At 43.8% G+C, this 230,686-nt stretch carries 207 protein-coding genes and 7 tRNA genes (2 of these 214 cut by a window edge); 76 read left to right on the forward strand and 138 right to left on the reverse strand.

Annotation, left to right across the window (positions count from 1 at the left end):
• Together IX91_RS19530 and IX91_RS19535 are read right to left on the reverse strand one after the other, a co-directional pair.
• Positions 1 to 86, reverse strand: the beginning of a protein-coding gene (locus IX91_RS19530) for an ABC transporter permease (RefSeq protein ID WP_004748065.1). It extends 2,356 nt beyond the left edge of the window; 86 of the gene's 2,442 nt are visible here — the first part of the coding sequence; the start codon lies at positions 84 to 86; its stop codon lies beyond the left edge, outside the window.
• 2 nt (positions 87 to 88) lie between these two features.
• Positions 89 to 760: an ABC transporter ATP-binding protein gene (locus IX91_RS19535; RefSeq protein ID WP_004748064.1), complete on the reverse strand. Its 672-nt coding sequence runs from the start codon at positions 758 to 760 to the stop codon at positions 89 to 91.
• Here IX91_RS19535 and tesA point away from each other — a divergent pair.
• The 8 genes from tesA to IX91_RS19575 all read left to right on the forward strand — a co-directional run bounded on the left by tesA (position 759) and on the right by IX91_RS19575 (position 9,642).
• Positions 759 to 1,358: a multifunctional acyl-CoA thioesterase I/protease I/lysophospholipase L1 gene (gene tesA / locus IX91_RS19540; RefSeq protein WP_004749657.1), complete on the forward strand. Its 600-nt coding sequence runs from the start codon at positions 759 to 761 to the stop codon at positions 1,356 to 1,358. The genes IX91_RS19535 and tesA overlap by 2 nt on opposite strands.
• A 77-nt stretch (positions 1,359 to 1,435) precedes the next feature.
• A complete protein-coding gene (gene fabV, locus IX91_RS19545; protein ID WP_004743702.1) occupies positions 1,436 to 2,626 on the forward strand; it encodes an enoyl-ACP reductase FabV in 1,191 nt (396 codons plus the stop codon).
• Between the two features lie 216 nt (positions 2,627 to 2,842).
• Positions 2,843 to 4,765, forward strand: coding sequence for a bifunctional diguanylate cyclase/phosphodiesterase (locus IX91_RS19550; RefSeq protein WP_004743703.1), 1,923 nt, complete (start codon positions 2,843 to 2,845; stop codon positions 4,763 to 4,765).
• Between the two features lie 78 nt (positions 4,766 to 4,843).
• Positions 4,844 to 6,499, forward strand: coding sequence for an ABC-ATPase domain-containing protein (locus tag IX91_RS19555; RefSeq protein ID WP_004743704.1), 1,656 nt, complete (start codon positions 4,844 to 4,846; stop codon positions 6,497 to 6,499).
• A gap of 65 nt (positions 6,500 to 6,564) precedes the next feature.
• Positions 6,565 to 7,086: a GNAT family N-acetyltransferase gene (locus IX91_RS19560; protein ID WP_004743705.1), complete on the forward strand. Its 522-nt coding sequence runs from the start codon at positions 6,565 to 6,567 to the stop codon at positions 7,084 to 7,086.
• A 152-nt stretch (positions 7,087 to 7,238) separates the two neighbouring features.
• Positions 7,239 to 8,000 (forward strand): ABC transporter permease, encoded by a 762-nt coding sequence (locus tag IX91_RS19565; RefSeq protein ID WP_004743706.1) that lies wholly within the window; start codon positions 7,239 to 7,241, stop codon positions 7,998 to 8,000.
• Positions 7,984 to 8,685: an ABC transporter ATP-binding protein gene (locus tag IX91_RS19570; RefSeq protein ID WP_004743707.1), complete on the forward strand. Its 702-nt coding sequence runs from the start codon at positions 7,984 to 7,986 to the stop codon at positions 8,683 to 8,685. The genes IX91_RS19565 and IX91_RS19570 overlap by 17 nt, the downstream gene beginning before the upstream one ends.
• 9 nt (positions 8,686 to 8,694) lie before the next feature.
• The gene (locus IX91_RS19575) at positions 8,695 to 9,642 is read left to right on the forward strand and encodes an ABC transporter substrate-binding protein (RefSeq protein ID WP_004743708.1); all 948 of its coding nucleotides are present in this window, start codon (positions 8,695 to 8,697) and stop codon (positions 9,640 to 9,642) included.
• A gap of 58 nt (positions 9,643 to 9,700) precedes the next feature.
• Here the strand turns inward: IX91_RS19575 and IX91_RS19580 are convergent, their stop codons facing one another.
• Positions 9,701 to 10,318: a DNA-J related domain-containing protein gene (locus IX91_RS19580; protein WP_004743709.1), complete on the reverse strand. Its 618-nt coding sequence runs from the start codon at positions 10,316 to 10,318 to the stop codon at positions 9,701 to 9,703.
• 131 nt (positions 10,319 to 10,449) lie between these two features.
• Positions 10,450 to 11,289, reverse strand: coding sequence for an isopenicillin N synthase family dioxygenase (locus IX91_RS19585; RefSeq protein ID WP_004743710.1), 840 nt, complete (start codon positions 11,287 to 11,289; stop codon positions 10,450 to 10,452).
• A gap of 231 nt (positions 11,290 to 11,520) precedes the next feature.
• Between IX91_RS19585 and IX91_RS19590 the strand changes: the two genes are divergently transcribed.
• Positions 11,521 to 12,132 carry a DUF2238 domain-containing protein gene (locus IX91_RS19590; RefSeq protein ID WP_004743711.1) on the forward strand — a complete coding sequence of 204 codons (612 nt, stop codon included), beginning with the start codon at positions 11,521 to 11,523 and terminating at the stop codon, positions 12,130 to 12,132.
• Here IX91_RS19590 and cutA read toward each other — a convergent pair.
• The gene (cutA, locus tag IX91_RS19595) at positions 12,096 to 12,416 is read right to left on the reverse strand and encodes a divalent-cation tolerance protein CutA (protein WP_004743712.1); all 321 of its coding nucleotides are present in this window, start codon (positions 12,414 to 12,416) and stop codon (positions 12,096 to 12,098) included. The genes IX91_RS19590 and cutA overlap by 37 nt on opposite strands.
• Before the next feature lie 9 nt (positions 12,417 to 12,425).
• On the reverse strand, positions 12,426 to 14,486 hold the full coding sequence (gene helD / locus IX91_RS19600; protein WP_004743714.1) for a DNA helicase IV: 2,061 nt from the start codon (positions 14,484 to 14,486) through the stop codon (positions 12,426 to 12,428).
• A gap of 244 nt (positions 14,487 to 14,730) precedes the next feature.
• Here helD and yccS point away from each other — a divergent pair, with 244 nt between their 5' ends.
• From yccS to IX91_RS19615, 4 genes are all read left to right on the forward strand, one after another.
• The gene (yccS, locus tag IX91_RS19605) at positions 14,731 to 16,899 is read left to right on the forward strand and encodes a YccS family putative transporter (protein WP_004743715.1); all 2,169 of its coding nucleotides are present in this window, start codon (positions 14,731 to 14,733) and stop codon (positions 16,897 to 16,899) included.
• A gap of 202 nt (positions 16,900 to 17,101) precedes the next feature.
• Entirely contained in the window at positions 17,102 to 17,263 is a 162-nt protein-coding gene (locus IX91_RS26700; protein WP_004743716.1) for a hypothetical protein, read from the forward strand.
• 53 nt (positions 17,264 to 17,316) lie between these two features.
• Positions 17,317 to 17,598, forward strand: a complete 282-nt coding sequence (locus IX91_RS19610; protein WP_004743717.1) for a hypothetical protein — start codon at positions 17,317 to 17,319, stop codon at positions 17,596 to 17,598.
• A gap of 88 nt (positions 17,599 to 17,686) precedes the next feature.
• On the forward strand, positions 17,687 to 18,946 hold the full coding sequence (locus tag IX91_RS19615; protein WP_004743718.1) for a hydroxymethylglutaryl-CoA reductase: 1,260 nt from the start codon (positions 17,687 to 17,689) through the stop codon (positions 18,944 to 18,946).
• Positions 18,947 to 18,993: 47 nt separating this feature from the next.
• Here IX91_RS19615 and luxQ read toward each other — a convergent pair whose 3' ends face one another.
• From luxQ to IX91_RS19645, 6 genes are all read right to left on the reverse strand, one after another.
• On the reverse strand, positions 18,994 to 21,540 hold the full coding sequence (gene luxQ, locus IX91_RS19620) for a quorum-sensing autoinducer 2 sensor kinase/phosphatase LuxQ (RefSeq protein ID WP_004743719.1): 2,547 nt from the start codon (positions 21,538 to 21,540) through the stop codon (positions 18,994 to 18,996).
• Positions 21,540 to 22,637, reverse strand: a complete 1,098-nt coding sequence (locus IX91_RS19625; RefSeq protein ID WP_004743720.1) for an autoinducer 2-binding periplasmic protein LuxP — start codon at positions 22,635 to 22,637, stop codon at positions 21,540 to 21,542. Before IX91_RS19625 ends, luxQ begins: the two co-directional genes overlap by 1 nt.
• 147 nt (positions 22,638 to 22,784) lie before the next feature.
• The gene (locus tag IX91_RS19630) at positions 22,785 to 23,942 is read right to left on the reverse strand and encodes a conjugal transfer protein TraF (protein WP_004743721.1); all 1,158 of its coding nucleotides are present in this window, start codon (positions 23,940 to 23,942) and stop codon (positions 22,785 to 22,787) included.
• Between the two features lie 85 nt (positions 23,943 to 24,027).
• On the reverse strand, positions 24,028 to 24,330 hold the full coding sequence (locus tag IX91_RS19635) for a GIY-YIG nuclease family protein (protein WP_004743722.1): 303 nt from the start codon (positions 24,328 to 24,330) through the stop codon (positions 24,028 to 24,030).
• Positions 24,330 to 24,983, reverse strand: coding sequence for a YceH family protein (locus IX91_RS19640; RefSeq protein WP_004743724.1), 654 nt, complete (start codon positions 24,981 to 24,983; stop codon positions 24,330 to 24,332). The genes IX91_RS19635 and IX91_RS19640 overlap by 1 nt, the downstream gene beginning before the upstream one ends.
• A gap of 34 nt (positions 24,984 to 25,017) precedes the next feature.
• Positions 25,018 to 25,212 (reverse strand): hypothetical protein, encoded by a 195-nt coding sequence (locus IX91_RS19645; protein ID WP_004743725.1) that lies wholly within the window; start codon positions 25,210 to 25,212, stop codon positions 25,018 to 25,020.
• A gap of 184 nt (positions 25,213 to 25,396) precedes the next feature.
• Here IX91_RS19645 and IX91_RS19650 point away from each other — a divergent pair, with 184 nt between their 5' ends.
• Entirely contained in the window at positions 25,397 to 25,714 is a 318-nt protein-coding gene (locus IX91_RS19650) for a DUF496 family protein (protein WP_004743727.1), read from the forward strand.
• 301 nt (positions 25,715 to 26,015) lie between these two features.
• Complete coding sequence (locus IX91_RS19655; protein ID WP_004749658.1) at positions 26,016 to 26,261, forward strand: YgjV family protein; 246 nt, start codon at positions 26,016 to 26,018, stop codon at positions 26,259 to 26,261.
• 67 nt (positions 26,262 to 26,328) lie between these two features.
• On the opposite strand, the gene IX91_RS19660 is transcribed toward IX91_RS19655, so the two are convergent.
• Positions 26,329 to 27,480, reverse strand: coding sequence for an HD-GYP domain-containing protein (locus IX91_RS19660; protein ID WP_004743730.1), 1,152 nt, complete (start codon positions 27,478 to 27,480; stop codon positions 26,329 to 26,331).
• 266 nt (positions 27,481 to 27,746) lie between these two features.
• Complete coding sequence (locus tag IX91_RS19665; RefSeq protein ID WP_004743731.1) at positions 27,747 to 28,364, reverse strand: OmpA family protein; 618 nt, start codon at positions 28,362 to 28,364, stop codon at positions 27,747 to 27,749.
• A gap of 277 nt (positions 28,365 to 28,641) precedes the next feature.
• Here IX91_RS19665 and IX91_RS19670 point away from each other — a divergent pair, with 277 nt between their 5' ends.
• On the forward strand, positions 28,642 to 29,262 hold the full coding sequence (locus IX91_RS19670) for a thiol:disulfide interchange protein DsbA/DsbL (RefSeq protein WP_004743733.1): 621 nt from the start codon (positions 28,642 to 28,644) through the stop codon (positions 29,260 to 29,262).
• Between the two features lie 17 nt (positions 29,263 to 29,279).
• Positions 29,280 to 29,753 carry an FKBP-type peptidyl-prolyl cis-trans isomerase gene (locus IX91_RS19675; RefSeq protein ID WP_004743735.1) on the forward strand — a complete coding sequence of 158 codons (474 nt, stop codon included), beginning with the start codon at positions 29,280 to 29,282 and terminating at the stop codon, positions 29,751 to 29,753.
• Positions 29,754 to 29,837: 84 nt separating this feature from the next.
• Here IX91_RS19675 and IX91_RS19680 read toward each other — a convergent pair whose 3' ends face one another.
• The 5 genes from IX91_RS19680 to nrdD all read right to left on the reverse strand — a co-directional run bounded on the left by IX91_RS19680 (position 29,838) and on the right by nrdD (position 35,445).
• Positions 29,838 to 30,230, reverse strand: a complete 393-nt coding sequence (locus IX91_RS19680; RefSeq protein WP_004743737.1) for an NUDIX hydrolase — start codon at positions 30,228 to 30,230, stop codon at positions 29,838 to 29,840.
• A 212-nt stretch (positions 30,231 to 30,442) separates the two neighbouring features.
• On the reverse strand, positions 30,443 to 31,099 hold the full coding sequence (locus IX91_RS19685) for an ATP-dependent zinc protease family protein (protein ID WP_038197756.1): 657 nt from the start codon (positions 31,097 to 31,099) through the stop codon (positions 30,443 to 30,445).
• A 62-nt stretch (positions 31,100 to 31,161) separates the two neighbouring features.
• A complete protein-coding gene (locus tag IX91_RS19690; RefSeq protein ID WP_004743741.1) occupies positions 31,162 to 32,343 on the reverse strand; it encodes an amino acid aminotransferase in 1,182 nt (393 codons plus the stop codon).
• Positions 32,344 to 32,517: 174 nt separating this feature from the next.
• Positions 32,518 to 32,985, reverse strand: coding sequence for an anaerobic ribonucleoside-triphosphate reductase-activating protein (gene nrdG / locus IX91_RS19695; RefSeq protein ID WP_004743742.1), 468 nt, complete (start codon positions 32,983 to 32,985; stop codon positions 32,518 to 32,520).
• Positions 32,986 to 33,324: 339 nt separating this feature from the next.
• Positions 33,325 to 35,445, reverse strand: a complete 2,121-nt coding sequence (gene nrdD, locus IX91_RS19700) for an anaerobic ribonucleoside-triphosphate reductase (RefSeq protein ID WP_004743744.1) — start codon at positions 35,443 to 35,445, stop codon at positions 33,325 to 33,327.
• A gap of 293 nt (positions 35,446 to 35,738) precedes the next feature.
• On the opposite strand from nrdD, the gene IX91_RS19705 reads away from it, so the two are divergent.
• Positions 35,739 to 36,650, forward strand: coding sequence for an endonuclease/exonuclease/phosphatase family protein (locus IX91_RS19705; protein WP_004743747.1), 912 nt, complete (start codon positions 35,739 to 35,741; stop codon positions 36,648 to 36,650).
• Here the strand turns inward: IX91_RS19705 and IX91_RS19710 are convergent.
• The 5 genes from IX91_RS19710 to IX91_RS19730 are packed head-to-tail and all read right to left on the reverse strand — an operon-like array spanning position 36,647 to position 42,258.
• A complete protein-coding gene (locus IX91_RS19710) occupies positions 36,647 to 37,693 on the reverse strand; it encodes an efflux RND transporter periplasmic adaptor subunit (RefSeq protein WP_004743749.1) in 1,047 nt (348 codons plus the stop codon). The genes IX91_RS19705 and IX91_RS19710 overlap by 4 nt on opposite strands.
• The gene (locus IX91_RS19715) at positions 37,686 to 41,027 is read right to left on the reverse strand and encodes an efflux RND transporter permease subunit (protein ID WP_004749512.1); all 3,342 of its coding nucleotides are present in this window, start codon (positions 41,025 to 41,027) and stop codon (positions 37,686 to 37,688) included. Before IX91_RS19715 ends, IX91_RS19710 begins: the two co-directional genes overlap by 8 nt.
• Before the next feature lie 17 nt (positions 41,028 to 41,044).
• Positions 41,045 to 41,503, reverse strand: coding sequence for a DUF6691 family protein (locus IX91_RS19720; protein WP_004743752.1), 459 nt, complete (start codon positions 41,501 to 41,503; stop codon positions 41,045 to 41,047).
• Positions 41,504 to 41,510: 7 nt separating this feature from the next.
• Positions 41,511 to 41,927, reverse strand: coding sequence for a YeeE/YedE family protein (locus tag IX91_RS19725; protein WP_004743754.1), 417 nt, complete (start codon positions 41,925 to 41,927; stop codon positions 41,511 to 41,513).
• 19 nt (positions 41,928 to 41,946) lie between these two features.
• Entirely contained in the window at positions 41,947 to 42,258 is a 312-nt protein-coding gene (locus IX91_RS19730) for an ArsR/SmtB family transcription factor (protein ID WP_004743757.1), read from the reverse strand.
• 164 nt (positions 42,259 to 42,422) lie between these two features.
• Here IX91_RS19730 and IX91_RS19735 point away from each other — a divergent pair, with 164 nt between their 5' ends.
• The 3 genes from IX91_RS19735 (at position 42,423) to IX91_RS19745 (ending at position 44,693) form a co-directional block, all read left to right on the forward strand.
• Positions 42,423 to 42,608 (forward strand): YgaP family membrane protein, encoded by a 186-nt coding sequence (locus IX91_RS19735; protein ID WP_004743759.1) that lies wholly within the window; start codon positions 42,423 to 42,425, stop codon positions 42,606 to 42,608.
• 11 nt (positions 42,609 to 42,619) lie between these two features.
• Positions 42,620 to 44,323 carry an FAD-dependent oxidoreductase gene (locus IX91_RS19740; RefSeq protein WP_004743761.1) on the forward strand — a complete coding sequence of 568 codons (1,704 nt, stop codon included), beginning with the start codon at positions 42,620 to 42,622 and terminating at the stop codon, positions 44,321 to 44,323.
• Positions 44,324 to 44,510: 187 nt separating this feature from the next.
• Positions 44,511 to 44,693, forward strand: a complete 183-nt coding sequence (locus IX91_RS19745) for a hypothetical protein (RefSeq protein WP_004743762.1) — start codon at positions 44,511 to 44,513, stop codon at positions 44,691 to 44,693.
• A 120-nt stretch (positions 44,694 to 44,813) separates the two neighbouring features.
• Here the strand turns inward: IX91_RS19745 and IX91_RS19750 are convergent, their stop codons facing one another.
• A complete protein-coding gene (locus IX91_RS19750; RefSeq protein ID WP_004743765.1) occupies positions 44,814 to 45,293 on the reverse strand; it encodes an aminoacyl-tRNA deacylase in 480 nt (159 codons plus the stop codon).
• A 458-nt stretch (positions 45,294 to 45,751) separates the two neighbouring features.
• Here IX91_RS19750 and IX91_RS19755 point away from each other — a divergent pair, with 458 nt between their 5' ends.
• The gene (locus IX91_RS19755; RefSeq protein ID WP_004743767.1) at positions 45,752 to 45,997 is read left to right on the forward strand and encodes a hypothetical protein; all 246 of its coding nucleotides are present in this window, start codon (positions 45,752 to 45,754) and stop codon (positions 45,995 to 45,997) included.
• Between the two features lie 121 nt (positions 45,998 to 46,118).
• A complete protein-coding gene (locus IX91_RS19760) occupies positions 46,119 to 48,875 on the forward strand; it encodes an immune inhibitor A domain-containing protein (RefSeq protein ID WP_004743769.1) in 2,757 nt (918 codons plus the stop codon).
• 75 nt (positions 48,876 to 48,950) lie between these two features.
• On the opposite strand, the gene IX91_RS19765 is transcribed toward IX91_RS19760, so the two are convergent.
• Complete coding sequence (locus IX91_RS19765) at positions 48,951 to 50,390, reverse strand: aerolysin family beta-barrel pore-forming toxin (RefSeq protein ID WP_236642915.1); 1,440 nt, start codon at positions 50,388 to 50,390, stop codon at positions 48,951 to 48,953.
• Positions 50,391 to 50,811: 421 nt separating this feature from the next.
• Between IX91_RS19765 and IX91_RS19770 the strand changes: the two genes are divergently transcribed.
• Entirely contained in the window at positions 50,812 to 52,053 is a 1,242-nt protein-coding gene (locus IX91_RS19770) for an SGNH/GDSL hydrolase family protein (RefSeq protein WP_004743772.1), read from the forward strand.
• Positions 52,054 to 52,101: 48 nt separating this feature from the next.
• Here the strand turns inward: IX91_RS19770 and IX91_RS19775 are convergent, their stop codons facing one another.
• The 9 genes from IX91_RS19775 to IX91_RS19815 form a co-directional block, all read right to left on the reverse strand.
• Positions 52,102 to 53,271 (reverse strand): MFS transporter, encoded by a 1,170-nt coding sequence (locus tag IX91_RS19775; RefSeq protein WP_004743773.1) that lies wholly within the window; start codon positions 53,269 to 53,271, stop codon positions 52,102 to 52,104.
• Positions 53,268 to 53,960, reverse strand: a complete 693-nt coding sequence (locus IX91_RS19780) for an aspartate/glutamate racemase family protein (RefSeq protein WP_004743775.1) — start codon at positions 53,958 to 53,960, stop codon at positions 53,268 to 53,270. The genes IX91_RS19775 and IX91_RS19780 overlap by 4 nt, the downstream gene beginning before the upstream one ends.
• Before the next feature lie 162 nt (positions 53,961 to 54,122).
• Positions 54,123 to 55,901: a class I poly(R)-hydroxyalkanoic acid synthase gene (phaC, locus tag IX91_RS19785; protein WP_004743777.1), complete on the reverse strand. Its 1,779-nt coding sequence runs from the start codon at positions 55,899 to 55,901 to the stop codon at positions 54,123 to 54,125.
• Positions 55,902 to 55,956: 55 nt separating this feature from the next.
• Complete coding sequence (locus IX91_RS19790) at positions 55,957 to 56,304, reverse strand: phasin family protein (protein ID WP_004743779.1); 348 nt, start codon at positions 56,302 to 56,304, stop codon at positions 55,957 to 55,959.
• Positions 56,305 to 56,339: 35 nt separating this feature from the next.
• On the reverse strand, positions 56,340 to 57,548 hold the full coding sequence (locus IX91_RS19795; RefSeq protein ID WP_004743780.1) for an acetyl-CoA C-acetyltransferase: 1,209 nt from the start codon (positions 57,546 to 57,548) through the stop codon (positions 56,340 to 56,342).
• Positions 57,549 to 57,560: 12 nt separating this feature from the next.
• Positions 57,561 to 58,301: an SDR family oxidoreductase gene (locus IX91_RS19800; RefSeq protein WP_004743782.1), complete on the reverse strand. Its 741-nt coding sequence runs from the start codon at positions 58,299 to 58,301 to the stop codon at positions 57,561 to 57,563.
• Positions 58,302 to 58,960: 659 nt separating this feature from the next.
• Entirely contained in the window at positions 58,961 to 62,023 is a 3,063-nt protein-coding gene (locus IX91_RS19805; protein ID WP_004743783.1) for an efflux RND transporter permease subunit, read from the reverse strand.
• Complete coding sequence (locus tag IX91_RS19810; RefSeq protein ID WP_004743786.1) at positions 62,020 to 63,075, reverse strand: efflux RND transporter periplasmic adaptor subunit; 1,056 nt, start codon at positions 63,073 to 63,075, stop codon at positions 62,020 to 62,022. The genes IX91_RS19805 and IX91_RS19810 overlap by 4 nt, the downstream gene beginning before the upstream one ends.
• A gap of 1 nt (position 63,076) precedes the next feature.
• On the reverse strand, positions 63,077 to 64,153 hold the full coding sequence (locus IX91_RS19815) for an efflux RND transporter periplasmic adaptor subunit (protein ID WP_004743787.1): 1,077 nt from the start codon (positions 64,151 to 64,153) through the stop codon (positions 63,077 to 63,079).
• Between the two features lie 181 nt (positions 64,154 to 64,334).
• Here IX91_RS19815 and IX91_RS19820 point away from each other — a divergent pair, with 181 nt between their 5' ends.
• The gene (locus IX91_RS19820) at positions 64,335 to 65,066 is read left to right on the forward strand and encodes a TetR/AcrR family transcriptional regulator (protein WP_004743789.1); all 732 of its coding nucleotides are present in this window, start codon (positions 64,335 to 64,337) and stop codon (positions 65,064 to 65,066) included.
• 190 nt (positions 65,067 to 65,256) lie between these two features.
• Positions 65,257 to 65,511: a hypothetical protein gene (locus tag IX91_RS19825; RefSeq protein WP_236642917.1), complete on the forward strand. Its 255-nt coding sequence runs from the start codon at positions 65,257 to 65,259 to the stop codon at positions 65,509 to 65,511.
• A gap of 41 nt (positions 65,512 to 65,552) precedes the next feature.
• Here the strand turns inward: IX91_RS19825 and IX91_RS19830 are convergent, their stop codons facing one another.
• The 15 genes from IX91_RS19830 to IX91_RS19895 form a co-directional block, all read right to left on the reverse strand.
• A complete protein-coding gene (locus tag IX91_RS19830) occupies positions 65,553 to 65,897 on the reverse strand; it encodes a TIR domain-containing protein (RefSeq protein WP_004743793.1) in 345 nt (114 codons plus the stop codon).
• 71 nt (positions 65,898 to 65,968) lie between these two features.
• Positions 65,969 to 66,448, reverse strand: a complete 480-nt coding sequence (locus IX91_RS19835) for a GNAT family N-acetyltransferase (RefSeq protein ID WP_004743796.1) — start codon at positions 66,446 to 66,448, stop codon at positions 65,969 to 65,971.
• 155 nt (positions 66,449 to 66,603) lie between these two features.
• Positions 66,604 to 66,753 (reverse strand): hypothetical protein, encoded by a 150-nt coding sequence (locus IX91_RS26705; protein WP_004743797.1) that lies wholly within the window; start codon positions 66,751 to 66,753, stop codon positions 66,604 to 66,606.
• A 120-nt stretch (positions 66,754 to 66,873) separates the two neighbouring features.
• Positions 66,874 to 67,095, reverse strand: a complete 222-nt coding sequence (locus IX91_RS19840) for a VF530 family protein (RefSeq protein WP_004743799.1) — start codon at positions 67,093 to 67,095, stop codon at positions 66,874 to 66,876.
• Between the two features lie 120 nt (positions 67,096 to 67,215).
• On the reverse strand, positions 67,216 to 67,563 hold the full coding sequence (locus tag IX91_RS19845; RefSeq protein WP_004743801.1) for an SH3 domain-containing protein: 348 nt from the start codon (positions 67,561 to 67,563) through the stop codon (positions 67,216 to 67,218).
• A gap of 53 nt (positions 67,564 to 67,616) precedes the next feature.
• The gene (locus tag IX91_RS19850; RefSeq protein ID WP_004743802.1) at positions 67,617 to 68,027 is read right to left on the reverse strand and encodes a GNAT family N-acetyltransferase; all 411 of its coding nucleotides are present in this window, start codon (positions 68,025 to 68,027) and stop codon (positions 67,617 to 67,619) included.
• A gap of 87 nt (positions 68,028 to 68,114) precedes the next feature.
• Positions 68,115 to 68,582 (reverse strand): GNAT family N-acetyltransferase, encoded by a 468-nt coding sequence (locus tag IX91_RS19855; protein ID WP_004743803.1) that lies wholly within the window; start codon positions 68,580 to 68,582, stop codon positions 68,115 to 68,117.
• Positions 68,583 to 68,594: 12 nt separating this feature from the next.
• A complete protein-coding gene (locus IX91_RS19860) occupies positions 68,595 to 68,933 on the reverse strand; it encodes a hypothetical protein (protein WP_004743806.1) in 339 nt (112 codons plus the stop codon).
• A gap of 11 nt (positions 68,934 to 68,944) precedes the next feature.
• On the reverse strand, positions 68,945 to 69,592 hold the full coding sequence (locus tag IX91_RS19865; protein ID WP_004743808.1) for a glutathione S-transferase family protein: 648 nt from the start codon (positions 69,590 to 69,592) through the stop codon (positions 68,945 to 68,947).
• A gap of 33 nt (positions 69,593 to 69,625) precedes the next feature.
• Positions 69,626 to 70,252: a LysE family translocator gene (locus IX91_RS19870; RefSeq protein WP_004743810.1), complete on the reverse strand. Its 627-nt coding sequence runs from the start codon at positions 70,250 to 70,252 to the stop codon at positions 69,626 to 69,628.
• A gap of 27 nt (positions 70,253 to 70,279) precedes the next feature.
• The gene (locus IX91_RS19875) at positions 70,280 to 70,687 is read right to left on the reverse strand and encodes a GFA family protein (RefSeq protein ID WP_004743812.1); all 408 of its coding nucleotides are present in this window, start codon (positions 70,685 to 70,687) and stop codon (positions 70,280 to 70,282) included.
• A 202-nt stretch (positions 70,688 to 70,889) separates the two neighbouring features.
• Positions 70,890 to 71,399 (reverse strand): RDD family protein, encoded by a 510-nt coding sequence (locus IX91_RS19880; protein ID WP_004743814.1) that lies wholly within the window; start codon positions 71,397 to 71,399, stop codon positions 70,890 to 70,892.
• Between the two features lie 254 nt (positions 71,400 to 71,653).
• Positions 71,654 to 72,100 carry a GNAT family N-acetyltransferase gene (locus IX91_RS19885; protein WP_004743816.1) on the reverse strand — a complete coding sequence of 149 codons (447 nt, stop codon included), beginning with the start codon at positions 72,098 to 72,100 and terminating at the stop codon, positions 71,654 to 71,656.
• A gap of 93 nt (positions 72,101 to 72,193) precedes the next feature.
• Complete coding sequence (locus IX91_RS19890; RefSeq protein WP_004743817.1) at positions 72,194 to 72,592, reverse strand: NUDIX hydrolase; 399 nt, start codon at positions 72,590 to 72,592, stop codon at positions 72,194 to 72,196.
• A 146-nt stretch (positions 72,593 to 72,738) separates the two neighbouring features.
• Positions 72,739 to 73,044, reverse strand: coding sequence for an NIPSNAP family protein (locus IX91_RS19895; protein ID WP_004743819.1), 306 nt, complete (start codon positions 73,042 to 73,044; stop codon positions 72,739 to 72,741).
• Between the two features lie 307 nt (positions 73,045 to 73,351).
• Here IX91_RS19895 and IX91_RS19900 point away from each other — a divergent pair, with 307 nt between their 5' ends.
• Positions 73,352 to 73,744: a hypothetical protein gene (locus IX91_RS19900; RefSeq protein WP_004743820.1), complete on the forward strand. Its 393-nt coding sequence runs from the start codon at positions 73,352 to 73,354 to the stop codon at positions 73,742 to 73,744.
• Between the two features lie 113 nt (positions 73,745 to 73,857).
• Here the strand turns inward: IX91_RS19900 and IX91_RS19905 are convergent, their stop codons facing one another.
• The 6 genes from IX91_RS19905 to IX91_RS19930 form a co-directional block, all read right to left on the reverse strand.
• Positions 73,858 to 74,391, reverse strand: coding sequence for a GNAT family N-acetyltransferase (locus tag IX91_RS19905; protein ID WP_038197672.1), 534 nt, complete (start codon positions 74,389 to 74,391; stop codon positions 73,858 to 73,860).
• Positions 74,392 to 74,612: 221 nt separating this feature from the next.
• Positions 74,613 to 75,017: a DUF1801 domain-containing protein gene (locus IX91_RS19910; protein ID WP_004743822.1), complete on the reverse strand. Its 405-nt coding sequence runs from the start codon at positions 75,015 to 75,017 to the stop codon at positions 74,613 to 74,615.
• A 148-nt stretch (positions 75,018 to 75,165) separates the two neighbouring features.
• A complete protein-coding gene (locus IX91_RS19915) occupies positions 75,166 to 75,705 on the reverse strand; it encodes an isochorismatase family protein (protein ID WP_004743823.1) in 540 nt (179 codons plus the stop codon).
• Between the two features lie 142 nt (positions 75,706 to 75,847).
• Positions 75,848 to 76,363 (reverse strand): GNAT family N-acetyltransferase, encoded by a 516-nt coding sequence (locus IX91_RS19920; protein ID WP_004743824.1) that lies wholly within the window; start codon positions 76,361 to 76,363, stop codon positions 75,848 to 75,850.
• A 146-nt stretch (positions 76,364 to 76,509) separates the two neighbouring features.
• Positions 76,510 to 77,310 carry a class I SAM-dependent methyltransferase gene (locus IX91_RS19925; RefSeq protein WP_004743825.1) on the reverse strand — a complete coding sequence of 267 codons (801 nt, stop codon included), beginning with the start codon at positions 77,308 to 77,310 and terminating at the stop codon, positions 76,510 to 76,512.
• 144 nt (positions 77,311 to 77,454) lie between these two features.
• Positions 77,455 to 77,949, reverse strand: a complete 495-nt coding sequence (locus tag IX91_RS19930) for a hypothetical protein (protein ID WP_004749517.1) — start codon at positions 77,947 to 77,949, stop codon at positions 77,455 to 77,457.
• A 348-nt stretch (positions 77,950 to 78,297) separates the two neighbouring features.
• Here IX91_RS19930 and IX91_RS19935 point away from each other — a divergent pair, with 348 nt between their 5' ends.
• Entirely contained in the window at positions 78,298 to 79,254 is a 957-nt protein-coding gene (locus IX91_RS19935; RefSeq protein ID WP_004743827.1) for an IS110 family RNA-guided transposase, read from the forward strand.
• Positions 79,255 to 79,276: 22 nt separating this feature from the next.
• Here IX91_RS19935 and IX91_RS19940 read toward each other — a convergent pair whose 3' ends face one another.
• From IX91_RS19940 to IX91_RS19985, 10 genes are all read right to left on the reverse strand, one after another.
• A complete protein-coding gene (locus IX91_RS19940; RefSeq protein ID WP_004737548.1) occupies positions 79,277 to 79,747 on the reverse strand; it encodes a GNAT family N-acetyltransferase in 471 nt (156 codons plus the stop codon).
• Between the two features lie 132 nt (positions 79,748 to 79,879).
• Positions 79,880 to 80,233 (reverse strand): hypothetical protein, encoded by a 354-nt coding sequence (locus tag IX91_RS19945; RefSeq protein WP_004743039.1) that lies wholly within the window; start codon positions 80,231 to 80,233, stop codon positions 79,880 to 79,882.
• 52 nt (positions 80,234 to 80,285) lie between these two features.
• On the reverse strand, positions 80,286 to 81,113 hold the full coding sequence (locus tag IX91_RS26425; protein WP_144441811.1) for an IS3 family transposase: 828 nt from the start codon (positions 81,111 to 81,113) through the stop codon (positions 80,286 to 80,288).
• Positions 81,114 to 81,118: 5 nt separating this feature from the next.
• On the reverse strand, positions 81,119 to 81,442 hold the full coding sequence (locus IX91_RS19955) for a transposase (RefSeq protein ID WP_071881324.1): 324 nt from the start codon (positions 81,440 to 81,442) through the stop codon (positions 81,119 to 81,121).
• Positions 81,443 to 81,859: 417 nt separating this feature from the next.
• Positions 81,860 to 81,994, reverse strand: a complete 135-nt coding sequence (locus IX91_RS26945) for a hypothetical protein (protein ID WP_004743042.1) — start codon at positions 81,992 to 81,994, stop codon at positions 81,860 to 81,862.
• Positions 81,995 to 82,798: 804 nt separating this feature from the next.
• A complete protein-coding gene (locus IX91_RS19960) occupies positions 82,799 to 83,143 on the reverse strand; it encodes a DUF6559 family protein (RefSeq protein WP_004743047.1) in 345 nt (114 codons plus the stop codon).
• A 671-nt stretch (positions 83,144 to 83,814) separates the two neighbouring features.
• Positions 83,815 to 84,699, reverse strand: a complete 885-nt coding sequence (locus IX91_RS19965; protein ID WP_004743048.1) for a bacteriophage abortive infection AbiH family protein — start codon at positions 84,697 to 84,699, stop codon at positions 83,815 to 83,817.
• A gap of 763 nt (positions 84,700 to 85,462) precedes the next feature.
• The gene (locus tag IX91_RS19975; RefSeq protein ID WP_004743050.1) at positions 85,463 to 86,458 is read right to left on the reverse strand and encodes a hypothetical protein; all 996 of its coding nucleotides are present in this window, start codon (positions 86,456 to 86,458) and stop codon (positions 85,463 to 85,465) included.
• Between the two features lie 145 nt (positions 86,459 to 86,603).
• Positions 86,604 to 87,185 (reverse strand): DUF6988 family protein, encoded by a 582-nt coding sequence (locus IX91_RS19980; protein ID WP_004743051.1) that lies wholly within the window; start codon positions 87,183 to 87,185, stop codon positions 86,604 to 86,606.
• A 135-nt stretch (positions 87,186 to 87,320) separates the two neighbouring features.
• On the reverse strand, positions 87,321 to 87,935 hold the full coding sequence (locus IX91_RS19985) for a hypothetical protein (protein WP_004743052.1): 615 nt from the start codon (positions 87,933 to 87,935) through the stop codon (positions 87,321 to 87,323).
• 705 nt (positions 87,936 to 88,640) lie between these two features.
• Between IX91_RS19985 and IX91_RS26950 the strand changes: the two genes are divergently transcribed.
• Positions 88,641 to 88,766, forward strand: coding sequence for a hypothetical protein (locus tag IX91_RS26950; RefSeq protein WP_269083060.1), 126 nt, complete (start codon positions 88,641 to 88,643; stop codon positions 88,764 to 88,766).
• A gap of 313 nt (positions 88,767 to 89,079) precedes the next feature.
• Entirely contained in the window at positions 89,080 to 89,214 is a 135-nt protein-coding gene (locus tag IX91_RS26955) for a hypothetical protein (protein WP_269083061.1), read from the forward strand.
• Positions 89,215 to 90,066: 852 nt separating this feature from the next.
• Here the strand turns inward: IX91_RS26955 and IX91_RS20000 are convergent.
• Positions 90,067 to 90,624 carry a nucleotidyltransferase family protein gene (locus IX91_RS20000; protein ID WP_004742840.1) on the reverse strand — a complete coding sequence of 186 codons (558 nt, stop codon included), beginning with the start codon at positions 90,622 to 90,624 and terminating at the stop codon, positions 90,067 to 90,069.
• A gap of 125 nt (positions 90,625 to 90,749) precedes the next feature.
• A complete protein-coding gene (locus IX91_RS20005; RefSeq protein WP_004742841.1) occupies positions 90,750 to 91,058 on the reverse strand; it encodes a hypothetical protein in 309 nt (102 codons plus the stop codon).
• 232 nt (positions 91,059 to 91,290) lie between these two features.
• On the opposite strand from IX91_RS20005, the gene IX91_RS20010 reads away from it, so the two are divergent.
• Positions 91,291 to 92,262 carry an integron integrase gene (locus tag IX91_RS20010; RefSeq protein ID WP_004742842.1) on the forward strand — a complete coding sequence of 324 codons (972 nt, stop codon included), beginning with the start codon at positions 91,291 to 91,293 and terminating at the stop codon, positions 92,260 to 92,262.
• A gap of 203 nt (positions 92,263 to 92,465) precedes the next feature.
• On the opposite strand, the gene IX91_RS20015 is transcribed toward IX91_RS20010, so the two are convergent.
• Positions 92,466 to 93,659: an acetate/propionate family kinase gene (locus IX91_RS20015; protein WP_004742843.1), complete on the reverse strand. Its 1,194-nt coding sequence runs from the start codon at positions 93,657 to 93,659 to the stop codon at positions 92,466 to 92,468.
• A gap of 307 nt (positions 93,660 to 93,966) precedes the next feature.
• Here IX91_RS20015 and IX91_RS20020 point away from each other — a divergent pair, with 307 nt between their 5' ends.
• Complete coding sequence (locus tag IX91_RS20020; protein WP_004742844.1) at positions 93,967 to 95,553, forward strand: putative bifunctional diguanylate cyclase/phosphodiesterase; 1,587 nt, start codon at positions 93,967 to 93,969, stop codon at positions 95,551 to 95,553.
• A gap of 67 nt (positions 95,554 to 95,620) precedes the next feature.
• Here IX91_RS20020 and IX91_RS20025 read toward each other — a convergent pair whose 3' ends face one another.
• Positions 95,621 to 97,624: a TonB-dependent siderophore receptor gene (locus tag IX91_RS20025; protein WP_004742845.1), complete on the reverse strand. Its 2,004-nt coding sequence runs from the start codon at positions 97,622 to 97,624 to the stop codon at positions 95,621 to 95,623.
• Between the two features lie 116 nt (positions 97,625 to 97,740).
• On the opposite strand from IX91_RS20025, the gene IX91_RS20030 reads away from it, so the two are divergent.
• The 3 genes from IX91_RS20030 (at position 97,741) to cueR (ending at position 100,601) form a co-directional block, all read left to right on the forward strand.
• Positions 97,741 to 98,784: a helix-turn-helix transcriptional regulator gene (locus tag IX91_RS20030; protein WP_004742846.1), complete on the forward strand. Its 1,044-nt coding sequence runs from the start codon at positions 97,741 to 97,743 to the stop codon at positions 98,782 to 98,784.
• Between the two features lie 195 nt (positions 98,785 to 98,979).
• Positions 98,980 to 100,044: a porin gene (locus IX91_RS20035; RefSeq protein WP_038197324.1), complete on the forward strand. Its 1,065-nt coding sequence runs from the start codon at positions 98,980 to 98,982 to the stop codon at positions 100,042 to 100,044.
• 158 nt (positions 100,045 to 100,202) lie between these two features.
• Entirely contained in the window at positions 100,203 to 100,601 is a 399-nt protein-coding gene (gene cueR / locus IX91_RS20040) for a Cu(I)-responsive transcriptional regulator (protein WP_004742848.1), read from the forward strand.
• A gap of 55 nt (positions 100,602 to 100,656) precedes the next feature.
• On the opposite strand, the gene vctC is transcribed toward cueR, so the two are convergent.
• The 5 genes from vctC to IX91_RS20065 form a co-directional block, all read right to left on the reverse strand.
• On the reverse strand, positions 100,657 to 101,412 hold the full coding sequence (gene vctC, locus IX91_RS20045; protein WP_004742849.1) for an iron chelate ABC transporter ATP-binding protein VctC: 756 nt from the start codon (positions 101,410 to 101,412) through the stop codon (positions 100,657 to 100,659).
• Between the two features lie 7 nt (positions 101,413 to 101,419).
• Positions 101,420 to 102,370 (reverse strand): iron chelate uptake ABC transporter permease subunit VctG, encoded by a 951-nt coding sequence (gene vctG / locus IX91_RS20050; protein ID WP_004742850.1) that lies wholly within the window; start codon positions 102,368 to 102,370, stop codon positions 101,420 to 101,422.
• Positions 102,363 to 103,298, reverse strand: a complete 936-nt coding sequence (gene vctD / locus IX91_RS20055) for an iron chelate uptake ABC transporter permease subunit VctD (protein WP_004749134.1) — start codon at positions 103,296 to 103,298, stop codon at positions 102,363 to 102,365. The genes vctG and vctD overlap by 8 nt, the downstream gene beginning before the upstream one ends.
• A 74-nt stretch (positions 103,299 to 103,372) precedes the next feature.
• Positions 103,373 to 104,290, reverse strand: coding sequence for a siderophore ABC transporter substrate-binding protein (locus IX91_RS20060; RefSeq protein WP_004743481.1), 918 nt, complete (start codon positions 104,288 to 104,290; stop codon positions 103,373 to 103,375).
• Between the two features lie 167 nt (positions 104,291 to 104,457).
• Entirely contained in the window at positions 104,458 to 104,880 is a 423-nt protein-coding gene (locus IX91_RS20065) for an RNA-binding S4 domain-containing protein (RefSeq protein ID WP_004743480.1), read from the reverse strand.
• A gap of 156 nt (positions 104,881 to 105,036) precedes the next feature.
• Here IX91_RS20065 and IX91_RS20070 point away from each other — a divergent pair, with 156 nt between their 5' ends.
• Positions 105,037 to 105,789 carry a substrate-binding periplasmic protein gene (locus IX91_RS20070; RefSeq protein ID WP_004743479.1) on the forward strand — a complete coding sequence of 251 codons (753 nt, stop codon included), beginning with the start codon at positions 105,037 to 105,039 and terminating at the stop codon, positions 105,787 to 105,789.
• A 147-nt stretch (positions 105,790 to 105,936) separates the two neighbouring features.
• Positions 105,937 to 106,572, forward strand: coding sequence for a response regulator transcription factor (locus tag IX91_RS20075; RefSeq protein WP_004743478.1), 636 nt, complete (start codon positions 105,937 to 105,939; stop codon positions 106,570 to 106,572).
• Here the strand turns inward: IX91_RS20075 and IX91_RS20080 are convergent.
• Positions 106,553 to 107,443: a LysR family transcriptional regulator gene (locus IX91_RS20080; RefSeq protein WP_004743477.1), complete on the reverse strand. Its 891-nt coding sequence runs from the start codon at positions 107,441 to 107,443 to the stop codon at positions 106,553 to 106,555. The two genes, IX91_RS20075 and IX91_RS20080, sit on opposite strands and share 20 nt — an antisense overlap.
• A 385-nt stretch (positions 107,444 to 107,828) precedes the next feature.
• On the opposite strand from IX91_RS20080, the gene IX91_RS20085 reads away from it, so the two are divergent.
• Both IX91_RS20085 and IX91_RS20090 read left to right on the forward strand, forming a co-directional pair.
• A complete protein-coding gene (locus IX91_RS20085; protein ID WP_004743476.1) occupies positions 107,829 to 109,604 on the forward strand; it encodes an EAL domain-containing protein in 1,776 nt (591 codons plus the stop codon).
• Positions 109,605 to 109,853: 249 nt separating this feature from the next.
• Positions 109,854 to 111,008: an insulinase family protein gene (locus IX91_RS20090; RefSeq protein ID WP_004749133.1), complete on the forward strand. Its 1,155-nt coding sequence runs from the start codon at positions 109,854 to 109,856 to the stop codon at positions 111,006 to 111,008.
• A 77-nt stretch (positions 111,009 to 111,085) separates the two neighbouring features.
• Here the strand turns inward: IX91_RS20090 and yejF are convergent, their stop codons facing one another.
• From yejF to IX91_RS20115, 5 genes are all read right to left on the reverse strand, one after another.
• Positions 111,086 to 112,678: a microcin C ABC transporter ATP-binding protein YejF gene (gene yejF / locus IX91_RS20095; protein WP_004743355.1), complete on the reverse strand. Its 1,593-nt coding sequence runs from the start codon at positions 112,676 to 112,678 to the stop codon at positions 111,086 to 111,088.
• Positions 112,679 to 112,680: 2 nt separating this feature from the next.
• Positions 112,681 to 113,721, reverse strand: a complete 1,041-nt coding sequence (locus tag IX91_RS20100; protein ID WP_004743356.1) for an ABC transporter permease — start codon at positions 113,719 to 113,721, stop codon at positions 112,681 to 112,683.
• A complete protein-coding gene (locus tag IX91_RS20105) occupies positions 113,721 to 114,809 on the reverse strand; it encodes a microcin C ABC transporter permease YejB (protein WP_004743357.1) in 1,089 nt (362 codons plus the stop codon). Before IX91_RS20105 ends, IX91_RS20100 begins: the two co-directional genes overlap by 1 nt.
• A gap of 11 nt (positions 114,810 to 114,820) precedes the next feature.
• Complete coding sequence (locus IX91_RS20110; RefSeq protein ID WP_004743358.1) at positions 114,821 to 116,641, reverse strand: extracellular solute-binding protein; 1,821 nt, start codon at positions 116,639 to 116,641, stop codon at positions 114,821 to 114,823.
• 161 nt (positions 116,642 to 116,802) lie between these two features.
• The gene (locus IX91_RS20115) at positions 116,803 to 118,365 is read right to left on the reverse strand and encodes a methyl-accepting chemotaxis protein (RefSeq protein ID WP_004749132.1); all 1,563 of its coding nucleotides are present in this window, start codon (positions 118,363 to 118,365) and stop codon (positions 116,803 to 116,805) included.
• 488 nt (positions 118,366 to 118,853) lie between these two features.
• On the opposite strand from IX91_RS20115, the gene IX91_RS20120 reads away from it, so the two are divergent.
• Complete coding sequence (locus IX91_RS20120; protein ID WP_004743655.1) at positions 118,854 to 120,374, forward strand: sensor domain-containing diguanylate cyclase; 1,521 nt, start codon at positions 118,854 to 118,856, stop codon at positions 120,372 to 120,374.
• Between the two features lie 145 nt (positions 120,375 to 120,519).
• Here the strand turns inward: IX91_RS20120 and IX91_RS26510 are convergent, their stop codons facing one another.
• On the reverse strand, positions 120,520 to 120,696 hold the full coding sequence (locus tag IX91_RS26510) for a hypothetical protein (RefSeq protein WP_004743654.1): 177 nt from the start codon (positions 120,694 to 120,696) through the stop codon (positions 120,520 to 120,522).
• A gap of 313 nt (positions 120,697 to 121,009) precedes the next feature.
• On the opposite strand from IX91_RS26510, the gene IX91_RS20125 reads away from it, so the two are divergent.
• A complete protein-coding gene (locus IX91_RS20125; RefSeq protein WP_004743653.1) occupies positions 121,010 to 122,230 on the forward strand; it encodes a tyrosine-type recombinase/integrase in 1,221 nt (406 codons plus the stop codon).
• Between the two features lie 52 nt (positions 122,231 to 122,282).
• Here the strand turns inward: IX91_RS20125 and IX91_RS20130 are convergent, their stop codons facing one another.
• From IX91_RS20130 to IX91_RS20170, 9 genes are all read right to left on the reverse strand, one after another.
• Positions 122,283 to 125,501: a type I restriction endonuclease subunit R gene (locus IX91_RS20130; protein ID WP_004749131.1), complete on the reverse strand. Its 3,219-nt coding sequence runs from the start codon at positions 125,499 to 125,501 to the stop codon at positions 122,283 to 122,285.
• A gap of 3 nt (positions 125,502 to 125,504) precedes the next feature.
• Complete coding sequence (locus IX91_RS20135; RefSeq protein WP_236642919.1) at positions 125,505 to 126,431, reverse strand: FRG domain-containing protein; 927 nt, start codon at positions 126,429 to 126,431, stop codon at positions 125,505 to 125,507.
• A complete protein-coding gene (locus tag IX91_RS20140) occupies positions 126,424 to 127,686 on the reverse strand; it encodes a restriction endonuclease subunit S (RefSeq protein WP_004743148.1) in 1,263 nt (420 codons plus the stop codon). The genes IX91_RS20135 and IX91_RS20140 overlap by 8 nt, the downstream gene beginning before the upstream one ends.
• Positions 127,686 to 129,728, reverse strand: coding sequence for a type I restriction-modification system subunit M (locus IX91_RS20145; protein WP_004743147.1), 2,043 nt, complete (start codon positions 129,726 to 129,728; stop codon positions 127,686 to 127,688). The genes IX91_RS20140 and IX91_RS20145 overlap by 1 nt, the downstream gene beginning before the upstream one ends.
• A 107-nt stretch (positions 129,729 to 129,835) precedes the next feature.
• Entirely contained in the window at positions 129,836 to 130,408 is a 573-nt protein-coding gene (locus IX91_RS20150; protein ID WP_004743146.1) for a recombinase family protein, read from the reverse strand.
• A 167-nt stretch (positions 130,409 to 130,575) separates the two neighbouring features.
• Complete coding sequence (locus tag IX91_RS20155; RefSeq protein WP_004743145.1) at positions 130,576 to 131,676, reverse strand: tyrosine-type recombinase/integrase; 1,101 nt, start codon at positions 131,674 to 131,676, stop codon at positions 130,576 to 130,578.
• Between the two features lie 13 nt (positions 131,677 to 131,689).
• Positions 131,690 to 132,157, reverse strand: a complete 468-nt coding sequence (locus tag IX91_RS25970) for a helix-turn-helix domain-containing protein (RefSeq protein WP_004743144.1) — start codon at positions 132,155 to 132,157, stop codon at positions 131,690 to 131,692.
• A 3-nt stretch (positions 132,158 to 132,160) separates the two neighbouring features.
• Positions 132,161 to 132,358, reverse strand: coding sequence for an AlpA family transcriptional regulator (locus IX91_RS20165; RefSeq protein ID WP_004743143.1), 198 nt, complete (start codon positions 132,356 to 132,358; stop codon positions 132,161 to 132,163).
• A 100-nt stretch (positions 132,359 to 132,458) separates the two neighbouring features.
• Positions 132,459 to 133,490 carry a hypothetical protein gene (locus tag IX91_RS20170; protein ID WP_004743142.1) on the reverse strand — a complete coding sequence of 344 codons (1,032 nt, stop codon included), beginning with the start codon at positions 133,488 to 133,490 and terminating at the stop codon, positions 132,459 to 132,461.
• A gap of 348 nt (positions 133,491 to 133,838) precedes the next feature.
• On the opposite strand from IX91_RS20170, the gene ylqF reads away from it, so the two are divergent.
• The 5 genes from ylqF (at position 133,839) to cqsA (ending at position 140,146) form a co-directional block, all read left to right on the forward strand.
• Positions 133,839 to 134,783 carry a ribosome biogenesis GTPase YlqF gene (gene ylqF / locus IX91_RS20175; protein WP_004743141.1) on the forward strand — a complete coding sequence of 315 codons (945 nt, stop codon included), beginning with the start codon at positions 133,839 to 133,841 and terminating at the stop codon, positions 134,781 to 134,783.
• Positions 134,784 to 134,865: 82 nt separating this feature from the next.
• Complete coding sequence (locus IX91_RS20180) at positions 134,866 to 135,846, forward strand: CobW family GTP-binding protein (protein WP_004743140.1); 981 nt, start codon at positions 134,866 to 134,868, stop codon at positions 135,844 to 135,846.
• Positions 135,847 to 136,265: 419 nt separating this feature from the next.
• On the forward strand, positions 136,266 to 137,666 hold the full coding sequence (gene clcA, locus IX91_RS20185) for a H(+)/Cl(-) exchange transporter ClcA (protein WP_004743139.1): 1,401 nt from the start codon (positions 136,266 to 136,268) through the stop codon (positions 137,664 to 137,666).
• A gap of 117 nt (positions 137,667 to 137,783) precedes the next feature.
• Complete coding sequence (locus tag IX91_RS20190; RefSeq protein WP_004743138.1) at positions 137,784 to 138,755, forward strand: TDT family transporter; 972 nt, start codon at positions 137,784 to 137,786, stop codon at positions 138,753 to 138,755.
• A gap of 209 nt (positions 138,756 to 138,964) precedes the next feature.
• On the forward strand, positions 138,965 to 140,146 hold the full coding sequence (cqsA, locus tag IX91_RS20195) for an alpha-hydroxyketone-type quorum-sensing autoinducer synthase (RefSeq protein WP_004743137.1): 1,182 nt from the start codon (positions 138,965 to 138,967) through the stop codon (positions 140,144 to 140,146).
• A gap of 55 nt (positions 140,147 to 140,201) precedes the next feature.
• On the opposite strand, the gene IX91_RS20200 is transcribed toward cqsA, so the two are convergent.
• The 4 genes from IX91_RS20200 to IX91_RS20215 all read right to left on the reverse strand — a co-directional run bounded on the left by IX91_RS20200 (position 140,202) and on the right by IX91_RS20215 (position 147,826).
• On the reverse strand, positions 140,202 to 142,256 hold the full coding sequence (locus tag IX91_RS20200; RefSeq protein WP_004743136.1) for a hybrid sensor histidine kinase/response regulator: 2,055 nt from the start codon (positions 142,254 to 142,256) through the stop codon (positions 140,202 to 140,204).
• A 196-nt stretch (positions 142,257 to 142,452) separates the two neighbouring features.
• A complete protein-coding gene (locus IX91_RS20205; protein ID WP_004743135.1) occupies positions 142,453 to 145,500 on the reverse strand; it encodes an AAA family ATPase in 3,048 nt (1,015 codons plus the stop codon).
• Between the two features lie 8 nt (positions 145,501 to 145,508).
• Positions 145,509 to 146,639, reverse strand: a complete 1,131-nt coding sequence (locus tag IX91_RS20210; protein ID WP_004743134.1) for an exonuclease SbcCD subunit D — start codon at positions 146,637 to 146,639, stop codon at positions 145,509 to 145,511.
• 104 nt (positions 146,640 to 146,743) lie between these two features.
• Positions 146,744 to 147,826, reverse strand: a complete 1,083-nt coding sequence (locus IX91_RS20215) for a ketoacyl-ACP synthase III (protein WP_004743133.1) — start codon at positions 147,824 to 147,826, stop codon at positions 146,744 to 146,746.
• A 103-nt stretch (positions 147,827 to 147,929) separates the two neighbouring features.
• Here IX91_RS20215 and trxC point away from each other — a divergent pair, with 103 nt between their 5' ends.
• Positions 147,930 to 148,364: a thioredoxin TrxC gene (gene trxC / locus IX91_RS20220; RefSeq protein ID WP_004743131.1), complete on the forward strand. Its 435-nt coding sequence runs from the start codon at positions 147,930 to 147,932 to the stop codon at positions 148,362 to 148,364.
• 197 nt (positions 148,365 to 148,561) lie between these two features.
• Positions 148,562 to 149,722: an MFS transporter gene (locus IX91_RS20225; RefSeq protein WP_004743130.1), complete on the forward strand. Its 1,161-nt coding sequence runs from the start codon at positions 148,562 to 148,564 to the stop codon at positions 149,720 to 149,722.
• Positions 149,723 to 149,746: 24 nt separating this feature from the next.
• Here IX91_RS20225 and IX91_RS20230 read toward each other — a convergent pair whose 3' ends face one another.
• Both IX91_RS20230 and IX91_RS20235 read right to left on the reverse strand, forming a co-directional pair.
• Positions 149,747 to 150,142 carry a nitrous oxide-stimulated promoter family protein gene (locus tag IX91_RS20230; protein ID WP_004743129.1) on the reverse strand — a complete coding sequence of 132 codons (396 nt, stop codon included), beginning with the start codon at positions 150,140 to 150,142 and terminating at the stop codon, positions 149,747 to 149,749.
• Positions 150,143 to 150,144: 2 nt separating this feature from the next.
• Positions 150,145 to 150,663, reverse strand: a complete 519-nt coding sequence (locus tag IX91_RS20235; RefSeq protein WP_004743128.1) for a GNAT family N-acetyltransferase — start codon at positions 150,661 to 150,663, stop codon at positions 150,145 to 150,147.
• A gap of 110 nt (positions 150,664 to 150,773) precedes the next feature.
• On the opposite strand from IX91_RS20235, the gene IX91_RS20240 reads away from it, so the two are divergent.
• Entirely contained in the window at positions 150,774 to 151,211 is a 438-nt protein-coding gene (locus tag IX91_RS20240; protein ID WP_004743127.1) for a DUF4174 domain-containing protein, read from the forward strand.
• 177 nt (positions 151,212 to 151,388) lie between these two features.
• Positions 151,389 to 152,051, forward strand: a complete 663-nt coding sequence (locus tag IX91_RS20245) for an outer membrane beta-barrel protein (RefSeq protein ID WP_004743126.1) — start codon at positions 151,389 to 151,391, stop codon at positions 152,049 to 152,051.
• A 116-nt stretch (positions 152,052 to 152,167) separates the two neighbouring features.
• Here IX91_RS20245 and IX91_RS20250 read toward each other — a convergent pair.
• The 11 genes from IX91_RS20250 to IX91_RS20300 all read right to left on the reverse strand — a co-directional run bounded on the left by IX91_RS20250 (position 152,168) and on the right by IX91_RS20300 (position 164,045).
• Positions 152,168 to 152,241: transfer RNA gene (locus IX91_RS20250), tRNA-Cys, on the reverse strand.
• A 46-nt stretch (positions 152,242 to 152,287) separates the two neighbouring features.
• Positions 152,288 to 152,374: transfer RNA gene (locus IX91_RS20255), tRNA-Leu, on the reverse strand.
• Between the two features lie 182 nt (positions 152,375 to 152,556).
• Positions 152,557 to 152,886 (reverse strand): nitrite reductase small subunit NirD, encoded by a 330-nt coding sequence (nirD, locus tag IX91_RS20260; protein ID WP_004743125.1) that lies wholly within the window; start codon positions 152,884 to 152,886, stop codon positions 152,557 to 152,559.
• Entirely contained in the window at positions 152,886 to 155,369 is a 2,484-nt protein-coding gene (gene nirB / locus IX91_RS20265) for a nitrite reductase large subunit NirB (RefSeq protein ID WP_004743124.1), read from the reverse strand. The genes nirD and nirB overlap by 1 nt, the downstream gene beginning before the upstream one ends.
• A gap of 12 nt (positions 155,370 to 155,381) precedes the next feature.
• Positions 155,382 to 156,254, reverse strand: coding sequence for an ABC transporter ATP-binding protein (locus IX91_RS20270; protein WP_004743123.1), 873 nt, complete (start codon positions 156,252 to 156,254; stop codon positions 155,382 to 155,384).
• A 12-nt stretch (positions 156,255 to 156,266) separates the two neighbouring features.
• Positions 156,267 to 157,235, reverse strand: coding sequence for an ABC transporter permease (locus IX91_RS20275; protein WP_004743122.1), 969 nt, complete (start codon positions 157,233 to 157,235; stop codon positions 156,267 to 156,269).
• A gap of 63 nt (positions 157,236 to 157,298) precedes the next feature.
• Positions 157,299 to 158,672, reverse strand: coding sequence for a CmpA/NrtA family ABC transporter substrate-binding protein (locus IX91_RS20280; protein WP_004743121.1), 1,374 nt, complete (start codon positions 158,670 to 158,672; stop codon positions 157,299 to 157,301).
• A gap of 267 nt (positions 158,673 to 158,939) precedes the next feature.
• Positions 158,940 to 159,521 carry an ANTAR domain-containing response regulator gene (locus IX91_RS20285; RefSeq protein WP_004743119.1) on the reverse strand — a complete coding sequence of 194 codons (582 nt, stop codon included), beginning with the start codon at positions 159,519 to 159,521 and terminating at the stop codon, positions 158,940 to 158,942.
• Between the two features lie 64 nt (positions 159,522 to 159,585).
• Positions 159,586 to 160,539, reverse strand: coding sequence for a glycosyl transferase family protein (locus IX91_RS20290; RefSeq protein WP_004743118.1), 954 nt, complete (start codon positions 160,537 to 160,539; stop codon positions 159,586 to 159,588).
• On the reverse strand, positions 160,536 to 161,420 hold the full coding sequence (gene cobA / locus IX91_RS20295) for a uroporphyrinogen-III C-methyltransferase (RefSeq protein ID WP_004743117.1): 885 nt from the start codon (positions 161,418 to 161,420) through the stop codon (positions 160,536 to 160,538). Before cobA ends, IX91_RS20290 begins: the two co-directional genes overlap by 4 nt.
• Before the next feature lie 9 nt (positions 161,421 to 161,429).
• Positions 161,430 to 164,045 carry a nitrate reductase gene (locus IX91_RS20300; protein ID WP_038197368.1) on the reverse strand — a complete coding sequence of 872 codons (2,616 nt, stop codon included), beginning with the start codon at positions 164,043 to 164,045 and terminating at the stop codon, positions 161,430 to 161,432.
• A 761-nt stretch (positions 164,046 to 164,806) separates the two neighbouring features.
• Here IX91_RS20300 and IX91_RS20305 point away from each other — a divergent pair.
• Positions 164,807 to 166,042 (forward strand): alpha-xenorhabdolysin family binary toxin subunit A, encoded by a 1,236-nt coding sequence (locus tag IX91_RS20305; protein ID WP_004743116.1) that lies wholly within the window; start codon positions 164,807 to 164,809, stop codon positions 166,040 to 166,042.
• Between the two features lie 118 nt (positions 166,043 to 166,160).
• Positions 166,161 to 168,560, forward strand: a complete 2,400-nt coding sequence (locus tag IX91_RS20310) for a hypothetical protein (protein ID WP_004743115.1) — start codon at positions 166,161 to 166,163, stop codon at positions 168,558 to 168,560.
• A 70-nt stretch (positions 168,561 to 168,630) separates the two neighbouring features.
• Here the strand turns inward: IX91_RS20310 and IX91_RS20315 are convergent.
• From IX91_RS20315 to IX91_RS20385, 15 genes are all read right to left on the reverse strand, one after another.
• A tRNA-Cys gene (locus tag IX91_RS20315) sits at positions 168,631 to 168,704 on the reverse strand.
• 46 nt (positions 168,705 to 168,750) lie between these two features.
• Positions 168,751 to 168,837, reverse strand: a tRNA-Leu gene (locus tag IX91_RS20320).
• A 227-nt stretch (positions 168,838 to 169,064) separates the two neighbouring features.
• Positions 169,065 to 170,771, reverse strand: coding sequence for a D-lactate dehydrogenase (dld, locus tag IX91_RS20325; RefSeq protein ID WP_004743114.1), 1,707 nt, complete (start codon positions 170,769 to 170,771; stop codon positions 169,065 to 169,067).
• Positions 170,772 to 171,230: 459 nt separating this feature from the next.
• Positions 171,231 to 172,133: a LysR family transcriptional regulator gene (locus IX91_RS20330; protein WP_004743113.1), complete on the reverse strand. Its 903-nt coding sequence runs from the start codon at positions 172,131 to 172,133 to the stop codon at positions 171,231 to 171,233.
• Between the two features lie 213 nt (positions 172,134 to 172,346).
• Positions 172,347 to 172,420, reverse strand: a tRNA-Cys gene (locus IX91_RS20335).
• Between the two features lie 178 nt (positions 172,421 to 172,598).
• A complete protein-coding gene (locus IX91_RS20340) occupies positions 172,599 to 172,955 on the reverse strand; it encodes an MmcQ/YjbR family DNA-binding protein (protein WP_004743112.1) in 357 nt (118 codons plus the stop codon).
• Between the two features lie 45 nt (positions 172,956 to 173,000).
• The gene (locus tag IX91_RS20345; RefSeq protein ID WP_004743111.1) at positions 173,001 to 173,345 is read right to left on the reverse strand and encodes a HopJ type III effector protein; all 345 of its coding nucleotides are present in this window, start codon (positions 173,343 to 173,345) and stop codon (positions 173,001 to 173,003) included.
• Between the two features lie 98 nt (positions 173,346 to 173,443).
• Positions 173,444 to 175,756, reverse strand: a complete 2,313-nt coding sequence (locus IX91_RS20350) for a methyl-accepting chemotaxis protein (protein ID WP_004743110.1) — start codon at positions 175,754 to 175,756, stop codon at positions 173,444 to 173,446.
• A 246-nt stretch (positions 175,757 to 176,002) separates the two neighbouring features.
• A complete protein-coding gene (locus IX91_RS20355) occupies positions 176,003 to 176,761 on the reverse strand; it encodes an SDR family oxidoreductase (protein ID WP_004743109.1) in 759 nt (252 codons plus the stop codon).
• Between the two features lie 12 nt (positions 176,762 to 176,773).
• Positions 176,774 to 177,679: a 3-hydroxyisobutyrate dehydrogenase gene (gene mmsB, locus IX91_RS20360; protein ID WP_004743108.1), complete on the reverse strand. Its 906-nt coding sequence runs from the start codon at positions 177,677 to 177,679 to the stop codon at positions 176,774 to 176,776.
• Positions 177,680 to 177,708: 29 nt separating this feature from the next.
• Complete coding sequence (locus IX91_RS20365; protein WP_004743107.1) at positions 177,709 to 178,839, reverse strand: enoyl-CoA hydratase/isomerase family protein; 1,131 nt, start codon at positions 178,837 to 178,839, stop codon at positions 177,709 to 177,711.
• 17 nt (positions 178,840 to 178,856) lie between these two features.
• The gene (locus IX91_RS20370) at positions 178,857 to 179,645 is read right to left on the reverse strand and encodes an enoyl-CoA hydratase (protein ID WP_004743106.1); all 789 of its coding nucleotides are present in this window, start codon (positions 179,643 to 179,645) and stop codon (positions 178,857 to 178,859) included.
• Positions 179,646 to 179,656: 11 nt separating this feature from the next.
• Positions 179,657 to 180,811: an acyl-CoA dehydrogenase family protein gene (locus IX91_RS20375; RefSeq protein ID WP_004743105.1), complete on the reverse strand. Its 1,155-nt coding sequence runs from the start codon at positions 180,809 to 180,811 to the stop codon at positions 179,657 to 179,659.
• Positions 180,812 to 180,821: 10 nt separating this feature from the next.
• Entirely contained in the window at positions 180,822 to 182,315 is a 1,494-nt protein-coding gene (locus IX91_RS20380) for a CoA-acylating methylmalonate-semialdehyde dehydrogenase (protein WP_004743104.1), read from the reverse strand.
• A gap of 27 nt (positions 182,316 to 182,342) precedes the next feature.
• Positions 182,343 to 183,554, reverse strand: a complete 1,212-nt coding sequence (locus tag IX91_RS20385) for a thiolase family protein (RefSeq protein ID WP_004743103.1) — start codon at positions 183,552 to 183,554, stop codon at positions 182,343 to 182,345.
• A gap of 247 nt (positions 183,555 to 183,801) precedes the next feature.
• Here IX91_RS20385 and IX91_RS20390 point away from each other — a divergent pair, with 247 nt between their 5' ends.
• The 7 genes from IX91_RS20390 (at position 183,802) to IX91_RS20420 (ending at position 190,945) form a co-directional block, all read left to right on the forward strand.
• Complete coding sequence (locus IX91_RS20390; RefSeq protein ID WP_004743102.1) at positions 183,802 to 184,179, forward strand: MerR family transcriptional regulator; 378 nt, start codon at positions 183,802 to 183,804, stop codon at positions 184,177 to 184,179.
• Positions 184,180 to 184,302: 123 nt separating this feature from the next.
• Complete coding sequence (locus IX91_RS20395) at positions 184,303 to 185,472, forward strand: isovaleryl-CoA dehydrogenase (protein ID WP_004743101.1); 1,170 nt, start codon at positions 184,303 to 184,305, stop codon at positions 185,470 to 185,472.
• 10 nt (positions 185,473 to 185,482) lie between these two features.
• A complete protein-coding gene (locus IX91_RS20400; RefSeq protein WP_004743100.1) occupies positions 185,483 to 187,090 on the forward strand; it encodes a carboxyl transferase domain-containing protein in 1,608 nt (535 codons plus the stop codon).
• 4 nt (positions 187,091 to 187,094) lie between these two features.
• Complete coding sequence (locus IX91_RS20405) at positions 187,095 to 187,907, forward strand: enoyl-CoA hydratase-related protein (RefSeq protein ID WP_004743099.1); 813 nt, start codon at positions 187,095 to 187,097, stop codon at positions 187,905 to 187,907.
• A gap of 4 nt (positions 187,908 to 187,911) precedes the next feature.
• Positions 187,912 to 188,829 (forward strand): hydroxymethylglutaryl-CoA lyase, encoded by a 918-nt coding sequence (locus IX91_RS20410; protein ID WP_004743098.1) that lies wholly within the window; start codon positions 187,912 to 187,914, stop codon positions 188,827 to 188,829.
• A gap of 170 nt (positions 188,830 to 188,999) precedes the next feature.
• Complete coding sequence (locus IX91_RS20415) at positions 189,000 to 189,983, forward strand: response regulator (RefSeq protein ID WP_038197720.1); 984 nt, start codon at positions 189,000 to 189,002, stop codon at positions 189,981 to 189,983.
• Entirely contained in the window at positions 189,980 to 190,945 is a 966-nt protein-coding gene (locus tag IX91_RS20420) for a sensor domain-containing diguanylate cyclase (protein ID WP_004743096.1), read from the forward strand. Before IX91_RS20415 ends, IX91_RS20420 begins: the two co-directional genes overlap by 4 nt.
• Before the next feature lie 84 nt (positions 190,946 to 191,029).
• On the opposite strand, the gene IX91_RS20425 is transcribed toward IX91_RS20420, so the two are convergent.
• The 8 genes from IX91_RS20425 to IX91_RS20460 form a co-directional block, all read right to left on the reverse strand.
• The gene (locus IX91_RS20425; RefSeq protein ID WP_004743095.1) at positions 191,030 to 191,338 is read right to left on the reverse strand and encodes a hypothetical protein; all 309 of its coding nucleotides are present in this window, start codon (positions 191,336 to 191,338) and stop codon (positions 191,030 to 191,032) included.
• A gap of 17 nt (positions 191,339 to 191,355) precedes the next feature.
• A complete protein-coding gene (locus IX91_RS20430) occupies positions 191,356 to 192,036 on the reverse strand; it encodes a hypothetical protein (RefSeq protein WP_004743094.1) in 681 nt (226 codons plus the stop codon).
• Between the two features lie 369 nt (positions 192,037 to 192,405).
• A tRNA-Gly gene (locus IX91_RS20435) sits at positions 192,406 to 192,480 on the reverse strand.
• 27 nt (positions 192,481 to 192,507) lie between these two features.
• A tRNA-Gly gene (locus tag IX91_RS20440) sits at positions 192,508 to 192,582 on the reverse strand.
• Positions 192,583 to 192,712: 130 nt separating this feature from the next.
• Positions 192,713 to 194,068, reverse strand: a complete 1,356-nt coding sequence (locus tag IX91_RS20445) for a transporter substrate-binding domain-containing diguanylate cyclase (protein WP_004743093.1) — start codon at positions 194,066 to 194,068, stop codon at positions 192,713 to 192,715.
• A 140-nt stretch (positions 194,069 to 194,208) separates the two neighbouring features.
• Positions 194,209 to 196,209, reverse strand: a complete 2,001-nt coding sequence (locus IX91_RS20450; protein ID WP_004743092.1) for a HAMP domain-containing methyl-accepting chemotaxis protein — start codon at positions 196,207 to 196,209, stop codon at positions 194,209 to 194,211.
• A gap of 172 nt (positions 196,210 to 196,381) precedes the next feature.
• Positions 196,382 to 196,921, reverse strand: a complete 540-nt coding sequence (locus tag IX91_RS20455) for a DUF3332 domain-containing protein (protein ID WP_004743091.1) — start codon at positions 196,919 to 196,921, stop codon at positions 196,382 to 196,384.
• 284 nt (positions 196,922 to 197,205) lie between these two features.
• On the reverse strand, positions 197,206 to 197,457 hold the full coding sequence (locus IX91_RS20460) for a hypothetical protein (RefSeq protein WP_004743090.1): 252 nt from the start codon (positions 197,455 to 197,457) through the stop codon (positions 197,206 to 197,208).
• A gap of 557 nt (positions 197,458 to 198,014) precedes the next feature.
• Between IX91_RS20460 and IX91_RS20465 the strand changes: the two genes are divergently transcribed.
• From IX91_RS20465 to IX91_RS20480, 4 genes are all read left to right on the forward strand, one after another.
• Complete coding sequence (locus IX91_RS20465; protein ID WP_004743089.1) at positions 198,015 to 199,562, forward strand: alanine/glycine:cation symporter family protein; 1,548 nt, start codon at positions 198,015 to 198,017, stop codon at positions 199,560 to 199,562.
• Positions 199,563 to 200,050: 488 nt separating this feature from the next.
• Positions 200,051 to 201,157: a pyruvate dehydrogenase (acetyl-transferring) E1 component subunit alpha gene (gene pdhA, locus IX91_RS20470; RefSeq protein WP_004743088.1), complete on the forward strand. Its 1,107-nt coding sequence runs from the start codon at positions 200,051 to 200,053 to the stop codon at positions 201,155 to 201,157.
• Entirely contained in the window at positions 201,150 to 202,133 is a 984-nt protein-coding gene (locus IX91_RS20475) for an alpha-ketoacid dehydrogenase subunit beta (protein ID WP_004743087.1), read from the forward strand. Before pdhA ends, IX91_RS20475 begins: the two co-directional genes overlap by 8 nt.
• Positions 202,130 to 203,275 (forward strand): dihydrolipoamide acetyltransferase family protein, encoded by a 1,146-nt coding sequence (locus IX91_RS20480; RefSeq protein ID WP_004743086.1) that lies wholly within the window; start codon positions 202,130 to 202,132, stop codon positions 203,273 to 203,275. The genes IX91_RS20475 and IX91_RS20480 overlap by 4 nt, the downstream gene beginning before the upstream one ends.
• An 80-nt stretch (positions 203,276 to 203,355) precedes the next feature.
• Here IX91_RS20480 and IX91_RS20485 read toward each other — a convergent pair whose 3' ends face one another.
• On the reverse strand, positions 203,356 to 204,312 hold the full coding sequence (locus IX91_RS20485) for an electron transfer flavoprotein subunit alpha/FixB family protein (RefSeq protein ID WP_004743085.1): 957 nt from the start codon (positions 204,310 to 204,312) through the stop codon (positions 203,356 to 203,358).
• 9 nt (positions 204,313 to 204,321) lie between these two features.
• Positions 204,322 to 205,074: an electron transfer flavoprotein subunit beta/FixA family protein gene (locus IX91_RS20490; RefSeq protein WP_004743084.1), complete on the reverse strand. Its 753-nt coding sequence runs from the start codon at positions 205,072 to 205,074 to the stop codon at positions 204,322 to 204,324.
• A gap of 111 nt (positions 205,075 to 205,185) precedes the next feature.
• Between IX91_RS20490 and IX91_RS20495 the strand changes: the two genes are divergently transcribed.
• Positions 205,186 to 206,844 (forward strand): electron transfer flavoprotein-ubiquinone oxidoreductase, encoded by a 1,659-nt coding sequence (locus IX91_RS20495; protein WP_004743083.1) that lies wholly within the window; start codon positions 205,186 to 205,188, stop codon positions 206,842 to 206,844.
• Here the strand turns inward: IX91_RS20495 and IX91_RS20500 are convergent.
• Positions 206,837 to 209,401 (reverse strand): DUF294 nucleotidyltransferase-like domain-containing protein, encoded by a 2,565-nt coding sequence (locus IX91_RS20500; RefSeq protein WP_004743082.1) that lies wholly within the window; start codon positions 209,399 to 209,401, stop codon positions 206,837 to 206,839. The genes IX91_RS20495 and IX91_RS20500 overlap by 8 nt on opposite strands.
• Before the next feature lie 365 nt (positions 209,402 to 209,766).
• Here IX91_RS20500 and IX91_RS20505 point away from each other — a divergent pair, with 365 nt between their 5' ends.
• The 4 genes from IX91_RS20505 to IX91_RS20520 all read left to right on the forward strand — a co-directional run bounded on the left by IX91_RS20505 (position 209,767) and on the right by IX91_RS20520 (position 216,342).
• On the forward strand, positions 209,767 to 211,227 hold the full coding sequence (locus IX91_RS20505) for a DUF3360 family protein (protein ID WP_004743081.1): 1,461 nt from the start codon (positions 209,767 to 209,769) through the stop codon (positions 211,225 to 211,227).
• Between the two features lie 270 nt (positions 211,228 to 211,497).
• Positions 211,498 to 213,102 (forward strand): BCCT family transporter, encoded by a 1,605-nt coding sequence (locus IX91_RS20510; RefSeq protein WP_004749639.1) that lies wholly within the window; start codon positions 211,498 to 211,500, stop codon positions 213,100 to 213,102.
• A 297-nt stretch (positions 213,103 to 213,399) separates the two neighbouring features.
• A complete protein-coding gene (locus tag IX91_RS20515) occupies positions 213,400 to 214,632 on the forward strand; it encodes an L-lactate MFS transporter (RefSeq protein ID WP_004745674.1) in 1,233 nt (410 codons plus the stop codon).
• A gap of 63 nt (positions 214,633 to 214,695) precedes the next feature.
• Positions 214,696 to 216,342: a VRR-NUC domain-containing protein gene (locus tag IX91_RS20520; RefSeq protein WP_038197717.1), complete on the forward strand. Its 1,647-nt coding sequence runs from the start codon at positions 214,696 to 214,698 to the stop codon at positions 216,340 to 216,342.
• Here the strand turns inward: IX91_RS20520 and amt are convergent.
• Positions 216,309 to 218,201, reverse strand: coding sequence for an ammonium transporter (gene amt, locus IX91_RS20525; protein ID WP_004745672.1), 1,893 nt, complete (start codon positions 218,199 to 218,201; stop codon positions 216,309 to 216,311). The two genes, IX91_RS20520 and amt, sit on opposite strands and share 34 nt — an antisense overlap.
• A 195-nt stretch (positions 218,202 to 218,396) precedes the next feature.
• Positions 218,397 to 218,855 (reverse strand): hypothetical protein, encoded by a 459-nt coding sequence (locus tag IX91_RS20530; RefSeq protein ID WP_004745671.1) that lies wholly within the window; start codon positions 218,853 to 218,855, stop codon positions 218,397 to 218,399.
• 261 nt (positions 218,856 to 219,116) lie between these two features.
• On the opposite strand from IX91_RS20530, the gene IX91_RS20535 reads away from it, so the two are divergent.
• The 5 genes from IX91_RS20535 to IX91_RS20555 all read left to right on the forward strand — a co-directional run bounded on the left by IX91_RS20535 (position 219,117) and on the right by IX91_RS20555 (position 226,374).
• Positions 219,117 to 221,474, forward strand: a complete 2,358-nt coding sequence (locus IX91_RS20535; protein ID WP_004745670.1) for a fatty acid cis/trans isomerase — start codon at positions 219,117 to 219,119, stop codon at positions 221,472 to 221,474.
• Positions 221,475 to 221,513: 39 nt separating this feature from the next.
• A complete protein-coding gene (locus IX91_RS20540) occupies positions 221,514 to 221,702 on the forward strand; it encodes a hypothetical protein (RefSeq protein ID WP_004745669.1) in 189 nt (62 codons plus the stop codon).
• A gap of 165 nt (positions 221,703 to 221,867) precedes the next feature.
• Positions 221,868 to 223,616, forward strand: coding sequence for a formate--tetrahydrofolate ligase (locus IX91_RS20545; protein WP_004745668.1), 1,749 nt, complete (start codon positions 221,868 to 221,870; stop codon positions 223,614 to 223,616).
• A 141-nt stretch (positions 223,617 to 223,757) separates the two neighbouring features.
• Positions 223,758 to 225,647, forward strand: a complete 1,890-nt coding sequence (locus tag IX91_RS20550; protein ID WP_004745667.1) for a DUF294 nucleotidyltransferase-like domain-containing protein — start codon at positions 223,758 to 223,760, stop codon at positions 225,645 to 225,647.
• Positions 225,648 to 225,654: 7 nt separating this feature from the next.
• On the forward strand, positions 225,655 to 226,374 hold the full coding sequence (locus IX91_RS20555) for a 3'-5' exonuclease (protein WP_004745666.1): 720 nt from the start codon (positions 225,655 to 225,657) through the stop codon (positions 226,372 to 226,374).
• A 63-nt stretch (positions 226,375 to 226,437) separates the two neighbouring features.
• On the opposite strand, the gene IX91_RS20560 is transcribed toward IX91_RS20555, so the two are convergent.
• The gene (locus IX91_RS20560) at positions 226,438 to 228,009 is read right to left on the reverse strand and encodes a BCCT family transporter (RefSeq protein ID WP_004745665.1); all 1,572 of its coding nucleotides are present in this window, start codon (positions 228,007 to 228,009) and stop codon (positions 226,438 to 226,440) included.
• A 378-nt stretch (positions 228,010 to 228,387) separates the two neighbouring features.
• On the opposite strand from IX91_RS20560, the gene IX91_RS20565 reads away from it, so the two are divergent.
• Entirely contained in the window at positions 228,388 to 228,864 is a 477-nt protein-coding gene (locus tag IX91_RS20565; protein WP_004745664.1) for a MarR family winged helix-turn-helix transcriptional regulator, read from the forward strand.
• An 88-nt stretch (positions 228,865 to 228,952) separates the two neighbouring features.
• Entirely contained in the window at positions 228,953 to 230,011 is a 1,059-nt protein-coding gene (locus IX91_RS20570; protein ID WP_004745663.1) for a GGDEF domain-containing protein, read from the forward strand.
• Here the strand turns inward: IX91_RS20570 and IX91_RS20575 are convergent.
• Positions 229,998 to 230,459, reverse strand: a complete 462-nt coding sequence (locus tag IX91_RS20575; RefSeq protein ID WP_004745662.1) for an Lrp/AsnC family transcriptional regulator — start codon at positions 230,457 to 230,459, stop codon at positions 229,998 to 230,000. The two genes, IX91_RS20570 and IX91_RS20575, sit on opposite strands and share 14 nt — an antisense overlap.
• A gap of 145 nt (positions 230,460 to 230,604) precedes the next feature.
• On the opposite strand from IX91_RS20575, the gene IX91_RS20580 reads away from it, so the two are divergent.
• Positions 230,605 to 230,686 carry the 5' portion of a DMT family transporter gene (locus IX91_RS20580; RefSeq protein WP_174329864.1) on the forward strand. 854 nt of this gene lie beyond the right edge of the window, so 82 of the gene's 936 nt are visible here — the first part of the coding sequence; the start codon lies at positions 230,605 to 230,607; its stop codon lies beyond the right edge, outside the window.

Here is a 230,686-nt window from a genome sequence, read left to right on the forward strand (position 1 = left end):
ACAGGCCAAAGTTGCCCTTGCCTAATCTCACTTGTACTCCATTTTACCAACCGCCTGTTCAAAGAAGCCGAAGCTGAATTAGACATGGTTAATCCTCCAACTTACCAGCTTTCATTTTAAAGGTTCGGTCACATCGCTCAGCCAATTTTGAGTCATGCGTAACCAAAACGAGTGTCGTGCCATGCTCTTTGTTCAATGAAAACAACAGCTCCACCACGGTTGATGCGGTTTGTTGATCTAAGTTACCCGTTGGCTCATCAGCAAAGAGAATTTTTGGTTGAATCATAAAGGCCCGAGCTAAAGCGACACGTTGCTGCTCACCACCCGATAGTTGGGAGGGTGAATGGTGAATGCGACCCCCTAGCCCAACAGACTCTAACAAACTAATGGCTCGCTTCTTGTCTTCAGGCTCTCCTTTTAATAGACAAGGTAAAGTGACATTGTCTAATGCAGATAGGCTAGGAATAAGTAGAAAGCTTTGAAAAACAAAACCAACAGACTCACTACGGATAGCCGCACGCTCTTCATCGCTAAGACTGTGAAGAGGTTTACCTAGCAGGTCGACTTCCCCTTGTGTCGGTGTATCTAATCCGGCGAGTAGAGTCATCAATGTCGATTTCCCAGCGCCAGATGTTCCGACGATAGCCACACTCTCCCCTTCTTTGATGTCTAGATTTACATCATCAAGGATTGTTAATTGTTCTTGTTTGGTAGAGACTACTTTAGACAATGATTGTGCTTTGATTACGGATGTTTGCATGTTTCGACTACTTTCCCTTGTTCTTCTACTTTTGTCTGTAAATCCTGCTTACAGCAAAACCCTTATGATTTTAGGTGACAGCTTAAGCGCTGGTTATCAAATGCCTATCGAACAGGCTTGGCCTTCTCTTCTTACGGATGATCTCGCTAAAAGCGGTCAACAAGTCTCGGTCATCAACGCCAGCATCTCTGGTGATACGACAGGCAATGGTCTGGCACGACTTCCTCAATTGCTCCAACAACATAACCCAGAATACGTCCTCATTGAGCTAGGTGCTAACGATGGGTTACGAGGTTTTCCAACTGGAATCGTGCAAAAGAACCTGTCAGACATGATTACTATGATTCGAGATTCAGACGCAACGCCACTACTTATGCAGATTCACATTCTGCCAAACTATGGAAAACGCTACACTGAAGCATTCGCCTCTGTCTACCCGAAAGTGTCACAAAACCTTGATGTCCCTCTGCTGCCCTTTTTCCTTGAAGGCGTCATCATAAAACCAGAATGGATGATGTCCGACGGTTTGCATCCAAAGCCTGAAGCTCAACCTTGGATTTCTAATTTTGTTGCAGATGAGTTAATAAATCACTTCTAATTGCTTTAGCTCAATAAACTTTACAAAGCTTTACGCTAGCTTGGATAAGTTGCCAATCGTTGGCTAAAGGAGACTGTATGATCATTGAGCCCATCATCGATGGTGTTGTCGCACGAAGTGCCCATCCACTCGGCTGCGAACAATCTGTATCTAATCAAATTGCGTATGTAAAGTCTGCCAATCCCATTAAGCAAGGACCTAAGAGAGTGCTCATTATCGGCGGCTCTTCAGGTCTAGGTCTGTCGGCAAGAATCGCTCTGACTTTTGGTGGGGCTAACGCGGACACCATTAGCGTCTCATTGGAAAAATCACCGACTGAACAAAGAACAGGATCTGCCGGTTTCTATAACAACTACTACTTTAAAAAGGCTGGTGAGCAAGAAAATAGAATCGCCATCAACATTCACGGCGATGCTTTCTCGAAGCAGCTCAAAGAAGAGGTAATTGAAGCGATAGAGACCTATTTCGAAGGTGAAGTTGACCTCGTTATTTACAGTCTAGCCAGTGGTGTCAGGCCAAATCCAAACACCGGCGAACTATGGCGTTCTGCCATAAAACCGATTGGAGAGCCTGTCACCGGAGCCACTCTAATGTTAGAGACTGATGAATGGCATCAAACCACATTACCACCAGCAACAACGCAGGAAGAAGAATCAACACTTAAAGTGATGGGGGGTGAGGATTGGGAAGATTGGATCAACGCCTTAATCAACTCAGAGTCAATCGCTCATGGTTGTAAAACCATTGCTTTTTCATATGTAGGGCCAGAGTGCACTCACCCTATCTATCTCGATGGCACGCTTGGAAGAGCTAAAATCGATTTGCACCAAACTAGCCATTCGTTGAACCTCAAACTAGCGAACTATGGCGGTGGCGCTTATGCCACAGTATGTAAAGCTTTAGTGACCAAAGCGAGTGTATTTATTCCTGCACTTAGCCCTTATATCATTGCTCTTTACAAAGTTATGAAAGAGCAAGGAACTCATGAAGGCTGCATTGAGCAAATGCAACGCCTGTTTGCGACCAAGCTTTATCATGCTGAGCAGCCCCCAGTGGATTGTGAACGCTTGATCCGGATGGATGACTGGGAACTCAATCGAACGACTCAACAACGCGTCAGTGAAATTCTTGAACAACTTAATGAATCTAACTTTAAACAGCTTGGTGACTACGCAGGGTTTAAGCAAGAGTTTCTTAATCTGAACGGATTTGGTTACGAAAATATTAACTATTTAACTGATATAGCAATTGATAATTACATCAAATAAACCTATTGTTTAAAAACACCATCTCATTTTTGAGACACGGATATAGACAGAGCCTTAAACCATCGTTTAGGGCTTTTTTTTACCGGATCCATGATGCATGCTAACTCTCAAGTTTGCGTCAATTACTTAATCTTTGTTTCAATGACTGTTTCTACGACTATTATTAAAGAGAGCACGGAATGCTCGGATTGGTACACTAGCCCACAGGGATCAAATATGTCTAAGTTGAATACAGGGACGATTACTATTCCTGAAGACATGAGTGACAATTGGCAAACAATCGTCAATCTACTCGCAGAGATAGTTAACGTTCCTGCAGCATTGATTATGAGAATACATAAAGAGCATATTGAAGTATTCTCTGCCAACAATAACCGTACGCACCCTTACCATATCAGTGATAGTGAAACTCTAGGACAGGGTTTGTACTGTGAAACTGTCGTGAATGAAAATAGACAGCTTGTTGTGCCAAACGCTAGTGCGGATGAAAAATGGTGCAATAACCCAGATATGAAATTTGGACTGCTCGCTTATTGCGGCTTACCTGTACGTTGGCCAAATGGTGATATGTTTGGCACAATTTGCGTCCTCGACGATCGAGAAAACCCTTTTGGTGATACCTACCAACAACTGCTGATTTCATTTCGAGACTCTGTAGAGGCTCAGCTTAAAACCCTTTATCAAAATCACTATTTGCAGCAGCTTAACCTAGAGCTTGAATCAAGAGTCAGTACTCGTACTCAAGATCTGGTTGATCTCAATTATTCTCTCAACTTAGAAATCGATAAACGCCGCGCTGCTGAGCGTAAAATCCGTTATCAACAACTGCATGATCTCGGGACAGGTTTTTTAAACCGAAACGCTTTGGAATCAGAAACACAGCAACTTCTCGATATCTTGCCTTTAGAAGCCCATCTAGATGACCATTTTAAAATTGGCCTTTTACACATAGGCTTTACAAATGGAAGAAGAATTCAAGCCAAGTACGGTTATGGCGCTTGGGAAGATGTCCTTAAGGAATTTCGTCAACGTCTCACTCAACACACGCAGTTAAACGTCGTCACAGCCCGACCATCATCAACAGATTTAGCATTTGTTTTCAAAACGCACCAATACGAAAATGATATCAGCACCTTGTGCCGCGAATTAGTTGACGTTAGCCAGACTGAATTTGTAGTCGAAGGCGAACATCTGCACCTCCATAGCTATATTGGTGTCGCGAGTTCAGATGACACCCAGTCAGCAAAATCGTTACTTAAGTACGCAGCAGAAGCGATGCAGTCATGTAAAGACTCAGGGCATAAGTTCAGCTTCTATTCTCAAGACATTTCAGATACGCAAAAAAACATCAGCCAACTAGAGAGCTACTTACTCCAAGCTGTGCGTAATGAAGACTTATTGCTCTATTTCCAACCCAAAGTATCTCCACTTACCCATCGTTGGATTGGTGCAGAAGCCCTACTCCGTTGGCGTCATCCTATACTTGGCGATATTTCTAATGAAACACTGATCCACCTGGCCGAACAGAACGGATTAATTTTCGAGGTCGGAAGCTTTGTCCTTCGCTCTGCAATACAGAAAGCGGCTGAATGGGCCACACATGTCAACGATTTTGTTATCAGTGTCAATGTTTCAGCAGTGCAACTTCAGAGCCCACAATTTGTCAATCAGGTGCAAGACTTGTTAGTTGCTTACCAATTACCTGCGCGCTACTTAGAGCTAGAGGTGACAGAAAGCGGCTTGATAGCAGACGAGATTGTTGCGCGTAACACGCTGATTTCTCTAAGCGAACTTGGCGTGACATTGTCACTTGACGACTTTGGTACAGGCTATGCTTCGTTTAACTATCTGAAGAAGTTTCCATTTGATGCCATCAAGGTCGACAAAAGTTTCGTTCATCAGTTATCTCATAGTGATGATGACAAGGAAATTGTCCGCTCTATTATTTCAATTGCCAAAAAGCTTAACCTTAAAGTCACGGTTGAAGGCATCGAAAACAGCGAACATGAATCCTTTATACTGGCTGAAGGTTGTGACATCGGTCAGGGCTTCCTCTACGGTAAACCCATGCCATTTGATGAGTTTGAGATGCATCTGTTAAACCAGAACAACTTATCTCCTAAGTACTCATATTCTTAGTTAATCCACAATTGCTTTACTCCGAGACGAGCGATTTCTATAATCCTCGTCTTTCTTGTTCCCACAATAGAGATCAATATGGATCAACTCTCCGCTACACTCAAAAAAATAGAAAAGCAAAACTACCACGCCTACCAACAACTTAAAGGCGAGTACGATTTTGGCGACTATACATTCCATATTGATTATGTTCAGGGAGACCCATACGCCTCTGCTTCGCGCGTTCGTGCCATTCGTCCTTGGTCAGTCACAGGATTAGCTTGGCTGCGCGAAACTTCCCCTTCTTATCAAATTGCAGCTCGTGATTTTATTGCGCGAAGCTTTGCTCAGTTTGCCAAGCAAGAAGCGAGCGTCAGCATTGCACTGACGGGCCAAACTGTGTTGGATAACACTGCTGTGCTATTCACCGAACAAGGAATAGAGTTACGATTTAGAACCAATTTACCTGCTGAAGGTCGTTCAGTTCTGGGTAAGAAAGCAGACAACATACTTACCTTCCATCTGCCTAAATTTATTCGCAAAGCGACACTGGAGCGCGAACTCGATCAGCAAGCGCTGATCAAGCACTGCCAAGTGATTGAAGATCAGACGGCGCTACGTAACCAGTTAGAAAGCAAAGGGCTGCTTGCGTTTGTCGGTAACGGTTCAGTCTTACCTCGAATTTCAGGAAACTGCGACTTGCCGATGAAAGAGGCCGTTGAGTTTGTTGCGCCTCAAGCGCTTGAAGTGACTTTAACCACCCCGAATAGTGGAGAAGTTAAAGGTTTAGGTATTCCTAAAGGAATCACGTTAATCGTCGGCGGTGGCTTTCACGGTAAATCGACCTTGCTCAACGCCATTGAGCGTTCAATTTACGATCACATCCCGGGTGATGGTCGTGAGCGTATCGTAACAAATACGCTTGCTATGAAGATAAAAGCCGAAGATGGCCGCTGCGTTCATTCGCTTAACCTATCGAATTACATCAACCATCTACCAATGGGTAAGGATACTTCAGATTTTTCTACCCAAGACGCTTCGGGTTCTACATCACAAGCCGCTTGGCTACAGGAGTCCATTGAGTCCGGCGCTAAGGCCATTTTGATTGATGAAGATACTTCAGCAACGAACTTTATGATTCGAGATGAACGCATGCAGGCGCTAGTGAGTAAAGGTGATGAACCAATCACGCCTTTGGTAGACCGAATTGCGCAGCTTAGTGAACAACTCGATATTTCAACTATCGTCGTTATGGGCGGCTCTGGCGACTACTTGGATGTTGCTGACACAGTCATTCAAATGCATGACTACCAAGCAATTGATGTGACGGAAAAAGCCAAACAAGTCGTCCAATTACACCCGACACAAAGACAGAATGAAAGTGAGTCGAACCTAGAGTCATTCCGCCCACGAGGGTTTAACTGTGCAGCGCTACAGAAAATTTTGAGCGAAGGTAAATTTAGAATCGCCGCCAAAGGGCGTGATTCATTGAGGTTTGGTAAAGAGTACACCGACCTAAGCGCCTTGGAGCAATTAGAAACCACTAATGAACTTAATGCACTTGGTTGGGTTTGGTTCCAGTTTGCTCAGCAACCAGGTTGGTCTAAACTTCCGGCAAAGGATATTGAGCGCTACTTAAGTGACGATTGGTACACTACCATGCCAAATCAAGGTGACTTAGCCAAACCGCGAGTACTTGATGTTTTAGCAGCCCTTAATCGAATGCGTAAGTCTCAGTTTCGACCTTCCAAATGAGGTTAAAACGGTAAACTGATGTATAAAGCGCCTATTGATTGGGCGCTTTTTCTTTTCTACCGACTATGAACTTCACTATTACCACTTCAAATCTCATTCTTCGCGACTTCACTCCATCAGACGTGAAACATTACGTCTATCAGTGCCAAGATCCTAAATACCAACGCTATTACAATGAAGAAGATTGCTCGATAGAAAAAAGTACCCTGCTCGCCAATATGTTTATTGAACAAGCTTTAGAGTCACCACGAACCCAGTACCACCTAGCAATTCAGTGTAAGTTCTCGGGACACTACTTAGGTCTTGCAGCGTTACGCCTAGAGCCAAAGAATCAAGCCTCAATCGGCTGCGGCTTGGCGAGAAACCGGCAAGGAAAAGGCGTTGCTGAAGAAGCGATGCTCGCCTTGGTTAACTATGGGTTTAATCAACTCGATGTAAAACGTGTCTACGCAGAGACACTCTCTAGCAACAAAGCGGCGATTAGGCTTTGTAAACGTGTTGGTATGTCGATTGATTGTGAGCGTACTAATGACCGATTCTTCAAAGATAAATGGTGGACCACGACCGTTTTACATATGACACGTTAACCTTTATTCCCGTCCATGTTTAGACTCACCTTTGGTCTCAATCAGCCACCCCAAAAACTCCAATATCCAATTTACGTCCATCTATGATTTGACATCAAACTTAGGTTTCATTATTGTGCGCAGCATCTAAGAATAGTTATCATTTTTAATCAATGGACTTAAGTTCTCAATCTTCTTTGACTTATTGGTTAAAGTCTTTAGTTGTCCCTACCCTTATCGTAACTGGATGGTACTTAGCCACTACCTATGGTGATATCAGTAGTTACATCTTGCCTTCACCTATTACGGTCGTAACCGCATTCACAGATATGTTGATGAGCGGTGAACTAACCGAACACATATGTGCCAGTCTTCAACGAGTTGGGATTGGGTTCGGCACAACGGCAGTATTAGCGATTGCATTCGCCATGCTATTTGTTCGCTTTCAAGGTCTATACGATTACTTCGAATTTCTATTTGAATGTCTGCGCGCAATCCCTGCTTTAGCGTTTAGTCCCTTATTTATCGTCTGGATGGGAATTGGTGAAGCGCCAAAATTGATGATCATCTTGTTTACCTCTTTCTTCCCTGTATTTCTCAACGCGTATGGAGGCTTACAAAATGTCGATAAGAAATACCTAGAGCTAGGCCGAAGCCTTGAGCTTAGCCAAAGTGAAATCGTTAGACACATTCGCTTGCCTGCGGCACTGCCACAAATCATTACTGGGCTTAGATTAGGGTTTGGATACAGTTGGCGTGCCTTGATGGGCGCAGAACTCATTGCCGCTGCGTCAGGTTTGGGATTTCTCATTGTTGATGCCGAAGAACTGGCGCGAACCGATAAAGCGATGGCAGGTATCATCGTTATTGGCGTCCTTGGCTTTTGCTTAGATTTCATCTTTAAGAAGGTTACCGCACATGCTATCCGTCACTAATCTATCCAAGTCATTTGATGATCCGCAACAAGGGAAATCTTATGTCCTTAAAGGCGTCAATCTAAGCGTCGAAGCGGGTGAATTTGTCGCCGTCTTAGGTAAAAGTGGTTGTGGAAAAAGTACGCTGATTAAATGCTTATCAGGTATGCATGAGGCCTGTAGTGGGCGAATTCAAGCTGCAGAAAACTTGGTTTCAGGCTACGTATTCCAAGAACCTCGCTTGTTACCTTGGTATACCGTCAAACAAAACCTGCAATTAGCGTTTAACAAGCAGCTACGAAACTCTGACGAGGCACTCAAGGCTATTGAAAGCGCGTTAACGTTAACGGGCATACTCGACAAAATTGACGCCTTCCCGAATCAACTTAGCGGTGGGATGGCTCAACGCGTCGCCATTGCCCGTTCTTTGTGTCGGAAGCCTAATCTTCTGTATATGGATGAACCATTCAGCGCGTTGGATGCATTGACCCGTCAGAACATGCAAACCGAACTAAAACGTATCCATCAGAAAACACAATGTAGCGTTGTCTTTATTACTCACGATGTTCGAGAAGCAGTCACACTCGCCGACCGTATTTTGGTGATTGAAAATGGCGTTTTTAAATTTGAATACAACGTCAAACAATCAAGTTTAAGTCGTGAGCATCTAACACAAACAATCATCCAGCAATCATTCAACCATTAGGAGAACTCAGTGAAAAAACTAATTGCAGTTTGTGCTGCAGCAGCGTCATTAGTATGTAATAGCGCTTTCGCAGAAACAAAAAAAGTCGTTAACGTAACTTACGTACCTACCCCGTTTAACTTGCAGCTTATGGTTATGCGCGACCAAGGGATCTTAGACCAAGAGTTAGCAAAACATGGTGCAACTGTTGGGTGGCACAAAATCAGTTCAGGGGTTCATCAAGCGAAAGCCATGGCTTCGGGCTCTGTCGACATCGCATCTGTGATGAATACAAACTCTTTCCTGATGGCAAACCGAGAAGGAAACAGCCTGAAGGTGATTGGTACTGTCGCAAGACCAAGCAAAATCTTTTCTCTGGTAGTCTCGCCTAAGTTTGAAGGGGATATCAAAGATCTTGCCGGTAAAAAGGTCGCTGGTGTTAAAGGAACAGTAGTACAACAGATGCTAGTCGCACAGCTTGCTGCCAATGACATGACTCAGTCGGACGTAAAATTCATCAATATGGCAACGCCGAAAGCATTTAACGCTTTAATGGCAGGTAGCATCGACGCTGGACTTCTTACTTCAAGCTATATTCTTAAAGCTCAAGATGGTGGTGCTCGTGTGCTCGCCACAGCGGATGGTTACATCAACCCAATTCTAATCAGTGCTACAACGGATAAGTTCGCCTCTGAAAACCCTCAGCTAGTTGAAGCCTACCTTGAAGCTCAACGCAAAGCGATGAATTACATTAAAACTAATCATCAGCAAGCAATCGCAATTGGTGCGACAGAGCACGGCATATCTAACGAACAGGCAGAAAAACTGACGGATTGGTCTGCTCTTGCCAGTCACTTTGGTCAGGATGATATGCAAGCCCTGAAAAATGATACCCAGTTTTTAGTAGAGAACGGCCTAATGCGTGATGGGCTAGATGTGGAAAGCTTAGTAGCGCCAACGTCGGCAACCTACCTATAATTTGTTTATAAAACTAAAAAGGTCGTGTTAATCACGACCTTTCCTATATGAATTCTACCTAGTGACGCAATATATGCCAAGCCTCACACAAAACTCTAAATCTATCGCTATCACCATTGTCTCGATCAGGGTGCCATTTTAATGCGAGTTTACGCCATGTTTTGCGTATCTCAGTTTGGCTCGCATCTTGCGGCAACTCAAACAAGCTAAGCGCCTTGGCGCGGTCCATCTCTTTGCCATTGGTACTTCCGACAAACTCGCGGTAACGAGTCCAGAACTCATTGAGAAGACGTTTTACTTCACCCTCTTCTGCTTCATAGTTCTTCCAATGGATGTAGTAGTCCCTAAGAGGGTCGTGGTGATCAACTTCATGTCCAGGCACTTGATGAGATGGCATTAAAATAATGTCCATCGCCTCTACCTGTAACCACTTATCGGGATAAAGTGTTTCTTGTAGCTGGTACAAAGCGTTCATGATGAGAAAGTTGCGCTTGAATAGATCTTTTTCTGGTGAGTCGTCAAGCAGTGGGATAAAACCGAGTTCTCCGAGATGAGAAGCTAGTGTATGTACTTTCCATCCGCTCGGCTTTTTCCGAAGTACTTCAAGAATTGGCCAAAGCAAAGGGTTTTCCATGTATTGCTGAAACTGCGCAGTGAGCTCTTGTCGTTCTTGCATAAACTACCTTATCTCCTTCACTTTCAATAAAAGACATAAAGCCTTCTTTGTCGAGTTTCTAGCTTGATAAATGTCGCCTGCGCCATAAAAAAAGAGCCGCATTCGCGACTCTTTCATTATTGAGCTTTTTATTAAATAACACCTAGCTCACGCAGGCGTTCCATCAGGTAACTGTCTGCAGTGTGACGCTCTGAAAGCACCACTTCAGGTTTTGGGTGCAAGAACAATGGCAACGAGATACGAGACTGTTCTTGACGCGCGCCAGTTGGGTTAATCACTCGGTGCGTCGTTGACGGGAAGTAACCGCCCGACGCTTCTTGCAACATATCACCGATATTGATGATCAGGTTACCAAAGTCACATGGTACATCTAACCAATCGCCTTCTTTACTTAGAACTTGCAGGCCAGGTTCGTTTGCAGCTGGTAGAACAGTAAGTAAATTAATATCTTCGTGCGCTGCGGCGCGGATAGCACCTGGTTCTTCATCACCTGTCATTGGTGGGTAGTGAAGAATACGTAGTAAGGTTTTGTTGCTACCATTGATCATTTCTGACAATGCAACAGAGAACTTCTCTTGTACTTCTACAGGCGCATGCGCCTCTACCCAACCTAATAGCTCTTCAGCAAATGCGTTAGCACGGTTGTAGTAATCCATGATTTGCTCTTTAAGCTCTTCAGGCATTTGCCCCCAAGGGTAAACGTGGAAGTACTCTTTGATATCTTTTACTGTGTGGCCCTTCGCCACTTCAGAAACACTCGGTGGGAAGTAGCCGTCTTGCGTTTCAACATTAAAATGAAATTCATTTTTGCGCTCAGACATAAAGAACTGGTACCAATTCTCGTAAATTGACTCAACGAGCTCTTTTGGAATTGGGTGGTTCTTTAACACACCGAAGCCTGTTTCACGTAGAGACGTAACAAACAGTTCGGCAGCATTTTCCGCTTGATAATCGACAGTTTCCAGTTTCATGACTTTTACTTTCTAATAGTTATGTATGTGAGCAAACGATTGTAGTTGTGACAATTTAGTAAAGCAAACGATAAGCTATGAGTGACATTCATTTGAGTATAGAGTGTGCAAAAAGACTAAGTTTCAACATATTTTGTGACTACGAACAGATTTTAGTCGCCAAATAAAAATAATTGAACAGTGTTTTATTAAGTGTCATTATAGGTCTATTCTAGCCAAAGGAGAGATTCTATGAATCGAAGTTATTCAAAGACACTGATTGGACTTTCAATTGCCTATAGCTTCGTCTTTGTATTTTCAGCTATTGAGCCAATGTCACGTGCGGTTTGGTTAGCGGAGATCATTCCAGCAGCCTTAATTTTCGTCACCATATGGGTAGTCTCGCGCCGTTATACATTTTCAAACACCGCTTATGTATTGATGTTTGTTTGGCTATGCTTACACACCGTTGGTGCAAAATATACTTTTGCCGAGGTCCCTTTCGACTGGTTTAATCAACTTATTGGTTCTGAGCGCAACAACTTCGATCGCGTAGCGCACTTCTCGATAGGGCTTTATGCCTACCCGATTGCAGAATACCTTGTTAGAAGCAAAAAGCTTGGATTTGGCATAGCAACAAGCTACTCGCTGTTTGCTATTATGGCCTTAGCAGCAGGATATGAGATCATCGAATGGTGGTATGCCGCCCTTGCCGGTGGTGACGAGGGCATCGCATTCTTAGGTTCACAAGGTGATATTTGGGATGCTCAAAAAGACATGTTGATGGATACGCTAGGCGCAATCAGTTCTCTGATATTACTGACTGTTCAGCATCGAGTATTTTCTTCTATCCATGCTAAATAAGGGTTAAACCCTTCAACGAACGGAACTTGAACAATTTGAGGTACTTCGTAATCATGCGCAGATACGATAACTTGCTCAAGTTCCGCATAACACGCTTTTTTCGTTTTCATGATCAACAAGGTTTCTTTGTCACTACATAAAGAACCATTCCAAACATAATGGCTTTCAATTGGCATAGTTTGGATACAGGCAGCAAGTTGTTTGCCAAGCACCGCACTAATAATACCCTGACTGTTTTCCTGACGGTTTGTTGTCGTCAAAACAATACAAAACTGGCCGCTCATTGCCTTCCCTTATTTTTGGTTGATGATTGGGTAGTCGTCGTTGATTAGCTCTTTTATAAAGCTTGACCCACTTCCTGTATAAGTGATCCATACCTTTCGCTTTGCTCGCGTCATAGCAACATAGAAAAGGCGTCTTTCTTCAGCATATGGGAACTGATCGTCAGCTTGAGTTAATGCCCCATCAATATGCAGAGCTTTCACTCTGGCCGGAAACTGACCTTCATCGACATTGAGTACAATTACGAAGTCCGCTTCTTTGCCTTTACTGGCATGACAAGTCATAAATTGAATGTTAAGCAAGCCGAAACGTTTTTGCCAATCGGATAATAGTTCAGGCTTGTGGTAGTGATTTCGACCTAGCAAAAGTACACTCTGGGTCGCTTTGGCGTTTCGATTGAGCTGATCAAGCACCTTTTCAACGTTGGCGATAGGCATCAGTGTCACTGCTTTCGATTTTTGCTCTTTATGACTGTTCAACTGCTTTTCTAATTGAGCAGGGTTTTGTTGCACAAATCGATTAGCTACTTCGCCAATCTGGTTATTGAATCGGTAAGTCGTATCTAAGTGATGAACGGTCGAGTGAGGGAATCGCTCTGCAAACCCTGTCGTAAGATCCACGTCTGAGCCTGCAAACTGGTAGATCGATTGCCAATCATCACCTACCGCAAATAAAACGCAGCCTTGTTCTTGTTGACAGAGCGCTTCAATCAAGGCGAGACGTTGTGGTGAGATGTCCTGATATTCGTCGACCATAATGTAACGCCAAGGTGCCTTAAACTTGCCTTTTGTAACGTATTGCGTCGCTCGGGTAATCATCAGATTAAAGTCGATATGACCTTGCTCTTTAAGCTGTTGCTGCCAAGCTTGGAAACAAGGCCAAACTAAGGCGAGTTCACTGTTCAGGCGCGTATATTCAGGATGCTCAACGAGCCTCTGCTGAATTTCTTTTTTGCTTGCTCCTGTGGCTGACAACTGCATGAGTTGCTTTTCCAGCCATGCGATCAGTTTAGGGTTTTCGACATGGCTACCTAACTCATCGTCACCTGCCAAATAAGCAATAGGCCATTTAGATAGATGTTTTTGCCAACGCTTAAAGTTAGTTGGGGTCATCCAATGCTTTTTCAGCCAGTCAATACACCAGTTTTGTCGCTGATTATCATCCAGTGCTAAAGGCGAAATAGTCACGCCCTGCGACTCAACTTGGTTAAGTATCTGTAAGCCCAATTGATGGAATGTATTAACTTTTATTCCTTCTGCACTCAAACCGATTTTGTCATTCAAGCGTTGATTCATCTCTTCAGCGGCATCTCGACCAAAGGCCAACATCAGAATCTCTTCCGAACGGGCTAAGTGACTTTGAAGAAGATAGGCAACACGCGCAGTCAGCACACTTGTCTTGCCAGAACCCGCCCCAGCCAAAACAAGATTGTTATCGTCATTAAGTAAGACGGCTCTTTTCTGCGAGTAATTTAATGGGGACGATTCTATCTGAGAGAAAAGTACCTGCCAGTTCTCAAGCTCTGTCTCCATCCACTGCTCGTTTCGTGTGCTTAATTCCGCATCAGAGCGAGTAATCCAAGGTTCAATACATGCCATTCGACTCGGCATGCGCAGCATCGCGTCGTCTAGCGTAATCTCCATTTTCTGGAGATCATTTGTTAATTGGTCTTGCCACTTTTCAACCGTCGAGTGGGTCAAAAATGAAGGTTGGATCTGAAAGCGTTGTACACTCTCCTCCCACTGAGGCAAGTATTTGATCAGCTGCTGACATTGATTCTTATGCCAGTGTTGATAGGCAGCAACCGCGTATCTGGCAAACTCACGACATTTACTTAAAGGAAGCCCTTGCACTAACCAAGCTCTCTGCTGCCCGTCATGCTGATGAGCAAAAAACATCAAACCACCCCAAATGAGACCATTCTTAACTTGTACTCGCCCACTCCAAACATTGAACGGGATATGCTCTTCGCTTGATTCCGAACTGAGTATGAGTGAATCTGAGGTAATCTCGATGTGGTGGTATTCGTGTTGAACAAAAAACTGTGCAGTCTTGTTAGCGGTTAGCTGCATTCTTTTTAGCCTATAATCTGTCTTATCAGCATCATAACTTAATTACCTATCCTTTTTTATAAGTTTCCGGCAAATTTTCTCGTTAAGGTCTTTGTTTTAAACAGTAATTTGATCAATTTAATGGGGTCAACCCGTTTGTTGTTCAAAAGTTCTGCAAACTCTCTGGTATCTTTATTTAGATCAGGTCGTTACCATATAAAGCATGCTAATTTAGCTCCACTTGCGAATACAAAGTTATCTGATAGTGAATTTATATAGTCAGCTCCGCCACTACTGGGCAAACAAAACGTTTAACTATAGCCTTCTTATTCTCGTTACCCTTTTAGGCGTGGTGATACCAACATGGTACTTACAACTCAATACGCTTATCGTTCCTTTAATTCTGGGGATTATTGCTGCTGCACTTGCAGAGAGTGACGACAGTTTCACCGGAAGACTAAAGTCCCAGTCGTTAACATTGATCTGTTTTGCCATTGCTGCTCTTTCTATCGAGATGCTGTTTGCCAAACCTTGGCTATTCGCAATCGGATTGTTTATTTCGACGTTCGGTTTCATCATGTTGGGTGCTATCGGCCCGAGATATGCCAGTATCGCTTTTGGTTCTCTTCTCATCGCTATCTATACCATGCTAGGCGCACATGAAAGTACCAATGTCTGGTTTCAACCTCTTATGCTTCTTACCGGTGCAGCTTGGTACTATTTCGTTTCGATGGTATGGCATGCACTGTGGCCTATGCAGCCTGTTCAGCAGAGTTTGGCAAACGTGTTTTTGCAGCTAGCCAACTATCTCGATTCAAAGAGTCAGCTGTTCTATCCCGTCTCAAACCTTAAGCCCCAACCTCATCGAATTGAAGAAGCAAGACTCAATGCCGCGACGGTTAATGCCCTTAACTCTTGCAAGGCGACGTTTTTAACTCGCTCTAAGCGAGGGCATGTAGACGGAGCCAGCGACCGATTTTTAAATACTTATTTTCTTGCTCAAGATATTCATGAGCGAATCAGTTCGACTCACTATCGCTATCAAGAGCTTGCAGAGCATTTTGAACGCTTTGATGTTCTGTTTCGGTTTAAACACTTACTACAAAACCAAGCAACGTCGTGCCGCGAGATTGCTGAGGCGATAAGACTCGGTAAAGAGTATCAGCATAACGATGACTCTGTTCTTGCGCTTGATGAGCTGCAAAACTCACTGACCTATCTTCAAGATCAACATAACCCTAAATGGCGTTCACTACTTGCGCAGCTCGGTTACCTGTTTAATAACTTAGCGACAGTTGAAAAGCAGCTAAGTAATGTCAATAACCCAGATACCAACAAACTTGAAGAAGACGTTTTAGACGATACAGAGGCACACACCTTGAAGGTGATGTGGCAGCGAGTAAAATCTAACTTCACTAAAGACTCTATGCTGTTTAGGCATGCTGTGAGAATGTCAATTGCACTGACCCTTGGTTATGGCATTATCCAGTTGTTTGGTATTGAGCGCGGTTACTGGATTCTGCTCACAACACTGTTTGTTTGTCAGCCCAACTACAGTGCCACAAGGCAAAAACTGGTTGCGCGGGTACTCGGCACGTTCGCAGGTATTGTTATCGGTGTACCGCTATTAACCCTCTTCCCCTCGCAAGAAAGCCAATTATTGCTTGTCGTCGTTTCGGGGGTCGCCTTCTTCGCATTTAGGCTCGCAAACTATGGCTATGCGACCGGCTTTATCACCGTATTAGTGCTGTTCTGTTTTAACCAGTTAGGGCAAGGCTTTGATGTTATTCTGCCGCGTATCGCTGATACCTTAGTTGGTTGTATTCTCGCGGTTGCTGCAGTGACGTTTATTCTCCCTGATTGGCAGTCAAAACGCCTGCACAAAGTGATGGCCGACGCTATCGGGGCTAATCAACACTACCTTGGTCAAATTATTGGCCAATATCGAGTGGGTAAAAAAGACAGTTTGAGTTACCGAGTGTCGAGACGAAACGCTCATAACCAAGATGCGAACTTAACAACAGCAATTAGTAATATGCTTGCCGAGCCTGGTCGTTATGTTTCCGCCATTGATGAAAGCTACCGTTTCTTGACATTGAACCACGCCCTGCTGAGCTATATCTCCGCATTAGGTGCGCACAGAACACGTATCGCTGACGAGGAGACTCATAAGTTGATCCTTGATGCTCATCGCGTAATCCACCAGCACTTAAACGTGTTGTTTACTCAATTAAACGAGCACTGCGATACATGTGATACCGCAGACATTGACGATCCAGTGCTAGAGCAGCGCCTCGCTGAGTGGCGTGAAGAGGATGACAGTTCTGTACGTATGGTTTTGCAACAATTGCATCTGGTTTATCGGATGCTACCAGAACTGCACTCCCTAGCCAGCAAGTTTGCAGTGCGTGTTGCGCATAAGTTGGCTGAATAATAGCCAAACTTGATATTTTAATTACACAAGTTTCCGTAGCTGCTTACTTACTCTTAACATGCCCTGACATTGTTCGGACAAAAAACCGACAGTGTCAAAATAAACTTATCTGTAAGGTTATTCGTACGAGAGTAAGGCGATGAAAGGAGACATCTCTTACCTGTATAAATCTGATACGTCAACGATTAGCAGGTGCAACAACATGACTCCACAACAGTTTGAAGCAATGAGAGCTCAGCTCAAATCACTCACCCCTCAGCAACTGAGAATGCTAAGAGGTGAAATCAACAATAAACTCGATTCTGACGATAGAGTTGTCGTGAATGATGAAGAGTTAAAAATGATATCGAGCCTATTTTCATAGCACAACTTGCTCAAAATGCAATCACGCCTTAAGCTTAAATTAAGGAGGTGCTTATGCCTGTTTCTTCTGTTCAATCTGGTTATCAAATCATTGATATGTCATCTAAGATGGCCGAAGACGCTGCGCATGAAATACAACGTAATCAGCAACTCCAACCCATGCCTAAAGACAATACCTACGACTTCAACCAGGTAGAGTTTAAAGTTACCCCTCCACCATCAAATATTGATTCTCTGACCAAACTGAATAGTGCTGAGCAGTACAGTAAAATTGGTACGAACGTCATTCAAAGAGATCAGGAAATGATTGGGACACTGCTAGATATTCATGTTTAGCGACGAAATTGTAGCAATCCGTTAAGCAACCATTGTGTTCCCTACTCCATACGCTAGAATGCACGCAAATTTATCGCTTTAAGTCGCAATGCCGAAACTAAATCTTTCTCGCCAAGATAAAACTCTTTTCACTCAACCCGAATCTGACGGACCTACATTAGAACAAAAACTCAGTCCGCACTTTGAACGCTCTTCGTTGAGGCTAACACCAAGCCCTTATATATCTGAGAAGGCTATTGCCAAACGCTGGTCTAAACTAGACCATTTAACGCAACAAGAGCTGCTACTCGACGAGCAGACCCTAGCTCATGCCGAGTTATACAATAAGAACATCGAACACTTTATTGGCACTGTGAAGCTGCCAGTCGGTGTCGCTGGGCCTTTGCGAGTTAATGGCCTTCACGCTAATGATGATTATCTTGTTCCACTTGCGACAACCGAAGCAGCGCTAGTGGCTTCATACAATCGAGGTGCCCAATTGATTACTCAGGCGGGTGGTGCAAGCGCGATGTTAATCAATGAAGGAGTAACACGAACTCCCGTGTTTGTGTTTGACTCGTTAGTCGATGCAGGTCAGTTTGTGGCTTGGGTTGTGACTCAGTACGAGCATTTTAAACATCTTGCCGAGTCGACGACATCACACGGGAAGTTGCACGATATTAACGTCAATATCGAAGGTAACCATGTCTACCTGGTGTTTGAGTACCATACCGGTGACGCTTCAGGTCAAAATATGGTTACGATTGCAACCAATGAAGTTTACCACTATATATTGGACCACTCACCGATTGAGCCAAGAGAAGCGTTCCTCGATGGCAACCTGTCTGGTGATAAAAAACCAAACTCTCATACCTTGCGCCACGTTCGCGGAAAGAAGGTGACGGCAGAGATTCACCTAGACAAAGCTCTGGTTGAGAAATACCTTCACACTACCCCAGAAAAAATGACACGTTTTGGCCAAGTCACCACAACAGGCTCAGCCCTTAGTGGCGGCATTGGTGTCAATGCACACTACGCAAATGCCTTGGCGGCTTTCTATATTGCCTGCGGTCAAGACGCAGCTTGTGTCGCAGAGTCCGCAGTGGGTATCACTCGTATGGAAGTAAATCAGGATGGCGGTCTGTACGCTTCCGTTACCTTACCTAACTTAATGGTTGGCACAGTTGGTGGAGGGACAGGATTACCAACACAGAAAGCTTGTTTAGACATTATGGGGTTACACGGTAACGGAAAGGCAAAAGCGTTAGCAGAAGTCGCTGCAGTTTTATGCTTAGCTGGTGAACTCTCTATCGTAGGCGCATTTTGCGCAGATCACTTCTCTCGTGCTCATCAGAAACTAGCTCGTTAGACACTAACATTTTTGGGCGCTCCTTTGTAAGCAGCGCCCTGTGAATGTTATTCCACCAACGAGTAATGATGCTCTTTAAAGTAGATAAAGGCTTTGTTCAATGCTGCTTCTTTGATTGGTTTAACAATCACGTAGTTTGCCCCAGCCCGTAAAAACTCTTTTTTCGTTTCTTGCATACCATCTGCGGTACAAGCATAAATTGGCACGCTAAGACCTAAGTCATTACGAATAATTTCAGTCGCTTCAATACCGCCTAAATTAGGCAGTTGGTTATCCATTAATACCAAAGCGATAGATGTATCTGTCTTAAGCAGATCAATAGCATTAATGCCATCTTCTACCCAAGTCACTTTCATCCCATACTTTTCACAGAAAGCTTTAGCAATGAAGGCATTGGTGTGATTGTCTTCAACCAAAAGTACGTGAAGAGTTTCACTAAACAAAGTCGCGGGATCAGCCTCAAGCCCTCCTCCACTCACCACTTTTTCAGTACCAATTTGCAGAGGCACACTGACAGTGAATCGGGTCCCTTTGCCAACGACACTATCGACGCTTACTTCACCTTCCATCAGATTCACAAGGCTGTGGACGATCGCCAAACCTAAACCGCTCCCTCCATATTCACGTGTGGTAGTCGCTTCAGCTTGTACAAAAGGTTCAAAAATATCCTTTAGGCGTTTTTGTTCAATGCCAATACCGGAGTCCTGAATATCAATAGTGAATATGCAGCCGCCATTTTTACGTTCCCGATTCAGAACGATTCTTACGCTGCCCTCATGGGTAAACTTAACGGCATTGCTGACAAGGTTAAAGATAATTTGATTTAAGCGCACTTGATCACTGTAGACCCATAAATCATCTTCGATATTGCTCTCAACAACAAAATCCACTTCTTTGCTATCACAGAGTGGCTTAAATATCTTGTCTACGGTACTGGTTAGCTCAATGAGCCTGAAGGCACTCTTCTCAATGTGGAACTTACCTTGCTCTATTTTGGAGAAATCTAGAATATCATTGAGCACCGCTAATAAATGTTCGCCGCTGTTACACAGAATATCCATGTGTTCGACATCTTGTTCACTCTCCATTTTGCCTTTTAGCAACTGAGATACGCCGAGTATCCCATTTAGCGGCGTTCTTAATTCATGGCTCATGCGAGCAAGAAAGTCCGCGCGAGCTCGTGCTGATTCTTCCGCCTGCTCTCGTGCGGCTTCACTTTGACGTTCAGCCTCGATAAAGCTGGTAATGTCTTGTCCCTGAGCCATGATATGAGTGATGCGATTGTCGCTAGAGATAGGCGATAAGTTCCAGCGAAATGTCTTATTCGCGATGGTGGTGTTAATGCCTGTTAGTGTCGCCCCTTGTGCGCACATTCGGATATGTGGTTTTAAGCTGTCAATGAGTTGTTGCTGCGCTTGTCCGCGACGAAATGACCTCTCAGCTGCAGGATTAAATCGATTCAGCTCTCCATTAGCATCCCACAAGGTAATCGGCGACAAGGAAAAATTAAACAGTTCGGTAAATTGTTTCTCTTGTTCATGCAGTCGCTTAAAGGAGCGTTCAAACGAGTTTCCGATTTGATCAAATTCTTCAATACTCGAACCGACAAACTTACTGACTTTCTGCTCCTGAATGGTCGCATCGGTATAATGCATCAAACTTTGTAGTTCATTCGATACTCTTTTACCTAACCAAACTCGCGTGTAGACCGCAATGCAAATGACCAGCATTGCGGTAATTGTGATCCAAATATAATGACTGCGAACAAACGTCATCACATGTTCATTGCTTTGTACCGTGTAAACTGAAAGAAAAGTCGGAACATTGTTAACCGTTAAATCCGTTCTAGAGACCATATAACGGCCTGCATTGAGTGACTTAGAAGCTTGTTCTAACCACTCAATGTGTTTAGTGCTCTGTTTTTTTGTATTTGTTGCTATGACCTCAGAACCCACAGCCAACAAAATCTCGTCGGCATTGCCACTTTTCGCAATCGCGTTAACCAAAGAAAAGTTGTTGTTTAGTACAATCCCAATGTAAAGATGACCAACAACCTCACCAGAGTTGATATCAACTATCGCCGTACGACGCATCCCGAGGTAACGTACACCAAGAGATGATGGCGTCTGTGAAATATGCCAATCGGGGCCAGTCATCATCTCCTTACTTAAATGATTAATCTGACTCATAGATATGCCATAAAACTGATAGTTGCCGTCATCCCAAATCAACTCATTTCCGCTTATTATGTAGCGAAAATCTGGCGCGACATCAGGTGAGAGCTGGTCAATGCTGTTGAAAAAACGGTCTAGAGAATGGATATCTTCTTCTTGGGTGCCCTCTACCAGTAGTTTGTTGCGACTGTAGCTATCTTGCGTAATCTCTAACGATTTGATTCTAAGGTTAAAAATCTCTTGAACAAGGCTTTTCGTCTGTTGCTTAGTTCGAGCAACTTCTTGCTCAACAACATCACGATTGACCTGATAGTTCTGAAGGACTATCACCACGATCAACACACCAATACAAAGGAAAATTGAATTGGTTAGTATAGTCGCGAGTTGGCGCTTTCTGCCTTGTTCTTTATTTAATCGCATTACTGATCAGAATACCTAAATGCACGTTGCTTAAGCTTCTCGATACGCGCGGTGCTATCTTTGTTGGTCACTAGCTCAAAATCGCCCGAGTACACGTGAGGAACGCTACGACCCTCTAAATCCCATTTGATTGCTTCGGCCATCGCAATACCCGTATCATCATTCATACGCATAGCGGTGACATTTAGAGCGCCTTCACCTATCGCTTTTAGTTCGGCAGTACCACCTCCCCAGCCATTCAGTAAGATATCTTTCCTTCCCAGTTCCGCAAGTGCATCTGCCGCTCCAAGCGCCACGTCTGTCGAACAAGCATAGATAAATTGGATATCCGGATCTCTGTTCAGAGCAATCTTAGCCGTTTCATAACCTGAAGCTCGTGTCGCCTTAGTATAGAAAGAGGAAGAAAGTTTATAGGAGTCATGATGGCTCATTTCCTCTATGAAGGTATCGCCTCGAGCATCACTAACATAGCCCTCAGAGAAATAGAGAACGGAATAGCGGCTATCTTTAGGGACACTGTTTTTGTAGTACCCTTCTATCACCCGCGTCCCTTTAATGTGATCAAATCCGACATACATAAAAGGTTGCTGTTCATCCCAAGCCCTCACCGGCGTCGTGATGTTTTGCAAAATCAACTTGGTGTCTGTCGAACTCAATACATGCTCGATGAACTTACGATGTCGCGTGGTATCGAGAGTGAAAATAAGGTAATCCGCCTTGTTTTGAACGGCCTCTAATAGCGACAAACTTTGCTGCCTTACATCGACACTAGGGCGTGTAAATACCTGATTAATTTCATAGTTCACCCCAAGCTTCTCTAAACGCATCTCGAACGCCTTGATATTGCGACTCCAATAATCTGAGACTTGCTGTCCGGGATAGACCACCGATATAGAGATAGGTGAAGATTGTTGCGTTGTAAGCGGGGTTGGGTACTTTCTAACCGTTTGACTCAGCTGTTCGGTCAGTTCTTTTTGTTTTGGGTGTGCTTCTAGATATTCGTCATACTGCCAATATCCATTCAGAACTTGAGTGGTGTGAGCCGAAGCTGAAAATGAGCACAATACCAGTAAAGGCAATATTGCTTTTTTAGACATTTGGTTCTCTCTTTATCTAGCCAAACAGAACATATATTTATTATATTAGTCTTTTATATAACAAAGACTAATTAGTAAGCCAAGATTGCTTTTGTAATATGCAACTTATTAATTTTTCTCGGCTTTTCTAATTATGCCTAATCCTAATTAGAACGTAAAAGATAAATTCCCAGATAAGCCAAATTGGTTGTCTCCCGCATAACTACCTGCCAGATCAACACTGACCAAATCTCCCGGGCTTATCCCTACTCCTAAGGTAAAAGAGTTGTCTAAGGTATCTTCGATATCCATTTCATAGCCAGCTCTCAACTGCGCCCAGCCGAATGCATTACCTTCAACACCTAGACGTAGAAATTGCGTGTCATCGGCAAGTTCGGTGAAACGTTTTTGCTTAGTTAAATCCCAGTCGATGGTTGTTGTAAAATACTCCATGGTATAAGCACCCGATACCGTCACCTGAGGGTTCAATTTATAGGTGCTAACCCCTGCAATATTCAATGTATCGATTTCCTTGGAAAACAGATCTTTAACAGCAAAACCCAAGCGGTAATCATCAACGAACCAAATAGCCCCTAAGTCGAGGTTAAAAGTATTCTTTTTGGTTTCACTTTTATCATAATCACTGACATCAAAGTCCTCGACCGAGATATTTTGCTTGTAAGTTTTCAACTGTTGATACTTGGGGCTGACGCCAATCGACACATCTTGACCTTGAATAGTAAAACGTTTCGCAAATGCAATACCAAACTCGGTATAACCGAAGGCGATCATATCCACATTCGACGCTTCATAGCGCGTCTTAACGCTGGCTGGGGCATCACCACCATTCGGAGCGATTTTCGGTGCTGCAATAACTTCAGCATAGCCTCGTGAGAAGACGTTTGCAGATACCACGTTAATTGGGAAAGCGACAGCTAGTGCAGCACCACCCGTCACGGCTAAAGGTTTGTTGTCAGAGAGTTGAGTGAGATAACCATTAAGCTGAGCAGCTTGCGCGGGGTCCGTACTGCCGCCACTTTCAAATGCTTTAATGGTATCTTGTAAGCTATCGATGGTATCGATGTTTTCGTCTGTATCTCTCAGGTTTGCTCCTATTGCAGGAACAAGTAGCCCAAAATCGTCTTCATCGCGATGAACAGAAACTAGCGCGGGGTTGTAAAAAGGTGCCAGAACATAATCCGCACTTGTTACCCCCGTATTACCCATCCCGTTACCGCGGCCATCAGGCACCACGGTTGCTGCATGGGTTCCACCCACTACGACTAAGGAACTAACCACCACTGATATTTTAATTAATTGATTCATATCCGTATCAACCTTTTTTATTACTCATAATCAAGATTAATACAAAATCAGAAGTTTGTAGGATTATTAATCAATTAGTCCCATATCAATCGACAACAAAATTTTGCTGAGTGGCGATAAGTTGCTCTTTTTTGTATTTTGGTAGGCGTTTGATCTGATATTCGAGTTTAGAGGCAGTGCTGCGGTCTGCTCCGGCGGGCTTAAACCACTCGAGTTTTAACGGGCCTTTACCTTTAAGCGCTTTAGCCCCGACGCCCTGCTGATGCTGTTGAAAGCGGCGTTGTACATCTGTCGTAATGCCACAGTAGAGCGCATTGTTGCGCATTCGAATCAAGTATACGTACCAATTCGAACACGCATCGAGCTCATTTGGCTCTTGTTCTGGCATTATTCAGTGAGCTGCTCAACAAGTGAACGTAATTCAGACAATTCTGCTTTAAGACTAGCCACTTCCTGCTCCAACTCATCAAGTCGACTGTTGTTATTACCCGCAGGTGCTGGTGCAGTGCTCGCTAACGCTTCAATATCAACTTCACCGCTGAACAGATGCATGTAGCGAGATTCACGCTTACCCGCCTCACGAGGCAACTTAACCACTAGCGCCCCTTCTTCTCTCGACGCCATCTTCTCTAGCACAGACTCTAGCTCTTTGACATCAGAGAATTCTGCTAATCGATTTGTTCGCGTACGAAGCTCGCCTGGAGTTTGTGCTCCGCGCAGAAGTAGGCAACACACGATGCCTTTTTCTTGTTTGCTTAGCTTAAGATCACCAAACTCTGTGTTGCAGAAACGGTGCTGGAATTTATTGGCTCGACTATTAAAGCCACTTTCATCACTAACAAGTCTACGAGCAATTAACGCATCGACAGCATCTTGCACTTCCGCGTCACTGAGCGACAATACCGGCTCGCGGTTACTTTTTTGATTACATGCCGTCGTTAAGCTATTAAGTGTCAGGGGATAGTAGTCAGGCGTAGTGACTTCTTTCTCGATAAGACAGCCAATGACACGTGCCTCTACTGGGGATAGCTCGATATTCATGTTATTTCCTTATTCTTTCTTTTCAAACACTGCACTAGTGCTCGGCGAGGATGGGAACCTTTTTAATATTTCCGTTCTCATCGATCATCACTATTTTGCTTCGATTCAGCTCTACTTCGGTCACTTCTTGTCGAGTACGCTCTTTTTTATAAGCATTAACTAGCTTGCTTGCTCGTGGAGTTTGCTCTTCAGACTCACACTTCGGGATAACGATCTGCGACATTCGCATTTTGGATTACACATAAGCTTCTAATGCTTGAATCATATCTCGAAGTTTCATTACTCTCAATTAGATGCAAACAGATTGGCGATAAAACCGTCAACGTACTGTAATGATTGATCTTAGGACTGTTCTCATGCGGTTTGTTGTGATTTAATCCTTGTTAGTTATTCGAAAATTAGGAAAGGGACCTATGAGTGGTGTATTTGAAATCGTGTCTCAAGCACGTCGTAAGAATAAGCTAAAGCGTGAGCTTATTGATAATGAAAAGAAAGTACGTGACAACCGTAAGCGTGTTGACCTACTAGAAAACCTGCTTGATTACATTAAAGCGGACATGAGCAACGAAGAAATCGTTGGCATCATCAAAAACATGAAAGCCGATTACGAAGATCGTGTCGATGACCACATCATCAAGAGCGCAGAAATTTCTAAAGAACGTCGCGACATTAGCCGCCGTATTCGCGAGCTAACTGAAGAAGACAAAGTGATTCAAGGTAAGAAGAAGTAAATTCTATTACTGCTCATAATCAAAGCCTACACTACTGTGTGGGCTTTATTTTTTCCGAATAATAGTTCGGCTGTTAACCAACATAATTGGTTATTATATTTCTGTAGGTAACGTAAAACGTTTGCGTAATCGCTAACCTTCTCCGTTCCTATTTTTGGGGCTTTCATCACACATTTAGCCCTGTTATATTTCACACCAGTTAATCATTTAGACCATTCGAGGCACGGAGCTTCCTCACTTATCTCAAGAAGAGAAGAATTGGTACCGACCGACGTCGGCAAAAATTATAGAGGGTCAAATTATGGATATGGTTGAAATTTTAGGTTACGCAGCGTCAATCATGGTTGCGATTTCACTAACAATGAAAGACATCGTTAGACTACGAGTATTGAACTTCATTGGTTGTGCACTATTCACTGCGTACGGTTTGATGATTGATGCGTGGCCTGTGGTTGTCACTAACGGCTTTATTGCATGCGTTAACGTTTACTTTCTTGCAAAAATGCAAAGCGAAAAAAAAAGCGAGCAAGTTAAAAGCGCCGCTTAATTAGCCACCGCAATTTTAAAACGCCCCAAATTAGCGTGCTAGTTTGGGGCGTTTTTATTACGTCGATTTAAGAAAGTAGAGACCGACTCGTTTCTGCCTCATCCAAGTATCTCAATCTTATTTGTGTAAAATCTTCAATGTTGTCTGTCAGTGCATCGACAAGGACAGGATCAAACAGCCTGCCCTTGTTAGCTTGAATGTAGATCAGTACATCATCCAGTTCCCAAGCTGGTTTGTATGCTCGACGACTGAGCAGCGCATCGAAGACATCCGCAAGAGTGACGATTCGCGCTTCCAAAGGGATAGCATCGCTTTCAAGTGCATCTGGTAGACCCGCCCCGTTATAGTTCTCGTGATGATGCCGAACGATATTCTTGATAAAACTAATTTCCGCATTAGAAATGGTTTCTTGCTCACAATGAGCCACAACGTCATCGATTATCTCTTCACCAAATAGGGTGTGATTATTCATGATCGCTCTTTCTTCGGCAGTATAGATCTTGTCACTGTATAAGATCTCATCTGGAATCATATACTTACCAATATCGTGAAATGGGGAGTATAGCCGTATTCGATGGATAAATTGATGCGTTATCTCCTCCATAGTCTTAGAGAGAATTCTTGCCAGTAATTCACTATACATGCCCATCCTAATTAGATGCTCTTTCGTTTCAGGATCGCGCGCATGGCCAATTTTTAAAGCGAGTTTTAGGCTCGACTGAAAGTGTCGTTGACTCTCAAAAAGCTGAACAAAGAGACTCGAAGTCACTTGAGATAGGAATGTAAAATCACGTGCAATATCTTGGTGTGAGAAAAAAGCATCTTCACTAGCATTAATGAAAATGAATCCGATCGTTTTGCCCTTAAACGATATTGGAAATGTATAACTGCTGCGATGGCCCAATCGAATCAGCTCTTGAATGCGCTCAGTTTGAAGCATCGAAGAGAGTTGATCGATAACCCGAACCGTAGCTTTTAAAGCCACACTGGTTAACGAAGAGCCTTCGGTCAGTCTATGCTCGGTAAAGTCGTAGCTCCCACTCTCTGAAAAACGATCTTTGACGTAGTAATTGGACACTTTGCTCTCTCCAATTAGAGCGATAGAGAACCGAGATAGCGAAGAATAAGCCTCTGTAGCGTGTACATAGATCGAGTCGAGCTTTGATGTAATCGTTGTGTTTTCACTGGCAATTTGGCTGATTAAAGAGAAATTAACCATGTAACTTCACATCCTTAGTATTCTAATTTTTTTGGAAACAATATCTCATAGTTGAGATAAACGTTATCAAATAGTTAACATTACGATAACCAGTAAAATCAGAAACTTAGAATTTCATCATAAAATTTGTGGTTTTTATATACTCACTTTCATTTTACATTCGCTGCTTTGACCAGCATTGCCTTATCAAGATCGCATTGCCCTTTAAAAACGAAAACGCCACGATGATTAAGTCGTGGCGTTTGCGGCATTTAAATGGGCTCGGTTTAGTTATTCGCGACAATAAACAGCACTTCTACTCGGCGATTACAGGCTTTACCTGTTTTGGTTTTATTGGTGCACGCAGGGACATATTCACCATATCCGCGTGTAAAGATTGAGTCCATCGCGACATTGTTACTCACCAGTTGCTGTTTAACGGCTGTTGCTCGCTTAATCGAGAGTTTGTCGTTGAACGTTGGCGCTCCAGTACTATCTGCGTGACCATCGATAACGATATCTATTCCTGGCTGTGTCGATAGATAACTACCCATCATATTCAACCAGTATTTAGAGTCAGGAGAAACATGCGAAGAGCCAGTGTTGAACTTGATGGTATCTTTCAGTTTGACCATCACATGGTTACCAGGAAGCAATTCATAATCAACACCGTTGCTAACAAGGAAGTTCTGAAGATCGCTATAGCTTTGTGTACGTTGCTGCCCCATCGGCCCTTTGACACCAGAAGAAGCTAATACTGGCGCAGCTCCCCACTCTGGATAACGCACTTCGAAGTCTGACGTTGGCGCTGTATCCAGAAGGTCTCCTCCTAGCATAGTCATATCGTCTGGCAAACTGCCACACCCAGAGAGCGCTAGAATTAAAGGAAAGATTAAGTACTTCATTGATTCACCGTGAGTTCCATGCCGATACATAATCTATATCGGCAATCTCGCCGTTACTTTAGCCACTGCGATAACTTTTTTTCCTTTTATGGTCATTATAGTGAAATTCGTACACGCAATAATCAAAGTTCACGATTAGAAATAGTTTTAGCCCTCAAAGCACTGCACTTATGTTTCTCTTCCGGATAGGAACAAGTAGAATCAACAAACAAATCATTCAAGAGTCAACGCATTGAAGCACCAATCACGTTGTCTCGCGACTATTAGAGAAAATTATATGAAAAAAATTGCGTCGCTTTTAATGATCGCCGCGTCAGCATTGATCCTTGGTTGCTCTGAAAACTCTCAACCTGTCGAAGGCAAACAGTACGAGCAACTCCCTGCCAACCTCTCAACTTTCCGACTTCCACAAGTCACTGAAGTGTTCTCTTTGAACTGCGGCCACTGCCGTCATATGGAAAACGAAATACCTGAGATTGAAAAGCTCACTGGGCAAAGCATCGGCAAAGTTCATGTGACTTTCAATGAGAGCGCTCAAATTGGCGCGATGATTTACTACGCTGCCGAAATGCAACTAGGTAAAAAGCCTGACCACGACATGATGACAGAGATGTTTGCTGCCACTCAAATGGGCGATGGTGCAACACTTTCAGAAAAGAAAGCGGCGCTAGACCTCGTTTTCCACAGTCGTGATCTAGTTAGCCCTTATGACTTCAACGAAGTGCAACAAAAGCAACTGTTCGCAGCGATGCAAATCGCGGATGATATTACAACCAAAGGTCAGATCAATGCGGTACCAACCTTTATCGTCAATGGTAAATATCAGATTATTACCAGTGGTCATCAAGATGCTGCGGGCATTGCTGAAACCATCAACTTCTTACTTACTCAACCTTAATTCAACGGATAGGATTTATGTCTAAATTTGTCTTCCCGATTATCATTTTCGTACTTGCGGGATTCTTCATTTATCGTACATACACAAACCACAAAGCTAGCGAGACAAACTTTGCGGCAGGCCAAGCTTTCTTGCTTGAAAATGAAAAGAAAGAAGGCGTTGTCATGACTGAAAGTGGTCTTCAGTATGAAGTGCTACATAAAGGCGAAGGCAGCGAGCGCCCTACCGCATCGAGCACAGTGAAAGTTCACTACCATGGAACATTATTGGACGGAACCGTATTTGATAGCTCAGTAGAGCGTGGTGAACCGATTAGCTTTAAGCTAAGCCAAGTGATCAAAGGCTGGCAAGAAGGTCTCACTTATATGTCTGTAGGTGATAAGTTCCGTCTTTACATCCCTAGCACACTGGCTTATGGCAAGAACGGTACTGGGCCAATCCCACCAGCGGCTACCCTTATCTTTGATGTTGAGCTATTGGAAATCAAATAACTCAAATATCAAAGTCTTAAACCTTTAAAATAAAAAAGCCAATCAAGGTTCGACTTGATTGGCTTTGTTCTTTTTAGTCAAAGACTAAACTCGTTGTTCTTCCAGTAAGTGGCGCTTAATAAAATCAACATCTGCCTTATAAAAGTCATCCAGCGGAATCTCATCTGGTGACATCCAATGGAATTTTTGTTGTCGCTCTGTATCTATCGCCAGAGGCTCTTGTTGTTCATTGGCATTGAATATCGCGTAATAGATGCGACCACCAAAATCGTTAATCGCACTAAACGTAGCAGAGTGCTTTACGCTTTTCATTTGGGTCACTTCGTATAGCTCTCGTACGGCTGCATCGGTACCTGATTCATTATCATTAACCGCTCCACCAGGAAACTCGAAAACCATACCTTTTGTTGCTCGATAGCGCTCTTGAACCAGTACCTTGCCATTTTTACGTACGATAGCCATCGACAGGTGTTTCATATCTGACTCCTTTCTAATTATATTCTCGTAACATCCTCAACGAGTGATTAGTAGGGGGAATCGCTGTGGATGTTTAATGTCCGACTACTTTCGCGAAAATAGTAACTCAATAGCATAGAATTCACAGACGCAAACGATAAAAACATGATCTAGCAATAAAAAAACCAGCACATTATTCGTGTGCTGGCTTTATAACTGGTGATTTAGCTAGGCTATTTATATTTGTCTTGAATGTATTTCTGGCTAACATCGACAACGGCAACATCTTTGAAAAAGCTGCGCCCAAGTAGCAATGGGAACGTAAGATGCGTTCTATCCGCTAGAGTAAAATCTGTCTTGTCTTTCAAATCACCTAGTTGAACCCAAGCTTCTACAACAGCACGCTTATGTGAATCTTCGGAACTAGACTGTCGGACTTTAACCCAGCGTTTAACAGGGAGTGCAACTTCCTTGCTCTTAACGCCATCGTGTTCAATTTTAAACTTAACCCAGTCTTTACCATCACGTTCAAATGGAACAATATCTACAGCGCTAATAGAAGATGTGGTAGCACCGGTATCTACACGCGCTTTGAAGCTTTCTTCTAAGCCAGGTACATAAACCCACTCTTCAGCACCTAACAAAAGCTTTCCGTCTTGGGTTTTCTTAGGTTGCTCTTTGACGACTGGAGGTTTTGGTTTCTCTTCAGGCTTAACTGGTTTTTCAACCTCTTCTTTTGGCTCTTCAACCTTAGGTTTTTCGACCTCTTCCTTAGGTTGTTCGACTTGAGGTTTCTGTTCTGGCTCGACGGGCTGTTGTCCTGTGGTTGAACACGCCATCAAACCGCCACTTAAAAGAAATGGAATCAGTGTTTTCCACGTTTTATTCATTTGTTCACCTAACTCGACAAAACAGAAGTGCTCAAAATGGGGCTTAACGAGCCCCATTACACTTAAGAAACTTTAATTATCGCTTCGGCTACGTAAGGAATGTCCTTTTCAGTCAGGCCAGCGATATTGATTCGACCATCGCCTACCCCATAAATGCCATATTCTTCACGGAGTTGCGTCATCTGGTCTTGGCTAAAGCCTAGCACAGTAAACATACCTTTGTGACTTTCTATAAAGTCGAATTGTGAAGTATTGTGTTTATTTCTCAATTCATTACATAAAGTCTGGCGCAAGTTGACTAAACGTTGCTGCATTTCACTTAATTCTTGTTTCCACACACCTGTCAGTTGGTCACTTTGCAAAATGGTCTTAACCAACGCTGCACCGTGATCAGGTGGCATAGTGTAAGTTGCGCGAGCAAGCGTCAGTAACTTGCCTTTTGCGTTGTTCACTTCGCCTTGTGATTTACCAACAACTATTGCAGCGCCAGTGCGCTCGCGGTACAGACCAAAGTTTTTGGAACAAGACGTAGTGATCAGCATTTCTTCGACGTTGTCCGCCATAAAGCGTAGACCTTTGGCGTCTTCTTCAAGTCCGTCGCCAAAGCCTTGGTACGCGATATCAACAAACGGAATGAAACCATTTTTCTGAGAGAGCTCAGTGATCGCTTGCCAAGCAGCAAAATCGATATCAGCACCTGTCGGGTTATGACAACAACCGTGGAGCAAGACAACATCTTCTGGCCCTGCTTGAGCAAGATCTGACATCATTTTGTCGACATCGACTTGCTTAGTTTCAGGGCTAAAGTAGCTGTAATGTTTTACTTTTAAGCCAGCGGCTTCCATAACCGGACGGTGGTTGACATAACTCGGATTAGAGATCCAGACCGTGGTATTAGGCTGAGCCACTTTCATTAAGTCACCCAGCATGCGCAACGCGCCACTCGCACCCGGTGTTTGAATTGCAGCCACGCGATCCATGGCTGAAGTACCGTCAAGCAGCAGATTAACCATCGATTGGTTAAACTCTTCACAGCCTGCTAGGCCAACATATGATTTGGTTTTTTGCTCAGCGACAACGATATCTTGAGCTTGAGAAATTGCTCTCATCACTGGTGTTTCGCCAGCGCTGTTTTTGTATACCCCAATGCCAAGATCCACTTTTTCAGCACGTGGGTCATTGCGGTATGCAACAGATAAAGAAAGAATAGGATCCAATGTAGGAGTCGGTAAATGAGAGAACATGAAAGTCACAACCCTTTGAAATTCAAGTAACGAACTTCAACTTACCATCTAATCGATAGATCTAGAAATAAAATTTCATCCTGTCAGAGCAAAACAGGATAAAAAACCAAGTAGATTAACAATTATTTAACTTTTACGTTTCCCACAGAGAGATCTACTGGTTGATTTTCAATATTACAGCTTGAAGCTATGGATGATTTGGTTCGAGCTCCCCCGCCACTCTAAGTTTAAGTCTCGTTTGTCTGGCTCGTATTTACCATCAATCAGCGTATCAATGTACTGAGTAATTTCCCTTTGCTCGTCAGTTAGATCTGCAAGTGTATATCCCGTCCAGACCCAAATATCTTTATCTGGACATTCTTGTCGGACGCGTTTAACCAATTTTAAGATGTGCGGTACGTTTGCAGGATGAAGCGGATCGCCACCTGATAGGGACAAACCTCTGCGCTTGATTCTCGTATCGTTGAGATCCGCGATGATTTGGTCTTCCGCCTCTTGAGTAAACAACACACCAGAATCTAATCGTTGCGTCGATTGGTTGTAACACCCTCGGCACTGGTGAATACAACCCGACACAAACAGTGTGCATCGTGTGCCCGGTCCGTTAACAACGTCGATTGGATAATACTGGTGGTAGTTCATGATATCGCTCTTAAAATAAAATGAGCCCTAACGTCTAGGGTCTGTTGACCTTTTGCGGTTAAATTTTGTTCGAGATAAAAGCGTTTTAATCGCGGCGAGAGGTTTGCCGCCTAGTCATTCTAAGCAAAACACCTCTCAACAAAGAGTAAAACGCTTTTAGCCGAACCCTTCGGGCAGCGTTTGTGGCTCCTTTCTGCTGCATTATCGGCTTATCAGGTAGAGCAACTACAATTCAAAGCCTCTGCCTTGCATAAAGAACCCACAAACTGCTGCAAAAATCAGCTCAAAAGGTCAACAGACCCTTGGGCTCGATTAAAGGTCATTTCTTGCGAAAAAGGGTTATAGGTGCTTCACGCGTCGTTTCACTTCTTCTTGCTTGCCGAAGTTGAACGGTCTTGCATCTGGACTGCCTAGGTAGCCACAAACGCGTCGAGTAACTGAAACTTTGGTCGAATCGTGATTACCACAGCTTGGGCAGGTGAACCCTTTGCTCGTACAATCAAACTCGCCGTTATAACCACACTCATAACACTCGTCGATCGGTGTATTGGTGCCGTAGTAAGGAACGCGGCTGTAGCTGTAATCCCAAACATTTTCGAGCGCTTCAATGTTACGCTGCATATTTGGAAACTCGCCGTAACAAATAAAGCCACCACTTGAGATGTACGGATACGGCATTTCAAAATCGATCTTATCGTATGGGTTAACCTTCTTCTCAACATCAAGATGGAAGCTGTTTGTGTAGTAACCCTTGTCTGTTACCCCTTTGATAACACCAAACTCTTTAGTATCAATTCGGCAGAATCGGCTACACAAGTTTTCACTTGGCGTTCCGTATAGGCTATAGCCATAACCTGATTCCTCAGCCCATTGATTCACTTTATCTTTAAGATACTTAACCACATCGATCGCTTTCTGACGTAATGCAGAATCATCGTAAACATGCGTCTCATCGCCAAATAGAGCATTAATGGTTTCATGGATTCCAATGTAACCAAGCGAGATTGATGCACGACCATTCTTAAAGATGTTCGCGATTGGCTCATCCGCTTTTAAACGAACGCCACAAGCACCTTCCATATAGAGAATTGGCGCAACACGTGCTTTAACGTTTTCAAGGCGAGAGATGCGCGTCTCTAGTGCGCGGCGAGCGAGGTCTAAACGCTCATCAAGCAACTTGTAAAACTGTTTTTCGTCGCGGTTTGCTGCAATTGCAATCCTTGGTAGATTTAAACTCACGACACCTAGATTGTTACGACCTTCGTGGACAAGCTCACCATTTTCTTCGTATGTGCCCAAGAAACTACGACAACCCATCGGCGTTTTAAATGACCCGGTGATTTCAACCACTTTGTCGTAATTAAGAATATCTGGGTACATGCGCTTAGAAGCACATTCAAGCGCAAGTTGCTTAATGTCGTAATTCGGATCTTCTGACTTATGGTTCAAGCCATCCTTGATGCCAAATACCAGTTTTGGGAACACCGCTGTTTTGCGGTTTTTACCTAGACCGGCAATACGGTTCTTCAGGATCGATTGTTGAATAAGTCGTGAAGCCCAGCTTGTACCAAGACCAAAACCAAAAGTGACAAATGGGGTTTGACCATTTGCTGTGTGAAGTGTGTTTACTTCGTATTCTAGAGACTGAAATGCGTCATAACACTCTTTCTCAGTGCGAGCCGTTGCAAAGGCTTCAGGGTTAGGAATATCCCACTCTTTAGCAATCTCTAGGTGTTTGTGATAGCTCGTCATCACGTATGGCTCAAGGACTTCATCAATACGGTTGATCGTCGTACCACCGTAAATATGACTCGCAACTTGGGCAATAATCTGCGCCGTTACTGCTGTCGCTGTCGAGATTGATTTTGGCGTATCAATCTCAGCATTACCCATTTTAAAACCGTGAGTAAGCATGCCTTTAAGATCAATCAGCATACAGTTAAACATTGGGAAGAACGGCGCGTAGTCTAAATCGTGGTAGTGAATATCACCCATTTCATGAGCTTGAACGATATCACGTGGTAAAATGTGGGTCTTCGCGTAGTGCTTCGCAACAATGCCTGCCAATAAATCGCGCTGAGTAGGAATAACCTTTCCGTCTTTGTTGGCGTTTTCGTTGATTAAGTCAACATTGCTTTCTTCAATTAAGCCTTCAATCTCGCGAGTCAACGCACTTTGCTTCTCGCGCGCAATATCACGGTCATGTCGGTATTCAATATAAGCGCGAGCAAGAGACTTGTATGGCCCTTGCATTAACTCATTTTCTACTCGGGTTTGGATGTCATTGATGTGTACTTCATCGTGATCTTTTAGCTGAAGCTCCACCGCAAGTGCTACATTCAGTGCATAAATTGCGATTTCTTTATCAACGTGCTCTGCTGCTGATTCCACTGCAGCTTGAATACGATCCCTGCTAAACGGAGCTCTTGAGCCATCACGCTTGATTACGATTGGTTTCACCTTTTCTCCTTACCCCAGCATACTCACAGACTTATCCACAAACACACTATATAGGGCGATTTATTTTTCGACTGACACTATATGTTGTGGCGTATTTAACGAGATGACACAGGAGAAAGTATTGATTTTGATCAATAAAATTAGACCCTCGCTCAAGATCAAATCGATCTTAGTGGCACTGATCTCAGTTGCAAAGAAAATGATGAAAATTAGAAAAATGCAACAAGTCCTACTTGCATTTTTGCGATGTCTTGTAGCATAAAGGCTGCAATATATTTCATTGAGTTAAGCCTATGCTACCCCCTAAAAAGTGGTCACTTTTTGTTTCTCTGTTATGTTTGCTCTCTTTTTACTCCAGTGCCAACAACTCCATTTATACGACTTGGAATATTGAGTGGTTGAGCGACACACCTTCTGAGCAGTTTTCTTCATCACAGCGAAACGAAGATGACTACCTCGCTTTGAGCCGTCATTTTGATTCTATTGCCCCTAAAGTCCTTGCCTTTCAAGAGGTCAACGACCCTGTCGCGTTAGAGCGCGTTATCGGCTCTGACTATCAATTGTTTTTTTCGCAAAGAAGCTTACCGAGTAATAGAAAGCATCAGTTTGACGAGATTAATCAATACACCGGATTTGCGGTACAGAAAGGAATAAACGTTTCTAATCGCGAAGATTTCCGTCTCGATAGCAGTAGCAACAGTAAACTAAGATTTGCGACTTATATTGTGCTAAACCCAAACAGTGCTCATTCAGTCCATGCTTTGTCTGTCCATTTGAAAGCACGTTGCTCTGGTGCCTACCGCAATAGTCGCGATTGTAAAACGCTAAAAGAACAAGGCAAAAACCTAAATCTTTGGATTAGAGAGCGAGAATCGAATGGTGAGTCTTACGTTATATTGGGCGATTTTAACCATAACCTCAGTTACCAAGGAGACTGGCTATGGAAAGAAATGACCCAAGGCACCTCTGCTCGCCTCGCATCAAAACAGACCAAGGCTGAGTGCAAAGTTAAATCGCGTAACAACCCAAAAAGGACTCACCAATTCAGGTCATTGATTGATCATATCGTTGTTAGCGAAGCACTCACGACAACAAAGCCTGAGCAAAACGTCTTTCCAGTGTCAGACGTCCTCGATTATACACTGAGCGATCACTGCCCATTGAGCGTGCAAGTACATGAGGAGCTGTTTATCTCTCGTGGTTAAATATCGCTCGGATTGAGTACCACAATATCGCCCGCCTTAAGGCCTTTGCGTACACGGAAATCTTCACCTAGTTGAACTAACCGTGTATGCACCTTACCACCTTGAACGACTTTGACATAATCCAGTTGCCCTACCTGATAGATGGCCTCTAACGGCACACGTACGACTTGCTGTGTGCCTAACTCGACTGTCACTCGCGCAAAGTTACCTGGGTATACTCTTTTCTCGGTTTCAAACTCTAATTTAATGAGATAGCTACGAGAGCCAGCGTCTGATGACGGTGTAATTTCACTCACTGTAGAATCTATGATGATGCCATTAGTGGGTAAATCTAATGCCAGTGTTTTACCCAGTTCGATATGAGGTAAGACAGATTCTGCAATATCTGCCTCTACGACAAGAGATTGCGGGTTATACATAGATAACAAGGCTGAGCCCGGTGTCGCAGTATCCCCTTGATGCGCCGATTTCTGAGTAATGATGCCATCAAAAGGAGCAGTAATAACGCTATAGCCAAAAGTGGTTTCTGCCTCGGTGACAGCCGCTTTAGCTTGCATTAACGCTGCTTGAGAGGTTTGCAGACGATTCTCTGCTTGGTCATATTGAGACTGAGGCACAAGCTTTCTGTTCAGAAGTTCCTTAACGCGTTGATACTCTTTTCTCGCATTGTTTAACGTTGATTGGGCAGAGACAAGCGCTTGCTCTGTCTGTTCTACCTTAGCATCGAGATCCCCGCTTTCTAGGCGTATCAGGATATCGCCCTGCTTTACCTGATCACCAACGCTCACAATAACTTCAGCGACGGTGGCAGTTAACCTTGAGGCAATAGTCGCTTTTTGTTCAGCGACAACACGTCCTGAAAACTCTCTTTTTATCGTTTCTTCACTTGCGACAAGCTTAGCGGTATCAAAGCTTGGAGCGCTCATCATACGAACTTGGCGCTCTACAGGCAGTTTTGGCGTAAACACTCCCGCCATATACAAAAACAGAACAGCTAAACCGCTAAACAGTAATCCACCAAGCAGCCATGTTTTCTTATTCATTGTCGTCTCTCCTGCTTTCTCGGTGTTTTGATTCTTTGTTATTCATCGGCATACCATGCCCTTCAACTCGCTCATACGCGAGGTTATAAACGACTGGAATCACAATTAAAGTGAAGATGGTTGAGGCTGCGATACCGAATATGATCGCCCACGCTAAGCCGTTAAAGATTGGGTCTAGCGTGATAATGACATTTCCCAGCAGCGTTGTTCCTGCAGTGAGCAGTATCGGCCTCATTCTTACGGCACCAGACTGGATTAATGCCTTGTGTAGTGGCTCCCCATTGGCAAGAGATTGCTGTATAAACTCAATCAAAACCAGTGAGTTGCGCACCACAATACCCGCTAGAGCAATCATACCAATCATGGCGGTCGCAGTGAACAGCGCAGGGTTTGGATAACCGTTAATCTCTTGACTCATACTGTTGAGCAGCCAAAATCCGGGCATGATGCCAATAACGGTTAAGGGAATTGCCAACATGATGATCCCAGCAACCGCAGGTAGGCTTGTTTGAACCAGCATAACAATAAACACGCCAAATAGTGCCGCACCATAGGCAATACCTAAGTCTCGAAACACATCGACGGTGATTTTCCACTCGCCTTCTCCGCTCCAGACTACGTCGATATCTTCGTTAACCTGCCAAGGCTTACCTGAACCGTTGTTTAGGTAACTACGTTCGTTCCATTCAACCCAGTTTTTTTCAATCGGTCTATTTTGGTCAGCTATGACATCGGCAATGATTTCACCGGGCACTCGACCCGCTGTTTCTGCGTACACATAAACGACAGGTTTCAGGTTCTTATGATAAATCGGCGTATGGACAACACGTTTTTCAAACCGCCCTATCTCACCTAACTGTACTAATGGTTGCGGCGCATCAACCAGCGAGCCATTGCTGAGTGTCTTCACAACACCTGCTTGCCCCCTAACATAAAGGCGTAACAGACTATCAAGATCGTCCCTTTGGTCCCGAGGCAAACGAATTTCTACCGCCAGTGGGTTTACTTCTCTATTAGAGCCCAACTGACCAATCACATAACCGTTATTTGCCGCCGCTATTGTCTCGTTGACTTCTTGTATCGACACACCAGACAAGGCGGCTTTTTCTTGGTCAACGATAAATTGCCAAGCTTCTAGCTGATCATCAATGCTAGTATCAACTTCTGTAACAAAAGGCTCTATAGAAAGGCGCTCAGCAACGCGCTGTGCCTCCAGCATTAGCTCTTGGTAAGAGGTATGATCTTCACCATAGACTTCCGCGGTAATTGTTGCGATAACCGGAGGCCCCGGGGGAACTTCGACAAGCTGAATTGATGCATCAAAACGATGAGCAATCTGTTCTAAATCACTGCGAAGTCGAGTCACTATTTCATGTGACTGCATAGAACGTTGGTCTTTTTGTGCCAAAACAATCCGTAGCTCGCCCTGATACGGTTGGTTACGCATAAAGTAATGCCTCACCATACCGTTAAAGTCCATTGGTGAAGCAATACCCGCAAAGCCAGATACCGACTCTACTTCAGGTACAGTCACCAAATAGTCAGAAAAAACACGCAGCGTATTAGAGGTATCAACAAAGCTTGAGGATTCAGGCATGTTTAACACCAACTGAAATTCATTTTTGTTGTCGTAGGGTAAAAGCTTCAGTGGTACAAGTCGCATTGCAGGTAAAAGTGCCGCAGCAATAAACAAGCCCGCAACAATAGTCAGAAATAGCCAAGCTTTTTTACGGCTTTTAAGCAGTGGTGTCAGCAAACGTGCATAACCCTGATAAAGCGTTGATGACTCGAAATCATACTGACCTGACGAAGCGGCTCCTTTGAGGATCTTCTTAGCAAGCCAAGGTGTGACGAAAAACGCCACTAACGTACTTACCACAACGCTCACAGGTACATTAAAAGCCAATGGTGCCATATAAGGCCCCATCATCCCTGTAATGAAGAACATTGGCGCAAATACGATGACGATAGCAACCGTCGACATTATCAGCGCGCTGCGTATTTCTCCCATCGCAAGCACAATTGCCTTTGCGCGAGGCAGATTTTTGCGCTTCAAATATCGTTCGATATTGTCGATACTGGCTATGGGGTCATCCACAATCAAACCCAAAGCCAGAATCAGCGCAAACAAGGTAACTCGATTGATCGTGTAACCAAACAGTAAGTCGAGCCCTAATGCCGCGCCGTAACTCAATGGAATCGCAATACCGACGACTAGCGCACTTCGCCAGTTTAAAAACAGGCCGACAAACACAACGACCGTCAGCACTGAAATGGCTAAACTTGAGACCAGATTGGAAACCTTGTCATCCGCGGTTTTACCGTAGTCTCGAATGATGTCGACTTTGACCGAGGACGGGAACTGATTTTGTTGCAACTCATAGAGCTTCTCGACCGTTTGACTCGCGACATCTACCGCATTCGCCCCTTTTTGCTTGGCGACTGAAATGAACACCGCCGGATGTTCCACTTTGTGTTTTGCGTTGATGTACCAAGTGTCATTGGAAGGCTCCGCTGCACGCTCAATTACCTTTGCGACATCGCGAAAAAACACTGGTTTGTTATTGACGACAGCGACAACCAGATCACCGACCTCCTGAGCACTAGTAAGCAATCGGCCCGACTCTATGAGATACCGATTGCCGTCAACCTGAATCGAGCCTGCTTGCTGTTTATTGTGGCTAACGTCAAATGCAAAGTTTAAATCCCTTAAGGTGATCCCAAAACTTTCCATCGCAACTGAGTCTAACTCGACACTAACGAGCTTAGATTCCCCACCGATCACTTGAACGCCATTTGTTGATGGTATTGATTTGATGCCCAGTGTTGCTTGATCAGCAATGCGCTTGAGATCGTGCCTATCTACCTGTTTAGGGTCGGTGGAATAAAGCGCCGCAACTACGATAGGCACATCATCTATTTCGACGGGCTTTACGAGCCAGCGGGTGACGGTAGGAGGAACATGATCTTGATTGGAGTAAAGTTTGTTATACAGCTTAACAAGCGCATCTTCACGCGGTTCGCCGACAAAGAATCGAACAATAACCTGTGCGGCGCCATCTGATGAAGAAGAGTAAACGTACTCAACGCCATCAATTTGGCTGAGCAATTTTTCGAGTGGCTCAGTCACCTGTCTTTCAACTTGTTGTGCACTTAAACCTGGCGCTTCAATCAGCACATCCGCCATTGGCACTACAATTTGAGGATCTTCTTCTTTAGGAGTCAGCCATAGAGACACCGCACCAACTGCTAATAGAAAAACAATGATAATGGGCGGAAAGAAGCTGTTCATTATCGAATGAACGACACCATCCTTGGTCGAACTTCTATTCATTCTGTTCTCCTAACGCACTAATTCGCTTTAATCGGTGAGACGGACTTTTGAGTTGATGAATCCAACGCCTTAATGAATAGCGAACCTAGAAGCATCGAGCTGAAAAATAACAATATATCACTATTACCAAGCGCCAAACTTGTCACCGCAGGTCCAGGGCATATACCGGCTATCCCCCAACCTAATCCGAATACGGCTGCGCCAATAACCAGTCTGACGTCAAGGTCAGTTTGAGTTGGGATTGAAAGAAGCGAACCATCCATCGCCTTTGAGGTTTTCTTGATGTGTAACCAGTAAAAAGGCATAAACACCAACAACGCCCCACCCATGACAAAAGCAAGACTCGCGTCCCATTCACCCATTACATCAAGGAAGCCGACCACTTTCTGTGGTTGGATCATACCTGACACCGTCATTCCTACACCAAACAATAGTCCGCTAAATAACGGAGCTAAACGTAAAATAGTCGATTTCATCAGTCACTTACCCAAGTATATGAAGTCGCACGTAAACCGTGACAGCGGCTACACACATAAAGATAGAAGTGGCGACAAGTGAACGTTTCGACAATCGTCCTATGCCACATATCCCGTGTCCACTTGTACAACCATTGGCAAGGCGAGTCCCCGCTCCAACAAGCAGACCGGCTAATACAATCCCCATCATTGGGGTATTGCTTGTATCCGGCGCATCAATCCCAGTGAACAAAACAGTAATCACTCCACCAGCAATCAAACCAATAGCGAAAAGCAATCGCCACCAATAATCGCCCTCTTTTGGGCTAATAAAGCCATTGATTACGCCACTAATCCCAGCGATTTTGCCGTTTATCAGCAGCAGTAATACAGCCGAAATACCAAGCAACATTCCCCCAACTAGGGAATCCCAAGGAATATTCATTTCTTCAATCACCTTAAAACTACTTACCACAAAATACGGAATGTAACGTTTGAATTAGGGTCTCGACTCGTAGATCAGACAATGAGTAGAAAACCTGCTGAGACTCTTTACGCGCTTTGATTAAATTGTGTTTTCTCAACACAGTTAGATGCTGGGAAAACGCAGACTGGCTAAGAGAAGAGCTCGACTGTAGCTCCCCAACTCCCACCTCTCCCTGAGTCAATTGACACAACACCATCAATCTTTCCGGATGAGCCATCACTTTGAGTAATTCGGAGGCTTCTACTGCATTGCTCTGCATCTCTTTTAAATCAGAAAATTCAACGTTCATACAATCACTCCAAATACCTAAACTATATTAGATGATACTTATAAACTTATTTTAGTCAATGCTAATTTAGTTTTTTAATGTTTAGACAAATTAACATTAGACAATGCTAATTTATAACTCTATAGTAAATCCCAACAATGCATGAATGAAACGGATATTTTGTTATGACACTAGAAAATGCTATTCGAGTTCTTGCCGGTGGAATGGTCATTTTATCAGTCGGCCTGACAATGACAGTCAGTTCAAACTTTGTTTGGTTGACACTTTTCGTCGGAGCAAATTTGATTCAGAGTGCGTTCACAGGATTCTGCCCTGCGGTAGTTGTACTAAAGAAGCTTGGGTTTAAGTAACAGAGGTTGATATGACTAAGATTTTAATTGTTGGTGGTGTAGCTGGTGGGGCTTCCGCTGCTGCTCGTGCACGCCGTTTAAGTGAAGACGCCGAAATTATCATGTTTGAACGAGGTCCATTCGTTTCGTTCGCAAATTGTGGCCTTCCTTACCATATTGGGGGAGACATCCAAGAGCGAAGCAAATTACTTCTGCAAACTCCCGAAAGCTTCTTAGCGCGCTTTAATGTCGACGTGCGTGTAATGAATGAAGTGGTCTCTATTGAGCGCAGCAGTAAAACAGTTACGGTACGAAATCTAGTCGATAACAGCGAGTATACAGAAAGCTACGACTTTTTATTGCTTAGCCCGGGCGCTGGCCCTTTGGTTCCGCCAATTCCGGGTATCGATAACCCACTCACTCATTCGCTGCGGAACATTCCCGATATGGATCGCATCATTCATACCATCCAAATGAACAAGCCAGAACATGCCACCGTGGTTGGCGGAGGCTTTATTGGCCTTGAAATGATGGAAGCTTTCCATCAGCTAGGGATCAAAACCACCTTGATTGAAATGGCTGATCAAGTGATGACGCCTGTCGATCGCGAAATGGCAGGCTTTGCCCATGCTGAAATAAAGCAAAAAGGCATCGACTTGAAACTAGGGGTTGCCCTTGAAGCGGTTGAGTACGTCGCGAACGAACATATCGCCTCACTTGAGTCAGGGGAAGATTCGGCACATCAGCACATCGAAGGCGAGCTAAACCTAACACTGAACGATGGTGAAACGTTAACCACAGATATTTTGATCATGGCAATTGGTGTACGTCCAGAAACCAAGCTAGCTCAAGAAGCAGGACTTCAAATTGGTGAGCTAGGTGGTATCTACACCAATGAGATGATGCAAACCAGCGATCCAAGTATTTACGCGGTTGGTGACGCCGTCGAAGAAAAAGACTTTGTCACTGGCTCACAAACGCTCGTACCGCTTGCAGGCCCAGCTAACCGCCAAGGTCGTATGGCCGCAGACAATATGCTAGGACGCCAAGAGACCTATCAAGGTACACAAGGCACTGCTATCTGTAAGATCTTTGATCTCGCAGTAGCATCTACGGGTAAAAACGAGAAGCAACTTAAACATGAAGGCATTGACTACGAAAAAGTCTACGTTCACACAGCAAGCCATGCGAGCTACTACCCTGGCGCTGAAATTGTCTCATTCAAGATGTTGTTCGACCCTAAAACGGGTAAGATCTTTGGTGCGCAAGCGGTAGGTAAAGATGGCGTTGATAAACGTATTGATGTAATGGCGGTTGCACAGCGTGCAGGTATGACAGTAGATCAGCTTCAACACCTTGAACTCACCTATGCGCCACCTTACGGCAGTGCTAAAGATGTCATTAACCAAGCTGCATTTGTCGCCACAAACATCATCCAAGGTGACTCTAGCCCGATACATTTTGATCAAATAGATTCGCTTAGCGAAAACCAAGTCTTACTTGATGTTCGCAATCCCGGTGAACTAGAGAATGTTGGATTTATCGAAGGAGCAATCAACATTCCTGTCGATCAACTACGTCAACGTATGGCTGAGTTACCAAAAGACAAAGAAATAGTCATTTATTGCCAAGTTGGGTTACGTGGTAACGTTGCTTACCGCCAATTGGTGAATAATGGGTACAAAGCGCGAAATCTCATTGGCGGTTACCGCACCTACAGATTTGCTCAAGCCTAACCATCGCTTGCAGACATCTAATTGAATCAAATTTGGGGAGCTTCGCTCCCCTTTTGTTTTTGCTGCAGGCGAGATCACTACTACCTTGGTCTAGTCATGGATTTAAATTGATCCAGATCATTTTACCCTGATTTTAGTAAGGTTATGTTGTTATTGTGTTAACGGAGAATTAACAAGGAAGTATCAAATGGAATTAAAAAAAGACCCTCGCTGCTACACTGACGTTTGCATTAACGGCAAATGGTTTCATCACGACCACTGTACGACAAGTGCTTACATGCTGAAAGGTGGCGCTTCATGCGCGGTTGAGTTAGAAAGAATGCCTGAAACCGAAAACGAATTAATTGAACTTATTTCTGCGCAATTCTAACTCAATAAATTACGTATTGTTTCGCATACAATAATCAGTCAAAAAGTTTTAGCCAGCTTAAAAGAAGCCACCTTTGAAAGGTGGCTTCGTCACAACTTAACCAATATAAAAGAATAACTTCTAATGAAAGATCTCACTACTAAACCTCATCATTCTACTTTCACCCATTAATCTTTGGAAAGACTCTTGGTCAAGCTTAATCAAGGTTTCGTGATCTCCAGCCTCAAGGTAGACATAGTTTTGCCGCGTTAACACTTCATCGAACGTCATCGACATATGATATGCGCTCCCAACTGGAGGCACCGCACCGTTCTCGCAGTCTTCAAACATCTCGTAAAGTTGCTTCTCTTTGACAAGATGAAAACTCGCGTTCAACTCCTCATTAAGCCTTGAAAGGCTAATCTTATTTTTGGCAGGTAACACAGCCATCATATGATGACCATCATGATCCTCTAATACGATGCCCTTAGCTAAAGAAACTAAAGGAATCCCGGCCGCCACACCACTTTGCAGTGAACTTTGACTGTGACTATGTTGGACAGTTTGGAATGGTATATTGTGTTCATTCAAGTAGTGGTCTAATCGGTTCGCTATGCTCATACTAGCCTCCGTACATCAGTTCCCTTTATCAGTATAGACGCTCAGACTTTGGCTCTCCACGAAGGTAGTTTTCGCCATAACATCCATATATATGACAGATACAAATCAATGCGTTGAGTTACAGTACGAATGCAACTTCAAACTTTTAAGTATTTGTGTTTCAAAATTTAGACAAAATAACTAAGTAAAGTCTAATTCACTAATTTAATGCACACTAATACTCACGCCCTAGATATATGGCCCGAATCTGTTCTGTAAATATGTAACTTACATATTTACCAATTATTTATTCCTTCTAATAGAATATATATACGATTAATTTGTTAATAGAACCCCTATTTTATATTCACTTTTTATGTTGATAAATAGACATAGACCCACTAATGAGATCCCACACAGTTACATTTGGGTTAAATTAATTATATTTTGTTACAAAACACAGCGTTATAAATAATAATATGAAATCAGTCAGTGGGTTATTAATTCTAGTTTGTTCATCCGCAATATCAGGCGGCATTGATGACGAGCGACTGCTAGAATCACTTATCAAACAAGGTATTATTTGTGAAGACCAAAGCGAAGTAGAAAAGCAAGAGTCATTGCAAATATATCTCTCTCAGAAATTTTCTAAAACCTCAAAGCAATCCCATAAAGAAGATCCTTCTGACGAAAAAAGTACCGACTGTATTTCAGCAAAAGAATAACGATACTCCCGTTAGCTAATATCTCACACCAAACTTTAGGTGCTCGATTATTGGTGCTAACAGCGTCGTTGTGTCTGCTATTTGGCAGATTGTTGGCAATAAAAATTAATAAGGAAATATAATGAAAATGATGAGGAAGTCACTGTTGGCATCAGCAGTGTTCACTCTATTTAGCACAAGTGGTAACGCTCAGACTCCGATCGATCTGGGTGTCATTAATGAAGACAAAGTCATTGAAATGCTTGTTGCCCAAGGGAAACTTAATCCCGATGCTTCTATCGAAGAGCGTCAAATAGCGCTAGATAAGTTTATCGATGGAAAACTAAACCGAGGATTTAAGGGCGATGCGCAATTTGGCAAGAAAGCGTTGGAACAACGTGCCAAAATCCTTAAGTCAATTGAGTTTGATAAAGGCTTGCGAAGAGCTCACGTCTTTTCGTTCGATGCTAACAACAAAAGAACGGACAAAGTTTTAGCCGTATTGGTGGACTTTCCGGATTTACCTTGGGATGAAAATAGGCTCACGAAAGAGCATACAGAAATGCTCTATGACCGATACGAGCCAAGCCACTATCAAGAGCTTCTGTTCTCTGATAGCGGCTATACTGGGCCAAATGGTGAGAATTTCATTTCGATGCGCCAGTATTACGAACAAGAATCTGGTGATAGCTACAGTGTTTCTGGTCAAGCCGCTGGTTGGTATCGAGCCAAAAATAATGCCTCGTTTTATGGAGGTAACTCCCCTACTACAGACAATGACCAAAATGCACAGGAGTTGGTTCGTGAAGCACTTAACCAACTTGCGAATGACCCAACCATTAACCTAGCGGACTATGACATTGAAGATCGCTATGACTACGACGGTGATGGCAACTTCCGCGAACCCGATGGTGTAATCGATCATTTGATGGTTTTCCATGCTTCAGTGGGTGAAGAAGCTGGTGGTGGTGTACTCGGAGCCGATGCTATATGGTCTCACCGATACAATCTAGGTAAGTATCACGTCTTGTCTGGTACTTCTAGCACCGTACCTGGTCGATTCAACGGACAATACGCTGCATTTGACTATACGATTCAGCCTATCGACGCTGCTGCTGGTGTTTGTGCACATGAGTACGGGCACGACTTGGGATTACCAGATGAGTACGACACTCAATACACTGGTAAAGGAGAGCCTGTTTCGTACTGGTCTATTATGTCTTCAGGCAGTTGGGCAGGTAAAATTGGCGGCACACAACCAACCGCATTCAGCTCTTGGGCTAAACAGTTCCTTCAGGCTTCTATTGGCGGTCGTTGGGTGGCTAATGATGTGGTTACTCTAAGTGATCTCGATGGTAAGCCACTTGAGATCAAGCTGCATCAAACAATTGACAACGACAAACCCAACATGGTTCGCGTTGACCTGCCTCTTAAACGTACTGCAGGACTTGCCCCTTTTGAAGGTAAATTCGGCTTCCATAGCGGTAAAGGTGACGATCTGAAAAACAGCATGGAACGAAAAGTAACGTTGCCGGCTGCCTCCAAAATCACGCTAACTTTTAAAGCTTGGTATCAGATTGAAAAAGACTACGACTTCGCCCGTGTGCTTATAAACGGCCAACCGATAGCAGGCAATATCACAACAAATGAAGATCCTAACAGCACAGGTTTAGTTCCTGCTATCGCTGGCGACTCGAAAGGCTGGGTTGACGCTGAATTCGATCTCACACAATGGGCCGGACAACAAGTTAACCTTGGTTTCGACTACGTGACGGATGGTGGTTTAGCGATGGAAGGTCTTCATGTAGACAGCATTGCTTTAGATGTTGATGGTACACTTTCTTCTCTCGACAACGCAGAATCACAATCTACTTTCGCCCTTAATGGATACCGTTTAAATGATGGCTTCAATGAAGCCCCACACTACTATCTACTCCAGTGGCGTAGCCATGCAGACGTGGATGAAGGGCTCAAGAACATCAAACGTTTCGGCCAGATGATGTCTTTCGAGCCAGGTCTGATCGTTTGGTACGTTGATGAGTCGATGACAGACAATGCAGTTGGTAAACACCCGGGTGAAGGCTGGCTTGGCGTTGTCGATGCTGACCAAAATGCGATGGTTTGGGATAAGTCAGGTACAGCAGCGCAGACCCGCTATCAAGTTCGCGACGCAGCATTCTCTCTTCAAGACCAAGCCACTATGCGACTTGTAAATGCTGATGGGGATGTACTGGAAGATGTCAGCCTAATTGCCAGCAGTTCATTTTCGGATGACCAAGATTATTCCAATCCAGGGGCACCTGATTCAGGTCGTTTGCTAACTGAATTTGGTGTAACCATTGAAGTTATCGAGCAAGATCCTTCAAACAAATACGGTGTGATTAAACTTTCAAAAGTTCAGCAACCCAATCTACCCCCTGTTTCTAGCTTTGAGCTTACAGTAAACGGTCTTGATATTGCTGCAATGAACTCTAGTGTTGACTCGGATGGTGAGATATCTGCTTACCTATGGGAGTTTGGTAACGGTGAAACCAGCACGGACGCTTCCCCTAAATGGAAGTATTCAGACTCTGGCTCTTACACTGTATCGCTTACTGTTACTGACAACCAAGGTGCCAGCCACACAAGTAGCCAAACAGTAGAAGTTGTTGCTCCAAATATGTTACCTGTTGCCAACGCGAAGTACATTCACCTTGGACGTTGGGTAACTATGTGGTCAACAAGCCACGACCCTGATGGCCGTATCGTTGACACTGAGTGGGTTCTTCCAAACGGTAAAGTCAAACGTGGACGTATTTTTACTAAGATATTCCCGAGCTATGGAAAACATGAAGTGAAAATGACCGTTATGGATGACAGCGGAAGCAAAACCACAAAAACCATTGTCGTCGATCTTTAATAACCGACCTGTTTCTCCCTATTCCCATACTTCCATGTGAAGTTTTGCGCGGCTCTCAAGAGCCGCGCTTTTTTCTTAGAGTTTCGGTACTGGCACAACTTCTACACTGAAGTTTTTAATACCATATTGCTCCAACTCTTCATCTGTTAACGAATACTCTGCAGAACGCTTCGTTCTACTTCCTAAAGGAATCGTCTTGCCAAATCTCACATCAGAACCAAAAGATGCATCAGCAAAAAATTCACCGGTAATTTTCGTCTGTATTGGTCTGAGAACCTGGCCTAGTAAACTTTTCACATTGTCAGCACCATATTCTCTAAGCAACCAAGGCCAATCCCATTCGTTCGACGTTGCCGGAATATTGCGATGCTCATATTGGTACTTGAGACTTTTGTCATTACCTCCATTGCGGCCAATAACCCAATTTGCAGTATAGGTAGGTCGATCATCAGGATGGTGACTCAGAGCATTTCCAGACCAACGCATAAAACCCGTTAATGCCAGTTCATAGCTTAACTCAGCGTTAAACGTGTACGGGTAACTGATTGAAGAGCGGAAAACCTCCATAAAGACTTCTTGCTTAGTATTTGGCGCAACGTTAACAACAATCGTATTGGAGATCCCTTTAGACTCCGAGTCTCCGTTGGTCGTTGCCCAGCTTTGGTTGGCTCCAATCTCTATCGACAACTCAGTTTCACCTACAAGAGGCCACTTAAACTTGTTCTTGGTTGAGACTTTTTGACTTAAGCCATAAGTGTCTGTTTTGGACCAATTTGTCGATTTCTCGTATTTAAAGGTCACTCGATATTGTTGTTCTAGGTCAGACTCATTGGTCACAACCTCTGAGCGACGACCAATCAGTTCTTTATCTGATTGAGTAATTTGGCCAGCATTGAACGTTTCCGGATCAATGTGATATTCAAAACCAGATATATCCATTTTTAAACGTTCGTTACATCGGTAGCCTTCACAAGATCCTGAATTGTCCGCATCAATATCATAGTTTCCTAACCCATCGGTAGACGTGATCATATCGTCGCCGACATATTTGCTGCCTGTACCACCAGCCCAGCCAAAACCAAGATAATGAGCCAGCAATGCTAGCGGTTGATAAAACTCTTTCTTATTGACTAGATACCATTCAGTATGAGCTTCATCATTTTCAGGCAATACAAGCGCTGCGTAGTCCGGGATACTGTGGTCTGGTGGCGTGTTGTAGGTACACCATGTTGTACCCGCTAACCTGTCTTGCTTGATGGTTCCATTGTACCCTGACCCCATCAAGACATAGCCATCGGCAATATTTGTGATTTGCCATGGCCCCATTTGACCTACTAAATCAGATTTAATTGGCATGATTTCTTCAGAGGTAATTGGCCTAAAACCAACCTCACAGCTTTGACCTTGAAGTTTAATATCTAAAATATCTACCGCTGCATATACATTAGATTGCACCATGCTAAAAGCAATTGAACTAGCGACTAACGATGTTTTAAAAACCTTATTCTTATTCACGTTATTCTTCCTGTTAATAAATAGAATACAATGCGAAATGCTCTTGTTTTCGCACATATTTTTTACTTCCTTTAACAGTTATCAATAAAGCCACAATTATTATTAACGGACAAAACCTCACATTGACATATTAAATTTATTCAGAGCCATTGTTGTTTAATTTTCAATCTGTTAATTTTAAATTAGCGATTAATTACATTAGCTTTTGTTAAATTAATCACACCTTAAATTGCATTTTCTAAATTAGCAGAATAAATAATCGAAAAAACAAATTTAGTAATTTCTTAATAAGAAAATAATTTGATCTTAGTTCACCTTTATAAACATTCATAAAACCAATTCTTTGACTCAACACATTCTCATGTGAGATACAGGTCAGAGGAGTTAATACTCTACTAATCAACAATTACGAGAACGTTTTATGAAGAATGCACTTTTATTGGCTAGTTCGTTAATTGCAGTTCCAGCCATCTCCGCTGAACAACCAACCACACCTGAGGCCGTAACAGCGGCTTACGCCGCGTCTGTTCAAAACGATGAAACATACACCTACGTTAGATGCTGGTATCGCCCTGCTCAAACTCATGACGATCCAGCAACATCATGGGAATGGGCTCTAGATGAAAATGGAGACTACCTAAAAGTAAACGGGTATTGGTGGTCATCAGTGTCATTTAAGAACATGTTCTACACCAACACCCCTCAGTCAGAAATTAGGCAACGCTGTCAAGAAACACTTAATGTTAGCCATGATACGGCAGACATGCTCTATTACGCTTCGGACAATCGCTTTTCTTACAACCATTCTATATGGACAAATGACACAACACTGAACAGTAAGATAAATCGCTTAGTTGCATTTGGTGATAGCCTTTCTGACACTGGAAATCTATTTAATGGCTCGCAGTGGGTATTCCCTAACGCTAACTCTTGGTTCTTAGGTCACTTCTCAAATGGATTTGTATGGACAGAGTATTTAGCTGAGGCCAAAGATGTTCCACTCTACAATTGGTCTGTCGGTGGCGCTGCGGGTACAAATCAATACGTTGCATTAACAGGGATTTATGATCAGGTCACTTCCTATCTTACATATATGAAGATAGCCAAAAACTATGATCCTAAAAACACATTATTTACCCTTGAGTTTGGCTTAAATGACTTCATGAATTACGACCGCGAAGTCTCTGACGTCAAAGCGGATCTAAGTAGTGCCCTAATCAGACTGCGCGATGCAGGGGCGCAACACCTAATCCTACTGACACTACCAGATGCGACCAAGGCTCCGCAGTTCAAGTACTCAACTCAACAAGAGATAGAAAAAGTTCGTGCAAAAATTGTGGCGTTTAATGCTTTTATCAGAGAACAAGCAGATTTATACAAAAATAAAGGTATGAATGTGGTGCTCTACGATGCAAACACCCTGTTCAACGCAATGACCAGTAAACCTGAAGAGCATGGATTTGCCAATGCCAAGGATGCTTGTTTAAACATCAATAGAAGTTCGGCACTTGATTATTTATACAGCCATAGCTTCACTAACGATTGTGCTCATCACGGTTCAGATAAATACGTTTTTTGGGGCGTAACTCACCCAACAACTGCGGCGCACAAATACATCGCTGACAACATAATTCAAGAAGAACTAAACAAGTTTCCATTCTAATATAAAGGCAGAGGTTTTATCCTCTGCCTTTCTTTTAACCTTATTTCCTTACGCAACTGCCTTGTTAGCCTTATAGGTGTTAAGACCAAAGATAGCTATCACGGCGAGAACGAAAGGAAGTACATAAACGTTCATCGTTTGCCAACCTACAGTTGACTCTAACCATCCAGACATAAGAGCTGTAACCGTTACACAGCTAAATACAAAGAACTCGTTGAAGGCTTGCGCTTTCGATTTGTTTTGGGGCTTGTATGACTGGCTGAACAATCCGGTTGCAGCAATGAACATAAAGTTCCACCCCACCCCCAAAAGAATCAGGGCCAAGCTAAAGTGCCAAATTGATTGCCCATGTATATTGATGGCAATACATAAGACAAACAGTAAGCCTCCCGCAAGAATCATTGCTCTCGCGCCAAATCGTTCTATCAGGTTTCCGGTGAAAAAAGCAGGGACAAACATACCAAGCACATGCCACTCAATCACCCCAGCCGCTTTGTTAAAATCAAAACCACAACCTATCATGGCAAGAGGTGTTGCCGTCATCAAAATGTTCATCACCGCATACGCAACCATTGCCGCAAACACTGAAATCATGAAGTTTGGTGCTTTCATAATCTCGCTAAGCGGTTCAGAAACAATCTGCTCATGCTGCTCAATCGGCGCGGGAAAACGAATGGTTTGCAGTAAACACAGCGCAATAATATTAAGGACGATTAAGGACATGAATGCACCAACGTAGAGTCCATCAGAAGACCACTGCTGCGAATAGACTGCTAGATTTGGTCCTAGCATCGCGGCTAACACGCCACCTGCCATCGAAATAGAAATCGCCCTGTGTCTTGCACTCTCATCACAGACTTCGATTGCCGCAAAACGATACAAAGTCCCGAAGCCGATACCAATCCCCAACAACAATGTTCCAACACAAAACATTGAAAAGTTTTGTTGCGACAATGCGTAAGTCGCTATCGAAGCACCTGTAATGCCGACCAGATTACCTATACTAAACCCCTTTTTCCTACCTAGTTTCCCCATGATGAGAGAGGCGGGAATAGTCGCACTCATTAGACCTAGAAACTGCAAGGCAACGGGTAAGGTAATTAGGCTCAAACTAGGCGCTAACGTTTTGCCAACCAGCCCAATAACCGATATCAGCAGAATGTTTCCGGTCATCAGCAGAGCTTGACATAATGACAACAGCCAAACGTTCCGGTTCATTTCAGCGCCTCTTCGACTGCTGCATCAACGTGAATTGCAACAGTATCAAACAAAGGAACCTGAGTATCACTTTGCTCTACAAGCAATCCAATCTCAGTGCAGCCTAAGATCACCCCTTCTGCTCCCGATGCGGCTAGGTCATCAATAATAGTGAGGTAATCATCTTTAGATCGCCTGTTGATCTTTCCTAAGCAAAGCTCGTTATAAATGATGTCGTGAACGAGCTTCCTCTGTACGCCATTAGGAACAACGACCTCGATGCCAAACTTATCAGTCAGTCTTTGCTTGTAAAAAGCCTGCTCCATCGTAAATGCAGTGCCAAGGAGACCTATTTTAGTGATACCGCGCTGCTGTAACTCAACGCCTGTCGCATCGGCGATATGAAGCAAAGGGATTGAAATAGATTCTTCAACTTGTCCAGCCACTTTATGCATGGTATTAGTCGCGATGAGAATGAAGTCAGCCCCCGCCTTTTCAATAGATTGCGCGGCTTGGCAAAGAATGGTTGCGTTGGCTTGCCAGTCTCCGCTTCGTTGTAACGCTTCTACCTCGGCAAAATCGACACTGTTTAAAATTATCTTCGCTGAATGCAGCCCACCTTTAGCACTTTTAACACCTTCGTTTAATTGCTGGTAGTAAATCGCGGTTGACTCCCAACTCATACCGCCAATTATGCCAATTGTTTTCATTCCTTTCCCCTCGACTGACTTAATACCAATCACACCAATTATCTGAACATCTAATTTATGCGATTGGTATAATTAATTTAATTAAACAGATATCTAAAAGCATTACAAACAAAAAAGCCCCTAGCTTTCGTTAGCTAGAGGCTTTCGCTTATTAGAAACAATCTAGTTTGTTTCTTTGATTGGCAAGACCTGCTTGACGTAATTGCCAGGCGCTGGCCCCAATACTGGGAACTGTTCACTACCTACCTTGAACGGTTCAACTTGCTCATCAGGATTAAAGCCAAGCAACCATTGATCCCAATGTGTCCACCACGAGCCTTCAGTATGGTCCGCGTTTGCTAACCATTCATCGGCATTGTCATCCAAAGAATCATTGGTCCAGAAACCATACTTGCCTTTTGCAGGATGATTGACGATCCCTGCGATATGACCAGATTCACCAAGCACGAATGTCTTATTGCCACCGACGTTTAGCGCACCACGATAGGTTCCTTGCCATAGTGCAATATGGTCTTCCTTGGTTGAGATAAAGTAGCTCGGCACTTTGATCTTATTCAGGTCGATCCATACCCCGCCAATTTTCACGCCCTTGTCTTCTACCAACTTATTGTTTAAGTAGAGTTCACGTAACATGAAGTTGTGGGTGTCTGCCGCTACGTTAGTACTGTCACTGTTCCAATACAGCAAATCGAAATCGACTGGACTGTTACCTTTTAGATAGTTATCAACGTAGTAGTTCCAATAGAGGCTATTTTCACGCAGAAGACTGAAGGTCACACTCAGAGAGCGACCATCCATGTAACCTTTCGCACTGTTCTGAGCTTCAATTGCATTAATGATCGTGTCATTGATATACGCACCAACTTCTCCAGGCTGAGAGAAATCTAATAACGTAGTGAAGAAAGACGCACTCTTAATGCGCTTTTTCATTCTCTTTGCCGCGTAGTAGGCAATCGTAGACGCCAGCACAGTACCACCAATGCAGTAACCCGCTGCGTTGATTTGATCTTGCCCAGTGATGTCTTCAATCGCCGATACGGCTTTTGCGACGCCATCAGTGACATAGTCACCAAATTCAACGTTACGCTGCTCTTTACCTGGATTTCGCCATGACATCATAAATACAGCATGTCCTTGCTCAAGGAGCCAGCGAACCATTGAGTTTTTCTCACGTAAATCAAGAATATAGTATTTGTTGATAAACGGAGGCACGATCAATAGCGGTGTTGCGTTGACTTTTTCCGTCATTGGGCGGTATTGAATCAACTCAAACAGCTCATTTTGGAAGACAACGTCACCTTGCGTATTGGCAATATCTTCTCCGATTCTAAATGCGTTGTTGTTTGTCATTCGAATCTTGAGGATATCAGCACTCGACTCTACGTCTTCTTTCAGTTGCTCTAATCCAGCGAGTAGGTTTTCGCCATTTTGCTCTAACGTTAGCTTAAGGAGCTCTGGGTTAGTGGCGATATAGTTACTTGGAGACATAGCATTGATAGCTTGGCGCGAGAAAAAGCTGATTCGTTCTTTGCTTTTCTCATCCAGACCCTCGATGCTTTCTATCGTCTCTAGGTAAGTTTTACTAAATAGAAGATAAGACTGCTTGATGAAGTTGAAGAAGATGTCGTTTTGCCACTCTTCGTGTGCAAAGCGTTTATCACCTTTTTCAGCTTTAACAATTTCTTCTGTATTGGCAGTTAGAGCAACGTTTTGCCAAATTTGTAATTGCTGCTGCCACCAGTCTGCTTGAATTTTTAACAATGCAGCAGGTTGATTTGCGGCACTTTCGAAGAGCTTGGTTGTATCTTCTAAGTTAACCTCTTGCATTGCTTTATTGAGGGGAGAGTTCGCGGCTGCCCTGCTGAGTTCTAGATCTTCCCACCATTTTTGATTGGTTTCTTGGAGCTTAACAAGGTAGTCCGAAAAGAAGTGTTGTAACATATTGCTACTCCTAAGATCGGAAAAATGCCGCCTTTCGGCGGCAGAGAAGTCAGTGTTATGCTGGAGTCACTGTCTTAAGATTTTCCGATGTCATTTGCTCAACATCATCTTTGAACTCTTTGGCGATAGATTGCAGCTTGTTGCTGTCGTCCATCATCTGTTGAGATAGCTTAGTCAGCACATTAAGCTGCTGGCTATTGAATGCAGTTAGTGACGTGACGTCTTTCACTTCACTTGCCGCTTTCATTTGCGTTAGACCCATTTCGCTGTAAGTGCGGATAGCATTTAGTTGAAGCTCAGTAAGCACTTCGACGTTCTTCGTCACAAGCTTGTTGAACTTCACGTATGGTTCTAGGCCTTTTTCAGTTTGATCTGTAAATGTTTTGAAGAAATCTGTGTACATAAGTATCACTCCTAAGTTAAGTCCATTTAAATGGTTTAGTTAATTGATTTGATTACAACTGCAGTGCCCATACCGCCACCTACACACAGTGAAGCGACACCATATTGACCTTGCCCGCGATTAAGTTCATGGATTAATGAAACAAGAATGCGGTTACCCGATGCGCCAAGTGGATGCCCTAAGGCAATCGCTCCCCCATTTGGGTTGGCTTTATCGAGGATGGATGAAACAGATACCTGATGTTTTTCTGCTAGCAGATGAATTACACCTAGCGCTTGGGCGGCAAAGGCCTCATTCAACTCATAGACATCAATATCGTCGGTTTTAAGTTCAGCTTTTGCCAATGCTTTAGTGACTGCTTCGACAGGACCAAGCCCCATAACTTCGGGCGCTAAACCAGACTGAGCGTAGCTGACGATTTCAGCAAGTGGAGTTAATCCATACTGTTTAACCGCTGACTCACTCGCAACGATAACTGCACTCGCGCCGTCGTTAATACCTGAGGCGTTACCCGCTGTAACTGTACCTTCACGGTCAAAAGCTGGTCGAAGTTTTGCTAATCCGCTTAATGTTGCTTCAGGTTTTGGATACTCGTCAGTATCAAAAACAATCGTTTCACGACGTTTTTTCACATCAACTGAAACAATCTCATCTTTGAACTTACCTGCTTCAATTGCAGAAACCGCTTTCAACTGACTCGCTTGGGCATATTCATCTTGCTGCTCGCGGGAGAGGCCGACTTCTTTCGCGACATTTTCTGCCGTCACACCCATATGATATTGGTTGTAAACGTCAGTTAAGCCGTCATTAATCAGTAAGTCTGTCAGGTTCAGATTGCCCATTTTATGGCCATCACGAATACCAGAAGGAACAGTGAAAGGAATCTGAGACATCACTTCGACACCTGCTGCAACGACGACTTGAGCATCACCAGAGCGGATATGGCTTACTGCATCCATAACGGTTTTCATGCCGCTACCACACACCATATTCAGTGAATACGCAGGCACTTCGTTTGGTATACCAGCGTAAATTGCCGCTTGACGGCCAACACCCATACCTTGACCAGCCCCAACCACATTGCCCACAATAACTTCATCGATAGAGTCAACATTCACGCCACTTTCAGTGACGGCAGCTTTGATCGCGATTGAAGCCAAATTACCTGCTGAAATATCTTTCAGTGTGCCGCCAAAAGCGCCGATAGGAGTACGCTTAGCACCTACAATAAATACTTTTTCCATGATTCATCCTCCTTAATGCATGTGTAAGCCGCCATTTACAGAGAGTGTTTCCCCTGTAATGTAGGCGCCAGCTTCACTTGCTAAGAAAGAAACGGATTTAGCCACTTCCTCTGGAGTCGCTAAGCGACGCATCGGAATCTGAGCTTTAATTGATTCAAGGACTTCTGGTTTCATCTCTTCTACCATTGGCGTACCTGTGTAGCCAGGAGCAACGACATTGACTGTCACACCTGAACGAGCACCTTCCGCTGCTAATGCTTTGGAAAAGCCGATCATGCCCGCTTTGGCAGCCGAGTAGTTTGTTTGTCCGAACTGACCTTTGATACCGTTAACCGAAGAGATATTGATAACTCGACCATTGCCCTTCTCACACATGGCAGAGAACAGCGGCTGAGTAACATTGAACACACTGTTCAAGTTCGTTTCGATAACGTCTTTCCAAGCGGTAGCCGTCATCTTTTTAAACGTGCCATCTCGCGTGATTCCAGCATTGTTGATGACAACATCAACGGTACCTTCTTCCACAAGCAGACTCGCTAAACGCTCTGCACATTGCTCGGTATCAGTAACATCAAGTTCAAACAGACGCACTTGGTCTTCATTGAAACCTTTTTCGTTAAACCATTCTTGAGCACATTGCTTTTTACCCGTGAAATGAGTAGCGATGACACGGTAGCCATCATTTACCAATTGAGTAGTAATAGCAGAACCAATTCCGCCTTTAGATCCAGTGATCAAAGCGATTTTTTTCATTAAGAGACTCCATTCTTAACAGCAATAAATAACCAAACGGTTTTCTTTTATTGGTGCTTGCCATTAAGCACCAACCAACGTCATTAATAAATTATTGTAAGACTTTTCTTGCGTCTTTTAATTATCAAAACTAATGCCTATTTATTACAGTTCAAATACTTTTCGAAATTATGTGCATAAAGTTGAACAATGTCTCATATAGAATGTAATGTTATTTAATTGTTAACTCCACTTAAGCTTATGTTTTCAAAGGATTTGTTGTTATAAACATGTAAATCATTAAACTCTATCATATTGTTTAATAAAGATTTTATTTGAATTACACTCATTTCATTAGTCTTCATCACTCATTGAACAACTGCTATTCGCACTCATTATCAATCCGGATTTTATGACTATTTTGTTACTAACGGACATTGACTTTAGGCTGATTAAAACGCAATTTAATTTAATAGAACTATCAGCCAATCTATTTAAACCTCTGAATAAAATGACATTAAATACATATTTTCTAATTATACTTTAGTATGAATAAAACAAGTTTTTAATAATAACCATTATTGATAGATGAAATAATAAAGACATCCAAAACTAACGAACAAAAAAGCCCGGATAAAAATCCGGGCTGGCTTAAAGCGAATCGTTATTCAGTCCATGAATTATCCGGCAGTGGATGGTTTGATTCGATAAAAGATGGCGAACAGAACAGGTACAACGATCAGTGTTAATACTGTTGCAAAGCCTAAACCGGCCATGATAGTTATCGCCATGGAGCCAAAAAATGCATCAAACACTAGAGGTATCATCCCTAGAATGGTCGTTAATGCCGCCATACTTACGGGACGTACACGTGATATCGCACTATCAAACACGGCTTGATATGGATCTTTACCAGAGCTTAGTTCAATGTTGATTTGGTCAAGCAGCACGATGCCATTTTTCAGGATCATGCCACTTAGGCTCAGTAGACCTAAGAAGGCAGTGAAGCTAAACGGCATATCTGTCGCAAGTAAACCAATAGACACACCTATGATTGATAGCGGAACGGTGAACCAAATAACCAACGGCTTTCTAAACGAGTTAAATAGCAGCATGGTAATAATGAACATCAATAAGTAGCCCATCGGCAATGAACCGAACAGCGCCTCTTGAGCGTCTTTTGACGACTCATATTCACCACCCCAGCTAATTGAGTAGCCTTCTGGAAGCGCCAATGCTTCTACTTGAGGACGCACTCGACTAAACAAACTTGCTGGTGTTTCATGACCCAAGACATCGTGGTCAGCCAATACTGTCAACGTACGTTTTCTGTCTCGACGTTGAATAAGTGGCTCTTGCCAATCAAGCGCAACCCCATCAATAACTTGCTCTACTGGGATATAGCTTTGTAGAGTCGGGCTCCATATCTTGACGTTTGCTAATGACTCAAAGTCCACACGCTCTTGCTCAGGTAAGCGAGCGATGATTGGTAGCATGTGTGTACCGTCACGAAGCAAACCAATCGGTGTGCCTCCAAAGGCCATTTGCAGCGTATTGGATAAGTCCTCTTTAGAGATACCTAAACGACGTGCTTTTGATTCATTAAACTGAGGTACCAGTTCTTTCGTACGTTCACGCCAGTCGTGTCGAACATTTCGTGCACCAGGATCTTGCAAAAGCACATCTTCGACTTGTAGCGCGATGTCTCGTAGCACTTGAGGATCTGGACCTGTAATCCTAGCTTCAATCTTAGAAGCCGGTGAAGGACCGAATTCCATTAACTTAAACTGGAAAGTCGGTTGATTGAATGTCACTGAAAGTTTTTTATCTAACTCTTCCAATAGCTCAAACATGGTTTCACGATCATGCGTACGAACTTGTAGCTGAGTATACGCCTCGTAACTCTTCTCCGGTTGGTAAGTTAACGCAAAACGTTGTAAACCTTGACCTGTTGTTGTAGATACAAACTCAACATTTTCTTGCTCGCGAATGTACTTCTCAACTTTCTTGGTTTCTTCAATCGTCTCGCGAATATCCGTCCCTTCAGGCATCCACATGTCGACATAGAACATCGGTGTGTTTGAGGGTGGGAAGAACTGTTGCTTGACCATACCGAAGCCTGCCACCGCGACCACTAGCAAACCCACCATACTTACAACGGTTAACCAACGGAAACGAAGTGCAAATTTCAAGCTTGCACCAAAAACGGTAAACAAGATGCCTTTGTAAGGATCGACCTCTTCTGCTGAGTCTCCCTTCTCCTCTTCTTTAAGCAGTAGATCAGCTAAGAATGGTGTCAAAGTAAGTGCCGTAATCCAGCTTAAAAACAGTGAATAGCATAGTACCCAGAATAGTGAGCCCATGAATTCGCCCGTTGCATCTTCTGAAAGGCCAATAGGTGCGAACGCAGTGATAGCAATGACGGTTGCACCAAGCAATGGCCACTGCGTTTGTTTAACAATATCTACCGCAGCCTGAACCTTCGTTTTACCGCGTTTCAGACCAACTAAGATACCCTCTACAACAACAATCGCATTATCAACTAGCATACCTAATGCGATGATGAGTGCGCCCAATGAAATACGATGAAGCTCGACATCATTTTGTTTCATTAGGATAAACGTGCCCATTACAGTGAGCAGTAGAACCGCACCAATGATGATGCCGCTACGTAACCCCATCGCAAATAATAAGACAATGATAACGATCGCAACCGCTTGACCTAAGCTAACAATGAAGTCATCAACTGACTTTTCCACTTCAGCAGACTGATTGTAAAAGTAGTTAATCTCAACACCCGCAGGACGGATGTTTTCTAATGCTTCTAGCTCTGTTTCTAAGGCTTTACCTACCTCGACTACGTTGACGCCCGCACCAAAGGAGATCGCAAGGTTAATGGCAGGCTTACCGTTAAATGTCACAACGTTTGAAGGCTTTTCTTGAATCCCACGACTAATCGTTGCAACGTCTTTAAGGCGAATCAAATTGCCGGTATCACGACCGTGAATGATGAGCTCTTCTAGCTCCTGCTCTGAACTCATTGTTCCGTTTGGTCGAATCGTTAATGTCTGACCATTAACCATCACTTCACCCGCTGATTGAACACTATTCTGCTGGCTCAAGAGACCGACAACGGTATTCATATCCAGATTAAGCGCTGCCAAACGTTCCAGTGAGACTTCAACAAAAAGCTGCTCTTGCTGATCTCCGGCTATGGCGACTTTACCAACCCCATCGACAAGTTCTAGCTCTCGGCTTAGATAGTCAGCGTAACGCTTAAGCTCAATGAAGTCATAGCCATCTCCCGTCAGCATGATCATGATGCCGTACACATCGCCAAAATCATCAATGATCTGTACCGAATTTACGCCACTAGGAAGATTCGGCCTTAGATCGTTGATTTTACGGCGCATTTCATCCCATATCTGAGGTAGCTCGTCCGGGCCGTATTCCATCTCCATACTTACCATGATTTGAGACATGCCGTTAGAAGATGTAGATGTAATCTTATCGATGTAAGGAAGCTTGCGGATCTCTTTCTCTAATGGATAGGTTAGCTCTTCCTCCACTTCCTGTGACGTTGCCCCAGGGTAAGTCGAAATAATCATCGCATCTTTGATCGTAAATGCAGGGTCTTCGAGTCTCCCTAGATCCATGAAAGATGTATAACCGCCAATTGCCAGTATGATTAGGAACAACCAGCTAATAACTTTATTTTTTATCGAGTACTCAGCAATGCTCACAGCTCAGCTCCCTTGATTTTCATACCGTCACGTAATTTTCTTAAATTCGATTTAATCAGTACGTCGCCTTTTTCGATGCCAGTCCCTACCAAGGCGCCACTACCTGTAATTTGGTCAACCGTCACTGGATAACGATGTGCTTCACCTTGTTCAAGCTTCCAAACATAGAAGTCTTGGCTTTGTCTGCCAGCATCAATTGCAGTCATTGGTACTTGATATGCTTTATAGGTGTTCAAACCCGCTTTGACTAAATCAACCGACACCTTGGCACTAGTGCCAGGTAAAATGGGTTGCTCCGTTTGTGCCATTCGCAACCACAATTCATAGGTTTGGCTTTGAGGATGAAGCTCACTGGTGTGTTCATAATACGCAATTGGATAACTGCCACTGTGTCCAGCAAAAGATGCCATTGGCTTATAGTCCTGTGCGTTAGTTGCTGGGTTTAGCATTGCCAACACCGAGTCAGACACTTCTATCTTTACGTATACTTTGTTGTTTTGATAGATAGCGATAACTTGCTCGCCAGGAGAAACGTTCTCAAACTTCTTCTTATCGACAGAAGAGACCACGCCGTCAAATGGCGCACGCAAACGCATGTATTTCATTGCCGCTTTTGCTGAACCTAGATTCGCTTCCGCGAGTTGGAAGTTAGCTGTTAGCTCATCAAGTTCAGCGCGCGAGATCATCTTGTTTGTACGCAGTTCTTGACCTCGTTTTACCTGCTTCAGAGCAAGTTCATACTTTGCTTGAGCGTCGTTTAATTTTTGCTTCGTTTTCGCATCATCAAGCATTGCTATCGTCTGGCCTTTAGTGACATTGTCACCTTCTTTAACCAAAATAGACGCAATTTCCCCATCTAAGCGAAACGCGAGCGGGGTTAACTCAGCAGGCATCACCTGCCCATTGAAATTGCGATATTGGCTTTCTGATGCGGCAGCTACGCTAAATGTGTCGACCATTAAGGGATTTGCTTCACGGTGTGTCGAGTCGGGTGTACAAGCCGATAGCAAGCCGACCGAGATTGCCGCTAGCGCAAAAGTTTTGATACGCATGTTAAATACCACCTTCTTTCGTCCATGCTTTCACTTGCTGACCCGGTGAAAGGTTTTCGACACCAGCTTGAACGATCAGATCACCACTCGTTACGCCGCCAATAATGTTTCCATTGCTATCTAGTTCAACATCAACCAAAGATAGCGTTTGAGTACTAGCATCGAAACGATATAGCTGTCCTTGTTCTTGCTGCTTTGACACCCAAGCTGCTTGTGCAATCTTGAATGCGTCCGACGCGTGGTTGTTAAGAAGTTTCACCTGCCCTGTCATTCCCGGCAATAGATTGAGCTGCTCAGGGCGCTTAAACGTCAAACTCGCTTTATAGCTATTTGTATCAGGATCTGGTTGAGTCGAAATCTCTTTAAATTGGGCTGGCATCGAAATTTGCTTGTGACTATCCATCACAACTTGGAATTTCGAGTCGGCGATATGATCTAAGCCGTATGTCTCTGCATAGCTTACTGGCACCGTCAGCACAACATCTAGAACGCTATTGTCGATAAGGTTAAGAACAGGCTGATTTGCACCGACAACTTGGTGCTCTTTACTAAAGGTAATGGAAACAACACCATCAAAAGGCGCAACAATTTGTGTGTAATCGAGATCCGTTTTTGCTTGCTCTAATGCTGCCTGCGCTGCCTTAAATTGAGTTTCATTTTGGTCAAACGTATCGACACTAATGAGCTTTTTGTCATGCAGTTGAGCTGCGCGCTCAAAGGCAGTTTTGGCTAAGTTGTATTCTGCAAGGCGGGCGTCAAATGCCAGTTGATAGTCCGTAGGATCAAGTTTTGCCAACACTTGTCCCTTTTTCACTACCGTTCCCATACGTACTTCTACGCTTTCTATCTCACCAGCTACTTGGAAAGACAAGGCTGCGCGATCAGTCGCGTCTATCGTCGCGATAAACGAGTCGTAGTGGTTGAGTGATAAGTCAGGCACTTCCACCAGCTTTACGGGCTTCACCACTGGTTCGCTGATTTCTGATTTCGCTTTATTGCACCCGGCAACCGCCAGTGCAATGGCTCCGACAGCCAAGAGCTTTGTTACTTGTTTTATTCTTTCTGATGATGTGTTCATGATTGAGCATCTTTATTTATTACACACCTGTGCAGTATATAAAGATTATGCCCAAGATCAATGTTTATTTTCCATGCGTGCAATATAATAATTAAACGATCTATACTGTTTATCGGTTCTTTGATGAAATGAAACGAGATTTCTGGTAGAAAGAAAGCGTTCCACGAGGTTGACGAGAATTATGACTGAAAGAAAGCAAGGCCGAAGAAGTGCTCAAGATGCGGAAAAAACTAAATGCGAGATAATGCGTGTCGCAACTGAGCTGTTCTGTGAGTTAGGTTATGAGCGGGTATCACTAAGAAACATCAGCGAGAAAGCAGGTGTTTCTCATAGTTTGATCCGCCACCACTTCGGCAGCAAAGAGCAAATCTGGTACGCGATTAGTGATGGCTTACACCTATACATGGAAAAGTACATCAGAACGATCATTCAACATATGCCCGCAGATGTCAGTTCAAACGTTAAGCTATACAACTTTTCTGTTCGCCTTTTGGCACATATGCTCGAATTCAAGCAGCCGATGCAGCTTATCGCCGATGCAGTCAGACAAGAAGACGCGCTCTTCGACTACTTCATTGATAATTCAGGGGAAATTGAACAACTTGTTTTTCAGTTAGCTGAACAATACAACGATCAGCATCCAGAAGCTCAAATCAAGATATGGGAAATTAAGTGGCAAATGATCATGTATGCACATGGTGCTGCCAGCTTAACGCCATTTATGAAAGAAACTTGGGCCGATGAAACTGATTCTTTAGAGGTTTGCTTATTGAAACATTGGGAGATGTACAACACCATGATGGCTTGTCGCTTCCAAGTACCTGATGAATATATCTTGCGCCCGACCAAAGTATCTGAACTGGTGTATGAAATCGAATGTGACTTGAAAGGCATGTCTGAAGAACTTTCGTAGCTTTTTGTTATACAAACTAGCGCACATCAGCACCAAACCAATGGCTAAGCAACTAACAATATCTGTGTCTAATCAACCTGTTTTATATTGAATTGTTTGATTGGAAATTGATCCTAATCAATTCCAATCGAACTCGCTTGTCGTATGTTCTGTACAAAAATTCACTTAAGTGAAACTAATAATGATGAGCATGCAAAACAATACTTCAATTACATTGGACGTGATCCACACGGCGATAAATAAAGTTGAAATCGCTAGCAAAATCGATCTAAACACTTTAAAAGATTTTATCAGCGAAAATACCACGAGTGCGGTGACTTCTTTCACCGAAATGAGCCAATGCGATAGCTTGGATGATAAGTTCAAACTGGTGACGACTAGCTTCCCTCAGTTTATCGATCATTCCCAGCATCTTATCGAAACTTCAATTCTTCTTAGTTCATAAGCTAATAGGAACTCGATAGCCTGGCGTCAAACCTCGACAACCTATCCTCTCGACTTAAGCTCTTGAAGCATCATTTCCGGAGTGAGGATTTTGGTGAGTAGATGAGATACATCGGGATCAGATATCGGCTCTAGTGCATACACAGGCTTTCCTAGCCCTAAGGCGTAGCCAATATCTAGAGCCACACTTTTTCCTACATAGCCTTCAAAATTAAGGATGTAGGTCATATCTGACTGCTTGATTCGTTCTAAACATCCATCAATGCCGCCCGACTGTTGCGGCTCTGATATTAGTACTTCAACACCCTCTCGCATTAGCTGAGAACGAATGGCCTGCATTCGGGCCATATTTTTGAAGCTTCCCGCGACGTAAACTGTTTTACTCATTCTAATTCCTGAATGTAAGTGGATATGCTCTAACTAGACACTTCACAAAGAATCGTTACACACTGGCTTGGTTATAGCAGTTTCTCCATACCGAGAAGTGTCCAGGGTTTACCTTCAAAGAGTCTCACATCAGACTGTTCCGAAATAACATGAAACCCTAACGATACGTAACTATTTCTAGCGGCATGGTTTTGCTCAAACACAACTAAACTTAACTTAGATGCATTATATTTTTCTTGAGCTAACTCAATAAGTTGAGTCAACATAGTCTTAGACATACCTTGCCCCCTAAAGCCGAAGCAAATATAGACTCGACATATTCTAAAATGAGATTCTGAAACTCGAAATAGCTCCACATAACCCGCATTTACCTCATTAACCTCGAAGACAAAAGGAAGCACTTCAGAAGACAGGCAATGCTCGGAGATTTGTTCAAGAGTTAAAGGGAACTCAAACTTGGGTCCACCCCACAAGTAATTCAGCTCACTTGAGTCTATCCACTCAATCAATAACGGATAATCTTGCTGTGTAAAAGGCCTTAATTTCCCCATATTGCAACGTGCTCCCAAGATTCAATAGAAATACCAAATATAACGCGTCAATCATTGAGTATTTATATCGATATCATCGACTCAGCGCAAAGGTTTTGGTTCTTGGCTAAATCAAGGGCTTTACTAGTTGGCGCTTCCGTTTCATAGGTTTTTGGTCAGCCAATTTGCAGAAAGATAACTGAGACCAAAATTCCGACAATAAAGCTTGGTGTGTGAAAGCGTTGATCTCTTGTTTGGTAATACGCTTTGGCTAAGTCTTCTTGATAAGATTTAATGGCGAGTTGTTTAATATAATTGTTCTGCATGTTCGCTCTCCTTGTTGATACAGTACTAGAGAGCTTAAAACCTCAAGCTTAGTTGAGGTCAAGGTGAGATTTCATTATTTGATAAAAAGACAAACGCATATTAATACGCTTGTCTTGTCGCTATTTACAAAATGTTTCGATATATAGCGCTTCTACTTTGTCTCGCGCCCATTGCGTTCGACGTAAGAACTTCAGAGAAGATTTGATAGACGGGTTACTGTAGAAACAGTTAATTTGAATTCGCTCGTCCAAACCTTCCCATCCGTAGTGTTCTTGCAATCGTACAAGGATCTTTTCTAATGTTAATCCATGCAATGGGTTGTTTGGTTGTTCTTGGCTCATCTTGGGTTTTCCTAAGACATTAAGTCAGTGCGCAAGTTTAGCAGATCAAATCCTGAAAGTTTTTGTTTTGTTGTACGAGCGTTTCGAGTCCTCTCGAATAGAGAGAGTTTTGCAAATGCGCTAAATCGATACAAGATGATTTAATGGAGCCCAAGCTTCTTGTTCACTAGAATCTAACTTTCGACACCATATCCAACCATTGAGCTCATAAATCTTCACCACTTGCTCGCCAAGTTTTAGGCTGTGCTCAACGGCAGTATAGTCCTCTAAGACTGTTACTGCTCCCGCGTCAATGTCCAATATCTGCTTCGGGACCCAACCTTGTTTGTTATTACCTCGGCAAAGTACCCAATTTGCCCAATCTCCCTTAGGGTCAGACTCTTCAACGAAGTCTAATACTTCCCCCGTGACTACTTGAATGGGAGAATCCGGCGCATCTTGATATTCTTTTACAACCTTGTATTCCATGACGTTTCCTTTTTCCGTAGGGAGTCTCTCCCCCACAACCTATGCATTGCTCTTTAGTTACATGGCTTAAATTTTTTCGTCATCCCTTGGCAAGACGGCGACACGAGCCTATATCCAAGTTTTTCATAAAACGCAGGTTCATCTGCAATCATTGAGATGTATGATCCCTCTAGCGCTACTGAAGAGAGATACATATCAATATATTCCATCACTCGTTTTCCTAAGCCCATCCCTTGATAGTTGGGATCAACTGCGACATCGACTACCTCAAAATTACATGCGCCATCACCGACAACTCGGCCCATCGCAATTAAAGAACCCTCTTTTCGAATTGATATTGCATATAGACTGTTTGGCAATGCTATTTGCGCGGCTTTTAGCGATTTAGCAGACAAGCCTGCAGCCACGCGCAGTTCGCAAAATTCTGCTGCACTAGGTGTTACTTCTTCGTACTTAAATGTCATTAGGAACCTCTCTTTCACTACTGATCTATACTACACAAAACAACTGTATATATAAACAGTAAAAATTATTAAGAGAGACTAAAATGACTAAATAGCCCAGCGGAAGAATGGACGTTTACCTTCCATTCGTTCTATTTCTGCACCAAGCCTTGCGTAGAATTTATGTGCTTTGGTGTTGTATGGGCTCGCAGTCCATGAGATGTGAGACGCCAAGGCCTTTTCACCCTCAATTTTAAGAGAATGCATCAGAGCAGCGCCATATCCCTTTGAGCGAGAGTTTCCGACTATGAGCAAGTCATCAAGCCAAATTGACGGTTCACCGCTAAAAGACGAATAACGATAGTGAAATAGTGCAAAACCCAACACTTCTTCATCAACTTCTAATAGCAAAGCATAAGCAAAGGGATGCTCACAAAATAACGTACGCTGAATCTTCTCAATGGTCGTTGAGATTTGCCCGTCAAACCCTTTCATGCTGCGGTCAAACTCAGCCTTAAGCGCAATGAGCTCAAGCAGTTTACCCGCATCTCCTTTTAATGCTTTCCTTACTTTCACATTACTCTCCCACTACAACACAATGCACATCAACAAACTGAATGCACCAGATAGAAACAGCAACATGCTAATGCCAACATCAAAATTTGACTGACTGTCATTAGCTTTAGGTTCATCGGCTATTGACGCTGCCATTCTAGTCGCTGTATTAGGACTATGTCTTAAATAAGGCTCTTTACCCGGCTTCGCAATGAGAAAGAGGCCACTCAGGCTCCATTGGATCAGCAGAGCATAGAAAAAGTAATCGCTGATAAAGTTCAGTTCGGGTACCGAAAACAGCAGCTCACTGACATGCAGTGCAAAAGAGACTAACCCATTAACCACGAGCACAAAGATTAAGATTCTTAGCACGTTCTCTCCTTCTATCGATATGATTCAAATGGCGTAAGGTCTATTTCTTCAATTCTGCAAACATACCTGATGGTGGGGTTCGAGCACAAACGCTTTAAATATGCGGCTAGATAGTCAAAACTAAGTGGAGACTTTTCAATTGGCAAAGACCACTCCGCTAACATGAATAAGAAATAGTCACACGCAGTTAGCCTATCGCCCAACAAGTACTCATTCTTTGCGAGCTGATCATTGATAATTGAAAGCGCGTCGGCAATTCTTTCGTCTTGAGCTTTAACAAGGTTTGGAATAGTCGATTCATCATTAGTATGACGATGCGGGTAATAACGAACCATAAGTTCAGCTTGCAGCGTATTGTTAAGAAATGCGAGCCACTGGAAAAACAGTGGTCGACTAGGATCGCCAATTGATGGCATGAGGCTTGAGTCCGGGTAAAGCTCGCAGATATGAATACAGATAGCAGGACTTTCGAATATCGCTTGATCATTCACAACCAATGTCGGGATTCGCCCTGCAGGATTGAGTCGAAGATAATCCGCTGATTTTTGCGAGTTTGATTTTTTGTCGACTAACAATAGCTCATAGTCTGCATTTAAGTGATGAAGCAAAAAATGAGGCGCTAAACTCGCATTGTTTGGATAATAGTAGAGCTTGAACAAAATAGACTCCTTGTCTCAGAATTAGCGCATTAACTAGCGTTCATTGAGGGCGACTTTACTCGCCAGCCCGATAAGCAGAACGCCCGAGACTCCTTCAAGTGCACGAGAATATCGCTGAGAATTCGGGCGACTAAACACCCAACTACCCACTGATGCGTATAAAAGGTTACACAGTGTCGCTAATACGCTAAACAATAAACCGAGCACTAACAATTGTAGCGACACTGAGCTGCTAGATGTTTCGATAAACTGAGGCAAAAATGAGAGGAAAAACAGCGCTACCTTCGGATTGAGAACACTAACGATCACCCCTTGTGAGAAAACATTTTTATCTTTTTCAATGTCAGTATTATTAATGATTTTACTTTCACCACGCCACATAGAGCGTATTGACTGGATACCTAAATACACTAAGTAAGCCGCACCCAGCCATTTTACCGCACTAAAGGCAACCGCAGAGCTAAGAATAATTGCAGACAAGCCTAAACACGCTGCCAATGTGTGAATAAAGTAACCAACACCGAGTCCCAGTGCCGCCTTCAACCCATTTATCAACTTGCCCTTCATTGTATTCGATACAATGTAAATAACGTCAGGCCCGGGGATCATATTGATCGCAAGGCAAGCGACGACAAATAATAGTAGCGAATTTAAATCCATTTACTGTCCTCCATTCGTTTGTGATGCTTACTTAGGGAAACCTAACATTTGTTCTGCTTGTAAACCGGCTTTATGCCAGTTTGTCTGCTCAGAACAAAATATCTGCGCATCTAACTCTTTTGATGGTTCTTCATTTAATGATCCAGCAGGAACAATTAAAAACTTCCCACTTTGGCTCAGATACGGCAAACCGGAACCACACTCGATGCAAAACACTTTCGAAAATGATCGAGTGGGATGGTCAAAACGTTTTATTTTGTCTTCCCCTTTCGTCCACTGGATATTCGAAGGAGAAGTAAATAAATTCGAAGCGTGAGCCGAACCGGTAAGCTTTCTACACTGTTCACAGTGACAAAAATAAAACTTACCAAAGTCATCCTTCACTTTAAAAGCAACACTTTCACAGCAGCAACCGCCGGTAATTTCTTTGTGCATACCACACCTCCATGTTTGGCTTTCACTCAATCGCTTATGTCGTCAGACTATTTTAAATACCATGTTATTCACTAAGTTGATTAGAAACAACCACTACTGACGCGAAGCCAAATTTCTATAGGTTGGCCATTGGTTAAAGCAATTGCAACGCCGTTACTTGATTGATCTACATTTTAATCTCGCATAATTGGTAATCTACTTGTTAGGTTAACCTGACAACGACAGAACCTGCTATGTAATCATGTATAGCTCGTCTTTTCTCGTTAAATAGCATAGAAATAGTCTCTAAAAGAACCCAACCCAACATCACTAGGCCGATAAACATAAACAATAGGCCTTGTTCCAAACTCTCATAAGTCTGCCCGTAAAACGCGATTTGAGCGTAAGCGTATATCGTAACTGGAAACAAGATAATTGGGACAATATCACGTAGGCACGATTGCTTAATGGTTAAATTACGGCTTTCAGATACATCTAGCACTTTCACCTTGGCCACCATTTTACCTATGGTTTGGCCATATTTTGCATGCATAAGGACATAGTATGTAATGCCTAAAATCGAACTACCAACTCCCCATACGAAAATGCCTCCTGAGCCAACCACTCCAGAGAGCACATAGTCATCAATCCATTGCAATGGTAAGAAAACTAGCCCATCAATAAAAATAGCGAATAAACGCCGCCAAAAGTTTGAATATTTACTGGTATACACAATTACTCCTTAAAGATCAGCCTGTTGTTTGAGGCTAGAATGTACACCAGTTAAAAAAGACCTAAGTATAGTAAAGAGTGATTTGCGAAGCAGAATATAAATACAAATGCATACTACTGTAAACTCATTGCGAGCGAGACAATCAAACTCCGCGTTTAGGCGCGCAGCAGTATCAATCTAATTTAAATGCTTCACCGCTGATTCTAATATGAAGTAGAAGTACTACTGATAGGAACCGAGTCTTGAACACATTACTATGTGCGAATTAGCGACATAGGGACAAAGCGAATTCCATTCACCTCACCTTCACCCCCACTAACTGTAAAACCATTATGGCGGTAGAAACCCATCGCATTTATCGAAGAGCGCAGCGATATCTCGTTAGATTCGGTTGAAGCCAGTAAATGATTGAGCATATCTCGACCCAAACCAGAGCCTTGCGCTTGCTTGGATACAAAAAGGTGGGTCACGTAGTTTCCATCACGCAAAGCCGCGAAACCGAGCAACTTGCCATCATATACAGCTTTAATCGCTAAGAAGTTTTCACCACCAAACACGGTATGTAAATCTGGAATGACTCGTTCGATAAACTGTTTTTTACCTTGTTCGCTAAACAAAGGAAGAATGTCTATAGCCGACACTTCTGAAACAAGGCTTAACACCCTATCTAAATCATCACTTGATGCTTTCCGAATATGCACAATCCCTCCAATCACTTAAACTAACTAACGTAAACACTGTACCAGACCAAAAGTATAACTACCGAGTGTTAACCGTCTATCTTAAGTAGATGCTCAGAACTTAAGGTGAGGAGCTAGCCTCGTAAGTTCATTTAAGGCTATTTCGTCAGCAGCGATTTCAACTACTGCTGATTCTAAACTACACCACTCAATGCCTTCGGCCTCATAAGGCCGAATTTCACCATCCCAGCCACTGATAATAAAGTAGTGGATTAACTGCAACTCTTCCGTTGGGTGATAGAGCGAGCACAAATACTGATAGGTAGTTGGCTTAACATTCAATTCTTCCTTAACTTCACGCAGCAAAGCTTGAACTGAAGTTTCCCCTCTTTCTATATGTCCTCCGGGAATAGTGATTAACCCAGGATCGGTTTTCTTGTGCTCACTTCGTTTCTCCAAGAGTACTTTTGAACCATTAAGCATAATGAAAGAGACACATTCATGGGCTTTCAATTTGGATATTCCCTTTAAGTTCTATGTCACAGTAAGTGGGCTGCTACGTGACAGTTCAACAAAACCAATACACCTTAAACACTAAAACAGACTCAAAATGCCAAGCATAGCGAATTTACTTCAAACAGTTTGCAATACGTAGTTTGTTAGCTCAGTACTGGTCTAAAAAAGCTACGTTCATAACTGACAATACAGTCAACCCTCTCTGCAAACTCAAATGCCTTAATGCATTCCGGGTCTTCTAAAGACTTATTTCGGTATTCTTCATAAGTGGACAAACTTTGGAACGTAAATAGAGCTAGAGCAATATTGTTCGCACCTTCAGATGGCAGAAAGTAGCCATTATGTTGGCCTCCGAACCTTTCAACCAATGGGATCCACATTTTCGCGTATTCTTCGAACTCTTTAACCTTTTTAGGGTCAATTACATACTTTACATAGCAAGTAATCATAAACACCAACTCCTTCTTATTATGTGATTTGTTGCTCTCTGCGCATGCCACGTTAAACGTTTATTAGATTTAATCCAATAGTCCCATAAGAATTATCACATAGCCATTGTGAAAAGCATGAATTAAGAAGGCGACCTTTGCGCCTTCAAATGTCGAGATCCTCTGCCACACTTGAAAGCCAATACACCTAAAACACTAAAACCGCTTCATCGCAAAAATACAGAGCAGTACGAAACTGCTCTAAACGCTTTGTGATGCTGGTGCGCTAAAGGTACAATCGCACGCTAGCCAATACGGACACGCAATAATGCTATTTAATAACGATATCGACGAAATGATCAGCTATTTAGAACGTTTCTGTAAAAAGCCGCATATAAAAGCACTTGATGACGTTTCTGATGAGCAGATTAACTTGCTGCTCGACTTCTTAGCACTGGCCCACAAGTTGAAATGCGATGTTTACGCGACAAGAAACCTAAGCTGTTCACACTTTATCGGTCTTGGCACCTTCGCTTTAACACAAGATCGAGCTCCTCAAGGAAACCTGTTTCTGAAAGTTGAGCAAAACCAGATCTACCTGACATTCGAACTCGATAACTGCAATGAAGATAACCTGTTAACACCAATTCGAGTGATTGACGCCCTAACCTATCTTGCTGAAAACACGGGCCACGCACTGCTACCTGAAGATTATTGTTAGAGCGCCCTGCTAAACAGCTAGCTATGAATATCTCGACACTTAACTAACACCGTAAACTGCGTCCAATCGAACAACCATAAGTGCCGAGCATTAGAAGTCCGATTTATTGCAAATCACAATAATCCTATTTTCGAATATACGGCTGTGCTACTTAACTGGCCTGACGGCAGCCTTCGATCATTGCGCAATGTGCCCTCAAAAGTATACCCACATCGCTCTGCAACTGCTCGACTCTTTACATTTTCCTCTGCGGCCTTAATTTCCAATCTATTAGCTTTGAGTTCTAAAAATGCGTAATTTTCGAGTACTTTAACCGCTTCCACGATAAAACCATGCCCTACACACGAGCTACGTAACCAATATCCAATTTCAAAATAAGGAACGTCTTTGTCTCGAATGATTAGACCAATTGCACCTACGAAGTTGTTGGTATTTTTATCTAAGATTGAATAACGCAGTTCACCTTCAAAGTTTTCAAAGTTACTAATCGCTTGCTTTGTATTCTCTATTGATTCAGATTCAGTCAAAGCATATTTAACCCAAGGTAAATACTCTCCGAGTTCATTTTGACTTTCTACTATTGCTTCTAGCATTAAAGGCTGTAGCTCCATTGAAGGGGGAACTAACCTTAATCTCTCTGTTTCCATATATACCTACATCCGATAAGAGCTTAAACACCGTATTAAGTTGCACAACATTAACACGTAATATAACCATGCTAACGACGCCTTGTGTGCAACAAACGCTTGCTATACTTGAGCGAAGCGGAATCAAAGCTCCCACATGCCGCTTTAAACACTAAACGCACCACATAGTAAAGCGCCATGCGTTGTGAATTACTGCCAAACAGTTTGTTGTGTGAATTTTTCTACGCGCCTAAAAGAGGAAAATGTTTTCGCTGCTGATAAGTTAAAGCTAACTCTAAACAGGACTTGATTGCTGTTTCTGGTATCGGCTTCGACAAGGATAGAATTATCGCTCTGTTTCCCTGAAATACCAGTTCTTCGCCATACAATTCCCTGAATGTATCGACGAGCTTTGTTTGGCAATTAAAGAACAGGTAATAATTGTTAGGAGATTTGAGTTTCCAGTCCATTCTTAGCGGACTGCCTGTTTTTACACTGTAGCTTGGCTCACCCCATTTAAGAGTTTCATCGACTTCACCAAGATCCAACTCAGATGCAATTTGAAAGACTAAATTTCGTAGCTCCGTTAACCTAACACGAGCATTCTCTGGGTATTCATCAAAGCGCTCTTTGACTGCATTGTTCATTGGAGCCTCCTAATCGCATATCGCTAAATGAAGTAGTGAGCGATGCTACCACTTACCCAAAGAATAGTGCCTTAAACACTAAAGCCGATTCAAACCAAAAGTGCGAGCGTTATAAATCACTCTTAATTGCTTTGCTAGAAGGCGAATTCTAACGAACTAGGCTTAACACCTGCTTAAATTCAGCACTCCTACAGTCTTTTACCAGCTCGTAGAGACACATTTCTAACCCCGAAATTTCTACGCCACTTTCCTTTAGACGCTCAATACCAAGTTGAGCATTTGATAACGTTCGAGAGGAAACACAATCATTAACCAGTTCCACATTGAAACCTAATTCAACCAATCCTTTTGCCGTCTGGTACACACAAATATGCGCCTCAATGCCACACACCAACCAAGTATCTACACCCATTTCTTTGATCGTAGCCAGAAAGTCGGGGGACTCACAAGCATTGAAGGTAAACTTTGTTATTGGGCTAACGTCACCAAGGTGAACTCTTAATTCCTCTACTGTCTTACCCAACTTCTCAGGGTTCTGCTCAAGCAAAACTATCGGCAAACCCAGAGCCCTAGCCCCGACAATCAACTTCGAGCAGTTAGAAATGAGCGTTTCACTATCATAGACTAAGCGTGCAAGCTTACCCTGCACATCAACGACGATAAGCCCTGTTTTATCTCGTGACAACATTTTACCATCCTTAGTTTAATGGGGCCTTATAACGCTGCGTTAAGGAGTGATTAACGCAATACCACAGCCGCCGTGTACCACCTTAAACACTAAATACAACGCATAGTGAAAATGCCACGCGTTGTGACTCCCTCTTTAAAGGTTATGGTTGCGACTGGGGAATCGTATATTCATAGAAAGCCACACCACTGCCACTAGCTGGTTGCTCTATGAAACCTAGCTTCTTGAGTAACTTCGCTGAAGCAACATTAGATTGGTCAACACCGCCTATAAGTTTCAACCAAGACTCGGATTTCTCAACTTCATGGATGAAGCCCTGAAGTAATTCACTAGCTAATCCTCGCCCCCAATATTCTTCACCAAGCAAGTAACCGATATGAGCATACTCGTCCTTTTCTACATAAGCGAACAAGAAACCTACTAGTTCGTGCCCCTCTGTTTCTACTTTAAGTAAGCGGCTCTCCAATAACATTCTCTCAAGCCATATTCTGGCTTCTTCATAAGAACCAATCCCGTGGAAATATGGGGGAAGATTTTCTACAACTACTGGTGTTAAGATTTTAGGAATTCGCTCTAGCAAATATGAGTGCTTAGACAAATCAAGCTCTCCAGTAATTTCAACTACTTTCAACCTCTGGCTTTCAAATGACAATGCCATGCAACCTCCCCATTTCGTTAAAAGCCATAACGCCCTGCTAATTGACTAGCAAACGCTAAACACTGCACTTAACTTTACTACCGTAAACACTATGTCTAATTAGAAGCAAGATAACCGAGCGTTGATAGCCCGTCTTTAGCAGTTTCTTAACTGCACTTTTTCGCAATAACTAAACCATGATTACTACTACCAAGCAATGATGGTTCTCCACAAGTAGAAAGGTGATACTTCAACCAAGCTTGATACTGCTGCTCGCTAAGTTGGTTGACCTCTTGACCAATGAAACGAACATAACCATCTGTTGCAATGTGATTTTCGACACTAAAACCCGAGTGAGCTGCTAGAGATTCAATTTCGGTCGGCTTAGCAAAGTAACCAGTTCTAAAAAATGTGTCTACCTCAGGTGAAGTAACTAAGCCACTTTCGTTTAACTCACCTAACACAGTTGGCGAAACTAAATCGTTAGACATTTTTGCTAGCAAACCTGCAACAAAGAAACGGCTGATATAAGCTATCGCAACAATCCCATTTGGTTTTAAAACTCGATTAGCTTCTTTGAGCACTGCTTCTCGGTCTGACTTTGATTGTATGTGATAAAGCGGTCCCAAAATTAATACGATATCTTGACTGTCACTCTCTATAAAGCTGACGTCTGTTGCATTTGCTTCATGGACAGATAAGCTCAAAGACTGACGTTTTGCATTACTATTAAGTTGTTCCACTAATTCAGGAACTAACTCAACCGCTGTCACATTAATGCCTTGTTGAGCATAATGGAGGGAATAACGTCCAGTAGCAGCACCAAACTCAGTTAAATTAATTGCTGGATCGATATAAGGCTCCAACACACTCAATGTTGTATCAAACTCAATACGTGTAATATTTTGTGAAAGAAGACGCTTCTCCTCATCAAACTTTGCGTAGTACTCCATATATTCTTCTTGCACGACTTCCTCCTGTGCAGCTAACGCCAAATTAAGGGGTGAACAACGCCTCCACCCAAACCTAACGCATTGTGCCATAAACACTAAATTTGAAGTAGAAGCAAAAGTGCCAAGCGTTGTGAATCCCTCTTAAATTGATTGTTATAGCTATTCTAACGACCGCATGTATTCAATTAGCCGCGATAATAAAAAGAGCACTAATAGTACTCCCATGATAGAGGAGATATTACTTTTCCAATCACACGGCGGTGAGTAATGTCTGTCGTAAATCAAGTCTCCCTGATGCATTATTTTTGTAACAGTATACTTATCGTCGAACAACTCTGATTCAATGTAATAAACCTCAACATCCCGAAAAGCCAACTTAGCACCTTGGTAAGGGTTAAATAAGTGTTCAACGTCTTTATAATATCGACCAGCTATGTACCTTTTACTGCCATCGGTGCCCACCATCAACTCATAATAAGGATCTACATTCCTTGAACCTGAGTGAAATTTCAGTTGCAATATGCTGCCTGTTATTGTCTGCTCATTCTCTACTGTATCTCCTTGAACCAATAAAAGAACAGAAGTCAGAACTAGTAATACAAGTAAGGCTACAAGAACGGTAGCAGCGATATATTCTTTAATCTTTTTTACCAATGAGCCCCTCCTTGAGATAGCTAGAACGCCGCATTAACTGGTGAGCAACGCACGACCGCTGCACCTAACCATACCACCGTAAACACTGAACCCAACCAAACCAAAAATGCCGTGCGTTGGGAATCCGTCTTAAATGCCTTGTATGGATAATAAGCTCTCCAATCGGGTAAAGTGAGACCCAGACTTTAGCTGCAACTAAAGTTCTTCTATCTGATAGTTCGATTAAATGATGGCTCCTCTATCGAGAGACCGATAACAAGTTCGAACGTCAGATAGAACTCCAAGCACCACACTCGAATAGTCTTCTGGGTCTCGAGCCCGCATTTGCAAGCAAGAGTTAAGCTTATTATGAATACAAACACACTTCAAAACATTAATGTCGGCGTTGATACTGGCAAATCACAATTAGATATTTATATCCGTCCGCTCGACATTTACTTCACCGTTCCTAACAATGACAAAGGCATTAAAGAAGCCGTCAGAGCTATCGCTAAACACCAACCTCAACGTGTCGTGATTGAAGCTACTGGACGATTAGAAATGCCCTTCATCCTTGCTTGTGACCAAGCAAAGCTACCCTATGTCATCGCAAACCCTTTGAGAATAAAAAGGTTCGCTGGTGCTATTGGACAAAGAGCTAAGAACGACCGTTTAGACGCCGCGCTCATTGCCCACTATGCTGAAAAAGTTCAGCCTGACTTAACCGAGCTAAAAGCCGAAAATATCCGATTAATGAGTGACTTAGTATCAAGGCGAAATCAGTTACTCTCCATACAGACCATGGAAAGAAACCGACTACAAATATTGCCAAAGAACATCGCCTCAACTATTACGCCCATCTTAACCGCTCTTAAAAATCAAATTGAAAAAGTAGAAGCCAAAATCTCAAAGCTCATCGATATCTCACCTGAATATCAGACTAAGAATGAGATACTTCAAAGCATGCCTGGAGTCGGTAAAATACTGGCCGCATCCATCATCAGTAACGTCCCCGAACGTGGTTACATCACCAATAAACAAGCCTCTAGCTTGATTGGTGTAGCCCCCATCGTTAGAGAAAGTGGTCGTTACAAAGGAAAGCGCATAATACAAGGAGGTCGGACTCAAGTTAGAACCGTTATGTATATGGCAATGATGTCTGCCATCCAATGTAACCCTGTTTTTAAGACTACATATGAACGATTACTTGCGGCAGGAAAACCCAAAAAAGTAGCCATAGTTGCCTGCATGAGAAAGATGGTTGTGATCTTAAACTCGATGCTCAGAGACGGTGTAATGTGGGATAACAATAGCGCCAAAAATTAACTATTGACGCCATAGTCTCTTGTTAGCAATCAAATTCTAACACCATTGGAATATCAACCATCCCTTGCCGATTTCTGACGCCTTCTGTGCGTTTAAAACCAAAACGCACATATACGCTTTCCGCATTGACCGCGGAGTTAACTGTAAATAGACCACTATTACCGTTTTCCAATGCCTTTTCTTTAACAGTTTCCCATAATTGACGGGAAAGCCCATTACCTTGAAAATCATCATCTACGAATAGATGGTACAGATGCGAGTTGTCTCGTACTCCAGCCACACCAACGACTTCATTATTCTCAGTTACTGCAACAACATAGTCATAGTTTGTAGACAGATATTTTTCGATGTTTTTCTCTGACATTGAATCGAGCAAAATACTGTGCACAGTCACATCACAAGTTGGGCAAACATATTTGTTTGTTAAGGGTAAGAGCAACTCACTGATTGCCCTCGCATCACTAATTTCTGCATTTCTGATATTGATGCTCATTATTTCTCCTGATTGCTAACGCCCTGCTAAGTGGCTGACAACATACCACAAAACGAAAATAAGCCACCGTACACACAGAGCAAACTTTGGAGTAAATTCGCCGAGCGTTGTCAGTCCGTCTTAAGCAGCTTGTTAGTTTTCCGGTTCAGCAAACTTCAAAATATCCTTGTAATTATTTACAACAATATCGATAGAATTATCGTCGTGATAAACTCGATAAAGCTTCCCATTTTCACCATCATTCACATTGATAAAGTATGGATCACCAGAGCCACACAAACAGCAAGCGACAGCTATGTACCCAGATTTAACGACGTTAATACCCGGATAATAATTGCTAGTTTCATCGTCAATCTCCGAGCGAGCAAAGACCTTAAAATCAGCACCTAACCCAGACAAATCAAAATCATCTGGGATCTCAAATGACTTATTGCTCAAATTGTTCTTGGATATAAAATCTAACCAATAATCAGGAATATTTATCACTGCAAACTCCAAAAGAAAATGGTGTACCCCACAAAAAGTAGACAGTACATAACTACATACTCTCGTACTCAACTGGGCTGACATGCCCCAACGCTGAGTGTCTTCTTTTGCGATTGTAAAATACCTCGATGTATTCGAAGATGCCCATTCGGGCTTCTTCGACAGTTTGGTAATCTTCCGCGTATATCAGTTCGACTTTCAGTCGACTGTAGAACGACTCCATCACCGCATTATCCCAACAGTTGCCCTGCCGACTCATGCTCGGTACACCTCCATGCTTGCGCATGAAGTCTTGATATTTATATGCTCTGTATTGTACACCACGGTCCGAGTGGATAATGACGCCCTTAGGCGGCTTACGTGACTCAAACGCCATTTTTAGCGCATTGGTGATGAGCTCAACGGTCATCGTTGTCCCTAGAGACCAACCCACAATACGTCTCGAATGCAAGTCCATCACTGTCGCCAAGAACAGCCAACGGCTCTTCACCCAGATATACGTGATGTCCGTAACCCATTTCTGATTTGGTGTCGCGGACTCAAAGTCTCGACGCAGTAAATTGTCAGCAACATTCGTCATCGCCGCCACATCCTTGCTGTATTTAAACCCTTTACCATTACGTGCCCTGATACCTTTTTCCTTCATGATATCAGCCACATAATTCACGCAGCAGGCATGGCCTGCTTCGTTTAGCTCTTCGGCTATTCGCACTGAACCGTAACGTGCCCTATATTGGGCAAAGGTACACATGACGAGCTGTTCAAAGCGCTCTCGCCGCTTTGAACGCTTACTCGGCGTATGATGACGCCACTTATAGTAACCGCCTCGACTCACCTCTAACGTACGGCACATTAAGCTAATGGAATACTCCATCGACATAGCTTTCAATGAACTCGTACTTCACTTTTGCTGCTTCGCGAAGTACGCCGAGACCTTTTTAGGAATTCCATTTCATCTTTGAGTCGCTTGTTCTCGCGCCTTAGCGCTCGAAGCTCTTCGGACTCTTTCTTCGAATAATCGACACCATCTAAGGTGTTAAACTGTTTATCAGATAGGCGTGTGAACTGGCGCTTCCAGTTTCGGATCTGCTGGGTACTGATGCCCAGCTCCTTGGCAACGGAGACGGCTGTTCGGCCAGGAAGACTGGCCAAGCGAACGGCTTCTTTGCGGAACTCTTCGGTGTACGCTGGATTACGATGTTTAGCCATAAATCACCTCTCAATTAGACCCTAGGTCTAACTTAGTAAAGTGTCTACTAAACATGGGGTACTCGGAAATATAACGCCCTGCTAAGGGGTGAGCAACGCAATACCGAAGCCGCTGCATACCACCTTAATCACTAAAATCAACGCATAGTGAAAATGCCACGCGTTGCGAATCCCTCTTGAGCAGTTTGTTAGTTTGCAAACCCAAAGCGTTGATTTTACGTTATTTTAAACTTTGCAAACACTACATTTTATGTGTTTTGATGCATTTAAGTCAGGCGTAGTCTCAAAGCGGCTACTCAATGAAACCACGTGGAACAAACAACGCCGAAGAAAACGAACTCACAACACCAAAAAGCACTTTTGGAAAACCAATCTCACAATGCGGACTTTCAACAAAGTCACTGAAACCACATGAATTTACCACACCAGAGAAAACGCCATTTCAGCGAGTAAATCTGCTTTTGTACCAACAAACACAACGAGCAGAGTTTCAGCAAAAGAGTTCAACTCAGTTAATCCATAAGCCACCGCACCAAAGAACAAATCAACCATTGAAACGATGCCAATTTTGGATTTTCACCACGCTAGTTAACACTGAAATTGAACGCCGATACGACAATTTAGACTTTAAGCTTTTACCACTTGATCGTGCGATATAGTTGCGTTTTTCCTCTTGCAAACTAACGCCCTGTTAAGGTGTGAGCAACGCAATACCGATGCTGCTGCATACCACCTTAAACACTAAAACCAACGCATACCAAAAATGCCAAGCGTTGCGAATCACTCTTAAACAGTTTGTTATGTGCGTGCTTAAGTTGAACACCTTTGCTCACAGAACAGATAATCGATATAAGAGGCGACCGCAACTGCACAAAAATAGAGTTCAAGTGCGAAATAAAAAAGTACACTTTTGGAGACTTTCTTCTTTAAAGTACTTTAACCATAAGAAGTGTGACAATGATGTATACGATGGCAACTAACTTTCTATCCCTACATGTAACTTGAGCCTAACTGTGACTACCCAACCGAAGACATTTAGTAACCCGAACAATCAAGATGTTGGAAACGCAAAAAAGATATACAAGGCTGCACCAAATACCGAGCCAGCCATGAACAAACCCAACTTTATTGCAGTACTTTTATTCGATTCCTTTTTGGACATAGTAATTCCTTTTACCTAATTTAAAATGACTTTCATGTACAACTATACGCCATCAACACCAAAGCACATAACGCCTTGTTAAGGTGTGAGGCACGCAATACCTAAGCTTCCGCATACCACCTTAACCACTAAAACTAACGCATAGTAAAAATGCCACGCGTGCCGAATCACTCTTGAACAATTTGTTAAGTGCATTACTCGCCACCTCCACCATCGTTAGAAGTGCAATCACCCGAAGAGTAGTAAGCAAAAGAGGCGACATCAAATCGTTGATTTGCTGGATCATACTTACATTTGTGAGATAAGTACTCTTCGAAACTTTCACTTCTGTGGAAGTTATCTTGCGACAAGTCTACACAATAAATAGCATATGCTAGTGTTACGTGCTTTTTCGATAATTTTGATCTTTCAATTGCATAGTCCACTTCTTCCTTAGAGTATCTAGTCTTTTTTCCATAAAAGAGAAGCAGTGGAATTAACTTCCTTGCAATGTACATAGCCCTACGGTGAAACAACCATGGTTCTATAAGCTTCATCATATCGCTGCTTCCTATCACAAAAAAATTACATGCAATTGAGTCATGTTGACATCGAATACACTTAACGCCTGCTTAAGCGGCTGCCAATGCACGACACCCAAACAGACCACCATAATCACTAAACTCAACCCGAACCAAAAATGCCACAGGTTGGCAGTCCGTCTTTAAGCACTTGTTATGTTGCGAGACAGTGCGATAAACCTAGAGGCTTGGTGACAAGATGTTGATTTAGAATACATTACTAGACCCGGCCACTGAAGTAAAACGGACAGTTGCCCAAGTTAAGCTGACTCGATTAACGCACTTGGTAATGAAGCGACATTCGAAAATGTCCCTGCACCAGCTGCACTTACATGACAAAGGATACTTTCACTGAAGCTGACCACAGCGAGCACGAAAATCGAGGTTCGAGGACGGACATCCCACCACAAAGAAACAGCATACTTGAACATCAAGGATCATGATGACTTAAAGGTGAAAAGCACTGACGCAGAACTCAGTGCCCTTGCGCTGAACCAAGCTAGAAAACATTAAATAAAACAGCTACATAACGTCCTGTTAAGGTGTGAGCAACGCAATGCCAAAGCTCCCGCATGCCACCTTAATCACTTAAACCAACGCATAGTAAAAATGCCACGCGTTGCGAATCACTCTTAAACAGTTTGTTAAGTTTATTTGATTTCTTCCATTTTAATAAAGTGTACATTGCTCTCGGAAAGCCCCAACTCGATTGCAGCTTGAGATAAGCTAATTTTGTCTTCTAGCTTATAAAAACTAATATACCAGTTTGTATCAAATTTAACCTGACTAGCAATTACTCTGAAATACTCAAGGTCCACAGATGACATTGAGTGTCCAAGTATATAAATATTTCTTAAACCCGATAGACTAGCGAAAAATCGCTCATTTTTTCTTAGAACACTGCTTGTAGATTTATAAGTATGGCTAAAGTATTCATCTACGACTTGATAGCCAGAAGCAATTCGAGTGTCTGTATTTTCATCTATGTAAGTTGTTAGCTGTGTTCTATCTTCGGGAGCCCATCCATGCCCAAGGACAATCTCGTTGGCTGGCTCATCAATTGAACCATGTATGTGTAACACATTTGATTTGGGAATGTTATACAATTCCGTCAACGTTTGTGTATAGTTAAACGTTAGAAAACGAGCATGTAATTTCAAATTTAGAAGCGTTGGGTTATTAGGTACATCAACCGTATTTATCCACTCGCAAAAACATTCATATAGCTCAGATGACAATGCTTCTACATTTTTGGTAAGTTCATATTGGTAGTCATGATGTCCTGACTCACTCCAGTCATCATCACCATATGATGGTAAATAATTCGATGCATCATCTTCTAAGAGGTCAACATCCAAGTTACCTAATGCTTCTTCAAAATCTGACCACTTTTCATCGATACTTAAAAATTTTTCAACAGTATCAAAAACAAGTCCATGCTTTCTCTGCAAGTACAACTTAAAGCTTTCGTAGCTCGTTTGCATTCCATGATGGAGGTCAAAGCCATTTCCAATAATATATAAAGTATCAGGCACCGCTATCTCCCAAAAAAATAAACTTAACGCCCTGCTAAGTGGCTGACAACATACCACAAAACGAAAACAAGCCACCGTAAACAAAGAGCAAACTTCGAAGTAAATTCGCCGAGCGTTGGCAGTCCGTCTTAAGCAGATTGTTAGGAACAAGCCTAACGAGCGAGCAGCCTAGTTTTTGGAACTCAAAAATACAAACAACACTATTGTGGTTCAGTAACGGTAAACTGCTAGTACGTTATCCATAACAGTGCTATAACGAACACAAAATGATGGCAATACTTCCATGCCATATTAGGTGAGTTAAATAATGAAATTTGACAACAATAAAAAGCTACTTATCTACCTATTAAGTTTAAACTTTACGAGATTAATAATTTTTCCGCTAGGTTTTTTATTGATAGCTTCGATAGCAACTCTGTGTCTCTCATCCTATAACTATATGCGAAAGCAAGTGTGGGACTTTTATGGCGCTTGGGATGAGTTACATCTTAGCTTTTTCATATGGCTCCCCATAACCTACGTATTCTATTTGACATTCAAAGACGTTTACATCGATATTCGTCGCTATATCAAGTCAAGTAAAAACAATAAATCATAAATAATAACTGGACTCAGATATTTGCTAGCGATTCCTAACGCCCAATTAAGGTGTGAAGCACGCTACCACAACACTCAAATTGGACGCCGTAATCACTAAACTAGACCCAAACCAAAAATGCCGAGCGTGCTGAATCACTCTTAAATTGTTTGTTAGCTAAATAAGTTACGCTACAGCTTCAACGTCCACTGTTTCGACAGCCTCAAAGCCTTTGGTCTTTTTGAAAGACATATTATGAATAAAGTTTTTCATGCAGTCGGAAGGGTCTATTGTTTCCATGTTAATCCCACCTAACGTAGCCCTAGAGATATACACCGAAAGAACATTTGATTCTTCCAAGTGTCCCGTTGCTTTATTAAGCAATTTGTCGGTTGCATTTATTACCACAAATTCATCGGGCAATATTGCAAACAGCTCACGTGCAACTCGCAGGACTGAGCTACAAACATAATCCTGATAGATTTCGTTGAACTTGCCTACAGGCATTTTTTTGACCGACAACTTGCCGCTCTTTAACAGGCTCTTTTGTTCGCTAGGAATGATATCTTCACCATGAATGTGTACATTCACAGTTACTAACGATGTATCAGAGATGGACAAGTGAAGACTTGAACCCAACGCATCAAGCTCACTAAAAGGGCTCATTTCTTTAATCACTTCGATTTTGGCTTCAGGAGAGCCCGCTAATACTTTCTTTGCCTGTTCGACGCTATCCGCCCAATCTTCACACTCCTGTTCCCAAGTTTTGAGTGAAGCTTCATAGTTATTACTGTCTTTTTGTTTAGCTGATTCTATAGCAAGATTTAAAGCTGAAAGCTTTGAATCGACTCGCTTAAACAATTTGTCAATGAAGCTAGGTTTGTATGCTTCTTTTAGCTGCGTTGCTTTTTGCTCTAACACATTTGAAAACACTGGTTTTATAGGCTCGTTAGACAAAGAAATTTGATGCCAGTTAATTTCATCTCCACACTCTTTGTGCATGGACTGAACAATTTCTATATGATTTTCAAAAACGTCAACTTCATACGCAGCTTGCTCCAGTTCTTGCATTTTCGCATACTGCTTTTGCTTTTTTTCAATTTCACGTTGACGTTTTTTTGCGTTTCGATCTGCGCGCTTTGCAGCTGCATTAATAGATCTAACTGTACCTTTCCAACCCATAGTTACCTCATTATTATTTTATTTAGCTAACGCCGCGTTAAGTGGTGAGCAACGCTACCACCTTACCTAAACCATTGTGCCGTAAACACTAAAGCTGAATCAAACCGAGAATGCCAAGCGTTGGGAATCCGCCTTAAACGCTTTGTTATAAGCCGTGCTTATGGTTTGCTAATTCCACTGAAGCTTTAATTGCCTCAATGTTTTCAGACAGCATACTAACTTCGATTCCAGACAATAAAGCATAATTTGCCGAGAAATCTAACAGTGATTCGATTAACTCTTCATCATGACTATTTGTAATAGTGTCACGGTTATATTTACGACCAAGAAGCGCGGCACCAGAATGGGTAAAGCTGTTGAGAGTTTTCCAGTAATGTCCTTTTGGTGTTGCTAGTTTACTACCTTTTACCGTGTCAATTTCAGAAACCATTACCCCAAAGGTTTTGTTGAACTTATCCTTTCGTAAAGCTGCAAAATCTTTGTCTTGTGCACAATGTGTAAACCATAAGCCCTTAACATACGCTTCAAATAGGGGGCGCAACAAAGTACAAGCAGAACTGTACAGTTTTCTTTCAACTAACAGTACGATGCTTCTATGGTGTTCAATTACGGTCGAGTGAAAAAGTGAAGGAATGAACTTACTATCATCAACCGAGATCTCTAAACCTTCATGGCACTTATTAATATCCACCGATAGTTGGTAGGCTTTTTCGACATCAATACTCATATTTTCCTCTAGGCTTATAACGCCCTGCTAAGTGGCTAGCAACGCAATACACGATACTTAAACTAGCCGCCATAAACACTGTACCAAACTAGAACCAAAATTGCCGAGCGTTGATAGTCCGCCTTAAGCAGTTTGTTAGCTGCTAGCCTTTGACAATGATTTTCGAATTACCCAGATATAGAACAACGCCAATAAGTCAATTTGAAAGAACCCCAAATTATACTTAGTTGAATACTCTAGAAGTGAGCCTCCTAAATTAAAGGATACTGATAGCCAATTAAATGTATCACTCACCCAATCTAAGGTTAGGAAAACGCCGCCAACACCATAGTAATTGAAATACACACTACCAAGCCCAAAAGCAAATACTTGCAGTCCAACATTCAAATATGGAAGTAGATAATATGTCGTGACCCTTTTGTATAGGACCAGACCAGATAATGCATTAAGAACAATTACAAAAACTGAAGCGACTACTTCAAGCACACTTAACCCAGAGAAAGAAAGAACAAGAATTACAAACGCTATTAGCGCAACCAGAAATTGGCTAACGCTTATCATAGTTAGTATGCGACTCCAACGTAGTTTTTTAGCATTAGCTTGCTGTTCGTAAAACTCTTGAATCTCATGCTTTCTTGTCGCTATTTCGCTAGTTAAGTTTTTGTAGTTTTCAGGGTATGCCTCGGCATCTATGTTTCCTAACGCTTCAAGCAGCGATTTCGCATTGTACTTTGTATAGTTAATTTCCATTTATATACTCTATTTTCCATTTTGCAGCTAACGCCCTGTTAAGTGGCTGCCAACTTACCACAAAACCTCACTAAACCATCGTAAACACTGTACCAGACCAGAACCAAAAGTGCCCAGCGTTGGCAGTCCGTCTTGAACAGATTGTTAGTTGGTTAGATTACTCTGAAGTTTCGATGTTCCACCGTAGAAACAGGTGCCGTTTAAAAAGCAGTAAACGACCAATACCTAACGACTACCGCTGCTTTAGCGCAGACAGTTCTGAAGCTAAACGAATTCATTGCATGCCCAAGTAACTGAAACTGATGTACCTGATACGCCCGTTCATCAAACCAGATATCTAACTTGATTAGGCAAGCAACCCTGATTCTTATCCGAGAGTGATTACTTGATGCTTGCCGAGATACGGAGAACTAACACAAACCACGCGCACGAAACTCGTACCTAAAACCAAGAAACAAATACCAACTAACGCCCTGCTAAGTGGCTGACAACGCGACCCCCGCACTCAACTAAACCACCGTAAACACTACACCTGACTTGGACTAAAATCGCCCCGCGTTGGCAGTCCGTCTTGAGCAGATTGTTAGCTGCTACGAAGAAGGTGGAGTTTTTCACCCAAATGCTTAATGTGAAATACATTATTGGTTTCGGATGATAATGTAAATTGAACAGCTCACAAACCAAAACCCAATTGACGAAATAGGTTTGGGAAAGAATACTTTCGAAGAAGCCCACTACCAAGTGCGCAAAACAGATTTAGCCACAGCAGCATTCCAACACCCAAGAAGCCGCACCAAAGAACTAGACAAGCACACCACTTCAGTAAACTGACTTTGGTTGATTCAACCACTTTTCGAACAGTGCCACTGGCGAGATACTTTGTACCCTAGAACTTTCGGCTGTAAAACTAGAGCCCCGTATTCATGAGCACTTAAGTCCTTAGTGTCTTTAAACACTAGCTAACGCCCTGCTAAGTGGCTGACAACGCGACCACCGCACTTAACCAAACCACCGTAAACACTATACTCACTTGAACTAAAAATGCCCCGCGTTGACAGTCCGTCTTAAGCAGATTGTTAGCTGCTACGAAGAAGGTTGAGTTTTTCACCCAAGTGCCTAACTTGAAATACATTATTGGTTTTAAATGACAATGTACATTGGGCAGATCAATAACCAAAACAAAGTTGATGAAATTTACTTGCCAGAGAATGCTATCGAAGAAACTAACTGCCCAGTGCGCGAAACGGATTTAGCTGCGGAAAAGTTTCAACACCCTTGAAACCACAACAAAGAACTAAACAAACGCACCACTCCAGTAAACTGACTTTGGTTGATTCAACCACTTTTCGAACAGTGCCACTGGCGAGGTAGCTTGCGCATTGGGACTATCAAGTGTGAAGCTAGAGCCCCGCATTCATGAGCACTTAAGCCCTTAGTTTCTTTAAATACTAGCTAACGCCCTGCTAAGTGGCTGACAACAGGCCACAATAGGTAAACAAGCCACCTTAAACACCGAGCAAACTTTGAAGTAAATTCGCCGAGCGTTGGCAGTCCGTCTTGAGCAGTTTGTTAAGCGTTGTTTTGTTCCGATGGCCATTTCACGTAAGCAAAGAGCCATATTGCAATTATGTTGGCGATTGGTAATAGCATCACAATTGACCACCACTTTGAAAATCCAGCTTTCTTGAGAATTGGTCCAAAGACTAATAATGGGATCAGTATGATGAAAGACAGGATTATTAATTGCCATATGCTTATGCCACCCATTATTCAGTTTCCTTATTTTTCTTTTCGACGTTCCATTGAGAAAAAACTAAGATCAACGGACAAACAATAAACCCTATAAAAGGAATGAAAATCGTGAAGCTCAAATTTGTATTTAGTCCTGCCCGTTTGTAAATCAAGTAAACCGGGTAAAAAAGCACAATCAAAGTAAACAATGCTTGTAGGAAAAGTTCTTCTATCAAAGGTAACCTCTTTTTACTCTGTATGATTCAAAAATACGCTTAACGCCCTGCTAAGTGGCTGACAACATAACACAAAACGCAAACAAGCCACCGTAAACACAGAACAAACTTTGAAGTAAATTCGCCGAGCGTTGGCAGTCCGTCTTAAGCAGCTTGTTAGTAGGTCAATGCCAAGGGAACACCTGTACTTTCTGCCACCTTGCCTTATAGCCAGTTGTCATTTTGTTGTAGTTAGCTTCTGTCATTGCCTTTTTGTTAGGTTTAATAAGCATATTAAATGCGTCCTCTAAACCATAGGGGGCGAACAATTTAATGTTTCCTAAGCTATCTAGAGTAAACCCAATAGCAAAGGCAGAAAGCCAAGACTGGATACCTTGCTCGACGCGTTCGTATGCCTGAATGGAACAACCAAACTTCTTAGCATAGCGTTCATGTATAAATGCTTGGTTTTTTACATCAACGTCAACACCATGACTTAACCGTGAACTAATACGATTTTTGAATTCATCTTCAGTGACATGATTAGAGCTGTCGAAATAGACAACATCGAAGTCTTTAATTTGAGCAAGAAACGGTTTGCTTTCGATACTGTTCCAGATGATTTGAGTAATAGCACCGCCTGCGATATAGAAGTTTGGCACCCCTACTTCCTGGCACACTTCAGCTGTCTCGATCAACTCTGGAACTTGCAGAATTAGATCCTTGAGTTTTTGTTTATTCATCCTGACCTACTAACGCCTTGTTAAGTAGCAGCTAACCACCACTACACTCAAACAAAGCCACCGTAATCACTAAATTCAACTCAAACCAAAATCGCCAAACGTTAGCTGTCTACTTGAACAATTTGTTAGCATTCTTTGTTTTTAGATTGCTGATTGCTATCTTTAGTACACGAATTTGAACTTTCTAATTTACCAAGATTGTCAGCCATAGAGTATGAGTCTGCAGTTTTCTTTATTGGCTCGATAACGTGTTGAGTTTTATTAGTAATAGAGTTAACTTCCCCAGTGTCATTCACTGCCCCCATTACCCTTGTGCTATCTGATATAGTTGAGACTCTATCTATATTACGAGTTGCTTTTCCAACGTCAGCTAACCCGCCCAATATTGAAAATACAATTGCTATCGTACCCCCGCCAACAAACCAGTTTTTCATGAGTTGCCCCTTTGAATGCTAACAGCTCTTAGCCAGAACTATTCTTTTATTAACTACCGAACAATTCTGCAATTGCTGATATCAAACTGTAACCTTATCTCAAATATCTGAAAACTAACAGTTGCTTAGCTTTAACGTTGTGAAATCCTACCCGCAAAATCAAGAATACCTCTATACAGCCTGCCTTACTCTGCCAAACTAAAAATTATGTATAAATAAACAGGCATTTATTATGAGCAAATCGCCGTTCTTGGCGTACATTCGCGACTATATGCTCGGTAGGAACTATGCTCTTCGTACCGTCGAGGCATATGTTTACTGGATTCACCAATATATAATCTTTCATGGTAAACAACACCCAAAAGAACTGGGCACTCAAGACGTAGAAAACTTCTTGAGCCACTTGGTATCGCAAAAGGGCATCGCGCAAAAAACGCAAAGCCTCGCACTCAACGCGTTGGTGTTTCTCTATAAAGAAATCATCCACCAGCCCGTAGAGCCTGACATGCAATTTAGACGTTCAAATAAGTCCCGTAAACTCCCGACTGTGCTTACACAAACTGAAGTGCGCAAGCTATTCAACCAGTGCTCACCCAAATATAAACTACCGCTCCAACTTATGTACGGTTCAGGATTGAGGTTAATGGAGTGTGTTCGCCTTAGAGTACATGACATAGACTTTCAGTATAAATCGATAAGGATTTGGCAGGGCAAAGGAGGCAAAAATCGAATCGTCACGTTAGCACCTGAGCTGTTTGATGACCTGAAGCAGCAACAGCAAATTTCATTAAGGTATTATAAGCAAGACATGAACAACAAAGGGTTTTCAGGAAGCTATTTAACTGAACCACTAGCCAGAAAATATCCCAATGCAGAAATGAGCTTTAATTGGCAATACCTCTTCCCTTCTGACCGCTTGTCTTCTGATCCCCGCGACGGTAAAAATCGCCGACACCATATTCACCACACTTCGCTACAAAAACATATCAAATTCGCTGCAAATCAGGCAGAAATCGAGAAAGATATTTCCTGCCATACCCTAAGACACTCGTTTGCTACTCACCTACTAGAAAGTGGAGCGGATATCAGAACAGTCCAAGAGCAATTAGGTCACTCAGATGTAAAAACAACACAAATATATACTCACATCATTGATAGAGGGGCGAACGGGGTAAAAAGTCCACTATCAAGTATTTTCGACTAATCAGAGTATAAAAAGTTGATTTGGAGTTTGCGTTACTCTCCCATTCCAACACATCTAATCTACCTGTGATTGCACCTTGGGTAACTTGGATTGGTACAGCGGCTTTGTTCACTTCCTGAGGTGAGCTTTAGGCGACTTTTCAAATGAGAAATAACAAAAAAGCGAGCCACTTGGGCTCGCTCTTTTCTAATGATTTGAATTTGTTAAAGAAGTTCTACCGACTGCTGCGCAATAACAAACTCTTCATTTGTTGGGATAACCATTGCCACTGCGCCAAGCAGTTCCGAAGTCGCGATAACGCCTGCGTTACCAAAGCGAGCCTCTTCGTTGCCTTTTACATCTTCAACAAAACCTAGCAGTTTTAGGTTATTTAGAATCTCACGGCGAATGTCTAACGAGTTCTCACCAATACCGCCTGTGAAGATAACTGCATCTAGGCTGTTTAGTGGAATCATGTAAGAGCCGATGTATTTCGCAACACGGTAGGTGAACACTTCAAAGGCTAGCTTCGCACCTTCGTGACCTTCTGCCATCGCTTCAAGGATACCGCGAGCATCAGAAGTTAGGCCAGAAACACCCAAGAAACCTGATTTCTTGTTAAGAGTGTCAAAGACTTTCTCAGTCGTCCAACCTTTCTTGATTAAGAACTCGATAACTCCTGGGTCTAAGTCACCTGAGCGAGTACCCATCATTAGACCAGCAAGGGGAGTAAAGCCCATTGACGTGTCAACAGACTCGCCGTTTGCGATCGCACAAACAGAAGCACCGTTGCCAAGGTGAACAGAGATGAAGTTAGACTCTTCAACCTTCTTGTCTAGCATCTTCGCTGCTTCACGGCTAACAAAGTAGTGGCTAGTGCCGTGGAAACCGTATCGGCGGATACCATATTCTTTATACAGCTCGTTAGAGATTGCACCTGTAAACGCCTTTTGCGGCATAGTTTGGTGGAACGCAGTATCGAATACAGCGAACTGAGGAAGGCTTGGGAAAGCTTGCATAGAAGCCTTAATACCTTTTGCGCCTGCTGGGTTGTGGAGCGGTGCCAGATCAGACAGATTCTCAATTTCTGTAAGTACTTCGTCATTAATACGAACTGTAGAAGTAAACTTCTCCCCGCCATGAACGATACGGTGACCCACGGCAACTAAATCTTTAGTGAAACCAAGAGTATCCATTAACGCAACGATTCGGTTAATAGCGTGCTGGTGGTGGTTATCAGGCGCATCAATCGCCTCTTCAGTTTTTTCGCCGTTGTATTTCCAGCTAATGACTGCTTCTGGCAGACCAAAGCATTCGCCTAAGCCACTGACGATTGCGTCACCAGACTTAGAGTCAATTACAGCAAATTTTAATGAAGAGCTACCAGAGTTAATGACCAGCACAAACGAGTTCGACATGGATTTGTTCCTGTTTCAGACTGTGAACTGAAGCGTTACGCTTCTATATTGTTGTTGTGCCCATTATTCAATATTTTTTGAATCTTTCAACTTTTATTGGTCTTTTTAAACAAATCAAACAAACTTTTGTTGATCTATCGCAATAGCGGATTTATTTCACACCAAAAAATTAATGTTAATTTTATTACTAACCAGAACGCACTACACTTTAGTTACGCCTGAGCTCATTCAATCAGTGCGACCAAGGCATACACATCACTTAGGAACCACTCGGTGAGAGGTAGTTTTGTTTACATTAGCAATCAGTATGGTACTTATTGGCCTGTGCCTGCTTCTAGCGGGCTTAAAAACTGCGACTCAGATATGTAAGCAGACAAAACATTCGGGTTGGCGCTGGCTATACTTCTTGATTGTGAGCTTTGTCGTCGGCTATTCATTTGTGCTGATGTCTCTACTGGCAGAACAAACAATCAGTCCCATTTTGCTCGGATTAAGCGCGATTCTCTTCTGTGGCAGTATCTTCGTTTATACCGTCGTTTCCTACAGTTTTACCACCATAGTTCAACTTAAAACACTAGTGAGACAAGAAAAGTACAATGCTTTGCATGATTCCTTAACCAATTTGCCGAATCGTAAACACTGTATAGAAACAATAGAGTTATTAATTGAGCACGATAAACCCTTTGACCTGATGCTGCTCGATGTCGTCAACTTTAAGCAGGTCAATGATGGCATGGGACATTTTTGCGGCGATCAACTACTGGTACAGATCGGACAGCGTATTAGTTCATTACTAGAGAAAGGCGATTTTATTGCCCGAATAGGCGGTGATGAATTCATCGTTATCACTCCACTTCGTCCAGAGTTAGACATAAAACATGCTGCTAAGAGAATTAATCAAGAGCTTCACCTCCCCTTCTCTGTTGATGGTTTTGAACTCACCACCAGCGCTAGCATAGGCATCAGTCAGTTTCCGTTGCATGGCACTGATGCGGAACAAATGATCAACGCGTCAGACATCGCAATGTATTGGGCGAAAAAAGCGGGACGACCTTTTGCAATTTACGACGACAGTATGAGCCAAGGTGCGAGACGAAAACTCGAAATTTCGCGCAATATAGATAAAGCCTTAGAAGAGAATGAGTTTCAAATCTACTACCAACCTATCTTGTGCAGCGTCCATGGCATTGTCAGCGGCTATGAAGCCTTGATTCGCTGGATCACTAAAGATGGAACCACCATTAGCCCGATCGATTTCATCCCTATCGCCGAGCACAGTAACAAAATCACGTCGATTACTGCATGGGTACTTGATCAAGTTACACAAGATATCAAAACGTTTGAAACCCAAGGTATCCGCTATCCTATACACGTCAATCTTTCAGCTAAGGACTTAATGGGTTCTAAGTTAGAAACCAAACTGCTAGAGCTAATAGAAAAAAATAACAAGATTACTGATTGTATCGTTCTAGAAATCACCGAGAGCACCGCAATTAATCGTCTGCGAAGCCCTGAAAAACTTCTAGAGAACATCCGAAAGCTCGGTTTTAAGATCAGCCTAGATGATTTTGGTACAGGATATTCATCGCTTTCGCTATTAAGAGATTTACCCGTTGACCAAATTAAGATTGACCGTTCGTTTTTGTACAAACTAGAGAAAAACGAGCGAAACGGATCGATCGTAGCGAATGCCATATCGCTTGCTCATGGGCTTGGCTACACCGTAGTGGCGGAAGGTGTTGAAGATGAAGCGGTACTCGATATACTTAAGAGCCAAGGATGCGACTACATACAAGGCTTTTACTACAGCCCACCATTAGAGATTCATAGCGCCATCAATTGGACTTTATTGCACAACCCGCCAATCATTTCAGAGCTTGCCAAAGTAAACTAAAAAAGCTGCCCCGAAGGACAGCAAAATGTTCAAAGTTCAAATGGATCAAATAAAGCCAAAAGTTAAGTTAGAACTGGTAAGCAGCTGACAGCTTGAAGTTACGGCCGGGCTCATAGTCATCCGCGATAATGCCTCGTGCATCACCTGTTTTAGAAGCATGCGATACATAAGCTTCATCAAAGATGTTGTCGATTCCAAACGTAACCGATAGATCTTCGACATTTGAAGGAATCCACTGAGCATAAAGGTTATGTACGTTGTAACCCTCCTTCACCGCTTTGCCTTCGAGAACATTGTTTTCTTCTAAAACGACAATCGATGTCCAGCCAAACAAGACGTCAATCGAATCTGCTTGGTAATCTAGAGTCAGCGCAATGCTATCACCGATGTCCATGCTTCTGTCATTGGCATCGAGTACTGGGCCTCCGTTAGTCACATTTTTGTTATCTGAACGAGAGTAAGACAACTTCGAGTTAAAGGCTTCATATCCATACGTTGCGCTTAACTCAAAACCGGTAAACTCAACATCTCCTTTGTTGTAGATTAAGTAACCTTTGGTAGAGCTTTGATAAGCTTCGGCGATGTAATCGTCAATTTGAGTTTTAAAGGCAGTTAAACTCGCTCCAAAGAAATGGCTGTTTACTTGCTTATTGAAGCGAATACCACCCTGAGTGTTTTGACCTGTTTCCGCTTTAATATCACTAGCTAAGTGCGTTGTTGGTTGGTACTTGATAAAGGTTTCAAGCAGTTCTGGGCCTTTAAACAAGCTTCTTGTGCTCGCGAACAGAGTCCAGTCATTGGTTACGTCCCACTCGGTCGCAAGCGACCAAGTCACGTCATCAAAATTCGAAGTACCCGTTGCTGCTTTGCGCTTGTAATCGTCGTAACGAACACCCGCAGTAACTGACCAAAAATCGGTAATGTACATTTGGTTTTCAGCAAAGAAGGCACTATTGATTGCAGATTCGTCAGCAAATACGACGCCGCCATAGATACTCTTACTGGTTTTGTCTATGTAATCCAAACCGTAAGTGACGGTATTATCTAAACGGCCAATTTGGTAATCGCTTTGGAATTTGGCATTTGCGCCAACGTTTTTGTTTTCGGCACTATTTACCGACAAACGATCGCCCGGCCAGCGGCTAGTCACTCCTGACTCATCACGCACGATCTCTGTTTGGCTAGAATAAAGCGTTACCTTACCTTTATGAACGTCACCTTTTAGTTCATAAGACAAAGTCACCGTGTCACGATCATAATCGGTTGGAATAGTTTCAGTACCTGAACGCTCATTATTTGCCGAACCTGACCAATCAGGTCGCGGGCTGTAATCGCCGCTATCACGATAAAAGTCGTAAGCAAGCTCAAATCTGTGGAGCTCTGAAGGCTCGTAGCCTAACTTACCAAGAACATTGTAAGTATCACCTTTGACACCAAATGTCTTATTACCGTTGCCATCTTTGAAGTTATCACGTGATAGCCAGTTGCCATACAACATGGAATCAAATTTCTCACCAAGCAAGCCATAGAATGTCACTGAACCTTGCTGACTGGCGTTGCTTGCGTAACCGCCATACACGCGCGTACCAAACTTCTCGTCTCCGCGTAACAGGTCTTTCGCGTCTTTCGTTTCGAAGTAAACCGAACCACCAAGGCCATTTTGCGTCACTGAGTTGTTACCAACTTGAATCTCAGCCGTCTTAAGAATATCTGGGTTTAAGGTGAGGTTACCAATGTGGTGGAACATATTGGCGTGTTGAGAAGCACCATCTAAGCGAATATCTAAGTCTGTTTCACCAAGACCACGAATGTTGATTCGTTGGTTAACTGAGTGGGTACCGCCCACATCGACACCAGGTACATCACGCAGAAGATCTGACATATGATCCGCTTGCTTAAGCGACATATCGCCCGCACCAAGCGATTCTGAGCTACTCGAAACCTTAGTTCCCCATACGACAACATCTTCTAAGTGAGTGACTTCTTGCGCTACTGCGCCACTGCTAAGCGCTGACCATACAGCAAGAGTGATCAAAGAGAGGTGTTGGGGGCGATTGGTTACCCTTTTCATGCGACTATCCCTAAATGTAAATGATAATAATTCGCACGTATGATATGGTTGTTATCGATTAACTAAAAGATCAATAGCTTATGCAAAACTGCATACTGCTTATGAGGAACTGCCATATGCCAACCGCTGAACTCAATACTCATAGATTACGTAAAGTAGCCATTACTCAAAAAGTAGAAGAGTCAGAAAAACAGCTCATTGTAGGTGAGACTAAACATGGTCAAGCCCCTTTAGTTGAAGGGCAGTTTCTTTCGTACAACGTTGCCCAACGCGTCAATATGCACGGATGTAGAAGCCTAGAGCTACAAGATTCCAATGTTGTTTCTATGGCTCCCTCCTCGGTGATCATAACCGTTCTACTCGAAGGCAAACTTAGATTTAGCTACGACGACTTAGAGTTTAAGCTGGACTCTAGTCAATGCGGAAAAGTCACATTGGTTAATCTCAATCAGCCTGCAAACTTCCGTCGACAGATCACTAAAAATAATTGCGTGACCAAACTCAATATCATGATGAACCACGATTGGATTAAAGCGCGCACTGATGGCAATTGTCAGGTAAGCCAATTCATTGCAAGCCATAAGAACTTTCTCCAATTTGATGTGTCCCCTGAGATAGAAAACTTAGTCACAAGCGCGATCAGTCTTTATCAAGCGAGCTCATTCGAGGAAAAGATCGCACTAGAATCCATCGCATTTCAACTTATGGAGTCAGTGTTTGGCAAGTTGGCAACGGAGAGTTTCCACTCTAAGGAGACCGACAAAAGTGCCGGAATACCATCTTCAGTTGAAGATATTGTCTGTTATATAGAATCACACCTTGGCGATCCATTATCTGTTGACCTCGTCGCTGAGCATTTCTCGATGAGTAGCTCTAATCTACAACGCAAATTTAAACAGCAACTTGGAGTGACAGTCAGTGGTTTTATTCGCAGGCGCCGACTTGATGTGGCAAAGCAAAATTTGGAGCGTGGCTTAGTGACGATTACCGAAGCAGCCTATGAAGCAGGCTATAATCACCCCGCGAATTTTACCAATGCGTTCAAAAAAGAGTACGGCATTCCACCGATCTCAATTGCAACTCAAAACGAGAATTCCGCTCAGATTCAATCAACCCAACAAAGGCATCAGATATCAAACATTTACACCAGCTATAAGTAATAATCCTCACTTATAAAAAAACCTAATGTAACAAACCATTACAACCATAAGTATTTGTATTTACGAAACATTTTCTCTCTTTTAACATTTTATTTTGTTTTGTGACCGTTTTGTGAACTTTCGTTTTAAAGTCTGCTCATCGTATAAACACGAGCAATGAAAGCCGAATTAAGGCTTAATAATATGGACTTTATCATGAAAAAAACGATTCTAGCGGTTGCTATCGCATCTGTTTCTGCTTCTTCTTTTGCTGTTGAGCTTTACAACAATGACGGCACAACTTTTTCTATCGGCGGCCACGTTTCTGTAAACGTAAACGACTCTGAAAAAGGTGATGCTGACGTGGGTACTAACTCGCCACGTATCAACTTTAACGCGACTCAAGAGCTAAGTAATGGCTTTACTGCTGACGCTAAAGGTGAATGGGCACTAAACTACCTAAACGGTGGTGAGAATGCATTTACTACTCGTCTAGGTTACGTTGGTCTTTCACACGACTCTTACGGCCGCGCTGTAGTGGGTACTCAGTGGGCACCTTACTACGATGTAGCAGGTGTTGCTGATATGCCTATCGCTTTCGCGAACGACTTTATCTATGACAACCACGGTGCGCTAGGTACAGGTCGTGCAGATAAAATGGTGAGCTACCGCAACGGTTTCGATTTTGACCAAGCGGGCGAGCTATCTTTCGCTCTTGGTTGGCAAGGTACTAACGATGAGCAGGTTGAAGTTAACAATGTTACTACTGGCATCAAATACGATGACCGCGTTCAAGCAGCTCTATCCTACGCAATCGCAGACTTTAAACTAGGCTACACATACAACACGGGCGATTTTGTTGAAGGAACTTCAACGAAGAAAGAGAAAGCAAAATCTCATCTAGTATCGGCTAAGTACGGTACTTACGGTAAAGGTGTTTATGTTGCTGGTGTATACGCATCTAACGAAAATATGAACAGCAGCGGTACTACTCTACTTGAAGAGAGCGCAGCTTATGAAGGTCTAGTATCTTACGCGTTTGAAAACAACCTAAACCTCATCATGAACTATGAGAAAGTTGAAGGTAAAGTAACTAAGTCTTCAGAAAAAGGCACTGCGCGCGAAGAGCTTGCTCTTCAAGCCGAGTACAACTTCACGCCTAAGTTTATCGCATACACAGCTTACCAGTTCGATCTAAACGATTCGAACAATGCACTTGTTACTAATGCTAAAGACGCAGCTGATAACAAGTGGCTAATCGGTGCTCGTTACTACCTATAAGCTCTAAAAAGCTGTCCAAACTGCTGACCAATTTCAGCGCAGCCCACCTCTTGTAGGTGGGCTTTTTTACATCTAGCGCTTTAATCTTGAGAACAAAAGTAGTAAAAAGATCGCACCTATTTGAAGTATTGCATTCGACTCTGTTTTAAGGAATGGCTATGAATATTGGTGTTGTCTCTAAACTGACGGGATTATCAAGCAAATCAATCCGCCTCTATGAAGACAAGGGGTTAATTACGGCCCCACAGCGCAGTGAGTCTGGCTATCGTGAATACTCCCAACAACACGTCAATCAACTGAACCTTATCTCTCGCGCCAAGAATGCGGGTTTTTCTCTGGTCGAGTGTAAAGAGTTTGTCCATTTAGCCTCTAACCCAAATCGCAAGAGCAGCGAAGTCAAAGCGAAAGCGAAAGAAAAGCTCAAAGAGGTCGAATTGAAAATTCGAGAGTTAAAAGAGATAGAAAAGCAGCTCAAGAGTTGGGTTTCTGCCTGCCCTGGGGATTCTGGCAGTAACTGTCCAATTATCGAAGATTTAACGAAAAAGAGTAGTCTCTAGCCCTCTAATAGCAAAAGACCTCCGGCTTGGAGGTCCTTCAGTTATGGATTAAGCCCTAATAATAAGTACACATACGTTTACCATCCACTTCAATAATATTGAACGGAGTCTCGTAAATGCTTTCTAAAATATCCGACTGAATCACCTCTTCAACACTGCCCTGCGCCACTACTTTACCCTTCTTCAGCGCGATGATTTTGTCTGAGTAACAGGCTGCAAAGTTAATGTCATGAATCACAACCACAACCGCTTTCTTCATCTCATGAGCAAGTCGCCCAACATTGCGCATGATCTGCAAAGAATGCTTAATGTCGAGATTGTTCAGTGGCTCATCCAAAAACACGTAGTCGGTGTCCTGCGCCATAACCATAGCAATAAAAGACAGCTGTCTCTGACCGCCACTTAGCTCGTCGAGATATTTGTGTTGAATATCCTCTAAATCAAGGTACTCAATCGCCTTATTGATGACCGTCTGGTCTTCATCGGTTAGCTTACCTCGTGAATAGGGAAATCGACCAAAGGCGATCATCTCTCTTACGGTAAAGCGCATAGTGATGTTGTTAGCTTGGCGCAATACCGCCAACCTTTTTGCCAGCTCTTTGGTATCCCATTGACTCAGCTCTTTGCAATCAATCAGTACTTCGCCTTCATCCTTACTGACTAAGCGACTCGCCATAGAAAGTAAGGTACTTTTTCCTGCCCCATTAGGGCCAATAATAGAGGTGACTTTACCTTTTTCGAACTCTGCGCTTGCGCTATCCACTACTTTGGTTTGACCAAACACTTTGGTCAGGCTTTTCATTGAAATCATAATAGACCTACACGATTTTGTTGCGCAGCAACATGGTTAAGAAGTAAATACCGCCAATGAAGTTGATCACCACACTGATTGTGGTTGAGAAACCAAATAGGTTTTCGACTATCCACTGACCACTGAGCAGTGAGGCAACTGAAAGTAGCGAAACACCCACCAGCAGAACTTGGTGCTGGAAAGACTTAAACAGTTCACGCGCTAGGTTGGTGACTAGTAAGCCAAAGAACATGATCGGGCCAATCAAGGCAGTCGAAATAGCGATCAGTGCAGCACTTAATACGAGAACTTGCAGCGTCACTTTTTTCACATCAACACCAAGACTTGTTGCGTTGTCTTTGTCTAACCAAAACACATCCAGAACACGATGTAATCGGTATAAGGCAACACTGATCGCCAGCAACAATGGAGCGCAGTAGTAGACGAGCTCTACCTTAACGTTATTAAAGCTGGCAAACATATTCGCTTGAACAGACGCGAAGTCATTCGGATCCATCAGCATAACAAAAAAGGATGAAATGCTGCCAAACAGCTGCCCTAGGATGACTCCAAGCAGGAGCAATACCATCAGGTTTTGCCGCTCACCTCTAAAATAGAAACTAAACAGCAATAGAGAGAAGCCAAGCATCACCACAACAGACAAACTGAAGTTGAAATAGGCGTTCAAGGCAAAGCTACTCATGCCACCAAAGATCACTACCACCAGCACTTGAGTAAACATGTATAGGGAGTCAAAGCCCATAATACTCGGAGTTAGAATACGGTTGTGAGTAATCGTCTGGAATACCAATGCCGATTGACCAATCGCGATACCCGCAATGACCATAGCCAGTACTTTGGGTATTCGACGTGATAGAAAATACTGATAGTTATCGGCATTCAGACCAATACCAATAAACAGAAAGCAAAATACGAGTGCAATGATCGCTAGCCCGATAAGTTTGGTTCTATCAAGCATGCTTTTGCCCCTTTAGAATAAAGAAGATAAACACCGCTCCGCCAAGAATGCTGATAATGGTAGAAATAGGGATCTCGTAAGGGAAAATAATCAGGCGTCCTGCCAAGTCGCAACAAAGAACAATTAGCGCCCCAAGAATGGCAGTTAGAGGAATGTTTTTGCGTAGGTTGTCACCAAAGAATCGGCTAACAAGGTTAGGTACTATCAAGCCTAAAAATGGCAGCATACCGACAATCATTACCACAGTCGCAGACATCACTGACACCAGTAACACACCAATCACTAACACCTGCTGATAGTTCAAACCGAGGTTGGTCGCAAAGTCTTTACCTAACCCTACCGCAGAGATCCTTGCAGCATACAAATAACTGAAGATGGCGACTGGAATCGCGATGTAGAGCAACTCGTAGTCACCCTGTAACAGGTTAGCGAAGTTCGCTACTGTCCAGCTAGAGAGGTTTTGCAGCGCATCGTATTTGTAGGCGATGAATGTTGCTAAAGAATCAACGACATTACCGAAAATGATACCCACTAGAGGAACAAAAATGGCATTTTTAAATTGGATGCGATTAATAAACTGAACAAACAGCAACGTGCCTGCCATAGAGACACCGAAAATCAGCCACAGTTGAGTGCCATTACCGAATAGTACTAGGCTCAACACATAACCTAACATGGCGCATTCGATGGTGCCTGAGGTCGACGGTGACGCAAATCGGTTTTGGCTAATTTGCTGCATAATAAGACCAGCGATACTTAAACCTGCACCAGCCAGCAATACGGCAACAAGACGAGGGATTCGACTTGTCCAGAATAGATGCCAGCTATTAAGATCACCGGCAATTAAAGAAGCGAGATTTAGCTGCCCCACTCCAACAAACAGTGACGCGATACTCAATACTATCAACGCCAACAACAACTTTTTCACTTGCTTTTCTCTTTAGCACAAAAGCCTCAAGCACAAAAATGCTTGAGGCCAGTTTTTATAATTCTTATGTTCTGTTAGTTGACTGCTGATGCTGATTTAACATCTTCAATCATCTGCTCAGTCGCGCGCATACCTGCGATAGATAGATACCAAGCGTTGATGTCTAAGTAAGCTAACTTCTTGTTTTGGTAAGCGTCAGTTGCTTTAACCAAATCGTTTTCGAAATCACGCTTAACTGTGCTGCCTTTGCCTTTGCCTTTGTTGATAAGAATATCTTTGTCGATAACTAACAAGGTTGATGGGTTCTTCTCACGAATAAATTCATAAGAGACAAGGTCACCGTGACGACTCTCTTTAATCCCTTTCACCGTCTCTTTGAAGCCAAAGTCTTTGTAGATAGCGGAGAAACGAGATTGCGCACCAAACGCGGTAATGTTGCCACCCGCACTCATTACCGTTAGAGCATCAACATCGTTCTTGTCATTGGAAGCGCTGATTGATTTGAACTCTTTGTCTAGCTGCTCGATCTTAGACTCAACAAAATCTTGTTTCTCAAAGACTTCGCCAAGGTTACGCCATTGCTCTTGAGTACTCTCCCAGTAACCTTTGTTTGAATCCGCAGCAAAAACGATAGTTGGGGCGATCTCCGTAAGCTCTTTGTACTTCGCAGCGCCGCGAGAACCCACAATGATTAGGTCAGGTTTTTGAGTATAGATGGTTTCAAAATCTGGCTCGTGCAGGCTGCCTGCTGAAATGAATTTGTAATCGCGATATTCAGCCAAGTAATCAGGGAACATGCTGACCGTTGACACTGCGACAGGCTCAATTCCAAACGCCTTAACGGTATCTAACGCGCCCAATCCAATAACCACAACCCTTTCAGGGTTCGACTCCAATTTTGTGGTGCCTTGTGCGTGCTCAATTTCGACCATTTTAGCGTTAGCGCCAAATGCTAACAATCCTGTGGCTAATGCCAGTGCAGACAACTTCATTGCTTGACTCCATAATTACTAATGCAATCCATTATCATTTAGATTCATAATAAAGTCATCCGCAATTTACGTTATTTACACTTTTAAAATTGATGTGATAAATGAGTAACTTAGAGTAAAGATGTAAAAAAAGGAGCTCTAATAGCTCCCTTTGAAATCAATAGAATTTAGAAAAAATCGATAGTGGAACGACCGTTGCCCTTTTTCTTGGCAGGTTTCGATTCTTTGCTTTTCGGTTGTGATGACATATCTTTTGACGGCTTGCGACTTTTAGAGTTCGCCTGCTTGCTCGCTATATCTACCTTCTCAGGTTTCACTTCAGGCTCGGTCACTGGCGCATCGCACACCACAACATAATATTCTTGGTTAAATTCAAAAAAATCGCCATCGTAGAGCTTACGACGTTTACGCGTTTCCAATTCGCCATTGACGGCAACATAACCTTCAGCAATAAGGTGCTTCGCCTCACCTCCACCACCGACTAAGTTGGCTATTTTGAATACCTTATACAACTCTATTGGCTGTGACGAGACTTCGATTCCAATCGCTTCGATCTCGATCTCTTCACCCTGTTCGTAATCTTGGTCCATACGATGCCTTATGGTCTTTCTTAAACAAAAAAGAGAGTCTAATCTCAATATCTTTATAAATAAACTAAAGTTAATAATAAGTATAAGATACAAGTAAGGTTCAACGTCGTGAAATGGTCTTTGCTACCGTTACTGTTTCCATTGAGTAGTGCCTGTATGGCTTATCATCCTCCTACTAACGTCGTTATCTACGGTGATGACGCTTATCCTCCATATAGCTACATAGAAAATGGTCAAGCAAAAGGCATTTACACTGAAATTCTTCAAGCGGTATTCGATGGTATGCCCAAATACCGAGTTAAAATCACCCTAGTACCATGGAAGCGAGGACTTAAGTTGCTTGAAGTAGGAGAAGGCTTTGCGCTTTACCCTCCCTATTACTACACAGATAAGCGCCCTTATATCTCCCCCTACTCTGTTCCCATCTTGAATGAGGAGGTTGTCGTTTACTGCCAACCAGATAGCGTTAAGAACCGACAGTTAAAACGTTGGCCTGCTGATTATCTTGGGCTAACAATTGGTATCAATGAGGCCTTCGCTCTTGGAGGAACAGAGTTCTGGGAGGCCGTTAAACAAAGGAAGATCTTTTTAAAAGAAGCCAAAGGCAATCGAGCCAACCTTCTTAACTTGTACAAAAACCGCATTGACTGCTACATCAATGATCGGCTCTCTATTTTATGGGAAATAAAACTGCTTACTCACGAAGGAGCGGTAAAACCAAACTGGGAGCTAACATTAGGCACTTCAATTAGCGGCGAACAAGGTTACTTAGGGTTTACCAAAGTATCCCCAAGTAAATACCCTTACAAAGCACATTTCGTTGAAAAATTTAACCAGACATTAGAGCAACTTCAGAAAGATGGTACTGTTGACAACATCATGTCCAAATATCTGAATAACAACAACTAGCTGACTTTTTTTACACTCACCTGACACACTTTCCACGTTGGAAAACTGGCTTTTCCGCCTTTTCCGTTCGGAATCCCTTACATTGCACTCCTCAACACAACGCATAGGACGCATTAGTCCCAAGTATACCAATAAGAGAAAGTAGTGATGACCAGAGATACCAATGTTCTAGTACTAGATAGCCAGCCAATCATGCGCGAAGCCATTTCTCAATTTGTCTATGACGGGCTAGCGCATTCGCAAGTCTACCAAGCTTCAACCGCCGTATTCGGTATACAGGTATTGAAGACGTACGATATCGACTTGGTGCTGTTAGATGTAGAACTAGAGGGCTCAGATGGATTTGAATTTTTAAGGCGAGTTCGTGCTCATGGTTATAAAGGCCAAGTGCTATTTATTTCTAATACCGACCACCCTATGTATTCAGATACAGCAAGAAAGCTAGGTGCAAACGGGTATATCACAAAGCGTGAAGACACCCCAGTTATTCGTGAGGCAATTATTCGCGTCGCTGGCGGTTACTCGGTGTTTAAACGCAAAGGTCTTGGACAGAGCGAGCGCTGTACTACGCTTTCAAATCGAGAAACTGTCGTATTCAATTACCTAGTCAAAGGCTATAGCAACAAGAAAATTTCAGAGATCTTATCTTTAAGCTCAAAGACTATCAGTACCTACAAATCTCGAATACTGGATAAGTACAAAGTGGACTCAATCGTCGAATTGATGAATCTTCAACAACACGTCTATGTAGATGTCTCTGAAGTTAGAACAAATGCTGCTTGAGTTTTTTAACTAGCAACCTATGCAAAGGATTGTCATGGTTTACAAGTTTATAATTAGCAACAATGGACAGAGGCTGTTCAATTTGTAAGTTCTCAGGTAATACCGTGACATTGTAGTCAGTGCGAGCTTTTAAATGGCTCGTTGCTGGCAATAGTGTCGCACATTCCATTTCACACAACATTTCGAATAAACAGGTCATATCATCAACGGTCGCAACCTTATTAATCTTTACGCCGTTGGACTCAAGCGTGCGCTTGATGACCGCTTTCTTATCTTGCCAGCCTTTCATTTCCATCAACACATAAGGCATAGCCAGTTTTTCATCCAAAGTACGATGTTGATACTTTTCCGCACAAACAATCGCCCCTTTGTACTTACCCAAATGATGTTGGTATATGGTTTTAACCTGTTCATCGTTAAAATACTGCACACCAATATCAATACTCTCATCGTGAATCTTTTCCACTGAAGAATCAGACCAGGTCGTGATCTGAATTTCTGCTTTAGGAAACGTCTCAAGTAAATCCAATAACAAAGATTTGCCTATTAAGTATTGTGCCAAACTGGGTAAAGCGAGCACTATCGGCTGATCATAAGTCATTGGGTCAAGTTCAACTGGCTGCACCGCATCGTCGATCAAATTGAGACCTTTAGTGATTTTAGGCAATAGATTGAGCGTATATTCCGTCGGCTCAAACTCGAATGCTCCTCGGACAAAAAGCTGATCACCCAATTGCTCACGTAACTTAGCCAGATGCTTACTCACAGCACTTTCTGTCTTACCTAACTCTTTAGCTACAAGTTTAAGTTGGCGATGCTTTTCTAACAAAGGAAGCACCTTGAGTAAGTTGAGATCCAACTGTGACTTCATAACAATACCGCGATTACTTTTGTGTTGAAGATTGTGAGTATGCTTTAGCTAAGCGACTTATTTGTTAAACTAGGTGAATAAAACATTATAATCATATATTTACTATAAAAACATCACATGCTCTTGTCAGAATACTCAGCAAGTTTCGCTCTTAGCTCACTCAGAAACCATGCTGAAACTGTTGGTTTATCAAGTGAAATATCAACAACTTTGGTTACTCTGTGAGCTACAGTTAATATTTTTTATGCAACTAATAAATAATGCGATTGATATGCTAGAGATCAAAACTCAAATCCTGTATTACTAACAGAATAAGTGATTAAAAGTATAATAAATATCACGTAACAAAGATAAACCACAGAGTTATCAGGTATATAGATTTTCAATGGATCATTCAATTGACAACGTCGTGTCTCCACCAAAACTGTCCCTAGTCTCTGGGACGGATGATGAGCTTGTAGAGAAAATTGAATCCGCAGTACTGGGGCTCACCGGTGCTGAACTTGATGATCTGATGGATAATCATTTCCGCCATATGATTGATGTGCTTAACGATGGCATTTTCTATATGTCGGGTAATGAATATGTTTGCTTCTATAATCCTTCTTTTTACTCACGCTTTGGCATCGAATCTGGACATACCGATTTAAAAAGCTGGACTGACCTTGTTCATCCTCAAGATCAAATCGCATTCGGCGAAAAAGTGGATGAGCACATTCAGCAAGATGGCGCTCGCGTTGTCACTCAATATCGCATTCGTTGTACCAATGGCCGTTACATATGGCTTGAGGGCACTGCCGTGACGAAAACAGTCAATGGAAAGAGATTCATGATTGGCTGCCATCGCGATATCTCTGATAGAAAATTGATGGAATCTTATGTTCAGCAAACATCTTTAACCGATGGTTCTTCTGGATTAGCTAACGAACAAAAGTTGGCGATGGATCTTGATAACCTTAAGGTGGTGAACCAAGAAACACACCACCTAATGTACATTCAACCTGGGGTCACACGTTCGTATCAATCACTTTATGGTGGTCAAATGATGCGTGATCTGCTTTCGCGCTTAACTAAAGTACTCGGTGACTTTCCCGAACAGTTCGTTGACATGTACCGTATCCAATCACACGATTTTGCCATCATTGTACGTGGTCAGTTGGATGATTCGGCCCTCAACAAATTGGCTCGTCGTATAACCAAAGTCTACAAAGAAGCGATTAGAACGCTCGATTTCCTGTTTGCAAACGAAATCAGTATCGGTATCTACCCAAACATCACTGAAAATTGTGACACTGACGAAATTGTCCGTGTTGCCGCGCAAACTTGTCAGTTCGCCGTAGCTAATTCCGAGCACTCTGTTCGAATCTATGCTGGGAGTACTAAAACTCAAATAGATCGCCATTTCTATATTGATCAAGAGCTTGGCAATGCAATACGTAACGGTAATCTGTCGGTTAAGTTTCAGCCTATCGTCTGTTGCAAATCGGATAAGGTCGCAAGCTTTGAAAGCCTAGTACGTTGGCGCAGCGATACGATAGGAGAGATATACCCAGACGAATTCATTTCTGTGGCGGAAAAGAAAGGTTTGATTAGTGAACTAGGCTACTTCGTGTTTGAGAAGGCCTGTTGCTTTATCAACAAGTACCAGCAAACGCACACTGAAGAAATCAAAGTTAATGTAAATGTTTCAGTGCTTCAGTTGCTTAGCCAACAGTTTCCTGACAACGTTAAGCAGATTACCAAAGAATTTGGTGTCAATGCTAACTCAATCATGCTCGAACTAACTGAGACCATCATATTAGATGACAACAAAGACGCTATCTCGCAGCTATTGCGACTGAAGCAATTTGGTTTTCAGCTCTCTTTGGATGACTTTGGCGCGGGCTATAGCTCATTGAACAGTTTTTTTGATTTGCCGCTGTCACAGATAAAGATCGATAAATCAATTGCTTGGCGTTCACTAGAAAATCCAGTCACGTTCGAATACCTCTCATTTATCACCAATCTGTGTAACACCTACAATATCGATATTGTTATCGAAGGTATTGAAGATGCAGCAATGCAACGTGTATTCACCGATATGGGAGCCGCCTACCTACAAGGTTATTGGTTCTCCAAGCCACTTTCCCTTGCCAGTGCTAGCCACTATACCAAGATATAACCCCCTGTCTCATATCCGAGACTTATTCACCGAATTCATCATTCCATTTGACTAATTAACTTTAGTTGTAGAGAATTCACACAAATTTATAAACCAGTTCATATACCTCGCCAGAATTATGGCTACAGGTAACGGTGTTTGGTGAAGCCTAGCTTCTCAATCAAGGATAGATAAAGCACTGATAACGTAAATAAAATCGTTATTACTGGACACGGAACTAACTGTTGTTTCTGCCTCTGGAGTAAAAAAGTGTCTTATTCAGTACGTAGCTTGATTGGTGCAGTTCTCTCTGCAACGCTAATTTTTTCACCTGTCGTTTCAGCTTCAACTAACTCAGCCTTATGGTTCGAGCATACCGATATTCAGATGCCAACCAATACCATGGTTGCTGAGTTAAACAATGGTTTACGCTTTGTTATCCTACCAACCACTCGTCGCTCTGATGAAGTATCCCTACGTATCCTGATTGGATCTGGCACCGCTCAGCAAACTAATGCTCAGGGCTCAACGGCCAAGCTAGCTGCGAGTTCTGCAGTAAAAAGCAGTGACTGGAAAGCCACGACTGAACTAGAACAAACCGTATTTAGCCTCGATCTTTTGCATGCGGATGCAAACGTGATAGAAGCAAGCTTAGCCGCTATGCAGAAAAGCCTAGCGACCAATACAAACGGCAACGAGTTCAAGCAAAAATTCTATGTACCACAAAACGTGACCGTTATTGTTACTGGTGGTATTAACACAAGACAGACAACTAAGCTAATCCAACGCCAGTTCTCTGGATGGGTTAAAGGCACATCAAAACAAATCGATGCAGCAAACAGCATGGCACTGGACGCTTATTTTGAGCCAAGCGTTTCGAATGATACTGGCTTGTCAGTAAGCACGCTTAAAATACTCCAAGACGAGCAAGACAGTAAACTGCAACGTAAAGAGATCTTGCTAACTACTTTAGCCAACAAGATGCTAGAATATCGTATTCAAAACGCTCTTGAACAGCTGCATTCTCAAGCGAAAGTCTCTGTCGAGAATGAGGTTCTTTTTGATCACCGCCTGCTATCGCAAATTCGTATCACGGAGATGTCATCTGACGAAAAGTCAACAACAGAAAGCGTAGTGAAATCTGAAATAGAGCGTGCGATTGCGGCAGGATTCACTCAAGTTGAATACGAAATGGTCGTTAGTGAGCTGCGCGATCAACTTAAAAGCAAAACTCGCCTAGGTAACGACCACTATGCCGCAGACCAAGCCGACCGCCTAGTTGAAGCGATCAGCTTAGGCAACGTCTACACAGAGCCATCATACGATCTTGATTTGCTCAACTTCCACGTAGCTCACCTAAATGAGTACGATGTAAGTAAAGAATTTGAGAAGACTTGGTCAGCTGACAGCAGCGTTGCTCTATAAGCCAGTTGTATCAAGCCACATAAATATCATATTGAAACCAGTAGTGCGCCCCACTACTGGTTTTTTATGAGGTGTAATTACAAAGAGGAAAGATTGACTAGATGCCGCGTATAGGGTTGTTGCGGGCGACTAAACAATTCCTGCGTCTCGCCTTGTTCGATGATCTCCCCTTGCTTCATTACAATTGTGTAATGGCACAACGAGCGCACTACATTCAAATCATGGCTGATAAACAAATAGGTGAGTTGATACTTCTCTTGGAGTGATTTCAGCAGATCGAGCACCTGCGCTTGTACCGTCCTGTCTAAAGAAGACGTTGGCTCATCTAACAGAATAAACTCTGGTTTAAGGATTAACGCCCGCGCGATTGCAATACGCTGCCTTTGTCCGCCAGAAAACTCATTTGGGTAGCGATGTCTTGTCTCTGGGTCTAGGTCGACCTCAGCCATTACGTCACAAATTCGTTGGTCTATTTCATCTTCGCTCAGCGTCTGATGTACCCGCAGCCCTTCACCAATCACTTGCGCTACCGACATACGAGGATTCAACGCAGAGAATGGGTCTTGAAACACTACCTGCATCTTACTTCGATAAGGCAACATGCCCTTTCTATCTAAGCCTTGAAGCTCGTTGTCTTGATAAGCGATAGAACCTTCGGATTTGACCAAGCGCAGTATTGCCATTCCTGTGGTTGATTTACCCGAACCACTTTCACCTACGAGCCCTATCGAGTGCCCTTTCTTTAACTCAAAGTTCATGTTGGTAACGGCTTTAATATGCGATACCACTCGTTTGAAGATCCCACCAGTAATCGGGAACCAAACACGTAAGTTACTCACATCAAGTAAAGAGGAAGCTTGCTCACTGATTTTGACAGGCAAGCCCCTTGGGTCGGAATTAATCAGCTTTTGTGTGTACTCATGTACCGGGGAGTTGAATATCTGCTCGCAGCTGCCAGTTTCAACCAAACTACCGTTTTGCATGACAGATACACGATCAGCAATTCGTTTTACAATACTCAAGTCATGAGTAATAAACAGCATTGCCATGCCCATTTCTTGTTGTAGCTGCTTTAATAGATCGAGTATCTGAGCCTGTACAGAGACATCCAACGCTGTCGTCGGTTCGTCAGCGATTAACAACTCGGGTTCGTTAATCAGTGCCATGGCAATCATTACTCGTTGCCTCTCTCCTCCAGACAGTTCATGCGGATATGCCATAACCTTGTGCTCAGGGTTACGAATGCCCACCTTTCCCAACCACTCAACAGCGAGTGCTTCTGCAACTCGTTGGCGCATCCCTCTATGGATAGCCAGTGTTTCAACCAGTTGTTTACCGATCTTGTGCAGCGGATTAAGCGAAACCATTGGCTCTTGAAAAATCATGCCGATTCTTCCACCTCGGATACCTCTCAACTGGCGCTCTGAACACTCTAGGATATTGATACCATCAAACTCGATGTTGCCTGAAAGGTAGTGAGAAGAGCCTTGTGGGAGCAGCTTAAGAATAGAGTTAGCTGTCACCGATTTACCAGAGCCACTTTCACCCACTAAGGCAAGCGTCTCACCTTTTTTAATCGAAAGTGATACCTCGTTAGTCACCTGTTCGACTTGCCTCTTACGACCAAACCCGACAGATAAGCCATTAATTGTAAGTACAGTTTCAGACATCGCTATCTTCCTTGGTGGTGAGGGTCAAAGGCATCACGGACTGCTTCACCGATAAACACCAGCAAAGTTAGCATCACGGAGAGAACAAGGAATGCTGAAAAGCCAAGCCATGGCGCTTGTAAGTTGGCTTTACCTTGCGCGAGTAACTCACCCAATGAAGGCGAGCCTGCGGGTAAACCAAAACCTAAGAAGTCTAGGGAGGTTAGCGTTGTTACCGAACCTGAAAGGATAAAAGGCATCATGGTCAGAGACGCAACCATAGCATTGGGCAACATGTGACGCAGCATAATTCGCTTATCGGCCACACCCATCGCCTGCGCGGCACGCACATAATCAAAGTTACGACAGCGTAAGAACTCAGCGCGCACTATCCCGACTAAGCTCATCCAGCTAAATGCCACCATAATCCCGAGCAACCACCAGAAATTGGGCTCGACAAAACTGGATAATATGATGAGCAAGAAAAGTGTCGGCATACCCGACCACACTTCGATAAAGCGTTGACCAAACAAATCTAACCAGCCACCGTAATAACCTTGAGTAGCGCCGACTGCCACACCAATGACACTCGAAACTATGGTTAAAACAAAACCAAACAGGACCGAAATACGAAAGCCGTAGATGACCCGCGCCAATACGTCTCGGCCTTTGTCATCAGTCCCCAACCAATTGACATTGTCCGGAGGTGAAGGCACTGCACCGCCGATATTGAAGTTAATGGTATCGTAGCTAAATCGAATTAACGGCCAGACGATGTAACCCTTTTCTTCGATTAACTCGATCACATAAGGATCGGTATAGTCTGCCTCGGTTTCAAACTCACCGCCAAACTCAGTTTCAGCGTACTGGGTAGCAATCGGGAAATACCACTGGCTATCGAACTCCACCAGCAACGGTTTGTCATTAGCAATCAGCTCAGCAAACAAGCTAACGATGAACAACAGCCCAAAAATCCACATAGACCAAAAGCCACGCTTGTTGGCTTTAAATCTGAGCCAGCGCGCTTCATTAAGAGGATTAGTTCGCTTCTTTTTCAACATCATTAACGCGCCTCAAAATCAATTCGTGGATCTACCCAGGTATAGGTAAGGTCTGAAATTATGCTCAAGATCAGGCCAAGAAGCGTCATGATATAGAGTGAGCTGAACACGACTGGATAGTCGCGCTGTATGGTTGACTCAAAACCGAGAAGACCGATCCCTTCTAGAGAGAACATCACCTCAATCAACATTGAGCCAGTGAAGAAGATGCTGATAAACGCAGCTGGAAAGCCTGCGATAATAATCAACATCGCATTGCGGAAAACGTGCTTGTAGAGAATGTCTCGCTCATCAAGTCCTTTTGCTCGCGCGGTAACCACGTATTGCTTGTTGATCTCATCAAGGAAGGAGTTTTTCGTCAGCATACTTAATGTCGCAAAACCGCCTATAACCATGGCGAGGATCGGCAAGGCTAAATGCCAAAAGTAATCGATGATTTGCTGATACCAGTTGAGCTGTTCGAAATTACTTGAGACCAAACCACGCAGCGGGAACCAACTAAAATAGTTACCGCTGGCAAACACAATAATCAGGATGATGGCAAACAAAAAGCCTGGAATCGCATATCCGACGATGACGACTGCGCTAGACCAAATATCAAATCGACTACCATGATGAATCGCTTTCAAAATCCCCAGTGGAATTGAAATCAGATAGATGATCAACGTACTCCATAAACCAAGGGAGATAGAGACAGGCAATCGCTCAACAATTAGATCAATCACGCTACCGCCCTTGAACAAGCTATCGCCGAAGTTGAAAGTCACATAGTTTTTCAACATATCGAAATAGCGTTCATGGATAGGTTTATCAAAGCCGAACTGCTTTTTAATTTCTTCGACAACTTCTGGGTCTAAGCCTCGCGAGCCTTTATAGCCCGTAGAAGAGGCCTCCTCCACGACAGCCGTGTCAGCTGAGTTACCTCCCCCAGTGAAGCGGCTCATCAAACCAGACTCTAACCCCTCCATTTGCGCAATGGCTTGTTCAACTGGCCCACCCGGAGCCACCTGAATAATGAAGAAGTTAATGGTGATAATCGCCCACAAAGTGGGTATGACTAACAGCAGTCGTCGAAAAATATATGCAGCCATCAATGCCTCAATTAACGTCGTTTTTCTGGAAGCTTGGCAGCTTTCTCTTTAGATACCCACCAAGTATCGACACCTAAGTCATACTCTGGTCGAATATCTGGTCGCTCAAACTTGTCCCATGTCGCGACGCGGTAGTTGCTGTAATGCCACTGAGGAACCATGTAGAAGTTCCACTGAAGCACCCTGTCGAACGCACGCCCTAACGCGAATAACTTATCTGGGTTCTGCTGATTATCGGCAATCTCTTGAGTCAGATAATCAACTGCTGGATCAATTACGCCCGCGATGTTGTAGGTCGAGTCAATGAACTTAGAGTTCCAAACAATCATTAAGCTAGAGCTAGGATAAGCGTTGGCAAAGAAGCGCGATGAAACCATATCAAAATCGCGATCACGTAGGCGCTTGATGTATTGGGTACGATCCACCGTGCGAAGCTTCATATCTACCCCCATTAACTTAAGATTCTTCTGAAACGGGATCGCGTAAGTTTCCACATTTGGATTGAAGATAAGTAGTTCAAAGCTCATCGCTTCACCGGTTTTGGTGTTGGTCATCACTTTGTTTTTCAGCTCCCATCCAGCCTCTTTAAACAGCTTAAACGCTGTGCGCATTTGGCTACGAATGCGACCCGAGCCATCTGTTTTAGGTGGTTGGTACTCTTCGGTAAATACACGTGAAGGGATCTTATCCTTTATCGGCTCCAATACCGCTTTTTCAGCGTCTGAAGGCAAACCTACTGACGCATAGTCAGTATTCTGGAAATAGCTGCGTGTACGGCTGTTTTCGTTGTAGAAAAGGTTTTTATTCATCCATTCAAAATCGAGTGCGTAAGTAATGGCTTCTCGTACTTTAGGATCTTTAAATACCTCGGTTTGAATATTGAACACAAAACCATTAGCTTGCTGAGGCTGCGAATGTGGGATCACTTCTTTTTTGATGTATCCTTTATCAAAGTTCGAGCCTGTGTAAGAGTTCTCCCAGAATTTCGGTTCGCTCTCAATACGGATATCAAACTCACCCGCTTTAAAAGCCTCAAGCATAACAGTGTCATCGCGGTAGTAGTCGTATTGAATCTGTTCAAAGTTATTACGACCCACATTCACCGGAAGGTCTTTGGCCCAATAGTCTTTGTCTAATGTATAGGTCACGCTCTGCCCTGGCTTGTAGTCGGTGACCTTATAAGCGCTGCTGCCAACTGGTGGCTCATTGAGAGGTTCAGAAAATTTTTTGTCTTGCCAGAAGTGCTTAGGTAGTACACGAGTAGACTGAGCGAAGCTAAACAGTTTCTCTCTGTCTGGTTCAGACATCTCTATACGAACGACGAGGTCAGACTTGGCGGTGACAGATTTAATGGCTTTGTAGTAAGAGCGATATTGAGGTACACCCTCGGTCATAAACTTCTGGAAGGTAAAAGCAACATCATGGGCCGTAATAGGCTCGCCATCTTGAAATCGTGCCTTAGGATTAATGTCGAGCTCTAACCACATATAATCGTCTGAGTATCGCGCCTTACTGGCAATCAGCGGATAATAGGTGTTAATCTCATCGCTTGGGGAATACATAAGCGTATCGTAAAGCTGACCACTTCCCGCGGCAGCAACTCCGCGCGACGCGTATCGATTGAAATTGTCGTAAGTCCCCATTTGACCATATGTCACTTTGCCGTATTTGGGCGCATCTGGGTTGACGTAATCGAAGTGAGCGAAATTTTCTGGGTATTTCGCTTTGCCAAATCCAACCAGAGTCGTCGTTTCTATAACGTCGGCGTAAGCCCCAAAGCTTGTACTCGCGGCAATCAATCCACTAAGCACTAAGCGAGACAGCATCTTCATATGCTCTTCCTTCCTTGGTCATCCTAATTTATCTACTAACTATAGTATTAATTAGTATTAATAATTCAACTACTTGGATAAGTATAGGTAGGGAAAGTTCTTTCTGTGAAGCAAAAAATATCGCCCCCACTAGGTTAGAGGGCGATTTCAATCAGAGCGAGTTATAATTTATCTTCAAAGCGTTTAGCCAACTGATGGAACTCATCCACCTGCTCTTTCAGCTCATTAGAGTGTTCTTTTACAGCGCGAGTTGCCGCTAGATTTTGCTCTGAGGTTGAGGCGATAGATTGAATATGCAAATTCACTTCACTCGACAGTTCACGCTGCTTATTTGCTGAGCTTTCGACCGACTGCATTAAATGATTCATCGACGTCATAAGCTCTTCCACCTCAGACAACTTCTCAGCACTGACACTCGCCACATCGCTACACGCGTTGGTTTGCTCTTGGTTGGCTAAGATATCTTTTTGCCAACTTTCAATAGTGCCCAACATGGCATCAATGCTGTCTTTAATTTGAACGGTCGCATTGGATGTGCGCCCCGAGAGTGCGCGAACTTCATCCGCAACCACAGCAAAGCCTCGGCCTTGTTCACCCGCTCGCGCCGCTTCAATAGCTGCATTAAGGGCCAACAGGTTGGTTTGCTCAGCGATACCACCGATTTCTTCCATCATCTTACTGACTTTTTGAGCTTGTTCACTCAACTGATACGTCGTCTGTGTCGCCTTTTCTGCCTGTACACTTAAGTTAGTTAGGTTGTGATGCGTTTGATTGATGCTCTCTTTTGCACCGGCACAGGTTTTCAACGTCACATCAACTATCTGATGAGCATCTTGTGTGCTCGAGGATACTTCATTCGCTGTGAGCTCTACTTCCTCTGTCGCTTCTCGCACTTGCAGAATATCCTTGGTCTGTTGGTCGAGTGCTTCTGTCACTTGATAGGAAGTCGCACTTAGATTGTCGGCAAGATCTTGAAGTGGCATAGCCGAATCACTCATTCGCCCAAGTACGGTTCGGATTCGCGCTGACGACAGCTTGAGGTGGAAATCAGCGACGGAGAATTTTTTGCTTCCCGAAAAGACTAAACGGCTAACGCTGTCATATTCAGTTTGGAGCTTACTCAGTTGTTTTGGCGTATCAATCAGCTCTTGTCTAAACAGTGCTACAATCACCGCGACTGGCGCCAGACTCAGTAGAAAGCTCGGCACTCCCTGCAAGCCCATCATGCTTGAGGCCAAAGGCGCACCCAGAGCACCAAGAAGCACCGCATAACGAACCGTGTCACTGATCTTAAGTGACCATGCTCTGCCCGACTTTTCAGCTTTCAAAAGCCCCTTGTAAGCCTTATCTGCGATATTGACCCACTCGCGCTTTGGCTTTACACGTACCGACTGATAACCCACCATTTCATTATCTTGATAGATGGGAGTGACATAGGCATCAACCCAATAGTAACCATTTGACTTAGTGCGATTTTTTACTATCCCACGCCACGCCTTTCCTTGCTTTAGGTTTCGCCACATATCCGCGAAGGCTGCTTTCGGCATGTCGCCGTGTCTAACGATATTGTGGTGTTGACCTAACAATTCTTGTTGAGAGTATTCAGCGACTCGAGAGAAGGCTTCATTACTATACGTAATTACACCTTTTAGATCAGTCGTAGAGACTAGTTGATCATGATTTTCTAGTAGCGTTTCACGTGCGGTAGAGAGTTGGGCTGTCATCAATCTAGTACTTTTGTATTAATTATGTTGCTCGCGAATATAAACAAATAATCAAATTATGACAAAATATTAATTTAACTCAATTTTAAAATTTTGAAGTAATTCACTAGTTCAATTGGACATTTTAGCGCAAGTAAAAGTACAGAAACCTAGATCTAGTTTCGTATCAATATATAAGACCTATCCAGTCAGAGAATACTTATCCAACTCGTACCTAACATTACGACAATTGGTGTTGTTCAGCTTTCATATAAGACCAAACTCACTATTGATAATTAACTCACTTTAAAAGAGAATAGTGTTAATTTGTAGGTTTCGTCACCACCCCATTCCACACACGCTCGGTGGTCAGTAGTATTTTGCTACGAAGCGCCGATAAATAGATATTTCTAATCGATTTATTTTTTGCTTTCCAGTAACCCCTCTACACTTAACTTACGCATTAGAGCAAATAAGAAAACATCATCAGAAACACAGGTGAGTCATCATTGTTATATAACTTTAAACATTTAAGCATTCGCCAGATCACCATCTTTGTGTCAATGATCGCGGCCGTGCTGTTTCTGTTTTTCTACCTGTCGTTCAAAATCTTTTGGAGTTACGGCCAAGCACTAGAGCAATCTAAAGGCAGACAACAGTTTGAACTAGAACGCGTAAATACCGTGCTTAGAATGGAAGAGTTAGAGATTCGTGCTTCCGTTGAGGACTATGCGGCGTGGACGTCAATGGCCCGATATGTAGACAATCCAGACCCACTATTTATAGCCGATAGTATAGGCTCTCACGCCTTCTCCTCGAAACATATCGATGCCATCGTAATATTCGATCCACAAGGAAACACGGTTTGGAGTGGTGCATACAATGGTGAAAGTGTTGTGGATATGGAATTTCTTGCGCTCGAAGATCACGAGGTAGTGAATAAGGTTTTATCACGTGCATTTGACGCGTCACAAAATACCATCGAATCATTCCTAGATTATGCAACTTTTGATGGCTCAGTATTTATGGCTGCCTCCTCTCGAATTTGTCTAAGCTCCGGTCAACAATGCCAACATGGCTATTTGCTATTTATTCGAAAAATTAGAGAACAGTTCATTAAAGATATTGAGGCATCCACAGGGGTAGGTATTAGCATATACCCTGCTAAAGGATCCGTAGCAGATGTCGGTCTAAACAATACGGTTCTATACCGAAATGCTCTGATTGACGATGAAGTTAAAATTGCAATTAACGTCTCTCACAATGAAACTTTGCCTGAATTCCTTCCTACAGCCGAAATTGCCGCCTTATCTTTGTTTGCTCTAATCACCTTTATGGTGAACCTGCATGTCGTTACTAATCTAATCAAGCCGTTAAAGGCCGCGCAGCAGTACCTAAAGCAATTCCAAAAATCAGGAGATCGCCTACCAAGTGAGGATACTTTTATTTCGAAAGAGATGCGTAGCTTCGCTCGCCAAATCAATGATTTAATTACGGAACTCGAAGATAAGCGCGCAATCTTAAAAGAGCAGTCAACGATTGACGCACTCACTCAAATAGCCAATAGAAGGTCCTTGTTTGAAACCGCTCATAATTTGATTGAAAACCTCAAATATAAATACATTGCTGTGGTATTAATTGACGTTGACCATTTCAAGCTATTCAATGACAACTATGGGCATCTAGAAGGTGATGCTGCTTTGCGCAAGGTAGCCAAAGCCCTCCAAGCTGTTGAAACACCTTATGAGAAGCTCGTTTCAAGATACGGTGGCGAAGAGTTTTGTATCCTGATTGCAGGGGATCACCCACTTGAGATCAACGACTATTTAGAACAACTTGTCTTTCAGGTTAGAGAAATAAAGTTAAAACACGAGTATTCTTCTACAAGTAACGTACTTACGATTAGCGTGGGTGCAACATCAGGTCAGTTAACCTCGTATAATCAACTAACACGCTGGTTCCAGCAAGCGGATCAAGCGCTATACGAGGCGAAAAACAATGGCCGCAATGGTTTTCAGCTCTGCGTGTAAAACTATTTCACGGGGCAAGACACTCGAGATAACGAGTGTAAGTCCTATTTACTACGCTTTCTTCAAAGGAAGTGAGACATCAAGATAAGTGCCTAAATACGCCTTAGCAACGCGTCTCGCTTCGTCCGCGTACTCGGCGGTAATGTCACCGTGTTTCATCTGCGATAACAATAAACACCGTATCGACAAGCTCAACCCAAATAAAGAACACTTCATCTCGCATCGCGAAGTCGGGTACATCAAAGTAGTGATTGAACATTTCCAGTAGTGCTTTGGCTATCAAGCTATCATTGGAACGGTCTTTCTGTTTGATGATTGGCATTGATATTTCAATAATCTGCTCATCCAGACCATATGAATACTTTACTCTCCCTCAATTCCCCTTACAATTGTGCCAAGTTTGAATTTCAAGGTTAGTTCTATGTCTATCCAATGGTTTCCGGGACCTAAGCATTAACTTCCAACAACATCCCGCAAATTCTAACTTACCAATTAAATTCAACGACTTATAATTAATATGTGATTTTATTACGTCCTAAGCAAACTCCTTGCTTCCGGAGTTTTTTGTACCCCACAATGTACCCCATGCAACCAAACTCCTGTATACTCCTCGCAAATTTTACTGAGGGGTTCGCATGCCAAAATTAACCGTCAGACTATCCGACAAAGAGATCAAAAAAGCAGAAGTTAGAGATAAGGAATACATCCTCGCTGATGGGAACGGGCTCAACATTCGTATTCGACCAAATGGCACAAAGTCATGGCAATTCAGATATAGCGCCCCCGTAACTAAGAAGGTAAAGAAACTATCTCTTGGCTCATACCCAGCACTAAAATTGGCTGATGCGAGAAAAGTTGCTCAAGAACACCGTAACCTCATCGCCAATGGAGTTGACCCCAAAGACCACCTAGAACAACTTAAGCAGAAAGCCATTCACCAAGAAGCCAATACCTTTTTTGCAGTAGCTGAACAGTGGTTCAGCAGAAAGAAGAAAACGGTGAGTGCTAATCATGCCGAACGTATATGGAGAACATTAGAACTATACGCCTTTCCCCACATTGGTCGAACGCCAATTGCTTCCATCACTCGCTTAAGTGCAGTGCAGGCTTTACGCCCACTTGAGAACGACCAAAAGCTATCGACTATTAAGCGAATTTGCCAATCTCTTAACCAAATTATGGAGTATGGTGTTGATAGCGGTATTATCATCGCGAACCCACTGACTCGCATGATTAACGCGTTTGAAAAGCATGAAGTAGAGCACATGCCTACGATAAGACCTGAGTTACTGAATAGGTTGTTAAAACAACTACGAGATAACGCCAACATTCGCCACAAGACTAAATTGTTGATTCTTTGGCAGCTTCACACAATGACTCGACCGAAAGAAGCCGCTCGGGCACGTTGGAATGACATCGACCTGAACCAAAAGTGCTGGACTATTCCACCAGCAGAAATGAAGCGTAGGAAAGAACATAGAGTGCCACTAACAGAGGCAGCAATTGAGATTTTATCGCAGATGAGATTGCAGAGTGAAGGGCATGAATACGTGTTCCCAAGTGAGCGCGCCCCTAAGAGCCATGTAAGCGTTTATACAGCGAATGCGGCCCTTAAACGAAGCCTAGGTTTCAAGGGTGAGCTTGTTGCTCATGGTTTACGCTCGATTGCCTCTACTGCTTTGCATGAGGAAGGTTTTGATACCCTACATATTGAAGCCTGTTTATCTCACACCGATCAAAACGAAACCAGAGCAAGCTACAATCGCACTGATTTCTTTGAGCAAAGAAAAGAGATTATGGAATGGTGGAGTGATTACATTCAAGAGGCTAAGTCTCGATATTGTGAACAACCCTAACTAGTTCACTAAAAAAGAAAATGGCACCTACAACAGGTGCCATTCCTAGTTATTAAGTGTTTACCGACTTACCTAAACCACGCATCATCATATCGAACACAATACTGGCTAGCCCGTCTCTGACCGTATCGTCAGACAGTGCTTTCATTGCCATTGCATTGTGAGTGTCCATACTCTCTATTATGGCGGTTTGTACGATTTCAGGGAAACGTCCTAACATCGCTTGTTCTTTAGAGTTGTTCTTTGCTTGGTCAACTGCAATTTCATCATCTTGGACTTTGCCAAACAATGTGTTTGCATAACTCAGCATATCATTTTCAGTTAATCCATCCTCAATGAACAAATCGTTCATTCGTTGAATGATCTCGTTGAGAAACTCCGTTTTTGGGTCTTTAGGTGTTGCGCCTGAACCCTCTTTAGTTGGAGCAAGGTAATGTTTCTGGTCTTCACCGACTTTGTAGCCTAGTTGCAAGTCTGCTTCACGCTGTTCGTGTAGGCGGTAGTGAGTCATTACAACATCTGATAGGTCTATATCATCTTCAACAACATTTAGGCGAAGTAATGGGTGTAGATGCTTAGCGAATACACTTAGCTTCTCTAGCTCAAAGTCATCGAAGTCTACGATTTGTGAGGTGAACTCATAGTAGCGGTAGAACGAGATTAGATCTTTCTTAAATACCTCAAGAATGTCTCGTGCTTCTTTGGCGTTCTTAACTAGGTTCTCGCAGTACTTAATTGCTTTGTCGTTCTTTTCAATCTTGGATTTTGACAGCTCAGCTTGCGTTGATTGAAGAACTTGTGTTGCTTCTTTATAGCGAATCGTGAAACGGTCTACGGCTGGCTTACATAGGTTAGCGAGTTTAGCTTGATTCGCTTGCTTACTATTGTAGGCTTCTACGAAAGACTCAACCTCATACCATTGATAAATACCCGCTTCCGCAAGCTTGTTCATTAAGTCATAAACAATGTTTGGGTCAGATACACCTGCCAGTTCAGCGGTTTGGAAGTAGACCTTAAACTCATTCAAGATCTCTTCTGGGTCATTCACAAAGTCGAGAACAAACGTCTTATCTTTGCCCTTATAGGTGCGGTTTAATCGTGAAAGTGTCTGAATACACTCAACACCTTTTAGTGGTTTATCGACATACATCGCCACCAGCTTTGGTTGATCAAACCCCGTCTGGAACTTGTTCGCCACCAGCATGACTTGATAGTCAGCGGTATCAAACGCTTTACGCATATCACGACCATTGAGCTTAGGATTCATGGTCTTTTCAGTAAACTGCTCTTCGGGTAAGTCTGGATCATTGACCTCACCAGAGAACGCCACCATTGCATTTACGTTCTCATAGCCTTTGCTCTCGACATATTTTTCGAAAGCAAGCTTGTAACGCACTGCTTCTAAACGGCTACTCGTAACAACCATTGCTTTCGCTTCACCACCTAACAAATGTTTAATCTTGCTATTGAAGTGTTCGATGATGGTTTCTACTTTCTGAGCGATATTGTGCGGGTGCAAACGAACCCACTTAGCCATCTTGGTTGCAGCTTTCTTACTGTCTACCTCTTGGTCTGAGGCTGGGTTATCGTGTGCTAATTGGTAGGCAACTCGATAACTGGTGTAGTTTTGTAGAACATCAAGAATGAAACCCTCCTCAATCGCTTGGCGCATTGAGTAGACATGGAAAGGCAATGGCTTGTTGTCATCACTTAGTGGTGCGTCTGGATCTTCAGGGCGACCAAATAGCTCTAGTGTTTTGCCTTTTGGTGTTGCTGTGAATGCAAAGTAGCTGATCTTGTTTGAGCCTTTACGAGCTTCAAGAGACAAGCGCAGCATATCTTCACTATCAAGTTCTTCATCGCCCTCTAATTGCTCAGCCATTAACACTTCACGCAGCTTACGAGCGGTTGTACCTGTTTGGCTTGAGTGCGCTTCATCGGCAATAACCGCATAGCTACGCCCCGCAAGTGTTGAGTCTTTACGGATGGCTTCAAGCACATGAGGGAACGTTTGAATGGTCACGATGATGATCGAGGTACTTGCCTTTAGCTCTCCTGCTAGTTGGCTAGACTTGCTGCCTTGTGCTTCTTCTCTATTTACACGAGCAATCATGCCCTCGTTATGGTCGAACTGATAGATGGTGTCTTGCAGTTGGCTATCGAGTACCGTTCGGTCAGTGATAACAATCACCGAGTCAAATACCTTATCGCCCGTTTGCTTACTTAGCTCTGGGTGGTCTGTGTAGTAATGCTTAGATGCGAGTTGGTGGGATAGCCATGCAATCGAGTTAGATTTACCTGAGCCAGCACTGTGTTGAATTAGATACTTATTACCAGTTCCCTCTATATCGACTGTGTTCAGTAGCTTTGATACTACCGCCCACTGGTGATAGCGAGGGAAGATCATGGTTTCTTTGGTTTTGATTGAGCCGTCTAGTTGCTCTTCTTCTTTCACTTCGAGGTGAATGTAGCGACCAAGAATCAGTAATAGATTGTCTTTCTGGAAGATCTCATTCCAAAGGTAAGAGGTAGCGTATTCACTTTCGTTCTCTGGCTGTTCATTACCCGCACCACCATCAGCTGTACCTTGGTCAAACGGTAGGAAGAACGTGCTTTTGCCATTTAGGCGAGTGGTCATTGCTACATTGTATTGGCTCACCGCAAAGTGTACCAATGCACCACGCTTAAAGGTTAATAGTGGTTCTGGCTTGTTGGTTGCAGGGTCTTTTGGTTGCCTGTCTTTCATGTACTGAACCTTGGCATTATCAATCGACTGCTTAAATTCAGACTTCAGTTCACAGGTGGCAACGGGAATACCATTTACAAACAGCGTTAGGTCTAGGCGACCATCATAACCATTAGGCGAATACACTAGCTCAGGAACAACACGCAGGATGTTTTTCTCATAGCGAGCGGTAGCATCTGGGTTTAGGTCATGGTCTGGCTTAAAACTACACAGGCTAAACTTTGCACCACGATCTTTAATTTGATTGCGTAGAACCCAAAGCGTACCTTTGCTTTTTAGCTCTCGCTCTAGTGATTTTAGTAGTGCGTCAGCTGTAGCGGTTGGGTTTCGGTCTGTCTCTGGGTAGTGCTTGGCTAGCTTATCCCAATGCTCAGGTTGTGACTGCTTAGCAAAGATAATGACATCTTCTGTATATAGAGCTCGCTGCTTATTGTACTTGCTTGACTCACCCACCAGCCAACCGTGAGACTGCATTTGGTCAAGGATGTCGTTTTGAAATATTCTTTCTTTCGCTGCATCTGACATTGTTTAGTCCTTTAGGTAGTCAACCGTCTGAGCTTTAATGTGTTGAGCTACTTCATCAATCTCTGGGAATAAAGTTGCTTTTGAGATGCCCAGTCCATCAAGGCTTTGAATTATCTTGGCTTTCTCTTCGGCATTAATTTTCAGAACATACCCACGATCTTCTGTATGAGTGAAGTAGTTAGAGCTGACGTCCAAGTTTTTGTACAATCTATATATTTTCTGTGAAGGTGTTACCTTGTTGTCACCCATTCCAAATATCAAAAATGCTCCACTTTGACGAATGACTCGCGGGTTATCTAGTTTGGGTTTTACTGCCTGTATCGAAGATATGTGTTCAGGAACAATTACATCTTTGAAGTACGGCTTCTCAGCATAAATGGAATGTAATAGCTTACCGACCATCTTGCTCTCTTCACTAGTTCGCTGTTCTTTGCTTGCATTAGGGTAAACAAATTGCTCATCCATTTTTGCTAAGTTGCTAATAATAGATACAGTATCACTACCATGAAACTTGATATCTTCATCTTTAATTTCGTAAATAATGACTTCACCATCAGCACTATTCTGCCCTCGACCAGCGTGGGAGTTACTAGCAAAGTAGAGCGCCACAAGGGGGTTGCTCGTGATATCAAGCAATCTTGTCGGAAGCCCGTAATGCTGCATTTTAACTAGGTGATCTAAAGCTGATTGACAACTCAGAAAATCATTTGGGCAAGATGCCACCAACTGCTCGAACATAATGTGCTCTCTTTCAGAGAACAAAGCGCTGTTTTTATCTTTCGGATCGGTATTACGAAAGACAGAAGGAATCGGTTGATAGCTTTCCTTTGTTTGTCCACGAAAAAACAACGAATATCCCTTCCGTGGCTTAATTTTGGCAATTTCAGTTACAAACGTAGAAACAGCTCCTATTTTCCTAGATTCACCCATTACTTACCTCACCAGATGCTACCCAATCACGCACGTCAATCTTCCCTGTAACTGCCGCTGAGATAAGGGCTATTTTGCGTTCTTGCATTAGCGATATAGCTTTTTGGGCTTTTTCTACCAGAGAATCAATTTTATTAATGTGAGCACGAAGGTATGAAGCTATATACTCTTGCTCTTCAAGAGATGGGAGTGGTAAATCAATTGAGACAAAATTTTGATAGTTCATGTCTTGCCCATCACGAATGAAATTAGCAGTCGATTGAATTGCTTGAATATACCTAACAGATTTAAATAAATATTGAAAATAATCTTTATTAACAGTTTCACTAGGTTTTAGTACTACGTAAGAGGATCTAATTCCTCCTTCGTCCCAAGCACGCTCAAGACCACCCTGAAAACTTCTCATACTTATAACGAAGTCGCCAACGTGTACTTTTTTTCTCAGCTCCTGATTGCTATTTAACTGCACGACTTTTCTTCCAGCTAATTGCATAAATTTCTTTTGGGAAATAACACCGTAATCTTGGGTTGCTGATAACTGCATATCGCTGGTTGGTGCTCTGTTTTTTGACTCAGGAAATAACCTTTTTGATGGAGATATAGTCCAATGCTCAGGTACTTCACCCAACCATTCCACACCAGAATCTCTCATTGGTGCTTGCGGATTAAGCCCTTTGGTTACAGCATGAGAAATCACCGCTTGGCGTTTTTCTTTTAACAGCTCAATCAGCTTTTCTTGTTTGGTGATTAAGGTGTAGATCTTGGCTGTTTCGTGATCGAGGAAGTTGGCAATTTTTTGTTGCTCCATCAGATCATTCGGAAGTGATATGTATTTAGAAGTGACTATTTCAGTATTCAACAAAGGTTGAGCTGTTGTAATGGCATATTGGTTAAGATTTAGGCTTTCAAGCAAGTACGCCATAAAGCTCATATTATATTGCTTTCTAGAAATAACTTTAAATGCATGCTCACTAGCCCAAAAGTCTTCTTTTATAGTATGAACACAACCGCATTTAGCTCCAACACGACCTATAACAATTGTATTGGCTTTCGTGTTTGCCGAATCTGTAAATCCTCTGTACCCATTCCCTCCGACAACAGGAGTACCTGAATCTCTAACTCTAGTAGCCGGGAGCATGTCTCCTGATTGCACAGTAAGATAACGTTTAGCTTGGCAATAATTCCAATCCAAGGGGATAATTGTGTTTGCATCAACAGATTTATATTCAGGATATGCCTTATAACGACCAGTCATTAGGAATGCACCTCTTGAAGCAACTTCATAATATCAGCTGATACCGCATCCAAATCCGCATCTATCGCTTCTAACGCTCTTGGTGGCTCATACACATAGAAGTGGCGGTTAAATGGAATCTCATAGCCAACAATGCCCACTTCACCATCTTTTTCATCGGTCTTGCTTTCATCAATCCAAGCGTCTGGAACGTGTGGCAATACTTCACGAGCAAAGTAATCTTCAACGGCTTCTGTTAGCGGTACGTTCTCGTTATCACGCAGATCTGGGTTGGCTTCTACCTTGCCCTTGGTCTTACATACTTCCGCTGCATCATCGTGCTCGCCAAGGTGCTTCACGATAAGTTTTAGCTGTGCAGCACTTAGTTTTGCTGGTGCTAACTTAGCTTTTAGGGTGTTATTGAAGATGTCACGAGATAAAATCTTCTCTTCGTCAAAGGACGCTAGAGCATCAAGAATCGTTTGTTGTAGTGCTTCATCTAGCTTCGCCCATGCTTTATCGGCTTGTAGGGCTTCTAGGCGAGTTTCATCTTTTGGATAGATAGCCAGTTGCAGTGGACGTTCAACCGTGATTCTGCGGTAGCCAAACTCTTTGTAGTCAAATAGCTTACTAAAGCCGTTCTCAGCAAATTGACCGTAGGTTTTTACGATAGTCTCGATGCTCTCTTCGGTTAGCTCTTTACGCTTACTACCAAGTGACTTACGCATTGCTGAGTAGAATACGTGCTCGTCATTACCCTCAACTTCTGCGCCGCCGCTGCGACCTCGACCACCAGCTTTAGCACGCTCTTTTGATGCGTTAATTAGCTGAACCTTACCTTTACGGTGCTCTGGTTTATGGCTTGATAGAATCCATACATAGGTAGCGATACCCGTGTTGTAGAACATATCGGTAGGTAGAGCGACAATCGCTTCAAGTAAATCGTTCTCTAGGATGTAGCGACGAATCTCACTCTCACCACTACCTGCACCACCTGTAAACAGTGGCGAGCCGTTAAGGATGATACCAATACGAGAGCCCCCCTCATGCTGTGGACGCATTTTGCTAACAAGGTGCATCAAGAACAGCAGTGAGCCATCAGATACACGAGGTAGACCCGCACCAAAGCGTCCCTCAAAGCCTTTCTCTTTGTGTTCATCGTTGATGTGCTTTTGAATCTTCTTCCAATCCACACCGAATGGCGGGTTAGACAGCATGTAATCAAACTTCTCGGTGCGCAGTTGGTCGTTCGATAGGGTGTTACCTAGCTTGATGTTATCGACTTTCTGCCCTTTGATAAGCATATCCGCTTTACAGATAGCGTAAGACTCAGGGTTAAGCTCTTGACCAAATGCCGACAGTGATGCCTTTTCGTTTAGTTCGTGCACATACTCCATACCAGAAGATAGGAAGCCACCTGTACCTGCTGTTGGGTCATAGATAGAGCGCACTAAGCCTGATTGGGTTAGCACTTCATCATCATCGCTGAATACCAGTGATGTGGTCAGGCGAACGATGTCTCTTGGGGTAAAGTGTTCACCCGCTGTTTCGTTTGAGCTTTCTGCAAAGCGTCTGATTAACTCTTCAAACACTAAGCCCATGCCGTAGTTGCTGATGGTGTTTGGGTGTAGGTCTGTGGTTGCAAAGCGTTTAGCTACTTTGTAAAGCAGATCCGCTTCTTCAAGCTTATCGATGGTATTGAAAAAATCGAAGTGCTCGAAGATCTCACGAGCATTAGGGCTGAATGACTGAATGTAACTCTCTAGGTTGCTTGCGACACCTGTTTCTCCAAGGCGGTTTAAGTCCATCTTAGAGGTGTTGTAGAAGCTTAGCTTTGCCGTGTGTGTTAGGAGTTTTTCTTGCGCTTCTACTGGCATTGCTTTTACAGCTTCAAACTTAGCAATCACTTCTGGTTTGGTTTCTTCTAGTACACACTCTAGGCGTCTTAGTAGCGTGAACGGAAGGATGATACGACCGTATTGAGATTGTTTGAAGTCACCACGTAGGAGGTCAGCCACCGACCAAAGGAATGCGGCTGTTGAAGAGAAGTTATTGTTGGTCATTATAATCAGCACATTGAATATGAAAAATTGTGCTGATTATACAAAGAATTGACTATTTGGTCTGTAATGATGTTTCGTAAAACTGAGTTTTCTACTATCACTGAGACTTACAAAGACTTATTCCAATGCCTTTTTACTGTGGCGATACCAAGGTTTAACGCTGACGCAACTTTTGACTGTGACAAGCCTTCAGCTTTTTTGTCTAGCACCAATTGTGTTGTTTGGTGAGCGGCAGGGCGACCTAGCTTTTTCCCTTGCGCTTTGGCTCGCTCAATTCCTTCTTTGGTTCGCTCCCTGATACGATTTCTCTCAAACTCAGCAAAAGCAGAGAACATTTGTAGCATTAACTTCCCTTCAGCACTTGAAAGATCTGCTACAGGTAAGTCTAGACAGACCACCTTAATACCTTTATCCGTCAGTAGATTAATAGTGTTTTGAACGTCAATATTATCTCTACCTAAACGATCAAGCTTTAACACCACCAGCATGTCCCCTTCTTCCATTTGGTGACTGACCAGCATCTTAAATTTTTCACGCTTCATAGCTTCAACTGAACCTGAGACAGTTTCACTAATGACTCTCGAATCACTGACTTCGTACCCTTTCTGACGAATGGCTAATATTTGGTTCTCGGTTGTTTGTTCGGTTGTCGATACACGACAGTAAGAAAATATACGCATTGGTCGCTCTAAGCTATGTATTGGTATCAAATAAAGGGGCATCATATAGATTTAGCATCATAAAGGAAACACCCTATATTTATGATACCAAAATATAATTTGTCAGACTGGTATCAACATACGAATATTTGTTGATACCAGCCAGCTCGGTTTGTAAAAGTGACGCACTACTGTTTTGACATCATTTTTTGAAACGCCATAAATTGCTCAAACTGCTCCTTCATATCTGAAGGCGTATCTGTACTTGATTTGGATAGTTTCTTTAACAGTTCCGCTTGTCGATGGTCAGCGACGTCACCGTAGCTATAGAAAGTAGTTAAAACTCCTTCATGCCCCAGATTTTGACTCCACGCTTTAAACTCTTCAGGGTTGCTACATAGTTTTTCTCCCAACCTCACGAGTGTTTTGCGAAAACTATGGGGGTTGTAGTACGGCAGCCCAGCCAACTTAAATGCTTGCTTGAAGATTCGACGAATAGGTCCTGCTGTTGTCCAATGATCTTTGGTTAATCCCATAGTCTCAAACTTATGGCTTCGACTGTTCTTCACCTTAGTTTTAGGAAACAACGGGTCTTCTTCCCCAAATGATAATTCATGCTCCAGATAGCTAACCCATTCCGTAAAGATTTGTAGCGGCAGTTCTCCTACTGGGAAAAAGTAAGTCGTAAATGTTTTGCTGAACTTGGTTTTCACCTCTCTGGCATCCTGATACAAGCTTTGCTCAGCAAGACAAATATGCTTGAGCTTTAATGAAGCCACTGCACTATCCCGCGCTCCGGTCAACAATGTAAAAGCGACCAGCGCTCTATCTCTCATTTCAATGTGAGTCATACACGGCATAGCCTCTAGAACTAGAGTAACCTGTTCAACTGTTGGCACGGGCTTTTTCCGACGCGCGTTAGCAATGCGGGCGTCTTTTTCAGACAGATTAAAATACTCCGTGTCACTATAGGTTATTCGTGAGCGATAACCGTTTTGTAATGCTAACCACTGAAAAAACGTCTTCAGGTGGCGCAAGGCTGTATGCACCGTAGCCTTACTCAATGGTTTGTCCGTAAACACGCTCTTGTGCTCCATCAGGTACTTTTTAAAGCCAACTGCTTGCTGACGATGAAACTGCTTAAAATCTTTATATTTGGTGTACTCCTCAAATCGGTTTATTGCCTTAGTCACGCCATCAACTGACGCCTCACTTTGGCGTTTCGCTTCTTTCAGAAACTCGCAATAGCTACGGATTGCACGAACGTTATGTGCGTTGTTTTTCTTCATTGTCTTGAGTTCTCTAAGTTAGATACAATTCAGGAGAGGACATCCCCTCATACTTATGTGTTTTTGTGCTAACGGTACTTTCCACCAGCAACTCACTACGAACGGTCTCCAAACGCCTCCAACTAAAGAACTTATTAACCTTTGAACCGCATTCACTGCATATAGCAAATACCCGTCCTGTACCACTCGGCAATTGCATGAAATTCAACGAATCGGGAGTTGGTGTTCGTGGTACTCTGCACTTCAAACAAAAGAGCTCAGAACTCTTACATTGACGCTTATTTCCAACGCGATGCTTACGAATAAACAGCCTTAAGTCAGTCCCCAAAATTAGGAGCGGACGAACTTCGTTGTAGACAGGTAAACCACTCTTGATCCAGTTTCGGACTGTTCGCTTGTGAACTCCATACAACTCCGCTACCTCCTCCACCGTATAACTACGGTGGATCTTGGCTAATTTGGGATTCAATCGTTTTTTCACTCGTTAACACTCCGGACTCTTGCTATCCAAAATGCGCTGCAGCACCCACTGTTCTATCTCTTCTTCCACCCATCCAATAGCGCGCTCACCTAGCGATATAGACTGAGGAAACGTTCCTTTAGACATACGTAAATAAATGGTACTACGTGATAAGCCTGTCTTCTGGATAACTACTGGTAAACGAATGATCTTACTAGACATAAAAAAACCTTCTGGTTTGTTATAAGATGACCAGAAGGTTATTGAATTTACGTGTAGTGAAAGCCTAATTAGGAAAACCAAATTCCTAATTAGGTTTTTGCTAATTGCTCCTACTTTCCATTACATCTGTTACCTGTCTGATTACCTTTCGAATAGTTTCACCAGACATTGCGATACCTTTTTTATCCATCATGTATTGGATTGAAGTAGTAATTCCCCGCACAGACAACTCTATACCCGCCTCTTCTGACAACACTCCAATCAAGGTAAGGAGGGTGTTTCTCTCTCTTGAACCCAAAGGTTTATCTGTTTGGGTTGATTGCGGCATATCATCGTCTAAAGACTGAACAAAACGGGTGAGTTCATTTGTTCGAATGACGAACTGGTAACTAAAGTCGTCAAGAATAAGGTGTTCATCAGATCCGATTAGCTGTTCAGACAGTTTTATCTCTTCTGATTCTTCGAGGTCGTCATCAGATAGAGCCAAAGTAAGCTGTGAATACTCTTCCAACTCATCATCACTTAAATTATCCAATGCATACGGATTATCAAGAATGTTACTGTAGGTAAGTCCCTTAGATTCGAGCAGATCGGTCAGTCTTATTTGCAACGCAGAACTGTTGGCTTCATTTAGTTGGAGAGGCAAACTCGTTTTGAGCTTATAGATAACGTCTCCACGCTCGACTAAAAAACTTCTAGACCCTGATGGCTTGGGTAACGCTCCTCCAACTTCATTTTGATATAACCCATGAACTATCTGTCGCTCTACGCCAATCATTGTTAAGTCCCATACCCCATCGATAGCAATAATCTCGTCGTCAAAGACTAGCCACTTCCCTTCTTCAACCAAAAGCGCATCGCTCGCAGAAACAGAATACGCGACATCTAGTGATTCACCCGTCAGTAAATCAGTATCAGCCTTAAACTTGCCTGTCTCGTGCCCTTCCAGATTGACGTACCGACCACCAACTGCGAATGCTTTGTTTGCGAGTCGAATCGAAATAGTTATCTCATTCTCTAGTGCCAAATCATAGATATCTGAGACCTTTACAGGTTCTTCTAACGAATTTGACAGAGTTACGGCTGCCTCTTCAATTGTTAAGTATTTCTTTACCTTTAGTAATTTGCTCATTTAGTACTTTCGCCCTTTTCAGCCACCCGTAAGTAGAACGCAAAAGTAACGTAACAAACACTATAGGACTATGATTTTTAAGATTTTGGCGATTGTACGACTGTTCAGTAGCCAATATTGCTCAAATCAATATCAATCAAGCATCATAACTATGATTTTCATTGACGATTAATCTCCTATTAATTACACCGCATCCAATAAAGTGTTAAGATCATCTCAATTATGAATTTTGTGTTTAGTGGTCCCCACAACTGTGCTGACTCATAGTCTGTGTATAAAATAAATATTTTTGTACCCCATGTTGTACCCCACAAACCAATTTAAAAGATTTAAAACCAAGGTATTCAAATGGTTAACAATACAATTCAATGGTTTCCGGGCCATATGCACAAGGCTCAAAAAGAGATTGCTGAAGCGATCCCTCAAATCGATGTGATTATCGAGGTGCTTGACGCTCGTATCCCTTTTAGTAGCGAAAACCCTATGATTGCTGAGTTAAAGGGTGATAAGCCGGTTGTAAAAGTGCTTAATAAACGCGATCTTGCCGATCCTGAATTGACTCAACTTTGGATTGACCATTTTGAGAAAGAACACAACGTAAAGGCAATTGCGATTACCACCTCTCAGCCACAAGAAGTGCAGAAGATCATGGAGTTAGTTCGCAAGCTTGCGCCGCATCGTGAAGAGATTGGTAAAAACATTCGCACCATGATCATGGGTATCCCGAATGTGGGTAAATCGACCATTATCAACTCACTGGCTGGTCGTACTATTGCTGTCACTGGTAACCAACCAGCGGTAACGCGTCGTCAGCAACGCATTAACTTGCAAAATGGTATCGTGCTTTCTGACACACCGGGAATACTGTGGCCGAAAGTTGAAAACCCGCACAGTGGATTCCGCCTTGCTGCCACTGGCGCGGTAAAAGATACCGCGATGGAATATGATGAAGTCGCTTTCTATACAGTAGAGTACTTAGCGAAAGCTTACCCACAACGCTTGCAAGCACGTTATGAAATTGAAGAGCTTCCTGAAAGCGATATCGAGCTAATGGAAGAGATTGGTCGCAGACGAGGAGCACTGCGTTCAGGTGGTCGAGTAGACTTACATAAATGTTCGGAGATTCTACTCCACGAGTTACGTAACGGAACACTTGGACAAATCACGCTTGAGCTACCTGAGATGATCACTCAAGAGCTTATCGAAGTTGAACTAGAAGCAGCGCGAAAAGCAGAAGAGAAAGCGAAGAAGAAAGAAGAACGTCGCAAGCGGTATCTTAAAAACAAACGCTAATTTGACTAAGGGCAGTGATTATACTGCCCTTTTTTGTGACCTATTGTTATAGTGTAACAAAAAGAGCAAGAGAGTATTTTTGATGAGCATTCCAACTAATATCATCACTGGTTTCCTAGGCACGGGTAAAACAACCGCTATCCTTAATCTTCTTAAAGAAAAACCTGAAGGCGAACGCTGGGCAGTGCTCGTTAATGAGTTTGGCGAAATTGGCATCGATGGTGCTATGTTGACCGATCAAGGTGCTCTAATTAAAGAAGTACCTGGCGGCTGCATGTGCTGCGCGGCGGGTGTTCCTATGTCGGTCGCGATTACTGCGCTTTTAAGAACAAAACCAGACAGATTGATTGCTGAACCTACAGGCTTAGGGCACGCACATAAAGTATTAGCAACGCTAACCTCTAGCCAGTTCTCAGAATATATCGATTTAAGAGCGACGATTGGTCTGGTCGACCCTAGAAATCTAACCAATGAGAAGTACCTGCAAAATCAAAACTTCACTGATCAATTAGCGATTTCTGACATCGTCATCGGTAACAAAGTCGATCAGTGTCACGTCAGCGATATTGATGCATTCAATGATTGGGTAACCGATCAAACGCCACCAAAAGTGTTCAGCCAGTTAGTAAAACAGGGCAACTTTCCTATCGAGCTATTAGATTCCCCGCGTCGCGATCATTCGGTCTCAACCGAAGTCGCTGCACATCACCACGAACACGCAGAGTTAGAGCCTCAGTTCGCTTTAGCACCCGATCAAACCTATGTGCGTAAAGAGAACAAAGGCCAAGGTTACTTTAGCTGTGGATGGATTTTTGGTGCAGAAGTGGTTTTCAATTTTGACGAGCTGTTTTCCGTTCTCTCTGATCTCACCGCTGAACGGGTTAAAGGGGTGTTAAACACCACAAATGGTTGTTTTGCTTTCAATGTTAGCAATGGCGTTGTGTCGGTCAACGAGATGTCTCTAGAAGGGTTTGAGAGCCGTTTAGAAGTGATCGACAACCAACTACTGCCTTGGGACCAACTGGAAGGTGTTTTAAAACAAATCTCCAATCTCGAAGAATAACTCACCCTCCAAACGACAAGAGGCGCACCATTAAGTGCGCCCTATCCCTCGTTACTCAATCGTGAGTTTGCGAATCAGGAGGTCATTATGTTGCGACCTGATAAAAAACGAGGCTTTCAATTTTACGGTTGAATCCATCCAAATTGTAGGTAAGGCGACATTTCCTCCATGCGGGTCGATTCAAATTGCCTTACCTCTTAACTATGGTTCAAATCAGTGATTATGCAAGGTCATGACCCCATAGCTTATGCTGATATTGTGATTTTCATCCAGTAATTATCCTCGCAGAATATCAACCTGTCCTTTCATCTCATATTTGAAAATCAATATTCCATTCTTATTGCTATAGTTAGCATTTCTCAGCGGTATAATTCTTACTACACCTATCGATATGCCGACTCAACGGGAGCCCCACTTTCATGACCAAGAGAGAAAAATTTAAGCAATCCTTACTCGCCAAAGTACCCAAGGATGCGGTAAATCAATTTCTCTCAAAGGATAAAACGCCTATTTCTGTCTTGGCGCTTTCTTTGGTGGTTGGCATTCTTGCCGGGCTAATCGGCACCTATTTTGAAATTGCGGTTCACTTTGTTTCCGAAACTCGTACGGATTGGTTAAAAAACGAAATAGGCGGAGTTTTACCTCTTTGGTTAGCGGCTTTTCTTATCAGTGCAGCTCTTGCCTTCATTGGCTATTACCTAGTTCATCGCTTTGCGCCCGAAGCCGCAGGCTCTGGTATACCAGAGATAGAAGGTGCGATGGATGGAATCCGCCCAGTTCGTTGGTGGCGCGTCATACCAGTTAAATTCTTTGGTGGTATGGGCGCACTTGGCTCGGGTATGGTTTTAGGTCGCGAAGGACCGACAGTACAAATGGGTGGCGCTATTGGGCGCATGGTCACTGATATCTTTAAAGTCAAAGATGACGATACTCGCCATTCATTGCTTGCATCAGGTGCTGCAGGCGGTTTAGCGGCAGCATTCAATGCCCCACTCGCTGGTATCATGTTTGTTGTCGAAGAGATGCGTCCTCAATTTCGATACTCTTTGATCTCTATTCGAGCAGTGATCATTTCGGCTATATCCGCCAACATTGTCTTTCGCTATATTAACGGTCAACACGCGGTGATCACCATGCCGCAGTATGAGGCGCCTGAGCTTCCTACTCTGTGGCTGTTTCTTCTTTTAGGTGCCCTGTTTGGGATATTCGGTGTCGTCTTCAACCAGCTCGTCACTTTATCTCAAGATCTATTTGTGAAACTTCATCGTAATGACAGAAAACGTTACTTGATCACTGGATCTTTAATCGGGGGTTGCTTTGGAATCATGTTGCTCTATTTCCCTTCAGTTACCGGTGGCGGGATTGGTCTCATCCCAACGATTACCAACGGCGGCTATAGCGCGCAAATACTTCTCCTGCTATTTGTCGCTCGTATTGCTACCACACTTATCTGTTTTGGTTCTGGCGCTCCCGGTGGCATCTTCGCTCCTATGTTGGCTTTAGGCACCTTATTCGGTTATGCGTTTGGCTTGATTGCACAGGGCCTTTTACCGGATCTCAATATTACTCCGGGAATGTTTGCTATTGCTGGAATGGGGGCTTTGTTTGCGGCTACTGTTCGCGCTCCGATAACCGGAATCTTGTTAGTTATAGAGATGACCAATAACTACTACCTGATACTTCCTCTCATCATTACCAGTTTAGGCGCGGTGATTTTTGCACAACTGCTTGGTGGACAGCCAATCTATAGCCAACTGCTTCATCGAACCCTAAAAAATGAGAAGTTGAGACAGAAAGATCTCCCATCAGATACCGAATGAGATTTGCGTCGCAACCGTTTGGCTTGCTATGATCGCGACAATTAACCCCGCATCATTAAAAGATATCGGCAATTTCCTAAATCTAGGATTGCCGAAAGCCGTATAAGGAAAACGTCGTTGAACTGGAGACGCTTTACTCAATTTCAGAGTGTCCCGCCTTCACAGGCCTCATTAGCATTAGGTGTTATCGGACTCGGTCACGCATGGGCACTGTATGTCCCAGAAGTCGGAGAAGTGATTCGACCTTACCTAGCTGGCTTTGGCGCAATTCTGCTGTTTCCCGTGCTAGTTAAGTATCTTAGTAGCTACAGCACCTTTATGAACGACATCCGCCATCCACTTAGCGGTAGCCTAATGGCGCCGATGAGTATGGCACTGCTAATCCTATGCGACTATTTAGCCGTAATTTCACCGATTATTGCCTACCCTTTATGGTTTGCCGCATTGCTCTTACACCTGACCATGATGCTCTTATTCTTCACATTTCAGTTGAAGAACTTCAAGATGAGCAACATTGTACCAAGTTGGTTTCTCTATCCAGTTGGCGTCATTAGCAGTTCTCTCGCAGGTACTCAATTTGGTCACACGGTATTCTCTGAAACCTTGGTAAGCATTTGCATCACCATCTATTTCTTTATGCTACCTTTGGTACTTTATAGATTGGTATTTGAGGGAATGTTGCCTAAAAGAGCCAAGCCCACACTCGCAATCATGGCTGCCCCCATAAACCTCACGTTAGCAACCTATTTGGTCAACTTTGAACAGCCAGATCCTATCTTAACTGGCGCTCTAGCGGGTATTGCCATCACCATGACACTGCTTATATACCTTTGCTATATAAGATTGATGAGGCTGCAATTTCAACCTTCGATCGCTGCAGTGACCTTCCCTTCGGTAATTAGCGCTATTGCAATGCACCGCCTCACGTCATTTTTTGCCGAAAATCATCCGCACTGGCATTGGTTACATAACTTTGGACTGATTGAGTTGTCGGTAGCAACAGGTTTAGTCGCTTGGGTTGCTGCAGGATATTTAAAAATGTATTGGCCAGAAGTTTTCACTTCGGAGATAAAAGCGAATTCACAATAATTAAAGTGTGAGAGACAGGTAATTAACGGATTATTTATTAAGACAATTCCCCGTCAGGGTAATTATTCTTAGTCAATATACCATTGATTATAATTTTATCTGTTAGTATACGCAAGAAAATCACATTTTATATTAGATTTATTATTCAACCATATTTATACATAGTTAGTCAGCTGGCGCTTACGACTAATAACTTAAGGCTATGTATTATGAATATGTTAACGACGCGATCTCGCCTGCCCGAGTTTATCGACAGACGAATCAACTACTATGTTTCTGACCTAATAAATAAAAAAGATAATGGTAGAAACCTAGTTTTAGGTAAGAAGCCGCACCCAGGTGATATCATTTTGCAAAGTAATGATTACCTTGCACTGACCCATCACCCTAGAATTATAGACGCTCAAGTTAATTCATTGCTCTCCAAGAAAGATACGGCATTTATGTCTAATGTGTTTTTACACAGTGATGGACTAGATAAAACCGTTGAGCACAATCTTGCAGATTACACTGGGTTTCAAACTTGTACCATTGCCCCATCGGGTTGGATTGCCAACATCGGCCTACTTCAAACCATCTGTGATTCAGAAACCAATGTGTACATTGACTTCTTTGCGCATATGTCCCTTTGGGAAGGAGCTCGCATCGCAGGTGCCAATATCCACCCCTTTATGCACAATAATGCCAAGCACCTTAGGCGTTTAGTCAAACGCAATGGTCCTGGTGTAGTCTTGATCGACTCCATATACAGTACGATTGGCACCATTGCACCACTTCAGGAGATGGTCTCTCTAGCCAAAGAGCTAGATTGTGCGATTGTCGTCGATGAGTCTCACTCGGTAGGTGTTTACGGCCCTAAAGGCGCCGGATTACTTCAAGAGCTCGGCCTCACTGATCAAGTCGACTTCATGACAGCCAGCCTAGCAAAAACATTTGCTTATCGCGCTGGTGCAGTTTGGTGTAATAACTTAACAGGTAAAGTAGTGCCATACGTCTCCTTTCCTTCTATCTTTAGCTCGGCAATGATGTCGTTCGAACTAGATAGAATCGATGCCACATTAAGTGTCATTAAGGAAAGTGATCAATCCCGCAAGCGTCTTATGGAGTGTTCAGAGCAAGTCCGTGAAGGTCTTGCGAATATTGGCTATAACATTCGTAGCGAATCTCAAATTATTAGCCTAGAAACCGCTGAAAAAACCAATACACGTAAGGTAAGAGATTTTTTTGAAGACCATGGCGTATTCGGTTCTGTTTTCTGTACACCTGCTACACCAGATAATAAAAACATCTTACGTTTATCTTTAAATAGTGCTTTATCTAGTACTGATATTGATAAGATTTTATCGGTCGCGAAGAAAGCCCACAAAAATAAGGAACTTTATTTCGTATAAGAATTAAAACGCCTCTTTTAAATAGAGGCGTTATTATTTAAGCATGCCGTTTTGATTAGATGTAATCCGCTACTTTATCAAGTAATTTAACTTTATCGACTGGCTTAATTAAGTATCCATTCATACCCGCTTGGTCAATTTTAGTGAGGGTTTCTTTTCGATTATCACCGGTGTGTCCAAGAATCGGCACGTTAGCGTAGACTTCTTCTGACTCTCGAATAAGAGTCGTAGTTTCTAAGCCATCCAACATTGGCATTTCGAGGTCCATCAGAATCAAATCAACCTGTTCGCTGCTCAGAACACTCAACACTTCATTGCCATCTCCGGCCTGAGAAACTTGGTAACCCTGCTTGTTGAGCAAGATAGTGGTTAACTGCCTCATTGATTCATTGTCATCGGCAATCAAGATGCGCTTACCAACCACGGCTGGTACTTTTTTCGGAATGAGGTTTCGGTTAGGCTCAACGTTACCAAACATAAGCGCATCAACCGACTGAGTGACATCAAGCAGAAATTGCGCTTTATCTTTTGGATAGAAAGTAAGGAATCGGCTGAATCGATTGTGATACTGGCGATCCTGAGCAAAGAGCATCACGATTTTTGCTTCAGTAAAGTGGAGCTTAGACTCAAGCATTAAATACTCTTGCTCACTGCATGTCTCTAGATCGAGTAGTATCAAATCATATTCAAATTCGAACTCTTCCTTCCCCCTAGCCTGCTCAATATCGACCACATCACACAGCGCTCCTGTGTAGAAAGTAAACTCGTTCAATTTACGCTTGACCGCTACATCATCACCAACGTAAAGCATTGATTTAGTTCTTAGAATATCTTGTTTTATTGAGGACACTTTTTGAGACTCATAGCGAGGAAATTTAAGGGTAAAACGCGTCCACTCTCCGAGTACCGACTCACATTTTATTCTGCCGCCAAATGCGTGCATGACGCGTTTACAAAAAGGCAATCCAAGCCCATAGCTTGACGATTTTCCTGATGTATAAAAATCTTTAAAGACAAACTCTAACTTATCTTTCTCTATCCCGATTCCGTTGTCTTCGAAGTAGAGATAGTTAAACTCATGATCACTCCTAATCGTGATCGCAATCTTAAACTCTTCACCATTCTGGTAATAGAGTGAGTTCTTTAGCAAATTGTACAGCGCGTACTTCAATAACGTATCGCTACCAAAGTAGTCAAAATCACTTTCGACATGTAAATTCACCACTTCTTTGGCGTGATCGCTGGGGTAAGAGAAACTTGCCAGCGACTCTCTGGCGATCTTCTCGACAGAATAAGACCGAAATGTTGAGTGTGATACTCGGCTTTGGTCAATGGAGGTAAGCAATAAATCTATCGCTTCGTTACCATTGCGTATGACTTCATCCGCTCCTGACAGCACTTCTTTCATGCGCTCGATATCCAGCTTGTCGATCTCTGCTTTGTCTCCTTTAATCGTCTTGATAGATGGTAAAGACGAGTCAAGTACATCTACGGAGGCTTTAAGTGCGCTTAACGGATTGCGCATTTCATGAGCGATACCGGCGCCAAATGACTTGGCAATTGAGACTTTCGACTCATGCTCCACTTGGTTACGGAAGTAGAACAAGTTACCGAACACATAGGTAAACAAGAAAATTGGGATGTAAGGCCAAATCACGACCACTTCTGTCTCAACTTTGGCAGGCGCGTGTTCTAATCCATAGCTAAACAAGTAGGCCGCTACGATGGCAACCATTGCCTGCAGCAACATGACACGAGTCTCATGGACTAATAACACATGCAAGAAGATCGAAGACATGAAGGACATTGCCCAAACTGTCGACCATTCATTCATAAACATCATAAACGAGAAAAAGAACGGTAAGCAGATGGTGATAGTGGCAATGTAATAGTATGGCAGGTAACGCTTAAGCGGCGGCGGCGCGTACTTTCTGAGCGCTAATCCAAGCAGGAGCAAAGCACAAAAAAGCCTTAGTGGACCATTCTCGTAGGATTGAGGATATACATAAGACCAAATGTAGAAGTATGCAGGAAAGCCGAAGAAGCCCATCCACCCGACTAGCTCAAGGTTGGGATCTGCGTATTGATAAATCTTCTTTACTACATTCATGCATTACAACCGCTACGCGCAACTTCCTTATCGCCTAGAGTACTATTAAAGCACCTTAAGCCCCCGTTAAAAGAATATATCTGCTAGACAAAAAATTGTTGCCTGCCAACCGTCATCAATTCGATGCTCTTAACATAAATTATTGTTATAGATTGAGCATACGCAACATAGTGAACTATGTATATTTTAGCCTGCTCTATGCATGCATACCAACTAATTGAATACGGCTGCCCAATCGTGAGGCTTCAACATCAATTCTTAAAGGCATTTGCTCTTTAAGTTCAGTAACATGGGAGATTAACCCGATCATACGCCCTGCTTGCTGCAAATCGATCAGTGTTTGGATCGCTAAATCCAACGATTCAGGGTCCAAGCTACCAAACCCTTCATCAATAAACAGAGTGTCAAGCTTAATGCCGCCACTGTATGACTGAACCACATCGGATAGACCCAGCGCTAAAGCAAGTGCCGCCATGAACGACTCTCCACCAGACAAGGTTGCAACATCACGCGTTTTTCCGGTGTAGCCATCTTCAACACTCAAATCGAGTCCGCGACCAGCCGCGCCTTTGAAGCCTTCTGTCTTACGAACCAGTTGATAACGCCCTTTACTCATCATATTTAAGCGTTGGGAGGCTTGAATCAATACATCGTCAAGCAGCACACCGAGAACAAATCTATGTAGACTGACTCTACTGCCCGTTTTACCACTCGCTACGTCATAAAGCGTACCGTAAACTTTGTACTCCGTTTCTAAGCGCTGATTTTTATCATGCAGGCTATTGATATCTTTTTGCACCTTTTCAAGACGCTCAGTCATTGAATGTATTGTATCTAACAAACCTCGACATTCGCGGTATTTTATCTCTGCGCCATCCAGTTCAGTTTGTTTTTTGTCAATATCTGGCTCTTCAATGTCATTTAACTGCTCATTGAGGTCTTTCACAGACTGTTCTAACTGAGTAGCAGTCTGAACATACTCATTAATTTGGGCTTGCCATTGATCATATATTTGCGGCTCTATGCGAGCTTCAAGAAACTGCTGTAGCGAATCTAATACAGAGAGTTCTAGCTGAGACTGCCACTCTTTGCTCGCTTGCTGATTGTGTACTTTTCCATCTTCGAGCAACTGAGTCGTTGAGCTTCTTTCCGTTTCAATAGCAACAAGCGCTAATTTCGCCTGCTTTGCGGATTGTTGAGCTTTTTCTAACGTCTGATTAAGCTGTGTAATGCTCGCTTTTTGAGCGAGGTATTGGCTCTCGACCACATCAACTGAGGTGTATTGTGGATCAATAACTGAGGATACTTTTTCAAGTTGCTGGTTTTGAACACCTATCGCTGAGTCATTTGCAGAAATTAACGATTTCAGTTCATTGATTTTTGCTTCACCATTGGCGCAGCGTTGAGTCAGCTCTTGAACGATCTTTTCCATCTTCTCAAGATCAATCGCCGCTAATACGTCTAACCTCGTCTTCTGCTGGGCTATCTCTTGCTGTAGTTGCTCAACGCTCATAGCAGCACCTTCACCTAACTCGCGTTGTAACTCTTTAATGTGCTTGTCTTGAGCCACTATTGTCGCTTGCCGTTGTTCCAGTGCCGTCGTTTGTCGGTTTAACTCTTCAATCGCACTGCGTTCTTGCTGTCGAGCGGCTTGCACCGACTCTTTAGAAACAGGCTCACCTTGAAACATGGCTAGTGCAGGATGCTCTTGGCTACCACACACAGGACATGGCGAGCCTTTTTCCAGCTTTTGAGCCAAGAATGCAGCTTGCGAGTTGTGCCAACTCAGTTCTTGTTCATCGGCGTATTTTTGCTTTTCAGCAACATCTTTTTTCGCCTTCTCGACTTGTTCTGTAAGTGGTACAAGCATTTGTTGTAGGCGAGCAAGTTCTGTGGTTTGGGCGGCAAGCTTGTTAAGATCATCAAGCAAATGCTGATTACTTAACAGACCGGTTTCTATGCTTGATTTTTCGGTCAGATCTTTGCGCGCTTGTTCGAGTGAACTGGCACCTGATTCGGCCTCTTTTTGCAGTTGCTGTCTAAGCTCATTGTATTGGATGAGCTTTTTATCGTAATCAATTCGAGTGGTGTTTAACGCGTTAATGCTTTTCTCTAGTTCCGATTTCTCAACAAGTTTTGCTTTTACTTGCTCTAATTTGAACAACTCTTCAGTCAGTATTGGGATTTGTTTAGCATTTTCCTCAGCCGTATTAACTCGTTGTTCTTCTTCATGAGATGTTTTTTCTGCCACTAAATGTTGAGCCGTTAGTGCGTCTAGTTTGGTTTCTAGGCCAACCACCTGTTTCGCACTTGACTGCATGCTAGCGTAAGCCACTTCAAGGTGGCTCGCACTCTTAGCCAGCTTTAACTTTGACTCCAGCGCGGTAATCTGCGCTTTGTTTTCCAGATGTGATTGTTGAGCCGCAACTGTCGAAGCGCGCTTATTAAATAACTCATTGAGTGATTTAGCTTTGTTTAGCTCACTCTTTACAATATTGAGAGCCTCTAACTGCTTCGCCTCAACGCTTTTCGCTTGTTCGAGTTCACTACGAGAATGAATCAATCGCTCTTGCAATTCCTGCTCGGTAGACACTTCAGCCACTTGCAATGCACCGCGGATTTGATTGTCGAACTCATCTTTTGCCTTGCTAATCGCACTGGCTTTGTCTTTCAACGCAAATTCGATTTTCTTATACACGTCAGTCTGGAATAGCTGACCAAAAATCGCTTCACGTTCTTTTGATGAAGCGAGCAACAGATCCCTGAACTTGCCCTGAGGCAACACCATCACCTGTCGGAACTGGGTTTCATTTAACCCAAGTAAGTTGGCAACCTCATTTTTAACCTGAGCCGTTTTACTGGTAATTAGGACTTCATCATTGGTAATTTCATACAAGGAGGCGGTATGTTTGCGTGTTGTCAGGCCTTCACCACGTGCTTTCGGGGCTTCTTGCTCAGGCGCGCGGGTAACTCGATACTGTTTCCCGTTTAAGGAGAATTCCAGAGTCACTTCTGTCAATAAATTCGTTGCAGCTTGGTCACAACGCATTTGATTGCCCTGACGCTCATTGCCCGTCGTTTCGCCATACAAGGCAAAGCAAATCGCATCAAGGATTGACGTTTTTCCGGAGCCCGTTGGCCCGTTGATGAGGAAAAGTGGATTAGAGCCTAACTGAGTGAAATCGATTTGCTCTGTTTTAGCAAAAGGGCCGAAAGCCTGCATTGTTAACTTAATTGGTTTCATGATCTGCCCTATTGCTCATTGAGTTGCTTGATGATGTCTGTGATGGCTTTGTCTTGCTCATCACTGAGCTGGCTATCTTGTGCTTCAACAAAGAAATCGCGAAACATATCAACTTCACTGCGAGCCAACTTAGCCGCTGCCATCTGCTGTTCAACGCCCACCAGCATGCCTGGCTTTTCAAGGTGTAATACGTTGGGGTAGACAGCCCTAAGTTTCTCCATAGGATTTAAGATGGCATGTCTGTCTATTAACCGAACCAGTAAATAGTCGTGGCTGTTAGGGTCGGTTTTACCTTGGGCAATGATTTCATCCAACTCCCCTTCGATTATGCGCATTTCGTGGGGAGCAGTGAGCTCGATGTGGGTTGCTGATTTGAAACCCGATTCATCAAGCTCAACTAATGTCATGCCTTTCTTTTGGTGCTGCTCAGAGAAGCTGTATTTCATTAACGAGCCTGAGTAGCGGATGTACTCCTCACCTTTTTTCTGTGGCTGATGAAGATGCCCAAGGGCAACATAATCAAACGGAGTAAAGTGTTCGTGGTTCACGCGGTCCGAGCCACCAATAGACAGTGGCCTTTCTGACTCTGACTCAATCGCGCCATCAACAAAGCAGTGAGAAATCAGCACATTGGTCGCATTAGGGTCAAACGTGGCAGTAATCTCATCACACAGCAGCTTATGCGCATCATCGTGGGTAGATACAGGCTGCTTAAAGTGGTGGCGCACAAGCTCCGGGTCATTGTAAGGCATACCATAAAATCGCACTGTGCCCTTGTCTGTTCTCAGCTCAACCGGTGTCAACATATCTCTAAAGTTAGCGATGATATGAAGCCCTGACTCTGCCATTTGCTGGGAGCCAAAGCCTAAGCGCTCTGCGCCGTCATGATTACCTGGGATTAGAATAATCGGCAGCTTTAACTCTCCGCACACTCGACTTACAAACTGATTCATCAATTCAATGGCTGCGGTGGGAGGCACAGAGCGATCGTAGACATCTCCCGCGATAACCAGAGCATCAACTGGGTTGGATTGAATGTAGTCAATGATCTGTTCGAGAACGACTTTTTGATCATCTAGAAGAGAAACATTGTGAAATTGACGACCGAGGTGCCAGTCAGAAGTGTGGAGGAATTTCATGTAAGCCCAGCGTGTTCCTAGGGTCTGTTGACCTTTTGCGGTTAAATTTGTTCGAGATTAAAAGTCGCACCGAGTGTGCGACTTTTTGTATTTAATTTGAAGAGTTACGGGCGATTTTTGCAGTGCTCGACGGCTTCTTTTATAAGCTCTAATGCCGATTTTTCGCATTCTGGTAGGCATGCATCGCTCTCACCCAGTGGAGTGACTCGCTCGCCCCATTTTAAGTGGCTTGCTCCCCACGTTAATCCCGCACCGAATGCGGCAAGAAGCAGGTTATCACCTGGTTTAACAAAGCCCTGCTCTAAAGACTCACATAAGGCGATAGGCACAGTGGCTGCCGAAGTGTTGCCGTATTTTTGAATGTTTACAAACGCTTTATCTTGGCTAATACCTGATAGATCGCACAAGGTTTGAATAATACGAATGTTCGCTTGATGTGGAATCACAACATCAACATCATCAGTAGACAGCTCACTACGTGCCAACACGTTTTGAGCCGCAGCACCCATGCCTTTTACTGCGCGCTTGAAGATCTCTTTACCAACGAAATTGAAATCCCAATGGCCATTATCAGCAGCAAACCTATCCATACAGGTACCAAACTTAGGTACAGCCAAAATATCGCGCCCTGCTGAATCACAACCAAGCTGCGCGTTTTGTAGGCCAACCTGCTCTTCTGTTCTGGTTAAGACAACCGCACCAGCGCCGTCACCAAACAGGACCGCGGTATCACGCATAGTCCAATCGATAAAGAAAGATAAGCGCTCAGCACCAATTACGATTGCGTTTCTGTAATTGCCTGCTTGTATTAGGCGAGTCGCGGTTTCTAAGCCATAGACAAAGCCTGTACAGGCTGCGTTCAAATCAAATACAGCCGCCGCCGCGATACCTAGGTTTTGCGCAACTTTTGAAGCTGCATTTGGAATCAGTGAGTCTGGTGAGCAAGTGGCAAGAATAATTAAATCAATATCCTCTGCACTTTTTCCAGCGCAAGCGAGTGCATGTTGCGCCGCAACAGTAGCCATATCAGAGGTGTTCACATGGCTAATACGTCGATTTTCAATCCCGGTACGAGTGCGGATCCACTCATCAGAAGTGTCTAGAAAAGTACTTAGGTCTTGATTGGAAAGCGTTGCTGGAGGTAGGCATTTTCCCCAACCAGTAATTTCTGCATAGAAATTTTTCATTTAGAGCCTTTAATTTAGTTATTTGTATCTCTTGGTATAAACAGAGTATAACTAGCAGCGACAGTCACTGTCATCTACTAGAAATAATAACGAGAGAGATATCATGTCCACCTTCAATACACGTTGCCCATCTTGCTCTGGCGTTAACCGTGTGCCGTCGGAACGCATTTCAGAAGCCCCAACTTGTGGAAAATGTAAAACACTACTTTTAGATGGAGCGCCCGTTGAGGGCACTGAAAGCAATTTCGAGGCTATCTTAAATAGCGATACACCAGTTGTAGTCGATTTCTGGGCCCCGTGGTGCAATCCTTGTATAGGGTTTGCTCCAGTTTTTTCTGATGTTGCTGCGGAACGAACAAAAGATGTTCGATTTGTAAAAATTGACACTGAAAGCCAGCAAAATCTCGCTGCCAAATATCAAATTAGAAGCATTCCTACCGTTATGGTCTTCAAAAACGGCAAAAGAGTCGATGTGATAAATGGCGCACTTCCTAAAGGTCAATTTGATCAATGGCTTAATCAAGCACTAGCCAAATAACAGCCTTCTTATTAGTCTAGTTTAGAGCGAGAAAACATTCACATTTTCTCGCTTTTTTCATGAATTTATTTAGCTAACGCAACGATAAATATCCTTTATCGTCATGGTCAAAAGTTTTCGTTTTACCTTTCACCTCTTTAACCCCATAGTCGCGCCGAAATTTGTTCAGTTTTACTACAACTAAAGAGGCCACGACATTGGAAAATACCCTTCAACCTGCTCCAAAAGCTCGCATTTCTGTACCGGTTATAGCGCTTGCTCTTTATGCGGTCGCGTCGGGATATTTGATGAGCTTAATTCCTTTGATGCTTTCTGAGTATAACTTGGACTCATCGCTGGCTAGTTGGCTCGCCAGTGTTTTCTATGCGGGGCTATTGATTGGCGCGGCTGGCGTCGAGCCTTTGGTTAAAACAGTGGGCCACCGGAACGCCTTTGTCTGGTGCTTAATGACGTTTATTGCCACCATTATGGTTTTACCATTGGCCGCCAATGTCACGGTTTGGCTTGTTGCTCGTTTTATTGCGGGTGTTGCTGTCGCAGGCGTGTTTGTCATTGTTGAGTCTTGGTTACTACACGGTGACGAAAGCGCTCGAGCGAGAAGACTTGGGCTGTATATGGGCTCTCTTTACGGTGGTAGCGCAATCGGCCAGTTGGGTATTGGCATTATTGGGATCTCTGGTGGTGTACCATTTATTGCAATCGTCACCTTATTGTTACTTGCTGTAGTCGTACTTGTTTTCGGTGACAGCGACCAACCGGAAAGTGAACATAGCACGCCACTGTCACTAAAGCAGATTAGCAAGTTGAATCATGCCGCGATCATTGGTTGTGTGGTTTCTGGCCTCACTCTCGGCGCGATTTACGGGTTGATGCCAGTTGAACTGCAAAATCGTGGCATTGAACATAGCGATATTGGTGGCCTGATGGCTGTCGTCATACTTGGTGGTATGGCCGTTCAACCAATCGTGCCTTGGCTATCCAAATTCCTTGGGCGTACGTTACTTATGGCTCTGTTCTGTCTACTAGGCGTAGCAGCCATTACGTTCACTTCAATGGTCACCGGGCTTCAAGCTTTAGGAATGGGGCTATTTCTATTGGGTATGGCGACTTTCGCTCTGTATCCAGTCGCGATCAACCTTGGTTGCGACAAACTTGATGCCAACTACATCGTATCTGCGACTCAGGTGATGCTGTTTAGCTACAGCATTGGATCAGTGACAGGTCCTGTTGCGGCGGACGGGTTTATGGCAGGTTCTCAAGGCTTGATGGGCTACCTGTTCGCGGCACTTCTCGCGACTTGTATCTACATGCTAATCGCCAGCATCAAGACTAAACATCAAGCGGTCGCTGGGGAATAACAGCCAACTCGTGTTAAGGGACGCTTATTGCGTCCCCTTTTCTTCGAGCTTTCTCTGGTGTCTGTTTGACGCGCCAGCTTCGGGCTTTTTGGGAACAGGTTTGCGTTCATGTAGTAGATGGCGAATAGCCAAAATCGGATGCGGCAGCAACATTCTTGGTCCAGAATATCTCATGACTTGGCGCATTTGCTCTTTCTGATCTGCTTTATAACAATGAATCGGGCATTGATTACAGGTGGGCTTACTCTGTCCGTAGGGACAACGATCCAATTTAGTTTCAGCATATTCAAGCAAGCTTTGACACTCAACGCACAGCCTATCCTTGCTGCCGTGGTGCGCACGGCAATAAATAAACATCATTGCGCGAACCGTTTTGAATTCGGTCAACAACTCACCACGAAGAATATTTGAAACAGCCATAGTTATTCTCGGCAAAGACTCAGTTGGTACAATAATAAGTCTACTGTATCACTCAACGTATCTTGAACTTTGACATAGGTAAAACCAAGTTTAGATAGTAAGGCTCGGCTTCCCTTATTGTCAGAAGTGGTAATCGCGACCAAATCTTCAATTATATTGGTTTCACACGCGTAGTTGATGACCGCTTTTCCCGCCTCATACCCATAGCCTTTGCCGTATGAGCTTGGCATAAAGCCATAACCGATGTCGTAAGCGTCAAGTTCGGGCCGTTTGATTAAGCCACATACGCCAATCTTTTCACCACTCTCTGTGACTTCCACTAGCAATAGACAAACGCCAAACTCTCTATGCATGCCCAGTATTTTTTCCTCAATGTACACTCTGGCATCGCTTTCACTGCGGATGTTCTTGTCACCAATAAACTGCAAAAAGTCTTCGCTGTTGTAGAGTTCATGAATAAATGGGGCATCTTTAAGTTCAACCATTCTCAGCGTCAAACGCTCAGATTGCAGTGTACGCATGGCAAAATTTCCGTCTATTTTTGTCCGAGGCTTGAGCTTACCACCTACAATTAACGTAGAACATGTGTAACAAGCACATTTTTATAGGCCATCACCGGAGGATTGTCGTTATGCGTGCTGCACTGCTATTCACCGTTGCGCTACTCAACTCAACCATGAGCTGGACCTACCCTTCTTATTCCGCTGAATGGTCACACCGCAGCGTGATCTACTTTGCCCCTACCAATGACGAGCACGTAAAACAGTTTCTGTTAGAAACACTGATTAATGAATGTGAGCTTCAAGACAGAGACCTAATCACTCTAGTGGTCACTGAAGACGGCTTTAGTATGCCTAAATGGGTAAAGCATGAGTTTAACCTCAAAGCACTGTTTAATATGTATGATGTTGAGCCTGGCTCTCACACTGCTGTATTAATTGGTAAAGATGGCGGAGAAAAGCTTCGTTGGGGAAAACATACTGACTGGGAGCATGTGAAACAAACCATCGACGTGATGCCGATGCGACGCTATGAAATGGCGAAGAAAGTTAGCCCTTGTTCTGCATAAAAAAGACTCTCTCCACAACCTCTTATTCTAAAACCTTATTGTTTAATTATGAAAATTAATTAACAGAATATAAAATTTGACACAATTTGTTACGCCACATAAGATTCACGCCCTCAATAGGTGCTTATATAAAATTACAATCGCACCGATCACACATTCATAACTAAGATGTAAATAATGAATTTTAAACTCTCTATTGCTGCTCTTGCACTTCTAAGCGGCTCTTTCGCCGTGTCTGCACAAAACAACTGGTATGTTGGTTTTGATGCTCATTCAAGTAAACTAGACCTAGACTCTGAAGTTTCAGCATTCTCGACAATTAGCTCGGGCGCGAAGAACGCCGATGATAGCGGCGCAGGTCTTTCAATCATGCTTGGACGTAAGGTGAACGAATGGCTGGCTATCGAAGCAAACTTAAGCCACGATTACATCGACCTTCTAGACTATTCAAATTATTACGATATTGGCGGCGGTGCTCAAGGTTACGAATACCAGCTCCATGACGCTAGAATCTATTCGTTCGATCTTGGAGCTAAGATGAGCTATGCCACAGGCTTCGATCTGAACTTATACGCGAAACCCGGGATTGGATACACGCGTACGGAACTAGAACTGAATGGTGGCTCATCACATCCAGACATCAAAGGCGACAAAGATGTGACCAACAATAAAGTTCATTTCAACCTAGAACTCGGTGCTGAATACTTTTTCACAGACTCTTTTTCAGCCAACCTTGCTTACGAGCGCAAGTTCAATGCCGTCGATTTTTCAATCGAAGGATACAAATTTGGAGATATGGACCAAGACCGTATTAAAGGTGGCGTTCGCTACTACTTCTAACGCCTAAAATTGTTGATTGCACGGATAGACCTCGAAAGTAGTGAGGTCTATCTAGACGCGCTCAAATTTCAGATACAAAAAAACCAGCCTAAGCTGGTTACTTTCTCTTAAGAGAATGGAGGCGCGTCCCGGAGTCGAACCGAGGTCCACGGATTTGCAATCCGCTGCATAGCCACTCTGCCAACGCGCCTCAAATTGTGCTTTTTTACCTAACTAGCTTTAGCCAGAAAAGTAGATGGTGCCCCGGGCCGGACTTGAACCGGCACAGCGCGAACGCCGAGGGATTTTAAATCCCTTGTGTCTACCAATTCCACCACCAGGGCAACGCTAAAAGCGATGGTACACCACCATTCCCACAAGCAACGTCGCGAGAACGAGGTGTACTTTAACGGAATAAATTTTCCGGTCAATCAATTAATTTCTATTTTTGTTCAAATGGTTAAAAAGAACACCGCATCGACCAACATACCGTCAATACGGTGGTTTTATCAGCGCGATGGTTTTATTAAAGTGATAATGTTACAACGCCCTGCTCTACTTCTACCGGGTAAACCGTTAACTTTATTGTTGGCTCTTCCACACACACGCCACTACTGAGATTGAAGTGCTGTTTGTAGAGTGGAGAAGCAACACATAACTCACCATTAATATCCCCAACTATTCCTCGACAAAGCACATAGGCCTTACCAATTGGGTCCCAATTCTGGATAGCGAAAACACCTTGGTTCGGAATATAGAACACTGCGACCTGTTCACCGTCTATCAGAGCGCCTCGACCTTGGTAAGGTGAAAGATCCGATAGTCTGCATATGTTTAGTTTCTCAGCGACTTCCATTACACTTCCTCCTTCACTGGAATGCGTTGCCCGCGTACTCTTTGATAAGGAAGTACTTGGCTAGCTTCTTCTGCATTAATAAACGGTTTGAACTTAACCAGTTTGTCACTGTTTTCGAGCGTGCTCTTCCATTCACATTGGTAGGTATCAACAACATGTTGCATCTGAGCTTCAAGCGAATCAGCAATACTCAGTGAGTCTTCAATCACCACTTGTTTTAAGTAGTCTAAGCCACCTTCTAGATTTTCCATCCATACCGAGGTTCTTTGTAAACGATCCGCCGTTCGAACGTAGAACATCAAGACACGATCAATTAACGCGACCAGTTCTGCTTTAGACAGGTCAGAGGCAATTAGGTCAGCATGTCTTGGCCTCATGCCTCCGTTACCACACACATAAAGATTCCAGCCGTTCTCAGTGGCGATGACGCCAATATCTTTACTTTGTGCTTCAGCACATTCACGGGTACACCCGGATACTGCGAACTTGATTTTGTGCGGTGCGCGCAGCCCTTTGTAACGATTTTCCAATTCGATTGCTAAGCCAACCGAGTCATCGACGCCATAGCGACACCAAGTCGAACCAACGCAGGATTTAACCGTTCTCAGTGACTTACCATACGCGTGGCCGGTCTCAAATCCCGCATCAATTAGCGCTTGCCAGATATCCGGTAGCTGTTCGACTTGCGCACCAAACAAATCAACACGCTGACCACCGGTTATCTTGGTGTATAAGTCGTACTTCTTCGCCACTTCACCTAATGCGATCAATTTGTCAGGCGTAATTTCTCCCCCTGCTACTCTAGGGACAACCGAGTAAGATCCATCTTTTTGCAGGTTTGCCATAAAGGCGTCGTTAGAGTCTTGCAGCGAACTGTGTTGCGGCTCCATGATGTGCTCATTCCATAACGAGGCAAACACTGATGCAGCGGTGGGTTTACAAAGATCACAGCCGTAACCTTTACCGTGTTTCTCGATTAGGGTATCAAAGTCTTTAATCTCTTCGACTTGGCAAATATGGAATAGCTCTTGGCGCGACAACTCAAAATGCTCACAGATATGATTGTTGACCTCGACGCCCATCGCAGTCAGCTCAGCATCTAAGACACTTTTCACCATGTTGCTACAGCCGCCACAACCTGTGCCCGCTTTGGTTTTTGCCTTGAGGGTGTCAAGATCATGAGCGCCAGCCTGTATTGCATTAACCAGATCACCTTTACTCACGTTGTGACACGAACAAATAATTGCGGTATCTGCCATTTCGCCATTAAGCATTCCCGTGTCAAAAAGTAGGTTTGCCGCATGGTCAGCAAGGGTCGTTTTATTTAGATAGCATTGCAGTAAAGCGTCATAGTCTGAGTTATCCCCAACAAGAATGGCGCCTAGTAGCTTGGTTCCGCTCTCATCAACCACGAGTTTTTTATACACACCAGCAACCGCATCTTGCAGTACCATCTCCTGCGCGCCATCCGTCGCTTTATGCGCATCACCAATCGAAGCGACATCGACACCGAGTAGCTTCAACTTGGTGCTCATATCTGCACCGGTGAAGCCTGCGTTTTCACGACCAACGAGCTTATCGGCTACAACGCGAGCCATGGTATAACCCGGAGCCACCAATCCAAATATCTTCTCTTGCCAAAGCGCACATTCTCCAATAGCAAAAATGCTCTCATCACTAGTTCGGCATTGATCATCAATGACAATGCCGCCGCGCTCACCAATATTGATACCCGCCTGCCTAGCCAGTGCGTCTTGCGGTCGAATACCAGCGGAGAAGACAATGACGTCTACTTCGAGAGGATCAGCGTCTTTAAACACCATCCGATGTGTTGCACCTTCGCCATCACAGATTTTCTCGGTTGCCGTAGAAGTGTGAACCGTTAATCCTAGCTCTTCTATCTTCTCTTTTAGAACTAAGCCCGCACCATCATCAAGTTGAACAGGCATCAAACGCGGCGCGAATTCCACGACGTGGGTTTCCACCCCCAGCAGTTTCAAGGCGTTTGCAGCTTCTAAGCCGAGTAATCCACCACCAATTACAGCACCAGTCTTCGCGCCCTGACACGCTGTTTTTATTTCAGAAAGATCATCTAACGTTCGATAAACAAAGATATTGTCTCTATCGTGACCTTCAATAGGCGGTACGAATGGATAAGAACCTGTTGCGAGCACGAGCTGATCGTATCCTATGACACTGTCCTCATCTAAAACCAAGCGTTTGTTGTCCCGTTCGATTTTGGTTACTTGGCTGCCTAGCATCAACTCTATGCCATGTTTGCTGTACCACTCTTCACTGCTTAACATCAGATCTTGATGGCTGTTGCCAGAAAATAGCGATGAGAGTTGAACTCGGTCATAGGCGATGAAACGCTCTTCACCAATCACCGTAATGCGCTTTTCAAGGTGAGCACCTCGTTCAACAAGCTGAGCAACAAGGTGATGCCCAACCATACCGTTACCGACGATTACTACATGTTCCATTGTCTGACTCCTTTATGCCGTCTTAGCGGGTACTTCGAGCTCTTTCTGCTCGGCACTTTTAGGTTGAGTACTTGGTTTAGACTGCTTTTCATACAAGAAACGCAGCACTGACTGACGGTATTTCTGATACTGCGGGTCATCAGCAAGCGCAACACGGTTACGTGGGCGGGGCAAATCTATCTCTAACACTTCACCAATGGTTGCCGCAGGGCCATTAGTCATCATCACGATCTTGTCTGAAAGCAGTACCGCTTCATCCACATCATGGGTAATCATAATCACGGTATTGTTCAGCTCGGCTTGGATTTTCATCAGTGAGTCTTGCAGATGAGCACGAGTCAGTGCATCAAGCGCGCCAAAGGGTTCATCCATCAAAAGGACTTTTGGCTGAAGTGCAAGCGCGCGGGCAATGCCGACTCGCTGCTTCATACCGCCTGAGATTTCATCAGGCTTTTTATCCGCAGCGTGAGACATTTGAATCAAGTCGAGATAATGTTCGACCTGCTCTTTGATCCACTGTTTAGAACTTTGTTCAGAAGTGGTGTTTTGAGACAGCTGGCCCTGTGCAATCTGCTTTACTGCCAGCTCTACATTTTGATAAACCGTTAACCAAGGCAATAACGAATGATTTTGAAACACGACAGCGCGCTCTGGCCCTGGTCCACTGACCTCACGACCATCAACAATCACTCCGCCATCCGTAGGCAGGTGGAGACCCGCCACTAGATTAAGTACTGTCGATTTTCCGCAACCTGAGTGTCCAATCAGAGAAATAAACTCGCCTTTATTAATCTGAAGATTGACGTTTTTTAAGGCGATAAATTCGCCATTCGGGGTTGGGAACCTCATCCCCAACTGAGTTAAATCGAGTAGTGCTTTAGACATAGGAAACTCCTTTTATCGCAATGCCTGTTGCTTATTCCAAGACAACCATTTCTGTAGTTGCAACATGCCTCGGTCTAGCAGTAAACCAATGAAACCAATCGTGATGACAGCGACCATAATGCGCCCCAATGAAGCCGAGCTGCCATTCTGGAACTCATCCCAAACAAACTTTCCTAGTCCCGGGTTTTGCGCCAGCATCTCTGCGGCGATGAGTACCATCCATGCGATACCGAGCGATAAGCGCAATCCGGTAAAGATCATCGGAATCGCAGATGGAAGTACGATGACTCTGATATGTTGCCACCAAGATAACTGCAGCACTTTGCTGACATTGATAAGATCTTTATCCACGCTAGTGACGCCGACGGCCGTATTAATCAGTGTTGGCCACAAACTACACAGGGCAACTGTCAGCAATGAGTTGACAAACGATTTTGCGAACATTGGGTCATCACTGACGTAAGTTGCACTCACCACCATAGTGACTATCGGGAGCCACGCCAGTGGAGAGACAGGTTTAAGCAATTGAATAATGGGGTTAAATGCCTGATAAGCACCTTGGTTTAAGCCAAGGACAATACCTAGCGGTATAGCAATCAAAGTAGCCAATATAAATCCACTGGCGACCGTTATGAGGCTAGTCACTATTTGATCAAAGAATGTGGGCTTCCCCGTGTAAGGTCTAATCTTGACCTTAGCATCAGGATTTTTTGCTAGCTTTGCAGCATTACGTTTTTCTTGTCGCTCGATAAAGGCGACTTCTTTTTTTCTTTCATCCCAATGCTCTACCACTAAGTTACTGAATTGCTGGTAGGTTTGAGCCGGACCAGGAAGTGTTCCTAGTGAAGTTTCTACCTGACGTGCACTTAAATGCCACATCATCAAGAACATCAAGATTCCAATCACAGGTAACAAAAAAGCTTTGCTCTTGTTCGCCACCAACTGCTTACTCGGAATAAGTGAGATTACATTGCTCGACATAACAACTCCTATACATCCTTGTTATTGTTTTGTCGGAGGGGACTCGCCCCTCCTCAATTTGTTTTAAACTTTGTCTTTGCCTTTCAGACCGATTGAGAACTTCTCTAGATACGCATTAGGCGAGCGGCCGTCATAGACGATGTTGTCGATAAAATGTGTTTGCGGAGCGCGGAAACCATCTTCAGTGGCAAAATCTGGGAAGTCTTTGCTGTTGAGTACCCCGTCTTCAATCAGCGCTTGTGCAGCTTGTTGGTAGATATCTGGGCGATAAACCTCTTTCGCGACATCCATATACCAATCATCAGATTTTTCTTCAGGAATTTGTCCCCAGCGGCGCATTTGGGTCAGATACCAAATCGCATCGCTGTAATAAGGGTAAGTGGCGTTGTGGCGGAAGAATACATTGAAATCTGGCACTTCTCGGACATTGCCTTTTTCGTACTCAAAAGTACCTGTCATCGAGTTCGCTATCACTTCGAAATCTGCGCCAACATATTCGCTTTTTGCTAACAGTTTGACTGCTTCAACTCGGTTGGCGTTGTTGTTCTCATCCAACCAATGAGCAGCTCGGATAAGCGCTTTCACCACACGAATGTGTGTGTTGGGGTATTTTTCTGCCCACGATTTGGAGACGCCAAAAACTTTCTCAGGGTTGTTTTTCCAGATCTCATAGTCGGTCACAACTGGCGCGCCAATACCTTTAAACACTGCCTGCTGATTCCAAGGTTCACCAACGCAGTAACCTTCAATCGTACCGGCTTCCATCGTCGCAGGCATTTGTGGTGGTGGAGTTACACTAAGCAGTACGTCTGCGTTGAGTTGCCCACTGTTATCACCTGACTTGGGCGCGTAGTAACCTGGGTGTATACCACCCGCAGCAAGCCAATAACGCAGTTCATAGTTGTGAGTAGAGACAGGAAACACCATTCCCATGTTGAACGGTTTACCTTTATCAAGATAACTCTCGACAACAGGTTTAAGTGCGTCTGCCTTAATTGGGTGAACTAACTTTCCATCTGCCTCGGTCGGAATATTGGGTTTCATCTGCTGCCATGTTTTGTTTGAAACCGTAATCGCATTACCGTTGAGATCCATACTGAATGCGGTAATCACTTCCGCTTGGGTGCCAATGCCAATTGTTGCGCCTAACGGTTGCCCTGACAGCATGTGTGCGCCATCAAGCTCACCGTCAATCACTCTATCGAGCAAGACTTTCCAGTTCGCTTGCGCTTCTAACGTCACGTACAAGCCTTCGTCTTCGAAATAACCTTTCTCATAGGCAACAGCGAGTGGCGCCATATCGGTAAGTTTAATAAAGCCAAATTTAAGGTCTTCGAGTTCCGGCTCACCCAACTCGGCCAAGGTGCTAGGCACATAAAAGGTGGTGGTTAACGCTGCACCCACCAGAGTACGCTTGATTGCTGACTTCCATTTCATAACTTTTCTCCAATAAAAAAGGCGCTACGCCTCCGAAGAGTCGTAGCGCCATTGCATCCTTGTCGATTACCGCCGTTGATAATGTAAGGTTACGATTGAACAGATTGTTTCTAATCTAAGTATTCCAAGTTGCGTGCCAACTTATTTAACACTTTATATTCAATAACTTATCCTTTCCCCTTTTCAATCTTACCTTCAGTTTGCTTAGTAATAGTGCACTTCGCACCAATGCGGAATTTTTCTTATAATCCCAAAGTGGTAGTTGAGCTATTTTAGCGCCTCTAAAGTTTGCAGTAGATTTTTCGCTACTTGCGCCAAGGTTTGACTCGATTGCATCGCTGATTTTCTCATCGCTTTGTAAGCCGCATCTTCATCGACTTGGTGCATTTTCATCAGTAGCCCTTTTGCTCGCTCGATGATCTTTCTTTCTTCTAATCGCAGCTCAAGCTGTTCGATTTCATCTTCAAGAGCAACCACTGAACGGCGAATCTGGCACGCATTAGCTATCCAAGGAGTCAAACAAAATTCGGTATCTGCCGGAACGAGGACATAATCCATTCTTTCCGGTAAGCGACTGATATCATTAGAGTCGAGTTGCTTCAACACCACCAAGAGTGGATGCTTTCTAACACGGCATTCTTCAATAACCACGCGCAGTTCAGCACTAGGTTGCAACCAACCCACAACGACATAAGCGTTGGGTTCTCGGTCCAACATTTGTTCAAACTGATTAAGTTGGCAACTGATGATATTGTCAAACTCTTGAGCGAGCAGCGTCGATAATCGTGCCAATTCTTCAACACGATCACTGCAAATAATGAGTGGATTTTTGGAGAGATTTTTGTGCATGAACATTCCTTGTTTTGCTCTCTATCTAAAACAGACATAACAAGGAATGTGCCAATTGTTCTATTTACTGGCTGTCACAGTAACCAGACCAGAGTAGATAGGCCTTTTCAAATGACTTTTCTAGATCGTTTAACTCAGCAAACAATGTCGTCGCCATTGTCGAAACCACTGTATTGGCCATCATATTAAGATCAATATCTGCCGTACCAAACTGGCACTTTTTAGGCAAAGGAATGTCAGTCAGTATACGTTCGGTCCAATAATGCGATTCAACACCTGTCGGCGTGCTCACCCAAACGGTTTGGCTGACTTTAGGGTTGTATTCTGATTCGCCAGATTGTCCTTTAAAAGAGACGACGGCGTGTCGGGTTAATCCTATCTCGCTTTCGACTTCAGCATGCAGTTGTTGGAAGCCTGGATGAAAGCTGCCGCGCAACCCCAGTTTTGCGCCGCCCGGGTTTAAAGCTCTGACGACCGTGTTGATCGGTGTACGCAAACCATAGCGATTCTTCCAGCCAATCATGGTTTCAGCTTGTGGAGCAAAATGCATAAGAGGTAGATAAGCAATACGCTTAGTCTCTAGTAGCTGTTTCGCCTCTTGCGGTGACTGGGCAACCTCAATACCAAAAGCATCGAGATAATCTTCAGCATGTAATCGTCCGGCGGGCCTATCGTGATAACCATGTAACAATACTTTGTAGCCGCTGTCTGCAAGGATCTTGGCTGATAATAGGTGCCAAGGTTGCCCTGCACTTTTGCGTTTACCTGCATAACACGGCCAGTCAATATCAGCGCCCAAGCTAGGGACACGAGACTGAAACGCTTTTACGAAACCTGCAATTTCCTGTTTGGTTTCATTTTGTACTCGAATCAACATCAGTAGCATCGCCATCTGGTCGTCACCGCATTGACCATCAAGATACTCGTCCATGATTTGGTAAGCCTGATCAAAGGTTAGCGGCTTGCGTCCTCGCTCTCCTCGTCCAACCGTTCGGATACATTCTAGAATTGAGCTCATACTTCCTCTTGTGAGATCACTGACTCTATGGTCATGTTTAGTTCTTCTCGCAGTTTGACGACTTCGCCTAAGATAATCAATGCTGGGCTGACCCCTTTTAACTCTTTCGCTTTAGCAGTTAACGAGTTTAAACACGACACATGTACCTTTTGCTGACGGCTACAGCCGTGAGTAATGATGGCAAGCGGAAAATCTGGATTGAGACCTTGCTCGACCAGCCCTTGCTGAATCTCTTGCGCTTTCTCCAGCCCCATATAAAAAACCAGAGTTTGACCTGCTTTAACAAGCTCAGACCAAGCAGGCAGCGCTCCTGTCACCACCTGCCCTGTCACGAAGGTAACACTTCTAGCGATTTTTCTATGAGTTAAAGGGATATAGGAAGACGCCGCGCAACCTATAGCGGCTGTGATACCTGGAATTACCTCAAACTCAATGTTGTGCTTTGCGAGTAGTAATCCTTCTTCACCACCGCGACCAAATATGAAGGGGTCACCGCCTTTTAGCCTGACGACACGTTTACCTAGTTTCGCCAGCTCGACTAAAAATTGGCTAATCTCTTCCTGCTTTAAGCTTGGCTGACCGCAGCGCTTACCCACATAAATTTGTTGGCATTTATCTGCAGCAAAATCCAATATCTCTCTGTTTACTAAACGATCAAATACAATCACGTCAGCCTGTTGAATCGCTTTCAGCGCTTTTATTGTCAGTAACTCTGGATCATTGGGGCCTGCACCAACCAGTTGCACCTTTCCTCGCTTGATGCCTTCTGAATCACAGCCACTACCCGTAAGAATCGGCTGTTTTACATATTGATGAGCAATGAAACCTGCGCCACGTAGCCCAAATTGCGAACCCTCTTTAACTCTTTTGCCTAATTTCATAGCACGCTCCTATTTCGCAATCAGTATTGTTTGTCCGTGGCTTGCGACAAGACGCTCAACTTGGGGCAAGCAAGAGCCGCAGTTCGTACCGCACTTGAGTTTAGTTTTCAGCTGATTGATGCTTGTGCAATCTCCACTCTCCAATTCACGGAGAATCTGTTTGTCGCTCACTCTAAAGCAACTACAAATAAGCTCACTGGCTTCCTGCTGGCTAGAGACGGACAACAAAGCTGAAAAGGTCAGAGGTTTACCGATTAAACCTGCAAGATTTGACACATCGACCTCAATCGGGAGCTGAGAGGTCATGAGTAGAGAACGAATGATTTTGTCTTCTCCCACTTCGTCATAACAAACTGTTAGCCACCCACTAGCAAGCTCTAGAACGACTTTGCGTTTATGTGGAGTTTCACCAAGCTCTGTCGCGAAAGATTTGTCATAAAACTTTGTATCTGCAAAACGCCAAACGCCGACTCGCTCTTCAGTTTGAAATGATTGGTAAATGAAATCGTGTTCAACAAATCGCTCACCAAGATAAAGGCCATAAGTTTGTGCTTTTACCGGGAACAACTCCACTGGTTGGGATTTAAATGCTGGTTGTCCAGAAGAAGGATCAGCAATGCGGCTTACCACAGCATTAACCTGACTTTCGCCTCCATACTCTCCTGCCCAGTGCATCGACATAAACAGTTGTCTTTTGCCTAATCCATCATCAATTGCCACTCTCGCAATAATCTTTCGCTCTGTCTCTGAGCTAACTAAGGCGACCAACCGGCCTGACTTAACGTCCATATAAGCCGCAGAACGACTACTCATATACACCGTTGGTTCAGGTTCGGTCGCCGCAAGATGGGAAATGTAGCCAGTACGAGTCATGGTATGCCACTGATCTCTTTGTCTCCCAGTATTTAACCACCATGATTGGTCCTGCTGTTTTGTTGGCAGTGCAGGGATAACGAACCTCGCTTTACGATCGGCAAAGCTAAATTGGCCGTTGTGTAAAGGTCTTTCTCCTCCCCACTGAATAGGTTGCCAGTTTAGGTACTCTTCATCGGTCATATTCGCGAACTCGGACAGATCAAGTAACAATGAGCTCTGCGTATTCAATCCAGTCATAGCCGCATATTCTCTAAACACGTCGGCCTCACGAGCAAAATCAAAGGCATTTTCTCGGCCTTGTAACTCACATAGCCTTGCGCCCACATCACTGATCGCTTGCCAATCTGGCTTAGCTGCACCTTTCGCGAGCATAAACTGCCGTTGGCGAGTGAGCATACGCTCGGAGTTGGTCACCATTCCTTGCTTCTCCCCCCAACCTGAGGCAGGCAGCAACAAATCGGCATACTTGGCGATATCAGAATCAGCGGTTACATCCGATACGATAACGAGCGGGCATTTTTCGAGTGCACGTTTTACAAACGCGTTGTCAGGCATTGAAACTACAGGGTTGGTCGCCATGATCCAAATCACCTGAATATCGCCACGGTCAACGGCTTCAAACATCTCAATCGCTTTTAGACCCGGTTGCTGAGCAAGGGTATCTGTGTTCCAAAACTCACTGACAAGCTTTATCGATTCAGGGTCAAACCCTCTATGAATTGCTAACTGATTCGCTAGCCCACCGACTTCTCTCCCTCCCATGGCGTTCGGCTGACCAGTAATTGAAAACGGCCCCGCGCCCTGAATACCAATCTTACCCGTCGCAAGGTGAGCATTAATAATGGTGTTGGCCTTGTCCGCGCCGTATTGGGATTGATTTACCCCTTGGCAAAACAGTGTGATGGTTTTTCTGGTCGTAGCAAACCAGCGATAAAAGGTTTTAAGTTGCTCTTGGCTCAGTTCTAGTTTCTCACACAGCGCTTCTATGCCGAACTCTTTGCTCATAACGAGATCAACTAACGCGCCGAACCCAGATGTATGAGACTCAATATAGGGCTCGTCTAGAGAACCACTTTCAACACAGTAACGCAGCAGCCCATTAAACAGCGCAATATCACCGTCATTAGGGATAGATAGATGTAAGTCGGATTGCTGGGCCGTCACTGTTTCGCGCGGATCAATCACCACGAGCCTCAATTCAGGGTTACGTTCTCGAGCCTGCTGGATCCGCCTGAACAAGACGGGGTGTGTCCATGCGGTATTCGCCCCACATATAACGATTAGCTCCGCATCATCTATGTCGTCATAGTTAACAGGGACGACATCTTCTCCAAACGCACGGTTGTGAGCCACGACGGCAGAAGACATACATAGCCGTGAATTGGTGTCGATGTTCGCGCTGCCGACCACGCCCTTCATAAACTTATTGGCTACGTAATAGTCTTCAGTCAGTAGTTGACCCGAAACATACATTGCCGTGGAATCTGCACCATGGTTTTGAATCGCTTCACTATAGGCAGTCGCGATCAACTCCGTTACTCGCTCCCAACTTATCTCTTTGCCATCCAGCTTTGGATACAGCAATCGTGAAGGCATGTCTAAGCTCTGAGCTAATGCGGAACCTTTGACACACAAAGCCCCTTGATTTGCAGGATGCGCCTTATCCCCTTCTATTCCCAACTGATTCACTTCCACACCGCATCCCACTCCACAATATGGGCAGGCCGTTTTTGTACATTCCCTTGTCATCACTTACTCCTTGAAATAAAAAACCTCCTCCACCATAAAAGTGGAGGAGGCTTCATCGCCTGTGACGTTGTTATATGTATTTGTTGCCTAATTAAGCCAGGCTTATTGACAACAGCAAGTAGGATGCCAGATAGATAATCCAATACAATCAACAGGTTACATTCAACTCAGTGCTTTCATTGCACCATCTATGTGCAAGAAAAGGCCAATATGGTTCGCCATACCATTCGCGAGTCGTTTTTATTCTTCTGGACCTCGAAGCTAAGCCAATCCGTAACTTATATTTATATATATTATATTGATCACTTTTGAGCCATTAATTCCATTAGTATAATTTTCAATATAAATTCACCTTACATATTTTGTGACTATACAGTTATTTTAAACAAGTGTTTATGTAAATAAAAAACCTCAAACCTTAAAATAATAGAACTATCAGTTTATTGAAATTTTAAATTCGAATTCCCTTCTAAAGCTTTTAATTACGTAGCCTACCATTTATTTACCATTTACTAATTTAAATATTACTAAACATCAATAGCTTAAACATTGATCAATAAATTACCATTTATGTGAGCTATAACTCATTTAGTTCATTCTTATTGCTATAGATTCAACCAAAATATTGATCGGAGGAATTTATAAAACCTATTTAATACACAGGAAAATTAAACCATACAGCTTGCTATAAATATAAATCTCACCATTACCATAAATATAACAACGGTAGGCGTGAGCACGCATAAATATAAGGTATTAGAATGAAAAACATAAAAAAGCCACTCCTTTTATCCACTATTTGTTTAGGCTTAATTAGTGCTGGAATTCAGGCTTCAACGTCAAGTGAATTACTCGTCCCATCGTCAGCTGAACAGCAGATTGGGCAGATTAGCTATGAAACAATTATCGGTGAAAACGGTGCATTCATTGACCTAGATACCGATGAATTCATCCTTAACCAGAAAGAGTGGTTTCAAATTCAAACCTACGTTGAAGGTGCGCTATCGTTACCTATTACTGAAGCGAGTATGAAGTCTGCTTTCAACATTGCTGATGACGTTCCGTTTTCAAACTTTAAAGCGCTGGTAGAACAATATGGGAAAGTACATTCCGAAGCGTTTTATTGGAAGAAAGATCTCTATCCAAGCATTGTGGGCTTAGCGCTGTCACTGTCCAACTACAATGACATTCAGAAATATATGGTCCAGCCGCTTAGTGATCAGTTAACGATCATTCTGTCTAAATCCTTTTCTCCACTACCCGCGGATGTTCAAGCGGTCGATCAAGCTCGTCAACTTGCCATTGCCTACCTTAGCGCTCTGAAAAACTTCTCGGTAGAAAATCACAAGAAAGTAGAAAAGGCTAGCGATGACCTGCTCGCATTCTCAGCAAAGATGGAAGAACAAAAACTCCAACTTGATGTACTAAAAAGCACACACAGTGGATACCTAGATGATGATGGTAGTGAACTTCAACAGCGCGTGAATGACTTGAATAACCGCATTAATCAGCTAAACAAAGATTACAACCACTACGTTACTGTTGCTTCTACTGCTGTCACTTATGCTTGGTTCCCGTTGGTAGCAGTTCCTATTATGGGTGTTTATGGCGACAAAGCTGAAAAGGCCAGAAAGTTGCGCAATCAACTTCAGGATGAAGCAAAAGTACTTGAAGCTCAGCTTTCAACGACTCAGAAGGTATACAACTCCTACAAGCGTTCAACTGACAGTATCAATTACATCTCAAGCAAAATTGAAAACGCCATACCTTATGTCAATAAGCTGAAACTGCATTGGCAGAAAATGAATACGGATTTTGATTCTCTCATCGTTGCGCTCGAAGCAGCCGAATCAAGCACTGAAATATTACAATCTAATGCATTAAGAGCCGCCGCAGAAGCGATGGCGAATACCGCTGTTGCAGAGCAAAACTGGAGCAATATCAGTGATAAAGCGAAAACCTTTTCCAACAACGCATACATAGAAAAAGCCGAATAATCTCTTCCAATAACCAATAACGGGATTTATCCCTCACTTCCCCACCCGCGCAGTTGCGTCGGGTGTGGGCAAAGCTACCTCAAATAAACCAAAGGTAGCGAAAAATAAGGAAATAAAAATGAAGAAGATCCTTGTCCTTGCTGTTACGGCAGCGCTTTCAAATGGCGTCATTGCCTCTGATTGGCTTAATATCAACGACCTGCCTTCAAATACTGAATACCCAGAATGGCTAAACACACCATACGTACAAAATGATTCTGTAACACGCTCTACTTCTGACTTGTATGTAAACCTTAAAGATTGGATTAACCAACAAAATTTATACAAAGTAAAACCTACCAAGATATATATTTTCGCGGACACTTTGGAAGTAGATGAGAACTTTAATTTGGTCATGAACAACCAAAATATCGTGATCTTTGCTCGCCGAGTGGTAGGCGCAGGCGTGCCAACATTTGTGCTCGGCCAACAAGGTGCTGCGGCTTCCGTCACCGTTATTGCCCAAAAAATGGAAACACCATTTAATGTGTTGGCTTTCACACCAGAGGGCACTGTTACCGCGGACACAATTGATACTAAAGAGAGCCAAGGCACTTCGATTATTTTGTCGAAAGAACACTATGTTAAGCAACAACTTTCCAGTGAACTAGCTGCCAACATACAATTGGCGAAACAACAGTTCTCTGATATTGCTAACCGCTCTTTCGATATGGCTACAAGCTTATACGACACTCAACCAGCGACAAGTCTGGCAATACTCAATTGGCTCGAAGTGAGCATGAGAAACGCGGGTAAAACTGTTTCTGAGGATCCTTTGTTAACTGACCTTTATCTTCAGACCGTTGCTTTCAAACAGTTCACCGACTTAAGTAGCCGCTCGGACAACTTTGTCCCTTATCTCGACCGTTCACTGTATCAAGAGAAATACAAAGCCTACCTTCAGGCAATGATCGCTTTTGAGCAGAAACGTGAACTGGTCTCAGATAGAAATAGCCGCATCGAAGATAAAATTGAAAATACCCGCCTGGCTCTAGCGAACATCGATGATGTTCTAGAATCTCAGGACTCCATCGTAAAACAGTCCGAACAAAACATCGCTAAACTACTCGATAGTGTTACCGCTGTTGAAGCGCAATACAAAACTCAGGAGCTTACGGCGTTAAGCGCCCGCAGTGATTACCTGTATGGTGTCGAAGTCTGGAAGACTCAACAACAACTCAACGCAGCACTGGCGATTTTTAAAGCCATCGCAGAAATTGGAGGCGCGGTAAGTGGTGTATTCACAGGTAATTTGTCTGGCATTAATGACGTAACCGAGCAATTGGCGAAAACGCCAGAAGCGCTCGACAAAGCAAAGAACCTAGTAACAAACGTTAAGAATGTTACTGGTATCATTGATAGCATCACCAAGACTGTTGCGGGGATTGCTTCTCTTACCAACGAAGTTAAGTCCACGATTAAGCAACAGCGAATTTCAGAGACTATGGACTCGTTTGATTTCGCGGTCCCCTCTTTAAATGAGAGTAATCTCGCATGGGATTTAATGCTAACTGAGGTAAGAAGCAACCTACGTTACGCTGACTCATTAGGTATTAAGGGCGCTCGCGTTTATCTTCTTGAAATGGAAAAACAAGTTCTGCTAGGCAAAGCCATTAATGCATCGCAGTTAAATCTTGTTCAGGAGCAAGCAAAACTGGTTGATTTACTCCTAACTCGTAAAGTCACACTCAATCAAAAGGACCGCTTAACAAGTTTAATAGCGAGTGCCAGCGAAGATAGCGCTGTACAAAAACGTATTGAGCAAGAGCTATCACGAGTCTCATTGCACTTCAAACGTCCTATGTTTGTGGCCCTTTCAAACTATGTCGCCGCCTATGAGTATTGGGCACTTAAAGATAGTGATGTGAAACCGAGCTTAGGTAAATCCTACTTAGAATACCAATTTGATCTGGCTGCTATTGAGAATGAGTACGTCAACGCGCTCAATCGTTTTCAACCTGCGCCGCAAGATTTCAATATCGACAACTTCGTCATTGACGATGCGAAACAAATTGAAGCCTTGTTCAAAACGGGTGAGTTCAACTTCAATGTCCCACTGGAGCAATCGCAATTCTGCGCCTTTGACCGCGTGAGATTAGACAAGATTCGCGTATTCATCGAAGGTGAAAATCTTCCCTACGGTAAACAATTCAATTTGAGTATTTCTAACGGCGGAAACTACTATGATCGCTTCAGACAAGAAGAGTTTAAGTTTAGCGCTAACCCTATAACACGCGCCTTTTACTACCGACTCGATGATGCGGTTAACAACCAAGTAAGTATCATTACCGACGGATCACTTTCAGACAAGTTTGCTTATGCCTATTTTGAGCCGACTCCATTTACCAACTGGAATGTAACACTCAATAATTTTGATAGTACAGATACCAGCAATAATCAGTACTTGAACTCGGTTGAGCGATTGAGAGTAGAGTTTTCAGGCAACGGAATTCCAAATGGGAGAAGTTGTTCAAACTAGAACTAGATATATTCAAACTTCAGATACAAAAAAACCAGCAAATGCTGGCTGAGATGTTCTGAAAATTGAATGGAGGCGCGTCCCGGAGTCGAACCGAGGTCCACGGATTTGCAATCCGCTGCATAGCCACTCTGCCAACGCGCCTCAAATTGTGCTTTTTCACCTAACTAGCTTTAGCCAGAAAAGTAGATGGTGCCCCGGGCCGGACTTGAACCGGCACAGCGCGAACGCCGAGGGATTTTAAATCCCTTGTGTCTACCAATTCCACCACCAGGGCAACGCAATCATGCGATGGTAACACCACCTGTTCTGACGACCTATGCCGTGAGAACGAGGTGTACTTTAACGGATTGAGATTCAAGGTCAACAAGAAATTTATTCATTTTGATTCAACTGGTTAAAAAGACAACTTAACGTTTGCCAGTTAAGCAATTCGATCAAAACTTCAACGCCACTTCAAATAGAAAGAGCCACTTAAAATGTGGCTCTTAGGGTATTCATCGCTTAAGCACAGCAATTACAATTACGTTTATAACGGTCCATTTTACCGATACCTGGATTAAAGGTATTGGTAGGATCTAATTGGTGGTAAAACTTTTGCAACGAATTTTCTGCTTCGTACAAGTGCCCAACGTTATGCTCTGCGGGGTATTTTGCCCCTCGGCTGTTTAGATGCTCCAACATCAGCTTTTTCATTCGCTTGGTGTCAGTGCCTTTCTTGAAAATGTAATCTTGGTGGAACACGTAACACATAAAGTGACCATAATAGAGCGACTTAACCAAGTTTTGGCTCACTTCCTCCGGCAAGGTTTCTAACCACTCTTCGTCATTTCGTCTTAATGCAATATCGAGCGCAACGATATCTTCAACCTCGTTGCGGTGGATCGTTTCGTAGCGAATGGCGGCCCCTGCCGCAGCAAAACGGTGCAAATAGGCTTTCTTCCCTTCATCCGGAGTACATTCAAAGAAGTCACTGTCAGGCTCTACCGCCCACACTTCTTGCAGATACTTTTGCGCTTCTGCAATACCACCATCACTCATTTTAAGCACAAGGTGATGCTCGTACTTGTCACGGTACTCCAACATGCGTTGAGGCAAGTGTTGAGGGAACAACTTGCTCGCGTAATACAAAATCGTATCTGGAAGATATTTACTGACTAAAGGAACGCGCTCTAAGAAGTTTTCCACTTTCGCTTTCAATGAAAACATCTTAGGTAAGTTGTCGGTACCCAACTTATCAATCGATAAGAACACATCTTTGCCGTACTTCTCTGCCATGTTGAAGATATCGCGGTGGAGATACTCTCCCATTTCTGGCAGGTTTTCGAACTGAGTTAGAAAGTCTTTTCTTAGTTTGGTCAGTTTATTCGGATCATTGGTACCCAAATAGAAGATTTGTTCTTTTTGCGGGATTGGGTAGCTGTCCACGCGCACTGCAAATACACCTAATTTACCAGCACAGCCGCTTGCCTCAAACAAACGACGTTCATCTGCATTGAAACGCGAAGGAATATCTGAAGTTACATCACGAACGCGCTCATCATATTCTTTGTCTGATGCCATACGTTCGTCATGAATGACATTGGCAGGGTCAAAGTTTCCATCTTGGAGGTTTTGCAAAATTTCTTCTGGTGTCGACCCAAGGCCATCGATCCCGAGGTGATTGACAAGGTGAAGTTGTCCCTTTTTATCGACCTGAGCAAAGATGGCTAGCTCAGTGTAAGCAGGGCCGCGTTTTACTAATGCGCCACCGGAGTTGTTTGCAATGCCACCAACAACTGTCGCACCCAGAGAAGAAGAACCAATCACTGAATGTGGCGCTCGATTGACTGCTCTTAACTCTTTCTCTAGAGAATGAAGACTAGCACCTGGAAGACAGATTGCTTGTTTGCCACCGTCAACGAGGTAGATTTGCTTCATTTTGGTAATGTTGATGACGACGACATCGCGATCATAATCATTTCCGCTTGGTGCAGAACCTTCGGTCAGTCCCGTTTTCGCAGCCTGCATAATGATAATGCAATTGTTCTCAACGCATTGCTGAATGATCTTCCATTGTTCAACAAGTGTATTGGGGAAAACGACGGCTAGAGCAGTACCGCTTCCAGAGCGAAAACCGCTGCGGTAATACTTGTTTTTAACTTGATCGGTAAGGACGTTTTCTTCCCCAACGATCGCGGTAAATGCGTCAATCAGCTGCTTCTGTTTCATATCCGTATCTCTAATTATTGTGCCCGACCAATATAAGCAGTCCAATTCTGCACGTCCATTACCGTAAGTGAACCCTGTGACAGCCACAATCACTCTAATGTTTATTTCTTAAATATTTTCAGATAGTTAATATTTTCAAAAGCCAGATATCAACAAAGAAACATATCGTTTCCATAAAGAAACAATACAAAATTCAAATGTTAACAAACAGATTCAGATTGAAAATCGAGCAAATCAGACTTTGCGTATAAACACTCTATTTTTAAAGGAGTTATGTACAAATGTATGCCTACAAGACCTAAACACAGCCAGCAACAAATCGAACTAAAAACATCACAAGAGTGTTGGATTATTGTGACAAGCTAAGACTCTCAACAAAGAAGCAGCTAATAGGAACTCAAGTCGTAAGTTTGAAAAAGTGTTCTAGGCTAGATTTCGTTTAGCAAAAGACGCTTTCAATTAAAATTGATAGCTGCGCTCTTGAAAGCATTGATACAAATGCTCAATGAAAAGCTTAATTTTTTCAGGCTGTTGGCGAGTATATGGGTAGACCGCATAGATACCGAGGCACTTTGCCGTTTCCTCTTTAAACAGTTGAATCAACCGGCCTTGCTGTAGATCTCCATAAACCAACACACGAGGCACGTAAATGATTCCCTGCCCTAACAAAGCAACGTTACGTAGGGCTGAAGAGTTATTGGTACACAGATTGCCATCCACTTTGACTTGATAGACATCGTCACCGTTTTTAAACGCCCACTCTCTCGCTCCCGTTTCCTGATAGGCATAGGCTAAACAATTGTGTTTTGTGAGTTCTTTCGGCGTTTTAGGCTTACCGTTTTTCGCTATGTACTTAGGTGAGGCACAAACAATCCAATTAGCATCAACTAACTTGCGCGCGATGAGGCTCGAATCTGGAAGAACCCCAGTGCGAATGGCTAAATCAAAACGCTCATTGACGATATCCACAAAGCGATTATCTAGCTCCATATCAATACTGATATCGGGGTATTCATGGTTAAATTCAGCAATAACAGTAGGTAAGATCAACTCACCAGATATGATCGGAACAGTAATTTTAATGTTGCCAGATAAGCTCTTGCCTAAGCCAACAATCGATTCCTCAGCCGTTGCTACAGCTTGATAAACACTTCTCGCATGTTCAAAAAAGGCTTGCCCAGACTCTGTCAGTTTGAGGGTTCGAGTCGTTCGGTAAAGGAGTTGAACGCCGATATCTTGCTCAAGTTTAGCGATGCGCTTACTGACAACCGATTTCGTCAATTCCATGTGCCTCGCAGCAGCACTAAATGATCCCTGCTCAACCAAATGGTAGAAAATAATATAGTCGTCGGTATTTCTCATGCGTCTTCACTACTAACCTGGAGAACAAGTATTGTATGGAGATTAGAGGATAAATGCTGATCCTAGAGTCACACTTGTGCACTGCATCAGCCTCAGCTAGAAAGGTTCACTTGCTTCAGATACAAAAAAACCAGCTTTCGCTGGTCTAGTAAGATGCTTTCACATCTGTGCTTCCACATTCGAATATTGCTGTTGCCGTACCCGAGAAAAGAATGGAGGCGCGTCCCGGAGTCGAACCGAGGTCCACGGATTTGCAATCCGCTGCATAGCCACTCTGCCAACGCGCCCTTCTTTCTAACGCTTTAGTTACCCACCGCTGCGTTCGATGCATACTCTACGGATTGAGCTTAGAGAGTCAAACAAAAATCGAATTATTCCGTTTGTTTGCTGAGTTTTAAAGCAACATGATGCGAGTTCAAGCAATCAAGGCGAATTTTCCTGCACCCTCGTTCCACCAGCAGTTCATTAACTAATGCCCAACTCAACTCTATCGGCCTTTGGAAGCTTCTTTGCCACCAGTTTGTATGAGCGCTCGCAAAGATCTTGTACAAGTCCATCTTCAACATCGCCAGGGTAGTAAACCGTTACCCAATGGCGCTTGTTGGTGTGATAGCCGGGAGTAATATCGTTAAACTGAGAGGTGAGGACTTCTCCATCTTCAGGAACGACTTTCACCGTCACGTACTCACGCCCTTCACGCTCGGCAAGTATCGCAAACATCTTGCCTTTCACTTTATATACTAAAGCATCAGGGCCAAACGGATAGCCTGACACTGCACATTTAAAACTGTCTAAATACTTAGCCAAATCTGAATTGTTCATAGCAAACGCTCCAATTAAAAAAGGAGCACTAGGCTCCTTTATCTGCTATTTAGAAATGAGTGCATCACCTTCAAATCTGATGCCTTGCCAGCCAAACTGAATAAAGTTACGAATGTTGGCGTGATCTTGACCATCCGGATTGCCTAAGACATCTTCGCGATAAAACTTGCCAAAACAAGCCAGTGTTGATGAAGGGTCTAATTGGTTTAGAAGGCCAAACGCAAAGATTTTGCACGAACCATTGTTCTGGTTTGCGTCGTTTAAGGTCTCTCCGTTGACAAACGCGGTTGGCGTGAACTCATAGTTCGCTTCAATGACCGCCATAGTGTCTTCAAATCGCACCGATTCAGGCGATTGAGAAAGGTTGTCGAGAAATTGCTTCAGATCCATGTGATATATACTCCATAAGATTTGGATCGAGTCTAAGACATAGATTGAAATAAAAAAAGCTCTTTCGCGATGAAAGAGCTTTTGCTGCGAGGACACTATTAATATTTAAATTGCGACACTTCCGCATTCAATCGATCAGCTTCGCTAGACAAACCTTGAAGCACATCATCGACATCTTGCACTTGAACCGATACCGCTGAAGAGGCATCTGCAATAGAAGTAATACTGCCACTTATCTCGTCAGTTACAGCCTTTTGTTCCTCAGTAGCAGCTGCGATTTGTACGTTCATCTCATTTAGGTCATTAAGCATAGTCACAATTTGCTCGAGCATCTCAGTGTTTTTATCACAGGTGGTGACACCCTCAGACACCGTGTTATTTGCGCTCTCTATACTCTGAGACACACTTTGAGTTTCGCGCTGAAGAGATTCAATTTTTTCACGAATTTCTTCAGTAGAAGACTGTGTTCGACCCGCAAGAGAGCGAACTTCATCCGCAACGACCGCAAAGCCACGACCTTGCTCACCTGCCCTTGCCGCCTCTATCGCTGCATTCAGAGCAAGAAGATTGGTTTGCTCTGCGATACCTTGAATAACATCGAGCACTTCGGCAATCGAGTTAGTTTCAGTATGCAATCTTTGGATCGCATCGACTGCGGTTTTCATCTCTGCGTCTAAACGAGAGATTTCACTACCTAAGTTCTGACCAACCTGAACACCTTCACTGCCAGTATCATTGGCATTTTTAACAAACTCTGCTGCGCGTGTCGCAAATTGCGCCACCTCGGCGATAGAGGCACTCATCTCATTCACCGCAGTCGCTACCGACTCTGTTCTATGATTTTGGTCAGCAACCGATTCACGGGTACTGTTCATATTACCCGCCATGCTCTGGGTGTTGCTGTTAAGGTTATTGGTGGTTTGCGCAAACTGACCAATGATATCTTGTAGATGAGCAAACAACGAATTGAGCGAGATAGCTAAATCGGTCATTTCATCTTTACCAGACTCTTCTAGACGCTGGGTCAGATCATTGTTTTTGCCGATCCATTGCACTTTCTCACTAGCAAGCTTGATCGGTTTAGCAATGCTGTTACCGAGTAGATAGGAAATAAACACGGCTAGCGCTACCACAATTACAATGCTAGTGATGACTGTCATGGCTAGCGAACTAATCAAGGTTTCTAAATCTTCTAAGGCCTCATGCTTATCGATGTCAGTCACAATGCCCCATGTTAGCCCTGCCGCATTTACCGGTGAATAAGCAGAGAGAACTTCAACGCCTCGATAATCGGTGACAATGTCAGATCCACTCTGGCCTTTAAGGGCAGCCTTTGAGGTTGCAGTCGCAACAGGTTGACGGCCAATCGCTGAAGACTTACCTTCAATTTGTGCTAGCACTGACTGAGAAACACCTGCTTCCTTCAATGCCGCAAAATAGCTGTCTGGGTTTTCCATTAAGAAGCGGGATTCGCTACGGAGTAGTCCATCTTGTCCAACTAAGTAAGTCTCGCCACTTTCCCCTAATCCAGCGAAGCTCCAATTACTGTTAAAAGTCATAATTCGATTGATCTCATCGACAGGCATTTGGAAGATCAACACACCCAATGTTTGGTTAGACTTTTTAACAGGAGTGGCAATAAAAGAAGCGGCCGCTTCATAAGAGGGATAATAGGGGTAAAAATCTTCTAAGTGATATTGATTGGCTGACAAATTCAGCGCATTTTTAAACGCTTTGGCTATACCACTATTCGCATAAGGGCCAGAGTTTAAATTAGTCGCATAGTCGAGCTCTTTAAACACTGAATAAACGATATTGCCATCTACATCGACTAAGAAAATATCGTAATAACCAAACTCTTCTAAGAAACCTTTGATACTTGGATGATACGTAGCATGGACAGAATCATATTCGGTACCCAAAGAGTCACTCATTAAATTGTGTTTTTCGCCAAGAGGGTTAGGGTTTGTACCGATATAACGGGCTTGGAGCGCTTTACTAAGGGGGGATAATGCATTGAGCTTTTGCATTTCATTGGCCGATGCACCACCATTGGCCCCTTTATAGGTCGCGCCAAAATTTGCTTGGTAATAGGATTGTAACTGCCCGATATCGCTTTGAGAGACTTGCTCTATTGGGTATGACTTGAACGCTTCACTAAACGCGCCCATCGCATCTTTGACCCCAACAGAATTGGCGGTCGTTACGACTTGACCACTTATGTGTTTGAAATAACTTTCAATTTCATTTTTCTTAATTTCACGAACGGAAATCAATTGACTGGTTGCCCGTTCAAATAACGCTTGTTCAGAAAGTCCTGAAGAACGCCATCCGACAATGACACCGGTTGCGACAACCGCCAAGGTGCACAATAGCGTTGAAGCCAACACTATCTTCGTTGCAATTTTCATAACGACAACCCCTCACAGATATTCCGTATCTGCCTGTTTATTTAGAGGAAACTCGCCAACCAACGCTTTAGTAATACATTTCTTCCAGATGAAGTATCTCTAATAAGCCGAGTTATTATTTGTATATGCATGCTGTTCTATAAGTGTAAGCACAAAATTTAAACTTTTCGATTAGTTGTCGAAAATATTCTAAATCTAACTATTTAGAGGCATATTTTTATACTTGTTGCATATACATAAATAACCCTACATTCTTATCCCACCATCAACCTCAATAATGCGGCCATTGATATAGTCGTTTTCGAAAATAAATTTAACCGTATTGGCAATCTCTGCTGTTTCTCCCATTCGCCCAACAGGAATCATAGACTCTAATCGGGCGATCGCTTCCGGTTTCATTTGCGCCGCCATCGGGGTCTCAATCACGCCTGGTGCTATCGCTGCTGCCCTAATGCCAAATCTCGCCAACTCTTTCGCCCATGTTGTTGCCAGTGTCGCCACTGCCGCTTTCGAGGCTGCATAATTAGTTTGGCCTATGTTTCCCGCGCGAGCGACACTAGAGATATTGATAATTACGCCCTTACGCTCAGTCTTAATCATATTTAACGCAGCTTCACGCCCACAGAGAAACGTCCCGCTAAGGTTTACGTTTATCACGGAGTTAAACTGTTCGAGTGACATCTTTGAGATTTCGCCATCTTTGACTTTCACTAGCAGACCATCTCGTAAAATGCCCGCATTATTGACTAAGCCATCTAAATGACCAAAATCAGTGACAATGTCACTGAACACCTGCTCTACTTCATCTTCATTGGTCACATCGGCTCGATAAGTCAACGCCTTAACACCAAGCATATGACATTGTTCTTGGGTGTGCCTCAAAGCTTGTTCGTTGACGTCGATAAGTGCCATTTCAGCGCCAGCGTGGGCTAACGTGACAGCCATCATTTGCCCTAAACCTTGCCCAGCTCCAGTAATAGCAATCACGCTTTCTTTTAACTCCATAGCAAGCTCCTTTTACTTATCGTTGTTCGATTGATAGAACTCAAACAAGCTAGAGAAATCGAGCTCTTCGTTACCATTTAGATTATGAAATGCATACAAGTTTCGCGCTAATGAACCCATAGGTACGGAGGATTGGCTCTTAGAGGCAGCTTCTAAGCCTAGGCCAAGATCTTTTAGCATAAGCTTACTCATAAAACCCGGCTGGTACTGATTTGATGCTGGAGCATTTTCCATTACTCCTGGACATGGGTTGTAAAGTTCTAATGCCCAGTTTCGACCTGAGCTTTGTAGCATAATGTTTGATAGCACTTTAGGGTCTAGCCCATTATCAATACCTAAATTGAGCGCTTCACAAGTCCCTGACATTAAAATACCGAGCATCAAGTTATTGCAGATTTTGCCCATTTGACCGCTACCAGTTTGACCGGCATGGAAGGTATTTTTTCCCATATGTTGCAGCACTTTCTCTGCTTTGTGGAACGCCTCATCACTTCCGCCAACAATAAAGGTCAGCGTACCTGCTTTTGCTCCCGCAACCCCACCGGATACCGGCGCATCAGTAAAAAACACACCCTTTTCATCCGCCGCTTGCCCGACTAAACGCGCCGACTCTGGGTCAATGGTTGATGAGTCAATGATTAACGTTCCTGGCTTTATATGACTGAGTAGACCTTCTTTACCCTGACCATCCAAGTACACAGATTTAACGTGCTCTCCTGCTGGCAGCATGCTGATGACCACATCAGCTTGATCAACCGCACTCTCAAGTGAACCACATACTTTCGCGCCAACCTCTGCAAGCGGCCTCGTTAGACTGTCGACTAAGTCATACACTTGAACATTAAAACCTGCGTTGACTAGATTGGTTGCCATAGGTGCACCCATGTTGCCTAGCCCAATAAATGCGATAGTTTCCATGACGTTTCTCCGATTTTTCTTTTATCAACCTAGTAATGCCCTAACTGCGACAGTGGGTGTTTTTCCTCTGACCAAAGAGAAGTAAACAAACTGTCGATCACCTTGTCTTCAACTTCAGCCACATTTTTATAGCGCCATTTAGGATTACCATCTTTATCGATTAATCGCGCACGAACGCCTTCTCTAAACTCTCCGAGTAGAGCACTGCGAACAGACAGGTTAAGTTCAAGACGGAAACAGTCGGCAAGTGATAACTGGCTGTACTGGGTCATTTGGCGATAGCAAATATGCGCAGTGACCGAACTACCGTTTGCTAGATTCGCCTTAGCGGTCTCTAACCACTTTTCGCCAATCGACAATGCTTGAATGTTGTCGACCACCTGCAAAGCACTATCTGCATGGCAAGCGGATTGAATATGATTGAGATAAGGCAAGATCTGCGCTTCAGGTTTATGCTCATTGACCTCAGCTTCGAACGATTCGAGCATTTCAGTCACCACCTCATAGGCATCATCGACGCAATCCCAATCGGCGATTTGTAGCTGCTGAAGAAGTACAGACTTGTGGTCAGGTAACGCCATATGGTCAGCTAAGTGAAGCGAGACTGCATCCGTAGCGGTCACCATCATTCCGGTCAGTCCGAGAAACAAGCCAACACCGCTATCGAGGCGATTTAAAAACCAGGTTGCGCCCACATCAGGATATAGGCCAATACTAATTTCGGGCATGGCAAGGCGAGAATCTGGAGTCACTACCTTATGGCTCGACCCCATGTAGAGCCCCATGCCACCGCCCATTACGATTCCCTCACCCCAGGCAATAATCGGTTTACAGTAGGTATGAATAAGATAATCGCACTGATACTCGACGGTGAAAAAGTGCGAACAAAAATCCTGTATTTGTTCGTCTTTGGCACCATTCATGACGCTATACATGGTGCGAACATCCCCACCTGCACAAAATGCCTTTTCTCCAGCCCCCTCAAGTAAAATACATATAATAGAGTCATCTTCATGCCACTTGTCTAACTGGTGCTTTAAACTTGCCAACATATCTACTGATAGCGCATTTAAAGAGGGGGCGTTGTCTAAGGTGGCAACGGCGATTTTATGCTCACTGTCACTACAGGGCAGCTCCGCAAAATGGACTAAATCACTCATATAGCTTCCTCCTGAACCTATTTGTTTTTCCATTCTGGGCGACGTTTTTCTAGGAAGGCATTTACGCCCTCTGTCTGATCTTCTGTATCAAATAGGTGAATAAATAGTTCTCGCTCTTTGACTAATCCGTAAGAAATAGGATTCGAGCGAGTCGTCTGAATCAGTGTTTTGCAAGCGGAGACGGCAGGTGGTGATTGGTTGGCCACCATCTCTGCTAGTTGAATTGCAGCTTCAAGTGCTTGCCCCTGCTCCACGACCTCTTCAACTAAACGGATATCAAACGCTTTATCGGCACTCACTTGTTCACCGCACAGAATGATTCGCTTAGCCCATCCTTCTCCGACTAACGCTGTTAGGTTTTGTGTCCCACCAGCGCAAGGCAACAAGCCGACTTTCGCTTCAGGCAAAGCTAACTTAGCTTGTTTCTCTGCGATGCGAATATCGCAGGCGAGCGCGACTTCTAGCCCACCTCCCATCGCATAACCATTTATGGCGGCAATGGAAACGCCACGAAAAGCACTCAAGGTCTCAAAGGCTTCTCCAAAGGCGCGAGCCATATCCGCGGCAACACTTGTGTCTCCGGAGGCAAAAAGATTCAGATCAGCGCCCGCGGAGAAAAACTTCTCTCCTTGGCCAGTAATCACCAGAGCATAGACATCCATATTGCTATTAAGCTCATTCACCAACTGTTTAAGCTGATTCAAGCTCTGTTTTGTCCAAGTGTTGGCTGGCGGGTTGTTCATCGTCAATACAGCGACATGGTTATATATCTTGTGTTCGATAGGATTAACTGATTGCTGTGACATAATCTCTTTCCTTAGAGTATTTCTGAGCCTTCGCTAAGAAGACGTCTTGCAACAATAACGCGCATGATCTCGTTAGTGCCTTCCAAAATCTGATGAACTCTTACATCCCTAAAATGACGCTCTAATGGGTACTCTTTGATATAACCATAGCCTCCGTAGAGCTGAAGTGCCTGATCACAAACCTTAAAGCCCACATCAGTGGCAAAACGTTTCGCCATCGCGCAGTATGTTGTTGCTTCAGGATCACCATTATCGAGTTTGCTTGCCGCTAATCGCACCAATTGTCGAGCGGCGACTAGCTCAGTCGCCATGTCCGCGAGTTTAAATTGCAGTGCCTGAAAACTGCCGATCGTTTTGCCGAACTGTTTGCGCTCATTGACGTATTGGATTGCCTGATTAAGCGCTTGTTGGGCAGTGCCAACAGAACAGGTTGCGATGTTTATTCGCCCGCCATCAAGCCCTTTCATGGCAAAGATAAAACCTTGCCCTTTTTCACCCAATAAGTAGTCTTTCGGGATAACAACGTTCTCAAACGTAATGCTGCGTGTTGGTTGTGAGTTCCAGCCCATCTTGGGTTCTTTTCGCCCATAGCTAATACCTTCGATATTGGCAGGCACCACAAATGCAGAGACACCTTTTGCGCCTTCACTGCCTGTTCTCGCCATAACCACCAGCACGTCGGTTTCACCCGCGCCAGATATGAATACTTTGGCTCCGTTGATGACATAGCCATCTTCAGTGAGTTTGGCGCTTGTGGTCAGAGAGGCGGCATCTGATCCAGCGTTTGGCTCCGTTAAGCAGTAAGAGCCTAGCAACTCGCCTGTTATCAGCTTAGGGCATATCTCTTGTTTTACTTTGTCACTGGCAAAGCTTCCTACCATCCATGTCACCATATTATGGATAGTCATAAACGCCGTGGTCGACGTACAGCCCATAGCAAGCTGCTCAAAAATGATCGAAGCATCTAATCGGCTCAATCCTAAGCCGCCTTGTTCTTCAGGTGTATAAAGACTAAGAAAGCCAAGCTCCCCGGCTTCTCTCAGCACCTCTTTAGGGAAGATTTGCTGCTCGTCCCACTCTGCTGCGTTGAGCGCTAACTTTTCTCTTGCAAACTGCATTGCGGTGTCGGCAAACGCTCTTTGATCTTCATTGAGTTCGAAGTCCATATCTCCCCCTTTATCGAAGCTGAATCGTCATGTTCGGCCCTGATGGAATATCATCATCAAACCAACGCGCTGTGACGGTTTTGGTTTCCGTGTAGAAGCGCACTGCTTGCTTACCATAGGCGTGAAGATCGCCATAGAAGCTGCCTCGCCAACCGGTAAATGAGAAGAAAGGCAACGGCACTGGAATCGGCACATTGATCCCAACTTGGCCCACCAGAATCTCATGTTGGTATTTTCTCGCAGCGGCGCCGTTGGCAGTAAATATTGATGTGCCATTACCATATGGGTTGTTGTTTATCAGCTCGATTGCCTCTTCCAGCGTATCGACTTCTAAACACACCAACACAGGGCCGAATATCTCTTGTTGATAAATGGACATATCGGTCGTCACGCCACTAAACAGCGTTGGAGCGAGCCAGTTCCCATCAGGTAAACCTTCAACAACGCAATTTGTGCCATCCAATTCGCATTTAGCCCCTTGTGCCTTACCTTCCTCAATGAGGCTCGTAACACGCTGCTTCGCTTGCTGACTAATTAAGGGACCATACCCTGCTTGTTCGTCGTTCCAAGCGCCGGGTTTAACCTTCGCCATTTCAGTAGCAAGGTCACTGATCCACTCTTTAGAGCTGCCGACAAAAACCGCGACAGAAATGGCCATGCAACGCTGCCCCGCAGCCCCCACCGAGGAACCTACTAAGTTGTTAATGACCTGAGCTTTGTTTGCATCTGGCATCACAACCATATGGTTTTTAGCCCCAGCAAACGCCTGAACACGCTTATTGTTAGCTGTGCCCGTATGGTAAATGTATTGAGCAACATTCACCGAACCAACAAATGAGACGGCCTTGATGACAGGGTGTTCAAGCAGATAGTCCACCTGCTCTTTACCACCATGAATAATTTGTAGAACGCCTTTTGGTGCGCCCGCTTGTTCAAACAATTGTGCCAAACGCATTGCCGTCAAAGGAACTTGCTCGGATGGCTTGAGAACAAAGGTATTTCCCGCTGCAATGGCGAGCGGAAACATCCACAACGGAATCATCGCCGGGAAATTAAAAGGCGTGATACCACAACACACACCTAGAGGCTGAATCAGTGAATAGGAGTCGATATCGGTTGCTACGTTCTCAACCGTTTCTCCCATCATGTTGCTGGCGATATTTCCGGCCTGTTCAACCACCTCTATCCCTCGCCAGATATCCCCTTTGGCATCAACCGTGGTTTTGCCTGTCTCTTTCGATAAAATTTCAGCAATTTCATCATGGTGCTCTTTCAACAAATGTTGATATCTCAGCATGACCCTAGCACGCTCCGACACCGCCACATTCTTCCATTGATGAAAGACGGTTTCAGCGTTAACAATAGCGCACTCCATTTCATCTTCGGTAGCACACGGAAGCTTTGCAATTACTTCGTTGGTTGCTGGGTTAGTCACGTCGATCCACTGACTAGATTGAGATTGGCAAAACTCACCGCCGACGAACAAAGAGACTGTCTGTGTCATTGTGTTTTCCTTTCCGTATTTTTGCTCTTAAACTGGAATCTCGATGGCAATTGCTGTTGCTTCACCACCACCAATACAAATTGCCGCGACCCCTTTCATGGGTTTACGCTTGGTTGCATCCCCATCAACACCGTACGCCTGAAGTTGTCTGAGGCTATATATCAAAGTCGTCAAAATTCTCGCGCCGCTCGCACCGATCGGGTGCCCCAATGCGCATGCTCCGCCTTTAATGTTGACTTTGCTACTATCAAGCTGAAGCTCTTTCACCGCGATTTGTGTAACGACAGCAAAGGCTTCATTGATTTCCCACAAATCCACGTCTTCAACCTCCCAATCTAAGGACGAGAGTAATTGTTCAATCGCGTAGACAGGCGCAACTGTAAACTCCGAAGGCTTTCGCGCGTGTGTGGAATGCGCTTTGATGATCGCGAGAGGTTTCATTTCAAGACGACTCGCCTTTTCAGATTCCATCAAGATCAACGCAGCAGCGCCGTCAGATATCGCACTAGAGTTGGCTGCGGTGATTGAACCCTCTTTGGCAAAAGCAGGCTTTAGCTTGGGGATTTTATTGGCGTCGATAGAACGTGGCTGCTCGTCATAGTTGAGCGTCTCGCCGCTTTTGAGTGAAATAGACACCAGCTCATCACCAAACATATTCTGTTTATCCGCTGCGAGAGCTCGATGAACAGATTGTGTTGCCCATTCATCCATTTGCTCACGTGTGAACTCCAGTTGATCGGCAATTTGTTGGCCATAAACACCCATAAGTTCGCCCTCGTAGGCGTCTTGCAGTCCATCTAAGAACATGTGGTCATAGGTGGTTTTATGCCCCATTCGCATGCCGCTGCGAGATTCTTTCATTAGGTAAGGGGCGTTTGTCATGCTCTCCATACCACCAGCAACCGCACATTGAATCGAGCCCAATTTGATTAAGTCATATGCCAACATCACCGATTTCATTCCTGAGCCACAAACTTTGTTTACTGTGGTGCAAGGGGTACTTTGCTCAAGGCCACCGCCCAAAGCCGCTTGTCTGGCAGGCGCTTGACCACACCCTGCAGGCAGCACGCACCCCATATAGACTTCATCCACTTCATAGGGTGATAGTTGAGCCTGTTCAAGCGCACCTTGTATCGCTAGTGCGCCTAGCTGTGGTGAAGAGTAATCAGCCAACAAACCTTGAAACTTTCCCATGGGAGTCCGTTTCGCTGACACTATCCAAATCTCTTTTTGCTCCATTGCGCCGCCCTCTCTGACGTAGCTCTGTTACTCATTGGTGAGTGTTTGTCTTGATGACCAATCTAATTACCGCTCTATCTCTCTACTAAATTGGCCTAACTTAATTTCTTGACGTTTACGTAAGCATAGCACTAACATTTACGTAAACGTAAAGAAACAAAATAAACTAATTTGCAAACTATTTGATTCAACAATTTCAGAATCAGCCATCAAGCCAAGAATTTAGATAACTAGGAATAGAGTCTCAGTGGAAAAATATAAGATTAGCGATCTCGCCAAAGAATTCGACATAACGACACGCAGCATCCGTTTTTACGAAGATGAGGGGCTCATTCAGCCCGAACGTAAAGGCAGTATGCGCGTCTACAACAGACGAGATAGAACCAGACTAAAGTTAATTCTACGCGGTAAGCGGCTAGGTTTTTCTTTGGCAGAGATTCGTGAGCTATTTGAACTTTATGATACTCATCAAGGTGATACTCAGTTAACTGAAATGCTGAAAATCATTGATGAAAAAGAAGCGGTGCTGATGCGCCAACTCGATGACATTAACAATATGCTGAGTGATCTAAACCTTGCTCGCGAGCGATGTGAACAGGCATTAGAGGCGAGTCAAACCAGCTAGATAAGCACAAACGTCTTCGAGCTTTTTGAAACAGTGTTTTTAAAACAGTAGTTTTGGAAATGATAATTATGGAAACGGTGATTTTGGAAACGATACGCTAAAAACCGTTCGCTTGGAGGCGTTATGCTATCACAATACATCCCTCTTAATTTTGGGTTAGATGAATCCATCAATCTTCTACGTGAACATGTGTGTGGATTCGCCCAACAACACATAGCGCCTCTCGCAGCAGAGATAGATCGCTCCAATAGTTTCCCTAATCAGCTGTGGCCCGAGCTAGGTAGTATGGGTTTACTGGGTGTGACCGTCAGTGAGCAGTACGGTGGCGCAGAAATGGGCTACCTTGCTCATGTCATTGCGATGGAAGAGATCAGTCGCGCCTCTGCTTCTGTCGCTCTGAGTTATGGGGCTCACTCAAACTTATGCGTTAACCAGATATTTCGTAATGGCAACGAGGCTCAACGTACTCAATACCTGCCTAAGCTTATCGAAGGGACTCATATCGGAGCTCTGGCAATGAGTGAACCCAATGCTGGCTCAGACGTGGTGAGCATGCAGCTTAAAGCCGAGTTAAAAGGCGATCATTATCTACTTAATGGCTCAAAAATGTGGATTACTAACGGCCCTGATGCAGATGTTTTGGTGGTTTACGCCAAAACCGAACCTGACAAAGGCTCACATGGCATTACAGCGTTCATAGTCGAGAAAACCTTTCACGGATTTAGCCATGCACAAAAGCTCGATAAGTTAGGCATGCGTGGCTCAAATACCTGCGAGCTAGTATTTGAAAACTGCAAGGTGCCCGTAGAGAACGTCTTGGGCGAAGTTAATCATGGCGTGAGAGTGTTAATGAGTGGGCTTGACTACGAAAGGGTTGTGCTCGCCGCTGGGCCACTTGGTATCATGCAAGCCTGTTTAGATCTTGTCATACCTTATATCCACGACCGAAAACAGTTCGGTCAATCGATCGGTGAGTTCCAACTGGTTCAAGCTAAAGTCGCAGACATGTACACGCGAACCAATGCAGCGCGCGCCTACTTATATGCAGTCGCTGGAGCCTGCGATAGAGGTCATGCAAGCCGAAAAGATGCCGCCGGTGTGATCCTCTATTGTGCTGAACTCGCTACCCAAATCGCCCTCGATGCCATCCAACTCCTAGGTGGAAATGGCTATATCAATGAGTTCCCAGCAGGGCGTCTACTACGAGACGCAAAACTGTATGAGATTGGAGCTGGCACGTCTGAAATCCGCCGAATGCTCATTGGTCGCGAACTATTCGAAGAAACTCGTTAATGAGGTCACCATGCCAGCGATAAAAACGAAAATTAAAAAAGATGCTCAGCTCTATGCGGAAAACTTCGCCGCAATGGAGTCACTCGTAACAAAGCTGCATGCTGATATCGACACAATCAAGCTTGGCGGTGGGGAAAAGGCGCTCGAACATCAACGCCGAAAAGGTAAGCTTCCCGTTCGTGAACGTATCGCAATGTTGCTTGATGAAAACAGTCCTTTTCTGGAGGTTGGTCAGTTCGCTGCCTGGCAAGTCTATGACGACAACGTACCATGTGCTGGGGTTGTGGCGGGTATAGGACAAATCAATGGTCACCAATGCATGGTGATCGCCAATGATCCTTCGGTAAAGGGAGGAACCTACTATCCTCTCACGGTGAAAAAGCATCTCAGAGCACAAGAAATTGCCAAGCGCTGCAAACTGCCTTGTGTCTATCTCGTCGACTCTGGCGGAGCTAACTTACCTCATCAGGCAGAAGTCTTCGCCGATAAAGAACATTTTGGACGAATTTTCTTTAATCAAGCGCGTATGTCAGCACAAGGTATCCCGCAGATTGCTGTGGTATTAGGTCTTTGTACCGCAGGCGGCGCTTATATTCCCGCGATGTCCGATGTTGCAATCATGGTGAAACAACAAGGCACTATCTTTTTAGCAGGCCCACCGCTTGTCAAAGCCGCCACAGGTGAAGTGGTCACCGAAGAAGAGTTAGGGGGAGCAGATGTCCATTGCCGAAAATCTGGGGTTGCCGACTACTATGCCGAAAATGAGCATCACGCAATGCTGTTAGCGCGCGAGGCCGTATCAAACGCCAACCTACCCTGTGAATTGAGCCAATCGCTTAATGATTTTGCTCCGCCTCGTTATGCTGCAGAAGAGATTTACGGTGTAGTTAACGACAATTTGCGACTCTCTTTTGATGTCAGAGAGATCATCGCCCGAGTCGTTGATGGCTCTGAATTTGATGAGTTTAAAGCCCTATTTGGCACTACTTTAGTATGTGGATTCGCGCGAATAGAAGGTCAACTCATCGGCATCGTTGCAAATAATGGCATTCTGTTTTCTGAGTCAGCACAGAAAGGAGCGCACTTTATCGAACTGTGCGCCAAACGAAAAATACCTCTGCTCTTTTTACAAAACATTACCGGATTTATGGTCGGTAAAAGAGTGGAAGAAGGTGGCATTGCAAAAAACGGTGCCAAACTCGTTATGGCAGTAGCATGTGCAGACGTTCCAAAATTCACCATCATAATTGGCGGTTCCTATGGTGCGGGTAACTACGGAATGTGTGGCCGCGCTTATGAACCCACAATGATGTGGATGTGGCCTAATGCTCGTATCTCTGTCATGGGAGGCGAGCAAGCCGCTGGGGTACTCACCCAAGTAAAAAGCCAGGTTATGCAAAGGCAAGGGAAAGAGTGGCAGGCGCAAGAAGAACAAGCCTTTCGTGAAGAGATCCTTGATCTGTATGAAACCCAAGGACACCCCTACTATGCAAGCGCTAGGCTATGGGACGATGGCATTATCGACCCGAAAGAGACCCGCAATGTTTTAGCCCACGCGCTGCGTATTGCTCTCAATGCACCCGTTGAAGATAGCCAATTTGGAATATTTAGGATGTGACGACATGAAGCGCAACAGCCGCATAGCCAAGAAAAGTGATGTTCAAGTACATCTAGAGGAAAACGGTATTGCTCACTTGGTACTTAATCGCCCAAGTAGCGCCAACGCCTTCAATGCTGAGGTCATTTCGCAGCTAATCACTCACTTAGATGCCTTATCGTCAGACACTCGTGTCCGAGCGCTGATTCTGTCAGGCAATGGCAAACATTTCTCTGCAGGTGCTGACATTGAATGGATGCGTTCAATGGCAGCAAAGAGTCAGCAAGAAAATCAACTTGATGCTTTTCAGCTGGCCACTTTGCTCGATAAGTTAGATCGCTTCCCGCACCCAAGCATGGCAGTGGTTCAGGGTAGCGCATTTGGTGGAGCTCTTGGCCTAGTCTGCTGCTGTGACATGGTTATTGCGCATGAGAGCGCACTGTTTTGCTTGAGCGAAGTGAAGTTGGGACTTGTCCCGGCAACCATAGCCCCCTACGTGATTCGCGCCATTGGCGTTAGAAATGCTCGCCGCTATATGCTTTCTGCTGAAAGAATCGATGCTTACACCGCTCAATCACTCAATATCGTTCATCAGCTATCAAATTCTGAGCAACTAAAAGAGCAAGCATGCGAATGGATTGCACCGCTACTAAAACACAGCCCGCAAGCGTTGGTCGAAGCCAAAAAGCTGTGCCATCATTGCTATCAGGCTCCAATTGATGAGTCGATGAAAAGCTACACGAGCGAGCTGATTGCGAATATTCGCGTTTCCCCTCAGGGCCAAGAAGGTTTGTCAGCCTTTCTCGAAAAACGCGCTCCTAAATGGAATTCGGAGTAAAGCAATGAGCCAACACATTAAGCTTCCCAAATCCGTGAATATCGTCGAGGTCGGCCCCCGAGACGGATTGCAGAATGAACCCACACTCCCGCTTAATGTTAAGGTCGCGTTGATTGATCAGCTCTCTCAAACTGGCCTTACTCATATTGAATCCGGCGCTTTTGTTTCCGAATCTAAAATACCGCAAATGGCCAACTCCCGTGAGGTGTTCGCGACTATCAATCGCCAACATCCTGTTATTTATTCAGCCTTAACGCCCAATGTTCGTGGTTTGGAGTCAGCCCTAGATTGTGGGGTGGATCAGGTTGCAGTATTCACTGCGGCATCAGAAGGATTTTGCCAACGTAACATTAACTGCTCGATTTCGCAGAGTTTAGAGCGATTTGAAGACGTTATAGAGTTGGCATCAAAGCATAGTCTGCCCGTTCGAGGTTACCTATCTTGTATCATTGATTGCCCTTACGACGGCGCAACCAATCCCAAACAAGTCGCGGATATTGCTCAGGTAATGTTGGATATGGGCTGCTATGAAGTTTCCCTTGGCGATACGGTAGGCACAGGCACTCCTTTAAAAGTCGCCAATGTCCTAGAGGCGGTTTTCTCGACCACCTCTCCTTCTCATATCGCCGCTCATTTTCATGATACTTATGGGCAGGCGCTAACCAATTTATACCAAGCACTGCTCATGGGGGTATCAACCATTGATTCAAGCGTCGCAGGATTAGGTGGGTGCCCCTATGCGAAAGGCGCAGCGGGCAATGTTGCTACCGAAGATGTACTTTACCTTTGCCAAGGGTTAGGCATCTCCACTGGGGTAGATTTAGCTAAAGTGACGCACACTGCATGGAATATCTGTCAGCAGCTAAATAAACAACCGACATCAAAAGTCTCGCTAGCGACTCCTCCTGTCTCATTTCAATGATTCTGTGTCGAACCTCCAATTTTCCGGTCAGCTTTCTAAAAAGCACGTGAAATCATCAATATAAATATGTTAACTATCACCATTATTAATTGAACCAAAGTCACAGTATTAATTTAGTTTCGCTTTTGCAATCTAAGTGGCGCTTTATAACAGGCTATCGAATTACAACAATGAACATATTAGTGTGTGACGACTCGGTTATTGCCCGAAAATCAATCATCGGCAGAATTGCTCCCTCAACCAATATCACCATTCATCAAGCAGAGCACGGCAAAGAAGCGCTTGAAGTTATGCTGGCTCACAACATTGATCTGCTTTTCTTAGACCTCACCATGCCCGTAATGGATGGTTTTGAGGTACTGGCTTCTATGCCTGTGAGCCAGTACCCTACTCAAGTGGTGGTGGTTTCTGGTGATATTCAGTCAGAGGCCAAATCTCGGTGTATGGATTTGGGTGCCCAGCACTTTATCGAGAAGCCTTTTGTCACCTCCGATTTAGTCGCACTGTTTGACCACTATCGATTACCTTTAAGAAATACCGATGTCAGGCCAGATCAACGTCGCCACAAACCCATCGATTTAATGGCGGCAATTCGTGAAATGAGTAACGTTGCGCTAGGGGCGAGTGCTTCATTAATTGCTCAGCAGATGGGCCGTTTTATTGAGATGCCTCTACCTAACGTGGCTTCATTACATCAGTCCGAGCTGACTATGACGGTTCAAGATATTGTTAACAATTCTGAATCTCGTGCTGTCTCACAACGCTTCGTTGGCAACGGCATTAATGGTGAAGCTTTAGTCTGCCTGCATGGCTCTGGATTTGAACTGCTCGCTCGCTCAGACGATGATGCCCTTAGCAGCTCTGTCAATGAGGTGATTCTCGATCTTTCCAATTTGTTGGTCTCATCATTTCTCAACTCTTTCAGTAAACAACTCGACATTGCAATTTCGCTGCGCCAACCGATCGTTTTAGAAAAAGATCTGTTGCAAGTTTCACTAGGTTGCGACCAATTTCTTAAAGACTATGAGCAGGATATTTTTACCATAGAGTTCGTTTATAAGGCGGAGAATCTAGATATCGCCTGCGACATCATTTTCCTGATGGATTATGAATCTTTGAATGCAATAGAAGACATTTTGGAGAGTGTATTATGAACTCCACGGATATCAGCGATTTACATTGGGTAATGCAAATCCTTGGTGATTTAGATGCAGGGCTGATCGTCATTGATCGAGAATACAAGGTCTGTGTCTGGAATACCTTTATGCAATCTTACAGTGGAATCAGTGCAGATAAGATTCTTGGTAAAGCTCTATTTGATGCGGTCGATGACTTGCCTGAACTGTGGCTTCGCAGCAAAGTCAGTACGGCGTTCACCTTGAATAGCCGCGGTTTCTCTTGCTGGGAAGATCGCCCATTTCTTTTTAAATTCAAGAACTTCAGTCCGATATCTAACGGTCTTAAGGAGATGCGCCAGAACATCACCTTCTCTCCTCTCACCTCTGTTAACGGTGAAGTGTCACACGTTAGCATCATTATCAATGATGTCAGTGACATAGCAAAAAACAAAATTCACCTTACTGATTCCAATCAAAAGCTGTCTGACCTGAGCAGAACTGATGGTCTCACTAAGCTATTTAACCGAGCGCATTGGGAAAGTTGCTTGCAAAAAGAATTCGAGCATTGCCAAGTGACAGGAGCAAGCTCGTCTCTGGTCATTTTCGATATCGACCACTTCAAGCGAGTGAATGACACCTATGGGCACACTGTCGGTGATGAAGTCATTCGCCACACTGCAAGCGAACTGCGAAAAGCCTCTCGCGGGTCTGATGTCTGCGGTAGATACGGCGGTGAAGAGTTTACTGTACTCCTTCCTGGCACTTGCGCCACACAAGCTCTCTATTTTACGGAAAGATTACGCAAACGTATTGAACAAGCGAACGTTAATTACGAGCATCATTCGGTGAAATACACAATCAGCCTTGGTATATGCGAACTATCGCCTTACCAAGCTAGTCATTTGACTTGGTTAGAGCATGCAGATAAATCACTTTATTTCTCGAAACAATCGGGAAGAAACCGATCAACAGTGTTTGATCCGGCACTGATAAGGTAAATGTAAGATAATCCAGTTAGCGATCCGAATAGTGCCTAGAACTGGCTAACTGGATTGAAGTTACTTTTATAAGTTACGTGCTGATTAATTAACTAGTGCATCTTCCACAATAGCATTTTCTATCATTTCACTTTCGTACTCATCTTCAATTGCACCAGCCACTAATTCATCACCAATGGCTTCTTCACATTCAACATCTTGGTAAGCACCGTCAATAACACTTACTGTAGCGCCTATCGCAGCTCCAGTTGTAGCATCACCAGCAATAGCTCCAACGACGCCACCAGCTATTGCGCCTTCCACTGCGTCAGTAATTTCATTTCCTGAGCGACATAGAGCATGAGCATTGAACGATAGGATAACTACCGCAGCAACGAAAATCTTTCTAACCATAATGGTACTACCTTGCTCTAGAAGTTAAATACGACACCAACTTTACCGTAAGTATTACGCTTATCACTGCCAAACTGGGCTTCATTGCCCGCTTCGAAATATGGAGTAAATCCGTTTGCAATATTATTGAAAGTTAAACGAGCTTCAACATTATAAATAGTGTCATTAACAGTTGCGATTCGCTTGTCTTTTTGGTGCTGGCCAACCACCTTGGTATTAAGATATACGTTTTCAAATTGTTTACCGACAGCAAAGTCAAAACGTGTTATATCGCTCTTTTTGCCATTCAGTTCTTTATCATCAAGGTCTTTTCGTAGACGCAATGAGGTATCAAATAACCCCATTACGTTTGTTCCAGCTGTGATGCCAAACTTATTTACGTTAGCGCCAATATTGTTCGTTCCGTTCTCTTCAACGCGAGAACGATTATCTACAAACTCATATTCACCTTTAACAAAGAAGGTATCGAAATCATGGGTGTAGTTAAAGTTGTACTCTTTGGTTTTAGTATCATTACGTTTTGCGGATACGCCAAAGCCTTCGTAACCAACAAAAAGTTTTGCTCCCGTACCTAAATCGGCTACGTTTTCCGCCGAGAATTTGTTGTCTATCTCTAGTCCACCAGTAAGCTCAGAAGCCTGAACTGAAGCAACGGCAAAAATAGAAGATAGCGTGATTAAAACAATGTTACGGTTCATTAAATAGTACCTTTTTCATATGTGTTAGCGGGGGTGCTAGGTTGAGGAAGTGGACTTTAGCAACTCCAAAAACACAGGTGAAAATAGGTAGTATTGATATTTTTAATAGGTCGCAACACTTTGTCAGAGACACGCAAAATACGGTTAAAAGTCGCTACGTTATGTCATTTTAAAGTAAAGAATTGCCTTTCTGAACTTAAACAAAACGTACACTCAATTTATGGCTAACGAATTTCAATGTTAAGAACACGAGTTTGTATTACGGAGAGTAAACTTATATTAAATGACAGAAAGATACGTGTTTCGCTTCTGAACGCTCATTTCACGCGAAGGATTAAACTTATTGGATTGTAACTTGAAAAGAAAGCTTGGAGCGTACTGCGGGAATCGAACCCGCATCATCAGCTTGGAAGGCTGAGGTAATAGCCATTATACGAAGTACGCATCGAGATGAGATAGCCTAAAAAGACTTGGAGCGTGCAGCGGGAATCGAACCCGCATCATCAGCTTGGAAGGCTGAGGTAATAGCCATTATACGATGCACGCATCATCGTGAAGACAAATTCAATATGCCACAGATAACTGAAAAGAAAAGTGTTTTCTTTCAATATTCTGGTTAAGTGGTGAAGTTAGCATCACTTTAGTGTTTGGTTGATGTTTTTACGCTCACTCAAGCCTAACTAAACACTTTGGCCGTTACGCGATCTTTGCCATTGGTTTTAGATTGGTACATCAGGTGGTCGGCATCTGATAGGGATGGATTTAAGTCTGTGCTCGGGTAGTAAGCACAGCCTAAGCTGACCGTGATTTTGCGTTCGCTATCTTCCAGCAGTTTCACCTTACGTACAGCGGCACATACTTGCTCAGCAACGACAACTGACGCTTCGTAAGTCTCGCCACAAAGTAAAATGGCGAACTCCTCTCCTCCGATCCGGCCAATCAATTGGTTTTCAGACAAAATGTTATTCGCCGCATGTGCGACACTTTTGATGATGATGTCTCCGCTTTGATGACCATAGTTATCGTTAATCTGTTTAAAATCGTCGATATCAAAAATCATCACGCTCATCGAGCCCCCTTCCTTCAGCCTTTGCTGAAACTCATTAACAAAATGTCGCCGATTACTGAGCTCTGTGAGTTGGTCCGTTTCTGAGAGCGTCTTAAGTTCTAAGTTGGCCTGCTCTAGGGCATTGGTTCTGACTTTAACCGTAAGTTTGAGGGCAATGATATAGCTCAACGTAACAATGCCAATAAGCAAGGCTGCGAATGGGACAAGGTAGTCGGGATAGACAGTACTGACATACATCCAGCGGTTAAAGATCTGCTGCTTCTCATCATTGCCGAATTCATTGATGCCACGTGTTATTTGCTGTTGTAGCGCGGTGTTCCCTTCACTCACCGCTGCGCGTAAGTTCCCAGAATAAAGGTGTCTTACACCAATAAAACGCTGAGGTTCATCACTGCTAAACAGATAAAAGTTAGCCATTTGCAGATCGGCGACAAAAGCATCGAGCTCTCCACTAAATGCCGCTTCTATCATCAATTGGTTATTAGAATAGCTAATCAGATTCAAATTGGGAAAATGGCGCTTTGTAAATTCCTCTTCATAACCACCAGCCACAACACCAACCAAATGTTGATGTTCACCGAGCATAAAAGCATCAAGGTTAGTTCCTATCAGCTCCTGACCAATGTACATCTGGGTGTCAATCGACAGAATCTCGGGGGCATAGTCCAAATAACTGTCACGTTGCTCAGACCATAACAAACCGGCATGAATATCGGCTTGCCCATCTCGAACCGCATCGAGAGATGCTTGCCAATCAAGCAACACAAATTCTATTTCGACGTTATTTTTACGTCCATACTCTTGCCAGTAGTCAACGAGAATACCGTCGGGTTCCCCCTTATGATTAATAAATGAGAAAGGTTTCCATGCCTTAGAGTTGGCGATTACTAGCTTGTCACTTTGCTCAGCATACAGTGGAAAACAAGCCAGCATTGCGAATAGGCTAAATATGATTCGAAGCACTTTTGTCCCTAAAAAATAAGCTCAATAAGTGAATTATTGAGCTTTATATTATTGATATATTAGGTATAGATGATACTTCGATTAGATGATGCCGATCTGGTTTAAGAATGAGACATCACTCGATAAGTCGTCAACGCTTGTTAAGAGATCTGAAAACGGCTCATTTCCCCATTCAGCTCATCAACTTGCCCTCGAACTTGGTTCGAGATTTCTGACGAGGATTGCGATATATCAGCAACTCCTTCAACGGATTCAATCACCTTATTCATCAGCAATTGGATTTCGTCAGTCGCTTGAGACTGCTGCTGCGCTGAGCTCAATAGATCTTGCATCTGTTGGTTTAGTTCTTCGATCTGTTGTGTCGTCGAGCTTAACGTGCCATATGCTTGTTCAGTATGGTTAGCCCCCTCTTCCGCTAGAGACTTACTCTTATCAATTTCACCAACAACCGCCGCCGTTGACGATTGAATTGCATTGACTATATTGTTGATTTCAGTGGTAGATTCGGTTGTTCGAGTAGCAAGTAGGCGCACTTCATCTGCCACCACAGCAAAACCTCTTCCGTATTCGCCTGCTCGCGCTGCCTCTATTGCGGCATTAAGAGCAAGCAAGTTTGTCTGTTCAGCAAGCCCTTCAATTACTTCGGTCACTCGGCCTATAGCTTCGCTCTCTTTGCTCAACGCATCGACCTGTTCACTGGCTTTTTCAATCGTGGCATGCAGTAAGCCCACCGTGGTCTTATTGAGGTCGAGAGCTTGAGAACCCAGTTCTATCTGTGCCTGAGACTCAGATAGCTTGCTCGCTGATTGCTCGGCCTGCGTGGCAGTATCAGTTGCAGAATGGCTAACATCCGTCACTTGGTGCCCTACTAGCTCCATCGTAGATTTCTGGTTTTCGACCTGATGTACCGTTTTCGCGTTAGCATCAAGTAAAGCGTTCATACTGTCGCTTACCGTTGAAGCCTTGTTGCTCACACCCTTAACAATGGCGGCCAGTTCATCATTCATCTTGTTAATTGAGCGAGTTAAACTTGCCAACTCATCGCTACCTTCAATCGGCAAAGCAGATTGTGAAACGTCACCATTGGCAATCGATTCTGCACGTTTAGAAATCGTCTTAACTCGGCGACCAATACTCTTACCCATAAAATGCGCAGTTGTTGCAGCGACAATCACTACAATGGCGATTGACGCCACCAATAGTGAGATTACGCTCGTCACTGAATTAAAGATTCCCTGACCGCTTTGATCTGCAACCGACTGCTGCTGATTAATGATTGAGTCAAGATTAGAATCTAACGCAGTCACCGCTGGCACTAGTTCATTGGCCATTTTTTGGTTCGCGATATTCCAATCACTTGAGCGGCGTAATTCAACTACCTGGTCAGCTAAAGGGAAATAGAGCTGTTGCATCTCTTTGAATAGATCCCACAACCCTTGATCGCTACTCGATAACAAGGCAACTTTAGAATCAATCTCTTTGACTGATTTGTCATGAGCCTTGAGAAAATCTTGGTATTTATCTAAATGTTCCTGCTTTCCATAAAGAAGGAAATCACGCATAGAAGATAATGCATTGGCTAAAGAGGTATAGCTGTCAGCGTAGAGCCTAAACAATCGCTTACGCTCCCCCCCTTCTTTGTTACCCGCTTCATCATTAATTAGCCCCTGAAGCTGATCGAGTGCAACTTCAGCAATCGGTGCGGCTTCGTTAATAAACAGCGAGTGAGCTGGAAGGTTTTCATCGGAATGGCTAAGTTCAGCAATATCATTGAGTGACTGAGCAACCAGCGTCCACTGGGAAAGGATTTGCTGATAATTTTCTTCAGTGAGTAGAGGCTCTAACTTAGGCAATGATTCATCCACTTTTAAAAGCGACTGATCGAGTTTCGCTTTTTCAGCTTCACCTGTTGCTTCATCACCTCCTAACAACATGTAGGCTCTCAGTGACGAGACGGTAGCGTGGATGGATTGTTGAATAGAACGCCCTGCATCAACAGTCGGCAAATCTCGGTTTAATAGCGATGCGGTATGGGTTTCAACGGTGATTAAGCTGCGATAAATAAAGAACGCGGAAACGATAAAAAGTACTGCAAGCGACAGAAAACTCAGCTGTAACTTCCCTGATATCGTGAGTTTCATCCTTTAACTCCTATAGTTTGTTCAATCCTTACTATAGCGTTTTGGACATTATTGTTAAATATATGTATCAGCAAAATTATAAACTTTCGTATTAGTCTCCTGACGACAAATGTAAAAATCCCCGACTGGCGGGGATTTAGTCTGTTGTCGCTACGAAGTTTATAGCAACGTTTTAGATATTCGCAGAAGCAACGTAGTCTGTTAGCTCAATGTTTGAAACCGTTGTGACATACTGATCGTCTAAATAGAACGCGACACCTTCAGCTAATCTTTCACCACGAAGCGTTTGTTTCGAGCCATTAGCGTACGTGACATCCATTTGCAGAGTGTCGGCATCGATCTGGTTCATTGTCGCATGATCAATTTCTGAGTTGCTCGCTAGAGGCACTTCTTTTAGAGAGTTGTCCAACTTGTCGTTTACTTTGATGTAATTCTTGGTTGGAGTGTCAACAACTGCTGGTGATTTACCCGATACTGGGTTTTTCCCAGTCCAGAATTCAATCGAGTTGATAACAAACAAGTCAGCCGCACCCGCGATACCATAAACAGGAGACAGTAGGATGAACATCCCAGCACGACCGTAGCGATTATCTACCACTTCTAAGTTGAATTTTGAAACGATACCGGTTGTCGCCATTTGACCCATACAACCTGTTAAAGAAGAAAGACCAAGAGCCGTAACGATTGCAATTTTTAATGCGTTAGATTTCATGATTACCACCACTTATATTTGGATGGCGCGCATCGTACTCCTGATTTCATTAAATGCAATCTAGATAGGTAGAGATTTTGCACAAAGCTAACCGTGTTAAGTTTCTGTTTTATATAGGGTATCACCTACACCCCTACCATTTATTGTGGCTTCTATTTATTACAACACTAAGGGTTGTTTGCCTTATAAGATTTGTCCTACTTGCATAACAAGCATCAGTTGCAAGTTTGAGTGAGTTTGCATTTCATTCACGCGCAAACCAAAAGACAATGTTTCTAAACACATTACACACAAGAGGCCTGTTCAGTAAGTTTTAGCAAGATACTTTCTCGTCGCAGTTCGAGTATGTCTTCAATAAGCTTTTCTTTCGCGCTCAATCCAAAGTGTTCTGCGTAATTTTTGATGGTTGCCACTTCACTTTTATTTAAGTTGTAAACATTTCGCTTTAAGTAGGCTTCCGCTTCACTTTTTATATAGCCATGACTTTGTAGTTCACTGATGATCACTTCATCTAATTCGTGCGTTCTCTTTGCCATTTTCTTCTGAGTTCTTTTACTTACCTAACCCATCTAATCGTCTGAATATCATCGATTAGAATTTCTGCTGGCGTAAGTTACCTCTCTAATATGACAGCGAAGTGACGGAATACGCTCGACGTCTTTGCCTCTACAAACTGAAATCAACCTTACTCATTTATCAAATAACACCCAACCATTTACTCTGTGAATTTTAATGCACGCGGCGCGCATATTCACCATTTTCATCTAAAATCACCACATAATCCGTCATGTTTTACTGGTCAATTAGTAATCATACAGTTTTATATATTTATAGATAACGCCAAATATCCGACTAATTCACTAAGATATCAATTATCAATTCCACCTACATTTCATCAAAAACCAGTGAATAAGTTCAAAATGGTCGCATAAAGTTAGTAAAAATCAGAATTGTTTGCTGGATCATATTTTCCGCCAAAGATGTTGCTTAGGTATTTATAAAGTGAATAATAGCAAACGTTACATAAATGTAACAAAACACAGCATCATATAAATATTATTCATATAAACACCTATTTACAGGCAGGAAAAGCATGACAAAGCGTATTTCGCTAGCCGTATTGGCGAGTCTATTTGCAGGTAGCGCTGCAGCATCCAGTTTGGATGACAAAATCAACGAAGTCGTTGCACCTATCGTTAACCCTTTTGTAGGAATGATCTTTTCGACTATTCCGTTCCCTTTTACTGACGTACAGGTGCCGTGGATTGTTCTTTGGTTAGTTATTGCAGCTAGCTTTTTTACTTTCTACTTAGGCTTCATTAACGTTCGCGGCTTTAAGCACGCGGTTCAACTTGTATCAGGGAAGTTCTCTGATCCTAAAGCAAAAGAAGAGGGTGAGGTTTCTCACTTCCAAGCTCTAACCACTGCACTTTCAGGTACCGTTGGTTTGGGTAACATCGCTGGTGTGGCCGTTGCGGTTTCCATCGGTGGTGCTGGTGCGACATTCTGGATGATTCTTGCTGGCCTACTCGGTATGTCCAGTAAGTTTGTAGAGTGTGCACTAGGTGTGAAATATCGTAATACTAACCCAGACGGCTCTGTTTCTGGTGGTCCTATGTACTACCTAAGCAAAGGTCTAGCTAAACGCGGTAACGCTGCATTTGGCCGTACCCTAGCGGTTCTGTTCTCTGTATTTGCGATTGGTGGTTCTCTTGGTGGCGGTAACATGTTCCAAGCTAACCAAGCGTTTAAGCAGGTTGTCGGCGTAACAGGTGGCGATGCGTCATTCTTCGCAGACAAAGGTTGGCTATTCGGTCTAATCCTAGCGGTGATCGTGGGTATCGTTATCATCGGTGGTATTAAATCTATCGCTAAGGTAACGGAGAAAGTGGTTCCGTTCATGGCGACGATTTATGTCGGTGCTGCTCTTATCATTATCCTAATGAACTTCGACCGCATTGATGACGCGTTCAGCGCTATCTTTAACGGTGCATTCACAGGTGAAGGTATTGCGGGTGGCGTGATCGGTGTGCTTATCCAAGGCTTCAAACGTGCAGCGTTCTCGAACGAAGCAGGTGTTGGTTCGGCCGCAATTGCTCACTCAGCAGTAAAAACCAAAGAGCCAATGTCTGAAGGTTTCGTATCTCTACTAGAACCCTTCATTGATACCGTGGTTATCTGTACGATGACTGCCCTAGTTATCATCATTACTGGTTACCTAGACACTGATACTGGCCTTGCTGGTGTAGAACTAACGTCTGCTGCATTCGGTAGCGCAATTAGCTGGTTCCCATACATCCTTGCAATTGCGGTAGTGCTGTTCGCTTTCTCTACCATGATCTCTTGGTCATACTACGGCCTGAAAGCTTGGACTTACCTATTCGGTGAGAGCAAAACAGCCGAGCTTATCTTTAAAGTGAAATTCTGTATCTTCGTTGTCATTGGTGCAGCAATGAACTTAGGCCCAGTTATCGACTTCTCTGACGCGATGATCTTTGCAATGGCTCTTGTGAACATTGTAGGTCTATACATCCTAGTTCCGGAAGTGAAGCGCGACCTAGCAGACTACCTAGAACGCTTTAACGCAGGCAAGGTCTACAAGGTACAGCAAAAACAAAACTTGGCTGAACAACCAGACTAGTCCGAAATGTAAATAACGATGAATAACAGCAGGCTTCGGTCTGCTGTTTTTTCATTTTAGAGACACTCATTTACACATTTTTCTCTTTCTGAACTTGCAAACCAATATTCCACCAAGTATTTCAACCTAAGTATAATTGTCTAGTTTTTCACCACACCGCTGTTTAAAACTGGCATTTTTCTCCACCTAGCTCCCGACTGTAAGCTCAGATTTACTCTTCAAACAAACACCCAACAGGCAAAATTTAACATTTTGGTTACACTTATCTTTAAGTGCAATTCTCGAAATTGATCTCTGGTTTAACTCAAGTTTGCAGCTTAATAAAGTGCAACGAATCGAAAACTCAGTAGGTTGTTTTAGTTTTTGCCAACAAGTTGTATGAAATTTAAGTATCTATCTTGGCTCTTCATGACCGAAACATGGTCGCTGAGTCATACATCGTTTCTCTTAGGTGCGATCCATCTCTGCGAAACAAAAAGGAGATAGTAATGAATGTTCAGACACTACCCATGCTGCGCTTTATTGACCACGAAGGTGTATCCGTAAACCAGTTGCCAGCTTGGGCAGACTTAACGACGTTAACCGCCTTTTATAAGGATATGGTTCTCACCCGTACGTATGACAACAAAGCGGTTGCCCTACAACGAACGGGCAAACTCGGCACCTACCCTTCTCATTTAGGTTCGGAAGCTTATGGTGTTGCCATTGGCCATGCCATGCATCCACGCGATGTGTTTATTCCCTATTACCGTGATATGCCCGCAATGTGGGTGCGCGGTATCCCGATGGAGAAAAACCTCCAATACTGGGGAGGTGATGAGCGAGGTAGCGATTTTCACGTAACGCCATCCAATGGCGAGGCTCCAGAACATTGTCGAGACTTACCCTTCTGTGTACCCATTGCAACTCAGTGTACACACGCGGTCGGTGTCGCTGCTGCGCTAAAAATCGAGAACCAACACCACGCTGCTTTAGTCACATGTGGGGATGGCGCGACATCAAAAGGGGATTTCCTAGAAAGTATCAACTGTGCCGGTACTTGGAATTTGCCACTGGTGTTTGTGGTGAATAACAACCAATGGGCAATCTCTGTCCCAAGAACCCTCCAATCCGCTGCTGAGTTTTTATCTGACAAAGCAAAAGGCGCTGGCATTCATGGCGTGACCGTCGATGGCAACGATGTGGTTGCTGTCTATGACACCGTACTCGCCGCATTAGATAGAGCAAGAAAAGGTAAAGGGCCCACCCTAATTGAGGCGGTGAGCTATCGACTCAGTGACCATACAACCGCTGACGATGCGAGTCGCTATCGTAGTGATGATGAGCTTAATCAAGCATGGCAGTTCGAACCTATCAAACGGTTAAAAGCCTTCTTAATCAATCAAGGTGCTTGGAGTGACGCCCAAGAAGAGACCTGGTTGTTAGCGTGTAAAGAGCAAGTCGAGATTGCCGTTGACCACTACATGAACCTTCCACCTCAGGCACCAGAAAGTGCATTTGATTATCTATATGAACACGCACCTGCTGAGTTAAATCAGCAACGAGATTTATTGATAAACAAAGCAATGCGCATGCAAGGAGGCAAACATGGCTGAGTTGACCTTAGTAGAAGCAGTCAACCTTGCACTGCATCATGAAATGAACAAAGACCAAAGCGTGATTGTGCTTGGCGAGGATGTTGGCGATAACGGTGGAGTGTTCCGTGCTACCGTCGGGCTAAAAGAGAAGTTTGGTTTAAGACGAGTTATCGACTCCCCGCTCGCAGAAGCGCTCATTGGCGGTGTCGCTGTTGGGATGGCGAGCCAAGGTTTACGACCCGTCGCTGAGTTTCAGTTTCAAGGATTCGTATTCCCTGCCTTGGAGCACTTAATGTGTCATGCCGCGAGAATGCGCAACCGCACACGCGGGCGATTAACTTGCCCTGCAGTTTTCAGAGCTCCTTTCGGTGGGGGCATTCACGCACCAGAGCATCACTCTGAAAGTGTCGAAGCTTTATTTGCCCATACTGCTGGCTTTAAAGTGGTGATCCCATCTTCGCCGCAAAGAGCTTATGGGTTGCTTCTCGCTTCTATTCGTAGCAACGATCCTGTCATGTTTTTCGAACCCAAACGTATCTACCGCACCGTTAAGTCTGAGGTCGTTGATAGCGGAGAAGCTCTTCCACTCGATACATGCTTTACCTTACGCAAAGGGCGAGACATTACCTTAGTGACTTGGGGCGCATGCGTCGTTGAATCATTGCAAGCAGCGCAAACGCTCTCGACTCAAGGTATTGAAGCCGAAGTCATTGATCTAGCGTCCATAAAACCCATCGACATGGACACCATCCTAAGATCATTAGAGAAAACGGGCAGATTGTTGGTCGTTCACGAAGCAAGTCGCACTTGTGGCGTAGGCGCTGAAATTCTCGCTCGAACTGCCGAACACGCTATGTGTTTACTCAAAGCGCCACCACGGAGAGTCACAGGAATGGATACCATCATGCCTTATTACCGCAATGAAGATTACTTCATGATTCAAGAGCAAGATATCGTGCTAGCTGCGCGAGAATTGGTGGAGGGTTGGAAATGAAAAGCTTCTTATTACCTGACCTAGGCGAAGGATTAGCCGAGTCTGAAATCGTTGAATGGCACATTAAAGTCGGTGACTCCGTCGAGCTCGATCAAGTTGTGTTAACCGTAGAAACCGCCAAAGCTGTGGTTGAAGTCCCTGCTCCCTACTCTGGTGTTGTCGTCAGTCGGCATGGCGAGGCAGGCGATGTGATCAATATTGGTGCTCTACTCCTAGAAATAGAAGAGCAACCTGAGCTGGTCGGCTCGACGGTGAGTCAGGCAAAACAGCAAGATGCCGCGACTGTCGTTGGTAACGTCTCGCAAGCGGCTCATCATGTCGATGTGGATGATTTTTGGATTGGTAGCACACATAACCCTTCAGCCGATGAACTCATCACAGCACTTCCCTCAGCTCGTCTGCTAGCCAAAAAGCTGGGTGTAGAACTCAAGACAGTGAAAGGGACGGGCCCTAACGGCATGATCAACGATAGCGATATTTATAACGAGGCTCGTAAACAAAGCCCGGGGACTGAAGTGCTCAAAGGTGCGCGCAGAACCATGGTGTCAACTATGTCGGAGTCTCATCATCATGTTGCTGCGGTGACCATAACCGAGGAAGCAAACTTAGGCGACTGGCTAGCTAATGAAGATATCTCTGGCCGACTGATTAAAGCGGTCGTCTATGCCTGCCAGGAAGAACCTGCGCTCAATGCATGGTTTGATGCAGAAACCATGACGCGCTGCGTACACAGTAGAGTCAATATTGGTATTGCCGTCGACAGTAGTCATGGGCTTTATGTGCCAGTTCTTAAACACGCAGATGAATTTGAAGGCAATCAAGTTCGTCAGTGGCTCGATGAAACCGTCAAGGGGATCAGAGAGCGTAAGATTGGTCGAGAAAGCCTACAAAATGCGACGATAACCTTGTCCAACTTTGGCGCAATAGCAGGCATATTCGCTACTCCGGTCGTTTCTCCACCGCAAGTTGCCATCGTGGGAGCAGGCCGTATTATTGAACGTGTTGTGATGAAAGGTGACAAGCCGGTTTCGGTTAAAGTCATGCCTCTCTCTATCACGTTTGACCATCGAGCTTGTACGGGTGGCGAAGCGGCGAGGTTTACTAAGAAGCTGGTCGAACATTTGCAGAAACCCAAAGGTTAATTTGGGGCAATTAGCTATAAAATTAAAGGGAGCACGCCTTGTGCTCCCTTTGGTATCTTCCCTAAAGCCTGTTAGTTAACTCAAACTGATTCAATTAACTCTGGAAGAATCTCAAACAGATCTCCGACTAACCCATAATCTGCAATCTCAAAAATAGCGGCATCGGGGTCACTGTTAATCGCGACAATGACTTTCGAATCCTTCATACCCGCTAAGTGCTGAATTGCCCCAGATATTCCCACCGCGATATACAAGTTTGGTGCAACAATCTTACCCGTTTGCCCTACCTGTAGATCGTTAGTAACGAATCCTGCATCAACCGCCGCCCGAGAGGCGCCGATTGCACCGCCGAGTTTATCGGCCAACTTTTCAACTAAGGCGAAATTCTCTTTACTCCCCAAGCCTCGGCCACCAGAGATCACCACGTTTGCACTAGACAATTCAGGTCGGTCGCACTGCGCGCTTTCTCGGCTTACCAATTGAGTACCTTCGCTCGCGATATGCGTATCAAGGGTTACTAGCTGGGCTGAATCACCATCACCCAATGGCATTTTATCGAAAGCCGTTGAGCGTATCGTCATCACTTTTATCACGTCTTCTGAGCGTACTCTGGCTAATGCGTTACCCGCATAGATAGGACGTACTACCGTATCAACGCTTTCTATTGCCATCACGTCTGACAGCATTTCAACATCGAGCAGCGCAGCCACTCTTGGTAAGACGTCTTTACCGAAAGTATTGGCTGGCGCCAATACGTGGCTGTATTCAACACCAACTTGCTTTACGACTTCCGCAAAGTTCTCTGCAAGCATATCTTGGTAGCATGCGTTATCAGCGACAAGGACTCGTTCTAGCAAGGAACACGACTGAATCAGCTGTGTAACATTGTCACAGTTACAACCCACAACCAGAGCGTCAACCGAACCGCTCCCTGCTGAATCAATGATCGATTTAGCCGCCGATAACGTGGCTAAAAAATCTGCGCTCGGGGTCTGGTTATCATGCTGTGCTAACACTAATACTTTGATATCACTCATTGCTATCCCCTATTCAATCACTTTCGCTTCATTTTTAAGTTTGTCGACAAGCTCAGTAACACTAGCCACCATAACGCCTGCTTCTCGCTTCGGCGGTGCAAAGACTTGCAGCGTCTGCTGCGAAGATTTTATCTCGACTCCAAGAGACTCCGCATCGACGACATCCAATGTTTTTTTCTTCGCTTTCATAATGTTAGGTAGTGACGCATATCTCGGCTCATTTAATCTCAGGTCGGTACTTACCACAGCAGGTAACGATATTTGTAGTGTCTCTAAGCCACCATCAATCTCTCGCGTCACAATCGCTTTATCATCTTCAATCTGTATGTTTGACGCGAATGTCGCCTGAGGACAGGCCATAAGAGCCGATAACATTTGCGCGACCTGATTGTTGTCATTATCGATGGATTGCTTACCCAACAGGACTAATTGAGCCTCCTCTTGCAGCGCAACAGCTTTAAGTAGTTTGGCAACGACAAGTGGTTGGCACGTTTTTTCGGTATCAAGGTGAATCGCTCTATCTGCCCCAAGGGCCAGCGCGCTTCTAAGCTGCTCCTGACACACAGCCGAACCAATTGAAACCACGACGACTTCACTCGCAGCACCACTTTCTTTAAGTCGAATCGCTTCTTCAACGGCTATTTCGCAAAATGGATTAATGGTCATTTTGACGTTACCTGTCTCAACACCAGACTCGTCGGCCTTTATCCTAACTTTTGTATACGGGTCAATTACACGCTTAATCGCTACCAGTACTTTCATTACTCTCTCCAAGAACAATGTGTGTAGTTTGAGCTTAGTAAAGTTTACGTTTACGTCAACTGTAACTATATTTAATGCAATCAACATTTTTAAAATGGAAGGTTGAACGCAATGGAAAGAGAAAGCATGGATTTTGATGTAGTGATTGTCGGCGCTGGTCCTGCCGGGCTTTCAGCTGCATGTCGGCTTGCACAACTATCTCAGCAACAAGAGAAACCTCTTTCTATTTGCGTAGTAGAAAAAGGCCCCGAAGTTGGCGCGCACATACTCTCTGGGGCGGCGTTTGAAACATCGGCTCTCGATGAACTCTTCCCAGACTGGCGTGAACTAGGTGCACCTGTGACTACCCCCGTCTCGCAAGATGAGTTTCTGTATCTCACCACCGCGCAAAATCATGTTCAGATACCCGAGCTATTCACCCCACTCGCGATGAGAAACAGTCGCCAGAATTACGTGATTAGCTTGAGTAAGCTGTGCCGCTGGTTAGCAGAGCAAGCTGAAAGCCTAGGCGTTGAGGTTTTTCCCGGCTTTCCTGCTAAAGAAGTCTGCTTTGACGACAATGGCGCCGTGACTGGCATTATCACTGTCGACATGGGCTTAGATAAAAATGGCGAGCAGAAAATCACCTTCCAAGCGGGCATACAACTCAACGCCAAACAAACCATCTTTGCTGAAGGTGCGCGAGGTAGTCTAGGGAAAAGCCTAATCAAACATTTCAACCTTGATCGTGATTGTCAGTCACAGCACTACGCCTTGGGCATTAAAGAAGTTTGGACACTGCCTGAAGGTGATGAAAGATACAGTCCCGGTTTAGTGGTTCATTCTACTGGCTGGCCTTTGAGTGAGTCTGACTCGACGGGTGGCGGCTTTTTATATCATCTTGAGGATAACCTGATTGCGGTAGGCTTGATCACTGACCTCAACTACCACAATCCTTACCTGAGCCCTTTTGATGAATTCCAAAGGCTTAAACACCACCCACGTTTTGCTCATTTTCTGCAAGGAGCTGAAAGAATCGCTTATGGTGCTCGCGCCATTGCCAAAGGCGGCTTGCTCTCGCTTCCTAAGCAGCAATTTGCTGGTGGACTATTAATTGGATGTGACGCTGGCACGCTCAACTCGGCCAAAATCAAAGGTTGCCACACCGCAATGAAATCTGGGCTTCTTGCAGCTCAGGCTGCATTTGACGCCATTGAAAGAGACCAAGTGGAAGCAGATTACCAAGCATTGTTTTTAGATTCTTGGCTATACCAAGAGCTCAATCAAACCCGTAATTTCCCCGGCATGATCCATAAATATGGCTCCCTATTAGGAGGAGCGCTGTCACTGTTCGAACAAAATGTCTGGCATAAGTTGACAAATGGGACGTCAAGTTGGGATATTGCCGATCATCAAGCTGACTATGTAGCGATGCATGAGTTATCACGCTGTAAGCCAATCCACTACGCTAAGCCTGATGGCGTTTTGAGTTTTGACAAAACTTCTTCCGTCTTTCTTTCGTCTACCTTTCATGAAGAGAACCAACCTTGTCACTTACTGCTCGCCGATCAGCAGTTGCCTGTGACTCATCATACAACCTTATTTGACGAACCCAGTCAGCGCTATTGCCCTGCTGGGGTGTATGAAATCATTGAAGTAGAAGGTCAGCGTAAGTTACAGATTAACGCAGCGAACTGTTTACACTGCAAAACCTGCGACATAAAAGATCCTTCGCAAAATATCACCTGGGTTCCCCCAGAAGGTGGCGGACCAAACTACACCACTATGTAGCCAGCCCAAAATCATGCTTCACCTTTTGGTGAAACATTGAAATACGGCTGACGACATTTTTAAGGTTCTGTTGCTCTAACATCGTTAAGTCTTCAACCGTTAACATGTCATTGATTTGCCTTAAGTCGCTGTATTCTATGATTTGATTCATAAAGCGGAGATGCCAGATATGATCGAAGATATACACCATTTCTCTATAGGTTTTAGCATCGATTTCTTGCGCAGCATGGAGCCCTTTTAACCTTTCAACCGTGTTACTTTCTCGGATGTCGTGTTTGAGTGCGTAGAGACGACAAAAGATCTCCATTGGTCTTAGGCAATCTTTAAGGTTGATTGCTTCACGCCCTTCATGTTGCTCTGTAACCAACACATTTTCATCGTTGAGAGGAATAGAATGCGCAAGGCAGTTTTGTGCGTATATGCTAAGAAACTCTGGTTGATTCGATAGTAGCTTCTGAATATGAGACTGAATCCCATCCGCTAATCGGGTATCACCATAGGTTGAGCGGATATCAAAGAATACGTTCAGTTCCAATATACCGTCAGGAGTCGCTTGCTGAACCCACTGGTCAAAATTGCTTTGCCACTCCTTCTCGCTCAAACACCATTGATGGTTAGAGGCCATAATCAATCCGTCGCAATAGCTGTAACCGGCCTGATTGAGCATGGCACAAACCTTTTCTGCTAAGTGGAGAAAATAGCGACGAGTGGCCTTTAGGTCTTGCTCATCGGGGGTCTCGAATACAATCGCATTATCCTGATCGGAAAATAGAGTCATGTCATGGCGTGCGTTACTGCCAAACGATAAAAAAGAGAATGGTACAGGCGGCTCCCCTATCTCTTGAATAGTCAGTTCGATAAAGCGACCAATCGCCGCATCATAGGTACTGCCAATCAGTCTTCTTAAGTGATCGGGACGAGCACCTGCGACAATCATCTCGCGAATTAAATCGGTCAACCGGTTGAGAGATTCAATAACATGGCTATGGCTTTCTCCATGCTCAATGTCTAAAACGATACTTGCACTGGTTTTTTGATAGTCCGTACTTGGGTTTACTGAACCAAAGCTCGCGCCATACACTTTGCGAACGATAGGACGAAAAGAGATAACGTGGCCTAATTTCTCTGATAGGAAGATTCGAGAGGTACTTAAAATAATGTCTATCTCGCGACCGCTTTTTGTGACGATCTGAGCTTCATACTCCGCAGGCTCTGTTTGGTGGCTAAATAGCTCTAGTAAATGTTCTATGACGTTTTGGTTATGTGCCGCACTAGAGAATAGTTCCTGCCAAATCGTTTGAGACTTGAGTTCAGTATCTGTGTAGCCAAGTAATTGGTGAAGGCGAGAGTTAGAGAAAATAATCTTGCCATCTGCTTCTAAAATATATCCTTCATTAGAAGACTCAACCAATGCCTTATAGCGGTTCTTAGCCTCATTTAGAGCATGTTCAGCGCGTTTCTTTCTTCTCTCAATCACTTTTGATTGGGCGATAACGTAGAACAAAATCAGCGCCAAACCTAGAGTAATCAATACAAACACTCGATAAAGGGTGCTTTCTAGCTTATCAATCTCTTGCTGCACGTCCTGTAAATACACACCAGTCCCAACAACCCACTGCCACTCTTCTACCCCTTCAACGTAAGTCATCTTTGGCGCAGTAATTGTCGCGTCGTCTTTCCATTGCCAAAGGTATTCTAGATACCCTTCATGAGAGTTCTTAACTAGATTGACTAACTCTACAAAAATGGGAAAGCGTGAATCATCATTCTCATAATAGTAAGTTAAGTCTTTGTTGGTTAGATCATGGCGATAAGGATGCATGATCATTCTTGGATGCATATCAGTGATAAAGAAGTAATCTTTATTTTCAGCACCATACCTCATCGACTTAATGTCCATCGCCGCTTTAGACTGGGCTTCTTCTCGACTTAGCTTGCCGCTTCGCTCTAGTTTGATGTATCGGTCGACCACACTGACTGCCGTGGAAGTGAGCTCCTTGAGCATCTGCTGTTTCTGGTTGACCATGGAGTTTTCCACCAAAGGCAAGATCACATAGATAATCGCCGTCACAAACAAAATGATGGCAGTGATTGTCGGTAAAACAATGCGTAAGCTAAATCGGCTTAAAGTAGATTGATGATCAGTTTGCTGGGCACTTACCCCCATGAAGTAATCTTCAAGCTCTCGCTCATCGAGTACATCACCAAGCTCATCTTGATGATTTACGTCATGGTACTTGGCAGTAAATGAGCCATTCTCAAAGTCAGCTTTAGAAGGCAAATAACCGTGGTAATCGTCACGCACATGAGTTTCAAAAACATCTTTAATCTGTTGGCTTGTATATTTATCGCCAAACTCCTGAATGGCTTCAGAAAGTGCCTCTTTGCAATGGCGAAATCGTCGATGAGAATAAGGATCAAACTCCAGCTCTCTGGCCATAGTGTCATGGTGACCTTCGCCATTGAAATCAAAAAAGCCGTCTATCCAACGATGAATATCTTCAGCACGTAGTCCATATAAGCGCTCTGTTCGATTCGCGTGTTCAGAAATTTTCATCGGATTATTGTCATTTCCTTGCATATTGATAAATAAATCAAAAATGTGCGGTACGTAGCATTTTTATTAAAACTCAATCAGCGTAACTATATCTTCGAAAATTTACTTAATCGAAATCAATAATTATCAAATACCCCTTTCTTAGTATGAGGCCAATGTTTTGACTCGATTTTTGACAAGGTGCCCAAGAGTTATCTTGTCGTCATCAACGAAGTGAGCTCATGTTTTTCCCACCTTTTCAAATAGATAAGGTTCTTGGTAGCGTCTGGGATGTCGTCTCGTACTGATCGAAGGTCAGTATACCAAGTGTAAGTGGAGAGCTAATTGACATGGTTCAACTTCGTCTCATAACAAAGGAAGACGAAATGTCTAACACTAGTAAAACCTTTTACAGGGATATGCGTAAAAAGGCGCATGAATTTGAGAGCCGAGAAGAGTTTCTCAACCATGATCTAAAGATCATGAGTTTTCGCCGCTGGGGTATTCACTTACCCTCACGTGATTACAGTATTGAAATAGAAGACTGGGTTCCAGCCCTAGCTGCGACCATAGGTAAAGTGGTAATGGTGACGGCAATGGTCGCTGCTTTTGCCGCTCAGTTTGGTTTATCACCTGAATTTGTTGCAGAAAACGTTCGCTACGAACTGCTCATTGCGGGTGCTCTGTTTGTTATCCTTTTTTCAGCCATTCTAAATCCAAACGCTAACCTAGCCGGGACTCATGGGCCAATGATCCCGTTGATACCGCTTATCGCTGCTGCGGGCGGGCATCCGTTAGCACTAGGCTTAATGGTTTGTGCCTTTGGTTTAATCCTTGCCTTTACTAAAGGGGGTTCCAAGCTCATGACCTTAACAGGGGTCGGTGTGCGAGGAGGCTTGCTGATATACCTAGGTGCGGTCGGTTTGATTGGTCAAATCAACAAGACCGAAGCTTGGGCTGCAAGTAGCGATCAGGGTTACATCTCTTTTGCCGTTATCGGTGTCACGGTTATGGTTTACGCTTATCTAGCCAAAATCAATAAGCGCTGGTTAGCCATCCCTCTATGTTCAGCGCTTGCAGGTATTGTCGCGTACGTTATGGGTGCTGATTTCTCATTCACGACAGAACCCGGTCTACCACACTTTAGTCCATTCTACTGGTGGGGCGAAGACACAGGTTGGCAATTAGGTTGGCCTAATCTAGAACACTTTATTGCGGTTACACCTTTTGCGCTGCTTGCCGTTGCTATGTGGTCACCAGATTACCTAGGCCACCGCGTTTTCCAAGAACTGAACTACCCGAAAGAGGCCAAAGGCGTTTTGATGGACGTTGACGATACTATGGTTGGCGCGTCAGTTCGCCAAGGTGTCGGCGCACTTTTAGGTGGCGGTAACTTAGCCTCATCGTGGGGGACTTACATGATTCCTGCGGCGATTGCTAAACGCCCTATCCCGGGTGGTGCTTTGTTGACTGGCTTAATGTGTATCGCTGCATCGGTTATCGGCTACCCGATGGACTTAGCCATGTGGGAGCCTGTACTGCGCGTTGCTCTTATTGTTGGTGTTTTCCTACCGCTACTTGAAGCGGGCATGCAGATGATTCACAAACATAAAGATTCACTCAGCGCTGGTATCTGTATCTTTGCCTGTGCGTTTGTGAACCCTGTCTTTGGCTGGGCGACAACCATGCTACTCGATAACATGGGGCTAATTGGCGACCACGAACGTGCAAAGTCTTTATCACCAAAAGATAAGTACCTTATTCCGGGCCTAGCATTTATCATCTGCGTTGGCTCATTGGCATTCGTTGGTCAATTGCCGGGTATCCCTGCTCTAATCGGTAACTAAGCTTAACTTTAGGTTTTGGGCAAAGTGCAATTATTCCGTACTTTGTCCTTTCCTTCCCGCTTAGGTGCCCCCTCCACTCTCCCCTCTCCTGAATGAACATCAAAAATGTGATAGGATCCGCATCTTGGGGATTACGCTAACTGCCGAAGTTGTTCTTTTTAAATGCAATTTCTGTCATCGCTTTGATGATTAGAGCAAGCTAATCAAGTAGTAAAAAGATATGGAGTTGGTCTTTCTGCTCACGGACATGAGTAGATAAAATCACAATTTATGGATTATAAATCGAAAAAGTACAGTATTGATTCAACCGACTATCAAGTCGGCCAAGATAACATTAATAAATGGGGTATGGACGTTCACAACACAGTATTTACTGTCTCTGTTGGTCTATCTATCCTTTTCATCGTCACCTTGCTTGCACTTTCGCCAGCAGACGCAAAAGCCGCCATTGATTCCGTAAAAGGGGCGGTACTTTCTAACTTTGACTTCCTATTCATGTGGGGAGCCAACCTGCTACTTCTATTCTCAGTTGTCATTGCATTCTCACCTTTAGGTAAGATTCGTTTGGGTGGTGATAAAGCGACCGCCGATTATTCGACCTTGTCTTGGATTGCGATGCTGTTTGCAGCCGGTATGGGTATCGGACTTATTTTCTGGGGTGTGGCAGAACCTACCGCTTTCTATACCAACTGGTTTGGTACACCACTGAATGTTGATGCTTACACACCTGAAGGCCGCGAACTTGCTCTCGGTGCAACCGTATTCCACTGGGGTCTTCACGCTTGGGCAATATACGGTATGGCGGCACTATGCCTAGCATACTTCGTTTATAACAAAGGCCTACCACTTTCTATGCGCTCAGTCTTTTACCCACTTTTAGGTGATAAAGTTTGGGGCAAGATTGGTGATGTAATCGACGTGATGACTGTTCTAGTCACCTTGTTTGGCCTTGCGACGTCACTAGGCTTAGGTGGCTCGCAAGCAGCGAGCGGGATCAGCTATGTGTTTGGTTTTGAAAACAGCTTATACCTTCAGCAATCAATCATTGTGTTGATCATGGGATTAGCGATCATTTCAGTATTACGCGGAATGGATGGCGGCGTGAAGCTGCTGAGTAATCTGAATATGATCATTGCCTTTGTTTTCCTTGGGTTTATCGCGGTACTTAACTTCACTACGGTTCTGGATTCAACCTACACAGCAGTTGTTGGTTACGTGAAGAACATTATCCCGCTCAGTCAAACAAGTGGCCGTGAAGACACAACATGGTTACATGGCTGGACTGTATTCTACTGGGCTTGGTGGGTTGCTTACGCGCCATTCTTCGGCATGTTCGTTGCGCGTATTTCTAAAGGACGCACAGTACGCGAGTTTCTTGTCTGCGTGATGATTATTCCTACCCTAGTAACAACAGCTTGGATGTCTGTATTTGGCGGCGTTGCGATTGATCAAATTATCAACCACGTTGGTCTACTTGGTATTGAACAAGGTATTTCAGATGTATCGCTAAGCCTGTTCTACATGCTTGATGCGTACTCATTAGGCAACGTGCTGTCGGTTCTCGCCGTCGCGCTAATTGTCGTCTTCTTTGTTACCACACTAGACTCAGGCTCAATCGTAATCGATAGCATGACTGCGGGTGGCAAACTAGAAGTTCCACTAAAACAAAAAGTGGTGTGGGCACTTATTGCGGGTTCAATCGCTATGGTAATGCTGTGGATTGGTGGTACTCAATCTATTCAAGCACTGCAATCTATCACTATTATTGCTGCACTTCCGTTTACCATTATTTTAATTCTGGGTTGTATAAGCTTAATCAAAGGGCTTTTAACTGAAGTTGAGCAACCAAATTCCGCTATCAAAGCGAAAAGCTAAGTCTCAAGCTCTCCCGTAAATCGGGAGAGCTTTTTCATTCCTGTACCCCTACCTTTATACCCTCGCACCAAATGGTTTTACAACAAACCATATTACTAAGTTGTGAAGATCAGTATCGATTACTTACACATATTTAACTTCTCAAAATTAATTACTTAATCTGTTAAAAAAGAGATTCCAATCACACTAAATTTGGTTATAATTCGCGCCCATTGCGCTTTATGTTGATAAACGCAAACTTAATTTGAGTAATTGAACTGTTAACCGATCCTCTTTCGAGGAAAAACGAGAAGAAAAATGAGCAAGATTGATAAAGCTATGCGCATCCTGCTAGCGGGATTCTGTATCAACCTTTGTCTTGGCATCCTGTATGCTTGGAGTGTATTCAACAAGGCATTAGTGACCGAGTCAGGTTGGAGCGCAGCTGAAGCTTCAGCGCCTTACGCAACAGCAACGATCACTTTCTCTATCTGTCTTCTGGTTGCTGGTATCCTGCAAGACCGCATGGGCCCTCGCTTGATCCTTATCCTAGGTACTGTGCTAACAGGTCTAGGTATGATCGCATCTGGCTTCGTTGATTCACCACTGATGCTGAACATCACTTTTGGTGTTATCACTGGTGCAGGTATCGGTTTTGGCTACGCATGTCTTTCTCCTTCAGCAATGAAGTGGTTCCACGCGTCTAAGAAAGGTATGGTTAACGGCATTATCGCGGCTGGCTTTGGTCTAGCGGCTATCTACTTAGCGCCGGTAACTTCTGCTCTAATCACAAGCATGGGTATCCAAACCAGCTTTATGATTCTTGGTGTTGGTGTCCTTGCTATCGCTGTACCTTTAGCGGCAACCATCAGCAACCCACCAGCAGATTACACACCTGCTGAACCAAAAGTAAAAGAAGGCCAAGCGCCAAAAGTGGTTAAGAAGTCTGACGACCTAACTTGGAAAGCTATGCTTAAAACGCCTCAGTTTTACTCGCTATGGATTATGTACGCATTCGCAGCATCTGTTGGCCTAATGATCATTGGTAACATCACGACTATCGCAAGTGTTCAAGCGAACCTACCAAACGCGGTTTACCTAGCGTCTATCCTAGCGGTATTCAACTCTGGCGGCCGTGTTGCTGCTGGTATGCTTGCAGACAAAATTGGCGGCGTGCGTACACTGCTTCTAGCTTTCGTTCTACAGGGCATCAACATGGTTCTGTTTGCAACCTTCAACTCTGAGTTCACGCTAATCATTGGTACAGCGATCGCAGCAGTAGGTTACGGTACTCTTCTAGCTGTATTCCCTACCCTAACCGCTGAGTTCTACGGTCTGAAGAACTACGGTACTAACTACGGTGTACTTTACACTGCATGGGGTATTGGTGGTGCAATCGGTGCTGCAGTTGTTGGCTTCTCAATGACTAACGGTGAAGGCTACGGTCTTGCGTACACTATCTCAGCAGTGATGATGGCAGTTTGTATTGTACTTGCTTTCATTACTCGCCCACTATCTGAAGCGAAAGTCGCTGAGCTTAAAAACGCGTAATCTATTGAATTACTAGCGAAAAGGCTTAACCTTAAGGTTAAGCCTTTTTTGTATCTCGCTGTTATGTCTGACCCTATCGAACTTGCACCTGACTATTATCTTCATAATTTCACCAAGCTAATTACTCATGCTCTAGACTGGTATCCTGATTTACTAACTGAAAGTGAACTCAACTGGCTACGCAGTTTCAAGCAACTAGACAAAAGCTCAAAGTGTTTGCTTGTTCGACTACTATCTCGCAAAGGTGAGTGGTTTCGCTCTGATAAGTTAAACTACCCTGAAATTGGCGATATCACCCGCTGTCTTGAGTCCCTGCAACTCGTCGATTTCATTACTATTAACCATGATGTTTGCGCTTTAACGTTCGCCTCTGAGCTACTGACTAAGCCCGAGCTGTGCTCATTGTTTACTTTCTCGAATAATGCAGCTCGCAAAGAGCAGTTGTTAAGCCAGATCGAACAAAAGCCGTTTACCCGTTTTGATGACATTAACTTTGTAGTGATCAGACTAAATTACTCCGAGGTTATTAACGTTTTACTCGCCCTGTTTTTCGCTAACACTCACCAAGATCTCAGTCAGTTTGTTCTTGATGATTTAGGTCTGCATCAATTTGAAAACTATCAACTTAGCGATCAACGCCGATTCTTTTCCTCACGGACTGAGCTTAACCAGTTACTACACCTTTCCGATTTACATGGCCGTTATATAGACTCCGATAGGAAAGACTCATCTAGCTTATTGGCTCTGCTGGGCGAAATAGAGCACCCATTCAGTCATAACTATATAGAACGTAAGCGTCAGCACTTGATCAACGATATGTCGAGAGATCTAGAGCGGCTAGGAAAACTAGAAGAGTGCCTAGAATGGTTTGCGAAAACTTCCCTTCCACCATCGCGCGAGCGTCAAGCGCGAGTCCACGATAAACTCGATAATATTGATGATATGAGTGACGTTGTCACTGAAATGTCACTCCAGCCTGTGGATGTGGCAGAGTTAGAAACTACGCACAAGCTTGAACAAAGGCTCAAACGCAAACAAGGGCTTCGAGTCCCAAGAGAGAAAAAGCCAGATATTCACGAATACCACTTAGAGTTAGATCTTTCTCAGCAACGAGTAGAACTCGCAGTAAAATCGCATTTTGAACAGCTTGGTTATCAGGTGTTCTATACCGAGAACCTTTTGCTCAATGGCTTGTTTGGCTTGGCATTCTGGGATGTGGTATTCGCGCCGATAGAAGGTGCTTTCATTAACCGCTATCAACATCGCCCGTTGGATTTGTATCACGCCGATTTTGCCATCAAGCGTCAAGCTTTGATTGACCAAGCATTCTACACTCTAGAGCGTGATGGACTAAACGCTCTTGTCACCACTTACCACCAGAAATATGGCTTGGCGAACCCATTTGTCCACTGGGCTGGCTTTGATCTAGAACTGCTAGAGGCTTGCATCAAGCACATTCCAAACCATATGGCGCTGTCCCTGTTTAAAGTGATGCTAAAAGATCTCAAACTCTACCGTAGTGGCATGCCTGATCTCATTCTCTTCAAACAAGGTCAGTTTGAATGGGTTGAAGTCAAAGGACCTGGAGATAAACTGCAAGATAATCAATGGCGTTGGTTTAAGCACTTTATTGAACTTAAGGTTCCATTCTCTGTCGCCTATGTCAAAGAGGCTCTCTACTCCGCAAACTCAGAGAAGAACATCACTTGATTTCGCCCTTTTGACTTAGCTTTAAATAGCGCTCGATCCGCTTCGTCAAACAGAGCGGTGTGAGGCAAGTTGATTCGTCCGTCCCACAACGCACCACCGATACTTACAGTAACAAAATCACAATCGGCATGAGCATGAGGTATTTCTAGTTTCTCAACCTCATTGCGCAATGCTTCGGCAACTTTTTTAGCCTCTTCAATCGTGGTGTTACGCAGAATAAAGGCAAACTCTTCACCCCCTATTCGCGCGAACACATCTCTTTTCCTGATCGTAATTCGGCTTAATGCCTGACAAATATTTTGTAAGCAGTAGTCACCAAGTTGATGCCCATAGTGGTCGTTATACTGTTTGAAATAATCAATATCCAAAATCAACAAAGCAAAATCTTCGTCCCGCTCGTGACTCTGACTCATGGTGTTTTCCATCGCCTGTTCGTAAACTCTGCGATTAGCAATCCCTGTTAGTGGATCTAGGCTCGCCATACGTAACAGTTCTTGTTCTTTCTTTCGAAAATGCTTGTTGGTGCTATCCAGCAAATAGTTATAGGTCATAGAAAGATTGGAATAACTTGAGCCGTGGTCAACTTCAAGATGCTTCTCTTCATCATGGTTTTTGACTACGCGATCAAACTGTTCCATTAAATCAATCAGCTCATCCTTCATACCATGCTCACCAAAGTTAAGCCCTATGGTTTCGGTTTGAGCCGACACGCGAAGAGGATGAAAATGGTTGATGAGTTTAAGTAGTGGGTAGCTCACCCCAACCACCCAAAGAGCGGTAGATGCGATACCCATCAACTGTATTAATAGCTGGTCCATTTGACTAGCGGCATTAAGCTGATCTACTGGAGCAAACAGCGCAACCGCAAGAGTACCCCACACTCCACCACCCAAGTGAACAGGGACGGCTGACACCACATCATCTAATCGCAGTTTTTCTAATACACTCACCAGTATCACGCTGATACATCCGCCAACCGCACCAATGGCAACAGCGCCAGCTAAGTTAGCAATATTGGCACTTGCAGAGATAGACACGAGACCGGCTAAAAGCCCATTTAATATGTAGCGCGTACCTCGCATTGAGTGGATATTCCAAGACAACAATAAGGCACTAAAACCGCCGGTACAGGCTGATATCGCCGTATTGGAAAATATCTTTGCTAGGTTTTCATCAGGATGGATCACGCTACCGCCATTGAAGCCGAACCAACCAATAAATAGTAGAAAAGTACCAAGCGCAGAAAGTGGCAAGTTTTGACTGTACATTTCTCTTGGCTTGCCATCCTCGGTAAAGCGACCTAAACGCGCACCGACTACAACAATGGCGACCAAAGCAATCCATCCACCTACCGAATGAACGACTGTAGAACCTGCAAAATCCATGAAGCCGCGTTCTGCGAGCCACCCCATTCCTGTCGACTTAATGTGGGTACCATTCCAAATCCAATGACCGACGACAGGAAACAACAAGGTCGCGGTAATTAATGAGCTGATTAGATAACCTGAGAACCGCATCCGTTCGGCTACCGCACCTGAGAGAATGGTCGCTGCAGTACCACAAAACATCATTTGGAATAGAAAGAATGCGAGGATCAGTGGCACGGTTTGTTCTGACAAGACAAACAAGTCCGTCCCTATCCACCCGTTCCAGCTTTCCCCATACATAAAGCCAAAACCGATTAACCAATAAAACAGGCCACTGACACAGAAATCGGCAACATTTTTGAGCGAGACATTAATGTTGTTTTTATTTCGAACCAGACCACTTTCAAAGCAAGTAAAACCCGGCTGCATCAGAAGAACTAATGCAGTACACAACAGAATCCAGGTAATGCTTATCGTCTCGCTTTCGATCATAGCTATGCCCAAAAAGCTGGTCGGTTATACCTTTAGTATTATCCGAGCATAGTTAAGTGACCGAGAATTCTCCACTTTTCTCTAAGGTATTGCCTTTTAAACTAATCGAAATGAATGAGCGAACGAACAAAGACTAAAACTAAAGGGCGATATATACACCCTTTAGTGTTTAATTGGATTTGTATTCAAGACGTCTCAAGCTTCTACCACGTAAACTTTCTCACCACTTTGCTTTAAATTGGCAATAACACCTTTACGAGTCAGATTATTTTCTTGCAGAAATGCGGCCAGATCTTCGGTAATTCTTCCAATAGTTCGCACTTCAAAGCATTGTTGGCCTTTACGAATCATATAAGAATCCGCTTTCTTCTCACTCTGTTCAATTTTATCAAAAAGATATTCTTTACTGATTCCAGCATCTTTGAGTAACTGATAAGCCACTTCCAGTACGGCTTCGCTATTAGCCTCAATCAACTCATCACAAGCGGTATTAAACTCTTTTCTCACCTGTTCAATCGTTTCATTGTCAGAGTTTTCAAGTAACATTTTAAAGTGCTTACTTTTATATGAAACTATACTTGGAATTTCAGGTATACAACCACCTTCTTTGGCGATTATATCAACAGAGCTAGGGGAACGATTATCAACACTCACAATTATTCAACTTACAAAACTATATTGTATTACATTAAACAATTTAAAATTCTTTCAGTCAAAACTATTAAAATTTGAAGTCATTTATCGGTATTGCGGTGCGAGTCATTGTTGACTTAATCAGGAGCGAAATACGACAGCCCGTAATCTAAAACCAATCATTTTCTTTGTCATTTTTATCAATTGGGCAAAAGTATTATTTGCCATTATTGAAGCCATCTGCTGCAATTAGTCCATTGAATAGTCAGTACAAGTATCCAGATGAATTTACGTACATTTTTGATGATGGCAGTGGTATTAACGTTCGCCGGCTGTGCCACTTATGCTGGGCTAAATTACGACCAGTTATTTGGCGAACCTAACGTGCAGGAGCGCCGCACTGATGTGGATAGCGCAGAAAGTGATTCCTTCCTTACTGAGGTTAAACCCATTATCGATAAACGCTGTGTTGTCTGCCACGCTTGTTACGATGCCCCATGCCAACTGAAAATGTCATCGGTTGAAGGGATCGACCGCGGTTCAAGTAAAGAACTCATCTATCAAGGGACTCGCCTAACAGCTGCCACACCTCATCGACTATTTGAGGATGCTCAAACAACTCAAGAGTGGCGCGATCTTGGTTTTAGCCCTGTCCTCAATGAACGTGTACAAAATCCAACCGCCAACTTAGAAGCCGGGCTGATTGCTCGCATGCTGATGCAAAAAGAGGCTCACCCGCTGCCAGATCAAACTCAACTCGAAGGCTTCGATTTTTCAATTGACCGCTCTCAAGTATGTCCGACGATTGAAGAGTATGACCAGTACTTACAGGACTACCCGACTTGGGGTATGCCTTATGGGATGCCCAACTTAGATACCAACGAATACTCCACACTGATCAGTTGGCTACAAGATGGTGCGATAATGAATCAGCCGCTGCCTTTAACGCCAGCGCAAGCACAGCTAGTGAGCGAATACGAAACATTGCTCAACAAAAGTTCTCGTAAGGTTCAGCTTGCTGCTCGTTACATCTACGAACATCTGTTTTTGTCGCACTTATATTTTTCCGACTTAAACGAACAGCAGCCACGCTTCTTTACCTTAGTGCGCTCTACGACTCCACCAGGCCAACCTGTGAGGCGCATTGCGACTCGCCGACCGTATGATGATCCGGGCGTTTCTCGCGTTTATTACCGATTGATTCCAGAGCAAGGCACCATTGTTGATAAAACTCATATGCCATTTGCCTTGAATGAAGAGCGAATCAATGATTGGAAAGAGTGGTTTATCGACGCGGATTACGATGTTGCGAGGCTTCCAGACTATACCCCTGAAGTTGCCGCAAACCCGATGACGGCGTTTATTGATATACCAGTTAAAGCGCGCTTCAAGTTTATGCTCGACAACTCGCAAAACACGATTAATGCCTTTATCAAAGGGCCGGTTTGTCGTGGGCAATTGGCGCTAAATGTCATCAATGACCGCTTCTGGGTGTTCTTTCTAGACCCAGACAAAGCAGATATTCCTGAAGTGAACGAGTTTTATCACGCGCAAGCAGACAACTTAAAACTGCCTGGTGAACTTGAAAGCAATACCTTACCCGTGACGAACTGGGTATCTTACTCAAGGCAGCAAGCGCGTTATTTACAAGCAAAGTCTGACTTTATCAATCAGTGGTTTGAAGGCGGTAAGCATCTAACCACCGATGTCATTTGGACGGGAGAAGGAACCAATCAGAACGCAGCCCTTACGGTATTCAGGCACTTCGATAGTGCTTCTGTTGTTCAGGGCTTAGTCGGTACTCCCCCAAAAACCGCTTGGGTGTTGGACTATGCTCTCATCGAGCGTATCCACTATTTACTAGTGGCTGGGTTCGATGTGTACGGTAACTTCGGCCATCAGTTAATGACGCGAATGTTTATGGACTTCTTGCGCCTTGAAGGCGAAAGTAATTTCGTTGCCCTCTTACCTAGAGAAATGCGCCACAAAGAACACTCTAGCTGGTACAAAGACCAAAGCGCTCAGCTTAGTGACTTTTTACAACGTAACGTTAAGCCGTTTGACCAACCGACACAAGTGCCGTACCAGACAGACGATCCAAAAGCTGAGCTATACGATATTTTGCAGACTCAACTTGCTCCAGTACTGACTAACCGCTTCAAAATCGAGCAAACGGGAATGAAACTGGAAAATGAGCAGTTGCTACGCAGTATCGATAATATCAAAGGCAAAGGGCTTATTTATCTGCCTCAGATAATGATGTTAATGATTGAGTCTGATAGCGGTAAAGATCAGCTCTACACCTTGCTGCACAATAATGCTCATACCAACATTTCCAGTCTATTTGATGAAGAGAGTAACCGCGATCCAGCCAATGATGATCTTACTTTGGTTCGTGGAGTGATCGGTAGTTACCCTGCTGCGTATCTATCCCTTAAAGAACAGCAAGTGCCAAAACTGGTCGAAATGTTGAAAAATATTTCGAGCGAAGAAGATTACGTTAAGCTGTTGGATACCTTTGCAATTCGTCGTAGTTCTGACCAATTTTGGCCGTTTAGCGACAGAGTTCATGCATGGTATCAAGAGGATCAACCTATCGAATTTGGCCTGCTTGACTACAATAGATTTGAGAATAGGTAGAACCGTTCAACTGCGCATGACACGCTCAGGGAGGTGACTATGGGTATCAATGACAGCATTAGAGCTTTGGAACAACAAATTTATGTTGCCTGCTCAGAAGGTGACTACGACACCGTACAGATGCTTGAACATCAGCTTGATAGCCTTAGGAACAAGGCTGAACATCCGTTTGATGATGATCCTTATGCTCCTGAAGGGAAAATAATCCCTGAAGATGACTGGTACTAACGAAAACGCCCCATCGTAATTTACATGGGGCTTTCTTTTGCCCATCGCCCATGACACACGTATAATCCACTCTTCTACAATCAGAGCTTTACAAAGCAAATTTAATCGCTATTATTTGCACGCAAACGATTGCCTCACTTTTTATGTGTCTATTTTGAGGGTTTTATGCTGTCTGATATTGAGATCTGTCGCGAGACAAAACTACACCCAATTTCTCAAGTTGCTGAGCGTGCCGGTTTGCATGCCAACGAGTTCCATAGCCAAGGAAAACACAAGGCTAAAGTAAGTTTGCACAGTCTCAAACGTCTGCAGGAAAACTCAACTGGCAAGCTTATTCTGGTTACCGCGATTACGCCAACGCCACTTGGCGAAGGTAAAACAGTGACGACGATTGGTCTGTCTCAGGGCATTGCCAAACTCAAACGTTCAGTCTTGGCATGTATACGCCAACCTTCAATGGGCCCTGTATTTGGAGTCAAAGGTGGCGCGGCAGGCGGCGGTTACTCTCAGGTGGCTCCAATGGAAGAGTTAAACCTGCACCTTACAGGTGATATTCATGCGGTTACCGCAGCGCACAACTTAGCCGCAGCGGCCATAGATGCTCGTATCTATCACGAGCAACGTCAAGGCTATAAAGACTTTGAACAGCGCAGTGGTTTGACTGCTCTCAAAATCGACCCTCAGCGCGTTGTTTGGAAGCGTGTCATGGACCACAATGACCGAGCATTGCGCATGGTTACTGTCGGTCAAAATGAAGCCAATAAAACGATTAATGGCTTCGAACGCCAAGATGGATTTGATATCTCAGCCGCTTCTGAGCTTATGGCGATTCTTGCTCTCGCTTCTGATTTAAAAGACCTTCGAGCTCGTATTGGCCGTATAGTTGTTGCTTACAACATCGAAGGCAAACCTATCACCACGGAAGATTTGCAGGTCGCAGGCGCCATGGCCGTCAGCATGAAAGAAGCGATTGAGCCAACCTTGATGCAAACCTTAGAAGGCGTTCCAACGCTTATCCACGCAGGCCCGTTTGCTAATATTGCTCATGGTAACTCATCGATAATCGCTGACAACATCGCGACAAAACTGTGTGATTACACCGTCACTGAAGGTGGATTTGGTTCAGATATGGGGTTCGAGAAAGCGTGTAATATCAAAGCTCAAATGTCAGATAAATCACCCGATTGTGCTGTGATAGTGGCTACACTGCGCGGCCTCAAAGCGAACTCTGGGCACTACGATCTAAAACCAGGTCAAACGATACCTGATTCGCTATTTGAAAATGACGAGAGCGCCCTCATTGCAGGCTTCGAAAACCTAAAATGGCATATTAACAACGTCAACAAGTACGGTGTGCCTGCGGTCGTTGCGATCAACCGCTTCCCGCAAGATAGTGACCAAGAACTTCAAGCGCTAAAAGCTATGATTGAAGCGTTACCAAATGATGTCGAAGTCGCTATCAGCGAAGGGTTCGCTAGAGGTGGCGAAGGGACACTAGAGCTAGCAAAGAAAGTCGTTGCTCAATGTGACAAAACAGCTCACTTCAAGCCGCTGTATCAATTTAGCCAAACAACCGAAGAGAAGTTAATGGCTGTGGCTGAAGCAGGTTATGGCGCATGTGGTATCACTCTTAGTTACCAAGCAAGAAAACAACTTGATGAGTTAAAACAGCATGGCTTCGACAACTTAGCGGTTTGCCTTGCAAAAACACCACTGTCTATTTCCACCAATGGCAGCATTAAAGGTGCGCCTTCTGGCTTCGATGTGCCAATCCGTGAGTTACGACTGTGTGCGGGTGCGGGCTTTGTCTACGCGCTGTGTGGCAACGTAATGACGATGCCGGGCTTACCAGAGAGGCCTGCGTTTATGAATCTCGATCTCGATGACGAAGGCAATATTATTGGCTTAAGCTAACCGCGATTGACCAACGAATTCTCGAAGAGGCTAAGTGATTAAAACTTAGCCTCTTTTCTTTAGCGCAATCTCGACAAGTCATGCAGTCCACCACAAGATCATGTACCATTGAAACATTACTCGAACAGACCGGATGTTTTCATGGAAGCAGAGTTATTGGAAATTAAAAATTTCCTATCCCAACACCCACCTTTTGACGAACTCGAAGACGATGTACTCAACTATGTCACCAAACACGTTGAGATTTCTTACTACCGTGAAGATACGCCTATCATCCACTTCGGCGATGAAATCCACGATCTTTATATGGTACGAAGTGGTGTGGTTGAAGTTTATCGACGCAAAGGCGAGCTCTACAACCGTCTTGATGAAGGTTCCTTGTTTGGTCAGATGGGACTACTCACAAACAACAAAGTGCGTTTCCCTGCCAAAGCGATAAAAGATACTCTGCTCTACTGTATTCCTGAGGCGGTCTTCCAAGAACTCTATGACGAGCATGAAACCTTCGCTGATTTCGTTGAGGTAGAAGATACCGCGCGTTTGCGTCAAACCGTCTCTAATAGCAGTGAACAAAACGACCTGACGACGTCCAAAGTAAGAACCCTACTAACCAGTGAAGCGCCAACGATTCCAATGTCTGAAACGATTCAGAACGCGGCAATCAAAATGGCGGAAGAAAATGTTTCTTCACTATTGATCGTCGACCCAGATATTGCTCAAGACGACGAAGACGATAACAACCCGCTGGTTGGTATTATCACCGACCGAGATCTGTGTACCCGTGTACTCGCCCAGGGGCTAGACCCAAGCGATGAAGTATCAACGGTAATGACCACAGAGGTGATTTCACTCGACCATAACGCTTATGTGTATGAAGCCATGCTGACGATGCTGCGTTATAACGTTCATCACCTTCCTGTGCTAAAGGATAAGCAGCCGATTGGCATCATCGAAGCTACGGATATTGTCCGTTACGAATCTCAAAACTCTCTGCTGCTTGTCAGTACCATTTTCCAGCAACAGTCAGTCGAAGAGCTTTCTACCCTTTCAGAGCAAGTAAAAGACAGTTTTGTACGTTTAGTAAATGAAGACGCCAACTCACATATGGTGGGTAGTGCAATGTCAGTGATTGGCCGAAGCTTTAAACAACGCATCATCGAGCTTGCAGAAGAAGAGCTCGGTGAACCTCCCGTACCCTACTGCTTTGTTGCACTGGGCTCGATGGGTCGAGACGAGCAACTGCTTGTCACCGATCAAGACAACGCCATCATTCTTGATAATTCCTTTATCAAAGAGCAACACGATAGTTACTTCGCTCAGCTGGCGAAGATTGTCTGTGACGGCTTAGACAAATGCGGTTACACCTACTGTACTGGCGACATTATGGCAACCAATCCAGATTGGCGCATGACTCGTACTGAATGGGAAGAGTGTTTTGCCGATTGGATTGATGACCCAAACCCTAAAGCCCTACTTAACGCCTCGATATTTTTTGACCTCGACGGTGTTTATGGTCGATTGAAATGGGCCGAACACCTCAACGGGTTTATTGTGCGCCGTGCGCGTAAAAACAATCGCTTCCTCGCCTGTTTAGCCCGCAATGCGATGAACAGAACTCCTCCACTTGGCTTCTTTAAAGACTTCGTGATGGAAAAAGATGGTCAACATAAGAACTCCATCAATCTCAAGCGTCGTGGTACCGCGCCATTGGCGGATTTGATTCGTGTACATGCGCTTGCGGTTGGCTCTCGCTCTAAGAACTCTTTTGAGCGATTAGATGATATCCACGAGGCGGGCATTTTGCCTAAAGGCAAAGCTAGGGATTTAAGTGATGCTCTTGAGTTTATCTCTATGGTGCGGATTCGCCACCAAGCACTAGACGTTGAAAACAAGATTGATCCTGATAACAACATTGAGCCGGAAAACCTGTCGGATTTTGAGAGACGCAATTTAAAAGATGCATTCCAGATCCTAAGTAACGCGCAAAACTTCTTGAAGTTCCGTTACCAAGCGAGCAACAACTTTAAGTGAGGTGGCTATGCTGAATAAAATTATGTCTCCACCCTCTATTGACTGGCAAACTAAGTTCAGCCGTAAGTTAGAGGTCGCACAGAACCACGCTTTAAAGCAATATTATCAAGCGGGAGTGCCCGCTCCTTCGACTCCGCTTGAAGAAGTCACCTTTCTTGCCATGGACTTTGAAACCACAGGGCTTGATTCGGATGAGGATGACATCATTACCATAGGTACTGTGCCATTTAACCTCAATCGCATTTTTATCAATCAAGCGCAGCATTGGACCGTCAAGCCACGCAAGCAGTTAGCTGAAGAGTCAGTCGTCATACACGGTATTACCCACTCCGATGTACTTGACGCACCGGACCTAATTGGCGTTTATGAAGAGATACTTGCCCAAATGGCAGGTAAGATCATGGTGGTTCATTACCAGCGAATTGAGCGTGAGTTTTTTGATAAAGCGCTTAATGCACGCATCAAAGAAGGCATTGAGTTTCCAGTTGTCGATACCATGCACATCGAAACTCAGCTGCAGCAAAAAGCCAGTGGGGGCATTTTAAATAAGATACGAGGTAGAAAGCCAGAATCGGTAAGACTTGGAGCAAGTCGCTCTCGGTATGGTCTCCCACTCTACACGCCACACCATGCCTTGACCGATGCGGTGGCGACAGCTGAACTTCTGCAAGCGCAAATTGCCCATAACTACGATAGAAGCATGCCTATCAGCCAACTCTGGATTTAGTCTACTCCTAGCTCACATTAAAAAAGGGACGATATTCGTCCCTTTTTAGTTTGATAACTGTGCTTATCGCTTCTCGGTACGCATACCCATTAGCAAGCTGACACACATCAATAGCAATACGAAGGTAAATGGCAAGGCTGTTGAAATAGCACCCGCTTGAAGCGCTTGAACCGCCTCTGAGCCACCAATCCACAATAGAGCTACCGCAATCGCACCTTCCATGAAGGCCCAGAATACACGCTGAATCACAGGAGCATCCACCTTACCACCAGCAGTAATACTGTCGATCACTAACGAACCTGAATCCGATGAAGTGATAAAGAACACCAGAACAAGAATTACTGCAATGATAGATAGGATCGAACCAAATGGAAGTACATCGAACATTTGGAACATAGCCAGTGATACATCGGTAAGGCCTTCAGAACCTAACTCACCCACACCGTTAATCACTTGGTCAATTGCCATACCACCAAACGTCGACATCCAAAGTAGTGTCACTGCAGTTGGAACTAGCAATACTGCCGTGATAAATTCACGTACTGTACGACCTTTAGATACACGTGCGATAAACATACCCACGAATGGTGACCAAGAAATCCACCAAGCCCAGTAGAATACTGTCCAGCCTTGGAACCAAGCTTCATCTTCACGGCCGTGCGGGTTACTTAATGGTACTAGGTTTTCCAAGTAAGCCATGAGTGTCGTACCAATATTACCTACAACAAGCGCATAGCCGATAAGTGCGACCAAAATCAGCAGTAGGAAAGCAACGATCATGTTGATGTTACTGATAACCTTTACACCGCCATCAATACCGCGAAGTACTGAAACGACCGCAAGCAAAGTCACTACTGTGATAACGACGATTTGGAGCCCAAGACCAGACTCAATACCGAACACATGGTGAATACCACTTGCCGCTTGTTGAGCGCCTAAACCTAGCGATGTTGCCAAACCAAACAAGGTAGCCAATACAGCCAGAATATCAACAATATGACCTGCCCAGCCCCAAGCGCGATCGCCCAGAATTGGATAGAAAATTGAACGAATAGAAAGTGGTAAACCTTTATTGTAAGCGAAGAAAGCTAACGATAACGCCACAACACCATAAATTGCCCATGGGTGTAGGCCCCAGTGGTACATTGTCGCACCTAGCGCGAGTTTCGCCGCTTCCGGTGTATTCGCTTCAACGCCAAGTGGGGTTTCATACCAGCCGGTAAAGTAAGCTACTGGTTCTGCAACACTCCAGAACATCAAGCCGATACCCATACCAGCAGCAAACAGCATTGAAAGCCAAGAAAGGTAAGAGTAGTCAGCCGTTGCGTCAGTTCCACCTAGGCGAATCTTACCTAGTGGCGAAACAATCAAGGCTAAGCAGAAAATAACGAAGATGTTACCTGACCAGATAAACAGCCAGTCAAAGCCGCCGATTATCTGCCACTTAATTCCATCCAGAGTCGCTTTAGCAGACTCTGCATCCATAACCAGAACAGCAATTAAAAATACTGCAATCAGACCTGCACTCCATCCAAACACTGGATTGTGCACGTCGAATCCCCATTTCTGTACATTATCTTGTCCGATCGTATAGTCGGTACTGTCGATACTGTACTTATCTATGCCTTTAGTCATCATTCCTCTCTAGCATCTGATCCTTAATGTGTATCAGCAAATCACTCTTAAATCATTAGAGTTAAAATTGATTTTTGTAACAATGCAATCTGATACAGCTCCCAATATTGTACGCTTCTTGTCGTTTTGTGCCAGTAATAAGCTGTTTTTTCGCCACAATTTAGGAAAATGGTGACCTGAACGATGGGATATTAATCAATTTGAGTTACACTCAAAATTCAATACTGTTTGAGTACTAAATAAGTACACTAAACCATAAACAAGAGAGGGCAAAAACAGTATGAAAAATTGTGATAATTGAGACTTTTTTTCGTCGATTTTTTCAGGTATTTTTCGCCTACTTTTTTATACACACTCTCGACTAACCAAGGAAACGCATTGGAAAAGCACGAAGAAGTTCTGATCTCGATTCGCCAAATCATTCGAGCGATCGATTTACACTCAAAAAAACTCAGCAAAGAGTCTGGCCTTACTGGCCCACAACTTATCCTGATGCGTTCGATTAAAGAGCTAGGTGAAGTGACGATTCGCCAACTTTCGGACCATACCAATATGAGCCAAGCGACGGCGACCACCATACTCGATCGTTTAGAGCGCAATGGTCTTGTACAGCGCGTGCGTAGTGTGAAAGACAAACGTAAAGTGCACGCTCATCTGACTGAGAAAGGTCAAGCGCTGTTACTCGAAGCACCAACCCCACTGCAGCAAAGCTTTATTACCAAGTTCCAGCGTTTAGAAGAGTGGGAACAGTCGCTTATGCTCTCTTCGGTTCAACGTATTTCTTCAATGATGAATGCGGAAGATATTGATGTCGCACCAGTCCTTGAGTTAGGTAGTATTACTAAGCCTGAATAACCACCCAGAAATTTGCTTTCATCCTGCTTTGAGCATACGTTTATTGAACAACAATAATAAACTCTAACTAGCAGTCAAAGAGGATGTAATGGGTAAGAGTGATACATTACATAAGCAACATGACGAGGCGATACTTGACTTAACGCAGCAAAAACAGTTGCTAAAGGTTATCGCCACTATAACGCTACTCGTGTTCGTACCACTCGGCATTAAGAACATTATTATTGGCGAGTTGATGCTAGGTATTGTACTGCTCGCCTTTGAAATTTCTCTGTTACTCGAAGTCACTGCCATTGTTTACAATAAGCAGACGTTTTTTAGTTATTACCTACCGCTTTCTCTACTCATCATATCCGCGATCTTAACCGTTGCTATTTTCGGTACACTGGGGACGTATTGGCTTTACCCAGTCGTTATCGGTATCATTTTTCTTCTGCCGAAGCGCGAAGCCATCATTTCCAACGCAATTATCATTATTGCTTCAGGCTACGCGGCAACACTCCATGTTGACTTTGGGATTACCGCTCGGTACGTCATTTCTTTGATCGTAACTGCCATCTTGGTTCATGTAGTCGTTGGAGCAGTACGCAAACTGCAAGCTGACATGCACAACTTGCTCGTCCGTGACCCTATGACTGGCGCATTTAACCGACACGAACTCAGCAGTTCCCTTGAAGACGCGATTGAACACTACTCCACCTCCACCATAGCCATCGTGGATGTTGATCGATTCAAGTATATCAATGACCGCTATGGTCATGATGTGGGAGACAGGGTGCTAATGCTGATTGTCAAAACCTTCAATCGCTATATGGGGCCGTCTGATAAGCTTTTCCGCTTAGGTGGAGACGAGTTTCTTCTTATCTTTCATGGTAAGGATCGGCTGCTTACTGAAGAGATCATGAACTATATCGCCAAAGAAATCAGGCATACTGTCCATGCTAACTCTACGGGGATAACCATCAGCGTTGGCGTCGCTGAATCCGAACCTTTTACTGAAACACGCGAATGGATGAAGCGCGCTGACCTAGCTTTATACGAAGCTAAGCGTTTAGGGCGTGACAAGGTCTCATACTATACGCCCTCCATGTCGGCGCAATTTGAACAACGGGAAATTGAAATATCTGGGCGTGCTAACCTCCGCTAAAGATTGGCAGCTCACTCCCCCCTTTGACTTGGCGAATGGCCAAATGGGTGTGTATGTCTTTGACGTTTTCTAAACGCTGCAACTTACGAGTGAAAGACTCATACCCTGCTAAGGCATGACTTACCACTTCTAAAAGGTAGTCATAAGCTCCAGAAACGACATGGCAGCTAATCACCTCGTCCATTTCTTGAACCGCTTGCTCAAAGTCATCAATACTCGACGCTTGGTGATTGTTTAAGCTGACCTCTACAAACACTGTCATGCCCACACCAATAAGGTCTTTATTCAGGCTTGCACGATAATTAGCGATGATTCCAGACTCTTCAAGACGCTTAATTCTTCGCGCGCAAGGTGAAGCGGACAAACCGACCTTATCTGCGATATCCGCCGTAGACTGACGAGCATCTTGTTGAAGCAAACGTAAAATGTGCTTATCAATTCGATCCATAACTTATGCGCCTTTTTCTAGCATACTAACCACTTATATTGACTGATTCAGCCAATCTAGCTCCATATTGTAATGAATATTGCCAGATTTCACCTCCAGATACGCCTCATAATGTTCACAAGTTAAATTTTGGTCACGTATGGATATGCTTTCTGGATATTTGGCAATGATTGCCACGCTATTACTTTGGTCTGGTTTCTTCCTTTCACTGAGAAGTGGAGCGCACT

The organism is Vibrio tubiashii ATCC 19109, from assembly GCF_000772105.1.
GTDB lineage: Bacteria > Pseudomonadota > Gammaproteobacteria > Enterobacterales > Vibrionaceae > Vibrio > Vibrio tubiashii.

Bases quoted from the DNA above. Each gene is read 5' to 3' on its own strand.
- IX91_RS19565 (WP_004743706.1), top strand. From the start codon at position 7,239: ATGGACTTAAGTTCTCAATCTTCTTTGACTTATTGGTTAAAGTCTTTA.
- IX91_RS19770 (WP_004743772.1), top strand. From the start codon at position 50,812: ATGAAGAATGCACTTTTATTGGCTAGTTCGTTAATTGCAGTTCCAGCC.
- IX91_RS20060 (WP_004743481.1), bottom strand. From the start codon at position 104,290: ATGAAGTTGTCTGCACTGGCATTAGCCACAGGATTGTTAGCATTTGGC.
- IX91_RS20070 (WP_004743479.1), top strand. From the start codon at position 105,037: ATGGCTTATCATCCTCCTACTAACGTCGTTATCTACGGTGATGACGCT.
- IX91_RS20270 (WP_004743123.1), bottom strand. From the start codon at position 156,254: ATGTCTAAAGCACTACTCGATTTAACTCAGTTGGGGATGAGGTTCCCA.
- IX91_RS19840 (WP_004743799.1), bottom strand. From the start codon at position 67,095: ATGAGCCAAGAACAACCAAACAACCCATTGCATGGATTAACATTAGAA.
- IX91_RS26425 (WP_144441811.1), bottom strand. From the start codon at position 81,113: ATGTCGATGGAGTATTCCATTAGCTTAATGTGCCGTACGTTAGAGGTG.
- IX91_RS19875 (WP_004743812.1), bottom strand. From the start codon at position 70,687: ATGCACAAAGAAATTACCGGCGGTTGCTGCTGTGAAAGTGTTGCTTTT.
- IX91_RS20370 (WP_004743106.1), bottom strand. From the start codon at position 179,645: ATGTCACAGCAATCAGTTAATCCTATCGAACACAAGATATATAACCAT.
- IX91_RS20405 (WP_004743099.1), top strand. From the start codon at position 187,095: ATGAAGCGCAACAGCCGCATAGCCAAGAAAAGTGATGTTCAAGTACAT.
- IX91_RS20275 (WP_004743122.1), bottom strand. From the start codon at position 157,235: ATGTCGAGCAATGTAATCTCACTTATTCCGAGTAAGCAGTTGGTGGCG.
- fabV (WP_004743702.1), top strand. From the start codon at position 1,436: ATGATCATTGAGCCCATCATCGATGGTGTTGTCGCACGAAGTGCCCAT.
- IX91_RS19745 (WP_004743762.1), top strand. From the start codon at position 44,511: ATGGAATTAAAAAAAGACCCTCGCTGCTACACTGACGTTTGCATTAAC.
- IX91_RS20180 (WP_004743140.1), top strand. From the start codon at position 134,866: ATGAGCATTCCAACTAATATCATCACTGGTTTCCTAGGCACGGGTAAA.
- IX91_RS19630 (WP_004743721.1), bottom strand. From the start codon at position 23,942: ATGAATCAATTAATTAAAATATCAGTGGTGGTTAGTTCCTTAGTCGTA.
- IX91_RS20510 (WP_004749639.1), top strand. From the start codon at position 211,498: ATGGATTATAAATCGAAAAAGTACAGTATTGATTCAACCGACTATCAA.
- IX91_RS19555 (WP_004743704.1), top strand. From the start codon at position 4,844: ATGGATCAACTCTCCGCTACACTCAAAAAAATAGAAAAGCAAAACTAC.
- IX91_RS19675 (WP_004743735.1), top strand. From the start codon at position 29,280: ATGTCTAAATTTGTCTTCCCGATTATCATTTTCGTACTTGCGGGATTC.
- IX91_RS26510 (WP_004743654.1), bottom strand. From the start codon at position 120,696: ATGCCAATCATCAAACAGAAAGACCGTTCCAATGATAGCTTGATAGCC.
- IX91_RS20075 (WP_004743478.1), top strand. From the start codon at position 105,937: ATGACCAGAGATACCAATGTTCTAGTACTAGATAGCCAGCCAATCATG.
- helD (WP_004743714.1), bottom strand. From the start codon at position 14,486: ATGCAGCTAACCGCTAACAAGACTGCACAGTTTTTTGTTCAACACGAA.
- IX91_RS20100 (WP_004743356.1), bottom strand. From the start codon at position 113,721: ATGATGTTGAAAAAGAAGCGAACTAATCCTCTTAATGAAGCGCGCTGG.
- amt (WP_004745672.1), bottom strand. From the start codon at position 218,201: ATGATCGAAAGCGAGACGATAAGCATTACCTGGATTCTGTTGTGTACT.
- IX91_RS20125 (WP_004743653.1), top strand. From the start codon at position 121,010: ATGCCAAAATTAACCGTCAGACTATCCGACAAAGAGATCAAAAAAGCA.
- pdhA (WP_004743088.1), top strand. From the start codon at position 200,051: ATGAATGTTCAGACACTACCCATGCTGCGCTTTATTGACCACGAAGGT.
- IX91_RS19710 (WP_004743749.1), bottom strand. From the start codon at position 37,693: ATGAATAAGAAAACATGGCTGCTTGGTGGATTACTGTTTAGCGGTTTA.
- IX91_RS19820 (WP_004743789.1), top strand. From the start codon at position 64,335: ATGACTGAAAGAAAGCAAGGCCGAAGAAGTGCTCAAGATGCGGAAAAA.
- IX91_RS20515 (WP_004745674.1), top strand. From the start codon at position 213,400: ATGAGCAAGATTGATAAAGCTATGCGCATCCTGCTAGCGGGATTCTGT.
- IX91_RS20455 (WP_004743091.1), bottom strand. From the start codon at position 196,921: ATGAAATCTAACGCATTAAAAATTGCAATCGTTACGGCTCTTGGTCTT.
- IX91_RS20015 (WP_004742843.1), bottom strand. From the start codon at position 93,659: ATGTCGAACTCGTTTGTGCTGGTCATTAACTCTGGTAGCTCTTCATTA.
- IX91_RS20310 (WP_004743115.1), top strand. From the start codon at position 166,161: ATGAAGAAGATCCTTGTCCTTGCTGTTACGGCAGCGCTTTCAAATGGC.
- IX91_RS19670 (WP_004743733.1), top strand. From the start codon at position 28,642: ATGAAAAAAATTGCGTCGCTTTTAATGATCGCCGCGTCAGCATTGATC.
- IX91_RS26945 (WP_004743042.1), bottom strand. From the start codon at position 81,994: ATGGTTGATTTGTTCTTTGGTGCGGTGGCTTATGGATTAACTGAGTTG.
- IX91_RS20105 (WP_004743357.1), bottom strand. From the start codon at position 114,809: ATGGCTGCATATATTTTTCGACGACTGCTGTTAGTCATACCCACTTTG.
- nirB (WP_004743124.1), bottom strand. From the start codon at position 155,369: ATGGAACATGTAGTAATCGTCGGTAACGGTATGGTTGGGCATCACCTT.
- dld (WP_004743114.1), bottom strand. From the start codon at position 170,771: ATGAAACAGAAGCAGCTGATTGACGCATTTACCGCGATCGTTGGGGAA.
- IX91_RS20415 (WP_038197720.1), top strand. From the start codon at position 189,000: ATGAACATATTAGTGTGTGACGACTCGGTTATTGCCCGAAAATCAATC.
- IX91_RS19825 (WP_236642917.1), top strand. From the start codon at position 65,257: ATGCAAAACAATACTTCAATTACATTGGACGTGATCCACACGGCGATA.
- IX91_RS20215 (WP_004743133.1), bottom strand. From the start codon at position 147,826: ATGAAAAATTTCTATGCAGAAATTACTGGTTGGGGAAAATGCCTACCT.
- IX91_RS19685 (WP_038197756.1), bottom strand. From the start codon at position 31,099: ATGAATAAAACGTGGAAAACACTGATTCCATTTCTTTTAAGTGGCGGT.
- ylqF (WP_004743141.1), top strand. From the start codon at position 133,839: ATGGTTAACAATACAATTCAATGGTTTCCGGGCCATATGCACAAGGCT.
- vctG (WP_004742850.1), bottom strand. From the start codon at position 102,370: ATGCTTGATAGAACCAAACTTATCGGGCTAGCGATCATTGCACTCGTA.
- IX91_RS20350 (WP_004743110.1), bottom strand. From the start codon at position 175,756: ATGAAAATTGCAACGAAGATAGTGTTGGCTTCAACGCTATTGTGCACC.
- IX91_RS19985 (WP_004743052.1), bottom strand. From the start codon at position 87,935: ATGGAAATTAACTATACAAAGTACAATGCGAAATCGCTGCTTGAAGCG.
- IX91_RS19980 (WP_004743051.1), bottom strand. From the start codon at position 87,185: ATGAGTATTGATGTCGAAAAAGCCTACCAACTATCGGTGGATATTAAT.
- cueR (WP_004742848.1), top strand. From the start codon at position 100,203: ATGAATATTGGTGTTGTCTCTAAACTGACGGGATTATCAAGCAAATCA.
- IX91_RS20030 (WP_004742846.1), top strand. From the start codon at position 97,741: ATGCCAACCGCTGAACTCAATACTCATAGATTACGTAAAGTAGCCATT.
- IX91_RS20540 (WP_004745669.1), top strand. From the start codon at position 221,514: ATGGGTATCAATGACAGCATTAGAGCTTTGGAACAACAAATTTATGTT.
- IX91_RS20495 (WP_004743083.1), top strand. From the start codon at position 205,186: ATGGAAAGAGAAAGCATGGATTTTGATGTAGTGATTGTCGGCGCTGGT.
- IX91_RS20085 (WP_004743476.1), top strand. From the start codon at position 107,829: ATGGATCATTCAATTGACAACGTCGTGTCTCCACCAAAACTGTCCCTA.
- IX91_RS19755 (WP_004743767.1), top strand. From the start codon at position 45,752: ATGAAATCAGTCAGTGGGTTATTAATTCTAGTTTGTTCATCCGCAATA.
- IX91_RS19845 (WP_004743801.1), bottom strand. From the start codon at position 67,563: ATGGAATACAAGGTTGTAAAAGAATATCAAGATGCGCCGGATTCTCCC.
- IX91_RS19585 (WP_004743710.1), bottom strand. From the start codon at position 11,289: ATGAAACTGGAAACTGTCGATTATCAAGCGGAAAATGCTGCCGAACTG.
- IX91_RS19870 (WP_004743810.1), bottom strand. From the start codon at position 70,252: ATGGATTTAAATTCGCTACTATTATTTGTCGTCGCTTGCCTTGCGATC.
- IX91_RS20010 (WP_004742842.1), top strand. From the start codon at position 91,291: ATGAGCAAATCGCCGTTCTTGGCGTACATTCGCGACTATATGCTCGGT.
- IX91_RS19800 (WP_004743782.1), bottom strand. From the start codon at position 58,301: ATGAAAAAAATCGCTTTGATCACTGGATCTAAAGGCGGAATTGGTTCT.
- IX91_RS19590 (WP_004743711.1), top strand. From the start codon at position 11,521: ATGAATCGAAGTTATTCAAAGACACTGATTGGACTTTCAATTGCCTAT.
- IX91_RS19835 (WP_004743796.1), bottom strand. From the start codon at position 66,448: ATGGGGAAATTAAGGCCTTTTACACAGCAAGATTATCCGTTATTGATT.
- IX91_RS19720 (WP_004743752.1), bottom strand. From the start codon at position 41,503: ATGAAATCGACTATTTTACGTTTAGCTCCGTTATTTAGCGGACTATTG.
- IX91_RS20460 (WP_004743090.1), bottom strand. From the start codon at position 197,457: ATGGCAAAGAGAACGCACGAATTAGATGAAGTGATCATCAGTGAACTA.
- IX91_RS20150 (WP_004743146.1), bottom strand. From the start codon at position 130,408: ATGCGTATATTTTCTTACTGTCGTGTATCGACAACCGAACAAACAACC.
- IX91_RS20115 (WP_004749132.1), bottom strand. From the start codon at position 118,365: ATGACAGCCCAACTCTCTACCGCACGTGAAACGCTACTAGAAAATCAT.
- IX91_RS20480 (WP_004743086.1), top strand. From the start codon at position 202,130: ATGAAAAGCTTCTTATTACCTGACCTAGGCGAAGGATTAGCCGAGTCT.
- IX91_RS20300 (WP_038197368.1), bottom strand. From the start codon at position 164,045: ATGACAAGGGAATGTACAAAAACGGCCTGCCCATATTGTGGAGTGGGA.
- IX91_RS20570 (WP_004745663.1), top strand. From the start codon at position 228,953: ATGGGTAAGAGTGATACATTACATAAGCAACATGACGAGGCGATACTT.
- IX91_RS20430 (WP_004743094.1), bottom strand. From the start codon at position 192,036: ATGAACCGTAACATTGTTTTAATCACGCTATCTTCTATTTTTGCCGTT.
- IX91_RS20340 (WP_004743112.1), bottom strand. From the start codon at position 172,955: ATGAACAATTCAGATTTGGCTAAGTATTTAGACAGTTTTAAATGTGCA.
- IX91_RS19910 (WP_004743822.1), bottom strand. From the start codon at position 75,017: ATGAACAATGCAGTCAAAGAGCGCTTTGATGAATACCCAGAGAATGCT.
- IX91_RS20020 (WP_004742844.1), top strand. From the start codon at position 93,967: ATGGTACTTATTGGCCTGTGCCTGCTTCTAGCGGGCTTAAAAACTGCG.
- IX91_RS19915 (WP_004743823.1), bottom strand. From the start codon at position 75,705: ATGTTGTCACGAGATAAAACAGGGCTTATCGTCGTTGATGTGCAGGGT.
- IX91_RS20285 (WP_004743119.1), bottom strand. From the start codon at position 159,521: ATGCACAAAAATCTCTCCAAAAATCCACTCATTATTTGCAGTGATCGT.
- IX91_RS20130 (WP_004749131.1), bottom strand. From the start codon at position 125,501: ATGTCAGATGCAGCGAAAGAAAGAATATTTCAAAACGACATCCTTGAC.
- IX91_RS20345 (WP_004743111.1), bottom strand. From the start codon at position 173,345: ATGGATCTGAAGCAATTTCTCGACAACCTTTCTCAATCGCCTGAATCG.
- trxC (WP_004743131.1), top strand. From the start codon at position 147,930: ATGTCCACCTTCAATACACGTTGCCCATCTTGCTCTGGCGTTAACCGT.
- luxQ (WP_004743719.1), bottom strand. From the start codon at position 21,540: ATGCGATTAAATAAAGAACAAGGCAGAAAGCGCCAACTCGCGACTATA.
- IX91_RS20170 (WP_004743142.1), bottom strand. From the start codon at position 133,490: ATGAGCAAATTACTAAAGGTAAAGAAATACTTAACAATTGAAGAGGCA.
- IX91_RS20210 (WP_004743134.1), bottom strand. From the start codon at position 146,639: ATGAAATTCCTCCACACTTCTGACTGGCACCTCGGTCGTCAATTTCAC.
- IX91_RS20080 (WP_004743477.1), bottom strand. From the start codon at position 107,443: ATGAAGTCACAGTTGGATCTCAACTTACTCAAGGTGCTTCCTTTGTTA.
- IX91_RS19690 (WP_004743741.1), bottom strand. From the start codon at position 32,343: ATGTTCTCTCATTTACCGACTCCTACATTGGATCCTATTCTTTCTTTA.
- IX91_RS19735 (WP_004743759.1), top strand. From the start codon at position 42,423: ATGACACTAGAAAATGCTATTCGAGTTCTTGCCGGTGGAATGGTCATT.
- IX91_RS19740 (WP_004743761.1), top strand. From the start codon at position 42,620: ATGACTAAGATTTTAATTGTTGGTGGTGTAGCTGGTGGGGCTTCCGCT.
- IX91_RS19975 (WP_004743050.1), bottom strand. From the start codon at position 86,458: ATGGGTTGGAAAGGTACAGTTAGATCTATTAATGCAGCTGCAAAGCGC.
- IX91_RS20245 (WP_004743126.1), top strand. From the start codon at position 151,389: ATGAATTTTAAACTCTCTATTGCTGCTCTTGCACTTCTAAGCGGCTCT.
- IX91_RS20330 (WP_004743113.1), bottom strand. From the start codon at position 172,133: ATGAGAAATACCGACGACTATATTATTTTCTACCATTTGGTTGAGCAG.
- IX91_RS20465 (WP_004743089.1), top strand. From the start codon at position 198,015: ATGACAAAGCGTATTTCGCTAGCCGTATTGGCGAGTCTATTTGCAGGT.
- IX91_RS26700 (WP_004743716.1), top strand. From the start codon at position 17,102: ATGACTCCACAACAGTTTGAAGCAATGAGAGCTCAGCTCAAATCACTC.
- IX91_RS19680 (WP_004743737.1), bottom strand. From the start codon at position 30,230: ATGAAACACCTGTCGATGGCTATCGTACGTAAAAATGGCAAGGTACTG.
- IX91_RS19775 (WP_004743773.1), bottom strand. From the start codon at position 53,271: ATGAACCGGAACGTTTGGCTGTTGTCATTATGTCAAGCTCTGCTGATG.
- IX91_RS19640 (WP_004743724.1), bottom strand. From the start codon at position 24,983: ATGAATATCGAGCTATCCCCAGTAGAGGCACGTGTCATTGGCTGTCTT.
- IX91_RS20385 (WP_004743103.1), bottom strand. From the start codon at position 183,554: ATGGAGCAAAAAGAGATTTGGATAGTGTCAGCGAAACGGACTCCCATG.
- IX91_RS20425 (WP_004743095.1), bottom strand. From the start codon at position 191,338: ATGGTTAGAAAGATTTTCGTTGCTGCGGTAGTTATCCTATCGTTCAAT.
- IX91_RS26955 (WP_269083061.1), top strand. From the start codon at position 89,080: ATGACAATGTACATTGGGCAGATCAATAACCAAAACAAAGTTGATGAA.
- IX91_RS19580 (WP_004743709.1), bottom strand. From the start codon at position 10,318: ATGCAAGAACGACAAGAGCTCACTGCGCAGTTTCAGCAATACATGGAA.
- IX91_RS19895 (WP_004743819.1), bottom strand. From the start codon at position 73,044: ATGATTACTTGCTATGTAAAGTATGTAATTGACCCTAAAAAGGTTAAA.
- IX91_RS19535 (WP_004748064.1), bottom strand. From the start codon at position 760: ATGCAAACATCCGTAATCAAAGCACAATCATTGTCTAAAGTAGTCTCT.
- IX91_RS20205 (WP_004743135.1), bottom strand. From the start codon at position 145,500: ATGAAACCAATTAAGTTAACAATGCAGGCTTTCGGCCCTTTTGCTAAA.
- nrdG (WP_004743742.1), bottom strand. From the start codon at position 32,985: ATGAACTACCACCAGTATTATCCAATCGACGTTGTTAACGGACCGGGC.
- IX91_RS19830 (WP_004743793.1), bottom strand. From the start codon at position 65,897: ATGAGTAAAACAGTTTACGTCGCGGGAAGCTTCAAAAATATGGCCCGA.
- IX91_RS20240 (WP_004743127.1), top strand. From the start codon at position 150,774: ATGCGTGCTGCACTGCTATTCACCGTTGCGCTACTCAACTCAACCATG.
- IX91_RS19655 (WP_004749658.1), top strand. From the start codon at position 26,016: ATGGATATGGTTGAAATTTTAGGTTACGCAGCGTCAATCATGGTTGCG.
- cobA (WP_004743117.1), bottom strand. From the start codon at position 161,420: ATGAAATTAGGCAAAAGAGTTAAAGAGGGTTCGCAATTTGGGCTACGT.
- IX91_RS19790 (WP_004743779.1), bottom strand. From the start codon at position 56,304: ATGTACACAGATTTCTTCAAAACATTTACAGATCAAACTGAAAAAGGC.
- IX91_RS20155 (WP_004743145.1), bottom strand. From the start codon at position 131,676: ATGAAGAAAAACAACGCACATAACGTTCGTGCAATCCGTAGCTATTGC.
- IX91_RS20005 (WP_004742841.1), bottom strand. From the start codon at position 91,058: ATGAAAAACTGGTTTGTTGGCGGGGGTACGATAGCAATTGTATTTTCA.
- IX91_RS20165 (WP_004743143.1), bottom strand. From the start codon at position 132,358: ATGTCTAGTAAGATCATTCGTTTACCAGTAGTTATCCAGAAGACAGGC.
- IX91_RS19730 (WP_004743757.1), bottom strand. From the start codon at position 42,258: ATGAACGTTGAATTTTCTGATTTAAAAGAGATGCAGAGCAATGCAGTA.
- IX91_RS19960 (WP_004743047.1), bottom strand. From the start codon at position 83,143: ATGATGAAGCTTATAGAACCATGGTTGTTTCACCGTAGGGCTATGTAC.
- IX91_RS19610 (WP_004743717.1), top strand. From the start codon at position 17,317: ATGCCTGTTTCTTCTGTTCAATCTGGTTATCAAATCATTGATATGTCA.
- IX91_RS20035 (WP_038197324.1), top strand. From the start codon at position 98,980: ATGAAAAAAACGATTCTAGCGGTTGCTATCGCATCTGTTTCTGCTTCT.
- IX91_RS19935 (WP_004743827.1), top strand. From the start codon at position 78,298: ATGAATACAAACACACTTCAAAACATTAATGTCGGCGTTGATACTGGC.
- cqsA (WP_004743137.1), top strand. From the start codon at position 138,965: ATGAATATGTTAACGACGCGATCTCGCCTGCCCGAGTTTATCGACAGA.
- IX91_RS19570 (WP_004743707.1), top strand. From the start codon at position 7,984: ATGCTATCCGTCACTAATCTATCCAAGTCATTTGATGATCCGCAACAA.
- IX91_RS20355 (WP_004743109.1), bottom strand. From the start codon at position 176,761: ATGGAGTTAAAAGAAAGCGTGATTGCTATTACTGGAGCTGGGCAAGGT.
- IX91_RS19920 (WP_004743824.1), bottom strand. From the start codon at position 76,363: ATGGCATTGTCATTTGAAAGCCAGAGGTTGAAAGTAGTTGAAATTACT.
- IX91_RS20290 (WP_004743118.1), bottom strand. From the start codon at position 160,539: ATGAGCTCAATTCTAGAATGTATCCGAACGGTTGGACGAGGAGAGCGA.
- IX91_RS19650 (WP_004743727.1), top strand. From the start codon at position 25,397: ATGAGTGGTGTATTTGAAATCGTGTCTCAAGCACGTCGTAAGAATAAG.
- IX91_RS20305 (WP_004743116.1), top strand. From the start codon at position 164,807: ATGAAAAACATAAAAAAGCCACTCCTTTTATCCACTATTTGTTTAGGC.
- IX91_RS19795 (WP_004743780.1), bottom strand. From the start codon at position 57,548: ATGGAAAAAGTATTTATTGTAGGTGCTAAGCGTACTCCTATCGGCGCT.
- IX91_RS20380 (WP_004743104.1), bottom strand. From the start codon at position 182,315: ATGACACAGACAGTCTCTTTGTTCGTCGGCGGTGAGTTTTGCCAATCT.
- IX91_RS20000 (WP_004742840.1), bottom strand. From the start codon at position 90,624: ATGAATAAACAAAAACTCAAGGATCTAATTCTGCAAGTTCCAGAGTTG.
- IX91_RS26705 (WP_004743797.1), bottom strand. From the start codon at position 66,753: ATGCAGAACAATTATATTAAACAACTCGCCATTAAATCTTATCAAGAA.
- IX91_RS20375 (WP_004743105.1), bottom strand. From the start codon at position 180,811: ATGGACTTCGAACTCAATGAAGATCAAAGAGCGTTTGCCGACACCGCA.
- IX91_RS20135 (WP_236642919.1), bottom strand. From the start codon at position 126,431: ATGGGTGAATCTAGGAAAATAGGAGCTGTTTCTACGTTTGTAACTGAA.
- IX91_RS19725 (WP_004743754.1), bottom strand. From the start codon at position 41,927: ATGAATATTCCTTGGGATTCCCTAGTTGGGGGAATGTTGCTTGGTATT.
- IX91_RS20555 (WP_004745666.1), top strand. From the start codon at position 225,655: ATGCTGAATAAAATTATGTCTCCACCCTCTATTGACTGGCAAACTAAG.
- IX91_RS19715 (WP_004749512.1), bottom strand. From the start codon at position 41,027: ATGAATAGAAGTTCGACCAAGGATGGTGTCGTTCATTCGATAATGAAC.
- IX91_RS20560 (WP_004745665.1), bottom strand. From the start codon at position 228,009: ATGACTAAAGGCATAGATAAGTACAGTATCGACAGTACCGACTATACG.
- IX91_RS20065 (WP_004743480.1), bottom strand. From the start codon at position 104,880: ATGGACCAAGATTACGAACAGGGTGAAGAGATCGAGATCGAAGCGATT.
- IX91_RS20420 (WP_004743096.1), top strand. From the start codon at position 189,980: ATGAACTCCACGGATATCAGCGATTTACATTGGGTAATGCAAATCCTT.
- IX91_RS20450 (WP_004743092.1), bottom strand. From the start codon at position 196,209: ATGAAACTCACGATATCAGGGAAGTTACAGCTGAGTTTTCTGTCGCTT.
- IX91_RS19780 (WP_004743775.1), bottom strand. From the start codon at position 53,960: ATGAAAACAATTGGCATAATTGGCGGTATGAGTTGGGAGTCAACCGCG.
- IX91_RS19900 (WP_004743820.1), top strand. From the start codon at position 73,352: ATGCTATTTAATAACGATATCGACGAAATGATCAGCTATTTAGAACGT.
- IX91_RS19645 (WP_004743725.1), bottom strand. From the start codon at position 25,212: ATGCGAATGTCGCAGATCGTTATCCCGAAGTGTGAGTCTGAAGAGCAA.
- mmsB (WP_004743108.1), bottom strand. From the start codon at position 177,679: ATGGAAACTATCGCATTTATTGGGCTAGGCAACATGGGTGCACCTATG.
- IX91_RS19760 (WP_004743769.1), top strand. From the start codon at position 46,119: ATGAAAATGATGAGGAAGTCACTGTTGGCATCAGCAGTGTTCACTCTA.
- IX91_RS19665 (WP_004743731.1), bottom strand. From the start codon at position 28,364: ATGAAGTACTTAATCTTTCCTTTAATTCTAGCGCTCTCTGGGTGTGGC.
- IX91_RS20235 (WP_004743128.1), bottom strand. From the start codon at position 150,663: ATGCGTACACTGCAATCTGAGCGTTTGACGCTGAGAATGGTTGAACTT.
- IX91_RS20395 (WP_004743101.1), top strand. From the start codon at position 184,303: ATGCTATCACAATACATCCCTCTTAATTTTGGGTTAGATGAATCCATC.
- cutA (WP_004743712.1), bottom strand. From the start codon at position 12,416: ATGAGCGGCCAGTTTTGTATTGTTTTGACGACAACAAACCGTCAGGAA.
- IX91_RS19750 (WP_004743765.1), bottom strand. From the start codon at position 45,293: ATGAGCATAGCGAACCGATTAGACCACTACTTGAATGAACACAATATA.
- IX91_RS19550 (WP_004743703.1), top strand. From the start codon at position 2,843: ATGTCTAAGTTGAATACAGGGACGATTACTATTCCTGAAGACATGAGT.
- IX91_RS20365 (WP_004743107.1), bottom strand. From the start codon at position 178,839: ATGAGTGATTTAGTCCATTTTGCGGAGCTGCCCTGTAGTGACAGTGAG.
- IX91_RS20025 (WP_004742845.1), bottom strand. From the start codon at position 97,624: ATGAAAAGGGTAACCAATCGCCCCCAACACCTCTCTTTGATCACTCTT.
- phaC (WP_004743777.1), bottom strand. From the start codon at position 55,901: ATGTTACAACACTTCTTTTCGGACTACCTTGTTAAGCTCCAAGAAACC.
- IX91_RS20485 (WP_004743085.1), bottom strand. From the start codon at position 204,312: ATGAGTGATATCAAAGTATTAGTGTTAGCACAGCATGATAACCAGACC.
- IX91_RS19705 (WP_004743747.1), top strand. From the start codon at position 35,739: ATGCTACCCCCTAAAAAGTGGTCACTTTTTGTTTCTCTGTTATGTTTG.
- IX91_RS19940 (WP_004737548.1), bottom strand. From the start codon at position 79,747: ATGAGCATCAATATCAGAAATGCAGAAATTAGTGATGCGAGGGCAATC.
- IX91_RS19560 (WP_004743705.1), top strand. From the start codon at position 6,565: ATGAACTTCACTATTACCACTTCAAATCTCATTCTTCGCGACTTCACT.
- IX91_RS20575 (WP_004745662.1), bottom strand. From the start codon at position 230,459: ATGGATCGAATTGATAAGCACATTTTACGTTTGCTTCAACAAGATGCT.
- IX91_RS20535 (WP_004745670.1), top strand. From the start codon at position 219,117: ATGAATTTACGTACATTTTTGATGATGGCAGTGGTATTAACGTTCGCC.
- IX91_RS19955 (WP_071881324.1), bottom strand. From the start codon at position 81,442: ATGGCTAAACATCGTAATCCAGCGTACACCGAAGAGTTCCGCAAAGAA.
- IX91_RS19660 (WP_004743730.1), bottom strand. From the start codon at position 27,480: ATGGTTAATTTCTCTTTAATCAGCCAAATTGCCAGTGAAAACACAACG.
- IX91_RS20520 (WP_038197717.1), top strand. From the start codon at position 214,696: ATGTCTGACCCTATCGAACTTGCACCTGACTATTATCTTCATAATTTC.
- IX91_RS19850 (WP_004743802.1), bottom strand. From the start codon at position 68,027: ATGACATTTAAGTACGAAGAAGTAACACCTAGTGCAGCAGAATTTTGC.
- clcA (WP_004743139.1), top strand. From the start codon at position 136,266: ATGACCAAGAGAGAAAAATTTAAGCAATCCTTACTCGCCAAAGTACCC.
- IX91_RS20505 (WP_004743081.1), top strand. From the start codon at position 209,767: ATGTCTAACACTAGTAAAACCTTTTACAGGGATATGCGTAAAAAGGCG.
- IX91_RS19810 (WP_004743786.1), bottom strand. From the start codon at position 63,075: ATGCGTATCAAAACTTTTGCGCTAGCGGCAATCTCGGTCGGCTTGCTA.
- IX91_RS20475 (WP_004743087.1), top strand. From the start codon at position 201,150: ATGGCTGAGTTGACCTTAGTAGAAGCAGTCAACCTTGCACTGCATCAT.
- IX91_RS19635 (WP_004743722.1), bottom strand. From the start codon at position 24,330: ATGCCAGAACAAGAGCCAAATGAGCTCGATGCGTGTTCGAATTGGTAC.
- IX91_RS20200 (WP_004743136.1), bottom strand. From the start codon at position 142,256: ATGAATGTAGTAAAGAAGATTTATCAATACGCAGATCCCAACCTTGAG.
- IX91_RS19905 (WP_038197672.1), bottom strand. From the start codon at position 74,391: ATGGAAACAGAGAGATTAAGGTTAGTTCCCCCTTCAATGGAGCTACAG.
- IX91_RS19815 (WP_004743787.1), bottom strand. From the start codon at position 64,153: ATGAACACATCATCAGAAAGAATAAAACAAGTAACAAAGCTCTTGGCT.
- IX91_RS20280 (WP_004743121.1), bottom strand. From the start codon at position 158,672: ATGAAATGGAAGTCAGCAATCAAGCGTACTCTGGTGGGTGCAGCGTTA.
- IX91_RS19615 (WP_004743718.1), top strand. From the start codon at position 17,687: ATGCCGAAACTAAATCTTTCTCGCCAAGATAAAACTCTTTTCACTCAA.
- tesA (WP_004749657.1), top strand. From the start codon at position 759: ATGTTTCGACTACTTTCCCTTGTTCTTCTACTTTTGTCTGTAAATCCT.
- IX91_RS20110 (WP_004743358.1), bottom strand. From the start codon at position 116,641: ATGAAGATGCTGTCTCGCTTAGTGCTTAGTGGATTGATTGCCGCGAGT.
- IX91_RS20140 (WP_004743148.1), bottom strand. From the start codon at position 127,686: ATGACTGGTCGTTATAAGGCATATCCTGAATATAAATCTGTTGATGCA.
- IX91_RS19625 (WP_004743720.1), bottom strand. From the start codon at position 22,637: ATGTCTAAAAAAGCAATATTGCCTTTACTGGTATTGTGCTCATTTTCA.
- IX91_RS20230 (WP_004743129.1), bottom strand. From the start codon at position 150,142: ATGGCTGTTTCAAATATTCTTCGTGGTGAGTTGTTGACCGAATTCAAA.
- yejF (WP_004743355.1), bottom strand. From the start codon at position 112,678: ATGTCTGAAACTGTACTTACAATTAATGGCTTATCTGTCGGGTTTGGT.
- IX91_RS20545 (WP_004745668.1), top strand. From the start codon at position 221,868: ATGCTGTCTGATATTGAGATCTGTCGCGAGACAAAACTACACCCAATT.
- IX91_RS20550 (WP_004745667.1), top strand. From the start codon at position 223,758: ATGGAAGCAGAGTTATTGGAAATTAAAAATTTCCTATCCCAACACCCA.
- IX91_RS20500 (WP_004743082.1), bottom strand. From the start codon at position 209,401: ATGAAAATTTCTGAACACGCGAATCGAACAGAGCGCTTATATGGACTA.
- IX91_RS20490 (WP_004743084.1), bottom strand. From the start codon at position 205,074: ATGAAAGTACTGGTAGCGATTAAGCGTGTAATTGACCCGTATACAAAA.
- vctC (WP_004742849.1), bottom strand. From the start codon at position 101,412: ATGATTTCAATGAAAAGCCTGACCAAAGTGTTTGGTCAAACCAAAGTA.
- nirD (WP_004743125.1), bottom strand. From the start codon at position 152,886: ATGGAAGTCGCTGAGAAACTAAACATATGCAGACTATCGGATCTTTCA.
- IX91_RS20145 (WP_004743147.1), bottom strand. From the start codon at position 129,728: ATGACCAACAATAACTTCTCTTCAACAGCCGCATTCCTTTGGTCGGTG.
- IX91_RS20400 (WP_004743100.1), top strand. From the start codon at position 185,483: ATGCCAGCGATAAAAACGAAAATTAAAAAAGATGCTCAGCTCTATGCG.
- IX91_RS20410 (WP_004743098.1), top strand. From the start codon at position 187,912: ATGAGCCAACACATTAAGCTTCCCAAATCCGTGAATATCGTCGAGGTC.